Source organism: Pedobacter sp. WC2501, from assembly GCF_052682415.1.
In genome coordinates, this window is the sequence record NZ_JBQZFI010000001.1 from 5,476,218 (window position 1) to 5,706,903 (window position 230,686).

The 230,686-nt window shown below is 39.2% G+C and carries 172 protein-coding genes and 1 tRNA gene (1 of these 173 running past the window's edge); 78 read left to right on the plus strand and 95 right to left on the minus strand.

Going from position 1 to position 230,686, the window contains the following annotated elements; all coding sequences use genetic code 11:
* Window positions 1-88 precede the first annotated feature (88 nt).
* The 23 genes from ACUN24_RS23000 to ACUN24_RS23110 all read right to left on the minus strand — a co-directional run bounded on the left by ACUN24_RS23000 (window position 89) and on the right by ACUN24_RS23110 (window position 46,810).
* A complete protein-coding gene (locus tag ACUN24_RS23000; RefSeq protein WP_445564636.1) occupies window positions 89-1,264 on the minus strand; it encodes a redoxin domain-containing protein in 1,176 nt (391 codons plus the stop codon).
* A gap of 40 nt (window positions 1,265-1,304) precedes the next feature.
* Entirely contained in the window at window positions 1,305-2,729 is a 1,425-nt protein-coding gene (locus tag ACUN24_RS23005; protein WP_445564637.1) for a PKD-like family lipoprotein, read from the minus strand.
* Between the two features lie 10 nt (window positions 2,730-2,739).
* A complete protein-coding gene (locus tag ACUN24_RS23010) occupies window positions 2,740-3,471 on the minus strand; it encodes a DUF4843 domain-containing protein (RefSeq protein WP_445564638.1) in 732 nt (243 codons plus the stop codon).
* A 13-nt stretch (window positions 3,472-3,484) separates the two neighbouring features.
* The gene (locus tag ACUN24_RS23015; protein ID WP_121286884.1) at window positions 3,485-4,918 is read right to left on the minus strand and encodes a RagB/SusD family nutrient uptake outer membrane protein; all 1,434 of its coding nucleotides are present in this window, start codon (window positions 4,916-4,918) and stop codon (window positions 3,485-3,487) included.
* A 24-nt stretch (window positions 4,919-4,942) separates the two neighbouring features.
* Window positions 4,943-8,263: a SusC/RagA family TonB-linked outer membrane protein gene (locus tag ACUN24_RS23020; protein WP_445564639.1), complete on the minus strand. Its 3,321-nt coding sequence runs from the start codon at window positions 8,261-8,263 to the stop codon at window positions 4,943-4,945.
* A gap of 208 nt (window positions 8,264-8,471) precedes the next feature.
* Entirely contained in the window at window positions 8,472-9,665 is a 1,194-nt protein-coding gene (locus ACUN24_RS23025; RefSeq protein ID WP_445564640.1) for a FecR family protein, read from the minus strand.
* 95 nt (window positions 9,666-9,760) lie between these two features.
* Window positions 9,761-10,360, minus strand: coding sequence for an RNA polymerase sigma factor (locus tag ACUN24_RS23030; RefSeq protein WP_445564641.1), 600 nt, complete (start codon window positions 10,358-10,360; stop codon window positions 9,761-9,763).
* A 576-nt stretch (window positions 10,361-10,936) separates the two neighbouring features.
* On the minus strand, window positions 10,937-12,757 hold the full coding sequence (locus ACUN24_RS23035) for a glycoside hydrolase family 2 protein (protein WP_445564642.1): 1,821 nt from the start codon (window positions 12,755-12,757) through the stop codon (window positions 10,937-10,939).
* A gap of 381 nt (window positions 12,758-13,138) precedes the next feature.
* Window positions 13,139-15,145, minus strand: coding sequence for a PAS domain S-box protein (locus ACUN24_RS23040; RefSeq protein WP_445564643.1), 2,007 nt, complete (start codon window positions 15,143-15,145; stop codon window positions 13,139-13,141).
* An 839-nt stretch (window positions 15,146-15,984) separates the two neighbouring features.
* Window positions 15,985-18,183, minus strand: a complete 2,199-nt coding sequence (locus ACUN24_RS23045; RefSeq protein ID WP_445564644.1) for a beta-glucosidase — start codon at window positions 18,181-18,183, stop codon at window positions 15,985-15,987.
* A gap of 51 nt (window positions 18,184-18,234) precedes the next feature.
* Window positions 18,235-21,051: a TIM-barrel domain-containing protein gene (locus tag ACUN24_RS23050; RefSeq protein WP_445564645.1), complete on the minus strand. Its 2,817-nt coding sequence runs from the start codon at window positions 21,049-21,051 to the stop codon at window positions 18,235-18,237.
* 242 nt (window positions 21,052-21,293) lie between these two features.
* Entirely contained in the window at window positions 21,294-25,466 is a 4,173-nt protein-coding gene (locus ACUN24_RS23055) for a two-component regulator propeller domain-containing protein (protein WP_445564646.1), read from the minus strand.
* A gap of 202 nt (window positions 25,467-25,668) precedes the next feature.
* Entirely contained in the window at window positions 25,669-27,759 is a 2,091-nt protein-coding gene (locus tag ACUN24_RS23060) for a beta-galactosidase (RefSeq protein ID WP_445564647.1), read from the minus strand.
* A 20-nt stretch (window positions 27,760-27,779) separates the two neighbouring features.
* Window positions 27,780-30,290, minus strand: coding sequence for a sugar-binding domain-containing protein (locus tag ACUN24_RS23065; RefSeq protein WP_445564648.1), 2,511 nt, complete (start codon window positions 30,288-30,290; stop codon window positions 27,780-27,782).
* A 66-nt stretch (window positions 30,291-30,356) separates the two neighbouring features.
* Window positions 30,357-31,868 (minus strand): family 43 glycosylhydrolase, encoded by a 1,512-nt coding sequence (locus ACUN24_RS23070; protein ID WP_445564649.1) that lies wholly within the window; start codon window positions 31,866-31,868, stop codon window positions 30,357-30,359.
* A 179-nt stretch (window positions 31,869-32,047) separates the two neighbouring features.
* The gene (locus ACUN24_RS23075; RefSeq protein ID WP_445564650.1) at window positions 32,048-33,526 is read right to left on the minus strand and encodes a cellulase family glycosylhydrolase; all 1,479 of its coding nucleotides are present in this window, start codon (window positions 33,524-33,526) and stop codon (window positions 32,048-32,050) included.
* Between the two features lie 93 nt (window positions 33,527-33,619).
* Window positions 33,620-34,831 (minus strand): glycan-binding surface protein, encoded by a 1,212-nt coding sequence (locus ACUN24_RS23080; RefSeq protein WP_445564651.1) that lies wholly within the window; start codon window positions 34,829-34,831, stop codon window positions 33,620-33,622.
* 31 nt (window positions 34,832-34,862) lie between these two features.
* Complete coding sequence (locus ACUN24_RS23085; RefSeq protein WP_445564652.1) at window positions 34,863-36,443, minus strand: RagB/SusD family nutrient uptake outer membrane protein; 1,581 nt, start codon at window positions 36,441-36,443, stop codon at window positions 34,863-34,865.
* A gap of 11 nt (window positions 36,444-36,454) precedes the next feature.
* Window positions 36,455-39,625 carry a SusC/RagA family TonB-linked outer membrane protein gene (locus ACUN24_RS23090; protein ID WP_445564653.1) on the minus strand — a complete coding sequence of 1,057 codons (3,171 nt, stop codon included), beginning with the start codon at window positions 39,623-39,625 and terminating at the stop codon, window positions 36,455-36,457.
* Between the two features lie 769 nt (window positions 39,626-40,394).
* A complete protein-coding gene (locus ACUN24_RS23095; RefSeq protein WP_445564654.1) occupies window positions 40,395-42,029 on the minus strand; it encodes a glycoside hydrolase family 43 protein in 1,635 nt (544 codons plus the stop codon).
* A 49-nt stretch (window positions 42,030-42,078) separates the two neighbouring features.
* A complete protein-coding gene (locus tag ACUN24_RS23100) occupies window positions 42,079-43,611 on the minus strand; it encodes a glycoside hydrolase family 43 protein (protein WP_445564655.1) in 1,533 nt (510 codons plus the stop codon).
* A gap of 151 nt (window positions 43,612-43,762) precedes the next feature.
* Window positions 43,763-45,250 (minus strand): cellulase family glycosylhydrolase, encoded by a 1,488-nt coding sequence (locus ACUN24_RS23105; RefSeq protein WP_445564656.1) that lies wholly within the window; start codon window positions 45,248-45,250, stop codon window positions 43,763-43,765.
* A 672-nt stretch (window positions 45,251-45,922) separates the two neighbouring features.
* A complete protein-coding gene (locus tag ACUN24_RS23110; protein ID WP_445564657.1) occupies window positions 45,923-46,810 on the minus strand; it encodes a LysR family transcriptional regulator in 888 nt (295 codons plus the stop codon).
* A 91-nt stretch (window positions 46,811-46,901) separates the two neighbouring features.
* On the opposite strand from ACUN24_RS23110, the gene ACUN24_RS23115 reads away from it, so the two are divergent.
* Window positions 46,902-47,624, plus strand: a complete 723-nt coding sequence (locus ACUN24_RS23115; protein WP_445564658.1) for a class I SAM-dependent methyltransferase — start codon at window positions 46,902-46,904, stop codon at window positions 47,622-47,624.
* A gap of 140 nt (window positions 47,625-47,764) precedes the next feature.
* Here ACUN24_RS23115 and ACUN24_RS23120 read toward each other — a convergent pair whose 3' ends face one another.
* Window positions 47,765-48,001 carry a hypothetical protein gene (locus ACUN24_RS23120; RefSeq protein ID WP_445564659.1) on the minus strand — a complete coding sequence of 79 codons (237 nt, stop codon included), beginning with the start codon at window positions 47,999-48,001 and terminating at the stop codon, window positions 47,765-47,767.
* 182 nt (window positions 48,002-48,183) lie between these two features.
* Here ACUN24_RS23120 and ACUN24_RS23125 point away from each other — a divergent pair, with 182 nt between their 5' ends.
* From ACUN24_RS23125 to ACUN24_RS23160, 8 genes are all read left to right on the plus strand, one after another.
* Window positions 48,184-49,584 carry a S41 family peptidase gene (locus tag ACUN24_RS23125; protein ID WP_445564660.1) on the plus strand — a complete coding sequence of 467 codons (1,401 nt, stop codon included), beginning with the start codon at window positions 48,184-48,186 and terminating at the stop codon, window positions 49,582-49,584.
* A 78-nt stretch (window positions 49,585-49,662) separates the two neighbouring features.
* A complete protein-coding gene (locus ACUN24_RS23130) occupies window positions 49,663-50,253 on the plus strand; it encodes an RNA polymerase sigma factor (protein WP_445564661.1) in 591 nt (196 codons plus the stop codon).
* 788 nt (window positions 50,254-51,041) lie between these two features.
* Window positions 51,042-52,067 carry a FecR family protein gene (locus ACUN24_RS23135; protein WP_445564662.1) on the plus strand — a complete coding sequence of 342 codons (1,026 nt, stop codon included), beginning with the start codon at window positions 51,042-51,044 and terminating at the stop codon, window positions 52,065-52,067.
* A 167-nt stretch (window positions 52,068-52,234) separates the two neighbouring features.
* On the plus strand, window positions 52,235-55,483 hold the full coding sequence (locus ACUN24_RS23140; RefSeq protein ID WP_445564663.1) for a TonB-dependent receptor domain-containing protein: 3,249 nt from the start codon (window positions 52,235-52,237) through the stop codon (window positions 55,481-55,483).
* A 382-nt stretch (window positions 55,484-55,865) separates the two neighbouring features.
* Window positions 55,866-57,167, plus strand: a complete 1,302-nt coding sequence (locus ACUN24_RS23145) for a hypothetical protein (RefSeq protein ID WP_445564664.1) — start codon at window positions 55,866-55,868, stop codon at window positions 57,165-57,167.
* A gap of 95 nt (window positions 57,168-57,262) precedes the next feature.
* Complete coding sequence (locus ACUN24_RS23150; RefSeq protein ID WP_445564665.1) at window positions 57,263-58,333, plus strand: hypothetical protein; 1,071 nt, start codon at window positions 57,263-57,265, stop codon at window positions 58,331-58,333.
* A gap of 305 nt (window positions 58,334-58,638) precedes the next feature.
* Window positions 58,639-60,090 carry an inorganic phosphate transporter gene (locus tag ACUN24_RS23155; RefSeq protein ID WP_445564666.1) on the plus strand — a complete coding sequence of 484 codons (1,452 nt, stop codon included), beginning with the start codon at window positions 58,639-58,641 and terminating at the stop codon, window positions 60,088-60,090.
* 27 nt (window positions 60,091-60,117) lie between these two features.
* Complete coding sequence (locus ACUN24_RS23160) at window positions 60,118-60,939, plus strand: universal stress protein (protein ID WP_445564667.1); 822 nt, start codon at window positions 60,118-60,120, stop codon at window positions 60,937-60,939.
* Window positions 60,940-61,733: 794 nt separating this feature from the next.
* Here ACUN24_RS23160 and ACUN24_RS23165 read toward each other — a convergent pair.
* Complete coding sequence (locus ACUN24_RS23165; RefSeq protein WP_145315342.1) at window positions 61,734-62,066, minus strand: hypothetical protein; 333 nt, start codon at window positions 62,064-62,066, stop codon at window positions 61,734-61,736.
* A gap of 101 nt (window positions 62,067-62,167) precedes the next feature.
* On the opposite strand from ACUN24_RS23165, the gene ACUN24_RS23170 reads away from it, so the two are divergent.
* Window positions 62,168-62,413, plus strand: coding sequence for a CBU_0592 family membrane protein (locus ACUN24_RS23170; RefSeq protein ID WP_445565156.1), 246 nt, complete (start codon window positions 62,168-62,170; stop codon window positions 62,411-62,413).
* Here ACUN24_RS23170 and ACUN24_RS23175 read toward each other — a convergent pair.
* Window positions 62,385-63,008, minus strand: a complete 624-nt coding sequence (locus ACUN24_RS23175; RefSeq protein WP_445564668.1) for a TetR family transcriptional regulator — start codon at window positions 63,006-63,008, stop codon at window positions 62,385-62,387. The genes ACUN24_RS23170 and ACUN24_RS23175 overlap by 29 nt on opposite strands.
* A gap of 192 nt (window positions 63,009-63,200) precedes the next feature.
* Between ACUN24_RS23175 and ACUN24_RS23180 the strand changes: the two genes are divergently transcribed.
* The 4 genes from ACUN24_RS23180 (at window position 63,201) to ACUN24_RS23195 (ending at window position 69,413) form a co-directional block, all read left to right on the plus strand.
* Window positions 63,201-63,341, plus strand: coding sequence for a hypothetical protein (locus ACUN24_RS23180; RefSeq protein WP_445564669.1), 141 nt, complete (start codon window positions 63,201-63,203; stop codon window positions 63,339-63,341).
* A gap of 89 nt (window positions 63,342-63,430) precedes the next feature.
* Window positions 63,431-66,631, plus strand: a complete 3,201-nt coding sequence (locus ACUN24_RS23185) for a SusC/RagA family TonB-linked outer membrane protein (RefSeq protein ID WP_445564670.1) — start codon at window positions 63,431-63,433, stop codon at window positions 66,629-66,631.
* Window positions 66,632-66,642: 11 nt separating this feature from the next.
* Complete coding sequence (locus ACUN24_RS23190; RefSeq protein WP_445564671.1) at window positions 66,643-68,100, plus strand: SusD/RagB family nutrient-binding outer membrane lipoprotein; 1,458 nt, start codon at window positions 66,643-66,645, stop codon at window positions 68,098-68,100.
* A gap of 77 nt (window positions 68,101-68,177) precedes the next feature.
* Window positions 68,178-69,413, plus strand: a complete 1,236-nt coding sequence (locus ACUN24_RS23195) for an alkaline phosphatase family protein (RefSeq protein ID WP_445564672.1) — start codon at window positions 68,178-68,180, stop codon at window positions 69,411-69,413.
* Between the two features lie 67 nt (window positions 69,414-69,480).
* Here the strand turns inward: ACUN24_RS23195 and ACUN24_RS23200 are convergent, their stop codons facing one another.
* The 10 genes from ACUN24_RS23200 to spt form a co-directional block, all read right to left on the minus strand.
* Complete coding sequence (locus ACUN24_RS23200) at window positions 69,481-70,422, minus strand: phosphatase PAP2 family protein (protein WP_445564673.1); 942 nt, start codon at window positions 70,420-70,422, stop codon at window positions 69,481-69,483.
* A 1-nt stretch (window position 70,423) separates the two neighbouring features.
* The gene (locus ACUN24_RS23205; protein ID WP_445564674.1) at window positions 70,424-71,044 is read right to left on the minus strand and encodes a sterol desaturase family protein; all 621 of its coding nucleotides are present in this window, start codon (window positions 71,042-71,044) and stop codon (window positions 70,424-70,426) included.
* A 614-nt stretch (window positions 71,045-71,658) separates the two neighbouring features.
* On the minus strand, window positions 71,659-72,948 hold the full coding sequence (locus tag ACUN24_RS23210; RefSeq protein WP_445564675.1) for a DUF4833 domain-containing protein: 1,290 nt from the start codon (window positions 72,946-72,948) through the stop codon (window positions 71,659-71,661).
* Between the two features lie 10 nt (window positions 72,949-72,958).
* On the minus strand, window positions 72,959-75,502 hold the full coding sequence (locus tag ACUN24_RS23215; RefSeq protein WP_445564676.1) for a DUF5686 family protein: 2,544 nt from the start codon (window positions 75,500-75,502) through the stop codon (window positions 72,959-72,961).
* A complete protein-coding gene (locus ACUN24_RS23220; RefSeq protein WP_445564677.1) occupies window positions 75,503-75,877 on the minus strand; it encodes a GtrA family protein in 375 nt (124 codons plus the stop codon). It abuts the gene before it with no gap.
* A 2-nt stretch (window positions 75,878-75,879) separates the two neighbouring features.
* Window positions 75,880-76,335, minus strand: coding sequence for a phosphatidylglycerophosphatase A family protein (locus ACUN24_RS23225; RefSeq protein WP_255562416.1), 456 nt, complete (start codon window positions 76,333-76,335; stop codon window positions 75,880-75,882).
* Entirely contained in the window at window positions 76,335-77,660 is a 1,326-nt protein-coding gene (locus tag ACUN24_RS23230) for an inositol-3-phosphate synthase (RefSeq protein ID WP_132400858.1), read from the minus strand. Before ACUN24_RS23230 ends, ACUN24_RS23225 begins: the two co-directional genes overlap by 1 nt.
* A gap of 20 nt (window positions 77,661-77,680) precedes the next feature.
* Complete coding sequence (locus ACUN24_RS23235; protein WP_445564678.1) at window positions 77,681-78,670, minus strand: NAD-dependent epimerase/dehydratase family protein; 990 nt, start codon at window positions 78,668-78,670, stop codon at window positions 77,681-77,683.
* Window positions 78,667-79,788 (minus strand): hypothetical protein, encoded by a 1,122-nt coding sequence (locus ACUN24_RS23240; protein ID WP_445564679.1) that lies wholly within the window; start codon window positions 79,786-79,788, stop codon window positions 78,667-78,669. The genes ACUN24_RS23235 and ACUN24_RS23240 overlap by 4 nt, the downstream gene beginning before the upstream one ends.
* Complete coding sequence (gene spt / locus ACUN24_RS23245) at window positions 79,785-80,990, minus strand: serine palmitoyltransferase (protein ID WP_445564680.1); 1,206 nt, start codon at window positions 80,988-80,990, stop codon at window positions 79,785-79,787. Before spt ends, ACUN24_RS23240 begins: the two co-directional genes overlap by 4 nt.
* Before the next feature lie 540 nt (window positions 80,991-81,530).
* Between spt and ACUN24_RS23250 the strand changes: the two genes are divergently transcribed.
* A complete protein-coding gene (locus tag ACUN24_RS23250) occupies window positions 81,531-82,427 on the plus strand; it encodes a helix-turn-helix domain-containing protein (protein WP_445564681.1) in 897 nt (298 codons plus the stop codon).
* A gap of 600 nt (window positions 82,428-83,027) precedes the next feature.
* A complete protein-coding gene (locus ACUN24_RS23255; RefSeq protein WP_445564682.1) occupies window positions 83,028-84,149 on the plus strand; it encodes a pectate lyase family protein in 1,122 nt (373 codons plus the stop codon).
* Between the two features lie 188 nt (window positions 84,150-84,337).
* Here ACUN24_RS23255 and ACUN24_RS23260 read toward each other — a convergent pair whose 3' ends face one another.
* From ACUN24_RS23260 to ACUN24_RS23275, 4 genes are all read right to left on the minus strand, one after another.
* Window positions 84,338-85,414 carry a phytase gene (locus ACUN24_RS23260; RefSeq protein ID WP_445564683.1) on the minus strand — a complete coding sequence of 359 codons (1,077 nt, stop codon included), beginning with the start codon at window positions 85,412-85,414 and terminating at the stop codon, window positions 84,338-84,340.
* A gap of 1 nt (window position 85,415) precedes the next feature.
* Window positions 85,416-86,672 (minus strand): right-handed parallel beta-helix repeat-containing protein, encoded by a 1,257-nt coding sequence (locus tag ACUN24_RS23265; RefSeq protein ID WP_445564684.1) that lies wholly within the window; start codon window positions 86,670-86,672, stop codon window positions 85,416-85,418.
* Between the two features lie 22 nt (window positions 86,673-86,694).
* Complete coding sequence (locus ACUN24_RS23270; protein ID WP_445564685.1) at window positions 86,695-89,472, minus strand: TonB-dependent receptor domain-containing protein; 2,778 nt, start codon at window positions 89,470-89,472, stop codon at window positions 86,695-86,697.
* Window positions 89,473-89,734: 262 nt separating this feature from the next.
* Window positions 89,735-91,339, minus strand: coding sequence for a tetratricopeptide repeat protein (locus ACUN24_RS23275; RefSeq protein ID WP_445564686.1), 1,605 nt, complete (start codon window positions 91,337-91,339; stop codon window positions 89,735-89,737).
* 159 nt (window positions 91,340-91,498) lie between these two features.
* Between ACUN24_RS23275 and ACUN24_RS23280 the strand changes: the two genes are divergently transcribed.
* The 6 genes from ACUN24_RS23280 to ACUN24_RS23305 all read left to right on the plus strand — a co-directional run bounded on the left by ACUN24_RS23280 (window position 91,499) and on the right by ACUN24_RS23305 (window position 100,543).
* Window positions 91,499-91,894 carry a GNAT family N-acetyltransferase gene (locus tag ACUN24_RS23280; RefSeq protein ID WP_445564687.1) on the plus strand — a complete coding sequence of 132 codons (396 nt, stop codon included), beginning with the start codon at window positions 91,499-91,501 and terminating at the stop codon, window positions 91,892-91,894.
* Window positions 91,895-92,317: 423 nt separating this feature from the next.
* Entirely contained in the window at window positions 92,318-93,550 is a 1,233-nt protein-coding gene (locus tag ACUN24_RS23285; protein WP_445565116.1) for an IS4 family transposase, read from the plus strand.
* A gap of 1,009 nt (window positions 93,551-94,559) precedes the next feature.
* On the plus strand, window positions 94,560-95,207 hold the full coding sequence (locus ACUN24_RS23290; RefSeq protein ID WP_445564688.1) for an ABC transporter ATP-binding protein: 648 nt from the start codon (window positions 94,560-94,562) through the stop codon (window positions 95,205-95,207).
* 13 nt (window positions 95,208-95,220) lie between these two features.
* Window positions 95,221-97,728 carry a TonB-dependent siderophore receptor gene (locus ACUN24_RS23295; RefSeq protein WP_445564689.1) on the plus strand — a complete coding sequence of 836 codons (2,508 nt, stop codon included), beginning with the start codon at window positions 95,221-95,223 and terminating at the stop codon, window positions 97,726-97,728.
* On the plus strand, window positions 97,728-99,179 hold the full coding sequence (locus ACUN24_RS23300) for an ABC transporter permease (RefSeq protein WP_445564690.1): 1,452 nt from the start codon (window positions 97,728-97,730) through the stop codon (window positions 99,177-99,179). The genes ACUN24_RS23295 and ACUN24_RS23300 overlap by 1 nt, the downstream gene beginning before the upstream one ends.
* 2 nt (window positions 99,180-99,181) lie before the next feature.
* Window positions 99,182-100,543 (plus strand): DUF3526 domain-containing protein, encoded by a 1,362-nt coding sequence (locus ACUN24_RS23305; RefSeq protein ID WP_445564691.1) that lies wholly within the window; start codon window positions 99,182-99,184, stop codon window positions 100,541-100,543.
* A 222-nt stretch (window positions 100,544-100,765) separates the two neighbouring features.
* Here the strand turns inward: ACUN24_RS23305 and ACUN24_RS23310 are convergent, their stop codons facing one another.
* Window positions 100,766-101,233 (minus strand): Lrp/AsnC family transcriptional regulator, encoded by a 468-nt coding sequence (locus tag ACUN24_RS23310; protein WP_121286955.1) that lies wholly within the window; start codon window positions 101,231-101,233, stop codon window positions 100,766-100,768.
* A gap of 196 nt (window positions 101,234-101,429) precedes the next feature.
* Between ACUN24_RS23310 and ACUN24_RS23315 the strand changes: the two genes are divergently transcribed.
* The 5 genes from ACUN24_RS23315 to ACUN24_RS23335 all read left to right on the plus strand — a co-directional run bounded on the left by ACUN24_RS23315 (window position 101,430) and on the right by ACUN24_RS23335 (window position 110,312).
* Window positions 101,430-102,476: a PLP-dependent cysteine synthase family protein gene (locus ACUN24_RS23315; RefSeq protein WP_445564692.1), complete on the plus strand. Its 1,047-nt coding sequence runs from the start codon at window positions 101,430-101,432 to the stop codon at window positions 102,474-102,476.
* A gap of 24 nt (window positions 102,477-102,500) precedes the next feature.
* On the plus strand, window positions 102,501-102,950 hold the full coding sequence (locus ACUN24_RS23320; protein ID WP_121286959.1) for a protein-disulfide reductase DsbD domain-containing protein: 450 nt from the start codon (window positions 102,501-102,503) through the stop codon (window positions 102,948-102,950).
* 16 nt (window positions 102,951-102,966) lie between these two features.
* The gene (locus tag ACUN24_RS23325; RefSeq protein WP_445564693.1) at window positions 102,967-104,616 is read left to right on the plus strand and encodes a protein-disulfide reductase DsbD family protein; all 1,650 of its coding nucleotides are present in this window, start codon (window positions 102,967-102,969) and stop codon (window positions 104,614-104,616) included.
* A 470-nt stretch (window positions 104,617-105,086) separates the two neighbouring features.
* Window positions 105,087-108,293 carry a SusC/RagA family TonB-linked outer membrane protein gene (locus ACUN24_RS23330; RefSeq protein ID WP_445564694.1) on the plus strand — a complete coding sequence of 1,069 codons (3,207 nt, stop codon included), beginning with the start codon at window positions 105,087-105,089 and terminating at the stop codon, window positions 108,291-108,293.
* 21 nt (window positions 108,294-108,314) lie between these two features.
* Complete coding sequence (locus ACUN24_RS23335) at window positions 108,315-110,312, plus strand: RagB/SusD family nutrient uptake outer membrane protein (RefSeq protein ID WP_445564695.1); 1,998 nt, start codon at window positions 108,315-108,317, stop codon at window positions 110,310-110,312.
* 66 nt (window positions 110,313-110,378) lie between these two features.
* Here the strand turns inward: ACUN24_RS23335 and ACUN24_RS23340 are convergent, their stop codons facing one another.
* Together ACUN24_RS23340 and ACUN24_RS23345 are read right to left on the minus strand one after the other, a co-directional pair.
* A complete protein-coding gene (locus tag ACUN24_RS23340; protein ID WP_445564696.1) occupies window positions 110,379-110,654 on the minus strand; it encodes a Txe/YoeB family addiction module toxin in 276 nt (91 codons plus the stop codon).
* Window positions 110,655-110,657: 3 nt separating this feature from the next.
* Window positions 110,658-110,933 carry a type II toxin-antitoxin system Phd/YefM family antitoxin gene (locus ACUN24_RS23345; protein WP_445564697.1) on the minus strand — a complete coding sequence of 92 codons (276 nt, stop codon included), beginning with the start codon at window positions 110,931-110,933 and terminating at the stop codon, window positions 110,658-110,660.
* Window positions 110,934-111,470: 537 nt separating this feature from the next.
* Between ACUN24_RS23345 and ACUN24_RS23350 the strand changes: the two genes are divergently transcribed.
* Window positions 111,471-113,138, plus strand: a complete 1,668-nt coding sequence (locus ACUN24_RS23350) for a GH39 family glycosyl hydrolase (RefSeq protein ID WP_445564698.1) — start codon at window positions 111,471-111,473, stop codon at window positions 113,136-113,138.
* Window positions 113,139-113,878: 740 nt separating this feature from the next.
* On the opposite strand, the gene ACUN24_RS23355 is transcribed toward ACUN24_RS23350, so the two are convergent.
* The 8 genes from ACUN24_RS23355 to ACUN24_RS23390 form a co-directional block, all read right to left on the minus strand.
* A complete protein-coding gene (locus ACUN24_RS23355; RefSeq protein ID WP_445564699.1) occupies window positions 113,879-115,144 on the minus strand; it encodes a glycoside hydrolase family 28 protein in 1,266 nt (421 codons plus the stop codon).
* Between the two features lie 51 nt (window positions 115,145-115,195).
* Window positions 115,196-117,967 carry a glycosyl hydrolase gene (locus tag ACUN24_RS23360; RefSeq protein WP_445564700.1) on the minus strand — a complete coding sequence of 924 codons (2,772 nt, stop codon included), beginning with the start codon at window positions 117,965-117,967 and terminating at the stop codon, window positions 115,196-115,198.
* Window positions 117,968-117,971: 4 nt separating this feature from the next.
* Entirely contained in the window at window positions 117,972-118,280 is a 309-nt protein-coding gene (gene rhaM, locus ACUN24_RS23365) for an L-rhamnose mutarotase (RefSeq protein WP_445564701.1), read from the minus strand.
* A gap of 222 nt (window positions 118,281-118,502) precedes the next feature.
* Window positions 118,503-119,630 carry a glycoside hydrolase family 88/105 protein gene (locus ACUN24_RS23370; protein WP_445564702.1) on the minus strand — a complete coding sequence of 376 codons (1,128 nt, stop codon included), beginning with the start codon at window positions 119,628-119,630 and terminating at the stop codon, window positions 118,503-118,505.
* 20 nt (window positions 119,631-119,650) lie between these two features.
* Entirely contained in the window at window positions 119,651-122,554 is a 2,904-nt protein-coding gene (locus ACUN24_RS23375; RefSeq protein ID WP_445564703.1) for an exo-beta-1,4-galactosidase, read from the minus strand.
* Between the two features lie 95 nt (window positions 122,555-122,649).
* Window positions 122,650-123,441 carry a rhamnogalacturonan acetylesterase gene (locus ACUN24_RS23380; RefSeq protein ID WP_445564704.1) on the minus strand — a complete coding sequence of 264 codons (792 nt, stop codon included), beginning with the start codon at window positions 123,439-123,441 and terminating at the stop codon, window positions 122,650-122,652.
* A 123-nt stretch (window positions 123,442-123,564) separates the two neighbouring features.
* On the minus strand, window positions 123,565-124,332 hold the full coding sequence (locus tag ACUN24_RS23385; RefSeq protein WP_445564705.1) for a rhamnogalacturonan acetylesterase: 768 nt from the start codon (window positions 124,330-124,332) through the stop codon (window positions 123,565-123,567).
* Between the two features lie 26 nt (window positions 124,333-124,358).
* Entirely contained in the window at window positions 124,359-126,212 is a 1,854-nt protein-coding gene (locus tag ACUN24_RS23390; protein ID WP_445564706.1) for a rhamnogalacturonan lyase, read from the minus strand.
* Window positions 126,213-126,705: 493 nt separating this feature from the next.
* On the opposite strand from ACUN24_RS23390, the gene ACUN24_RS23395 reads away from it, so the two are divergent.
* The 4 genes from ACUN24_RS23395 to ACUN24_RS23410 all read left to right on the plus strand — a co-directional run bounded on the left by ACUN24_RS23395 (window position 126,706) and on the right by ACUN24_RS23410 (window position 131,672).
* Window positions 126,706-128,706, plus strand: coding sequence for an alpha-L-arabinofuranosidase C-terminal domain-containing protein (locus ACUN24_RS23395; protein WP_445564707.1), 2,001 nt, complete (start codon window positions 126,706-126,708; stop codon window positions 128,704-128,706).
* Window positions 128,707-128,719: 13 nt separating this feature from the next.
* Window positions 128,720-130,261 carry an alpha-N-arabinofuranosidase gene (locus ACUN24_RS23400; protein ID WP_445564708.1) on the plus strand — a complete coding sequence of 514 codons (1,542 nt, stop codon included), beginning with the start codon at window positions 128,720-128,722 and terminating at the stop codon, window positions 130,259-130,261.
* A gap of 363 nt (window positions 130,262-130,624) precedes the next feature.
* Window positions 130,625-131,317: an ADP-ribosyltransferase gene (locus ACUN24_RS23405; protein WP_445564709.1), complete on the plus strand. Its 693-nt coding sequence runs from the start codon at window positions 130,625-130,627 to the stop codon at window positions 131,315-131,317.
* 1 nt (window position 131,318) lies between these two features.
* Window positions 131,319-131,672 (plus strand): hypothetical protein, encoded by a 354-nt coding sequence (locus ACUN24_RS23410; RefSeq protein WP_445564710.1) that lies wholly within the window; start codon window positions 131,319-131,321, stop codon window positions 131,670-131,672.
* 178 nt (window positions 131,673-131,850) lie between these two features.
* Here ACUN24_RS23410 and ACUN24_RS23415 read toward each other — a convergent pair whose 3' ends face one another.
* The 3 genes from ACUN24_RS23415 to ACUN24_RS23425 form a co-directional block, all read right to left on the minus strand.
* Window positions 131,851-134,196 carry a beta-L-arabinofuranosidase domain-containing protein gene (locus ACUN24_RS23415; RefSeq protein ID WP_445564711.1) on the minus strand — a complete coding sequence of 782 codons (2,346 nt, stop codon included), beginning with the start codon at window positions 134,194-134,196 and terminating at the stop codon, window positions 131,851-131,853.
* A 21-nt stretch (window positions 134,197-134,217) separates the two neighbouring features.
* Window positions 134,218-135,591: a rhamnogalacturonan acetylesterase gene (locus ACUN24_RS23420; protein WP_445564712.1), complete on the minus strand. Its 1,374-nt coding sequence runs from the start codon at window positions 135,589-135,591 to the stop codon at window positions 134,218-134,220.
* A 255-nt stretch (window positions 135,592-135,846) separates the two neighbouring features.
* Window positions 135,847-137,925, minus strand: coding sequence for a hypothetical protein (locus ACUN24_RS23425; RefSeq protein ID WP_445564713.1), 2,079 nt, complete (start codon window positions 137,923-137,925; stop codon window positions 135,847-135,849).
* A 305-nt stretch (window positions 137,926-138,230) separates the two neighbouring features.
* On the opposite strand from ACUN24_RS23425, the gene ACUN24_RS23430 reads away from it, so the two are divergent.
* The 6 genes from ACUN24_RS23430 to ACUN24_RS23455 all read left to right on the plus strand — a co-directional run bounded on the left by ACUN24_RS23430 (window position 138,231) and on the right by ACUN24_RS23455 (window position 145,823).
* Window positions 138,231-139,085, plus strand: a complete 855-nt coding sequence (locus ACUN24_RS23430; RefSeq protein ID WP_445564714.1) for an alpha/beta fold hydrolase — start codon at window positions 138,231-138,233, stop codon at window positions 139,083-139,085.
* Window positions 139,086-139,549: 464 nt separating this feature from the next.
* Window positions 139,550-140,170 carry a hypothetical protein gene (locus ACUN24_RS23435; RefSeq protein ID WP_445564715.1) on the plus strand — a complete coding sequence of 207 codons (621 nt, stop codon included), beginning with the start codon at window positions 139,550-139,552 and terminating at the stop codon, window positions 140,168-140,170.
* A 319-nt stretch (window positions 140,171-140,489) separates the two neighbouring features.
* Window positions 140,490-140,963: a TspO/MBR family protein gene (locus ACUN24_RS23440; RefSeq protein WP_445564716.1), complete on the plus strand. Its 474-nt coding sequence runs from the start codon at window positions 140,490-140,492 to the stop codon at window positions 140,961-140,963.
* Between the two features lie 82 nt (window positions 140,964-141,045).
* Window positions 141,046-143,310, plus strand: coding sequence for a patatin-like phospholipase family protein (locus tag ACUN24_RS23445; protein WP_445564717.1), 2,265 nt, complete (start codon window positions 141,046-141,048; stop codon window positions 143,308-143,310).
* A complete protein-coding gene (locus ACUN24_RS23450; RefSeq protein WP_445564718.1) occupies window positions 143,307-143,837 on the plus strand; it encodes a hypothetical protein in 531 nt (176 codons plus the stop codon). Before ACUN24_RS23445 ends, ACUN24_RS23450 begins: the two co-directional genes overlap by 4 nt.
* Window positions 143,838-145,253: 1,416 nt before the next feature.
* The gene (locus ACUN24_RS23455; RefSeq protein WP_445564719.1) at window positions 145,254-145,823 is read left to right on the plus strand and encodes a 2'-5' RNA ligase family protein; all 570 of its coding nucleotides are present in this window, start codon (window positions 145,254-145,256) and stop codon (window positions 145,821-145,823) included.
* On the opposite strand, the gene tamL is transcribed toward ACUN24_RS23455, so the two are convergent.
* Window positions 145,824-148,247 carry a translocation and assembly module lipoprotein TamL gene (gene tamL / locus ACUN24_RS23460; protein ID WP_445564720.1) on the minus strand — a complete coding sequence of 808 codons (2,424 nt, stop codon included), beginning with the start codon at window positions 148,245-148,247 and terminating at the stop codon, window positions 145,824-145,826.
* Between tamL and ACUN24_RS23465 the strand changes: the two genes are divergently transcribed.
* The 6 genes from ACUN24_RS23465 (at window position 148,238) to ACUN24_RS23490 (ending at window position 151,899) form a co-directional block, all read left to right on the plus strand.
* The gene (locus ACUN24_RS23465; protein ID WP_445564721.1) at window positions 148,238-148,984 is read left to right on the plus strand and encodes a TrmH family RNA methyltransferase; all 747 of its coding nucleotides are present in this window, start codon (window positions 148,238-148,240) and stop codon (window positions 148,982-148,984) included. The two genes, tamL and ACUN24_RS23465, sit on opposite strands and share 10 nt — an antisense overlap.
* Window positions 148,985-149,043: 59 nt before the next feature.
* Window positions 149,044-149,117, plus strand: a tRNA-Cys gene (locus ACUN24_RS23470).
* Between the two features lie 34 nt (window positions 149,118-149,151).
* Window positions 149,152-149,322 carry a spore protein gene (locus tag ACUN24_RS23475; protein ID WP_132400726.1) on the plus strand — a complete coding sequence of 57 codons (171 nt, stop codon included), beginning with the start codon at window positions 149,152-149,154 and terminating at the stop codon, window positions 149,320-149,322.
* Between the two features lie 102 nt (window positions 149,323-149,424).
* Window positions 149,425-150,294 (plus strand): hypothetical protein, encoded by an 870-nt coding sequence (locus ACUN24_RS23480; RefSeq protein WP_445564722.1) that lies wholly within the window; start codon window positions 149,425-149,427, stop codon window positions 150,292-150,294.
* Between the two features lie 198 nt (window positions 150,295-150,492).
* A complete protein-coding gene (locus ACUN24_RS23485; RefSeq protein WP_445564723.1) occupies window positions 150,493-150,951 on the plus strand; it encodes a GNAT family N-acetyltransferase in 459 nt (152 codons plus the stop codon).
* Window positions 150,952-150,972: 21 nt separating this feature from the next.
* Entirely contained in the window at window positions 150,973-151,899 is a 927-nt protein-coding gene (locus ACUN24_RS23490; RefSeq protein WP_445564724.1) for an alpha/beta fold hydrolase, read from the plus strand.
* A gap of 118 nt (window positions 151,900-152,017) precedes the next feature.
* Here ACUN24_RS23490 and ACUN24_RS23495 read toward each other — a convergent pair whose 3' ends face one another.
* The 3 genes from ACUN24_RS23495 to ACUN24_RS23505 form a co-directional block, all read right to left on the minus strand.
* On the minus strand, window positions 152,018-153,049 hold the full coding sequence (locus ACUN24_RS23495; protein WP_445564725.1) for a quinone-dependent dihydroorotate dehydrogenase: 1,032 nt from the start codon (window positions 153,047-153,049) through the stop codon (window positions 152,018-152,020).
* A gap of 129 nt (window positions 153,050-153,178) precedes the next feature.
* On the minus strand, window positions 153,179-153,829 hold the full coding sequence (locus ACUN24_RS23500; RefSeq protein ID WP_445564726.1) for an NAD(P)-dependent oxidoreductase: 651 nt from the start codon (window positions 153,827-153,829) through the stop codon (window positions 153,179-153,181).
* A gap of 72 nt (window positions 153,830-153,901) precedes the next feature.
* On the minus strand, window positions 153,902-154,312 hold the full coding sequence (locus ACUN24_RS23505) for an Rrf2 family transcriptional regulator (protein WP_132400714.1): 411 nt from the start codon (window positions 154,310-154,312) through the stop codon (window positions 153,902-153,904).
* Window positions 154,313-154,477: 165 nt separating this feature from the next.
* On the opposite strand from ACUN24_RS23505, the gene ACUN24_RS23510 reads away from it, so the two are divergent.
* Window positions 154,478-156,385 carry an ABC-F family ATP-binding cassette domain-containing protein gene (locus ACUN24_RS23510; protein ID WP_445564727.1) on the plus strand — a complete coding sequence of 636 codons (1,908 nt, stop codon included), beginning with the start codon at window positions 154,478-154,480 and terminating at the stop codon, window positions 156,383-156,385.
* A 537-nt stretch (window positions 156,386-156,922) separates the two neighbouring features.
* Here the strand turns inward: ACUN24_RS23510 and ACUN24_RS23515 are convergent.
* Complete coding sequence (locus ACUN24_RS23515; protein ID WP_445564728.1) at window positions 156,923-157,231, minus strand: hypothetical protein; 309 nt, start codon at window positions 157,229-157,231, stop codon at window positions 156,923-156,925.
* Here ACUN24_RS23515 and ACUN24_RS23520 point away from each other — a divergent pair.
* From ACUN24_RS23520 to ACUN24_RS23540, 5 genes are all read left to right on the plus strand, one after another.
* A complete protein-coding gene (locus ACUN24_RS23520) occupies window positions 157,230-158,507 on the plus strand; it encodes a type IX secretion system plug protein (RefSeq protein WP_445564729.1) in 1,278 nt (425 codons plus the stop codon). The genes ACUN24_RS23515 and ACUN24_RS23520 overlap by 2 nt on opposite strands.
* Before the next feature lie 387 nt (window positions 158,508-158,894).
* Window positions 158,895-159,860 (plus strand): formylglycine-generating enzyme family protein, encoded by a 966-nt coding sequence (locus tag ACUN24_RS23525; RefSeq protein ID WP_445564730.1) that lies wholly within the window; start codon window positions 158,895-158,897, stop codon window positions 159,858-159,860.
* A 33-nt stretch (window positions 159,861-159,893) separates the two neighbouring features.
* Window positions 159,894-161,213 (plus strand): Gfo/Idh/MocA family oxidoreductase, encoded by a 1,320-nt coding sequence (locus ACUN24_RS23530; protein WP_445564731.1) that lies wholly within the window; start codon window positions 159,894-159,896, stop codon window positions 161,211-161,213.
* Between the two features lie 10 nt (window positions 161,214-161,223).
* On the plus strand, window positions 161,224-162,219 hold the full coding sequence (locus tag ACUN24_RS23535) for an FAD:protein FMN transferase (RefSeq protein WP_445564732.1): 996 nt from the start codon (window positions 161,224-161,226) through the stop codon (window positions 162,217-162,219).
* Between the two features lie 18 nt (window positions 162,220-162,237).
* Window positions 162,238-163,164, plus strand: a complete 927-nt coding sequence (locus tag ACUN24_RS23540) for a hydroxypyruvate isomerase family protein (protein ID WP_445564733.1) — start codon at window positions 162,238-162,240, stop codon at window positions 163,162-163,164.
* A gap of 120 nt (window positions 163,165-163,284) precedes the next feature.
* Here the strand turns inward: ACUN24_RS23540 and ACUN24_RS23545 are convergent, their stop codons facing one another.
* The gene (locus ACUN24_RS23545; RefSeq protein WP_445564734.1) at window positions 163,285-163,452 is read right to left on the minus strand and encodes an alpha-amylase domain-containing protein; all 168 of its coding nucleotides are present in this window, start codon (window positions 163,450-163,452) and stop codon (window positions 163,285-163,287) included.
* A 23-nt stretch (window positions 163,453-163,475) separates the two neighbouring features.
* Entirely contained in the window at window positions 163,476-163,622 is a 147-nt protein-coding gene (locus ACUN24_RS23550; protein WP_445564735.1) for an alpha-amylase domain-containing protein, read from the minus strand.
* Between the two features lie 170 nt (window positions 163,623-163,792).
* Here ACUN24_RS23550 and ACUN24_RS23555 point away from each other — a divergent pair, with 170 nt between their 5' ends.
* Window positions 163,793-165,025 (plus strand): IS4 family transposase, encoded by a 1,233-nt coding sequence (locus ACUN24_RS23555; protein WP_445565116.1) that lies wholly within the window; start codon window positions 163,793-163,795, stop codon window positions 165,023-165,025.
* A gap of 51 nt (window positions 165,026-165,076) precedes the next feature.
* Here the strand turns inward: ACUN24_RS23555 and ACUN24_RS23560 are convergent, their stop codons facing one another.
* The gene (locus ACUN24_RS23560; protein ID WP_445564736.1) at window positions 165,077-165,244 is read right to left on the minus strand and encodes an alpha-amylase domain-containing protein; all 168 of its coding nucleotides are present in this window, start codon (window positions 165,242-165,244) and stop codon (window positions 165,077-165,079) included.
* Between the two features lie 23 nt (window positions 165,245-165,267).
* Window positions 165,268-166,755 carry an alpha-amylase gene (locus ACUN24_RS23565; protein WP_445564737.1) on the minus strand — a complete coding sequence of 496 codons (1,488 nt, stop codon included), beginning with the start codon at window positions 166,753-166,755 and terminating at the stop codon, window positions 165,268-165,270.
* Window positions 166,756-167,363: 608 nt separating this feature from the next.
* Between ACUN24_RS23565 and ACUN24_RS23570 the strand changes: the two genes are divergently transcribed.
* Both ACUN24_RS23570 and ACUN24_RS23575 read left to right on the plus strand, forming a co-directional pair.
* Complete coding sequence (locus ACUN24_RS23570) at window positions 167,364-167,885, plus strand: acyl-CoA thioesterase (RefSeq protein WP_121287055.1); 522 nt, start codon at window positions 167,364-167,366, stop codon at window positions 167,883-167,885.
* Between the two features lie 71 nt (window positions 167,886-167,956).
* On the plus strand, window positions 167,957-169,138 hold the full coding sequence (locus ACUN24_RS23575; RefSeq protein WP_445564738.1) for a sodium:proton antiporter: 1,182 nt from the start codon (window positions 167,957-167,959) through the stop codon (window positions 169,136-169,138).
* A 295-nt stretch (window positions 169,139-169,433) separates the two neighbouring features.
* Here the strand turns inward: ACUN24_RS23575 and ACUN24_RS23580 are convergent, their stop codons facing one another.
* The 3 genes from ACUN24_RS23580 to ACUN24_RS23590 form a co-directional block, all read right to left on the minus strand.
* Entirely contained in the window at window positions 169,434-170,000 is a 567-nt protein-coding gene (locus ACUN24_RS23580) for a hypothetical protein (RefSeq protein ID WP_445564739.1), read from the minus strand.
* 182 nt (window positions 170,001-170,182) lie between these two features.
* Window positions 170,183-170,695 (minus strand): hypothetical protein, encoded by a 513-nt coding sequence (locus tag ACUN24_RS23585; protein WP_445564740.1) that lies wholly within the window; start codon window positions 170,693-170,695, stop codon window positions 170,183-170,185.
* 226 nt (window positions 170,696-170,921) lie between these two features.
* Complete coding sequence (locus ACUN24_RS23590; RefSeq protein ID WP_121287062.1) at window positions 170,922-171,326, minus strand: EVE domain-containing protein; 405 nt, start codon at window positions 171,324-171,326, stop codon at window positions 170,922-170,924.
* Between the two features lie 156 nt (window positions 171,327-171,482).
* On the opposite strand from ACUN24_RS23590, the gene ACUN24_RS23595 reads away from it, so the two are divergent.
* Both ACUN24_RS23595 and ACUN24_RS23600 read left to right on the plus strand, forming a co-directional pair.
* Window positions 171,483-171,983 (plus strand): DUF2004 domain-containing protein, encoded by a 501-nt coding sequence (locus ACUN24_RS23595; protein ID WP_445564741.1) that lies wholly within the window; start codon window positions 171,483-171,485, stop codon window positions 171,981-171,983.
* Between the two features lie 240 nt (window positions 171,984-172,223).
* Complete coding sequence (locus ACUN24_RS23600; protein ID WP_445564742.1) at window positions 172,224-172,745, plus strand: contact-dependent growth inhibition system immunity protein; 522 nt, start codon at window positions 172,224-172,226, stop codon at window positions 172,743-172,745.
* A gap of 116 nt (window positions 172,746-172,861) precedes the next feature.
* On the opposite strand, the gene ACUN24_RS23605 is transcribed toward ACUN24_RS23600, so the two are convergent.
* Window positions 172,862-173,209: a hypothetical protein gene (locus ACUN24_RS23605; protein WP_445564743.1), complete on the minus strand. Its 348-nt coding sequence runs from the start codon at window positions 173,207-173,209 to the stop codon at window positions 172,862-172,864.
* 390 nt (window positions 173,210-173,599) lie between these two features.
* Between ACUN24_RS23605 and ACUN24_RS23610 the strand changes: the two genes are divergently transcribed.
* On the plus strand, window positions 173,600-174,040 hold the full coding sequence (locus ACUN24_RS23610) for a hypothetical protein (RefSeq protein ID WP_445564744.1): 441 nt from the start codon (window positions 173,600-173,602) through the stop codon (window positions 174,038-174,040).
* 309 nt (window positions 174,041-174,349) lie between these two features.
* Here ACUN24_RS23610 and ACUN24_RS23615 read toward each other — a convergent pair whose 3' ends face one another.
* The 4 genes from ACUN24_RS23615 to ACUN24_RS23630 all read right to left on the minus strand — a co-directional run bounded on the left by ACUN24_RS23615 (window position 174,350) and on the right by ACUN24_RS23630 (window position 179,042).
* Window positions 174,350-175,372 carry a hypothetical protein gene (locus ACUN24_RS23615; protein ID WP_445564745.1) on the minus strand — a complete coding sequence of 341 codons (1,023 nt, stop codon included), beginning with the start codon at window positions 175,370-175,372 and terminating at the stop codon, window positions 174,350-174,352.
* Complete coding sequence (locus ACUN24_RS23620) at window positions 175,357-176,913, minus strand: ATP-dependent nuclease (protein WP_445564746.1); 1,557 nt, start codon at window positions 176,911-176,913, stop codon at window positions 175,357-175,359. The genes ACUN24_RS23615 and ACUN24_RS23620 overlap by 16 nt, the downstream gene beginning before the upstream one ends.
* 60 nt (window positions 176,914-176,973) lie before the next feature.
* The gene (locus ACUN24_RS23625; protein ID WP_445564747.1) at window positions 176,974-178,413 is read right to left on the minus strand and encodes a hypothetical protein; all 1,440 of its coding nucleotides are present in this window, start codon (window positions 178,411-178,413) and stop codon (window positions 176,974-176,976) included.
* A 92-nt stretch (window positions 178,414-178,505) separates the two neighbouring features.
* Window positions 178,506-179,042, minus strand: coding sequence for a hypothetical protein (locus ACUN24_RS23630; protein ID WP_445564748.1), 537 nt, complete (start codon window positions 179,040-179,042; stop codon window positions 178,506-178,508).
* A 450-nt stretch (window positions 179,043-179,492) separates the two neighbouring features.
* Here ACUN24_RS23630 and ACUN24_RS23635 point away from each other — a divergent pair, with 450 nt between their 5' ends.
* Complete coding sequence (locus tag ACUN24_RS23635) at window positions 179,493-180,026, plus strand: hypothetical protein (RefSeq protein WP_445564749.1); 534 nt, start codon at window positions 179,493-179,495, stop codon at window positions 180,024-180,026.
* Window positions 180,027-180,773: 747 nt separating this feature from the next.
* Here ACUN24_RS23635 and ACUN24_RS23640 read toward each other — a convergent pair.
* The 4 genes from ACUN24_RS23640 to ACUN24_RS23655 all read right to left on the minus strand — a co-directional run bounded on the left by ACUN24_RS23640 (window position 180,774) and on the right by ACUN24_RS23655 (window position 184,118).
* Complete coding sequence (locus ACUN24_RS23640; RefSeq protein ID WP_121287330.1) at window positions 180,774-181,463, minus strand: ATP-dependent Clp protease proteolytic subunit; 690 nt, start codon at window positions 181,461-181,463, stop codon at window positions 180,774-180,776.
* 78 nt (window positions 181,464-181,541) lie between these two features.
* Window positions 181,542-181,811, minus strand: a complete 270-nt coding sequence (locus tag ACUN24_RS23645; protein WP_445564750.1) for a hypothetical protein — start codon at window positions 181,809-181,811, stop codon at window positions 181,542-181,544.
* Window positions 181,792-182,352 (minus strand): RNA polymerase sigma factor, encoded by a 561-nt coding sequence (locus ACUN24_RS23650; protein ID WP_445564751.1) that lies wholly within the window; start codon window positions 182,350-182,352, stop codon window positions 181,792-181,794. Before ACUN24_RS23650 ends, ACUN24_RS23645 begins: the two co-directional genes overlap by 20 nt.
* Before the next feature lie 773 nt (window positions 182,353-183,125).
* On the minus strand, window positions 183,126-184,118 hold the full coding sequence (locus tag ACUN24_RS23655) for a helix-turn-helix domain-containing protein (RefSeq protein WP_445564752.1): 993 nt from the start codon (window positions 184,116-184,118) through the stop codon (window positions 183,126-183,128).
* A 159-nt stretch (window positions 184,119-184,277) separates the two neighbouring features.
* Here ACUN24_RS23655 and ACUN24_RS23660 point away from each other — a divergent pair, with 159 nt between their 5' ends.
* The gene (locus ACUN24_RS23660) at window positions 184,278-184,898 is read left to right on the plus strand and encodes a class I SAM-dependent methyltransferase (protein WP_445564753.1); all 621 of its coding nucleotides are present in this window, start codon (window positions 184,278-184,280) and stop codon (window positions 184,896-184,898) included.
* 1,073 nt (window positions 184,899-185,971) lie between these two features.
* Here the strand turns inward: ACUN24_RS23660 and ACUN24_RS23665 are convergent.
* From ACUN24_RS23665 to holA, 3 genes are all read right to left on the minus strand, one after another.
* Window positions 185,972-187,999 (minus strand): plastocyanin/azurin family copper-binding protein, encoded by a 2,028-nt coding sequence (locus tag ACUN24_RS23665; protein ID WP_445564754.1) that lies wholly within the window; start codon window positions 187,997-187,999, stop codon window positions 185,972-185,974.
* A 7-nt stretch (window positions 188,000-188,006) separates the two neighbouring features.
* On the minus strand, window positions 188,007-188,750 hold the full coding sequence (locus tag ACUN24_RS23670; RefSeq protein ID WP_445564755.1) for a hypothetical protein: 744 nt from the start codon (window positions 188,748-188,750) through the stop codon (window positions 188,007-188,009).
* A 702-nt stretch (window positions 188,751-189,452) separates the two neighbouring features.
* Window positions 189,453-190,472, minus strand: a complete 1,020-nt coding sequence (holA, locus tag ACUN24_RS23675) for a DNA polymerase III subunit delta (protein ID WP_121287101.1) — start codon at window positions 190,470-190,472, stop codon at window positions 189,453-189,455.
* Window positions 190,473-190,723: 251 nt separating this feature from the next.
* Between holA and ACUN24_RS23680 the strand changes: the two genes are divergently transcribed.
* Window positions 190,724-191,182, plus strand: a complete 459-nt coding sequence (locus ACUN24_RS23680) for a type I restriction enzyme HsdR N-terminal domain-containing protein (RefSeq protein ID WP_445564756.1) — start codon at window positions 190,724-190,726, stop codon at window positions 191,180-191,182.
* Window positions 191,183-191,672: 490 nt separating this feature from the next.
* Here the strand turns inward: ACUN24_RS23680 and ACUN24_RS23685 are convergent, their stop codons facing one another.
* The 8 genes from ACUN24_RS23685 to ACUN24_RS23720 form a co-directional block, all read right to left on the minus strand.
* Window positions 191,673-191,888, minus strand: coding sequence for a hypothetical protein (locus ACUN24_RS23685; RefSeq protein WP_445564757.1), 216 nt, complete (start codon window positions 191,886-191,888; stop codon window positions 191,673-191,675).
* A gap of 355 nt (window positions 191,889-192,243) precedes the next feature.
* Entirely contained in the window at window positions 192,244-193,437 is a 1,194-nt protein-coding gene (locus tag ACUN24_RS23690; RefSeq protein ID WP_445564758.1) for a Gfo/Idh/MocA family protein, read from the minus strand.
* Between the two features lie 127 nt (window positions 193,438-193,564).
* Complete coding sequence (locus tag ACUN24_RS23695; protein WP_445564759.1) at window positions 193,565-194,929, minus strand: 3-keto-disaccharide hydrolase; 1,365 nt, start codon at window positions 194,927-194,929, stop codon at window positions 193,565-193,567.
* Between the two features lie 98 nt (window positions 194,930-195,027).
* The gene (locus ACUN24_RS23700; RefSeq protein WP_445564760.1) at window positions 195,028-196,383 is read right to left on the minus strand and encodes a Gfo/Idh/MocA family protein; all 1,356 of its coding nucleotides are present in this window, start codon (window positions 196,381-196,383) and stop codon (window positions 195,028-195,030) included.
* A gap of 272 nt (window positions 196,384-196,655) precedes the next feature.
* A complete protein-coding gene (locus ACUN24_RS23705; protein ID WP_445564761.1) occupies window positions 196,656-199,322 on the minus strand; it encodes a valine--tRNA ligase in 2,667 nt (888 codons plus the stop codon).
* 265 nt (window positions 199,323-199,587) lie between these two features.
* Window positions 199,588-200,223: a Uma2 family endonuclease gene (locus ACUN24_RS23710; RefSeq protein ID WP_315421932.1), complete on the minus strand. Its 636-nt coding sequence runs from the start codon at window positions 200,221-200,223 to the stop codon at window positions 199,588-199,590.
* A 47-nt stretch (window positions 200,224-200,270) separates the two neighbouring features.
* Complete coding sequence (locus ACUN24_RS23715) at window positions 200,271-200,903, minus strand: Uma2 family endonuclease (RefSeq protein WP_445564762.1); 633 nt, start codon at window positions 200,901-200,903, stop codon at window positions 200,271-200,273.
* A 139-nt stretch (window positions 200,904-201,042) separates the two neighbouring features.
* Window positions 201,043-203,031, minus strand: a complete 1,989-nt coding sequence (locus ACUN24_RS23720; protein ID WP_445564763.1) for a heavy metal translocating P-type ATPase — start codon at window positions 203,029-203,031, stop codon at window positions 201,043-201,045.
* A 347-nt stretch (window positions 203,032-203,378) separates the two neighbouring features.
* Here ACUN24_RS23720 and ACUN24_RS23725 point away from each other — a divergent pair, with 347 nt between their 5' ends.
* The 3 genes from ACUN24_RS23725 (at window position 203,379) to ACUN24_RS23735 (ending at window position 207,062) form a co-directional block, all read left to right on the plus strand.
* Entirely contained in the window at window positions 203,379-205,412 is a 2,034-nt protein-coding gene (locus ACUN24_RS23725) for a M13 family metallopeptidase (protein ID WP_445564764.1), read from the plus strand.
* A 361-nt stretch (window positions 205,413-205,773) separates the two neighbouring features.
* Window positions 205,774-206,574 (plus strand): DUF2625 domain-containing protein, encoded by an 801-nt coding sequence (locus tag ACUN24_RS23730; RefSeq protein ID WP_445564765.1) that lies wholly within the window; start codon window positions 205,774-205,776, stop codon window positions 206,572-206,574.
* Between the two features lie 23 nt (window positions 206,575-206,597).
* Window positions 206,598-207,062, plus strand: a complete 465-nt coding sequence (locus tag ACUN24_RS23735) for a DinB family protein (protein ID WP_445564766.1) — start codon at window positions 206,598-206,600, stop codon at window positions 207,060-207,062.
* 10 nt (window positions 207,063-207,072) lie between these two features.
* Here ACUN24_RS23735 and ACUN24_RS23740 read toward each other — a convergent pair whose 3' ends face one another.
* Window positions 207,073-207,411 (minus strand): MmcQ/YjbR family DNA-binding protein, encoded by a 339-nt coding sequence (locus tag ACUN24_RS23740; protein ID WP_132395270.1) that lies wholly within the window; start codon window positions 207,409-207,411, stop codon window positions 207,073-207,075.
* 233 nt (window positions 207,412-207,644) lie between these two features.
* Between ACUN24_RS23740 and mnmD the strand changes: the two genes are divergently transcribed.
* The 6 genes from mnmD (at window position 207,645) to mazG (ending at window position 212,580) form a co-directional block, all read left to right on the plus strand.
* Complete coding sequence (gene mnmD / locus ACUN24_RS23745) at window positions 207,645-208,313, plus strand: tRNA (5-methylaminomethyl-2-thiouridine)(34)-methyltransferase MnmD (RefSeq protein WP_445564767.1); 669 nt, start codon at window positions 207,645-207,647, stop codon at window positions 208,311-208,313.
* A 538-nt stretch (window positions 208,314-208,851) separates the two neighbouring features.
* Window positions 208,852-209,799 carry an aldo/keto reductase gene (locus tag ACUN24_RS23750; protein ID WP_445564768.1) on the plus strand — a complete coding sequence of 316 codons (948 nt, stop codon included), beginning with the start codon at window positions 208,852-208,854 and terminating at the stop codon, window positions 209,797-209,799.
* A 79-nt stretch (window positions 209,800-209,878) separates the two neighbouring features.
* A complete protein-coding gene (locus ACUN24_RS23755) occupies window positions 209,879-210,988 on the plus strand; it encodes an AI-2E family transporter (protein ID WP_219075503.1) in 1,110 nt (369 codons plus the stop codon).
* A gap of 1 nt (window position 210,989) precedes the next feature.
* The gene (locus tag ACUN24_RS23760) at window positions 210,990-211,286 is read left to right on the plus strand and encodes a hypothetical protein (RefSeq protein WP_445564769.1); all 297 of its coding nucleotides are present in this window, start codon (window positions 210,990-210,992) and stop codon (window positions 211,284-211,286) included.
* 17 nt (window positions 211,287-211,303) lie between these two features.
* Window positions 211,304-211,753, plus strand: coding sequence for a DoxX family protein (locus ACUN24_RS23765; RefSeq protein ID WP_445564770.1), 450 nt, complete (start codon window positions 211,304-211,306; stop codon window positions 211,751-211,753).
* Between the two features lie 20 nt (window positions 211,754-211,773).
* Entirely contained in the window at window positions 211,774-212,580 is an 807-nt protein-coding gene (mazG, locus tag ACUN24_RS23770; RefSeq protein WP_445564771.1) for a nucleoside triphosphate pyrophosphohydrolase, read from the plus strand.
* 80 nt (window positions 212,581-212,660) lie between these two features.
* On the opposite strand, the gene ACUN24_RS23775 is transcribed toward mazG, so the two are convergent.
* Entirely contained in the window at window positions 212,661-213,044 is a 384-nt protein-coding gene (locus ACUN24_RS23775) for a YchJ family protein (RefSeq protein WP_445564772.1), read from the minus strand.
* A gap of 74 nt (window positions 213,045-213,118) precedes the next feature.
* On the opposite strand from ACUN24_RS23775, the gene ACUN24_RS23780 reads away from it, so the two are divergent.
* From ACUN24_RS23780 to ACUN24_RS23790, 3 genes are read left to right on the plus strand one after another with little or no spacing between them, the layout of a single operon-like run.
* Window positions 213,119-213,919, plus strand: coding sequence for a tRNA pseudouridine synthase A (locus ACUN24_RS23780; protein ID WP_445564773.1), 801 nt, complete (start codon window positions 213,119-213,121; stop codon window positions 213,917-213,919).
* 36 nt (window positions 213,920-213,955) lie between these two features.
* Window positions 213,956-214,396: a hypothetical protein gene (locus ACUN24_RS23785; RefSeq protein WP_445564774.1), complete on the plus strand. Its 441-nt coding sequence runs from the start codon at window positions 213,956-213,958 to the stop codon at window positions 214,394-214,396.
* 10 nt (window positions 214,397-214,406) lie between these two features.
* Window positions 214,407-214,808, plus strand: a complete 402-nt coding sequence (locus ACUN24_RS23790; protein WP_445564775.1) for a hypothetical protein — start codon at window positions 214,407-214,409, stop codon at window positions 214,806-214,808.
* A gap of 53 nt (window positions 214,809-214,861) precedes the next feature.
* Here the strand turns inward: ACUN24_RS23790 and ACUN24_RS23795 are convergent, their stop codons facing one another.
* Entirely contained in the window at window positions 214,862-216,082 is a 1,221-nt protein-coding gene (locus tag ACUN24_RS23795) for an ABC transporter permease (RefSeq protein WP_445564776.1), read from the minus strand.
* Window positions 216,083-216,261: 179 nt separating this feature from the next.
* On the opposite strand from ACUN24_RS23795, the gene ACUN24_RS23800 reads away from it, so the two are divergent.
* Window positions 216,262-217,530 (plus strand): exo-beta-N-acetylmuramidase NamZ family protein, encoded by a 1,269-nt coding sequence (locus ACUN24_RS23800; protein ID WP_445564777.1) that lies wholly within the window; start codon window positions 216,262-216,264, stop codon window positions 217,528-217,530.
* A 160-nt stretch (window positions 217,531-217,690) separates the two neighbouring features.
* Window positions 217,691-217,897 carry a hypothetical protein gene (locus ACUN24_RS23805; RefSeq protein WP_445564778.1) on the plus strand — a complete coding sequence of 69 codons (207 nt, stop codon included), beginning with the start codon at window positions 217,691-217,693 and terminating at the stop codon, window positions 217,895-217,897.
* Window positions 217,898-218,033: 136 nt separating this feature from the next.
* Here ACUN24_RS23805 and ACUN24_RS23810 read toward each other — a convergent pair whose 3' ends face one another.
* Entirely contained in the window at window positions 218,034-219,077 is a 1,044-nt protein-coding gene (locus tag ACUN24_RS23810; protein WP_445564779.1) for a DNA topoisomerase IB, read from the minus strand.
* 91 nt (window positions 219,078-219,168) lie between these two features.
* Here ACUN24_RS23810 and fmt point away from each other — a divergent pair, with 91 nt between their 5' ends.
* Complete coding sequence (fmt, locus tag ACUN24_RS23815) at window positions 219,169-220,077, plus strand: methionyl-tRNA formyltransferase (RefSeq protein WP_445564780.1); 909 nt, start codon at window positions 219,169-219,171, stop codon at window positions 220,075-220,077.
* Window positions 220,078-220,589: 512 nt separating this feature from the next.
* Here the strand turns inward: fmt and ACUN24_RS23820 are convergent.
* The 3 genes from ACUN24_RS23820 to ACUN24_RS23830 form a co-directional block, all read right to left on the minus strand.
* Window positions 220,590-221,336: a hypothetical protein gene (locus ACUN24_RS23820; protein ID WP_445564781.1), complete on the minus strand. Its 747-nt coding sequence runs from the start codon at window positions 221,334-221,336 to the stop codon at window positions 220,590-220,592.
* 128 nt (window positions 221,337-221,464) lie between these two features.
* Window positions 221,465-222,304 (minus strand): aminotransferase class IV, encoded by an 840-nt coding sequence (locus tag ACUN24_RS23825; RefSeq protein ID WP_445564782.1) that lies wholly within the window; start codon window positions 222,302-222,304, stop codon window positions 221,465-221,467.
* A 3-nt stretch (window positions 222,305-222,307) separates the two neighbouring features.
* Window positions 222,308-223,336 carry an RluA family pseudouridine synthase gene (locus tag ACUN24_RS23830; protein WP_132395286.1) on the minus strand — a complete coding sequence of 343 codons (1,029 nt, stop codon included), beginning with the start codon at window positions 223,334-223,336 and terminating at the stop codon, window positions 222,308-222,310.
* Between the two features lie 101 nt (window positions 223,337-223,437).
* On the opposite strand from ACUN24_RS23830, the gene ACUN24_RS23835 reads away from it, so the two are divergent.
* On the plus strand, window positions 223,438-224,469 hold the full coding sequence (locus tag ACUN24_RS23835) for a DUF6588 family protein (RefSeq protein WP_445564783.1): 1,032 nt from the start codon (window positions 223,438-223,440) through the stop codon (window positions 224,467-224,469).
* Window positions 224,470-224,534: 65 nt separating this feature from the next.
* On the plus strand, window positions 224,535-225,404 hold the full coding sequence (locus ACUN24_RS23840) for a 1-aminocyclopropane-1-carboxylate deaminase/D-cysteine desulfhydrase (protein WP_445564784.1): 870 nt from the start codon (window positions 224,535-224,537) through the stop codon (window positions 225,402-225,404).
* Between the two features lie 270 nt (window positions 225,405-225,674).
* Here the strand turns inward: ACUN24_RS23840 and ACUN24_RS23845 are convergent, their stop codons facing one another.
* The gene (locus ACUN24_RS23845; protein WP_445564785.1) at window positions 225,675-226,784 is read right to left on the minus strand and encodes a S41 family peptidase; all 1,110 of its coding nucleotides are present in this window, start codon (window positions 226,782-226,784) and stop codon (window positions 225,675-225,677) included.
* A gap of 239 nt (window positions 226,785-227,023) precedes the next feature.
* Here ACUN24_RS23845 and ACUN24_RS23850 point away from each other — a divergent pair, with 239 nt between their 5' ends.
* Window positions 227,024-227,611, plus strand: coding sequence for a hypothetical protein (locus ACUN24_RS23850; protein ID WP_445564786.1), 588 nt, complete (start codon window positions 227,024-227,026; stop codon window positions 227,609-227,611).
* A 138-nt stretch (window positions 227,612-227,749) separates the two neighbouring features.
* Here ACUN24_RS23850 and ACUN24_RS23855 read toward each other — a convergent pair whose 3' ends face one another.
* The gene (locus ACUN24_RS23855) at window positions 227,750-228,826 is read right to left on the minus strand and encodes a serine hydrolase domain-containing protein (RefSeq protein ID WP_445564787.1); all 1,077 of its coding nucleotides are present in this window, start codon (window positions 228,824-228,826) and stop codon (window positions 227,750-227,752) included.
* A gap of 476 nt (window positions 228,827-229,302) precedes the next feature.
* Between ACUN24_RS23855 and ACUN24_RS23860 the strand changes: the two genes are divergently transcribed.
* Window positions 229,303-230,686: the 5' portion of an outer membrane beta-barrel protein gene (locus tag ACUN24_RS23860; protein ID WP_445564788.1), read on the plus strand. Its footprint extends 1,016 nt past the window's final position; only the first 1,384 of its 2,400 coding nucleotides appear in the window; it begins with the start codon at window positions 229,303-229,305; its stop codon lies off the right edge, out of view.

The window sequence follows — 230,686 nt, forward strand, 5'->3', positions numbered from 1 at the left end:
GTGTCTTTTCAAAGCAAACCCTCATATGCATTTCGGCATATAAGGGTTTACTTTAATAATTATTTATCCATCTTGGGATAATTACATTTTATCTGGACATCTCTATCATGGTTGAAAGTTGCCTCACGGCAACCTCATTTGGCCAAAGCAATCCCAATTCTTTAAAGCGTATTTTACCATTACCATCAATAATAAACTTTGCGGGAATTCCGGAAACACCAAATGATGATACTGCAGGATTCTTTTTTGTAACGGGATCTTTAGTATCCATATACAAAGGCAAATCCAGGTTATGGGTTAACAAGTAGTTTACAGCATCAGGTTTTGGGTTTGGAACCGTTTCCCAGGTGTGTATAAACAAAAACTTTACCGTCGGGTCATTTTTATATTTATTAACCATCATTTGCATCGCTGGTAACGACTTCTTACAAGGCCCGCACCAGGTTGCCCAAAAATCAAGAACAATCGTCTTTCCTTTAAAGTCCGACAAGGATACTTCCTTGCCGTTTATGTCTTTAACTTTAAATTCCGGTGCCTTCTCCGACAGCATTTTGGCTGCTATTTCTGCTTTGTATTTGTTGTCAAACTGGTCGGTAAGCGTAGCCATGTAAGCATTTGCATCTTTACCTGGGTGCACCCTTACATAAGCATTTTTTAGTTCGGCCTTAACATCATCATTGGCCAGGCCTGACAAAACTGCTTTCTCCAGTTCAGGAAGTGCTTCCTGATATCTGCCACTTTTGCTCATCAAATAATAATACTGTGCAGTTAATCCTGCACTTTTTTTGTTAGCCTGCTCATAGCACTCTTTTATAGCAGCGAAAGCTTTCTCATGATCGCCCAGTTTATCCGCCACCTGACTGTATAATTGTAGCAAATACAACCGCTCTTCCTTTGCGTTTGTTGAGTTGTTTAATTCTTGCTTAACCAAAGTTTCAGCTGCTTTCAAATCATAAGCCATTAAACCGGTAGTAACATTTTCAACATACATAATTCTTGCAGTTTCCTGGATCTGGTTGAAATAATATAAAGCCTTCTCAGAATTTTTTGCCACTACAAAATTATCTACGAGTATAGCCCTGTATTGATCAAAACTCTCGTTCGGATGGGCTTTGACCAGGCGGTTGAGAATGTCTTCTTTTTTTGAAAGATCGATAAAGAGTTTCATAGAATCGAGACTTGCCTGATAAGGTGGTTTTGCCTGCTGAGTAAATGCAGACTCTCCTATAGCCAGGATTGCTAGGAGTAAGACTATCTTTTTCATAGTAATATAATATTAAATAATTATCTAAAATTCATTGTGTTTACAAATTTTTCCTGGCAGGCGCAATTTGTACAATTTCACCAAAGCCGGTAAACTTCTTGGCATAGGTACTATTGTTAAATTCTCCCTGCGCATTGATGTCGAAATAATAAACTTCACCCGCTGCACCATTATTCACACCGATCACCAGTCGTTTACTGGTCGTCCGTTGCATTTCGATATCTTTTATTACATATCCAACCGGGAAAGTGTAGATAAGTCGTGCAGAATTTGCAAGCATATCGTATAAATACACCCTATTATCAACAGTATAATAAAGTTGTTTTAAGATGGAGGAGGTTGCAAAGTTAGTTGCACTACCAATTTCCGGGCTATTTACCATTTGTTGATTAACCCCAACAAGGGTACTGCCAAATTGATCATACGTTAAAGACATTAGGTAGCGTCCGTTATTATCTTGCATGATGAAATACCACTCAATTTCTTCTTCGAATATCGTTGATATGCCACGATCAGACGCAATCATTTTTCTTCCCACATTTGCCATGTCAAATGAGCCCGTTGTTTTAGGTGCATCTTCCAGGATTCTGGAAAATATAGCCATCCGCTTAAAGCGCATTTTAGCATTATCATAAAAATAGGTCAGGTCATAAGTGTTAGGAAACACACCCGGATATAGGTCATAGTCGCCAGGAATGCGTTGGGTGAAGGGCTTGACGTTTTCCGAAGTCGAGCCTGAAATACCAGCATATAAGCTGCCATCGGCAACAATGAACTGGTCAAATTTGGAGGCGTCTAAGATAAAAGCAGGTGCACTTTTAAACGGAAGCGGTGTAGCCAAATTCGGAAGTATAGAACTTTTATCGCCAAGCTCCAGCCAGTCGTTCATATTAAACCGATACACATTTTGATCGCTGAAATAATAGAAGAAACCACCTTTACCAAAATTATATACGGCTAGTGCCTTACCTGGATAGCTTTTATTATTGGCCACTTCCATAGGGTTGTCAAAAAAGACATCATCTGTCCGGATGAGTGAAACTTTGCCTTTCCCATCCTTGTTATTCACGATATACCAGCCATCTGGATAGATTCCAGTGACGGTAACGGTATAACGCTTCTGCGTATAAATACCGTTTCTATTACTTGTTACTCTGTAAGTCATTAAATAGGTACCAGGACTTAAGGTTACTTTGATGCGCAAATTTTGAGATGTGGCTATCACATTTGAGTCAATTTTCCAACTGTAGGTAAATGAATCACCCGCAGGCATTGTTTGTGACAAAGTTGGTGTAATGATCAGCGAATCCCGTTGAGCTACCGTGAAACTGGTGGTTGCATCCGTGATCTTAATATCGTTGATTTGATCATATTTAAACGATTGATTGTCTTTTTTGCAGGCAGCAAATGCGAGCACGATTACAATAAAAACCAGTCTGAGTTTAAAAAAATGTTTTAAATGCATAATATTTTAATTAAGGGAACGATATCTCTTGACCGTTCTCATCTAACAATGGACCATTTGCAGCTTCATAATCGGCCAGTGCATTTCTCAGCGTCACGGGGAAGTTGAGCAGACCGTCAGAACCGATACTATCTAAAGAGAAATCTGTTATACCCAATACCTTAACCATGAACTTGTACTTAACAGCGCTAAATTCACCAAAATCTTCATCAAGAATATCCCAATAAGCAGGTCTAACATACATGCTGGATACATCGATCTTCAGATATCTAAAGTTTTCCTCCGTAATTTCATTAATACCAGGTGTCTGGCCAAGCGTGCCTAAAGTAAAGTCTTTAGTTTCTGCTGGTTCCAGTACAATCCTGTACACATTACTGGCCATTCCGGCAGAATTGAGCAATATCAAAGGATAATTAAATGTCGATGCTCCAGGCGGAATGGTCACTTCTTTTAGCTCAAAATCCACGCCCGCCGTTGCAGTTGTTCCTTCAGCTGTTTTTAGCAATACGGTACGTGGTTTATCGGAAAGCTTTCCGGTAAGCCTCAAGGGTATATACATGGTATCCCTTGTTTTTAGCGTTTTTTGAAAGGCAAAAGAGTAACTTCTAACCGCTGTGGTATGTAATTGTTGATAGGTGTAAGCAAAAAAGCTAACGCCATCTTTTCCCTGATAGGTTTCTACCGTTTCTTTCTTACAAGAAAACAGTAATAAGACTATCGTCACATATAATAGGTATTTCATAATACGAGTGTGATTAATTAGCATAATTCGGATTAAATTGAAGTTCAGAAGGTGGAATTGGGAGTATATATTGACTCTGTGCCATAGCAGGACCAAATTGCATTCTGGAGGCTTTAATACGCTTATAGTAAAAGAACAACTGCCCCTCTGCATAAAATTCCTTCTGATACTCTTTGGTAATTTCGGCTTTAAGCGTCGAAGCAGTGATCGTATTCGGTAAAACGCCAATTCCTCTGTTCAGGCGTATTGTATTTAAATAGCCCACGCCAATAGCAGGTGTTGATGCCGTTTCAGCCAGGATATAATACATTTCCGAAAGACGGATACCTGGTACATACTGATCCAGTAAATTGTCACTAATAGTGGTTGTAGACGTAGATGCCTGCCAGAATTTAGAAGGGAACGTGACTCCTCCTCCATCCTGCTCGAGGCGATAAGCATACCTAAAGTCTGTACCTCCGCCGCTGCTGGTTTCATAAAGTGTAGCAAAATTAGCAGCGCTACGTGTAAGCGTTTGGCTTGCCGACCCCCTGAATCTAAAGTAACGTTGTACCGTGGGCAGTATATCCCTAACCCTGATCATGAACACCTGCTCATTAAAATACAAGCGGTCACGTACCAACAATCCCTGGTTAACAGCACCGGCTTGTGCCTGGGTTACAAAAGGATATTTCCCCGAATTGACCACCACAGTTGCAGCAGCAGCCGCACCGGCATTGTCGCCGCTATACAACATGATTCTTGCTTCCAGTGCTTTTACACCGTAGTAATTAAGCTTATTCCTCCTGGTCCGCAAATCGCTGGTCACAATCGGATCAACAGGCAACAGTAAACTTTCCGCTTCCTTAAGGTCGGCCAGCGCAAATTTTACCACATCCGCAGTTGTTGCTGGTGGATTTGCATTTTGGTTAACTTCTTTTTTGTAGGGGATGGCTTTTAAATTGGCACCCGCAGTATATTCCGGCCCAAACATCCGTAATAAATCAAAATGCAAAAATGCTCTTAAGGCTAATGCCTCACCACGCAACAGTGCGTACGAATTATTGGATAGCACAGATCGGTTTGTTTCTGTATTTTCAATTATTTTATTTGCTGCAGCAATTGCACTATAACTGGACGACCAGATGGAATCGGTATAGCTTACTACTTCCGTTGAAGCATAGTTCAATACTTGTGTCTGTTGCAGCTTAACTGCCGATGCTTGATCAAGTGTCGCGTAATTTTGAGCAAGTGCGGAAACGAAGCCCATGGAAAGATTATCTCCATAGAGTTTGCTACTAGCAAGCTGGCCATATACACCTGATAAAGCCTGTTGAAAACCAACTTCTGAAGTAAACAGCTGTTCTTCAGATAGGTTCGTTTTGGGTGTTACATCCAAAAATTTCTTACAACCGGAAAACATCGCAACTATTGCCAGAATTCCTATGATTAATGTTGTTCTTTTCATTGGGATATGAATATGTTTTTTGAATTAAAATCTTGCACTTAAACCAAATGTATATTCTCTGGCAAAAGGATTATCTGTACCACGTTCTATTTCAATGGAGCTAAAGGTGGCCAGGTTATTGGTTGTGGCACTAACACTTAAGTTCTGCAAGCCTAACTTTTTTACAAATGCAGTTTTGAACTGATAACTCAAATTAATCGAGCTGAGCTGAATGTTATTATCGCGTTGAACAAAGCGTGAAGTCAGCTTTGTAGGCGTCGGCGAGCCGGTAATTCTTCTGTACGGACTCACACTGCCAGGCCCAGTCCAGCCCAGGTCATACGCCCTCCGGTCCACATTGTTGCTCGCATCCACCGCCTCTACCCGGTTTAATAAGGTACTGTTATACAAATCAGCACCATAATTATAATTGAAGCTGAAATTTAAGGCAAAACCTGCATATAGGAAGTTTGAATTAATGGCTCCAGTCCATCTGGGGCGGGTATCGCCGACATAGGTTTTATCGTTAACGTCCCATACAAAGGTTGGGGTACCATCTGCTTTCAGGTAAACTTCCTGGCCGGTAACCGGATCAATGCCCAGTGACCTCACCGCATAAATTGCCGTTGTCGATTGACCTTCAATAAACTGCGCATTTTCAGCTGTTTGATCAGGATTATTCGCATTCAATGCGGCGTTGAAGGCTTTGAGTTTATCAGAAACTTCTTTTAACACCGATTTATTAGTGGCTGCGTTCACAGAAACATTCCATTTTAAGCCTTTACGAGGGTCAGATAGTATAGTATAACCGAGGTCGAGTTGTAATCCCCTGTTCTGAATTTTACCTAAATTTTCAGTGTACGAAGGGAAACCGGTACTAGATGCCAGCGAAACTGTAGTTAGCGCATTCTGCGTTATTTCGTTATAAAATTCTGCATTAAAAGTTAAACGGTTGTCCAGAAATGCTGATGCAATACCAATGTTAGACTTTAATACTTGTTGCCAGCTTAAATTCGGGTTTCCAAGTGCACCGGGAATAGCACCTACCTCGCCGAAATAACCGGTCGATGTACCCAGGTTGTACCTGAATTGTGCTGCATAAGGGTCCTGTACAGATGTACCTGTAGAACCGTAGCTACCACGAATCCTTAAAAGGTTAACTGTTCTGCTATCCTTAAGGAATTGTTCATTATTGATGTTCCATCCTAAACCGGCAGACCAGAAATTACCAAATTTATTATTCGTTCCATAAGCAGAAGAACCATCTCTGGTATAAGTAAAATCGGTAAAATACCGGTTATCATAAGAGTAGTTTGCACTTCCAGTATAGGAAAGATTATTAATTGTACTTTCCGTTCCGGTAGGCCTGCTGTTTAAATATTGTGCGGCAAACAGGATGTTGTCCAAACGATCAAAAGGGAAACCCTGTGTAGATACATTATATGAATTTAAACTTGTGCTGGCAAGCCTGAATCCTGCATATACCGTAACGCCATGCTTTCCAAAATTCTTGTTGTAGTTCACAGCACCTGTTCCGTCCATGGTAAAGGCCTCACTGTTGTCTTTCGAATAGGAACCCCGTGCACTTAAATCTGTTATACCATCAAACCGGCTATCTAAAGCGGAATAGAAATTATCTATCGTCCCATTCACTTTGGTGATGCCCAGTGCACCAGTAAACCACAAAGACTTACTATAGTCGTAACGAACAGTAGTGTTATTTCTTAAGTTAAAGTTCTTATTTCTGTTGTTAATGGTATTGTATGTAATATCCATTAATGGGTTTAATACAACGGAACCAGGTATACCAAAGCCCGGGTTGATATTTTCGAGGTATTTGTTTACATTACCATTTTCGTCATAAGGTTTCCAATATGGGTTTAAATTCAGATATTGACTAAATTCCCCATAAGGGGAATCATTGGAAATAACCTGGGTTGCGATCGTGTTATTCTGGAATGTTAAATTATTGGTTTTGTAACTCAGCTGAAAACTTCCTGAATAATTTTTCCGGTCCTGTTCTTTCATTACCCCTTGTAAAAGGTTTCCGCTAAAAGTAAGGTTGAAGGTCAAAGACTGATCACCTCCGCGTAATGATAAATTGGTTCTGTTGTTGATACCTGTTTGAACCGGAATAGATTTCCAGTCTGTATTCACACCGCTCAAAACGGCTTTATATCTTTCCGCATTAATAAATTGCCCGCTATAACTATTCAAAAAACCTACGCGGCGCTCAAAATCCAGTTTTTCTGATGCATTCAACATGTGGTATACAGAAAGATCAGGAGATGATAATGTTAAGTTATTAGTTATGGAAACTTCTACTTTTCCTCTCGGCGGAAGGATTGTTGTAACAACCATCACACCATTACCCCCACGAGATCCATACATTGCAGTAGCAGAAGCATCTTTTAATAACGTTACTGATGCAATTTGATTCATGTCCAAATCTGTGATGGCTTGTAATGAAACCTGAAATCCATCAAGAATAAACAATGGCGTGTTGGGATTTCCAACAAGTTCTGAACCCAGTGTTGGGTAGGAGTTTTGTCCACGCATGCTAATTTCAGGTAGCGCATTAATGTTACCCCCAATCTTATTGTTGGGAATAATTCTGAAAGAAGGATCAAGAGCAGCAATACCAGCAAATACATTTACCGGACTCACGGCCTTAAGCTCAGCTCCGGTTATGGTTTTGGCTGCTCCGGTGTAGGTGCTTACCTTCCGGTCGACCATTCCTGTGATCACCGTTTCATTTAGCGTCAACTCATTTTCCTGCATATAAATGGTATAATTCGAATTAGAGGAGATAGGCACATCAACTGTCTTATAACCTATAAATCTGAACTCCAAAGATGTTGCACCCTGTGGTATGCTGATGGTAAACTTTCCATTCTTATCCGTCTGAACCGCAGACTTTGTTCCCTTGATTGACACTGTAACCCCTGGGATTGGCTTGTGTTCTTTGGCATCGGCAACAAAACCAGTAATAACTTCCTGGCTAGCCTTTACGCCTGCTTTAATCACCACAGTTTGGTTACGTATGGTAAAGTCTAGATTTTGTGCTGCAAAAATTTGCTTAAGCACAGCAGGCAATTCAGCATCTTTAACATTGATGGTTACAGGTATTGAATTTTCCAATAGATTGTCCACATAAAAGAAATTATAACCAGTTTGTTGGTTAAGTTCCTTAAAAACGGATCGAAGTGAAGCATTTGACTTGGTTAAAGTCACTTTTTGAGCGAGACTTGATGCACTTACCTGCATAAGGCACGCTATTATTATTACAATGGTTAGGCGCATGGTTAACAATAATTTGAGGTACAGCCGATTAGGTATACCAAATTTCCTTGATTTTTGATACATTTAGTAGTTGGTTTGGTTAAACAGTCTCTGATGCGTTGGTCCGTAGCAAGACTGTGGTTGTAAATTGATTTTCAATCGAATATTCCAGACTATGATCAGGTCCCGGCAGTTAAACGGGGCCTTTTTTTTTGGATATCTTTAGTTATCGTATTTCTTTTATCATGTAGTTTGTTTAAAGGTTAAAATTCAGTTTATTATTCGTTATTTATTATTTTGATACATATACGGTTCGTCCTTTTAAATCGAAATGAGCTTCTCCTGTTGATTCCACGATTTCAAGCACCTTAGACAATTTATCAAACCTCGAAACTTGACCACTGAAACGCTGGGTGGTTTTTTCACCTAGGTAAACAACCTCCAAATTATACCAGCGACTGATCATTTTCATGATTGTTTCGATGTTTTCACTTTCGATTACAAATTCATTATTTTTCCAGGCAACAGCCAGATCGGTATCCGTTTCACTAATCGTTATTTTGCCAGCAGATAGCTTTGCTTGTTGCCCTGGTCTTAGCAATTTGTAGTTACCCGATGTTGAGAGCTTCACGCTTCCTTCCAGCAAGGTGGTTTTTTCCACTTCATCATCTGCATAGCTGCTGATGTTAAAATGAGTTCCTAATACTTCTACTTCCTGCCGGCCTGTCTTTACAATAAATGGATGTTGCTTATCCTTAGCCACTTCAAAATATCCTTCACCACTAAGGGTAACTATCCGCTTTCCGTTTTGAATGAGGGAGGTGGTGTAGGTGAGGCTGGAAGCGGCATTTAAATAGACAAGCGATCCGTCAGGCAACCTTACCTGATAGGTTTCCCCACGGGCGGTAGACAGGGTATTAGAAGCATTTGGATCTGAAACCTTTTCACTCACCTGGTACACCAGTTTGCCATCGTCTGATTTAGTGATGACTATTCCGGATTCTCTTCCTATTTCACCCCTGGATGCATTTGCCAAGCTAACCTTCCTGCCATTTGCCAGGGTAAGTGTAGCACCATAGCCACCAGGTTTAATATCATGTGCAGTAACTATGGGAACAGCGGCAACCTTTTCCGGTTGGTTATTGAAAAAATAAACACCTAGGTATACCACAGCTAAAACTGCAGCAACGGCAATGATTTTTAACCAAAGTCTAAGTATTTTATTTTTACCTTCAGGTACAGCATGTGCTGATTCCCGGATCTGAATAAACAAATCCTGGTCAACCTTTTCCAATACCCCGGTAATAGCTAAATCATTTTCTTTGTGCTCACCCTGGATTTCTAAGGCGCCGATGATGAGCTCTTTCAATACTTCCCGGTCTTCATCAAGCTGAAAATAATTCATCAGATGCTGGGTTTCTTCAGGACTACAGGTATTATCCAGATGTTTTTTGAAGAGTATTTGAAGTTGTTTGGATGGTTTCAAGGCTCAATTTTTACTGCTAATACGGAGTTGCGCAAAAATATCCTTAGTCTGTTAACAAAAAATTAACAATTAATTTCCAAAAATAACGATCAGGATCAAAAGCCTTTGAATAAAACACCCAAAACTATCGAAATGATAAGTGTGGGAGAACCTCCAAAGTGGTTTTTTAGAAATCTGTTGGCTTGCAGCATGTGGCTGCTTATGGTTTTGGCATTAATACCCATAATTTCCTCTACTTCTTTATAAGATTTACCCTCTAATTTACAAAGTGTAAATACCATTTTGCGTTGAGGCGGCATCAGGTTTATGGCATGTTGCAATTTTTGGGCATCTTCTTTACTCAGCAAATCTTCTTCAACGTGAAGATACAATTCTGAACTTGAAGCAACCATTTTAGTCAATAAACGTTTGTCTTTGGCTACTTTCCGAAAATAATCATATACAAGATTCTCTGCTATACGAAAGAGATAAGATTTAAAAGATTTTTCAGGATCAATCTGTGTCCGCACCTCCCATATTTTAAAAAAAAGTTCTTGCAGCACTTCTTTTACCAGGTCGTCAGATTTGAGAAGTTTAAATAAATTTCCGGCGATCCGAAATTTATAGTTATTGTATAATATTTCAAATGCCCGCTCATCACCGTTTTTCAATTGAATCAATAAAGACTTTTCATCGGTGTGATTAATGTTGATCATTCGTCTGGCAAATATACGCTAACTTAAAAAGACAAGATAGTAATATTTCGGAAAAATGCCATTGCCTTCTTCTGAAATAGCTCGTCATTAAAAAACGACCAACAATAAGATCTGATCGCGCTGATGAATTGAGCATCTTCAAGGGCTAGTATAGGATCTTAAAATGTTACCACAATTTCGATTTCCAAGGAGCCGTAATATTTTTTATAGTGATAGAATATTGACACTCTTTTCAATATCTTTTATTTCATATTCTGTAATTTCAGGAATAACAATTTTGATTATTCCATTTTATCTAAATGAAGTTGATTGGATCTCAAGAGATACCTGAGTCATCGACTTGTTTTAAGCGTTAATTTAATTATATATCCGAACTTGAATTGATATTTTTTTAAAACTAAGAGCCTGTTTAAATTTTATTCAATTACATTACTTCTCCTAGTTTATCCCACTGAGCGAAGTCGATTGCTTCTCTTAACTATAAAAAATTGTCTTCGACTACGCTCAGACTGACATACGAAATAAATTTTAGTTAATTTTAAGCAGGTTCTAAATTAACTTTTTTTGATAGCTATTCTAATGCCCCTCTGTATTTAACTTTTTTCCCTCAGCGATCACTGCCCTGTTTATTTCATTTACCCTCTTCGCATCCATTTTCTCAACCGCACGGTCGTAGGTCAGCAATCCATTAACCTCATGCTCCACATCGGTTGTCTGGGTATAAACGGCTACACTAAGACCTTTGTATTTCATCAGCTGTTCAACCTGGCTCATCAGCAGTACATACCTATCCGTCAACGCAGCACTTGTAGGTTCATAGGCATACGCATTGTTTTCTACAGGCCACATATGAGCCCTTACAAAAAGCCCCACACCGCCGAACTCCCCCAAAGATGCGGCCCTTTTATCGTCAGGTGTAGACGCGTCATAGGGGCCTATGTAAATATGCGTATCTACAAAGTCTCCATTACCCGGATCACCAGCCGCTTTCTGGTAGCCTGGATTGTTGTTAAACCCCGAATTGCCATTTACCAGTCTTGAGGAATCGTATTTTTTTACCCAGTCAGTTATTGCCGGTACATCGAAAGCACCCCAGTTCTCATTGAAGGGAACCCAGGCAATAATCGAGGGTGAGTTGTAATGTTCATCCATTACCGCTTTAAGTTCTTTGCGAAAAGCGGAGCGTACTTTTGCGGTATCCTCATTCTGGTACCAGATTGCCGGCATGTCCTGCCAAAGCAGAATACCCAGTTTATCAGCCCAAAAGTAAAAACGTTTTGGTTCGGTTTTCATATGTTTACGGATGAGGTTAAAGCCTGCCTTTTTGGTAAATTCTATATCAGATTTCAGCGCCTCCTCGGTAGGAGCAGTCAGAATTCCATCCGGCCAGTAGCCCTGGTCAAGTAGGCCAACCTGCATGATGAACTTTCCGTTCAGCAACGGACGCATGACACCCGACACCTTTCCCAGCCTGATATCGCGCATACCGAAATAGCTCTTCACCTCGTCAACAGTTTCACCGTTGTGGTCCTTGAGCGTGATTTTAAGATCATAAAGAAAAGGCTCATCAGGCGACCATAACTTTGGATTTTGGATAGGCAGATAAAAAGCCTTTCCGTTAGTTCCCTGCGCCTGCGAGACGACCTTATTGCCATCAAGTGCTACTGCGGATATGACAGAGGAACCTGCATCGACCGTTACCTTTAGCCTGCTGTTTTCCAGATCGGGCAATAGCTTGATATTTCTAATGTGGACTGCGCTCAATGGTTCAAGCCATACCCCCTGCCAGATGCCGGAGCTGAAGGTATAATCTCCCCGCGGTCCGTTCTTGCCCGAAGGCATCCTACCGTCATTTGAATCATAAGCGGCAACAATCAATTCATTACTTCCAGATTTTAGCAATGGGGTAATATCCAGCGAAAAGGCATCATAACCGCCCGAGTGAGATCCTGCCTTTTTTCCGTTAACGAAGATGGTCGCATCATGATCAACAGCCTCAAAATTGATTATGATATTTTTTCCTTTCCAGTTTTGGGGTATTTCGAAACGCCTGCGGTACCACATGTTAACCTCCTGCTTGCGCTCAATGCCCGAGATCACTGATTCTGGACAATATGGAACAAGGATTTGTTCAGATTTTCCGGCAAATGCAATCGGCATTTTCGGGTTGAGTGCATTCAGTTTATCTTTTCCGCCGACATAATCCCATTTACCGTTTAATGACTTCCATTCTCCACGTACCATCTGGGGCCGGGGATAATCTGGAAAAGGATTTTGGGCAACCATCGCCTCTTTAGTCCATTTGGTGGGTAGTTTTGCAGTCTGGGCGTAAACATTTCCACAATATACCTGCAACATTACTGAAAGGAATAGGATAGATAAACCTGTTTTTTTCATATTATCCGGAAGATTAAGGGTCTGTAGTTCGGGATACTAATATATCATTTTTAATCTAATAAATCGATTTATCAAATGCCTGGATCATTTTTTTTATACAGCTTATCTTTCATCCGGGGGAAGTTTATTCCATTTGACCACAATTGCGAAGTCCTAGACCTGGGCGTGCTGATACGACTGGAACAAGTGAAAACCATACCTGACCAAAAACGCTGAATATCTTCAGTTGACCGATTTCTGCAGAAATGCAGTCAATCAAAATAATGAAATACTTGGCCGAATATAAGTGGAAAGCGAGATGGAAAAGTTGTTGCTTTTAAATTTATCATTCCCTCTACAACAGTAGCATCAAATTTTACGGCACTATACGGAATATCTGAACTAAAGCCTCTGATATAAAGGTAGTGTAAAACTGAATGTTGATCCTTTTTCAATTTCAGTCTCAGCCCATATTTTTCCGCCATGTAACCTGACAATCTCTGAGGAAACATACAAACCTATACCAAAACCTGCAATAAGGTTATTGTTTGCTACCCGGTAAAAACGCTTAAAAATTTTAGGCAATTCCCCCTCTTTTATCCCAATGCCCTGATCGACGACACTCACCTTGATCTCTTTATCAGCAGAAAAACATGACACCTTGATAAGCGAACCGGGCTTGGAATATTTGACCGCATTACCAATAAGGTTTGCGATAACCTGTCCAACTTTTATGCGGTCTGCCTTGATCATCCGGCTTTCTACAGGGTTGAACAGAAAATTATGGGTAGTATACATCATTTGTGATTCTTCATCTGCTTCAGCCATCAGATCAGCGATATCAAAAAAGCTTTGTTCCAATATTATATCTGCCGATTCAAGTCGCGAGATTTCCAGGAACCCATTGATCATATCGGTCATACGCCTTGTCTGTTTAATTGACTGCGTTATTGCCCGCTGGCTTACCTTGTCCGGATTCTCTTTTGAATGCAACTCAAGAAGCTGAAGATAAGCTGAAAGTGAGGTCAACGGCGTTTTAAGCTCATGGCTAACCATACCCATAAAATCATTTTTGCGTATTTCTTCCATTTTTTGTGCAGTAACATCCATAATTACCCCTGTAAATACGGAGAATGTTCCAGATGGGTCTGCCATAACATTTCCAATTGCGCGGAGCCATCTCAATCTGTTGTCATGCAGTCCTGTAACTGGATAGGTCACATCATAGTCGCCATTATTATAAATAGCCTCTTCAAGTTTGGCCGATACAAAGTCACGGTATTCATCGGTTATCTGCGCTAGTGACTGCTCAATAGAGAGTTCCTCATGAGGAAGATATCCGAACAACTCTTTAAAACGGGCATCGGTTATGAATTCCCTGGTTTGAGAATAGATGTACCAGGTGCCAAAGTTGGCGGCTTCGATAGCCTGCCGCAAAGCAAGCTTTCCTTCCTCAATGGTCCGCTGGGCTGAAAGCAAATCCGTATTTGCTTTTGAAAGACTCTCATTTACCATTAAAAGTTCTTCATTAGCGACACTGAGTTCTTCATTTACCGCAGCAAACTCTTCATTCATCGCCTGTAGCTTTTCAGCTCCCGCTTTAAGTTTCTGCTCCCACTGATCACGCTCAGTAACATCCCTGGTTGTACCCGAAACGGCAATAACCTCACCCACATCATTAAAAACCGGATTCAGAATATAGTCATATAACCTCCTGCCCAAAGTTGCATGAGGAAAGGCAACTTCACCTCGTATCGGTTTCCCATCATTCCTGATTCTGTCTATCTCCCGCTCGTGCATGTCAGCATGCCAGGGTTCATAGCCATTATCAAGAAGTCCCTTTCCCACCGCCTCATCCCAAGTTTTGCCCCACATTTCAAGAAGGGCCTGGTTCACATAGGTAAAACGGTAATCCAGATCAAATACATACATCAGGTCTGGTGTTCCAGAGGTAATGGTTTCATAGGTACGCTTCTGCTGCTCAAGCACCTCCTTTGACGCTTTTAACGACTCTTCTGTTAGTTTTCGCTCTGTAATATCAGAGGCAAGCCCGAACCATTCTCTTATTTCCCCTTCCTTGTCAATGATCGGTACCGCACGGGAAAATGTCCATCCAACACTACCATCCGCCTTATTTACCCGGTGTTCCAGCTGGAAGATGCTTTTTGTGGCAATAGCTGATTCAATTGCAGCATTAATTTTGTCGAGGTCTTCAGGATAAACATTTTTAGATTTCCAGTCTGTGGTCGGCTCATTGGCATCAAGAAGAAAGCCCCGGCCGTCAAGCTTATACATGATGCTCCAGTCCGGGCTCAAGCTATAAACAACATCAGAAGTTGCAGTCAACAGTGCTCTGAAACGGTCCTCATTTGAGGCATGTAGATTGTGGTTGTGCGTTAATTCAGTCATACAATAGTTCAAGGATAACATTTGAAACCGAAAAACCAGCAATTTGTTTGAAATCAGGCTTAAATTCCTATCAGCAATGATGAAGCTGTCCTGCCAGTTCGACCAGGGCAATAAGTGCCCTGAAGCAGTTAAGTGATTGAACCAGCCAGAAAAAGGCTGATAAACAATATTCTTGCCAGCTGCAGAACTGGTGGAAAGATCAAGCGTAGTTATAAAACCAATTGAACATCCGCCAGACCATTGTTCGGGTCATGGCCAGACTTGAAAAAAATGAAGATAGATACGGATCTGTAAATCAAAATTAATATTGTAACCGAAAATACCTTTATGAAGGCTTCTGCGCAGTATATGGTCTATTTTTAATATCCTTTCTCTATAGAGCTTTAGTTTGTTTTTTTATGCCGGACGGCTTGAGGATCTGAGCGGCGTTGGCGCCAAGCTGAATGCGTTGAAATGGTCTTCGACTACGCTACTATTGAAAGAATATATCAGTACGGTCGTCATCCGATAGCTACCGGATCTTGCGCAGGCGGGAATCTTAAAGCGCTTGCATTACGATTATTCATAAGTTTCCCCTTATTTCAAAGGCATTCATGAGCACTCTGTGGTTCCCAATCAAGTTGGGAATGACGATTCTCGCAGCCTATAATCCGCTAAAAAATCTGTCATTCATATTGATTTTTAATAATAAATTATCACCTCAGGCTGACATACGAATTGGATTTTATTTAATTTTAAACAGGATCTATATTTCTGCACTAATATTTTCATTTCTAGGCTTTAGAAAATTCCCAGATCTATATTTTTTGATACCGCAGATGTTAAATTGCCTAACAATGCTATTTGACACTAATTTTCAGCTTTTGGGAAATGTTCCCTGATGAATTACCCAGTTGCAGGATAAAGTCTCCAGTTTCAATGTTCCAATCCTTTTTAACCTCATCATAGAAGGCGAGATCTGAAACTTTTACATCCATTTCAACAACTTTCGTTTCACCTGGCTGCAGGAATACTTTTTCAAAGGCTTTCAGCTCTTTTACCGGACGCGGAACACTACAGACAGAATCGTGTATATACAACTGGGCAACTTCAGCGCCGTAGCGTGCTCCTGTGTTCTTAACAGTAAATCTGACCCTAATGATATCGTCTTTGCTATAAACAGATTTATCAGCAGAAAGAGCGCTTAAATTAAAGCTGGTATAAGAAAGGCCATATCCGAAGGAGTATTGAGGTGTTATTTTTTTAGTATCAAACCAGCGGTATCCTACCAGGATATCTTCTTTGTAATATTGGTTAACACTATCTCCGGGATAGGAAATTTTACCGTAAAAATGTGCAGCGTTATCTTCCAGTTTTTTCGGAAATGAGAATGGCAGCTTACCAGAGGGATTTACCTCGCCCGAAATGATATCCGCTAATGCATTCCCGGCTTCTGAGCCAAGATACCACCCTTGCATAATAGCAGGCACTTTGTTTACCCAGGGCATTGACACTGCGTTACCACTAAGCAATACTACAGCTGTGTTTTTATTTACTTTCAATAAAGCATCAATCAGTTTATCCTGCCCAAAAGGCAGACTTAAAGATTTTCGGTCTCCGCCTTCGCAATCCTGAAAGTGGTTTTTATTCAACCCTCCGATAAAGAATACAACGTCAGCATGTTTAGCAACCTCCACAGCTGCATTGATCAAAGAGTCAGCATTTAGCCGGGATGGTTCTTCGCGACCGTATAGTGCAGGCCCGGAAGCATAACCAAGACTGTATATAATATGATCTTTCCCATATTTAGCGATCAATCTATCCAATGGCGATTTTTCATAAGCGACCTTAAGAGATGATGAGCCTCCACCGATGACTAAGCTACGGCCGGCATTTTCACCGATCACAGCGATCTTTTTGAATTTTTCAATTGGAACAGGAAAAAACTGTTTATCATTCTTTAAAAGCACAATACCTTCCTGAGCAATTTTACGCGCAGCCTCACTGTGTTCAGGAGAAACGAAACGGCCAAATGGCCGGTTGGCGCTCATGGTGGTTCGGAAAATCAAACGTAATATGCGGCGGGCTTTATCGTTGAGCAGCTCAAGATCATACTTCCCCTCTTTAATCCCTTTAAGAAAGGGATTGGCAAGATAGTATTCTGAATAGGGAAACTTTCCCTTCGTTGTTAAACCATCGGTGTAAGTGCCCATTTCGAGGTCCAGCCCGTTGTTAACGGCCTGATCGGTACTATGAACACCTCCCCAGTCGCTAATCACCACGCCATCGAATTTCCAATCGCTTTTTAGGATTTTGTTCAAAAGCAGGTCATTGTGGCAACAATGCTGGCCTCTAAACTGATTGTAAGCACCCATAATCGACCAAACTTTTGCTTCCTGCACTGCAGCCTTAAAAGCAGGCAGATAAATTTCATATAATGCGCGATCGCTCAGATCGACATTGATATGCCCACGCCATTCTTCCTGATTGTTCAGCGCAAAATGTTTTACGCATGCTGCTACTCCGACGGATTGAACACCCTGGATATAAGGCACTACCATACGTGAGCTGAGATAAGGATCTTCACCCAGATATTCAAAATTACGCCCGTTCAATGGTGTACGGTAAATATTTACTCCAGGCCCCAGCAACACTGTTTTATTGCGGTAACGGGCTTCTTCCCCAATCGATTTACCATACAGCATGGATAATTCAGGATTAAATGTAGCCGACAGACAGGTAAGCGCCGGAAAGGCCGTACAAGAATCGTTTGTCCAGCCCGCCCCACCCCATTCATCCCATAAAACTTCCTCACGGATTCCGTGGGGGCCGTCGTCGGTCCAAACTTCTGGGATTCCTAACCGGGGTACACCTTTTGAACTGAACTTAGACTGGGCATAACACAGTGACACTTTTTCTTCGGTGGTCATTGCTGAAAGTGCATTTTCAACCCGCTCTTCTATAGGTTTATTTACATCAAGGTAAACTGGTAGCTTTTGTTGCGCATTAACCATTAACCAGGCTGCTGTTGCTACTACAGTTAAAAATATCGATTTCATTAAATTATATTCTTTTGGGTTCAGTTTTTATTGCTTATTGATCAAATCTTATCAGAGTTTCACCACCGTTTTAGCACCATTGTATTGAACAACTTTAGCCTGTTCAGTAGTATTACCAATGGCGACTATCCGAAAAATCCGCTTGCTTAACATTCCTTCGTAACTACCCTCACGATTGCCTATTGTAAGTGTGCCATTCGCGTGGTTATATTCAAAATTGATCGTTGAAAATGCTCCCTTTTCGTAATTATAGTTGGTTCCCTCATCTTCGTATAAACTGAATTTGCCATTTTTACCTTTGTAAACCCTGATCTCAATATCTTCAGCTTTCTTTTCTGAAGTATATTGCATCACATCACCTACAGGTAAAATAGTACCTGCAGGAACAAAAAGAGGAATACGTTCAAGTGGCGCTTCTATATTCAATTTTTGTCCGCCTTCAATCTGCTTCCCTGTATAGAAATCATACCACCTGTTCCCTGATGGGAAATAAACTTCGCGGCTACGTGCTTTGTAACTATAAACCGGGCAAACCATCAATGCTGAGCCCAAAAGAAACTGGTCGCTCACACCGTAAGTTTGTTTATCGGCCGTATAATCCATTGCGAGCGATCTCATCAGTGTATAATCCTTATGATATGCCATTCCTGTCAACGAATAGATGTAAGGCATTAAGCGGTAGCGGAGCTGATCGTAATAAACCAGGCTTTTGTAAACCGGATGGCCTTCTGGTGCAAGGTTGTAGATTTCGCGGTAAGGAAACTGGCCGTGACTGCGGAACAGGGGACAGAATGCGCCAAACTGAAACCAGCGTAAATTTAATTCACGCCATTCTTTCAGGTCCGCATTCTCATTGCCTGTCTTATCAAAAACAAGCTGGCTATCTCCATAACGTTTCTCCACGCAGAAGCCGCCAATATCCATTGTCCATAACGGAATACCCGACATTGCAAAGTTAAGGCCTGCCGGGATCTGCGCTTTCAGGTCTTCCCACCTTGATGCGATATCGCCACTCCAGGTAGCGGTAGAATACCTTTGTAAACCTGCAAAACCAGATCGCGTTAACAGAAACACCCGCTTGTTATTATCCGTTTCACGCTGCCCGTTATAAATAGCATTGGCATTCATTAACGCATAGGCATTAAAATATTTTGTAGAAGAACCAAGAGCAGTAGGCCCACAGAGTTTCTTGCGGTAGTCCATATTGGTACAATCACGAATGTTGGGCTCAGAAGCATCCATCCACCAGGCATCAAAGCCCTTTACATACAGGTTTTCTTTCATCTGTTTCCAAAAAAGTTTTTGTGCATCGGGGCTATAGGCATCGTAGAAAGACCCTACATACCCTGGACCGATCCAATCGCGGACGCTATCCTGTACCGCCTGCATATACATCCATCCTTTTTGGCTAAATTGTTTAAAATGATCTGTTGTGGCATAGAATTTTGGCCATACCGATATCATAATATTTGCATTCTCCTTGTGCACTGAATCTACCATTCCTTTGGCATCAGGAAACCGTTTCAAGTCAAACTGATGGCTCCCCCAGGCATTTTCAGGCCAATAATTCCAATCAAGCACAATATTATCAAGTGGAATCTTACGTTTGCGGTATTCACTTACCACATTTAATAGCTCATCCTGGGTTTTGTAGCGCTCACGGCTCTGCCAAAAACCCATTGCCCATTTGGGCATAATGCTCGCCTTGCCGGTTAGTGTGCGGTAACCACTGATTACCTCGTCCATGTTTTTGCCGGCCACGAAATAATAATCCATCTTATCGCCCATTTCTGACCAAAAGGATATATTGCCATTTTTTTCTATCGGAGATGAAGAAAGTGCTTTAAGGCCAACGTAGGAAACACCTCCATCAGGTTTCCATTCCAGTCGTATTTTGGTGCGTTTCCCTTTTGTCAACGGAAAGGAAAATCTGTAGGTGTTCGGATTCCATGAAGTTCTCCAACGCTCTGGCACCACCAATTTTCCATCAAGCCATACTTTGGTGTAACCTGCATAATAAAGGCTAAATTTGTAAATATCGGTTTGATTGGCAAGAATTTCTCCTTCCCAGACTACAGAACCATTGTTAAAATTAAAATCTACAGGAAATTTCTTCACAGTGGTGAGGTTTTCATAATCGATCGCCGATTCCTGGCGGATAATGGGCGCGCTATTTTTTTGACTGTAAGTGGCCGTAAGAAAACCCTTTTCGCCCTTCTTATCAAATAAAACAAACTGGTTCAGGTCTTTATAATCCCTCGGATCTCCGTATTTGCTCTGCGAATAATTATCCCAAAGTACACCATAGTTATTTGTAGACATGATGAATGGCACAGAAACTTTTGTGTTATACTGGAAAAGGTCTTCGCTTTTATGTTTATAGTTAAAATCGTCAGACTGGTGCTGCCCAAGCCCATAGATGGCCTCTCCCGGAGTACCCGAAAAGACCTGTTGCATGGTATATCCTTTATCGTTTTCGACATTAATAGGGCTAAAGCTTCTTTTTGCCTCCTGTAGTACTACTTTTCCAAATTTATCAGTAAAAGTAACCTTACCTGTAACAAGGGAAACCTTTACCGTAAGTTCCTGAGTAGAGAGTTGGGCAAATTCTGCATTTCCTTTTACTTTGAAAGGTACTGTCGGCGTTAATCCGGCTAATACGCAAAGGCTTGCAACCTGGGGAATAGTGCTCTCGGGTGAAGCCTGTACCCTAATAACACGGCTGTTGATTACAGTTATTTCAATAGTTTTGGCTGCGCCACCCTTTGGACAAACCCTCATTCCGTTACTGAGCGTTTCAAGAGTCCCTGCAGCAAGAAGTTTACCTGCGACAAGCAACAAAAAAATAAAAAAAGAGAATCGTCTCATAAAGGAATAAAATATTAAATGGTTAGAATATGTTTGTGTGGGTGTTATGATGCAAAACTACAATGCCCAATGCCTGCCAAAGAGCAGTAATGTTAAATTAGTAAGAAGAAATGTTAACATGGAAACGTTCTGCACCACGTTTTTCATTAGAAAAAGCTGCACTACAAGCAATTCAGGCAAATAGCTCAAGTATATAGGCACAGGATTTAATTTGGTTAAACAGAAAAAGTAAATAGCTGTTTTTAACTCAAATTTCTTTTTTCAGCCCGATATTCCGAAGGAAGTAAATGGTATTTTTCCCTGAATGCTTTTGCAAAATAGTTAGGGGTGCTAAAACCGACCTTATAACATATTTCAGAAATGGTTTCACTGCTTTTTTCGAGTAAAACTGCGGCCTTCTCAAGCTTAACAGACCTGATAAAATCAATAGGGGTTTTACCGGTAACCCGCAAACACTTTCTATATAGCGATACCCTGCTCATCGCCATGTGGCTGCTCAGATCTTCTACAGATAGCTGATAATTCTGGAGGTTATCTTCAATGTAAAGCAAAGCGGTGTTAAGGAATTTTACATCATCAGATTCGATTTCCATTTCCGGAGATGCCATGCTCACCTGTCTGGAATAAGTTTTTTTAAAGGTTTGATTTAACGTGAGCAGGTTTTTAATTTTTGAATGCAAAATTTCGAAATTAAAGGGCTTGGTCATGTAATCGTTCGCGCCGGTCTCCAGCCCCTTTATCTGCTCTTCTTCTGCTGTTAACGCGGTTAACAGGATAATCGGTATATGCTTTGTCCGTTCGTCTGATTTGAGTTTGATACAAAGTTCTTTACCGTTCATTTTCGGCATACTAATATCTGAAACAATCAGATCCGGATGCAGTGCAAGCGCCCTTTGCCATCCTTCCTTGCCGTTTGTGGCCTCAATAATGTTATAAAAAAGGCCAAGGTTATCTTTAAGGTAGAACCTAAAATCCTCGTTATCCTCCACAAGCAGGATAATCGGGGCTTTTTTAATGGGCAAGCGTTTGTCGATGGATTCTTTCTTCTCATCAGAACCATCATGTTCAGGATCCGGCATAGGATTATTTTGGAAACTGTCTTTTTCTTTCCCTGCCGGGTCAACGGGTATCAGATTCAGCGTTACGGTAAAGATGCTTCCAAAATCAAGCTCACTTTCCACCTTTATTTCTCCGCCAAGCATTTTCACAAACTCCTTTGTTATGGAAAGTCCTATCCCTGAGCCCTGGTTAAGGATAGCGGAGGAATTTTCATGCTGAAAAAAGCGCTCAAAAATCTTTTCCAATCTGTCTTTCGGAATACCTATCCCCGAGTCGGTCACCTTTAACTCCAGCCAAACGCTGTCGTCTGTTGTTTGAACATCCAGTTTTTGCAGTTCAACGCTTACTGTTCCTCCTGAGGTGGTAAATTTAAATGCATTGGAAAGTAAATTAAACAGGATCCGCTCCACCTTATCCTGATCATAGGCCACCTGTAAATTTTTGATATCGCTTTTAAAGGTAAGTTTAATCTGTTTTCGTTCTGCCAGGTCATAAAAAGAATCTGTTGCCTCTTTAATGAAGGAAACAATTTCACCTTCGCTATTATTCAACCGCAGTTCCTGCTCTTCCATTTTACGGAAATCGAGCAGCTGGTTTACCAGATTCAGTAACCGCCGTGCATTTCTTTTGATCATGGCGAGTTGACCGTATCGCCCATTCTCTTTGGATTCGGCCAAAAGTTTATCTACCGGAGCCAGGATCAGGGAAATAGGCGTCCTGAATTCATGGCTCAGGTTAGTTAAAAATTTAATTTTTAGCAGATCAAGTTCCCTAAGTCTGTCAGATTCTTTACGGTCTTGCTCGCGTAACTGCCAGGCCTGGGCCCTTTCCTGTACCAGGGCAAACTCCCGTTTTAATTTATTGATCCCTCTTTTCCGGATAAACAACAATAGGCTGCCCACTGCCAAAGCATACACAACATACGCCCACGTTGTACGCCAGAACGGCGGCAAAATGGTGATTTTTAATTGCGACTCGGCTAAGAGGGCAGAGTCGTTTTCATTAAAGGCCTTTACATGGAGCGTGTATTCTCCGGGGTCGAGATTTGTGAAAGTTGCTTTTCGTGTTTCTGAGGGAACCGGAAGCCAGCGTTTATCGAATCCTTCCAGGCTGTACTTGTAGATTACCCTTCGGGGATTGAAATAGTTAAGCAATGCAAACTGCACAGAAAAAATATTCTCTTTATAGGTAAGCGTTAAGTTCTTCAGTTCAGTTATGGTTTGGGGCAGAATAATATGCCCGTTTATCCTTTCGCCAACCTTTACTTTGTGGTAGAACATTTCCAAATCTGTCATAACCAACACAGATGGAAACTGCATATTTCTGATCTGCCCAGCCCTGAAAATATTGAATCCGTTCGGTCCCCCAAAAATCAGTTCGCCGGATTTTGTACGACCTACGGCATTGATATTGAACTGTATATTCTTCAGCCCGTCTGATTTATTGTATTTACTATACCTGAATTTATAGGTTTTTCCCTGGGCAATTACAGCAATTTTATAAAGCCCTTTAAGGGAACTGTACCAGATATTGTGTTCCTCATCTTGAGTAAGTGAAAGCACCGTATTTTCGGGCAAACCTACTTCTTCGCTTAAATTAGTAAATTTTCCGGTTGCCGGATGGTATATACTTAGCCCTTCCCTTGTGCCTATCCAGATCCATCCCCTGCTATCTTCTGTGATTGAATTAACAACACCCTGTATCAGCGAGTTGGCATCCCCGACGTTATTTTTCAAATAGCGAAACTTAGCAGTTTTTGCATCCAGAATACTCACTCCATCAGTAGTGCCTATCAAGATGTTTTTGTTTCTATCTTCGTACAAACAAGTAACCACATAGGCATTCAAGGTGTTTTTAATAGCAGGATTGAAATGCTTAAATTTTCCTGTATTCCGGTCAAATAGGTCCAGCCCCCCGTTTAAGGTCCCCACCCAAAGCCTGTTGGAAGAGTCTTCCAGCAAAGCATAAATCCGGTTATCTGAAATACTGGCGGGATCAGCGGTATGCTTAAAATTTGTGAACTTCTGTCCGTCAAAAGAATCAAGCCCACCCAGATAGGTACCGATCCATAAAACACCTGAATGATCTATCGCAATGCTGATTACAATGTCACTGCTTAAAGAATTTCTGCTCGCAGGATTATTACGGTACCTTTTTATTTGACCTGTACTTCTGTTTAAATACAAAAGGCCTTCCCCGTTTGTTCCTATCCAAAGATTTCCTTTACTGTCCTCCGCAAATGAATTAACATCTTCATTTAGCGCATTTTTACCTGTAAGATGCTGATTTAAGGGAAATTTATAAACGCTTGTATGGTAATAACAGATGCCTTTCTTATAGGTTCCGGCCCAGACTATTCCGTTATTGTCCTTATATAATGCCCCTATACTATTGTCACTTAACCCCCTCAAATCATCTTCTTTGCTTAAAATATAGGTAAACCGTTGGGTACGCTTGTCTAAAATATTGATTCCTCCATGATCGGTACCTATCCAGATATTTCCATCGTCGCCCTCAATTACCCTGCTTACATTATTTGAACTTAATCCCGAATGATCCTGCCTTTTATCAAAATAAGTGAAATTGCCGGTTAAAACGTTGAGGTAATACAATCCAAATGGATTACCCCTGCTATAAATAAAAATATTGCCATCTGAATCCCGGTTGAGATTGAAGGAATTTACCTGCCTGCCAAAACGTTTGTTTATGGTGAAGTACCTATTTGTTACCTGATGTTCTTTTAAGTTAAATTTATCTAGTACACCATTGGTATAGATAACCCATAAACCCCCTCTTTCGTCATCAATGAAATCGCTTATCTGGTCGGCATATAGAGAATTGGCTTTACCATTCAGATGTCCGTATCTGATGGTTTCATTGGTTTTAGGGTCATAGCCAAAAACACCCTGATTTTCGATCTGGAAATAGAGCTTACCTTTGCTGTTCGTTTTTATTGCCTTGAGGTATCCACCGGGAAGTTTATATTTTTTAAAGTGTTTATCCTGAAACTGTTCAAACTTCTCGGTTAAGGGGCTGAAAATACTGAAACCACTACCAGAGGCAATCCACAGCTTTTTCTCTGACCCCTCAAATATATCCGTAATATAACCGCTGGGCAGGCTTGAGCTGTCTTTAGCACTGTGTTTAAATGTCTTGAATTCGTACCCGTCATAACGGTTAAGGCCGGCCATTGTGCCAAACCACATAAAACCTTTACTATCTTTAAATATCGCATTCACCTGATTGTCCGATAATCCGTTGGAAATATCAAGTTTGGAAAACTGATATACATTTTCCTGTGCAAAAAGGGGAATATATAGGCTGATTGCGCAGATAAAAGCTAAAAACCGGAACATATATTTAATTATGCGATTATTTTTCGGGAATTGCTTAATTGATTAAGCCTTCCCTAAAAGTTTATAGTTGGTTGGTTGATATTAGTATAGCTAATCTACAGTTAAATCCTGAGATCTTTTAGGCAAAAAATACAATGGCTTGAAATGCCAAGCTGGCACTTATAAAGGTTTTATAGGGCTGTAGGGATAGATGGTTCGACGTTTACTCATTCCAGACCAGCACTCCTGCAGGCTTTAGTGTTTTTTCTCCAATTAAAATCTTTGAATTTTTCGGAATATCCATCATATAATCACTGGAAGAGTAATTTACAGCCATATAAAACCCGTCTCTCCAATAAACATAAATACCCGGCGGATAATTTTCAGTGGTTGCTCCTGCTCTGGTGTAAGTGTTGCGTAACAAATCTTTTTCCAGCTTCAAATCGTCTGTTGCTACACCTATGTAGGTTACAGATCCTTTGCCAATCTCGTGTTTAACAGCAGCAGCCTTTCCTTTATAAAACTGGTTTTCATATCTTGCAAGGACATCGGTAGTTTGATCAGGCTGCAACAGATCACCCCATTTATTCCATTTGTAGTGTTCTGAACCCATCAGGATGTCCCCTTTCGCATAAGCTGAAAGCATATCGGTTGCCGTAATCTGCGCGCCGATCAGGCCCGAAATTGGCGCTGCCAGTTGAGCCTCCCAGAAATGTCCCATGCGGTTTTTGGTTGCTGTACGGCAGGTAATAATCAAATGTCCGCCATGGGTTACATAATCATTCCATTTCTTTACCAAAGCCGAGTCTGCCATTTCGTAAGCAGGAACAATAACCACCTTATATTTCGAGAGATCAGCAGTTTCTGGCACTACATCAACAGGTGCCCCCAAAGATTTTGCCATTTCCAGAAACTTAACAGGATAGTTCCATGTGTCCCACTGATTGGTCTGTTTTTGCCTGTCAATGCTCCAGTAATTTTCCAGGTTCCAGAGGATAGCTGTTGAACGCGCCGCCAGTTTTCCGGGCAATTGAGCGCCAGGCCTATACAGTTTGCGCAGTTCTTTTATTTCTTTCATAAACTGGATGTACTCTTCACCACCGGGCGAAGGTGTTACGCCATCCGTTTGTATAACACCAGAATGGTATTGTTCGGCACTGTATAAAATCTGCCTGAACCGGTACGAACAGGCCAGTTTTCCGCCTGCTGCAAAAGTATGGTACAACCACATGCGCACTGTTCCGGGCAAAAGAAGCGGGTTATAGCTTCCCCAGTTTACAGGGCCGGGCTGAATTTCCATCACGCCTGATATAACTCCCACCTGCTTATAATACGCTGATGCGAAAAGGATGACCCTACTGTCACCTAATCTGAATCCTAGTTCGCCGATGTTATCGCCACCACCATTAGGGTAAGCGGTATAGGCCGCAAAATCGAGTTTTTTAGTCCTTGAAGGATCAGAACCTGTAGAAACTGCAGTATAGTTGGTGGTAATATATTGATGCTTCGAAATGTGGTTACGCAGGGTGTTGGCCTGGAAATCGAGAAATTCTGCCTGGGCATCTGCACAATAGCGCTTAAAATCGAGCAAGGCATGTGGATTATTACCCCACCAGCCCACCAGATTGGTATTATGGATCATCACCTGGTCGAAATTATTATACCACTGGCTCCAGAAAGCGGTGCCCCAGGCATCATTTAAAGCATCGATGGTTTTGTACCTGCTTTTTAGCCATAGCCTGAAAGCCTCCTGCGAAGACACGCTATAATCGGGTTTGGCGTCGGGTTCATTATCCAGCTGCCATCCGGTCACATTCTTGTTCTGTCCGTAGCGCCTGGCCATCTCCTTTACAATTTTTTCGACAAACAACCGGTATTTCGGGTTAACTATCGAAGCTAGGCCACGCGTTCCATGTTCGGCACGGAGATAATGCCCGTCCATGATAAAGGTTTCGGGGTAATTCGCCCGCATCCATGCCGGTGTGGTTGCCGAGGGCGTACACATGATCACCTTAAGCTTATATTTTGCACATAAATCCACCACGTTATCGAGCCAGGTAAAATCAAACTTTCCTTCTTCTGGTTCCGTTTTAAACCAGGCAAATTCTGCAAGGTGAACAAACTCGTAACCCATATCCGAAATCTTCTTGATATCCCGCTCCCATTGGCTTTCTTTCCAATGTTCCGGATAATAGTATATTCCTGTTGTAATCAGGTCTTTTTCCGGGAAAAACCGGTTAACTTCCTGCGATTTTACATTTAATACCGAAATGAGTATTGTTAGTATGATTAGTGGTATAGTTTTTTTTAACATAAGAACTTAGTTCGTCTGGTTTAAATCTTTAGAGCTGTTTTGATGGTTAAAGTTTCTGCCGGTAAACCAGGCGAGGTAACCGTAAGTTTGATATCTCCAACTTCATGTTTGCTCTTTATCACAACTAAAGCTTTACCTTTCCATACCTTACGCGTATCGCCCACATATTGTTCAAAATCTTTCAGATCAGCATTATCGACTCCTGCAATTACACCTGGGCCTTCGATCTTGAAATGCAAACGATTGGTTGCATTAGGTTGGATTGTTCCCTCTTTATCGGTTACCTCAATCTTAATGTACGATAAATCCTGCCCGTTCGCCAAAATCTCTTTCCGGTCTGCTGTTAGTTTTATTTTTGCAGCCTCGCCGGCACTTTTCAGGATCGCTGATCCCGTTTCTTTATTATCTTCTACCCCAACGGCTTTAAGCAAACCCGCAGTATATGGAACCTGAAAAGTAGCTTTAAACTGTTGTTCGCGTGTAGTTGCCTGTTCACCTAACAGTTTGTTATTAAGGTAAAGCCTCACTCCCGGATATTTAGAATACACTTCAACCTGAACAGTTTTCCCTTCAAAACCTGGCCAGGTCCAGCTTTCCCAGGTTGGCCATACCGACCACAATGTTTCTTTGATTTCTAATGGTTCGGGGGCTGGTTCACGGACAGCCATATAGAGTTTTTCGTTATCGTTATACAGCATGCTCCGGTAATGGGAAATGGGTTTCCGCCATCCGGTCAGGTCAATATCGCCGCAATACGCGCCATGCCATGGAAAAAAATTATTCTCCCAATGCTCACCAGGTACCTCACCTGAATAATAATAACGGCCAATTCCTGACTCTCCTAAATAATCAATGGCTGTCCAAACGAAATCACCGATTACATAATTGTTTTCCTGCACCAATTTCCAATTGGCAAAAGCATCTTTCGGATAAGATTCGGTTTGAACAATGATCCTCGAAGGCACTCTTTTATGATCGTCAGGAGCGCTATGCAGGTTGTAATTATAGCCGGCAACATCATGCACCGCCATCAGCGGATCGAAAACTTCCCACTTTCCGTTAGCTACAATTGCGGAGGTAACAGGACGGGTATTATCTATTTTCTTAACAGCAACAGAAAGCATCCGGGCAGTTTTCACAGCATCAGGATCTGCCCGTTCGGGTATTTCGTTACCTATACTCCACATAAAAACCGAAGGATGGTTGCGGTCACGTAATACCATTGCATCCAGGTCGCGCTGCCACCATTGCTTGAAATATTTCTCATAATCGTTGGTGGTTTTTCCAATTTTCCAACAATCGAAAGATTCGTCCATTACCAATAAACCTAATCTGTCGCAAGCATCAAGAAATGCTTCAGAAGGGGGATTGTGAGAAGTCCTCACGGCATTGAAACCACCGGCTTTAAGCGATTCCACCTTACGTTCCTCGGCACGGTCAAAAGCAGCAGCACCTAAGCATCCATTATCATGATGTACGCAACCGCCGTTTATCTTTACTGTTTTCCCATTAAGCTGAAATCCATTTTCGGCAGTAAATTTCAGGGAACGGATACCAAAACTCGTTTTTGTATCGTCCAGCACTTTTTTATCTTTTACTACCTGAATATGAGCCTGGTATAAATATGGTGTTTCAGGTGTCCAAAGCATTGGGTTCGACACTTGTATGGTTTGCGTTATTTCCTTCTCGCTATTGGCAGGAAGCTCGACCGTCATCTGGCCATCTCCCGCATTTTTAGCATTTTTGTCCCATAGAAGAGTTTTTACAACAATACTCCGGGCAGATGCTGTTTCATTTTTAACCTTGGTTTTCACCAATACAATTGCTTTTTTTGAAGATACCTGAGGAGTTGAAATATCAACACCCCAGTGTGCAACATGAACAGGATCGGAAGCGATCATCCAAACATGACGATAAATTCCAGAACCACTGTACCAGCGGCTGTTCAGCTGTTGTGAATTGTCGACACGCACGGCAATAACGTTCTCTTTCCCAAAATTCAGATAAGGTGTAAGATCGTAACTGAAGGAGGAATAACCATAAGGATAAACACCTAGCGATTTTCCGTTGATAAAAACTTCGGAATTCATATAAACGCCCTCAAAATAAATAACTGTTTTTTTTTCCTTCTGGCGATCGGGCACCTGAAAGGTTTTGCGATACCAGCCAATTCCTGACGGAAGATATCCTCCATTTGCACCAGTAGTATTTTTAGGACTTATTTTTCCTTCGATACTCCAGTCGTGCGGCAGATCAAGGCTACGCCAACCTGAATCATTGAAGTCATTTGCTTTAGCTTCCGGCGTATCACCTAAAAAGAATTTCCAATCATAATCAAATAACTGTTTTCGTTCATTATTACCATTACTTTGCGCATTTGCCAGCGAACAGTTTACCAGAAGTAAAAACAACGCAGTAAAAATACGTTGATATAACCTGAGGTTGCTATAGGTTCTGCCTATATTAAAATTGTTCCCGAATTGGTAACATAATTTCCTGCCACCTACTGGTGAGCCAAATATTTGCTTCATAAAAAATATTAGTTTTTATCAATGATCATCAAGTGTAAATCGCCTGTTTGCTGGTTTTTAATCGGACTATTTTATTGGAGTATATCTAAAATTCTTAAAAGTTACCTTTCCATCTCCTATAGAACAAAGACCAATGCGCAAGCTTAAAAATCCGCTAAGTACATTATGGTGCATGCCTGATACCTCAAAAGAATTTTCAATTTTGTTCCATTTCACACCATCTTTACTGTAATACAGGTCTACTGTGTTTTCTACATTTTTTAGACGGAGGAATACATGGTTGTTAACGACATTCTTTTCAGCCGGAGCTCGCCAACCACGCAAATCGGCAACGATGTCTTCATTGTTAGCGAGGATCCCTGAAGACGCAGAGCTGTTGTAAAAAAGAGCCAAGCCGGCCGTTGCTTTTCCTTCAATTAATACTTCAACATCAACGGTATAGGAATGGTCTTCGGGGATGCATAATAAGGGAGAACTATTGCCTATCGTATTTCCTTTTGATTTTACTAACAAGCTGTTGTTAGCCAATTTAAACCTGTTGGTATCCAGCTCTTCAAAAAACTGCCATTGAGATTTTAACTTATGACCCGCAAAATTGTCGTTCAGGTTGAAATTGGTTTTAGAAGAGGCCAAATCTGGCTTTCTGATCGGTTTACTGTCTGATATGCCAGCCGGAACTTTGTACCAGCCGTCTTTTGTCCATTCTATTGGCAACAGCATCGTTTGGCGGCCTTTGTTGTAAAAATCTTTTTCGTAAGCGTGGAAGACCATCCACCAGTTTCCCTTTACATCATCAATTATAGTAGCATGCCCTTTCGACCTCCATTTTTCAGATTGTTCGGTTGTTCTGACAATCGGATTATAAGGTGAATTTTCCCATGGGCCGGATAAGGATTTAGATCTTGCGGATACGACCATGTGTCCGGTTATGGGGCCTGCCGTTCCGCCTTCTGCCACAGTAACATAGTAATATCCTCCCCTTTTTATCAATTTAGGGCCTTCCAGACAAAAACATTCGATAGACCAGTTTCTAGGAATAGGCCAGCCTTTGTACGAACTCTTTTGGTTTCCGGCGGTGGAAAGGCCATCGTCAGATAAGGGCACAAATCCTCCGTCGCTGAAGAATAAATATCTTTTACCCTGCTCATCTGTAATATGTCCCGGGTCGATGTTGCCGATTTTCAGATCAACCGGTTCACTCCATTGACCACTGATCGAATCTGCGGTGACCACATAATTGGTACCGTTTGCAGGGAAATAGATATAAAACTTATTTTTATACTTCACCAGATCAGGTGCATACACCGAGCCCACTTTTTTATGCAGGGCGTTTGTTACCGGTTTCCAGTTAATCAGATCTTTTGAATGCCAGATCAATAAACCAGGATAATATTCGAAAGATGAATGAACCATGTAATAATTATCACCGTCGCGTAGTATACTAGGGTCGGGATAATCTCCTGCAAAAATAGGATTGGTATAGAAGCCCGGGGTCTTGGGATGCTGAGCTACCTGATATTGCGCTGTTGCACAAATGGTGAACTGGATTAAGAAAATTGTTAATAAAAATTTGTTCATATTATTGAAAGTTGTAAAAATATTGAGGTGATACGCGCGCCTGGTGCCGTTGTCCTATTTTTCTATAGACCGCTTAGGTTTAAATCAGCTAGAAATCAATATTTATCTAAATCCGTGATCCATAAGGTATCACGGATTTTTTATCAAAGTTTTAAATAAGCGGCATAAACCTTATCATTTTACTTCGCTCCCTCGATAATTGCGTTTACGATCCCTTGATCGAGCACTTTATTGTTCCTGCGGTCTAAAACCGAACCTTGTTCCCAAAAGAAAGGCTTAAGACCATATTTAATGGCCTGTTGGGTGGAGTAAGTTATCCAATACGCTACAGATTCATTGTGTTTTACCTGATCTGCAGGTAGATAATTGGGATTTGTTCTCCTGAAAGCTGCATATTCGCCCAGTATTACCGGAATTCCTTTGTCAACAAACTTGGCTTTCATCAATGCATATAATCTTAATAATTCACTTTCTTCGCCCCAGCTTGCATTTCGGCTTGGGTCTGTCGCTGAGTGGTGCCCCGTTCCCCAGTAATAGAACATTTTACCCCAGCTGGCATCACCATCCAGCAATATTGTAAATTGAGATGGGGTATAATTATGCACCTCGACCATCATGCGGTTAGGTACCTGATCTGTTGGAAGGCTATTCATCAGATTATTGGTTTTTTCGAAATCAGTGCCTGGCCCCTGAACAACCAGTACCCGGTAACTGTTCCTGCCACCTGTAGCGCGAACGGCATTTATAAATGTTTGGTGGTAACTGTTCAATATCGCCATCTGTTCTGCGTTTTCAGCCGGAGGTTCGTTAGCACTGGCAAACATCAGGTGTTCATCAAAATCTCTCATGGTTGTTGCAATTTGTTCCCATAGTGCTTTTTGCTTGGCATTAACAGAGTCTTTTTTGACGTTATTGATATTATGATCTAACCAACCATTATCCCAATGGATATTGAGCAGCACGTACATATCATTATCTACGCAATATTTCACCACTTCCTTTACCCGGTTAAGCCATGCAGCGTCAATAGTAGCCTTTGATCGATCACTCAGGTGTTTCCAATCCCATGCACAAGGAATCCTGATGGCATTAAAACCTGTTTGTTTTACAAATTTCACATACGACTCGGTAATCTGGGGATTTCCCCAACCGCTTTCACCACCAGGCGATTCCATTGTATTGCCGATGTTTATGCCCAAATTCATTTTAGCAGCCAGTTGTACTGCGGTACTGCCCATGCCTGTTTGGTCAGGAATTTTGGGCGATGTATTGTAGGAAGGATATAGTGTGCCCGTTTGCGATACCGTAACCCTCCGGGCCTGTCCGTTATCTGAGTTAACCACCATTACCGCAGTGCGGGAAACCCCTGTAAGGTTAGGCGTTGCGGTTAACTTTAATTCGGTATTTCCTTCACTTCCTGCAGTCTGGCTGATCTGCAACCAAAGATCTGCAGGGTTTTTAGTGCTCCATTTACCATTACTGTTAACCGTTATATTTGAAATGCCTCCTTCAGGCTGAAAAGCAACATCCGATGTAGAAATGTTGAGCTGTGGTTGAACTTCTTCTTTCTTTTTACAATATGCGGTAAGCAGGATAAAGGCCAGTAATATGAAGGTATACAGGCATCCTTTTATTTTTACATTTCCGAAGCGGCTCATAAGTTTATTTATTTTTCTTCCGAAGATTATAGGAGTCTTTCCTATTGCTATAATTAAAGCGTACCGGCCCGTAAAATTACGGACCGATCATACTTATCTTGTTTTTACTATTCTGATATTATCAATAGCAGCTTCAAAGTCGGTGACCACGGTTTTACCATCATTGGTAAAAGTGATATTGATTGCTCCATTTCCGGCTGAACCAAGTAGCTCAGTCAAGCTTTGAGCAGGCAAACCGTTCTTTAAAAAGTTTGATAATGGAACAGTGACTGTTTGCCAGCCATTTGTTTTAAATGAAGCGTTAGTGCCGTTTGCATTTTTCCAGGGGCGATAAAAAGCGGAATAGTCAAATGTATAGTCTTTAACTATCTGAATGGAACCATCTGTCCATGGCTTCTTAACCGCTATTTCAAATTTTAGTGAATACTTGTTTAGGGTATCCTGCAGATTGGCTGTTGGAACCCATTGAACTGCGTTGGTATTGATGGAACGTCCGCCTTCCCACCAGTTTCCGTTACCAGCAGGGATATTTGTAGCCTTTAATATTCCATAATTACCATTATTCCCCGGGAAATTTACGGCGCTATTTGAAACATCAGAACCCCAGCTGAAGGAATTTATACCGTCATAGTTATTTAATACACCTGTTGTAAAATCATGGACGTTGTAAAAGGTGGTGGCTGTACCCGATTTTGTGGTTACAATAACAGGCCCGGGTGTTGAAACACTTGTGGGAACTGCCATACTTATAGCGGTACCATCACTTGCCCCCTTAAAGCCCGTTACTTCTACCCCAGCATAACTTACCCGCTGGATAAAAAAGAAATTTAATCCTTTTATCGTAACGCTATCGCCGGGATTGGCGCTTTCATTTGATATTCCGGAAATCGTGGGTGCAGGGGCAACAATCGGAAATGAAAAGGTAGTTTCGCCCTTTGTAGTTACAAAACGTATGGTATTAAGCTGTGAAGGCTCTACCAAAGGGAAAGGAATTACTGCCGGCATTAATACTATTGCACTTGTATCAGAAAACCAGGCATCATTAAATGAGCCCTTTACGCCGTTAAAATAAATCTGAAGTGCTCCTTTTAGGTTACTCCCTGTAATTACAACCCATTTTCCGGTTCCTACCCTGGTTAAGAGCGAATCGCCCGGACTGGGTACATAATTACGTACACCGGTAATAACCGGCGGACCTGATGATGATGAGGATGCATCTTTTTTACAACCTTGAACTGCAAAAAATAGTATTGCAATTAAAATAAGTAACAAATGGATATAGGCCCTGTTTAACAGATTTTTCATATCTTTTTAATTAATAATAAACTGGTTCGGATTAATAATATGGCACTGGTGGATCCAATAATTTCGGGTCAGCCGTTATCTCCGTGGCCGGTATAGGCAAAGTAAAAGTTGCAACAGTTGGTGCTGTAATAACTATACCATTTGTATTTCTGGTTTTCATCCCTGTAGATGGATCATAAGAAAACTGAACCCTTGTGTTTTTTTGAATCTGATTCTTCAATAAGGTAACCGCCCCCTGAGGATTATAATAGGACAGGCGAACCAAGTCAAACCAGTATTGTCCTTCAAAAGCCAGTTCAATTCTTCTTTCATTTCTAAGTGTTTCCGTGGTGATTGTTGTTACCGGATCAACACCAGCCCTTTTCCTTACCATGTTGAAAACCCTTAATGCTTCGGCATCAGAAGTTGAATTATTAGTACCAAGTAAAGCCTCTGCGTATACCAGATAAACATCGGCCAGACGTAAAACCGCATTATGTTCGGTAGAAGACCAGATGTCCATCGTTGGTGCATTATTGTCGATAGCTGTACCAACAATATGTTTTTTAACACTGCATGAGGTTGCGGTATAACCACCACCTGCGGCATTCAGTTCTGGATAGTGATCGCCTGTAAGCATAAAAGTCGCTTTACGCCTTATAGAATCCTGAGGGGTATATAAGGTATCAAGATCAACAGTTGGTCCGATGGCACCGCCCCATCCCCCACCGGGAGGAACTACGCTTCCGCTGGGTGCAAACTGGGTTTGGATCGCATTACCATTTCCATAACCTACACCAGGTGCCCACTGAAAGGCAAAAAGTGACTCCTGATTATCATTAAATTGCGTTCTGAACAGATTGTAATAACTTGGCAAGAGGGTTAAACCGCTTGTATTGATCACATTTTTGGCAAAAAAAGCTGCACTGTCGAGATCAGACTGATTTCTGGTACCGCTAATTCCGGCTTTGGTTAAATAAACTTTGGCCAGCATGCCCTGGGCAGACCATGTCGTTACCCTTCCTGTCTGATCGCGGGTAGGCAGTGCGCTTGCAGCAAACCTTAAATCGTTAATCATAAATTTATACACATCACTAAGACGGTGACGCGGCAACAAAGGATTTTTAATTAATTTATCATTATCCTCAATAATAGGCACTGCCCCCCACAACTGCGCCAGGTGAAAATATGCCGTAGCACGCAAAAACTTCAATTCACCAAGGGCACCGTTTTTACTCTTCAGGGCTACACTATCCGGTACTTTCGTATTGATGGCCTTAATATTGGTGTTACAGTGTGCTATTATTTTATAAAAACAGCGCCAGGAGGTACTAATCTGTCCATTATTGCTGGTTATCGCAAACGAAGTCAACTGAGCAAGGTCTGCATTATAAGGTTGCATTAAATTGCCGCTTAGAATGTCGCCGATACCGAGCAAAGGAAAACTGTTCCAATCATTCCATGGTTGCGCATAAAGGGCAGCTGTGGCAAGCCTTAAGTCTGAAGAGCTCTTATAAAAATTATCTGTTGTTATTTGCGACAAGGGAGCTCTCTCGAGAAAATCTTTTTTACAGCCGCTTATTATTATAGCGGCGGCAAATAAAGTGAGTATGTATAGTTTAATATGTTTCATAATTTTTGGTCTTAGTTGTTTAAGATAGAGATGTTGGCACCAATAGTAAACACACGCGGCTGCGCATAATATCCGTTATCTACACCTGCTGCTAAGGGATTCCATGAACCTATCTCAGGATCGTAACCTTTATATTTCGTAATTGTAAATACGTTGGTTACCTGGGCATACAGGCGCAAGTTTTTCAGGTGGATTTTGGATAAAAGACTTTCTTTAAAATTATATCCCAGTGTAATACTTTTACACCTTATAAAAGAACCATCTTCGATATATTTGCTAGAAAAACGTTGGTTGTCGTTACCACTGGCCTGACTGATTCTGGTGATATTGGTTTCGGGATTGGTAATATATACGTTGTTGATATCAGCAGCAGAACCGGCCGGATTGATTAACCCGATGCGGGCATAATCTCCTACGTTTCTAAAGTATCCAAAATTCTGATTCGGGTTTTCTGCATCCACCCTTACCTGGTTATAAAGTTTGTTACCATAATTTCCAGACATGAAAATGTTCAGGTCAAAGTTTTTAAAATTAAAGCTATTGTTTATCCCAAACTGGAACTTGGGAATTGGTGAACCTAAAAAAACCTGGTCGCTTTCATCAATCACACCATCGTTATTTTGGTCTTTAAATATCACATCACCAACCCATACGCCTCCTGAACCATTAGTAATTGGTATTGGCAGGCCTCCTTTTTGCGTTAAGGCAGGATACTTTTTAAAATCTTCTGCATTTTTATAGGTACCCAGGGTTTCGTAACCATAATATTCACCTATTGATCGGCCGACCATTGATTTGGTAATTGCTGTGCTGCCTGCATAACCATATAATGCAGCGGCATCCGTATTTAAAGTGAGGATCTTATTTGTATTGTGTGATAAGGTCAGATTACTTCTCCAGTTGAAGTTTTTAGATTTAATGTTATGGGTGGTTACAGAAAATTCAATTCCTTTATTACTTACAGAACCGATATTGATATATGGAGATTGGATGGATCCAGGTGCATAGCCTGTAGCATCAACCATACCTGAATACAATGGTAAGGTGAGGCTTAATAATAAGTTATCGGTTCTTTTATAATATGCATCTACTGAAAAGTCAACCCTTCTGTTCAGCATACTTACGTCCAAACCCGTATTATATCCTTTTGTAGTTTCCCATTTTACATCAGGATTGCCACTGGTAGCAATAAGTTGTGAATTACCGGATAATGATGTAGCTACTGTTCTTAAAGTTGAACCATAAGCATAATCACGTATGTTTTGGTTATTCTGCAAACCATATCCGATTCTTAGTTTCAGATCATCAATTGCTTTTACATCTTTAAGAAGATTTTCCTGTTTCAACCTCCAGGCAAACGCCCCTGAATAAGTAGTCACCCATCTGTTTTCGGGTGCAAATTTGGATGACCCATCATTCCGGACATTAAGCGTAACATTATACTTATCATTGTATTTAAAATCAATACGGCCGAAATAAGACTCTCCGGCGGTTTGTCCTTTTTCGCCGGCATTAGTTGCTGTGGTAGCATCACCACCATTTATGGCCTGTACATTATTACTTGGAAAATTGGTCCGGGTTGCCGATACATTTTCAAAGTCCCAAAGTTTAGACTCATGCCCAACCATTGCATTCAGGTTATATTTGGTGGCAAAAGAATGCGAATAGGTGAGGTAATTGGTAAGGGAATAAAATGTATTTTTCCCGCTAAAATAAGTTGCCGAATTAGAGGTTTTGGAGTAAGCACCCATGGTATAAATGGGATCGAACTGATCTTCTGTAGCTGTTGAAAAATTTCCTGATATTTCATTACGTAACGTAAGTCCTTTGGCAAACTGCACCTCTGCATAAGCATTGCCGAACAATTCGTAACGGTTCTTAAGGTCTTTTACGATTTTTGCCAAAGCAAAAGGATTGGTTCCGGTAGCGCCATAGATATTGGGATCATTGCCACCCCAGGTACCATCCGGATTGATTACGTTTACATCCGGCGTTTGATTTAACGCCTGCCTGATTACACCTGACTGAGATGTAGTAACGTTTTCTTTTACGTTGGCTAGCTGAAGGCTCACCCCCATTTTCAACCAATCGGTTGTTTTGTTATCCAGATTTAACCGGCTCGAGATCCTTCTGAAATCAGATCCCAGCGCAATTCCGTCTTGGGAAAAATAGGTTCCTGAAAGATAATATTTTGTTCTGGCATCACCACCGGTAAGGGCAACATTATGGTTCTGCATCAGCGCAGTCCTGAAAAGCGCTTCTTGCCAGTCTGTGCCCACTCCCAGGTACGCCGGATTTGCAAACTGCGGCCTCAGATCATAACCGATAATCGCGGCTTTTTCATTCATAAATGTTGCGTATTCCCTGAGGTTCATCACTTCGTAGTATTTTGGCAGCGCCTGGGCACCGGCATATCCATCGTAGCTCACCACCGGAGGACCAGAAATGCCCCGTTTGGTCGTGATAATCACCACACCATTGGTTGCCTGTGCACCATAAATAGCGGTAGCTGAAGCATCCTTCAAAATATCGATTGAAGAAATTTCAGAAGGATTGATACTTGCTAACGGGTTTGTACCCTTATCTCCTGTTGAAGGCAGGATCTGAAGACCATCAACCACATATAACGGAGGGTTATTACTAAAGCCTGAAAGTCCGCGGATCTGTACCGAAACACCGCCCCCCGGCTGGCCCGAAATCTGCTGTACTACAACGCCCGGAACTTTTCCCTGTAATGCCTGATCAACAGTAGTCGGCTGTGTTTTAAGGAGTTCTGATCCTGAAATCGAAGACACAGAGCCGGTAAGGTCACGCCTGGCCTTATCGCCATAGCCAATAACAACCACTTCATCCAGTTTTGTAGATTCGATCCTTAGCATAACATTGATTGTACTGCCATCACCGATCATGATTTCCTGTGGCTGAAAACCGATCATTTTGAAAACAAGCACATCTCCAGTATTTGCCCTTATTGAATACTGTCCCTGCTCATTTGTCGAAACTGCCGTTTTTTTCGTTTTTACCTGTACGGTAGCCCCGCGTAAGGGAGCAGGATTATCGCTCCCCACTATCTTTCCTGTAATCTGTCTCTCCTGAGCATAGCTTTTTAAGTGCAGCAGCACCAAGAAAATTACCGCCAGCAAAAAAGCCGGTAATTTCCGAATAGAAATTGGTTGGTTCATATTTGGTTTATTTTGGTTTTTCGCCCTTAATTAATGACACTGACAGGGGAACTGCGGGACTTATACGAGGTTATTCTTCTCTGACCGATGATCCCGATTGCCTGCCATTAATTATTGGCTTTGAATATTCAAATATAGTTTCAAGTCAAAGTGACGAATGCCTCAAATGATACAAAGAAAGGTACTTTTGTTACACAACCAGAACTGGCATTCTGGTTATCAATCCGACAAGACAAAACACAAATCACTAAAAATCTGATAGTTAAATAAAAAAATACAACACATAAAAATGAGTTTCTTTGATGTAACATCCGGTCTCTTTGAGGCTTTATCTAAAAAATTATCCCGTTAACTACAGCCTTGGAAGCTCTGCAACCTATTATCTTCATTGTGTATTTGACAATGAATCCAAAACTACCGTTAACATATAAGATCCTTTTTCATGGGATGATATTCATGCAGGTTGGCTGTTTGGAATTTCCAGTCCACCAGCTAAATCCTGGATGTGGCACTAATTTTTTAACAAGGGGAAGTATAATGATGCAAAATCAAAACTCCGCGACTGGCAAGGCCATAAAAACATATTTATTAGAAAGATTGCGGAAAACATTTTGGAGGTACTTTGCTCATAACGCCAAAATAAGTGGATACACTCTTAAACCGAGTTACTCATCAAAAAGATTCATAGCCCTGCTATTGCCAATTATATCAAAGTAATCACCGAATTGCCAGGGAAAATAACGTTTAACACCAAAATCAAGGATAAACCTTACTTTTCTTTCGAAATAGAATCTGTTATACGAAAAAAGTCAAAGTCGGCCGTGCCCCCTATATTTTTTGTAGCATAATTAAACAAAGCAAAACGATAGCCCATGAAATGTGGAATGCTATATTTCATCTTCAAAGGTGGTCCTATTGGTTTCCAAACTTTTCCATCAAGACTATAAAAGAAATTAGCTTCATCTTTCCCATTAAGCGCGTAAAGGTTATTAGCTTCATCATTCTTGCCGGTAAAATCGCAATCGATTCTGAAGTAAATTTGGTCTTGATTCAATGGAATTCGCTTTATTTCGACAGGTTTATCATGATCAGTAATGATCATTACTATTGACTTTTGACCTGCATCAATTTTAACGCCTACTGATCCATACTCTTTTTGGAAAGCTGAGCATCCGGCAAAATCGCCGTCTTTCATATTGGAAACATCCAGGGCAACAGAAGCTGAACTGGTTGGGCCAATAGTTCGTTGTGTAAGTGTGTTTCTGGCCTGAAGAAAATCAGTGTCGATTCTTCCTGTTTTGAGGCGCAGGAATCCTTTTCTTTCAGTTACAGACCACAGCGCATTATCCGGATTATGATTCCATTGCCAAGCAAGCGGCAAAGCAGGTTCGCCTTTTTTACGGGTAAACTCATCAGAAGACACAATGCCTGGAATTAAACCTTTACCAGCCGGCAGATCGAGTGTATCGGGCACTTTGCCATTGATGCCTAAAACAGGCCAGCCATCTTCCCACTTGACGGGAACGAGATAAGGAACGCGGCCAACAGCAGCAAAATCGCGGAAAAGATAAGAGAACCAACGTCCATCAGGAGTATTGATCAGTCCACCTTGAGCAATTCCTCTATCCTGTAAGCCAACTTTTCCTTCCCAGGGTCCGTTGATATGGTCTGCCCTATGTATAAGTACAGTTCGCATTCCACCACGTGGTGCACAAATATTAAATAAATAATATTTGCCTTTTACTTTAAATAATTGAGATCCTTCAGCGCTAAGGCCTACTTCTTTTCCTGTTGGTGCGCTGGCGTTCTCAATGAGCACCCGCTCCGCAACGCCTGGTTTAACTCCTGTTAAATCCTCATTTAATTCAACAATTTTTAGTCTTTCAGCCCCATGAATTAAATATACCCTGCCATCATCATCAAAAAACAAGGAATTGTCATGATATGCTGGCCTAAAAGAAATTCGTTCCCAATTTCCCTTTTCTATATCTTTTGTTTTAAAAATATAGGTCTCACCTGTGGTGTATGCAAAAGTGGTTACATAATATATCCCCTTGTGATAGCGCAAACTACTTGCCCAGGAACCCTTGCTGTATGCGTTTTGACCGTCTGTCAAATTTAGCGCCGGCAAATCTCCCAAAGTATCATAGGCATAGTTGATAATTTTCCAATTGATAAGATCTGTCGATTTCATAATGGGTACCCCAGGGCTCATGTGCATCGTTGTACTGCTCATGTAATAGTTATTGCCTACACGTATTATTGAAATATCTGGTACATCTGCATAAATAATGGGATTAGTAGCTTTTTGTGCATATAAACAGGGTACTATAAGGGTGATCATTAAGGCTATCATGCATAAGCTGTAAATCGCATTTTTTATATTCTCATTTGGGTTTTTCATTCTTAACCGATTTTAATTGTAATTAGCATTAATAAACCTGCAACCGGAATTAACGAGTGAATTTCCATTCGTCAAATAAAAACCCCTCTCCATTAAACACAAAATAGATATTCGTTACTCCTTTATCTATTTTAAGGTCTATTTTCTTTGAGCGCATAGTCCATTCCTGCTCATCACATATCAGGGAAACAAGAGGCGTACCTTTAAGATTATTTACATAAACATCAATTTTACCTTTTCCTTTCACCCTGGCTTCGAATTTGGCAGGAATCTGTTTACTAAAATCGGTTCCCCGCACCATGAGACATTGTTGATCTGCTTTTCCTTTGGCAGCCATATTGCCGGGATTACCAACAGCTTCGAACTGAACTTGCCCCGAAGTGCCTGCAGTAGTTTCTGCTTGCTGAAGAACAAATGGATTTAATGGATTAAGTTGCGAAGTACCTTTAAAAGTTGCTTTACCCATGTGGATATTCACATTCTTTTCATCCACCTGCATTTCTTCGATACCCACATTACGAAAACCACCTTTGGTGCCAAAATAATCCTGTAAATACATGGCATGGTAAGCAATATAATAGTTGCCTTTAAACTTAAACAGGTGAGTATGATTGTTTGTCCAAGGCCCTACATTATCATCGCCAGTATTCTTAAAGTAATTATCCCGATATTTCCAGCTATCCGGGTTTAAAGGTGTTTTACTGGTCATATAAGACATGTTGCATTTGGTTGGTTTGTCAATATTGCTATAAGGCCATTCTGTGCGTTCTTCCCAGCTCGTATTATAGGTATACACCCAGGTTCCGTTGATGAAATTAAGGTCGCTTGCCTCAAAAAAATAAGGGGCGGGTATTTTAGCAACATCGCTGGCCAAACTGATCATATCTTTTCCTAACTTGACTATTCTGGCATTATCTGGCATATATTTCGTTTTAGGCGATCCGCCTCCAAAAGTAAGCCAGCCTGTACCCTGGTCATCAATCACAACTCCGGGATCGAATGGCGCATCAACATCCACACCAGGGACAGAACGGTCAATTATGTTCTTTCCCAATGGGTCTTTCCATGGACCAACCGGAGAGGTGGAAGTAAGCATGGCTGTGCCAATACCACTATTGGAGTAATACAGATAGAAGTGTGTCTTACCATCTGCTTCCATTCTGGATGTAATGGAAGGTGCCCAGGAATTCTGACTCCATGGTGCCAGTTCGGCAGTATTGATGAGGCCATGATAAGTCCAGTTAACCATATCATCGGAAGACATCATCACCAGTGTACGGATATGCTCGTATGAATTTTTCCCATCCTTTCCTACATGCTCATACTGTTGATGGTCATTTGTGGCATACACATAAATTCTTCCATTGTATTCTACGGCGGTTGGGTCGGCCGTAAACATAAAATCTAATAAAGGATTGGCATTATTGGAGGTAAGTTTTGGCGAAACATTTGCGAATTTTTCTGCCAGGTTTTCCTTAACCATTTTAGGTTTACCTGTATTCGCCTGCGCTTCTGCATCTTTTCCAAATCCTAAAAAAGAGATTGCAAAAACCGTACTTAACAACAGTTTTTTTCTAAACATGTTTTTTTATTTTATCTAACGAATACCCGTTAAAGATTAATTTCAATTAATTAACTATCGTATCATAGGAAACTCTTTCTCAATAAACCTGGGTTTCATCAGGCCGTATAACCATAACATTCACTTTCCTCTCCTCAATTTGGATTACGATTTACTTTGACCCTGCAATAAGGGCATCTAACATAGCTTGGTCCTTCACCACATTATTACTTCTGTCTAACATAAAACCTATCTCCCAATAGAATGGCACAATACCATTCGCTTTAGCCTGCTTGGTCAGATAATATGTCCAGTCATTTACAGACTTGTTGTGCATAGCCAAATCCTTAGGAAGATAATTCGGGTTGTTAATCGCATTCCTTCTCCAGGCTGCATATTCACCCAGCATCACAGGGATTCCTTTATCAACAAACTTCTGTTTAATATTTTTGAATTCAGTATCGATCACATCCTCCTCTCCATAGGTAGCGTTGCGTTCTGGCTCAATAGTAGAATGATTCCCTTTCCCCCAGTAGTAAGCCATTTTGCCCCAAGTTGCATCCCCATCCGTTAGTATCGTAAATGTAGAAGGTGTGTAGTCATGCACCTCGACCATCAACTTATTAGGAATTTCGTCTTTTGGCATTGTATTCATCAAAGTAAAAGTTTTAGTAGGGTCAGTGCTGGGTCCCTGCACAACCAGCACCCGGTAACTGTTCCTGCCTCCTGTAGAACGAACTGCCTTGATGAATGTTTCGTGATAACTATTAAGTATGGCCATCTGCTCAGCATTTTCAACCGCAGGTTCATTCGTGCCGGCAAAAATAAGATGTTCGTCAAAATCACGCATGGTTGTAGCAATCTGCTCCCAAAGTGCTTTTAGTCTCGCATTAATATCCTCTTGCTTTGCCGCATTGACATTATTTTCGAGCCAGCCATTATCCCCATGAGTATTCAGCATCACATACATATCATTAGCCACACACCATCCAACTACTTCTTTCACCCGGTTAAGCCATGCCCGGTCAATTTCTGCTTTATCAGGATCACTTAAATGACTCCAATTCCAGTTACAAGGAATCCGTACCGTATTAAATCCCATTTGCTTTACAAATTTCACATAGGATTCGGTCAGTTTACTACTCTGCCACTCACCTTCGACCGGTGATTCCATGGTATTGCCAAAATTTATTCCCAAATGCATTTTTGCCGCCAGTTGTACAGCCGTACTGCTCATACCGGTTGCATCAGGTGCTTTTGGCGATAAATTATATGTTGGATATAAATTACCTGTTTGCGTAATCTTAATTCTCCTGGCCTGGCCATTATCGGATTTAACCGTAACCACACCATAACGTGATGCACCGGTACCATTACCGGAAAATTTTAGCTGTAACTGTGTAGCGCCTGCTTCGCCAGTCGTGCGACCTATCTCTATCCAGGATACCGCATCATTAATAGCTGCCGTCCATGCGCCGTTGCTGGTAATGGTTACTTCTGTACGCTCTCCATCTGCCTGCGCTTTAATATCCAATGAAGAAACTTCCAGCTCTGCTGCAATCTCCGACTTCTTACAGTACGAAGAGAATAAGGCGATAATGATCAGGAGACACAAAAATATCCCCCCATTTCTATTTTTCAGGTTCATAATATGGTTCATTTTGGTTAGTTTATAATTTATCTTTTAACAATTCCCGAATTGTCGGAGTCTTTTTTTACTACCGATGTTTTGAATTTATTTGACGTTAGTATTGTCAAAAACCCATTTCAATAAAATCGGTAAGTAATTAAGCTTTATTTCTCACTGTCACCCTACTCCTTTATTTGTATTTCTCAGATTCGCTAGAAACCTGAATAAAGGCTGATCCGGATAATTGGTTATTAGCGTCAAAATTAGGTTATGGATATAATCCAGAATAGATCAGATCTTTCAATTGCAGCAAAAAATGTTGCAGAAGGCGCTATCTACAACTAACATTATTGTGCTTTATGTCTTATCCTGTATCAAATAGATGGCTTTGGTCCAAAATTAAAGGGCAAGTTCAACTCTTTCCCCGTTTTTGATGATAGAGTAAGAGGCTGTTTAAAATTAAATAAAATTTATTTCGTACGTCAGTCTGAGCGTAGTCGAAGACCATTTCACCGCATTAATAAAGCAATCAACTACGCTCTTGTAAAAACAAAAGGTCATTATATTGTTCTAAAAAATTAAACAGACTCTTAATCTTTCTTTTGAAATTATAAAATGAAGAGCCACTTATGCCGGAAACACAGAAGTTTACATAATAAAAAGAATTTCTTAGCCAAGCAGATATCCTTAGCATTGAATTAATCAATTCATTTTTAACTGGGTATAGTGTTTAATAAACCAGGTTAACGCAGGGCTTTTACTCGATTCTTTATAAGCCAATACCACCTCTGTATTAACAGGAATAGCATCAAACTCTACAAAAGATACTTTCAAATGTGCGTATTGCTTCTTTAACGATAATGGCAAAATAGATACACCCAGACCTGCTTCTACCAATTGTAATATGGAGTGTACATTGTTGGCCTCGTGGGTAATGTCTGGACTAAAACCCATCCGCTGGCAAATCTCCATGAGTTTTTGGTTGTACTGGGGTGCAAAATCTTTATTAAAAAATATAAACGGACTTTTTTTCAAAAAATCGGTAAGTTCATGCTGACCATCATTTTTTTGATCTGTTAAAGGAATAACCACCACAAATGGATCAAAAAACAAAGATTCTACTTTCAATTTCTCGGAAAAAACCGGAGCTCTTAAAATCCCAACATCCAGGCTGCCATGTTCCAGTGCTTTAATTTGGGTGAGTGTAGGTACTTCAAACAAACTCGTTTTTAGATAAGGAAATTCCTGATGCATCAATTTTAAAATTTCTGCCAGGTGCGATTGGTAAACCGAACTGATATAACCAATCCTTAATTCGCCGCTAACCCCTTTATGAATTTTACGAACAACCTCTTTACTTTCTTCCAGCTTGTTAAACATGGCATCAACCTCACTCTTAAAATATTTGCCGGCGTTTGTTAATGCCACCCGCTTATTATTCCGAACAAACAGCTGTGCACCAAGTTCTTCTTCCAGTTCTTTAATCTGCCTGCTTAAGGGCGGTTGCGAGATAAAAAGTTTGGCTGCTGCTTTGGTAAAATGAAGTTCTTCTGCAACAGTTTTAAAATACAACAGATGTCTGAGTTCCATACTGATAATACTTAACAGGTATTGATATATACTAAAATTGATATTTTACAAATATGATAAACAGCACTAACTTTACAAAAAAATTAAAGCAATGAACAAAGATTATTCGCATAAAGCAACTAATGAAGAAATCAAAACAAGGTTTGATAACGATGTAGAGCGTTTCTCGAACTTAGAAAGCGGTCAACAAACCACGATCGACGCACCACTTACCATGGAACTTTGCACAGGAGCAGCCACATATATTAATCCGAACGCGAAAGAACTCTTGGATATTGGATGTGGTGCAGGTAATTACACGTTAAAAATGCTCAGCAAAATCCCAAACCTGAACTGTACCCTTAACGACTTGAGTTTACCGATGCTGGAACGTGCAAATGATAGGGTATCGGCACAAACTACCGGAACAGTAACCGTTATACAGGACGATATGCGAAACCTTAATTTACCTGACAATCATTTCGATATTGTATTAGCCGCAGCAACATTTCATCATTTGCGTACTGATGCCGACTGGGAACTTGTTTTTACTAAAGTTTACCGCGCCTTAAAACCCGGCGGCAGTATCTGGATTTCAGACCTTATTGCACACGATTCTGTATTGATCGATAATCTTTTTCAGGATCAATATGGGGCCTACCTCGAAACACTTGGTGGTGAAGCATATAAACAGAAGGTATTTGATTATATAGAATATGAAGATACCCCGCGTTCTTTAAACTATCAGCTGGCATTACTGCAAAAAGTTGGGTTTAGCGTTACTGAGATACTGCATAAAAACTCTTATTTTGCAGCCTTTGGTGCGATAAAATAAAACGATTCTGCCAGGTAATATTCAATCATTACCTGGCAGAATCTCCACTAAGATTAATGAATAGCAAGAATAATTCTATTTTAAAAAAAGAGAATCCCGGGTTTATTTTTAATAAATGATTTAATAGGCCACCTACCAAATTAAGGGTAGCCAGGTTTAAAACTTTTACTTAATACAGCTAATTCATCTTGATTGATCAGATTAGGATCTTCAAACTGTAACTTTAAAAAGTTAACCGGAACTTTTAAAGTACCATTTGTAGTGCGTAATATGCAAGCTTCTTCATTCGCGGTGGAGGATACATAATGACCGATTTCGGATTCAATTTCAGATAAACGGATCAGCAATTCGTAATAGATGTAGAGTGGGGTATTCACCACGCAAAGTTACCACAATAAAAAGCAAACATTTAATTATTGTTACATTAACGTTAATTCATCTGCTAACCTTAAATTAACAGTAAGCTTTTTTTTCATTTAAGCTCATCAACCGGGGCCTAAAACTTAATCCCTGCTTAACAATAGTAGTTTTAAGTTTGCTGTTAAAATTCAGAAAGGTTATGAAAAAACGCTCAACTCACTTAAAAAGAATGGCTTATTGCTGCTCTTACCTAATTATTCTGACCATTTCCCTCCATTCCTGCAAAAAAGATAAAAAACGTCCCGATTATCCCGCTGGAAGTAACGAAAACATCAATACCTGGATACTCGACAGTCTGAAACGCTATTATTATTGGAATGAGCAATTGCCTTCCGATCCAAATATCGGTCTATCACCCAAAGATTTTTTTAATACCGTCCGCAATGCTTCCGACCGTTTTTCCTATATCAATATCCCAAATGACGCCACAACCATTATACCGAACAACCGGAACTTTGGTTTTGATTATGTAACTGTTAGCGACCAGAACAGTGCTAAAATAATTGGAATTATCAAACTGGTTTTAAAAGATTCTCCTGCATCACGGGCAGGATTAAAACGTGGAGATTACATCAGCAAGATCAACGGAAAAACATTAACAACTTCCAACTCACAGGCTCTGCAGGGCGAAATTTTAAGTGGCGACCGCTTTTCGCTAACGCTGGCAGAGCAGAACAGCAACGTATGGACAGATACACGTACCGTAGAACTGGCTAAAGGTGTAATCCTCGATCAAAAAGAAATTAGTAAAGTGATGGAAAGTGATGGAAAAAAAATCGGCTACCTCTATTTTCTTGATTTTAATGGAGGATTGGCTAGTTCATTAATTCCGGTTTTCAGTAATTTCAGGGCTGAGGGCATTACCGACCTGATCCTCGATTTACGTTATAATGCTGGTGGTCAGGTAGCAGAAGCGGCAGCAATATGTACCATGATTGCACAGAACGTAACTTTCGATAAAGCATTCATTACCTACAAGGGCAATAAAAACGGTGGAAACAGAACAGAGTCCATTGGTACCGCAGCTACTTTCGATCGAACTGTAAATTTCAATGTTCTTCTTCAACAAAACCTGGGTTTAAGCAAGGTTTATATTTTGTCAACTGCCGCCACGGCATCGGCTTCAGAAGTGATGATCAACAATTTAAAACCCTTTATCCAGGTTATACAGATCGGTGAAAAGACGAGGGGCAAAGATGAAGCATCGTTCAGGATATTTGATGCAAGGAGTCCAAAACAGGTTGACTGGGAAATGCACCCGATTGTGTATAAACTATTTAACGCACAAGGAACCGGTAATTACAGTGCAGGTATCCCGCCCGATGTAAATGTAAATGAAATCAATACCTTACCCCTGCTCCCATTTGGCGATCAGGCCGATCCGCTGGTAAAAGCAGCAATGGCAAGGATAAGCGGCAAAGTAGCCAAAACGAGCATTAGTCTTAACACAATGCTTTCGGGAGCTTTCCAACCCGGAAATATTTTAATGGATTCGAGAGCGCAATCTGCACAACAGGGCATGGTTATTACCCACCGATAGCAGAGATAGAAAAGGTTCTCATTAGCTTAACATTAACTTTAAACACAAGCCCTAACTTGCCACCGTTAACCGCTACTCATGGAAAAGTTGGAAGATTTTAAAAATATAAAACTCCTGAATGCATTGAAAGCTGGCGATTCTGCTGCTTTTAATGAAATTTACCACAAGTACCGCCAAAAGCTATTTGGTTATGCCTACCATTTTACCCGCTGCCGTGAACAAGCCGAAGAACTGACACAAGATAGCTTTGTCAGACTTTGGGAAAACAGGACTAAGGTAGACCCCGAAAAAAATTTCGATGCTTTTCTTTATACCCTCATCCGCAATAATTTTTTGGGCACACTCCGTAAAAAAGCAAGGGAAAAGGCCTATAGCAGCGAAAGTTTAGCACATGAACAATCTTTTAATGCGATTGAAGATGAACTTGATGCAAAAGAATCGAAACAGTTGGCACAGGAAGCGATCGAAAGCCTTTCTCCTCAGGTAAAACGGATCTATCTCATGAGCCGGAACGACCACCATACACATGAAGAAATATCGCAGCTGATGGGGATTTCTAAAAACACGGTGAACAACCACCTGAAAAAATCACTAAGCATCATGAGGAAATACTTTAAGATTTATTCGCCGGAAACAATTATATCATTGGTAGTAGTGATGTTTTGCTAAGCGGTCAGCGTGGAGCGTTTAGTAACCGCGATCGTCATTTATATCCAATAGCTATCGAATGAAGCGCAACGAAATGGAAAGATCCATCTCAACAGATTTCTCGACTGCGTTGCACTCCGCTCGAAATGACGGAAACTAGAGGGAATTTTCACGCAGAGATTAATTCCTATCATTTATATTAATTAGAGAAATCTTCATCTCGTCTGAAGCGCAGCGAAATGGAGAGATTTATCTTAACAGATTTCTCGGCTTCGTTACACTACGCTCGAAATGACGGAAACTAGAGGAAATTTTCACGCAGAGATTAATTGCTATCATTTATATTAATTAGAAAAATCGTCATCTCGACTAAAGCGCAGCGAAATGGAGAGATCTATCTCAACAGATTTCTCGACTGCGTTGCACTCCGCTTGAAATGACGGAAACTAGAGGGAATTTTACACAAAGATTAATAGGATGAAAAGTTGATTGATAGGGATGCGCGGCGCTCGCTAATTAGTCATGACATATTGGATTATTCATTTCCATTATCCATCTTAGATTTTCTATCCTAAAAGATCCTTCGACTGCGCTCAGGATGACAAAACGAGTTAAATTTCCGCGTTTTCGTGCCTCCGTGGCTAACTCCTAAAACACGCGCTAATCGGTCATTGTAAATTGATTATTGGTGATTAATCATCGATTAAATCTTTTTTAAAATAAATTTCATTTCCCTATAGCTGTATGCCAACTCTCGTGCATATATACAGTAACGCGCAGCATAAAAGCGTAAAGAACAAGCATAAAAAGTGAAACAAGATTACATTAAAATATTATTTGAACAATACCTGGAAGGCAAAACCAATCAGGAGGAGGAAAAAATCCTGTTGGATTACCTTGCCAATCCAGCGAATGGCGACAGCGAATTTCATGCAGTAATGGAAAAAGCATGGAAAAAGCAAAACCATCAAGCCGACTACTCTTCTGAAGCCAGGCAAGGCCTTAACCAGATCTGGAATAAAATTGAAGAGCGGGAACCAAAAAGCAGACCGCTACACCCTATATTAAAATATGCAGCAGCAGTTGTGGTGGTTATTTCTGCAGCATTTGGCTGGTATGCCTACAAAAAAACACAAGAACCTTTACAAACAGCTATTGCTTTTTTAAGTAAAACGACTCAAAAAGGCGAAAAAGTGAAGTTGATACTGCCTGATAGTTCGGTTGTATACCTTGCCGCCGGAAGTAAACTTACCTGGCCATCACATTTTGCTAAAGGCAAACTGAGAAATATCCAGTTGGAAGGTGAAGCATTTTTTGAAGTAAAACATGATACCAGCAGTCCTTTTATAGTACATAGCGGACAAATGCAGACAAGGGTTTTGGGTACTTCCTTTAACATATATGCTTATCCGAAAGACGGAACTTTCAGTGTGGCAGTACGTACCGGTAAGGTAAAAGTTTCGGAGAACAGTAAGGGAAAATTAAAACAACTTTCGCTGCTTACCCCAGGAATGAAATTATTATACCATTTAAAAGCACACGATTACACTGTTAGTAACGAGCGCATCACCGAAGTAAATGCCTGGATTAAAAACAGCTTTGCTTTTAAAGATGTAGCCCTTCCCAATATGCTTAAGTCATTAGAAAGGTATTACAATGTGCATTTTGAATTGAAGACCAATAAACTAAACCAGTGCAGGTTTAATGCAACCTTTACCAACAAAAGCATTGGCAATATAATGGAAGAAATCCGCGTGATGAGCGGCAAAAAGATGAAATATAAAATAGATACTGCGAACAAAACAATTACCGTATGGGGGGAGGGCTGTCAATGATGAGTTAGCGATATGCTATGGCGCTGCAAAAGGCGCAATAAACCGGATTTATACCTACGAAAAACAATTAAACCTCTTAACATGAACAAGGAGCCGGATTGCTCGAACAATCCAGCTCCTAAAACAAAAGTTTTTAACCCGTGAGAATTAAAAAACATCTTGAACCTATGAAAATAGGGTTTTACGACTATATAAAAAAATATTTTATCAATTTGGATTACCGCCCAATGGTAGCCTTAATGGTACTGTTTACTTTCTTATTTAACCAGGGCATGGCAAGCAGCTTTGCACAGACACCAAAAGAAAGCAGTTTGAGCATTAAAATAGCCGAAATGAGCATTCCAGATGCACTTTCGTTGCTCGAAGAAAAAGCAGGATTTTCAATCAACTACAATAAATCGATTTTCAGTAAAAATGGAAAAGTAAGCCTTGAAGCAAAAAACATGGCTCTTGAGCTTATCCTCAAAAAAATATTGTCGGGCACCAGAGTAGCATATAGGTTTGCCGATACCAATACCATATTGCTTTATAAATTACCCGATCCGGTAAAACCGGGCCGGATATCGGGAAAAATATTCGACGAAAAAGGTGAAACATTACCTGGTGCTTCCATCAAAATTATCGAAACAGGTAGAGCCACCCAAACGGCCAGCGACGGAAGTTATAGCATCAACGTAGAACCTGGTACCTATACGGTAGAAATCAGTTATATTTCTTATGCGACCCAACGCATCAGTGATGTAACGGTAAAGGCCGACAAAGCCACGCCTTTGGATATTTCTTTAAAACCCGATGCAAAGGGGCTTAAGGATGTTGTAGTAACCGCCACATATAAAAAAGCATCAGTTGAAGGCTTATTGGCCCGTCAGAAAAACGCCTCCGAAATCAGTAACGGGATTAGTGCCGAACAGATTTCGAGAACACCGGATAAGAATATCGGCGAAAGTTTAAAACGCATCAGCGGGGTGAGCTCAGTTGATAATAAACTGGTGCTGGTTCGTGGTATTGGCGAACGTTATAACACCGCACAGTTAGATGGTATTACTTTGCCAAGCACCGAAGCCCAAACCCGCAATTTTTCTTTTGATCTGATTCCTTCGAGCCTTGTTGATAATGTAGTGGTAAGCAAAACGGTTACCCCAGATATGAACAGCAGCTTTGGAGGTGGATTGATCCAGATTAACACCAAAGATATCCCAACAGAAAATTTCATGAGTTTTACTGCGGGTACTGCTTACAACGACCAAAGTACAGGTAAGGATTTTTTAAGCCACAAACGTGGCAAATATGATTATTTCGGTTTTGATGATGGAAGACGAAAATTTCCGACCGATTTACAGCATACCGAACCTACTGTGATGCCAAATAATAACCTTACATCTGAACAGTATGCACAAAAATTAATTGCCCAGAGCCAGAAGTTTACGAATGATAATTTTACGATGTATAAGTATAAAACTGCACCATCGCAAAACTATCAGTTTACCATGGGCAGATTGATCGGTATTGATAGCACAAATAACAAAAAACTTGGTTATACAGCATCTTTAAACTACCGCAACAACCAGAACATTAATATTGTTGAGCAACAAACCAGGAGCGAATGGAATGCTAATACCCCAAATACGGGTGCCAAATACATGTTTAACACCACTTTAGCAGCCATGTTAAATGTAGGTTTACAACTGGATAAAAACAGGTTTAGTTTCCGCAACACCTACACGCACATTTACAATAACGACCTGTTAAGAACGGTTGGTTACGATGCAAATGAGGGTTTTACTTTTTATACCAACGGACTAAAACCGAATGCCATTATCGAAACCGACGACCCTACCTATACAGATCTTTTACAAAATAAACTCAACGGGCAGCATCAGGTTGGCAAGGTTAAATTAGAATGGAACCTATCCAGAACATCAATAGACCGTAAAGAAAAGGATATGGGTATTACTACCCAGAACTTACAAAAGGTAGGTAACGATTACGAGTATTTTTACCAGGCAAGCGGGCAAAGGGAGGGAAATATCAAACCCACATCACGCCATAATTACAGCAATAATGAGCACCATTTTTCGTGGGGGGGAGATGCGAGCATGCCTTTTAAAACAGGGCCCTTAAATAACACCTTAAAAACCGGCTATTTTGGCATACAGAAGCAAGGATCGTTAAATTGGGAAATCGTTTCGCTGATTCAAAACGCTACAATTGCGGATAGTTTAAGAAATATCCCAATAGGCCAGATGATTGATCCGGCAAAAATTGGCAACAATGGCTACAATTACTTTATAAGCCCATATTATCTAAATGGCTATAAAGGAAAAAGTATTACCAATGCAGCTTATGTGATGCTCGATAACCGACTTGCTGAAAAGTTACGGTTGGTTTGGGGTGTTAGGGCCGAATATTATAAATATACCGAGCAACGCAATGATCTTAATATTAAGGGAACAAGCCTATTTTCGCTTCCTCCAGAAAATAAATGGCGATGGTTGCCATCGGCCAATCTTACCTACAGTCCTACCAAACAGATTAACCTGAGGGCAGCATTTTCAAATGCAGTAATCAGACCAGAGTTAATGGATAACAGTAAGTTTTTTAGATACGACCCAATGTTTGATGGATTGTTTGGCAATGAAGGTTTAGCCAGTACCCAAATTAAAAATTATGATTTTAAAGCAGAGTGGTTTCCGGGCCTTGGCGAAATTATTTCGGCAAGTGCATTCTATAAAAAGTTCGATAATCCCGTCGAAGTTACTTACAGTTTATCAAACGGCATTGGTTTTTATTATATCAAAAATTCTGATGAAGCGAAAGTCTATGGCTTAGAATTCGAACTGAGGAAAAATCTCGGCTTTATTTCCAACTATGCCCTGTTATCGCGCCTTACCCTTTACGGAAACCTTACCCTGCAAACAGCAGATGTTGTGGGCACCTACAAAACCAAAGGACCAGATGGAAATGATATAATGGTAAGCTCTAAAGCAAAAAGGAACATGTACGGACAAGCACCCTATCTTCTTAATGCTGGTTTGCAATATTTGGACGAACATTTTGGATTTAACATGTCTTACAATAAATCAGGCCGTAAAACCACACTTGTTAGTCCGGAACTTAACAACATTGAGTATGAAAACCCACGTGCACAGATTGATGCCCAGGTAAGTTATAAATTTTACAAAAACAAATTCGAAGTCAAAGTAAATGCAGGCAACCTGCTTAATAAAGCATCTATTATTTTCAAAAACACAGCCAGCTACGAAGCTAACCCGGATCATATCGCCGGCACTTCCGATTACAGTACCAGATTCCGCCTGAAGCCCGGTTTTACAAACAATTTAGATGATGGAGACCAGATTATGTTTTCGCAAAAATTTGGCCGAACCTACAGTACTTCCATTACCTATAATTTTTAAAGCTACCATGAAAAACAATATCAATAAGGTTACACTATTTAATCAGAGAGGAGGAACAAAGTTTCCTGCATAGCCATAAAAAAAACGAAAGGTTGTACCAAAACCCTTCGTTTAAACCGATCATTTCTAGAGGAACGGTCAATCCAGGATAAACCTGAAATATTTTAAAAATATACTGTTAGAAGCCAAGGGCAGCAAACAGAACTGCTTAGTTATCGATAAGAAATACTAAGATATAAAAAACATACTATTTAGTGATCTATAGGCCTTTATTTCTATAAAAAAAGAAGGAATTATCTGTCCTTAGCCCTAAATAGCCAAAAAATCAACCAAAAAAACATGGATCAAACCTATCAGATCCTATGAAAACAAAAAAACGAAAATGAAAAATTTCAAAAGCTTAATCGGTCTTTTATCAATTGTTGCCGTTTCTTTTACGGCTTGTAAGAAAAATGAAGGTGGTTCATCTGCATTTGGCAACCGCAGCACTTCAGCAGCAGATTATTCACAATCATCATTGCCAGTTGTGGCAGTTAGCGGAGACATTACCAGCTCTGTAACCTGGACAGCAGGAAACGTTTACGAATTAAGTGGCGTAGTAACCGTAAGAAATGGTGCTACATTAACCATCCAGCCAGGCACTTACATCAAATCATCAGTTAATACTACCGGTGTACAAAACGGTGTATTGGTTATCGCAAAAGATGGTACCATCAATGCAGTAGGTACAGCTAATGCTCCAATTGTATTTACCAGCCGTTACCTTTTAGATGGTGATGCAAGCACAACAGGTAAACCAGGCGATTTTGGTGGTGTGATCATTTTAGGTAATGCAAAAATCAACGTTGGTGATAAATTCATTGAAGGTTTGGCAGATGTAGGTAAATTCCACTACGGAGGTACTAATGATGAAGATAACCGCGGAACATTCCAATATGTGCGTATTGAGTATGCTGGTTACCTATTGTCTCCTAACGTTGAGGTTAACGGTTTAACTTTAGGTGGTGTGGGTAACGGTACTACTATCGATCACGTACAGGTTTCTTACGGTCTTGATGATGGATTCGAATTTTTCGGTGGTGCAGTTAGTCCAAGTAACTTAATTGCCTTAGCATCTGACGACGATCAATTTGATTTTGACAATGGTTTTACCGGTACATTGGTTGATGCAATTGCTATTGCCGACAAAAATGCAACACATAGCACAAGCGGCGGCGCAAGCGATTCTAACGGTATCGAATCTGATAATAATGCATCTGCAGAAGACCCTACTTTTAGCTTGATCCCTAAAACACATCCAACCTTAATCAACGTAAACATTTTTGGAACTGAAAACACTTCAGGTATTGCTGGTTTAGGCTATCGTAACGGTATGCGTCAACGTAGAGGATCTTCAGTTGATTTGATTAATGTAACTATATCTGGTTATCCTACAGGTATCGCATTTGATGCTGACGCTCCTGCTGGTTCATCAAACATTACAAGCACTTTAGTTCATGGTTTTGTTAATTCAGTGACTGTAGCTTCTGGTGCATTTATCGATGGTGGCGGCAATTCATTTGCAGTTGATGCAGCCCATGCAGATGCGTTTGGTTTTACCCAACCTTGGTATAACACTCCAGGCTCACCATCTACTTTAAGCTTACCTTCATGGTCAGCTGGATGGTCTAAAGTTGTATTTTAATTTTCTCTCTTGATTTAAAGAGGCTATACCCATGTGGGTATGGTCTCTTATTTATAAAAACCAAACAGGGCGTTAAGCCATAATTATTTCCCAAAATGAAACAAAAAATATTTACTATTTTCTTTTTAATCACCATTGCCACTATCATTTCCTGTTCTAAAGAGCGCATATTACAGCCAGAACCACCTAAAATTGTTCAATTATCAGTTACCGGTAGCACTACGGTAGATCTTGAATATCTGTATAAAGACAGTGTTGTGGCTACCACAAAGGCCGGTACCGGAGACATAAACATCAAAACTTTACTATCGGTAAAAAATCAGGATGCAAAGATGCAGGTGAGAAAAAAAGGCACTAATGAAATTTTGTTCAGCAAAGCAGTTCCTCCCTCTCCTTTTGATCAAAATGTTAATATTTTTTATGATGGGACCAAAATTTACGACAATGCAGTTTCTTTACTAATTAAAGGTTATGCTTTAACAGGTGAACTAGAGTTTTTATTGGATGGTAATATTATCCTATCTAAAAGCGGTGCGGTAAATAGCCGATCATCAATTTTGATAGATAAGGGGACTACAAGAGAAATCCAGGTAAGAAAAAAAGGTGAAACCAACATTTTATTAACAAAAACTATCGAATCTACAACACCCCAGCAAAGTATACAGTTCTTTTTTGATGGGATAAAAATAGCAGATAATGTAAAACTCGATCCCCCAAAAAACCCTTCCAATATGGTGATCAGCGCAAAATTTGAGACACGCTATGCTACCCAATTTAAAAACGTTGATGTGGATATTGTTTTCTATGCGAATAACCAAACCACAAAGGTGGCAACCAAAATTAATCCGGAAATCAGGTTTACCCTACCAAAAGACGGAAGTTTTAACACTATTGAGCTGCCTCCTTTACCGGGGACCAATTATATCTACAGTTTCGATATTTACGAAAAAGGCACAAACAATGTTCCGTATTCTAGTTTAACCACCCCATTAATTCCTGCGGGCTTTCCATTTAAGGCAAACGAAGGCCGTTTCGGCGTACTTAATTTTGAAGCGGGTAAGTCAAAGCTTTATGTAATCAGGGATAAGAACAATTTAATTACCACAACACCAAGAGGTACTTCATTATCGGGCGAACTAACAGACCTTTCTCAATACTTCCAGTAAAATCTTTAATCACCCTATAAAAATGGGGAAAAACCGGGCATTCTGCAATGGCTTTTCCCCATTGACGTTTATGACACAGTTTATTGAACACACCAACTGTATTTTAATAATAATGCACCTTCATTTTACAATTTAGCTTTTGGAGCGGCGATCGTCCTCGTTTGTAACGGGGATTGATGAGATGGGCGATTTTATCGCCATTAAGTTAAAAAACAACCACCCACTTTAACCTATTGATAACAATCATTTAACATTCAAAACGATTTAAATCAGTTAGTTATTCAGTTATTTGAAAGCGCAGATACATGATCTGCAACATCAATATCCAAACTGATTTTATGCCGTCTTTCTGTACTGTTATACCCTTTTTAGGGAACACCAATTTAAGTACCCCTCTTGCCATTGTTTTTATCGTTTGCTTGCTCGCCGTAGTCGGATTTGAGTTTGTAAACGGTTTCCATGATACGGCCAATGCAGTAGCTACTGTAATTTATACCAAAGCGTTAAAACCTGTTGTAGCCATCCCCTGGTCGGGATTTTGGAATTTCATGGGTGTATTTACCGGAGGAATAGCGGTAGCGATGGGTATTTTAAAACTCGTTCCGCTTGATGCTTTAATGGACCTTCCTGTTGGTGTTGGCGCTGCAATGGTTTTGGCCGTTTTACTGGCCTCTATTGCCTGGAATCTCGGCACCTGGTACCTGGGCATCCCCTGCTCAAGTTCGCATACCATGATCGGTGCCATGATTGGTGCAGGTTTGGCTTTTACCTGGTACTACGGTGGCCAGGGCGTAAACTGGGGCAAGGCCGAAGAAATCGGTTTATCGCTTATTTTATCCCCTATTATCGGTTTTGGTCTGGCCATGTTGCTGATGTATTTTTTAAAACATGTGGTTAAATACCATGCCCTTTTTCATATCCCAACAGGCGAGAACGACCGTCCGCCCTTATTGATCAGGGGTTTACTGATTACCACCTGTACCCTGGTGAGCTTTTTCCACGGCAGCAACGATGGACAGAAAGGTGTGGGTTTATTGATGCTTATCCTCATTGCTTTTCTACCTGCAAAATTTGCCGTGAACCACCATATCCCCAATGATAAAGTATTGTTCCAACTTAACCAAACTGAACAATTGTTACAAAAAACAGCAAAACTTAATCAGGGTAAAATACTCGATATTACTGCTCTTGTAAAGAAAATAGACCAAGCGAAATTCCACCTTTCCCTCAAAAACGAAACCGACAAGAAAAACACTTATCTTTTCCGTAAGCAGATTGAAGACGTTATTGCTGCTATAAAAACAGTAAGGGAAGATAAAACATTGGTAATTAACACAACCGACGATCAACTCCTTCATGATAATGCTTCCGAGTTATCGAAACTGGTAGAATTTGCACCACTTTGGGTAATTCTTGTCATTTCGATTTCACTCGGACTGGGTACCATGATCGGCTGGAAACGCATAGCGGTTACCATTGGCGAAAAAATCGGTAACGAGCATTTAAATTATGCCCAGGGCGCTACTTCAGAAATTGTGGCAGCTTCTACCATTGGCCTGAGCACCGCTTTTGGCTTGCCGGTAAGTACCACACACGTATTATCGAGCGGTATAGCCGGTGCAATGGTGGCCTCTGGCGGACGAAAAAACCTGAATAATAACACGCTTAAAAATATTGGATTGGCCTGGGTACTTACCTTGCCGGTATCGATTGTATTGGCTATTTTGTTATTCATGCTTTTTCACCTGTTTATTTAACAGTTTTAAAATATTATTCTCCAAAAAATGAAACAGATACTTGTAGCAACGGATTTTTCAAGAAGTGCCGGAAATGCCCTCTCCTATGCGCTGGCCATGGCAAAAACGCTGAAAATGGAAGTTGTGGCCATTCACGCCATCCATCCTACCGAAGGTATAAATAACAGTACCTACAATGCCATTTTTATTGAATCTTATTACGGAAATAAAAGAGCTGCTTTAAAAGAATGGGCCGAAAACATCCGCGAAAGGGAAAACCTTAAAGATGTAAAGCTCCAAACAATATGTGATGTTGGTTTTTTAAAAACAGTAATTACCAAACACACCGAAACCAATCCGGTAGAGCTGTTGGTAATGGGCATTACAGGTGCCACGGGGATCAGCGGAATTGTAGGCAGCAACGCCAGCATGGCGGTTACCAAAATGCGGATCCCAACATTAATTGTTCCTTTGGAGAGCAGTTTTACCAACTACCCGATTATTACGCTGGCCACAGATTACGAAACTGTATTATCTCCAAAAGATATTACCGCCCTTAGCGAACTGTTAAAAGCATCCGGAACGAGGAAAATGCAGGTGCTTTATGTGGCCGAAAAATCGGATGAAGTACATATTCAGACGGGAGAAAAAAGGATCAGGGATCTTTTACCAGATACCGAGATCGAATTTAACTATATTATGGACAGCAGTGCCCCAAATGGCATTATGGATTTCATTAAAAGTAACCATACCGATATCCTTTGCCTGGTTAAACACCATCACAATATTATTTACCGCTTATTTACCAGCAGCACGGTTAATCAGGTAATGAACAAAACGGTGAAGGCTATTTTGGTATTGCACGAATAGAAGGTTTGAATGACCAAAAATCAATTTTCAATGAGCAATTAGCGAGCGCCACTAAAACATTACATCCTTTTTCGGCACACTCTCATCGATCAGTTTGTCATCCTGAATGCAATGAAGGATCTTTAAGGATGGAAAATGTAAGGGGAATGATGGAATAAATCACCAATAATCAGTTATCGAGCACCACTAAAACATTACATACTTTTCGGCACACTCCCATCGATCATTTGTCATCCTGAATGCAATGAAGGATCTTTATAGATGGAAAATGTACGATGGATAATGAAATGAATCACAAATAATCAATTTTCAATTAGCGAGCGCCATTAGAACATTACATCCTTTTTCGGCACACTCCCATCGATCAGTTTGTCATCCTGAATGCAATAAAGGATCTTTAAGGATGGAAAATGTAAGAGGGATGATGGAAATGAATCACCAATAATCATTTTTCAATGAGCAATTAGCGAGCGCTATTAAAACTTTATATTCTCCCCTCGCCGCATCCCATCGATCAATTTGTCATCCTGAATGCAATGAAGGATCTTTATAATGAAAAGGATTAAATAGATCTCTCCTTTTCGCTTTGCTCCGGTCGAGATGACAACTTTTCTAATGAAATCCCTAGCTTGTAAATTTTTAAATAAAATCTTAATGTCCTTAATTTCTTAATGGTCAAAACGATTAAGAACCAACAAATTACAATGACTAAATGGTAACTACAGCTTCAACAATTTAACTATGAATACATAGGCAATTTTCAGTTCCTAACAAACCAATGAATAATGAACCAACTACTTCCTTACCTTCTTATAAAGCCTCTCGATTTTTTTAGCATCTTTTTTAAAGGTTTCGATATAATCCTCTATTTCCTTTTTAGATAAGGTTTCTACCTTCGCCTTAACATCATCCTTAAAACGGCCTACTGCAAGCAGCTGGTTTTCATTATCGCGAAATTTCACATTAGGAAAAAGTTCTGTGATGTGGCGCTTATTCCTTTCCCTGATCTCGCTCAGTTTAGTAAAGGATTTTGGATGTTTGTCGCTGTTAATGTCTGTAAGTGAATCATAATAGTCGTAATCGCCGATATAATTGATAAGATTTAGGGTAACAATGTTCGGATCCATATTGTACATTTGTTTCAGTTAAATATAGGATTTTGTGTTCAGAATACAAGAAGTAACAGCATTTTTATAAGATAATTGGAGTTAATAATATGAAATTAGCAATGTCTATTATTGGGTGGTCAGGAGTGGTATTTTGCACCCTCGGATACCTTTTATTAAGTATGAAATTAATCCGCGCAGATTCAATCTCCTTCCAGGCACTTAATATTATGGGTGGATTATGCCTCGCAGTTACTGCCCTTGATACCCAAGATCTTCCCAATGCAGCAGCAAATGTACTCTGGATGTCTATCGGTTTATTCGCTTTAAGCCGTCAGTTTAGTAAACGGGAGCAGAAACAACCTTAACTGGAGGTATGCAAAGGGTATCGTAGGCTTTTTGCTTATAATAGTCTAAACGTTCCGAATAAGCTTTTTTATCACTTTCCATCGAAAGATAAAAATAAACCCCATCAACCATTACAAAAATAAAATCTGCAGCAACCTGTGGGTTATCTACATTTGTAATGCATTGTGCATTGCATTGTTCGATCAACAGCGCAAGTCTATTGCGCAACGAATCCAGAATTAACTTATATTTTAGCTTGATTTTTTTTTCCCTGAATGCCAAAGCATAAAAAGTATAAAATAAACCGTCATCAAAAAGCAGGTTCCATTTTTTAGAAAACAACATTTCTATAGTTTTCTGTAAGTCATCCAGACTTGCTTGTCCTTTATGTTTGATGGTATAAATCAATAAATATCGGTCTAGTATGTGGTCGATCAATTCGTAAGTGAGTCCTTCCTTGGTTTCAAAATAATGAATAATAAGGCTTGGGTTAATATCCATCACCTTGGCAATCTTGGCAATAGATGTATTTTCATAACCCTCTTTTTTGGCTACCTGATAAAATACTTTAATAATCTCCAGTCGTCTGGTCTCTTTTAGGCTTTTGCGTCCCATTATGCAGTTAATTTAATTGAGCAAACTACTCAAAAATAGCTTGATTCTGCAAATCTATTTTATTAATAGATTGAATGAACGTTCAATTAATATATTAATTGAATCTTAACTTAACCTTAATATGATATGTTCAATTTAGCACCGTTGAAAAGCACCTGTCATTCCAAAACAAACAACTAAATATTAAGTAAAATGAAAAAAAAGCTTCTATGGATGTTCAACCTTCTGATCCTATCCGCTAGCGCATTTGCTCAGGGGATTACCATTAAAGGAATGGTCTCTGATGCAAAGATGGGAGAAACACTACCAGCGGTAAACAAAGGGCTATCTTAAGAACAGGCCAAATGGAAACCAAACTGAACAAAGTTCCCGATAATAACTCCAAAAAAACATTTAAAATTTTAACAAACGAATTAGCTTTTATGAAAAAAAGATTTACTTACCCATCTTTGTTTTGCCTGAAGAAGAGTTTATGGGTAACCTGTTTACTTATCGTTATTTTCAATTCTGCCTTTTCTATCCCCAAATCGAATGATAAGATTATTTTAAAGCCTTCGCAGCAGAAAAAAACAGCAGAAAACGCCAGGGTTATTAAAGGCCATGTTACTGATGAGAAGAAAATGGGCATTCCCGGAATATCAGTATTGATAAAAGGAACCAATACAGGTACAGTTACTAACCAGGAAGGCGATTTTTCAATCAAGGCTGACGATGGCGATGTACTTGTTTTTAGTAGCATTGGATATGTGAACAAAGAAATTAAAGTTGATCATTCCGATACGTACCAGATCGTAATGACCGAGGATGCAAAAGCATTATCTGAGGTGGTAGTTACCGCTTTAGGTGTTAAAAAAGAACGGTCAAAACTTGGCTATGTGGCGCAAACGGTGCAAGGCGAAAATTTAGTGAAGGCAAGAGAGGCAAACATTATCAGTTCGCTTACCGGAAGGGTTGCCGGCCTAAACATTAACAATTCTACTGATTTGTTTCAGGAACCAACTATTTCATTAAGGGGAAGAAAGCCACTTATTGTTATTGATGGCATACCAGACCAATCTGCAGATCTTTTTCGTGTAAATGCAGATGATGTCGAATCGGTAACCGTATTAAAAGGTGCCAATGCATCTGCACTATATGGCTCTATCGGACAAAATGGTGCAATTATGATTACCACAAAACGTGGCAAGGGGAATAATCTTAGCATTGATGTAAATAGTTCTACGCAAATACAGCCAAGTTTTATCAGGATTCCGCAAGTACAAACAGAGTATGGTGCAGGTTATAAGGGAAAATATACCTATGTTGATGGTTCAGGAGGAGGACCAGAAGGCTCTGGATGGATTTGGGGGCCAAAACTCGATCAGCCCGATGCCACTACGCCAAGTGGTTTTTTTGAAACGCCTCAATTTAATAGCCCAAGAGACCCGGTTACCGGAAAATTAGTTCCGCTTCCATTCCTTTCGAGGGGAAAAAACAATGTAGAAGACTTTTTTCAAACCGGACTAATTTCAAGTAATAACATTAGCATTACCCAAAGTTCAGAGAAAGGTTCCTTCCGGGCTTCAGCTTCGCATATTTATCAAAAAGGAATTGTGCCGAATACCGATTTAAACAATAGTTCCTTTAATGTTTCTGGTAATTATAAACTTTCAGATGCATTTACAATCGATGCAAGATTGAACTACAACCGCCAGTTTACCAAGAACTTTCCAGAAACAGGATACGGACCAACCAACTACCTTTACAATTTAGTTTTATGGACAGGGGCCGATGTAAGTGTGCAGGATTTAAAAGACTATTGGGTGCCGGGCAAAGAGGGCATTCAACAACGAAATTATAATGTCTCTTACTACAATAACCCATATTTCCAGGCTTATGAATATTTGCGCGGTTATGATAAAGACAACACCTATGGTTCATTAAACCTAAATTATAAAATCAGTCCGGCTTTTAGTGTTCAGTTTAGAAATGGACTAAACGCTTATGGCCTAAACCGGACCTATAAGGAACCAATGAGTTATATTGGCTATGGTAATAAATCCAGAGGACAGTTTACCGTTGCTACCCAAAACTACATTGATTTGGTTACTGATTTAATTGGAGACTACAACCATACTTTCAGTGATAAGTTTAAGCTACATGCGCAGGTTGGTGCTTCTAACTATTATAGAAATAACAAATACGGTTCTACAAATACTGATGGATTAAGCATTCCGGGTTTTTATAACCTTAGTAATTCTGCAAATCCTCTTCAGGGCAGTAATGCTGTTGAAGAAAGAAGAACAAGCAGCGTTTATGCAATTTTAGATCTGGAATTTTTAAATGCAATTTATTTAACTGCTACTGGCAGAAACGACGTCATTTCTACACTTCCAACGAATAATAACAGCTTCTTCTACCCTTCAATAGGCTCATCTGTCGTTGTTTCCCAGTTAACTAAACTGCCAGACTGGTTTAGCTATTTAAAAGCACGCGGTTCCTGGTCAAGAGTTTCAAGCGGTACACTTGGTGATGATACTTATACCTATGGTTATCTTCCGGCATTTGATAAAGGAACGAGCTGGAACAGTACTCCCGCGCTAACTTTTGGCCGTTTGCTTAAACAGGCTAACCTTACCCCACAAACCTCAGACAGTTGGGAGGTAGGTTTGGATACCAAGTTTTTTAAGAACAGATTAAGTGTTGAAGCCACTTATTACCAGACAAGCGACTTTAACAATATCGCTTCTCCGGATATCTCTATAACAAGCGGTTATGGTAGCCAGTTGGTTAACGGGAACGTTTATCAGCGTAAGGGAATGGAGTTTGTGGTTAATGGAACCTTGTTAAAAAGCAATGATTTTCAATGGGATATGGCCATAAATTTAAGCAAGTACCGCAGGTATTTAAAAGAAATTTATGGGGGTGCCGAAACATTGGGCAATCTGCACATGGGTGATAGGACAGACAGGACCTATGGTTCGGTTTATCAGACCAACAGCCAGGGGCAGATTATTTACGGAAGCAACGGTTTTCCATTAAATGATAATTTTTCAAGGTTTATTGGAAACGAAGCTCCAGACTGGACTTACGGTATCGAAAATACTTTTAATTATAAGAGCTTCACACTAAAGTTTCTGGTTGATGGACGACTTGGCGGATTGATGTACTCTACAACCAACCAGAAAATGTGGTGGGGTGGTACACATCCGGGTACAGTTAACCAATACCGCATTGATGCCAATGCAGGGAAAGCAACTTTTGTTGGTGAAGGTGTTGTGGTTACCAGCGGAGCAGCTACCTATGATGCCAAAGGTAATATTACAAGCGATACCCGTGTTTTCGCCCCAAATGCCAAAGCCGTAAACTATATCGATTATATGATCGAGACCAGTAATGCTGCCTACAATAACTACAACTATTTTTCGCAAACCTTCCTGAAACTAAGAGAAGTAACATTAGGATGGCAGGTGCCAGCCAAGCTGCTGGGCAAATCATTTGTTAAAGGTTTAGATTTTTCAGTAGTTGGCCGTAATCTTTTATTGTTCTCAAAAATGCCAAATATTGATCCTGATCCTGCAAAGGATAACCTCCAAACGCCTTCGACCCGTTCATTTGGTTTTAACGTTAACCTTAAATTCTAATCTGAATGTATATGAAAAAGACATTATATATTGTATTATTTGCAGCGATTGCACAAATGGGCTGCAAAAAATTTAGCGAGTTCCAGGTAGATCCGAACAAAACTACTACTGCGACACCCGATCTATTATTGAATGCCATTGAGCAAAAAGCCTTCCAGTCAACTAATCTTGATGTAGCGCTTGCTTCCCGTCAAATGATAAATACAGATGAAATTACCTTAAACCAATACTATGGTTGGAACCGGGGCAGCTATGCTACTTATGATACCCTGCGCCAGGTCGTGAAGATGGAACAAGCTGCCATAAACACAAACAAACCTCAGTATTTGCCACTTGTGAAGTTTTTTAAGGCCTGGAATTTTTTACAATTAACCCAGACTTTCGGCGATATTCCTTACAGTGAGGCTTTAAAAGCCGAACAAGGTATTGTTGCGCCAAAATATGACAAGCAGGAAGACATTTACTTAAATATTTTAAATGAGCTTAAATCTGCCAACGGAATGATTGACGGAAATACCGCAAATTTACAGGGAGACATTGTGTTCGGCGGGAATATACAACAGTGGAAACGCGCAATCAATTCACTTTCCTTAAGGGTATTAATCAGTTTATCGGTTAAGGAAAACGACTCCAAATTTGAAATCAAGAAACGTTTTGCCGAAATTGTAAACAATCCAACGGATTATCCACTGTTTACCGGAAACGCGGACAATGCGCAGCTTAAATTTTACGATCTCCAGGGAAACCGCTATCCATATTTCAATAGTAACAGTATGCAAACCGCATATTATATGGATGAAACTTTTATCAATTTGTTAAAATCGCTTCAGGATTCCCGTTTATTCCGCTTTGCCGATAAAGCACCAAAATTCGCATCGCTTGCCGCAACAGATTTTAAGGCTTACGGCGGGGGAAATGGTAGCGCACCAAAAGATGAGAATACGGCCCGTACGCTTGCGGGAGAAGTTTCTAAAATCAACCCGCGTTATTATAATAGCCCGGCAAATGAAGCAAGTATAGCATTGGGTTATGCTGAGCAACAGTTTATTCTTGCGGAAGGCGTTGTAAGGGGATGGATTTCAGGAAGCGCAAATGAGTACTATCAAAAGGGCATCAGGGCATCTATGCAGTTTTATACTATCGACGAGACCACTATCAATGCCTATCTGGCGCAGGCAACAGTGCAGTTAAATGCTAATGCAAATCCTCTGGAGAACATTATTACCCAAAAATACATCGCATCTTTCATGAACAGCGGCTGGCAGCCATTTTTTGAGCAGAGAAGAACTGGTTTTCCTGTTTTTGATACTACAGGAGCCGGTGTGTTAAATAACAAACGCATTCCAAAACGTTGGATGTATCCGGAATCTGAATTACGATTGAATCAGCAAAATGTTAGTGGGGCAATAGCAAGACAGTATCCCGAAGGTGACGACATTAATGGGGTAATGTGGTTATTGAAACCATAAAACAGACCATAATAGCACCGCCAATTTTGTCGGTGCTGTTTATTTAACCGCAATTCCTAATTTCTACAAAACATAAAATGATTAAAAAAATTCTTTTCCTCTTCCTGATTTTGGTTTCAGTAAATGGCTGGGCGCAGAAAATAAAAACTAAAAAAGTGGTGTATGTTATCGCCGACGGCATTCCGGCTGATGTGCTCGAACGCTTAGAGCTGCCAAATTTTAAACGGATTATTCAAGCCGGATCGTATTCCCGCATGCATGTGGGTGGCGATAAGGGTACTTACAATGAAACACCGACTATCTCTGCCGTAGGCTACAATAGCTTGTTAACAGGCACCTGGGTTAATAAACACAATGTGCCTGATAATGCAATCAAAGCACCTAACTACAATTACCAGCACATCTTTAGACTTTTTAAAAGCCAATATCCAAAAAAGACGACCGGCATATTCTCGAGCTGGACAGACAACAGGACAAAACTATTGGGCGATGGACTAAGTGAAACAGGTAATTTTAAACCGGATTATGTTGCAGATGGTTTTGAACTGGATACACTACGCTTTAAGCACGATAAAAAGGCCGATTATATGCATCTAATTGATGAGGAAGTGGTTAAGCAGGCTGCTGAAACGATTCAGACTAAAGCGCCAGATCTTAACTGGGTTTACCTGGAATACACGGATGATATGGGGCACCAGTTTGGAGACAGCCCTCAGTTTTATAAAGCTGTAGGCATGCTCGACAAACAAATGGGTAAAATCTTCGATGCGATCAGCTACCGTCAGGCTAAATTTAATGAAGACTGGTTAATGGTGATTACCACCGACCACGGAAGAGATGAGCAAACCGGTCGCGCACACGGCGGGCAATCTGAGCGTCAACGTTCTACCTGGATGGTGAGCAATTATAAAAACCTGAATACTTATGCCCATTATTTCGATCTTGGTATTGTCGATATCATGCCCTCAGTTGCACGTCACCTGAATTTAAAACTTCCCCGGAACGCAGAACAGGAGGCAGATGGAACGCCGTTTATTGGCCCTGTATCTATCACAGCTTTAAAAGCCAATTATGTTCAAAACCATTTAGACATTAGCTGGAAAGCACTGGAAAAGACGGGAAAAGTAAAAATTTGGCTGGCAACCACCAACGCGTTTAAAACAGGAGGAAAAGATGAATATCATTTATTGGGCGAGGTTGACGTTAATCAGCAACATTATTTGGCAGATCTTAAAAACTACCCATCCTCTTTCTATAAACTCGTAGTTGAAGCACCAGATAACATGCTCAACAAATGGATAAATGTTAAATAACTAGATTTATTCTAATAACTTTTGCAAGCCCAATAGCTGATCGTTTAGGATCGGATATTGGGCTTTTTTAATTACTTATTGCACTTATCATTTTCGCTATAAGCTGTTTCAACCTGGTATTCCGAATTAAATAATTGAAAGAAATAATACCCAATATAGCGCAGCTTAATCCGGCTAGTACATCAAGCGTATAGTGATGACTGGTATAAACGGCCGAAAACCAGATGCCGAGCATTACCGTAAAAAAGAAAATATTAATTTTTCCCAAACGGTTTTTTAAACCATAATATACAACAATAACGGGATAAGATGAGTGCAACGATGGCATGGCCGCAAATACATTAGAACCTTTGCTATATATCCCATGAAAAAGCGTAATGTTAAAATAATGGTCAAAACGCGCCAATCCGGCAGTATTGCCAGCTGTTTTAGCTATAAACTCAAAGCCATGCTCCTGCACATACCAGGGCGGTGCTGCCGGGAAAGCATAATATACCACAAAACCCAACAGGTTGACCCAAACAAAAGTGAGCGAGAACAGCACAAATTGTTCTTTATTCTTAAAGAAAAGATAAGTTGCGAATGCCAGCGGGACAGGCACCCACATCAAATAGAAAACCCCTGTTAATACATCTAAAAATGCAGTACTGTTTATCTTCCAGTACTCGTTAGGCGTAAGTATTAAGCCATGGTAGTTAATGCCGAACATTTTTTTTTCCAGCTCATATAAATCTTCAATATGCACTTGGTTAAAAAGATAGTTCGGGAAAGCTTTCATGTAATCAAAAAGGATCCAGTAAACAATGAAGATTGAAAAGCCGAGGATAAACTGCCGGGTTCCTTTTGAGATAAAGAACAAAGTATTAAAAATAAAAATCAGCACCAGCTGATCGGTTTTAAAGCCGACCAGTAGTACTGATAACAACAGATATCCAACAGATACAGCAACTGTCAGATAAATATTCCGAAGATTATAAAAACTATTTTTAAGCAATACTTCTTGCTGCATATTATTTTTTATCAAAATTAGATTTAAAAATATGGTCCCAAAAAGTCCAGCTTACTCCATAACCTTTGGTCGAATCGGAATAGTGGTGAAGCATGTGGTGTTGCTTTAGCTGTTTCCAGAAACCACTTTTAAAATTAGCATGATGAAGTGCGTAATGCACCATGTCGTAAAAGAGATAACCGATCATAAAACCTGAGAAAAATGGATAAACTATTGTATCTGGTAACAACCAATCGAAAAGAAAGTAAAAACCCAATGCCATCGGGATACTGGCTGAAGGCGGCATGACCAATCTTTTGGCATCATTGGGGTAATCGTGATGTACTCCATGAAAAATAAAATGGATTTTTTTGCCCCATTCTACATCTGGTTCGAAATGAAAAACATAGCGGTGCAGGATGTATTCAGTGATAGTCCAGATGGCTAAGCCCAACAAAAACCAGCCAGCAAAGGTTAAAACCGGCATCTGTATTTCTGCCAGTGCTTTCCAAAAAAGAAAACCGATAACAGGTACATATACCACCAAAGGCACGTAAAATTGCACTTTTGAAAGGCTTTCTAAAAAGTCGTTTTTAAACATCCTGATGGATGATTTCGAATTTGAAACAAAATTCTTTTTCATTTGGTAATATTTTTTAACTGGTCTTCGACTCCGTTTGTATGCAATCGTCATCCTGAACTTGTTTCAGGATCTTTTCCTCAAACCACTTGTCATTCTGAACGCAGTGAAGAATCTCTAACCTATAAAACACAGAACCCATAAATTAACTTTAAAGATTCTTCCTTGCATTTAGCATAACAAATAAGGCCGTTCAAACTAACATTTGCGACTTACGAAAAGCCTTATTCAACACCTTATATGTTCTTAGGTGGCTCAAGTGGTCAAGTTAAACAGCTCATTTTATGACCACCTTAGTCACCTGAATTCACCTTAGTTTTATACGTAGCGCCTTTCTAAATGAGCCTTAAAGATTCTTCGTTTCACTCAGAATGACAGAACGATATAGATTTTAATAAAAGGGTCGTCATTGCGAGGCACGAAGCAATCTTACAACGATCGCTATAACCCATAGTTTAAGATTGCTTCATCGGCTGAAAAAGCTTTCTTATAATGACGGATTTTTGTCATTCTGAACGTAGTGAAGAATCTCTAACCTGTAAAATACAGAACCTAACCTTAAAGATTCTTCGTTTCACTCAGAATGACAATCAACGCCACCCGCAACACGCCCTTCGCTACACCTTAATCCTTTCAACTAACACCTTTGAAGGCTCTGAAGCATCAAAACCTTTTATTTCTACATATTTTACATTCGGAAACCAGAATGTACCGCCTTCAATCCGAAGGAAGATTCGCTCCAACTGCATTTTTTTATTGTTAATGGTAGCAAAAACATGGTATTTTTTGTCTGCGCCCGATTTATTCAGATACATAGGCAGTTTTTTATGTGAGGTAAACCGCAGTTCGAACTGTCCGTTACCCAGATTTTTGCTGATAATGCCATAGGCAAATTTCCGTTGGATATAACTCAGTTCTTTCTTCTCGCCATTATCCCCATAACGCATCCAGAATACATTTACAGGTTGATCTTTATTCACTACTCCATGTTTGTCTATATTTAACTGGCAGATTATGGTATTGGTATTCGGATCGCGCTGTAGGTAAAAAAGTTGGTTGCTGATGTCTTTAGGCGTTGGAAAAGTAATTGGCGAAGGGTCGCTTCCCTGGGCATTTGCATTAAAAGAAAGCAGACCACCTAAACTCGTCATCAAAACCAGTCCCGCAATTAATGCTGCCCTGTTATTTCCTTTTCTTTCATTAAACTCCTGCGCCTCGAGACCTTTTTTGGCTTCCTGCAGCCGTTTTACAGCGGTGATATTGGTCAATAAAGCCATTATGGTAATCGGCAAGGTAAAAATCGACATCGTTTCAAAAACATGGAAGGATATGCCCGGCACATAAATTTTATAATCGCCACCAATAAAGTGCCCGGCGATACCACAGGCAATGGCAAAAACACCGATGGTGACCACGCGTTCCGGCCTTTGCATTAAACCACCTTTACACTCCACACCTAATCCCTCTGCCCTTGCACGGGTATAACTCACCATCATCGAACCGATGAGCGCAATAAAAGCAAATAGCGAACTTAAAAAATAATGATGTGCCACCAGGTAATAACAAATCCCTAAAAACATAATCATTTCGCTATAGCGATCCAGCACCGAATCGTACAAAGCACCAAATTTCGAACTCATGTTCCCTAAACGGGCCACCTGACCATCAAGCATATCGAATAAACCTGCAAAAAGCACCAATGCACCTCCCCAACCGATGTACGACATATCGCCACGGTTTGATTTTTCAGCACCCAGCACGAAAATTACGGCCACCCCGATATTCAGGATCAAACCAATTGTGGTGACGGCATTTGGCGTTAAGCCAATCTTAATCAAGCCCCGAACAAAAGGATTAATCACTTTATAAATGCCCTGTTGCAGGCTGTCCCTTAATTTCTTTTCCATAGCTTTTTTCTTAAAAATCAAATTTTACCCTTGCCCTTATTCCCCATTCTGAAACCTCCGGATGGTTGAGGTAATTGAAGCGTTTTACCAGATCGACCCTTAACAGTTTGAAGATATTACCTACTCCAACACTTCCTTCCATATAGGGGTCGTTGCCCAATGCATAAGTCCGCTGTGCACCATTTTCGTAAACAGGAAGCTGATATAAACCAGATTGAAAATTTGGATTGTTTTCGTTCCTCAAACCACCATATAAAGCTTTAAATGATACTACTTCTCTTAATTTCAAGCGTTTAAGCAAAGGCACTTTGTTAAAAAAGAAACCGTTAAAATTATGGTCGATATTGATGCTTACGTAATGATCACTCACAAACTCAAGAAAGTTCATCAGGTTGTATGAATTAAGCTGATAAGCATAAGTTTGGTTGGCCCGGTGTATATCCAATAAAGGGAAAGGGACTTTTCCGGCAATATAACTGCCCTCTACCGTTACATCACTATAGCCCAGTTGTGATAAATAAAAACGTTTATCAATGCTTCCCAATAGGTTATGATAATTGTATTCGCCACCCAAAACACCTTTTAAACCAGCGGTATAACGTAAATTAAATACCGGATAGCGGTCGGCAATCGGCACACGGTATATTTTTCCCTGGTAAAATTTCTCATTCGGGGCGTATCTTAACTGTAGCGAAACCTCACTAGTGGTTAACCTGTTTACCAATTGATTATTTGAATTTAAATAATTCAATCCGCCAGCTGGTGTCTGGCTCCATTTTTTAAAGCCCAGGTTATAAGAAAAGTGGTTTTCGAACTCTTTAACATAATCCAGGCGATAAAAATCGTTATAGAGCAACATATCATTTACCCCCCTTTTAAAGGAAAGTAAAAAGTTATCTTCCTGCACAAACTGAAGCTCTTGTCCGGGGATTTTGGTATCGCGCTGAAAACTGGCCCTGATGTAGTTTTGAGGAAACTCGTAGATCGATTTATTGTTTAGCGAATAAGTTCCGGAAAGAAAAAACTTCCATTTCTCATCTTTAATGCCGTAGGCTAAGTAATTTTCGAAATAATAACGTTTGCTAAGTTCAGGTGTTGTTCGTCCTCCAAACCGCAGTCTTAAACCCTCTACATTGTTAAAGCTATAAAACGTATTTACCGGACCAATTTCGTAAGGACCAAGATTCTGATAACCTGCAAATAAAAGGGTTACGATTTTCATCGTGCGTTTAAAAGATGGCAGATTCTGCAGGGTATCAATATTGCCATAAATCTTCAACTGATTTTTTGAAATGGTATCCAGTCTGTTTTTCTCCCAAAATTTATCATCTTTTTTGCCTGCATCGGCCAGCACAACAGTGCTTTTCCCTTGAAAAACGGAATCAGGTAACACCGTATCGAACTGATAATTTTTGAAGGTCACAGTACGTTCGCCGGTAAAGCCTATTCCTTTGGTTTTGCCAATACCGAAATCGGCCAATAGATTGCTTTTGCTTAAGCTGTATTTGCCTTTATCGTTGGCTTCAAAATCAAGATCGACTTTGAGTGCACGTACAAAGTTGAGGTTAATGTTTTTGTTTACGCCAAATGAAGCGCCGGTAACAGCATAATGACTATCATTGGTTACATAAATTTTCCCCTCGAATAACATATCATTTGTATTGCGGGGAGTAAAAGACAGTTCAATAACCTCTGGTTTTTGATTTTTTAGCGTATCAGTGATAAAAAACTTATAGAAAGCAGGTGCACCATCTGCAATCGGGCTTAAAAACTCGTTACTGATCACCGAAATATTGTTTTTATAGATATCGATATCCTGATACATCCTATCGAAATAAGTTTTCATTCCTTTATTATCGATGTACCTGCTATCGAAGTTTACCTGCTTTTCGGCAATAACAATAGTTTTATTCTTTTCAGGTTCTTTACTGAGGTAATGATCGGCAAGTTTTTCCTGAATATATACAGGTAACAGGTTTTTTCCGCCAATTAAGGTAGAATCCTGTTCCTGAAATAGAAACTGGTAATTCCTGAACATTCTTTTGCTCTTAAACTTCTCCGAAACATTGCTTAAGGAAAACAACATCTTCTCATACTCCCTGAAAGATGCCGTATTATAACTCTTAATGCGATTTTCATCTTTATGGGCAATTACCTGGCGGATCAGCTCAACTGCAGGATTATCTTTATTGCGGTACTTCACCTTTTTACCGCCCACAATAACCACTTCATCCAAAGCCCTTGCATCGGGTACTAAGGCCACGTCAAATTCCTGCGTAGCAGAAGGCACAATATTTTTAAAAACGGTTCGGTAGCCCACGTAGTTGAAACTGATTTCGCTTTGTGGATTAGGCGAAACGAGTGTATATCTTCCATTTACATCGGTCTGTGTACCAATTTGGGTATCTTTAAAGAAAACGGAAACATTGGGCAGCGTTTCTTTGGTTACGGCATCTCGCACGGTTCCAGAAACCACAGTTCTTTGGGCAAAAACATTTACCTGCAAAATAAAACTTGGGATCAGGAATAAAAAAAATGAATAAATCGCTTTCATTTAACTTGTAAAAATAAACTGCCTTTGCATGATATAATTGTAGCTGATGCCGGTTAAAACCGAGCTTAGCACTTTAGCGAGTACGTAATTGAGATTAAAAAAATGGGTAAAAATAAACACCCCGGTGGTAACGATGGCCAGATTGCCGGCCCATACCAAAATATACCTGAACACCTGCCACTTCACCTCCTTCGACCGGCTTTGAAAAACCCATTTGCGGTTAACATAAAAATTAACCATACCACCCGAAACGGTGCCGATGATGCTTGCTGCCAGATACCACAATCCGAAAAGGTTTACTGCAATGATGGTGATACCAAAATCAGTTGCAGAAGCCATTAAGGATGATGCCTGTGCTTTTAGGTAGGTAAGCATGTCTAAAAAAAATCGAAAACCACTACCAGCTGGAGGAGTATATTTGCGTAAATCCCGGCCAGTATATCATCGGCCATTACGCCCCAACCGCCTGGCAATTCTTCCAGTTTACGGATATAAAAGGGTTTCAGAATATCAAAAAACCTAAAAAGAACAAGCCCAATAAGGGTATATTGCCATTTTAAAGGCACAAATAACAGGGTAATGCACATTCCGGCTACTTCATCAATCACTACCCTGTTATGGTCTTTGCCCCAAATCTCTTCTACCCGGTCGGCACTCATGATCCCGATCATTACGATGAACATGGTAGAAAGTATTGGCCATAAATATGGGTTGGTATAAGGGCTCTGGCAAAGGTGCCAGCAGATACAGGTTGCTATAGCAGCGTATGTACCGGCGCCTTTGCCGATGTAGCCAATGCCCAGGGCCGTTGAAAGAAATTTGTGGATAAACACTATACGGTTTCTATCAGTTCTTCTTCGTAATCCTGACCTAAATGGGTAATCAACTCTTCGCCCATGATGTAACGTAAGGTATTCTGAAGTTTCATCAACTGTTTAAAGATGTCGTTCTCTGCAGGTACACCTGGGATCGTTTGTGGCGATTTTAAGTAGAATGATAACCACTCCTGAATACCCGACATATTTGAGCGTTTAGCCAGATCGATAAACAAAGCAAGATCCAGCACAATTGGTGCGGCTAAAATTGAGTCGCGGCAAAGGAAATTGATTTTGATCTGCATTTTGTAACCCAACCAACCGAAAATATCGATGTTATCCCAGCTTTCTTTGTTATCACCGTGAGGCGGATAATAGTTGATCCTGATTTTGTGGTACATATCGCCATATAAATCCGGGTTAACTTCTGGTTTGAAAATATCTTCCAGCACACCCAGTTTAGATACTTCTTTAGTTTTAAAGTTATCCGGATCGTCTAACACCAAACCATCACGGTTGCCTAAAATATTATCTGAGAACCAACCATTTACACCTAACGAACGTGCAGCTAAACCTGGTGCCAAAATAGTTTTCATTAAGGTTTGACCGGTTTTAAAATCTTTACCTGCAATTGGGGTATCGGTTTCTTTAGCCAGTTCGATCAATGCAGGGATATCAACTGTTAAGTTTGGTGCACCATTAGCGAAAGGAATGCCCAGTTTTAATGCAGCATAGGCGTAAATCATACTTGGCGCAATACGCAAATCGTTGTCTTTTAAGCCTTGCTCAAATGCAGCAAGCGATTCGTGTACTTCTGATGCTTCAAAATAAATTTCGGTAGAACCACACCAAACCAATACAATACGGTCGCAGTTGTTTTCGGCCTTGAAGTTTTTAATATCTTCCATTACCGCTAAAGCCAGTTCGTAACGGTTATCAATGTCTTTTACATATTTACCATCCAGGTTTTTTACGTAGTTTCTGTCGAAAGCAGCACGCATCGGTTTAATGGCCTGTAACTCTTCGCGCACATCGCGCAAAAGGTTGGCATCCAGTACACGGGCGTTTAACGCAGCTTCGTAAACATTATCTTCATAAACATCCCAGCCACCGAAAACTAAATCTTCCAGATTGGCTAAAGGCACAAAATCTTTAATTTTTGGCTCTTTTTTTTCTGTTCTTTTACCCAAACGGATGGTACCCATCTGCGTTAACGAACCGATCGGTTTTGAGATGCCTTTTTTAATTGCAGCAACTCCGGCGATCATGGTTGTAGCTACAGCGCCAAGTCCTGGCATTAATATTCCCAGCTTACCTTCAGCTGCTTTTACTTGTTGTTTCATTCTGTTTTTTATTTAAAATCTTATAACCAATTGTTTTTACGGTACCAGTTGATGGTTTCGTTTAGTCCCTGTTCCAATCCGAACCGGGGAACAAAACCAAAATCGTTCTGAATATTTTTAATGTCGCAGCCCCAGTTTAGGGCAGTGAGCTCTTTTATTTTATCTACATTTAGGGCAGGTATTTTATTAAATACGCCATACACATGTTCCATCGACCATGCCAAACCTTTAATCAACGGCACAGGTACATTTACCCTTACCGTTTTTTTACCTAAAGCCTTACTTACATAATGAGCGAGCGATGAGCGGTTGTACACTGCCCCATCTGATATATTGTAAGCCTTGCCCGCCACTGCAGAAGCAAGCGCTTTAATGATGATATCGGCCAGATCGGTAGCATATACAAAACTGAGTTCCTGTTCCTCCTTGCCGATGTAAAGCTCCAGCCCAGCCTTAATGGTTTTGATCAGTATGAAAATGTCTTTCTCCCGTGGGCCATAAACCGCTGTAGGCCTGAAAATGATCAGGGGCAGATTGGAAATTTGCGCCAGATAAGTCTCAGCCAGCGCCTTACTGATGCCATATTGGGTTACCGGATTGGATGCACTTTTTTCCGTCAGTTTATCGTTTTTCTGCTTTAACGGACCCAGAGCCGCCAGACTACTGATAAATATAAATTTCTCTATCGCATGTGTTGATTTCGAAGCAGCTACAGCTAAATTCCTCGTATATATTGCGTTGATCTTATTGTAATCGCCTAAATTCTTTGCCTTGGTTACTGCAGCGGCATGCACGATATAATCGTATTTTTTCTCTTCGATATTTTCTTTTAGTAAGTAGATCGATTCGAAATCCAGGTCCACATAATTGATCTCAAAATCTTTCAGGTGATCTGCATTCGCTGCTTGACGTACATTTGCATATACTTCCAATCCATTGGCCAAAGCAGATTTAATCAGGTGGTACCCTACAAATCCTGTCGCCCCGGTAATCAACACCCGCTTTTTCATATCGCTTTTTCTAAAATCCTGTATTTGCGGTACAGTTTTCCGCCGATGTCTTCAATCGGTTTATTGATCAGGTCGTTATGGTCCAAAGTCCAGCTCGCCTCCGCATATTTCATTTTTTTAGCTTCGAAATGTTTGATAATCCTGCCATATAAACAGGCTTCGATGCCCATTTTGCGGTAACCATCAACCACACCAAGCAGTAAAATGCGGATACCATCTATTTTCTTTTTATTCGCTAAAAGTTTGATCAACCCTGTAGGAAACAGCCTTCCACGTTTAATTTTGATCAAAATCTGGTTGATATCAGGAATGGCCAGTGCAAAACCCACAATTTTACCATGTTGCTCGGCAAGGATGCAAAATTCAGGATCGAGGATCATTTTTAAGTCTTTTGCCGTATAATCGAATTCTTTGTCCGTCATCGGTACAAAACCAAGGTTTTTATCCCATGCTTTGTTGTATACGTCTCTTACCGCATTACATTCTTCTTTGAATTTCTTCATGTTAATTTTACGGAGAATGATATCGTTCCGTTTTAAACGGTCCTCTATCCTATCCATCAGCTTTACCGATCGGTCGCTGTAAGTGCCAGCAGTATACCGATAAGCCCTTAAATCAACATTTTTTTGAAAACCCATTTGCTCCAAAAGTGGGAGGTAATATTGGGCATTGTATGGCATCATAGCTACAGGCGGACCATCAAAACCCTCAATCAGCAATCCACACACTTCGTTAGTGGAGAAATTAACCGGTCCTAAAACTTTGGTTAACCCATTTTCCTTTAACCATCCCTGTGCCGCATCAAAAAGCTGTTTAGCTGCCGATGCATCATTGATACAATCGAAAAAGCCAAAAAAACCGTCTTTAGATTCGTAGACTTTATTGTGGTTGGTATTGTTGATTGCTGCAATACGTCCAATTACCTTGCCTCCATCATAAAGCAGAAAAAGCTGGATTTTGGAGTGTTCGTAAAAAGGATGTTTGCCAGGGGTAAGCAGATCGCGCTGCGCAATAAAAAGTTCAGGAACGTAATTTACGTCATCTGCATACAGTTCATGCGGGAAATCTACAAATGCCGCCAATGCTTTTTTATCAGAAACCTTGATCAGTTTTCTCATGACTGGCTTCCTACTAATTCTACGTTAACAGCCTTAAAAGCTGCACTTAATTTTTCTATTGCTGTTTGAATCTGTTCAAAGCTATGTGTAGCCATTAAAGAAAACCGGATTAAAGATGAATCGGAAGGTACTGCTGGTGAAACCACCGGATTTACAAATACCCCATTTTGCTGAAGGATATTGGTGATCATAAAGGTTTTGGTATTATCGCGAATGTAAATGGGAATAATCGGACTATTACTGTGACCGATATCGAAACCTGCATCAAGCAAAAGTTTCTTCGCATATTCTGTATTGGCCCAAAGTTTATCAATCCGCTCAGGCTCTGATTCGACGATATCCAATGCAGCAATCACACTTGCCACGGCTGATGGCGGCATACTGGCACTAAACATCAACGACCTTGCCCGGTGTTTGATATATTCGATGGTTTCGGCACTGCCCGCAATAAAACCACCTAATGAGGCCAGCGATTTGCTAAAAGTGCCCATAATCAGGTCTACATCCTCTGTAAGGTTGAAATGCGATGCCGTTCCTGATCCATTAAAGCCAATTACCCCGAGGCTATGCGCATCATCCATCATGATGTTGGCACCAAATTCATTGGCAATTTCTACCATTTCAGGAAGATTAACTAAATCGCCTTCCATGCTGAAAATACCATCAGAAACAATCAGTTTGGCGGCATCTTCAGGTAATCGGCTCAATTTGCGGCGCAGATCCTGCATATCATTATGTGCATACTTAATGGTACGGGCAAAGGCCAAACGACTGCCATCAATGATAGAAGCATGATCGTACTCATCAAGCAAGAGGTAATCGTTACGATCTAATAAACAAGATATTACCCCTAAATTTACCTGAAAACCAGTGCTAAAAAGCACCGCAGCCTCTTTGCCCACATAATCGGCAAGACGGTTTTCTAATTCGAGGTGAATATCGAGCGAACCATTTAAAAACCGCGAACCAGCACAACCTGTACCATATTTTTCGATGGCGGCTTTGGCGGCTTCTTTTATTTTGGGATGATTGGTGAGTCCCAAATAGGAATTTGAACCAAACATCAATACCTTTTTTCCATTGATCACCACCTCGGTATCCTGGGCAGATTCTATCGACCTGAAATAAGGATATAATCCCTTTTCTTTTATTACCGCTGCATCCTTAAAAGAGGCAATTCTATCTTGTAATTTTTTACGCATGCTGAACACTTATATTCTTCAGTTTTTTAAAACCCTGTTCTGAAAGTCTGGCATGCGCTTCGATATTGCTATTGAAATCCGAATCGACTCCATAGATTAAAGCCGCATTAACCAAACGATTTGATAACACAATTTTAACGCGGAAATGAAGCCAAAAAAAGGTTCAAATGTAGGATATATTGGTCAAAAAGTTGGATCGGAAAATTGTGACATTCAGATGAATTGACTAATTGACATTCTGACTTTTATTATAAAATAGTAAAAAATTTAAAAACAGCTTAAAATACACTATAAATCACATAAATAACTGTTTTTTAGCAAAATACAAACCAACAATTTATTAATCAAAAACATTAAAATCAATCAGAAATTAGTCATTTTAAAAAATTATTCTTGCAAAAATGATCTTGAACATTACATTTGCGGGTACAAAATCCGACAGATAAAGGACAAAATCCATCCGAAAAAAGATGGCTAAAATTGGTGTGTAAAAGATGATCGTATCTGTTAAGAAATTATTAAAAAATACTGAACGATTTTATGCAACAAGAGTTACTCAATAAAACTTTTTCAGAAAAAAATCACGAGGAAGCGCTTTCATTAAATGATGGCCTGATGGCGAAAATCCACAATAGCAATGATCCACATTATTGCAGTTCGGAGCCTTTCCGCGTTTCGAGTTATGCCTTAATCCTCATTACTAAAGGCAAGCTCAATATCAAGATCAATTTTGAAGATTATGTACTCAACCACAGGGATATTTTACTGGTTTTGCCACAATCTGTTTATGAAATTGCAGATAATAGCAGCGTTTCGTTTATCAGTATCCATTTTAATAAGAGCTACCTTAAAAATAAGGGGATATTTTTTAATAGTGGCGAAACATACCGGATGTCGAAAGATGTTCAATCACATAAATTTTCACTTTCGAAAGAGGAATACACCTTTATCTATTACGATATGCTGGCACTCCACAAAAAACTTAATGTTTCAAAAGATACGCCACAGATCAAAAATATTGTGCACAACAGCTTTTTGGAACTTCTTTATGATATTTTCCTCCTTAAAAACAAACAGAAAGATTCTAAACCATTAGTACATAACAGTCGCACGGAATTAACCAACCGGTTTTTATCACTGGTCTCGGAAAACTTTAAAAAGGAAAAGCGTGTAATTTATTATGCTAACTGTTTGCGCATTACGCCGAGGCATTTATCGCAGGTGGTGAAACAGGTTACAGACAGGACGGCTGGAGAAATTATTGATGAAATGGTAATCAGGGAAGCCAAACTACTGTTAACCAGCCACGTAATGAATATCTCGGAAGTGGCGATAGAATTGTGTTTTAGCAATTCTTCATTTTTCGGCAAATATTTTAAAAAACAGACCGGCGTTAGCCCATCTGAGTATAAAATGTCGAATAATATTGCGGTTTAAACACATGAATCGTCGACCTCACCATCATTTTTTAAAAAACTAACCTCTACCATTCACAAATAGAAAGGTCGTCATTGCGAGGCACGAAGCAATCTTAAAACGATCGCTAACAGCGTGCGCATTAAGATTGCTTCGTCGGCTGAAAAAGCCTTCTCGCATCCGATTGGTATCGGATGACGATTCTTCGCTGCCTACCGCTTCAATAGAAATATACTGTTATTCATATTGATTTTAATACAATAAACCATCCCTCAGAATGACAATTCTTATATTACGAGACAGCCTCTTTTATTTTACAGGAAAATCTTCCAACCGCAGCCCCGGCAGCATATATAAAGAGCCTTAATATCTTCCTTTCTTTACCATCATTCTATTAAAACCAGCCCTGTGTTTTGCAGGTGCATTGCTTAATACCAGGGTTTTATACTTCCGCAATCGATCCCGTGAACGATTGCATAAATATTTAAACCAAAACAGACTTCTAAGATAGATATTGTTTGTAATTTAATTAATACAATTAACCAAATATTAATCTACCAAGCAAAAAAAACGTTCAATCAATCCCCCATTAAAATTCTAACCAGATTAAAAAAATCAAAAATGAGAAACAAGTATTTATACCTTAATTTCATGGCCATAGCCATGTGTTTACTGCTATTCGGTTGTAAAAAGACAGCCAAAGTGGTTACAGAACCAGAAAACACTGAATTGTCCGCTAATCAGAAATCGCTAACAGCAACAACCGAAGCAGTTTGTTCTGCCAAAGGATGGGCATCACAGAATGGAGGTACCGTTGGTGGCGGAGAGGCTGGAGCAACTGTGGTTACAAATTATACAGCATTAAAATCTGCAATACAAAACACGAGCATCAAAATGATCCAGGTTAATGGTACCATTACCATCCCATCAGGTGGGCGAATTTCTTTACAGGACCAAACTGGAAAAACAATTTTTGGTTCATCTGGGGCAAAAATTGTTTCAGCAGATCAAACAAAAGATAATTCGGGCATCCTCTATGTAAAACGCTGCAACAACATTATTATCAGAAATCTGATTTTCGAGGGGCCTGGTGCTTATGATGTAGATGGGTGGGATAACGTGACATTGGATGCCTGCAATAACGTTTGGGTAGACCACTGTGAATTTAGGGATGGAGTAGATGGCAACTTTGATATCAAAAACATCTCTGATTATATTACTGTGTCTTATTGCAAATTTACCTATTTAAAAACACCACGGGCAGGTGGTCCCGGAGGATCAGATGATCACCGTTTTTCGGACCTGATAGGATCAAGCGATAGCGCCACTGCCGACAGAGGACACTTCCGCATTACTTTTGTACGTTGTTGGTGGGCACAGGGTTGTGTTGCCAGAATGCCACGCGTAAGGTTTGGGAAATTGCATATTGTTAACAACTACTTTAACAGCACCGTAAGTAAAAATTGCGTTCAGGCTGGTTTTGAGTCAAATATTTTAATAGAATCAAATGTATTTGAAAATGTTAAAATTCCAATCGATTTAATGGATAATACGGCCACAGCAGTACAGGAAAAGAATAACATATTTACAGCTGTCACCGGAAATAAAGTTGGTAATGGCGTAACAGCTTTTACGGTACCATATAGCCTTACCGTACTCAATGCTGCCAATGTAAAATCAACCGTTACGGCATCTACTGGTGCAGGTGCCACACTTTCTGGCAATACCTGCACATCTTTATAACGGTAAACACAATTTTATAATTATCAACGGGAGATGATTGAACGTTAAATTTAAGCCGGTTAGGTTAAGCTGGTAAATAACTTGAATATGCAAAAGCATAAAACAGGTAGAAGCTGGATCGTAAATGATCCAGCTTTTTTGTGCAAAATGGGTTTTCAATTGAGATTAACCCAAAATAAATGTTAATGTTATGGGTGTGCAGCAGTAAGTTTTTTACCCGCTATATCTTCCCATCTATAAAAATGAAAGGTTTTATCATCGCTCATCGCCACCAGCAAGCCGTGTTTAAAATCGTTATTCAAAGGAACGGAAACCACATCGATACCATCTGTTTGATTAGCCGAATATTTAACTGTGGTTAAAAGCGGGTGGGGCTGAGCAGTATTGGCTTTCGCTACCCTATCGTACACTTTTAACTGCCTGGCGCCCTGATCGGATACCAGGATATATCCTTTATTTCCTGAAGTTTTATAAATAGCTATTCCTTCATTATCGACAGCAAAATCGCCTTGCCCGAATAGTGCCAATTCTTTATTTCCTTTGGCGGGGTCTGCATAATACTTGCGTACCCCTACCTGCTCATCACAATAATAAACAAAACCCAGTTCGTTATCAACGGCAATGGCTTCAATTTCTTTTTTGCCACTATAAAGGCCGAATTTCCGCACCAAGTCTGCTTTAATATTGCCTTTTCCATCATCAGTTAACAAATATTGCCAAAGATAACTTCCGTTTTTAGGCCCTGTTTTACGACCAACAATTGCATAAATTTTTCCGCTTGGATCGGTATACATCGAAATTCCCATCAAATCGCGGTACTCTGCTCCTGTTTCACCTACAAAAACCGGAATTCCGCCATTGTCGATTGCTTTCATATCGGGAAGAGAAAATATCCGCAGTTTATGCGTGTAACGTTCTGTTGTAACCGCAATATCTGTCTTTTTCCCAGCTAACTGTAAACCATAGGCAATATCAACGTTGTTAGGTCGCTTTAAGCCTTTTACAGTTTTTGATTTGATGATTTTACCTTTCAGATCGAAAACATACAAGCCACCGCTGCTATCTTTATCGGTACCGATTACCAATGACTGTGCCGGATCATTAGGGTTTACCCAGATCGCAGGATCATCGGTATCAACATCGACAGGATCAGATACATATAAAGGTTTTACGGCTGTACTATTTCCGTTTTGTGTACCTCCATTACAAGAAATGGTCAGGCTTAGAACCGCAAAAGCGGCAATTTTTAATATATTGTGCTTCATTTTATATCTTAGTTCCGTATGCACCAACAAATGTTGATGGTGAAGGTGAGCTATAAGTGATACCATTTTTCATTGTAATTCCGGCCTGGTAATGGCGGGTAAAGTTAGTGGTGCCTTTACCCAAAGCCGGTGAGTTGCCTTGCAGGTGAAAATCCCATGCGGTATTAAAATCGGCATTGGTAACTGCTGTGTTTAGAGGATAGTTCACAAATTTAGGATCATTAGCTCCGGCAACATTGCTAATCACATCGTTTTTACCACCCACAATATCACCAGTTGGCTGAAACTGATTTACAGTCGCCTGATCGAAACCATAATACCAGTTATTGCTATAAGCAGAACGGCTATCTTCAGGCTTTTTTGGATCTCTTTTCACGCCAAAACGGGTATTGGCGAAAAGATTATTATATAAATCTGCACGCACATTACTTTCCAGCCAGATTGATCCGCCTTTCGCAGTTGGTCTTCTCCAACCTGTATTCACCATCGTATTGTTGTAAGCAATAATATACGTTTGCGGCGTTTTATCTCCAGTGTTAGATAATTTTAAGGCATTGGTATTGGTGCTATAAACCAAATTATAGGCTATATCTGCCAAACAGCCCGATTTAAAGTTCATAGCTTCTCCTCCTGTTACACCCGTGGTATAAAACACATTGTTGGCAAAAATGATTCTTCCACCTTCAATATAAGTACAATCTTCCTGAAAATTTCTGATGGTACTATTTTGAACCACCAATCTACCTCTGGCATTGGCAAACCAAAGCGCTGGCAAACTTTCGCCCGCAACCTTATACAGGCCCATTTTTACTGAAGTAGAAGCATCGGATGTTTTAGCACCGCCGTATTCTAGAATTACATGATCAAGCACTAGTTCCTCGCATGTTGGGCCAGCCAAAATACCGCCCCAGAGTTTACCAAACTTAGTTAACGGTGTTTTGTAAAAGTCATTTACGGTAAATTTGATAGGGTTCTCTGTGGTTCCTAAAGCATACAAATTGCCCTTTATAATAATTTCTGGTTTTGCAACCGTATCCATCAGTACCGTCACCCCTTCTTCAATCGTTAACGTTTTCCCTTCCGGGATTACAATATCACCTTTAATTACCTGTGTACTGCCTTTTGCCCAAACTCCAGAAACCTCCCCAATTGCCGAGCCATCAACAGCGCTGGTATCTACATCTATATTGGCTTTCTCACATCCCGCTAAGGCTAGCAGCCCCAGGATCATCAATTTAAAAATCTGATTCGATTTCATGTCTTTATATCTTTAAATGCTATTAATTAAACTTATACCTGAACCCAACTAGATAGTTTTGGCCATAATAATCACTTCTGATTAATGTATTCCCATTTTTAACCAAATTTTCATTGATATCGTTATTTGCCGGGTTTGTACCTTTTATAAATAATTTTGTCGGCGTATTTAAGATGTTATTGGCCTTTACAAAAACACTAATACCGCCTTTAAAACGTTTTTCGGCTGAAGCATCCATCTGTACAAATCCTTCCTGCCACAAATCGTTATTTAAGAATTGAGAAACCGTGTTGATGCGTGGCCCAGTGTAAGCACCTGCAACCTGAACATCCCAGCCTTTTTTAGTGTCTTTAAACAATAGTGATAAGTTGGCAATATGTGCTGACTGACCGTAAAGCGGGCGTTCCTGGTTAACATTGGCCGGTTCCGTATCTCCAGTCGTACTATTGATAACCCTGGTGGTTTTAGGGGTGTTGATGCGCGAATGGGTGTAGGTATAATTGGCCTTCACGCCTATTTTGCTGAAATATTTGATATAATCTACCTCTGCGCCATAATTATTGGCAGTACCAAAGTTTCCTGGGGTATAATAAGTGTCCTGCCCGCGAACGGCATCAGCCAGAAAAGTATATTCAATTGGGTTTTTGATCCGCTTATAAAAAGCACCAACTAACAGTTGTTCTGAAGCACCTGGAAAAAGTTCGTAACGTAAATCGAAGTTATCGGCCAAGGCGCGTTGCAGGTTCACATTACCACGTTCTATATAATCTTCGTTTTTTACTCTTCCCGGTACAATTTCATAAAAACCAGGGCGATTAAGTGCTTTGTAATAAGAAGCATGTAACTGCGCTTTTTCAGTTAAAAAATATTTTGCAGTTAAACTCGGTAATACATCGGTATAAATCTGGTTTCCTTTTGGAAAAGATTCTCCTGCCGGAAAAAGAAGATTATAACCCTGATTGGTATGTTCTACTCTTGCACCACCAATTACTTCTAATTTAGCTGAAGTATATTTAAACATTCCATATCCAGCAGCTATTTTTTCACTTGCATCGTAAGTTAGCGCGTTAGACACCGCACCTGTAGGATTACTTACTACGAGGTTTAAATCAGTATAATTCTGAAAACTTACACCGTAAAGATCAAATGCATTTGCTGCGCTTGGGGCAAGATTGTAATTGTTAAAGAAACTGCTTCTTTGTTTATCACGGTATAAACCTCCGGCCATAACATCCAATTTATGCTCGCCAGCCAAAACTTGGTAAGTCAGATCCAAATAGCCAGCTAAGTCCTCATCTGTATTACGCTCCCATCTACGGGTAACCGGATCACTAGTAACCAAACTGGTACGTTTGCTTTGAAAATCCTGTTCTATGCCGTTTAAACTGATACTGGTATTTTCGGGCACATCATTTTTGGCTGAAGAATAAACAGCCGACCATTGTACTTTAAATTTATCATCAAAAAATTTATGGTCGCCATGCAAGGTACTGTTGTAAATCTGTTGTTCGGTTAAACGGCTGCGGGTATCGTAAACCAATTCTGCGTTTCCTGCAGCAGGATTATATACCCCGTTATAGGTAGTGGTTACGGCATCTCTAACCTGCTGATTTTTCAGGTTAACATATACGTTATACAGGCTAATCTGATGGTCTTTGTTAAAAACGTAATCAACCTTTCCATGCAAACCTGTTCGTTGCTGCTGTTCAGAATACTCGCGATAACTTTTGCTGGTAATTTTGGCGTAAGGATCAATACCTACAACAGCATTATTATAAAAAGTACTGTTGCTGCCACGATATGTATTTTGATAACTGCCTGCCAGTACTACACCGAGTTTATTATCTAAAAAGCGTTTACTTAAAGATAAGCTACCTATTAAATTAGGCATAGGGTTTTTATACTTATAATCGAGTGTACCCTTGCTAAAATCGTTCTGTGTAGCATTATAGCTTTTCCCGTTTAGTTCATAAGGCGATTTATAATTAATACCTGAAGCATTGTAACTGGCAAACTTACGATCTAAAAACAATTGGCTATAACCGGTAGAAACGTTGGCATTTACCTGCAATTGGCCTGGTGCATTTTTCATCACCATATTAATCGCTCCTCCAATCGCATCGCCCTCTAAATTTGGGGTAAGGGTTTTATAAACCTCTAAACGATCGAGCAAATCAGCAGGAAAAAGATCGAGCGGAACATACCGGTATTTATTATCAGGACTAGGGATTTTAACGCCATTTACCAAAGTATAATTATAGCGTTTATCCATTCCCCTTAATATGGCGTACTGTCCATCGCCATTGCTATTGCGCTCTATAGACACACCAGAAATGCGCTGCATCACATTGGCTACCGTTAAATCTGGTGAAATTTCAATTGCCCTCCCTGAAACGATATTCATTAGCTGAGGGCCATTTTTTTCTAAACGTCTTGCCCCCTGATCGGTAGAACTCACGGCATTTGACTTAATGGTGATATCGTCAAGGCTTTTCGAATCGCTCTCCATGTAGAACTTTAAGTGATCGTTATCCTCTTTCAATACCACTAAGGTCTTCTCAATGGTTTTGTAAGTAATGTAGCTTACACTAATTTTGGCAGCACCTGCTTTTACATCCTTAAATTCGAAGGTACCATCTAATCCGGTATTCGTTACGCGCCTTGGGTTTTCTAAAACCACTGTTGCACCTACAATGGCTTCTCCAGTTTGCTTATCGTAAACGTGGCCTTTCAGTTTTGTGGCATTTGCTGTGCCTGCACAAAAAAGAAGTAAAAACAGAATTTGTAATAGTTTATTCATTGTGTTTGGTCATGTCTTTTTATTATCGACGGGGCAAAGGTGTATACACCATTTTACACAAAGAAATTATTGAGGTTACATAAAGGCAACAGCGTTACAACAAGCATATATCAAAAGGCAACACACAAACACAAAATATTGATTATCAATCAATTAAATACAAACCGAAACGCCGTTATGTTATTATTACCGTTACATTAACAAATTGTTAAGCCGCAAAATCCGCTAAAAAACAGGTCGTATATCACAGCTGATGTAACGGTTATAATGCCTGGATAAATGCTGATAAATTATCGCCTTGTGCCAGATTCAGCTTTTTCCTTAGCCTATATCTCGATACCCTTAAGCTATCGGTAGATATACCGAGCAAGGTTGCAATATCAGCTGAATCGAGATTCATTTTTAACAGTGCAATTAAGCGCATATCGGCTGAGGTAAGCTCGTGGCTATATTTTTTTAAGCTTTCGAGAAATTGATGGTGCACCTGTTCGAAAGCCAGCGTAAATTCCTTCCAGTTGCGTTCGTGGTTAAAACTCTGATTAATCTCGGCGAGAATCTGGTTCATCTGTTTTTTCTGATCCCGTTTATCCTCTTTCACCATCGCTTGTAAGGTACTTCTGAGATTTTCTAAAAATTGGTTATGCTTAATCAGATTTAACGTGTGGGTAGATAGTTCCCTGCTTTTAACCTCCAGCAATTGCTTCAGATTTTGTTCTTCGAGCTGAAGATTTTTAAGCTCGAGACTGGTCATATCGTGTTCTATCGCCTTCTGCCTCGCCAGCATCTGTTGATCTCTTAATTTTAATCGTTGCCTGCTGAAAATAACAAAACCCAAAACAACCAACAATATCACTACAATTGTGGCAGAAAAAGCAATAATCCTGTTCACCTTCCGGTCGTTTTTCAGTTTATTAATCTCCTCCGATTTTTTATTAATATCGTAAAGCACTTGCAAAAATGCTACCTGCCGGGCACCATCTTCCGAATACAGATCAATGGTGTGCTTATAACCAAGTTTTACATAGTGGTAGGCGCTGTCCATGTTGTTCAACAGTTCGTAGGCCTTGCCCAAATCCCTGCAGCAGGAACTCAACTGGTAAATATTCCCCATCTTTTCGGCCATTTTCAATGCAGTTTCGGTTTGCACAATACTTTCTTTATAACGGCCGGTTTTACGCAGGATATCGCCGAGATTATTAATTACCTCAATACTTCCCAAATTATTATGATCTTCCTGGTAGAGATTTAACGACTGTTTAAAATGCACATAAGCAGAATCGTAACGCTCCAGGTCTTCATATATACTGCCCAGGTTTTCGTGTATTTTTGCTGCTCCGCTTTTATCGTTAACCTGGTCGTTTATTTTTAAAGCCAGTTTTTGATAGTAAAACGCACTGTCGTACAATTGCCTTTTTTCATATAACTGTCCAATATTGCCCAAAACGGTTGCCTGACCGGTTAAATTATTCGATTTTTTATAAATACCAATGGCTTTGTTATAGCTATTCATGGCCTTATCTTTCTGCTTCATATAATAGTAGAGCACGCCAGCATCATTAAGGTTAGCGGCCAATAAAAGCGATTGGTTGGCATTGTTGAATATTTTATCAGCCTTTAAAAAGAACTCTAACGATTGACTGAAATGCCCCTGTGTATAACAAACCTTGCCCATTTGCTGCAGACATTTACCCTCCAAAAGTTCATCATTATCGTCGATGGCTTTAGCATATATTTTTTTTAACTGAGCCAGGGCTGCAGTCGGATCTTTTTGATTCAGCGCAATAATCGATTCGAATCTGTCGCCCCGGGCGTATGTATTCGAAATAGAGAATAGAAAAAATATAAGAACACAAATGGGTTTGATCATGTTAAAAGCAATTATATCAGGCAATTCCGAACAAAGAAAGAGCACCCATGTTAACTTAAGGTTAAGTTGAAGAATTAACTAGTGCTGATCAATATCGCATCTGTGTTTCTGATGTCGTTTTTATTATCCTCTACAAGTATATTTTGTAATTTAGAGGATATGAATATTACCTATAAGTTAGACATTATCCCTAAGGCAGAAGAGGTGATTACTTTATTCAGCAAGGCGGGCCTTAAACGCCCTACTGAACCTGAAAGAATAGCATTGATGCTAAAAAATGCCGATGTATTGGTTACTGCATGGCAAGAAGAAAAACTTGTGGGTATTTGTAGAACCCTTACCGATTGGGCCTGGTGTGCTTATCTGTCAGACCTTGCAGTATTTACAGATTTAAAAAATTCGGGAATAGGCAAGGAAATGATTTCGATAACACGCGAAAAAATTGGACCTCAATGCATGCTAATCCTCTTATCAGTTCCTACTGCTTTTGATTATTATCCTAAAGTGGGTTTCAATAAAGAAGACCGTGCATTCAGCATAGAACGTAAACAATAGTTTTATAGGAATGAGAAAATTATCTAAAACCTTGCATTAGATGGATATATTAAAGGCCTTAATTTTTATCATCCTTTAACTATTTTCGTGTCAGATGGCAACATCAGACACCATAAATAAGTTTTTTTAACCACAGATGTACACAGATAAACACGGATTTTTATATCTGTGTGCATCCTTTTTATCTGTGGTTAAATATGCCATTGCCAAGGTTCGTGTCTGCACGAACCATTTTCATTTTAACCCTACCCCCACCGTGGTCTGTGTCCTCACCAATGTTATTAACTTAGTGTTTTAAATATTTGAAAATCAAATTATTATGTTGATATTTAACTATTAAACAAGTAAAGTAAATGAGTATAATTTCTTCGAATCAAAAATTGGAGCAACATAAAGTGGCTCCTAAAAAAAACATTTGATTTCATTCAGGATAAAAACAGTTTTTCCCAATACCTTAAAGAACCAATCTTTTTTACCCGTAAGCGGAGTTTAAGCTTCCCTGTTGTTGTATCTATCGTATTAAATCTTTTTAAAGAATCTGTAGAGTATAATCTTTCTACAATTTTGCCTAGTTTATCCTCAAAAGCGGTAACAGGTGCAGCTTTTTCTAAGGCTCGATATAAAATATCCATCTCCTTTTTTAAGGATCTGAACAAAATACTGGCAGATTACCACAAACAGAACCCTTCACAACTTTGGAGGGGATATCAATTGATTGCCGGTGATGGCTCTACTGTTGGGTTACCACCTTCCAGGCAGATAAAAGACTTTTTTGGAATCTATTCAGAAAAAGGTGGTAGTGTAAAAAGTTGTTTAGCACAGATTTTTATGTTTTATGATGTTTTTAGTGGGGCAATTCTTTCTAAAAGGATATCAAAGATGGAGAAAACAGAAAAAACACTTTTTGATGCATGCATTGAAGAACTCCCAGGCCGTAAATCCATAGTTATTTTAGACCGGGGGTTTGGATATTTTCATATCTGCAAAAGCCTTTACGCAGTAAAACAGAATTTCTGCATTCGCATAAGCACCGCTCAGTCCTGTTTTGCAAAACGGATAACCCAACAGACTGAAAACGATTTTATAACAGAGTGGGATCCAAGCCCAAATGAAAGAAAATCCTGTTTAAAACATGGGTTAAATACTGAAAAAATCGTTGTTAGGGTTACAAAAATCCAATTGAAAACTGGAGAGATAGAAATACTTGTTTCTTCCTTATTTGATATGAATGATATCTGCACAGAGAATATGAAAGTGCTTTATGGCCTAAGATGGCCTGTAGAAGAAGGCTTTAAAAAACTAAAACCAAAGATGAAACTAGAGCAGTTTGGTTGTCGAAAACCTGATGGAATATTCCAGGAGTTTGAAGCACATATATTTATGATGAATCTGGTAGCTTTATTAGGCATCCAGGCACAGCAGGAGATCGACAAGAACAAAAAAAGAAAACTAAAATATAAATACAATTGGCAAAATGCTTTCAGGTTTGTTAGAAAAGTAATTATCCAAATACTAAATACGCTAAACCCAGAGCATATCATTCAATCTCTTATTAAACTAATAGCATCTTCTAAAATACCCATAAAACCAGACAGAAGCTTTATTAGGGTAACATTTAAAAAGAGGAAAAACAGAGCTCACCAAACATATAAATAGCTTAAGTTAATAGCATTGGTGTCCTCACAGACCACTTAAGTGATCAGAATAAAGGGATTCGATGAAACGGAGATGCCTGTGTTAAATAAACCCGACCGACAGCGTTATCCCGGTTTAAGAATTATTTTATTTACCGGTTAATCTACCGGGATTAAGCAAAGGGCGGGGCTATCGTAACCGAAGTACCACTGGTATTGCTTTCCTAAAAAATGATTAAGCCTAACATTTTATAACTACTTTAGCCCTTAATATCAAACATTTTTTCCGTGTCAGATGGAAACATCAGACACCACAGATAAGCAAAGGGTGGGGCTATCGTAACCGAAGCACCGCAGGTATTGCTTTCCTAAAATAAATGATTAAGCCTAACATTTCATAACTACTTTAGCCTTAATATCAAACATTTTTTCCGTGTCAGATGGAAACATCAGACACCACAAATAATCATCAGATTTAAAACCAAGCCCAACAAAAGGTTTGATTTTAATTTTTTAAATGTAACTTTGTTGCATTGAAGCATTCAACGTATAAATATCGACGCGAAATTTTTACCCGCATATGGGGGATATTGGTATTAGCGGTATTTCTTAATGCAATGTTGTTAGAAAGTCTGCACCACCACGGAGCGAAAGAAATAACACATCATAATTCTCATTCAAAATACAATACACAACTTGGTTCGGCAAAGTTAAAATGCAAACTCTGTGAGGTGCTGAAACACCAATCGCACTTTTTCTATCTGCCAGCACCCTTTGCATTGCTTTTACCACTAAATAAACCAGGTGTTAAACCTTGCGCTTATTTGATAAAGCGTCCAGTTGCTTATATCCTCTCTTACGCAAATAAAGGGCCGCCAGGTTTATTGGCCTAATCACTAAAACCAGTTTTTTTTATTTATCAGACAAATTCATTTTGTTTAATGTGCAGCTGTGCCGGCATGCGCTATACTCTTATATTTTTTATGCTTCAAGCGATTTCATTATCTAAAAATTACGGGGCTTATCAAGCCTTGAATCAACTTAATTTAACAGTTAACCCTGGCGAGGTATTTTGCCTCTTAGGCAAAAATGGTGCTGGAAAAACAACGACCATTAATTTATTTCTCGGTTTTATTGAACCAAGTTCGGGTAAAATTTTAATTGACGGCAGGGAGTTGGACGCACATGATAGCGAGCGCCGCAAACACCTGGCTTATATCCCTGAAGTGGTGATGCTTTATGGTAACTTGTCGGCCATTGAAAATCTTGATTACTTTTCGAAACTGGCAGGTTTTAATTATGGCACCAAAAGTTTGATCGGTTTTTTAAACCAATGTGGTCTACAAGAATCAGCTCACCACAAACAGCTATCTGGTTTTAGCAAGGGGATGCGCCAAAAGGTAGGTATTGCCATTGCCCTGGCTAAAAATGCAAAAATCATTTTAATGGACGAGCCAACCAGTGGCTTAGATCCAAAAGCAACAGCAGAGTTTACACAATTGGTTAAACAATTGGCTGCCGAAGGTAAATCCATCTTAATGGCTACGCACGACATTTTTAACGCGGTAAATGTAGGTTCACATATCGGCATCATGAAACAGGGCGAATTGATCCATACCCTTAAAGCCAGCGAGATTAACGCAACCGACCTTCAGGAATTATACTTACAAACCATCTAAAAAAATCCATTTCATGTACCCAAAATATAAGGCACTTCCTGGTGTCGTTACAATTTGTTTGCTTTTTTTGCTCAATTTATTTAACCTGCAAGCCAATGCCCAAATTAAAGTAAGCGGAAAGGTGATTAATGCCCTGGATCAAGGCGTCCATAAAGCCACGATTAAATTTAAAAATGGCAAAGATCAGTTAAATGCAATTAGCGATTCGTTAGGAAATTTCTTGCTTATCTTACCTAAAACTGCCAATTATGCTGTCTCCGTTAGCGCCATTGGTTATAGCAGCTTTAATCAGATTTACCCTATCAATCATACAGGCGATTTAAATCTTGATGCTATTGTATTGCAAACTTCAAATGAAGAACTACAAACTGTTGAAGTAGTAGGTACCAACGGCAAAAAATATTACGGCAATTATTCCTTCTCAGCTACAAAAACGGCCACGTTGAATAAAGACATTCCTCAGGCTATTTCTTCGGTTTCAAAAGAACTGATTGCCGACAGGCAGGCAGCTGTACTGGCTGATGCTGTTAAAAATGTAACCGGTGTATCGCAAAGCAGTTTTTACAATCAATTCTCTATCAGAGGAATTAACCAGAATGAAGAAGGTGCTATTATTAATGGCATGCGTACCCATCAATATTATTTTAACCAACCGTTAACCAATAACCTCGAGCGGATCGAAGTAATAAAAGGCCCTGCAAGTGCCACGTTTTCGAGCGTAGACCCAGGGGGAAGTATTAATCTGGTTACTAAAAAACCACTGACTGAAGACCGCAAGGAAATCAGCATCTCGGCCGGAAGTTTTAGTACAGTACGCGGCGCATTAGATTTTACTGGTCCGTTAAATTCGGATAAAACACTGCTTTACCGACTTAACCTTGGCTATGAAGACAGCAAAAGTTTCAGAGACCTGCAATATAGAAAGGGTTATATCATTGCTCCTTCATTTTCATACATCCCAAATGACCGTACCAGTTTAAATGTAGAGGTTGTAATGAACAACAGCAATTCGAGATTAGACCGTGGACAAGCTATTTTTGGCGCCATCGCCGGGCAAACCGATTTAAAAAGTACACCGATCAGTTTCAACATGGGCGCCAGCAACGACCGTTTTAACAGTCAGGATTTAATGCTAATGACCAATTTTTCTCATCGCTTTAACCAGGATATTGTTTTCAATGTGGCTTATATGAAGCAAAACTGGAACGAAGATCTTTTGGAACATCGAACCACCAATGCTTTTGGCGTTGATGAAAACAATCAACCGACCCCTACCCTTGCGGCCATGCGGGCAGTTCAGCGCCAGCAAAAGTGGCGTACCGATAATCTAAGTACCTATTTCAGTATAAATGCCAATACGTTTAGCTTAAACCATAAACTGGTAATCGGCTACGATCGGATTAATACCCAGAAACTGCGTGGCGGTGGTGAAAATTCTGCACAGGGTTACCGGTTAAAAGACGGAACCATTGCAGCAAGGTACGATCCCACAAAAAAAGATCTCTATTTATTTAAAGTGGTGAACGGCGTAAATGCACCTGTGCCAAACGTAGAGCATTTTAATCTCGCCAACCCAAGTTATACGATTAAAAATTTAAGCGATTATATTTTTACCAAAACTGAAATCCCGCCGGCCTACAATTTAGTTAATGCCGTTTATTTGCAGGATCAGATTAAATATGACAAGCTTGCCTTAACCCTGGGCCTGAGACAGGAATGGTACGAAGATTACAGCAATTATGAACTGGCAACCCAGAAGAAAATTTATCAACATAAACTCTTGCCAAGAGTTGGGATAACCTATGCGGTAACCACAAACATTAACCTTTATGGAACTTACTTACAAGGTTACCAACCGCAGGGCAATACTTCAACTCTGGTAATTGTTCCACCGCCTGCAGGTTCCAATTTTAAACCATTAGAAAGTGATTTGAAGGAAATTGGTGCGAAATCTGAATGGCTGAATAAAAACCTGATGGTAAATGTTTCGGTTTTCGAAATTAACCAGAAAAATCTATTGATGAATGCAAACGATCCTTTAGATGTAAACCGCTTAATTGAACGTGGCGCACAACGCAGCCGTGGTTTCGAATTTGAAGCTTCAGGTTTCATCAGACCCAACTGGCAGTTTAATGCAGGTTATAGTTATGTAGATGCCATTATTAAGGATGATTTAAACCCGGCTTTAATCGGTCAGCGCGTGCAGAACACACCAAAACACAGTGCCAGCTTATGGACGCGTTATAATTTCGAAACGCAACAGCTGAAAGGTATTGGTTTTGGCGCAGGCTTACAATATAGTGGCACTAAACTTCCGTTGTACATCAGAGATTTTACACTTCCGGCCTATACCCTTGTTGATGCCGCAGTTTATTATTCGCCTGCAGGTTCTAAAGTACAGTTGGCCATAAACATGAACAACATTTTAAATAAAACCTATTGGGTTGGGGCACAAAACTACCTACGCCTTTTCCCTGGCACACCAAGAAATGTAATGTTTAACGTAACTTATAGAATATAATGTCAGCTAGAATAAGCACTATTGCGAAACAAACTTTTAAAGCCACCTTTAACAATAGCGCCACCTTAGCCTTAACCCTTTTATTAGGTTTATCGCTCTGTTTGGCCACTTATGTTGGCTGGCAAAATTTTAAAACGCAAAATAATCAAAGGCTCCATTATAAGGAGCTGGTAAGAACACAATGGTTAGCCAAACCAGATAAACATCCTCATAGGATGGCGCACTATGGTTACCTCGCCTTTCGGGAAAAACACGAACTCAGTTTCTTCGATTTTGGCATTGAAAGTTTCGCCGGGGTATCGATTTTTTTAGAGGCACATAAACAGAACACCGTCAATTTTAGTGAAGCAGGTTTTACGAACGGCATGTTAAGCTTTGGCGAAATTAGTGTAGCCATGGTATTACAACTGTTGGTACCCTTGCTCATTTTCTTTTTGGGTTATAACAGCATATCGGCAGAACGCGAATCAGGAACATTAAAAATCCTGTTGTGCCAGGATGTAAGCTGGAAACAACTCCTTTGGGGCAAAACCATAGGTATTATTGGCATTTGTCTTTCCATATTTATCCCACTTATATTGCTCACCATCTTGTTATGGGCATCTTTAAGTCACTGGCAAATTAGTATGGATTCAGCCTTACGCCTGTTACTTCTGGTTTTATCTTATGCCATTTATTTTTTCATTATTTCGGCTATTACCGTTTTGGTTTCGGCCTTTGCGCGCAGTTCTAAATCAGCCTTAATTACCTTATTGGCCTGTTGGATATTTTTCATGGTCATTATGCCCCGCATTACCCAGGCGGTTGGTGTAAAGATCCATCCTTCACCTTCTAAAATAGAATTTGCCGACGCCATTGCGGCAGATGTTCATCGGCAAGGCGATAGCCACGATCCCAATGACCCACATTATGCGGCCATTAAAGATTCACTGCTTAAAGCTTACGCGGTGGATGATGTAAAAAAACTCCCTTTTAACTATGGCGGTTATATTATGGCCGAAGGCGAAAAAATTACCTCAAAAATTTATAGTCAGCACCAAAATGAGCTGAACCATATTTTCGAAAAACAGAACAGCATTACTACCATTTCGGGTTTCTTAAACCCTTATTTATTGCTGAAACATATTTCGATGGCCTTAACCGCATCCGATTTTAATACTTTCGTCGATTTTCAGCATCAGGCAGAAACCTATCGTTATCAACTTGCTCAAAAGATGAATAAGCTGCAAATTGAAAAGATCAGCAATATTGCACCTGGAGAAGAAGAAAAACCTTTAGCCATCAGCAAGGCAAACTGGGCTGAACAACCCGATTTCAATTACCATTTCAAAAAACTAGGTGCTGTTTTATGGAATGAGTTATTAGCACTAAGCGCCCTAACCTTCTGGTTATTGGTTGCGGTTATGTTGCTTCAATATTCAACCAAATGGATCAAAACGATATCGCAATAAACATGAAAAAAAGTAGATATAACCTTGAATTTAAATTGTTTTTTAGAAACAGTTCCTCATGGATTGGGATCGTTGTACTCCTGATAACAGGCTTTGCCGGCCTGTATTTCGGCAAAACCTTCATTTCCAGGCAAAAGGCTGTAATTGAAAAGGCAGCATTACTGCAAAAGAAAAACACCGTCAATAATATTAATCATTTTGGCAAAGATATTGGCCTGGTATTTTTCCATAATAAGTTTACGCTGGCCAACGCACCGAACAACTGGGCAGCTTTTGCCAATGGGCAGCGCGATATCAATCCTTATTTAATCTCGGTAACTATGCTGGGTTTAGAAGGCCAACTTTATGATACAGATATTAATAACCCTGTTAGCCTGCTTTTGGGCAATATGGATCTTAGTTTCGTTTATATCTTTTTATTCCCACTGGTTATTATTGCCTTTACCTACAATCTTCTTTCAGAGCAAAAGGAAAGTGGCATTTGGTCGCTCTTAAAGGCACAAACCAACCAATCATTTGAGGTAATCTGGCAAAAATTTTTAGTCAGGCTAGTGGTGGTTTTTACTGTTGCGCTGTTGCTGTTATTTATAGCGATGCTATATTTAGAACTCCCGCAAGATTTCACCTTCTTGTCGGTTACCATACTTATTTTACTTTATCTGACTTTTTGGTTTGCTATTTCATTTTTCTTCATCTCTTTAGGTAAATCTTCTAATTTTAATGCATCGGCACTGATAGCAGTCTGGGTACTGCTCTGCATCGTAATTCCTGCATCTTTCAATCTTTTTCTAACGTGGAAATACCCGGTACCTGAAGCTTTGCAAAATGTGATCAACCAACGCGAAGGTTACCACGAAAAGTGGGATATGGCTAAAGACGTAACCATGAAACCTTTTTTTGAACATTACCCTCAATTGAAGAAATATCCTTTTCCTGAAAAGAAAACCTTTAGCTGGTATTGGTATTATGCCATGCAGCAAATGAGCGATGACCAGGCAGCAACAAGCAGGTTTGCTATCGAAAAGAAACTCGCCAGCAGGCAGTATTTCACCAATATGATTGCCTTATTGTTCCCTACCATACAAACTCAGCTTGGGGTAAATAAAATGGCAGGATCTGATCTCAATACACATCTCGGCTTTCAACAGGCGGTTAGAAAATACCACGAGCAAATCCGCTTACATTTTTATCCGGCAATTTTTCTTAATCAATCAGTTGATAATACAGACATTAAAAATTATAAACTGGAAAAATATAATCCGCAAGAGATTCCGTATATCTGGATTAACATGCTTTCGGTTTCACTGTTAACCATCATGATTATTGGCGCCACGGCCTTCAATTTAAAAAGGTTTAATAATTAACAGAATTCGTCAATTGCGAGGAGTCTTTTTCAGCCGACGAAGCAATCTTTATAGTAAGGACTGCTAGCATGAAAGATTGCTTCGTCGTTCCTCCTCGCAATGACGTTTTATCGCGGACATCCGCAACCTCAAATTCTACTAGCTAATCAATTGACTCTAAGGTATCAGATTTCCTCCAACCAATAACAAATGGACAACTAACTAATGACCAATGAACCTCCTCTACAGCGGATAAGCGGTTTCACTTTTTGGCTCTGAAAGTACAAAGTAGCTCTGAACGGTTGTGATATTAGGTAAAGTAGCCAGTTTATTCCGTAAAAATTCGTGATAGGCATCCATATCTTTAGTTGCAATACGGAGAATAAAATCGTGAGCCCCAGTCATCTGAAGGCATTCCATTACTTCCCCAAATTTAGAAACTTCGGTTTCGAATTCGATCAGGGTTTTAGCAGTATGCTCTTTCAGTAATACATGAGAGAAAGCAATCAGGTTTCTGTTTATTTTTTTCCGATCGAGAATTGCCACAATTCTTTTAATGTAACCTTGTTCCTTTAATCTCCTTATACGTTCGTGTATGGTTGCTATAGATTTATGCAGCTTTAACGATATCTCTTTATGGGTCAGGGCGGCATCATGCTGCAGCAATTTTAATATTTCTATATCAACCTGATCTAAATCTCCGTGTATCATGTACGCCTATGAATGAAAAAAAATATAATGGACATTAAAAAATTCAGCTTAAACTGAAATAAAAATCAATATTAGTCAAAAAAAACAGAAAATTTCTGTAAAAAACAACTTGTATTGACACAAATAAGAATAATAATGAATTTTACCGAAATTAAATTATTGGAAAAGCTTTCTATAAACGATTTAAAAAATAGCCATGAGAACATTAACAGCAAATGAAATGACAGCTTCCAATATAGGAAAATTTGAACATTTATCGCTTCTGGTTGGTAACACACCAATGCTGGAGCTTACTTATACTTACCAGGGAAGTATAGGTAAAATTTATGTTAAATGTGAGCATTATAACTTAACAGGCAGTATTAAGGATAGGATGGCGCTTTATACCTTGAAAAAAGCTTATGCTGAAGGCAAAATCAAAGCCGGAGACCGTATAGTTGAGGCTACGAGTGGTAACACCGGGATTGCATTTGCTGCAATAGGCAAAGCCTTAGGTCATCCGGTAACCATCATAATGCCCAACTGGCTGAGCAAAGAGCGCATGGATATTATTAAAAGTTTAGGTGCTGAAATTATTCTGGTGAGCAAAGAAGAAGGCGGATTTATCGGTAGCATTAAACTTGCAGAAGAGATGGCCGAAAACAATCCGGATATCTTTTTACCAAAACAGTTCGAAAATATTGCCAATCCAGAAGCACACGAACATACCACAGGAAAAGAAATCTGGGGCCAATTAAAATTGAAAAATCTATCACCAGATGCTTTTGTTGCCGGAGTAGGTACTGGAGGAACCATCATGGGCGTAGGTAATTTTTTAAGAAAGCAAAATGCCGATATTAAAGTACATCCACTTGAACCTGCAGAATCACCTACTTTAACTACGGGTTATAAAGTAGGCAGCCACAGGATCCAGGGCATTTCTGATGAGTTCATTCCCGAAATTGTTAAACTGAGCGAACTGGATGAAGTGATACAGGTAAATGATGGCGATGCCATACTAATGGCACAGAAACTTGCTGAGAAACTTGGTTTAGCGGTAGGCATATCATCAGGAGCCAATGTAATAGGTGCTATCAAACAACAGCAAAAAATGGGAACTGACAGCTGTGTAGTGACCATCTTTTCTGATAGCAACAAGAAATATTTAAGTACCGATCTGATGAAGTTGGAACTCGTTAAAACAGGATACATTACCCCTGAAGTAGATTTTCTGGATTACCAGGCCTTTAGCAGATTACATTAATCAACATAACCAATAAACCACAACATGAAAAAAATCATCTTTTTGTTCTGTACTGTATGCCTGATTAGCCTTAGTGCATATAGCCAAATTTTAAAACCCGTAACCTGGAGTTACGCCGCAAAAAAAACCGGCCCAAATACAGCTACTGTTTTCATCAAAGCTTCGGTAGATCAGGGATGGCACCTCTATTCACAATTTGTTAAAGATGGAGGTCCTGTTAAAACAACCTTTACTTTTCCTGCTTCCGGCGCTTATACCCTGGTTGGAAAAACAATCGAACCAAAAGCGATAACCAAGTTCGAATCTACTTTTAAAATGGATGTAAGCTACTTCGAAAAGTCGGTAGTTTTTCAACAAAAAGTGAAGCTAAAAGGTAAAACCGCAACCATTAAAGGCAATGTAGAGTTTATGGTATGCGATGATAAGCAATGTTTACCGCCAGAGCAGGTCGAATTTAGTATTCCTGTAAAATAATAGCATTACCAAGAATATGATATCCTTAAAAAAAATATGTCTCGGTTTGCTTTTTGCTTGTGCCATATCCTTAAATGGATATGCACAGGATAGCTCCGGCACCGACGACCTCACTTTTACAGAGATAAAGCCAGAAGCGCCTGATAGCACGATTAAAGCAAGCGATACTGTTGCCAAAATAGCAGCCGCAGCACCCGCCACTGTTAAGCAAACTGTTGCGCCATCAAAAGAAGAGCACAAAACTTTGTGGGGGATTTTTATTGCAGGCTTTGTTGGCGGTTTAGCAGCCTTGTTGATGCCCTGCATCTTCCCTATGTTGCCCCTTACAGTAAGTTTTTTCACTAAAGGATCAGAAAAAGGGAAAGCCTTCCGGCGGGCAGCATTGTATGGTTTTTTTATTATCCTTATTTATGTAGTACTTGGACTTTTGGTTACCATAATTTTTGGTGCCGATGCCTTAAACAGTCTATCTACCAATGGGATATTCAATTTCTTTTTCTTCTTATTGCTTGTTGTTTTTGCAGCTTCGTTTTTGGGGGCTTTTGAAATTACCCTACCCTCTTCATGGGTAAATAAAATGGATGCCAATTCGGATAAAGGCGGCATTGCAGGATTATTTTTTATGGCCGGAACGCTGGCTTTAGTATCCTTTTCTTGCACCGGCCCCATTATAGGCACTTTATTGGTACAGGCAGCCACAACGGGGGCTTTGTTAGGGCCAGCAATTGGCATGTTTGGTTTTTCTTTGGCGCTGGCCATTCCTTTTGCCTTATTTGCTTTGTTTCCCTCTGCAATGAACAAACTACCAAAATCTGGTGGTTGGCTAAACAGTGTTAAGGTTGTGCTCGGTTTTCTTGAGCTTGCTTTTGCGCTAAAATTCTTAAGCAATGTAGATCTGGCCTACCATTGGGAATGGTTTGACCGCGAAATATTTTTAAGCCTTTGGATTGTTATTTTCGGGATGATGGGTATTTATCTTCTGGGGAAACTAAAGTTTTCGCATGATAGTCCTTTAGCATTTATCTCAGTACCCAGGCTTTTTCTGGCCACTGTAGTATTGGCCTTTACTATTTACCTGATCCCGGGCATGTGGGGGGCGCCATTAAAGAGTATTTCAGCCTTTCTTCCACCACAGGAAACACAGGATTTCGATTTATATACAGCCAATTTATTAGCAGGAAAACCGACCGCAACAAATGATGCTCCACATAAATACGCAGATAAATTTCATGCGCCATTAAAGCTGAATGCCTATTTCGATTATGATGAAGGTTTAGCTGCAGCTAAAAAACTGAATAAACCTGTACTAATTGATTTTACCGGCCATGCCTGCGTAAACTGCAGAAAAATGGAAGCCAATGTCTGGCCAGATAAAGACGTATATAAAATGATCAGTAATGATTATGTTTTGATCCAGTTATATGTAGATGATAAAACAGCACTTGCTCCGGCTGATGTAACGGTTACGCCTGAAGGAAAAAAACTCAGCACCATTGGTAAAAAATGGAGCGACCTGCAAGCAAGGAAATTCCAGTCAAATTCGCAGCCTTTTTATGTACTGCTTGATCCAAAAACAGAAACACTATTGGCACCACCACAAGGTGCTGATTATGAAATAGCCAATTACCAAAAATTCTTAAAAAGTGGTTTAAACGCTTTCCACTAACAGATAGGACTTAAAAGCGTTTATTTTAGTTAATGATGGAAGGACAGTACCGGATGGTCTGTCCTTTTTTTTTGCCTTTTTTTCCAAGAGGTAAATCTACTCATTTACATACCTCAGCTTTAATCTTTTGCAAATACGTATAGTTTACAGGATGGAACAGGACGGATTAGCCGAATAAAAGTTCTAATCTCGTAAAACCAAGTATAAATCCATCTATATGAGCAAGAAAAACTACGCTAACATTATGCAATCGTTTGCATTCAATTATCCCATTATTGCTATTTTTAATCCTGAGGCAAAAAAGAAAAGCTAAACGCAGCCAAAACATCAAAAACTAATTCATTTTTCATCGTGCAACAGGTAGTGCATCCAGAAAACAATGGATTAATTTCATAATCATACACCCTCATAACAGATAGCACAATACATCCCGCATGCTATAACCAAATATTTACAAAACCAATTAAATTATGGATCTTAATTTTTATCCAGAAAACCTGAAGCGACGAAGAGGTTCTTCTTACAAGAAAATCCTGATCACAAGCATGTCTGCACTTTGCATGTTATGTGTCGCAAATACTGCAAATGCAGTTGCAAACAATTTTAAACCAATGCCTTCATCCTTTACAACAAACAATCCTATGAGCAAAAGGGATGTTACGCTTAAAGGAAAAATTGTCGACGAAAAAGGTGAAACCTTGGTTGGCGTGAGTATAAAAGTAAAAGGTACGACTATTGTAGCCTCTACCGATGCCAATGGTGCTTTCACCATTACAATTCCATCAACGGTGAGCAATCCGGTTTTGGTGGTATCGTACATTGGATATACCACACAAGAAGTACCTGTAGATGGAAAAACATCGATCAGCATCCAGTTAAAAAGTTCCACAAATGATTTAGATGAGGTTGTAGTTATTGGCTATAACACCGTAAAGAAAAGTGATTTAACCGGCGCGGTGGTAAGCGTGGGTGCTAAAGAAATCAGATCAAGACCGGTAACCAATGCCTTACAAGCCATGCAGGGCAAAGCGGCAGGTGTAGATATCACCTCGAATGAGCGCCCTGGTCAGGTAGGAGATATTAAAATTCGTGGCCTTAGGTCACTAAAAGCAAGTAATTCACCCTTATTCGTGGTAGATGGTATTCCATTACAAGCTGGCGGGATCGATGCCATTAATCCGAACGACATTGAAAATATTGATGTTTTAAAGGATGCCTCTGCAACAGCCATTTATGGCTCAAGAGGTGCCAATGGAGTGGTACTCGTAACCACCAAAAAAGGTAAAACCGGAAGATTAACCATGGATTATGTGGGTACGGCAACCATCGAAACCCTAAACGACAGGATGGAAATGATGAATTCGGCACAATATATCGAGTTTCGCCGTGATGCATTTAGGGCATTGCCAGCAACCGATACCCGGAAATATCCAACTGTAGCTACTTTGGCTAAGGACAGAGAAATTTTTTCGGGAGACCCTTATGTACTCGAAAATATAGAAAAGGGCTGGGCAAATGGTGTTTACGATGGCAGCCTGGTACCTACTACCGATTGGGGCGATTTAGTGACCAGAACCGGAATTACCCAGGATCATGTGTTAAGTGTAAGTGGTGGTACCGAAAAAATGAAAGCGTATGGATCATTCGGCTACCTGAATCAAACCGGTACCCAACTTGGGCAGGATTTTGAAAGATATAGCGGTAAATTAAGTGTAGAGATTAATCCCGTTAAATGGTTTAAAATGGGACTTAATATCACCACAACCTATAGCCTGCAAAACTATGGTTTCGTTGCGGCCAGTGCTTCGGGCGCTGGTAATATTTATGCCGCAGCGCGTGGCATGCTTCCTATGGCTATTCCTTATGATCCAAGTGGCAATAGAATTAACCTGCCAGGTGGCGATATCAATATCCAGAATCCAATTCTGGAGGCCGATTACAACATTAATCTTCGCAAAACTTTCAGAACATTAGGTTCAGCTTTTGCTGAAGTCAATATTTTAAAAGGATTAAAATACCGCATCAATTTCGGTCCTGATTTTTCTAATTTCTATAATGGGAAGTACCAGGATGCAAAATCGGTAAACCGCGATGCTGGTATACCAGGTTCGGTTAATAATTATGCGCAGTTAAACCAAAGCAATAAGTTTGCCTATACCCTCGATCATTTATTGTATTACGACAAAACCATTAACAAGCACAGTTTTGGGGTAACCTTGTTGCAGAGTTCTTCGCTTTTTCAAGATGAATCTTCATCACTAACGGGCAGTAAAATAAATTTAATTGCTCCGCTTTGGTATGGGTTAAGAGCGGGAAGTATTACCGCTCTGGATGGATTTGACACCGATTTTAGAAAATCTACCCTCGAGTCGTATATGGCAAGGGTAAACTACAGTTTTGATAGTAAATACCTGTTAACCGCATCGATACGTTCAGATGGGGCATCACAATTGGCCGAAGGCAACAAGTGGGATTTTTTCCCATCAGCAGCCCTGGCATGGCGTATGGATCAGGAAGATTTCATGAAAAACATCAAATGGGTAAGTCAATTAAAATTGAGGCTTGGTGTGGGTAGCACAGGTAACTCATCAGTAGATATTGGTAGCACATTGGGTCTTTTGCAACCCCTTACCTATACCTTTGGCAGTGCTGCCCAAATAGGTTATGTAGCATCAGACGCTTCTCTGGCCAACCCAATTTCATTTCCTAACAAATTGTTAAGCTGGGAAAAAACCCAACAGTATAATTTAGGCCTCGATTTCGACCTGCTAAAAGGAAGAATAAACGGTTCATTAGATCTTTATAAGTCTAAAACCACCGATCTGATCTTACTTAAAAAAATCAATATCATCAATGGTTATCCTACCTCTTATGATAACATTGGTTCGACCAAAAACAAAGGGCTCGATTTAACTTTGAATACAGTTAACGTGAGGTCAAAAGATTTTAGCTGGGAATCTACCCTGAATTTTTCGACCAGCAGAGATGAGATTGTGAAACTGAACGGTGGCGATATGGTTGCCGATCTTTTCTTTATCGGAAACGGGATCAGTGTAGCTTACGATTATGTTAAAGATGGCATTTGGCAAGATACACCGGAAGATAAGATCGAAATAGATAAGTTCAAGGCAAACGGACAAACATTTTTACCTGGAAGTATTAGGATCAGGGATTTAAATGGCGACCATAAAATTGATGCCAATAATGACCGTCAGGTACTGGGTCGTTATACACCAAGCTGGAGCGGAGGTATTACAAACACTTTTAACTACAAAGGTTTCGATTTATCTGTTTTTATCATTGCAAGATATAATTTCCTTATCGCAACGGGCGCCGAATCCTTACAAGGCCGTTTTGCCCAACGTGTATTAGATTACTGGACACCAACAAACCCTACCAACGATTATCCTGCACCTAATTACGGTAGTGCAGCAGGAGATCAGTTTAAAAGTGCTATGAACTACCAGGATGGTTCTTTTATCAAGGTTAGAAATATATCGTTGGGTTATAATTTTGCCGACAACATCACTAAAAAACTAACACTATCCAGGTTAAGGGTTTATGCCCAGATGATTAACCCTGGTTTAATCTATTCTAAGGTAAAATGGATAGATCCGGATTTAGGTGGATCTACCTTTAACAGAGGTGTTGTATTTGGCATTAACGCAAGTTTCTAACAGAGTGAAAAAATATTGATTATGAAAAAGATTGTAAATATTATATCAGGAGTGGCTTTGTTAGGAAGCTTAATGGTGCTTCCCACTTCCTGTAAAAAAAGTTTCCTGGATGAAGAAGTGATCAACTCACGCAATACATCCGATTTTCAAAAAACAGAAGGATTAGATGGCTTGGTTATTGGTATGTACCAAAGTTTAAAATTCCATTTTAATTACACCTGGGCTTACACCAGCACCAATTACGGGGTAGATGAGTTTACGGTAGGTGGCGATAGAACCGAGCAAATGTGGAACTCTTATGACGGAACCTTAAATTCGTTAAATGCGGATGTACAGGCCGTTTTTGATAACATGTACACCAATATTAATTCGGCCAATATTGTGATTAAAAATGTACCGGTTTATTACACTGGTGCCAACAAAAATACCCGCCTGGGAGAAGGCTATTTTATGCGTGCCTTTGATTATTTTAAACTGGTTAAACAATATGGAGGGGTACCTTTGCAGCTCGAATCTTTAGAAACAATTAAAGATGAGTTTACAAGGAATTCTGCCAAAGAAGTGTACGAACAGGTAATTCAGGATTTTACGCAAGCCTATAACCTGCTTCCAACAGCAGCGGCAGAAAGAGGAAGAATTACCAAATGGGCCGCTGCTCACTTTCTGGCTAAGGCCTATCTGTTCCGTGCGAGCGAAATGAATAACGAATGGAATGGCGATACCAAAACAGCCGATCTGCAAAATGCGATTAAATATGCAGATTTAGTAATTGGCAGCGGCCAGCATAGCTTAGCGACCAACTACAGCGATCTTTGGAACTTTACAACTGTAGATGGCGCCAACGAAACCAATCGGGAAATTATACTGGCTGCCCAGTTTTCGAACAATACTGCAACCCAGGGAAGGTATGGTAACCAGGTACACCTGTATTATCCATCAGTTTATCAAACTCTTCCAGGAATGATACGCGATATAGCAGGCGGACGCGAATTTCAGCGGATGAGATCGACAGATTATGCTTTAGATGTTTTTGACCGCGTGAACGACTCCAGATTTTGGAAAAGTTTTAAAACACGTTACGTTTCTAATAATGCAGCCAGTATCCCCAAATGGGTTAAAGGCAGTGCCCCTACTCCGGCACAAGAAGGGCAACCAAAATTTGCTGTTGGTGAAGAGGCTGTTTTGTACATTATAAACGATGCCGGCGATACCAGGTATACCCCAATAGTTCCTAACGCCGATCCGGCTTTATCAACAGACCTTGCCCGCCGCAAACCATCTATGTTTGTGAGGTATTTTGCTGGTCAACCACAAAGCTACTTAAATGCCCATGGCAATTACGGTGTGAGCCAATATGTGGCTTTATCCAAATTTATGGATGGCTCCAGAAACCTCGTTGCCTCACAGTTCGGACAGCGTGATGGAATTCTTGCCCGCCTTGCCGAAACCTATTTAATTGCCGCTGAAGCTTACGGACGATTGGGACAGTATGCACAAGCTATCCCTTATTTAAATAGTGTTCGCGATCGCGCGGCCTATAAAGATGGAGAAGACCGTTCTTCTTATGTTGATGGCGGAATTTCTTATAAAACCAATCCTGCAGTAACTTCTGCAATTGTTTCCTATTCGGACAAAAACACGTATTTCGAATCAAACAATATCCCGGTAACAACAACCAATACATTATCTTCGATGCATTTAAATAGTGAGGCCGATATTTTTAACTCAGGCAAAGATTTTTACGATAAAGTTGGCGCAAGTTCGAATGCAGATAAATTCACAGCCTTTATTTTGGATGAACGCTCCAGGGAATTAATGGGCGAACTGATGAGATGGGAAGACCTGGCCCGCACCAAAACATTAGTAGCACGTACCGCTGCATTTAACCTGGAAGCTAAACCAATTGCAAGTAAACATTACCTGCGTCCTATTCCTCAAAGTTTCTTAGATGTACTTAAAATTGGTGGAGAACCTTTAACACCTGAACAAAAACAGGCCATGCAAAACCCTGGCTGGTAAGTAAATTAAGCCTTTGAAAAGAGCAATTTACTTTCGGGTTTATTGCTCTTTTTTGTTTTGATATTATTATTTATTGTAGTGAAACCGGCACTGAATAACGGCACATTGTTGATCCTTTCCTTTAGTACCTGATATTTGATAAACCAGACGATGCTCCCCGGTAATCCGCCGCGACCAAAAACCCTTTAAATTATGTTTTAAAGCTTCTGGTTTTCCTAAACCATGAAATGGAGTTCTTGTTATATCTTTCAGGAGTGCCCTAACTTTTCTTTCCGCTTCGTCATCATTATCCCTCCAATATTCAAAATCCTCCCAGGCTTCTTCAGTAAATAATATATTCATTACTTAAAGCTCAACTGACTTTTCATCTTCTAAAGAAAATTTCTTCATTCTGCCGTTTTTTAAGCTCTCCATAGATTTCTCTAATCTTTTGCGGTTTGCTTCTGTCGACATTAAATGTGCAGTTTCGGTAAGCGCATTATATTCTTTAATAGAAATAACCACAATAGCATCATCTTCATTATTATTTCTTGGAACAATTAAAACATCCTCCGTAGCGCTTATCTCATCAAAATAGCCTTTCATATTTGTTCTGAGAGAAGAAATGGTTACTGCTTTCATATTTACAAATTTGTACAATCAAATGTACATCATAATGTACAAAAAACCAAATAATGTAATCCCTATTCTTTTATCTTCATCATATAAATAATAGATTAATTAAACTACTTTGTCACCACTGGTTTCCCAAGGCAACTCCAATCAGATTCAGGTTATTTACAGCTAATTGCAAAGCAATCAATGAAAAACAGTTATCATACTGTTAGTGGGCTCAGGAAAAGAAAAAGAAAACTCATATATTGGCCTAGAGGTAAATGGTAAAAAACCTGATGATGATGTTAACCGTGCTGAAACCAAATTGAAAGGTTATTGAAGCAGAAGTTTATGAGCAGCCTTAGGCAGACTTTGGAAGTTTACAGACCCGTTCCGTTGACAGATGCTAATAGAAAGGTCGTAATCTCGACTGAAGTGCAACGGAATGGAGAGATCTTTTAACCAAGTTATTGAAATGAAATTTAAAGATTTCTCCACTGCGGTCGAAATGACTACACTTCGAGGAGACAAATTAGCCCCTCAGATTGACATTAAAAATAAGATATGAAAACATTAAAAAGCGTTTACCTCTTCTTTTGCTTATCCGTTTTTATGTATACGGCAAATGCTCAATCAAAAGCTAACATTGAGGTTAATTTCGACAAAAATATAGCGCCTATGAAATCCATTTGGGCATGGTTTGGTTATGACGAACCAAATTATACCTATATGAAAGATGGCCAGAAGTTATTGACCGAACTTTCTAAATTAAGTCCGGTTCCGGTATATGTACGTGCGCATAACTTGCTAACCTCTGGCGATGGTACTCCTGCTTTAAAATGGGGATCAACCAATGCCTATACAGAAGATTCCAAAGGTAATCCGGTTTACAACTGGGAAATTGTTGATCAGATTTTCGATACCTACGTAAAAAGAGGCATGAAACCTTTGGCGCAAATTGGCTTTATGCCCGAAGCGCTATCAACCAAACCTTTTCCTTATCAGCATAAATGGAAGCCAGGTGTTCGTTACGAAGAGATTTTAACCGGCTGGGCATATCCCCCTAAAGATTATAAAAAATGGAGCAATTTGGTTTACGAGTGGGTAAAACATTGTGTCGTACGATATGGCAAGGCTGAGGTAGAAAGCTGGTACTGGGAAGTGTGGAATGAGCCCGATGGCGCTTATTGGAAAGGTACACAAGCCGAATTCTTTAAACTTTACGATTACGCTGCAGATGGACTAAAACGAGCCTTACCCACGGCAAAAATTGGTGGCGCCAATGTAACGGGCGGCGGAACGAAGTACCTGGATGCCTTTATCAAACACTGCTTAAGCGATACCAATTACGTAACGGGGAAAATCGGTTCTCCTTTAGACGCTGTTCTTTTTCATGCTAAAGGCTCGCCAAATGTGGTTAATGGAACCGTAGTGATGAATGTAAGGACTCAGCTCCGCAATATTGATGGAAATTATAAGATCATCAGTAAATACCCTCAGCTTAAAAATATCCCTGTAATTATCGGCGAATCCGATCCTGAAGGCTGTGCAGCCTGCGGCATGAGTACTAACCCGGAGAATGCTTATCGCAATGGCACCATGTATTCGAGCTATACCGCAGCCTCTTTTGCCCGACTTTACGAACTAACGGATAAATATAAAATCAATCTGTTGGGCGCTGTTACCTGGTCGTTCGAATTTGAAAACCAGCCCTGGTTTGCAGGCTTTCGAGATTTAGCGACTAATGGTGTTGATAAACCTGTTTTAAATGTATTCAGGATGTTCGGCCAGATGAAAGGGAACCGTGTTGAAGCCATAAGCAACCGCATGTACAATTTAAATACTATTTTGGATTCGAGCATCAGAAAACCGCAAACTGATATAGGTGTTTTAGCCACTAAAGCGGAGAAAACCGCTGCTGTTCTGTTGTGGAACTACCATGATGAGGATAAAACGGATTCGAAAGATCTTATTTCAATCCTGCTGAATAAATTGCCCGCAAAAACGGTAATGGTTACAGAATATCGCATTGATACCGAAAACAGCAATTCTTACTCAGAATGGAAAAAAATGGGTTCACCACAAAACCCAGATGCAAAACAGATTGCAGCATTAGAAAAAGCAGGGCAACTTAAAATGATTGGTAAACTCAGGAAATTTGATACTACAAGCGGAGCTTATGAAATAGACTTGGCTCGGCAAGGAGTAGCTTTGTTGAAATTGGATTGGTAGCTTTTTGCTTTTTTTGCCACGAAAACACGGAAAGCACGGAAATAAAGAAGTATTTTTCTCTTGGTCGGTGGCATACCGACCAAAACGATTGTTTATAACGATATAATCGTAATGTTATTTACGCACTCGTTTGGAAACGAGCGCGAGCAATAAAAGTTCCCGTGGTCTGTGTCCTCACAGATCACCTAAATATCCCTTTTTCCGTTCTGTGAGGACACAGACCGAGGATATAGGCGTTTTGCTAACCAACTTTAATAAAGCATGGATTTTAACCAAGGACGCTGTCAATCCCAAGAGCCGGGGAAATCAAAAAAACAGGTGCACAACAGTAAAAATAGCACTAACAAACCTGAAACGCAGTGGTTTTGTGTTCGTAACCGATAATTTAATTTTAAAAAATATTGAACACAAAACGAAATGTCGCTGTTTTTTTGATGCGCATGAGATTGTGCAAAAGGCTCATTGCTGGATTGACAAAGCGCTTTGGGTACTTTGGCGCTCCAAAGTACCATGCCCCGCGGCATAGAGCGATAAAAGAATGTAGAATTAATTGTGTCCACACGATAGGCATACGCGAGAATAACGACCGTTCTTTGCAATCGGTCATTGGTAAATGATCGAGAACCTCATCCCTGGTCGGTGGCTCACCGAATAAAACGATTGTATATAACGATATAATCGTAATCCTATCTCTTGCACTTGTTTGGAAAGGAGCACAAGAGATAACAATATTAATTTGATTAAGGCTTAACCATCAATGGCGCTCCATTTACCATTACGTTTTCAATTTTAACATCCTGATGCCTGTTTTTTAAAAAAGGTGTTTTCGTAGTTACTTCCAAATCTTTAAAAAGAAAACCAGATACCTTATCTTCCGGGTTCCCATCCATTTCGCCAAATTTTGTTGCCTCAACTTTAATGTTGACTATCTTGATGTTCCTAATCGTACCAAATGGTCTTGCTGTGCTGCCTGCCAAATCGAAAAACTGTTTCCAGGGATTTAAGTCGATAATTGCACCGCATTTCCCGGTAATGTTTTCTACCGTAATATTTTCGTAAAGCTGAAAAGTATCTCCACGCATTTTCATCTTTAAAATGGGACAATTATTTTCCACTTTACAGTTGCGCATGGTAATATTACGTGCATGGATACACTCACTTCCCATCGTTAAAGTAGCATGTGCTTCGCCGATGGTGCAGTTTTCAATTAAAACGTCTTCAACAATCCCGTTTTCTGGCAGTTTCTGTGCATCGGGTCCTTTACCACCTTTAATACAAATGGCATCGTCATTTACCGAGATATAACAATTTCTGATGGTTACTTTTTTACAAAAATCAATGTCTATCCCATCAGTGCTTGGTGCTTTTACGGGTCTAAAAGGCGAACGGATATCGCAATCCTCAATTAATACATTATTGGACTGATACAAATGTGTAGTCCAAAATCCAGAATTGCGCAATTTTACCCCCTTAATATTCACATTGTTGCATCCCCAGATAAAAATTAACCGCGGACGACTCACTTCCAGGTTTGTAGATTCTCTTCCTAATTTTTTAAGCGAATCGAGATGTGCCCAAAATGTTTTCCAGAATTTAAGGCCATTTCCATCAATGGTGCCTGATCCTGAAATACTAAAACCATCTACATTTGTCGCATTAACCAATGCGGCAAAATATTTAAGGCTCCTGCCTTCCATCCGCGATGGTATGAATGGATAATCTTTTATATCATCAGAACCCTTAAGCACAGCACCTTCCTGTAACAGCAGCTTCGTTTTAGGCTTAAAAAAGAGTGCTCCGCTAAGATAAACACCTTTAGGAATTACAATCGTTCCTCCTCCTTTTTGATAAGCCTTATCGATTACACTTTGAATGGCTTTGGTATTCAGTTTAGTGCTATCATTACCTACACCAAATTTTGTGATGATATAATCTTGTGCCATGGCATTTATACCAATGACGGTAAACAAAGTGAGTATTAGGAGTCTTTTGATGATAAATTGCATATTATTTGTATAAGTTTTAAAATTCCGCACGCCGGAATTAATAATATATGTTTAGTTGAAAGCTGTAATGCTTACCTGGCCGATTAACCCTGAAGGCATTACACTCCAGTTTGATGCATCAAAATCCTTATAGTTAATATTTACGAAATTGATCTCGTGGTAATTCCGCCACTGGATTTTTTTAATATCCATATCACGGATCCGGTTCGCCATCAAATTAACCACTTCAATTTTTATGGTATTATGTCCTGCTTTTAAATATTTACCCACACGGGCCTGAAAAGGAATACTCCATAAAACACCAACTTCTTGTCCATTGATCCATACACGTGCACTTTCATCTACCTGATTCAGGTTTAGAACATATTCTTTGGCCGATTTTGAACTCAACGTAAAGCTTGAAGTATAAACACCTGTACCAGAAAAGGCCTGTAATTTAGGATCGTTTAAAGTAGTCCAGCTCACCAGTTTAGCTAACTGCTGATCTGCAGGAAGTTCTGGCCCACCTTCAGTAAAATGTAAATTCCACGGTTGGTTGAGGTTAACAGTACTGGTAGCTTTATTTAGATAAAACCAGGGCGTATTGATAGTACCATTACGCTCAACTTTTAAAAACAAACTCTCACCCGATTTAAGCTGTACACGAACCTTTTTATCACATATTGCCGCCAAACCCACATTCGAGCTTTGCGGATCCATGATTAAAACCTGTCCACTTTCATTTAAAGAAAGTTCGGTATCAATGTCTTTAGCGGTGTGGTTAACCAGATAATAGAATTTGCCATTTATTGTTTTCCTCCTGATAAACTGCAGTCCGGTATCGGTTAATGTTTCTCTGTTAATATTTATCGAATTTAATGCTTTTTGCACATCCGCAGCCAATAAAATTACGCCTGTTCCAACTTTAAACTGTTTAATACCATTTGCCCCATCCGTAAAGATAAATTTTGCTAAATCAGCTTTTAGCTGTGCTCTTCTGGCTTCCAGGTTATGTAAACCCGGAACATCTTTAGGCAGTGCCTGAAAAATCACTTTTGCTCCGTTGCTGGCCAGTTTTATCATCTGCTCTAACGTTTCCGGGCTCATCATTTCGCATTGCGGAACAATTAATACCTGATATGGCGAAGCATCTGCGTCGGTACTGATTAATGCCTGGTTAACCGTTGATTGCTTTAACAAGCGATCGGATGCAAAATCGAACGAATAGCCAGATTTAGAAAGATCTTTTGATAATTTATAAAAGGCTGTTGGGTGTAACCATTCATCAACATCGTGTACTTTTAAGGCCATATCTAAACCCTTAGCCTTGTTCCATACATCATAAATTGGCCAATAGATTAATAGTTCGTTGTCTGGCTTTCCTGATTGAAGAATAGATTGACAACGGGCAATATAATTATTCAATCCTTGTGCCTGTGGCCATAAACTGTTGTTTGGATTTATTTCTACCGAAGCGTAAAACAGCCATCCCGGCCAAGGCACATTTGCTGGCGAATTGGTAGTTCCATGATAAAAAATATGGTTTATCCCCGCCAAAAACAATTGCTCTGCTTCTGGTTTACATTGTGAGAATGAAGTTTTAAAATGCTCTGTTAGCCAGGTAAAGGTTTCGGAAGACGCCAGTTTTTTGCCGCCCGTATGCGCGGCAGAAGAAGCAAATTTGAACATCATCGGATCTGGATCTACGTTGCGGATATCCGCTGCATCACGCCTAAGCCCTGGAATCGGGAAGTAACTAGAACCAAAGGTTTCGGTTTCTGGAATGTCAACGGCCCCATAAAGATCGAGCAGATTGCCCGGCGAACCATGCGACTGGTTTTTGGTAACCGATTTAAGCTGATGTGCCCAATTGGTCCAGTTTTTCGTAAAATTATGGAGCAGAAGCTCATCCATGGTTTCCCGGTAATCAGATTTTAAACGGGCAATATCTGCATTTGTAGAATCTTTACCGGTTAGTTCTTTAATTTGAGCTGCAAGATCGTACCCCCTGTTTTTCTTAAATTCCTGAAAGAAAGTGGGTGTCCAGGTAGCGCCATACACTTCATAACTATCATTAAAAAACGACCGGATACCTTGTGCTTTTCCTTCAAAAGCATCTGAAAATCTTTTCAGGTAAACATCAACTGCATTTTTATCGAGGTGATCCAAAGTAAAACCTTCACCCCCAGGTGCTGCACGTTTAACCATTTGTCTTGTTTTACCTGCAAAAGCAGCATAGATATCCCAAATACCGCTCGTTGGCGACCAATTTAAAGATCCATCTGCCTGAACTTTGGAAAGCAGATTGAGCACCTCACCATTTGGCCCATAAGCGGTTAAAGCCTGTAACTGCGCGAAATCCTGTTTCGCTTCTTTAACTTTAATGGTTTCGGTTAACTTCTCTCCCGCGTTGAGTGTATATTGCTGGGTAATCAGTTTGGTGGCGGCATTTTCGGGTTTAATCTGCGGCCCGCCAAACGGCCAGCCTGTACCTGTATTCATGTCTACCCCTAAACCCAAAGTATTGGCTTTATTTACCGTATAGTGCAATATATCAATCCACTTTGGCGATAAAAACCGGAGGTATTGTTTTTCATAACCCTTAGCACCATAAATTGGTGTAATTTCTATTCCACCGAGACCAGCATCTGCGTATTTCTTTAAAACCAGGTTTAAATTCTTTTCGTCTACAGCATTTCCCATCCACCACCAGCGGGTCCAGGGCTTCATCTGCTTTTCGATAACAGGCCAGCTACCTATATTTTTCACAGGCTTTTGTGCTTTAGCCAAACTAAAAACCAATGTATTGATCAGCAGAACAGAAAAGAATGTATTTAATTGCATATTTTTAATCTAAATGGAAAACCATTTCTAAAGGAAATGTCTTTGGAGAATTATCAGCATTGGTTTCCATAATATCGGCCATGTAGGCCCACCATTTCTGCACAATCCGGGTACTGCCTAAATCCTGCGAGGAGCTACCATTTTGTTGTTGCACGGCAAATAGTGTATTGGTTTCTTCATCTAAAAAAATAGAATAATCGCTGATCCCATTTCCCTTTAACAAAGCGGATAGTTCTGGCCAGATCTCATCATGGCGCTTTTTATATTCTGATTTAAAACCGGGCTTAAGCTTCATTTTGAATGCAATTTTCATGTTTTTAATTTTATTTTTAATGAGTTTTAGTAACCAGTCCTATCATTCTTAACGTAGTGAAGAATCCTGAACCGATAAGCATTTAAATTAAGTCCTTCACCTACATTCTTGTCCGATATTTTTAGCTAAACCTGTGTTCTATGCTTAAAGATTCTTCACTATGTTCAGAATGACAAATATTCATGGTCTGTGTTTTTCCTAAATATCTGAAATTCATCTCAGTTACTTTTTAAGCTTATATACCTCTGTTCCGGCCAATAGGAAACAACCCAAACCATAATCTTCAAAATCAGGCATGCTGGTGTAACTTACCGGCTGTCCGTCTTTTGGCTCCTTACCTGTTCCCTGCATAAAACCAATAAAACCATTTTTTTGAACAGCATCTCTCGCCATGGCGTTCCAGGCTTTGGTAATAATCGGCAGATAAGTGGCCTTATCTAAAATACCATGATTTACACCCCAGGCCATGCCATATACAAATAAAGCAGTGCCAGAGGTTTCTTTACCACCAAAATGGGTCGCATCATGCAAACTTACGTTCCAGAAACCATCGGCACGCTGAATGGGAACCAATGCCTTGATCATTTCGTGATAGGTTTTTAAGTATTCACTGCGGTGAGCTTCATTTTCAGGAATAATTTCTAACACGCGTACCAGTGCAGCCACAACCCATCCATTTCCTCTTGACCAATAACAATCTTCTCCGTTTGGTTCTTTGTAAGGGGGCACAAAATCTTTATCGCGCCACCAAAGGCCATCTTTGGCATTGTACAAGCCACCACCCTCGGTATTTTTAGCATGCATATACATTTTGTACATGTAATTGTAATAGCTGGTATCGTTGTATAATTTACCGAGTTTGGCAAAAACAGGCATTCCCATTTGTATGGCATCAATCCAGGTCCAATCGTTTACCTTGCCCGATTTGATTATCAGATCGATCGAGGATTTAATGTCTTTAATGCGCTCGGGTTGTTTATCGATCAGGTAAAGATCAATATAGGTTTGTCCGCAGGCCTGATCGTCGGCATTTTTTGTAGTAATACCATTTCTTAAACCCCAGTTATGTTTTTCGCCCCATTGAACTGCATAATCGTAATATGCTTTTTCTGGATGAATTTTATAAAGATTCATCAATCCTTCGTAATACACAGCCCTTGTCCAGATGTTGCTTGGCCGCTCTCTATTGGTTATAATCGACTTCCCCGCATCTGGCCATTTATTCATGAAATAAGCATTCGTTAATTTCAATACTTTTAAAACCTCCTTTTTATTGGGGATTTTTTGTGCAAAAAGCACCTGTGTAAATATGCTGAGAATCAGAGCGGAGCTGAGTATAAATTTCTTCATGGTGATATTTCGCTTATCGATTAATTGGAATTAGGTTTTGGTTTTAACTCATCCGGACTATCTTTTGTAAAGGTATCGAACTGAATTTTCGACGGACTTTCGAAAATATCTTTCACGGTATTAAAAGCCACTTCATATTTTGGATTAAACTGATCAGACATCATATATTGCTGTAAGCTGAAATAAAGCTGTTGTGCAGCAGGAGTATCTTTTAAATCAGGCGAAAGATTAGCACTTGAAACCACTAATTTCCCCTTACCTACTTTTGCTTCGAAAACCAATGCCAAACGGCGGTTCAAAAACCAGGTATCTATAGGTTGAATAATCGGCCTGAATCCTGAAGGAAAATCTTCGAGGTTCATTACCTGCGATTTGTTTACGATTTCCCACCATTGCATATCGCTGTGATAATCGGTTGGAAAGTTGTTAAAGGCTTCATGTTTTGGATCACATACAATACCCAAAGTATGTGGCGGACGCATTTTAAACCATGAGGTATTCCAGAAAACAGGAAGAAAGGTTTGCACCACTTCTTTTCCTTTTACCACTGTGCCAGCTGCATTGAGAAAAACATTGCCACCATCTGCTAAAACGGACCGGGCTTTATCATCTAAACTAGTGCAATAGTACACATTGCTTTTAACCGATGGCAACTGCGCAGGATAAACCCAGAAATTCCAATCGTTGGCGAATTCAGTTCCATCGATGGTAACTTCCAGTTTTAGTTGTGTTGCTTTTGTGATACCACTTAATGGAAATTTAATTTCTCCGATCGCAATACAATTGGTAACAGCCAAGGTTTTAGGACTGAAATTACCTTTGGCCACATTTACGCCGCTTTCATCTTTGAGTGTCCACGAGAGTTTTGCATTTTCAATTGGTGCTTTCCCAAAATGTGCCACTTCTACCGCAGCTTCTAAGGTTTCGTTATTTGTAAATACAAATTTCGAAACTTTTAAAAGTGGTACTGTACTATTAGAAAAGCGCTTAAATTCCTTAGCGGTAAAATAACCTTTCTCATCCCAGAAGGCATCTAAAACACCAACAAGTGCGGTTCCCTGCCCTGGATAGTCATTTAGCGATAATAACTGGTAGCCATTGTAATTTGGTGTGCGTAATGCCTTTTCAATTTCATTTTTATAACAAAGGGCTTGTAATTTACCCGAAGCCATTAAAAAATCGTGTCCCTGATCGGCCATATCATGGTCTTTGAGATCTTCCTGAAACATCTCGAAGTTTTTTGCACGATAAACACCCGTGTATTTTTTTATTTCATCGAAATTTGGGAAAGCACAATATTGCCCCATTTCATGTGCTACAAAAGGCACTGTAAACTGCTCGATCTGTTTAGCATAAGTAGAAATACTTTCTGGCTTTCTGCCCCAATCTAAACCTCTTGCACCAGCCCGAACCATATATTCGTTGTTTGGAATAACCGGCCAGCTACCACCAACTGAAGCGCCTGTGTATAATCTTCTCAAATCTTTTGCCTTCCAATAATTATTAAACTTAGTCAGGTATTCAACCTGTCTGCCGCGCGGTTCGTTACCATAGGCCATCATACAAAAGGATGCATAATTGCCATAGTTTTTAGTCATTCGATTGGTTTCATCATAAATAAACTGATCGATCGGTTTTCCATCTCCGATAGAAGTACCATGATTGGCCCAGCTTGGCCCCTCTGGCTGAAGGTAAAAACCGATTTGATCTGCAGCGATAAAAGCAGCTTCAGGCGGGCAAAACGAATGGAAACGCATGTGGTTTAACCCATGAGCCTTCGAAATTTTAAAAATGCGTACCCAGGCGGCAACATCCATTGACGGATAACCGGTTAACGGAAATTCGCAATTGTTAACCGTACCGCGTAAAAAAACCGGACGACCATTAATTTCAAAAGTTCGGCCTACAGCTTTAAACTCGCGCATGCCGAATTGAACTTTTTTCTCGTCTTTTTTGCCATCTTTCGATAGTAAAGTTGCTGTTAAACGGTACAATGCGGGATCGAACTCATCCCAGGTGGCTATTTTATTGCCCATTGGCAAATTGATTTCTAAGCTACCTTCGCCGTTTGTGATCTGATAAGTTGCTGTTACGGGTTTTACCTGCAGTACGTTTTTGGTATTGAAACTACTGGCAGAAAGTATAATTTTTCCTGCAGAAGATTGATTGGCACTGGCCTTAAGTTGAATTTTAACCTTCGCTGACTTCTTCTTTAAATCAGGGTAAACCTGGATATCTTCAAAATAAACAGGCGAACTGGCAATTATCTCCATTTTACCGACTACACCATTCCAGTTGCCTTGGGTATGGTCAGTTAAACTATGTGAATCCTGCCCTACATTGATCGCTTTGATGCGATTGTCGATTAATAAAGTGATGGTATGTTTTCCTGCCTTTAAATTTGCCGGGAGTTCAAAATTCTGCGCAACCACAAAGGTATACTGTGTTCCAATTTCAATATCGTCTATCCAAACCCTCGTTTCTGAATGGGGGTATTCCAGAGATAATACCATTCTTTTACCCTTCCAATTGGCTGGGATTAAGACATCTTTCTGGTACCATGCTGCGCCAGTATAATGTTTGGCGGGGGTTAACCAGAAAGGCATTTTCAGGTTACCAGGTTTTCGATATTTTTCTAAGCGGGGATGAAAAAAGTAGGAGCTATCGTAAATACTTCCGGTCCATTTTGTTTTTAAGGTAATGTCGTCGCCCTTTAAATTTTCAGCCATTGAGCCTGGCAGATGAACAGATTCCGGAAGAATGGCGGAATACCATTTTCCTTTAATGCCTTCGTCTTTAGCATCAATTTTGAAACGCCATTTACCAGCAAGTGAAATGTTTTGGGCATGTGTTTGCGTAATGCTTAAAAATATAAAAGCAATGCTCATCAGTACTTTGAAAACTCGGTTAACCTGTATATGCATAAAATTGAACGGTTTATCACCGCTGGTATTTGGTTAGGCCGTTAAAATAAGATAATATCTGCAGGAAAGCATCCTGTAGTATCCTGCCCCATGACTTATTTCAGGTAGCTATTCAATTTATTATATTTTAATTTATTCAGGCCTTCTACAACAGCAGCTGCATTTAACTTCGCTCCTGCCTCATTGGTATGCGTATGGTCTTTCTCGGTAAAAAAAGTTTTCACCTCAGCCGCGCTTAATGCAGCATATTTATCTTTAATAATTTGGTTCAATGGAATAAAATCGACTTTTTCGGCTTTTGCAACTTCTTCTGCCCAGCTGGCATAACTGTCGTTGGCTAAAACTACAGCATCATCTTTAACCGGATTGCGTGGAATTGGTGAGCAAACAATCGCTGTTCCGCCTTTTGCTTTAATATCACTGATGAATTTGCGCAGGTACCAGCCATAAGCATAAACCACTTCTTGCTTTTTCTTAATCGGGTTATAAATTTCTTTACTTTCCATTCCGATACCTTTTATGGTACCACGGGCACGGGCGGTGTCATCTAGCGGGCTGCTATCGTTATGGCCAAACTGCATCATTACAAAATCGCCTTTTTTTACTTTTGCCAAAACAGCACCCCACAAACCATTGGTTTGGAAAGTACGACTGCTGGTACCGCCAAGTGCATCATTTTCAACATTGATTTTTTCGCTGTTGAATAAATCTCCGATAAAACTTCCCCAGCCCCATAAAGCGCCGTCGCCTTTTCCTTTTCCGTTTTTAACGGTCGAATCGCCAATGAGGAATAAAGTTGGTTTTTCCTGTTGTTTTAAGATGATACAGGAAGAAAAAATAATAAAAGCAGTTAAGAGAATGAGGTGTAGGTATTTGTTTGATTTCATGATTATTGCCCTACAGGGTTGATTATACAGATGATTGGATTACAACCTTCGGGATGATTACACCGATTGTTGGATTACACAGATTTATATTGCCTTTGGTCTTTTAGCTTTAGTCTTTCTCCTTTATTTAAGAAGATATTTTTTCAAATTACAGCCTTTTAATTCTTTAATTCCTTCTACAACAGATGCGGCATTAACTTTTGCACCTTCCAAATTGGTGTGGGTATGGTCGCCTGGAAAATACGCTTTTACTTTATCTGGCCCCAGGGCATCATATTTATCAGCAGTAATTTTATTCAGGTCAACGAAATAAGCATTTTCTTCTTTGGCAACATCGGCGGCCCATTTTCCAAAATCGTTATTGGCTCGAACCACTTTACCATCTTTAAAAACATCCCTTGGGATCATGGAAAGCACAATTGGTGTGGCTCCTTTTGCTTTGGTTTCGCGTACAAATTTGCGGATATACCAGCCATAAGTATGTACAGTTTCTACCTTTCCATCTGGCCAGGTTAATACTTTGGTTTCTTCACCAGTTCCTCTTAACACACCTCTTTTTCCGGCTTTTGTAGTATCAGGTACGCTTCCGTCGTTGTGTCCGAACTGCATGGTAACGAAATCGCCTGGTTTTAATGTTTCCAAAACTTTGTCCCAATTGCCTTCCGACAAAAAGGTACGGGTACTTCTTCCGGGTATGGCGTTATTTTCTATATGAATCTTGGTGGTATCGAAAAGGGAAGCAATAGGCGTTCCCCAGCCCCAGGTTTCTTTGTTCCAATTGAGAACTGTAGAATCGCCAATGGTATGCAGGGCGGGCTTATGTTGAGCGATAAAGGCAAAAGCAAAAATAATGATGATCATTCCTGATAGGATAAAGCTATATTTTTTCATTTTTATTTATGATTATTATGGTACAATTAATATTTTTTGGGTTCTATGAGTGTGATATTGGGTTTTGGTGCTTTCTTCATTCCGAAGCCGAAATAAAAGCTGGTATGCGGCGGTTGGTTGTAGCCATCGTTTTGCCAGGCGATACTTAAACGGTACTGCGGATCGTGCATTAAAGTATAATTGCGGTGTACTGTCGGTATTGTGGTGGTATAAATACGTAAACTTTGGTTGTCATAAGATCTTAAGATCAGCTCTTCACGCCAATCGCCAAAAATATCGGCACTTAATGCTGGTGTAGATTTGGTTCCGTTGTTAGCAACAGCTCCATCAGCCGTAAAAAGCCTGCCACCATTGTATTTATCAATGTGGTTTGCGTCTAAAAGTTCTCTCGATAAATCACCGTCCCAATAAATCAAAAAATTAGTTGATCTTGGCTGATTCCCAATTCTATTGCCTTTCATGTCATATAATCCGTTAGATCCCGACCACCACATTTGCCCACCGAAACGGCTATTGTCAATATTATCAGCCACTCCCCGGCCTACATCCTTGTCGGGTGATCCTTTCCACAATATTTCGCCAGTTTTCGCATTATAAACGGCCGCACCAGGGCCTTTAGTACCTTCTTCTATTTCATGGACACCAAAAACTTCCAAGCCAGGGTGTTCCGGATCAAGATCTGAAACATGAATGGCGTCACCGTGCCTCAATCCTGTGGTATATAATCCTTTCCCATTATCATCCACACACATCGAACCATAAATGATCTCATCCTTTCCATCTCCGTCTACGTCTGCAACTGTAAGATTGTGATTGCCCTGCCCGGAAAAAGAGTTTTTACCATCTTTACTATCAAATACCCATCGGGAAGTTAGTTTACCATTACGCCAGTCCCAGGCCACCAAAACCGTTCTACCGTAATAACCTCTGCACATCACTACACTTGGATGAATACCATCTAAATAGGCCACGCAGGCATTAAACCGATCTACCCGGTTACCCGTATTATCATTTTTACCGTTCCCACCTTTGCCTCCCCAGGCGCCAATATTGCCACGGGCAGGAATATAATCTGTTGTGGCTAATGCCTCTCCGGTTTTACCACTAAATACAGTCAAAAATTCAGGGCCATCCAATATTTTACCATTCGGGTTGCGCCAATCTTTAGTCGCATCGCCAATTACTTTTCCTTTGCCATCTACTGTTCCATCAGCAGTTTTACATACCACTTCGGCAATGCCATCGCCATCCAGATCGTACACCATAAATTGAGTATAATGTGCTCCTTCGCGGATGTTTTTCCCTAAATTAATTTCCCACAAAAAAGTGCCGTCTAATTTATAAGCCTGAAAAATCGGCGGATCGGTAATACCGTTTGATGAGTTATCCCTGCTCCGGCCAGTTTGATGCAATACAATTTCATATTCACCATCTCCATCTAAATCGCCTACTGAAGCATCGTTAGGCGTGTAACCTGCTGGTGTTTTTAAAGGAATCGTTAAATATTGCTGAATAGGTGGTTTGGCTGGCAACCTGAAAGGTTTACTGGCTTCTAATTCAGTGCCTTTTAAAATCGGTTTTACAAAATAACTGTTCGGAAGATCGAATTTAACGCCTGCATCAACAAAATTAGTGCTCTTGGTAATGGGATTATGGTTAAGTTTTATGGCTTCGTTATTTCCAGTTTTGCGGTACAGGTTAAAAGCAATTTCATCGGCATCAGTACCCAGCATCCGCCAGCCTACATAAACAGAATCGTTATTTTGCCGTACGGCAATTACACCACGGCCCAGTTTTTCCATTTGGCGCTGGCCGAAAAGCTTAGTCGCAAAGAACAAGCTGATTATGAAGCAGGAAACTGTAATGGTTTTGGTCATCATGGCTTGTGTACAAGCTTAATTAAAAAATAGAATCGATTCGCTTTATAGGCAGTATTGGCCAATATAGCTACTCTTTTATCGGTAATTACAATGAGCTTGATCAATACCAGAATATCTAAGAAACGAAGGATCATCAATGCATGATTTGGTTAGTAAATTTAACAACTGCCGGGTAACCGCTATTAAAGATTTATGTCCAATGTAAATAGTATATTTTTAAGTCGCATCCTGTAGTATCCTGCTTTTCGAAAATGACAATAAGCTATAATAAAGATTTCTGCTAAAAAATTTTAAACATCAAGCAAAATTTACTTTACTGAAGCCTTTTACACATTCCATTTATATTTCTTTGCTTATCTCATTTTCGCTAATGCAAAGATTGTAGAATTTAAAAACAAAATAGCTGAAAAAGAAAAAAAATAAATGTTTAGTTAACGTTTATTATTTTAAATATTTTACTTTTACCTTTAGGATCTTCCAAATATTAAACCGTATGAAATTAAATTACCCTGTAAAAAGTGTGTTTTCGGCATGCATAGCGTATGCAATTGGAATTGGCTATACTACAGAAGTGCAGGCACAAACTGCAAAAGTGATCAAAGTTAAAACAGACCATTCTATTGCCAAAGTGCAACCGAACATGTGGGGTGTTTTTTTTGAGGATATTAACTTTGGCGCCGATGGCGGTATTTATGCTGAACTCATCAAAAACCGCTCTTTCGAATTTGCAAAACCGCTAATGGGCTGGACGATCCAGCGGAAAAAACAGCAAGAAGGCGAAATATTGGTAGTAAACCGCAAAGAGGTAAATACTGCAAATCCCAGATATTTACAGGTAAAAAAACAAACCGACGATTTTGAGCTCGTAAATGAAGGATTTAAAGGTATCGGTGTAAAAAAAGGATTACGCTACGATTTTTCATTGATGTATCGCCAATCAACTCCAGGTGTTAAACTCGTGCTGTTGTTAAAAGATGCGAACAATAAAATTATTGGACAAGGAAGTTTAACTCCTGATCAAACGGGTAGCGACTGGAAAAAACAATCGGCAAGTTTTACCGCTACTGAAACCGATCCAAAAGCTAAATTCTCCATCCTGTTTCAAGGAAATGGAAACATTGATCTGGACATGATTAGCCTTTTCCCTGGTGATACCTGGAAAAACCGTCCACAAGGGTTAAGGGCAGATATGGTGCAGTTACTGGCCGATATGAAACCCGGTTTTGTCCGTTTCCCAGGCGGCTGTATTGTAGAAGGCACAGATCTGGCCAACCGCTACCAGTGGAAAAAAACCATTGGCCCGATTGAAAACAGACAACTGATTATTAACCGCTGGAATACTGAATTCGCAAATCGTTCAGCACCAGATTATTACCAGAGTTTTGGTTTAGGCTTTTTCGAATATTTCCAACTGGCAGAAGATATAGGCTCAGATGCCTTGCCGATATTAAATTGCGGTATGGCTTGTCAATTTAACACTGCAGAAGTAGCTTCACTTGACGAACTTGATCCTTATGTACAAGATGCTTTAGACCTGATTGAATTTGCCAATGGCGATGCAACTACCAAATGGGGAAAAATGAGGGCAGATCTTGGTCATCCAAAACCTTTCAATTTAAAAATGATGGGTGTTGGCAACGAAAACTGGGGGCCACAATACCTGGAAAGGTTAGCCATTTTCACTAAAGCCATCAAGGCAAAATATCCCGATTTTAAACTGATCAACAGCTCGGGAACCGATCCCGAAGGAGATCGCTTTAACTTATTGAATACTACTTTAAGAAGCAATAATGCTGATTTTATTGATGAGCATTATTACCGCTCTGCCGATTGGTTTTTAAAAAATGCCGGACGTTATGATAACTACCCAAGAAACGGATCGAAGGTTTTTGTTGGCGAATATGCAGTACATGCAGACAATAGTATAGTTGGAAGTAACCGCAATAACTGGCAAAGTGCATTAGCTTCGGCTTCATTGATGACAGGTTTAGAGCGCAATGCCGATGTGGTACAGATGGCCTCTTATGCCCCGCTTTTTGCTAATATTGACGCCTGGCAGTGGGCACCAGATATGATCTGGGTAGATAACCTGAAATCGTACGGAACACCTGACTATTATGTACAGAAACAGTTTTCTACCAATAAGGGAACGGATGTAGTTGCAATTACGCTTGACGAGAAGAACATTATCGGTCAGGATGGCCTTTATGCTTCTGCTGTAACCGATCAGGCCAAAAAAGAACTGATCATTAAAATCGCCAACAACTCCGATCAATCGCAGAACATTGATTTTGACCTTGAAGGAAAAATAAAATTAAAAAAGAAGGCCACTAATGAGGAAATAGCGAACAGCAACCTTACTCAGGTTAATTCTTTCGAAAATCCTGAAGCGGTAAGTCCGAGAAAAAGCACGATTAACCTAAAAGGCAAAAAATTAAACATCGCGTTAAAACCTTACTCTTTTAACGTGATCAAAATCCCATTTAACCAATAGATTTAACGAAATCATGATGAAAAAACTTCTCTTATCTGCGGCTGTATTCTGCAGTTCGATTTTAGTGCATGCACAAAATGAAACCCAGTTAACCATTAAACCTGCAGGCGATCAAGTGGTGAGCAAGCACATTTATGGTCATTTTTCGGAACATTTGGGCCGCTGTATTTATGATGGCTTTTGGGTGGATGAAAATTCGACAATCCCTAATAAAGGTAGAATAAGATTAGATATCGTTGAGGCATTAAAAAAGATAAAAGTTCCGAACCTGCGCTGGCCGGGAGGTTGTTTTGCTGATGAATACCATTGGAGAGATGGCATTGGACCGAGAAACCAACGTCCGAAAATGGTTAACACCAACTGGGGCGGCGTAACAGAAGACAATAGCTTTGGCACGCACGAGTTTTTAGATCTTTGCCAGATGCTGGATTGCGAACCTTACATTGCAGGTAATGTAGGCAGCGGAACTGTTGAAGAAATGGCCAAATGGGTAGAATATCTGAATTTTGATGGCGTAAGTCCGATGACGGCCATCCGCAGCCAAAATGGAAGAGAAAAACCATGGAAAGTTTCTTTCTGGGGTGTAGGTAACGAAAGCTGGGGTTGCGGTGGCAACATGACCCCTGCTTACTATTCTGATTTATACCGCAGGTATGCCACTTATGCACGCAACTATCCGGGTGCTCCGCTAAAAAGAATTGCCAGTGGAGCTAATTCAGGTGATTACAATTGGACAGAAACCTGTATGAAAAATATTGGCGACCAAATGTGGGGATTAACTTTACACTATTACACCATCCCAACAGGAAACTGGGGCAAAAAAGGATCGGCTACTAAATTTGATGAAGCACAATACTTTTCGACCATGAAAAACTGCTTACATATGGAAGAACTGGTAAGCAAACACTCCGCGATAATGGATAAATACGATCCTAAAAAGAAAGTTGCTTTAGTAGTTGATGAATGGGGAATCTGGACAGATGTAGAGCCTGGAACTAACCCTGGTTTCTTGTATCAGCAGAACAGTTTACGCGATGCTTTAATTGCAGGAACGACCTTAAACATCTTTAATAACCACTCCGATCGTGTTAAAATGGCTAACCTGGCACAAACTGTAAATGTGCTGCAGGCTTTAATCCTAACTGAAAAAGACAAAATGATCCTTACCCCTACTTATCATGTTTTTGATCTTTACAAAGTGCATCAGGATGCCAAATATCTACCGATTGCCTTTACCAGCCCTGATTATGTTGTAGGTGATCAAAAAATCCCTGCCTTAAACGTTTCTGCTTCGCAGGATGCCAGTGGTGCCATTCATATTTCTTTGGTTAATTTAGATCCGAACAAAAAAATTGCACTGAGTACGGTTTTAGATGGCTTGAAATGGAGTACAGTTACAGGACAGATTTTAACTTCAGCTAAACTAACTGATGTAAATACATTTAACGATTTGAACAAAGTGCACAATGCAAAATTTACGGGTGCAAAAAAATCAGGCAATTCATTAAAAGTAGAATTACCTGCTCAATCTGTTGTTGTACTGGAATTAAAATAATTTATTCAGGACAAGAAAGTTTAAAGTCTTGTCCTGATTCATGAAAAAATTAATATGGCTTTTTGGACGGTTGTTATTAGGTCTTTTTAGTGCTGAAGCACAATCTCCCCCTTCCGTGGTCTGTGTCCTCACAGACCACTTAAATTTGTGAAAAAGATTTCTCCATTTCGTTGCACTTCATCCGATAGCTATTTGAACCGAAATGACGCCTTAATTAATAACCTTAATTTGATAAATCCCCTCCGTGCGTCCTGCTGAACTTGTTTTACTGCGTAGCTTTCCGCTTCGCTACAGGTCAGCATCTTTATAGTCTATATATATTCACTTCAAAATCTTCCTTATAGATCCTGAAACAAGTTCAGGATGACGATTGCATTGGATAATCACAGCGGTGTATATCTACAAAACCGAAAATACACTTATCATTTTAACAGGAAAAAAAACCTTTATTTTATTTATAATTTTAAGTATGTTAGTATAAAAAAGACGATTTATAATTTGACCAAAGCAGAACTTTACGCAAAAAAATACTTAAAGCGTGATATTGATTGTATACAGAATAGCGATAGGAACATAGAGTTCCCTAATCTAACCGTATATGAAAAGGCTGTTATTTATAAATATACAGAAGATGGCTATGAAAATGTTAATGAATTGCTAAGGTCTTCAAAAGGGATGAAAAGTAATGAGTTTGCTTCTGTACTAAATAATTCATTAACGAAAATAGATAACTATGAAGGGCAGGTATTCAGATGTGCAGATTTAAATGCTTTTGAACTGGAAAAATATGTAAAAGCTGAAAAAGAAGGTGTCCCTATAACCGAATACACATTTATATCAACTACAAAATCGGAGTTAACAGCCTTAGCATTTGGAAAAAACACCAAATTTGTCATATATTCAAAAACAGGAAAAGAAATTGAAAAAATCAGTAAATTTGGTAAACATAATCCACCGAATGAAAAGGAAGTTTTGTTTAAGTCTGGTAGATCTTTCAATATATTAGAGATTATTGAAGAACCCAACCAAACGGTTATAACGATGGAGGAAGTATAAGATGACAACATTACAAGCAGTAGAAAAAACAAATCAGATTGATAATGAAGAATTACATGAAATAACGAAAATCATGTTTGATTCGTTTTTTATAAATGGTGAATATAAAAGTCAATCATATGTTGCTAAAAAAGAACAACTAATTGATTCATTTTCAACGTTTATTCAGCAATACCTTAAACTTAACTTTTCCGGCTCAAAAGAAAAAAAGTTACGTCTGATGAAATTCGTCGCCAAATTGAACATGCAAAAGGAATTACTTGAGCTTGCAAGTGGCGAAACAAATTTAAAAGATATAGAAAAAGCAGGCCAAAGATTAGGTAAAAAATCACAATCTGCATTCGAATCAAAATAAATTTCTCTGCATATTTTAATGAACTTATTTTAGTATCGTTTTAGTTGAATACATTAACTTCAAAATCTGACCCGTAGATCCTGAAACAAGTTCAGGATGACGATCGATTTGAATAACTCCAGTGGTCTGTGTCTCACAGACCACGGAATAAGAATGAAGGATTACTAAAATCAGTCCTCTATCTCACCAACCTCACTTCATATATATTGGCAATAGCCGATCCCTGACCGGCAACAAATTTTACTTCTACATCTGCTTTTAACAGCGCTTTTGGAATCTGATATTCCTGAGTATAAAAAACATCACCCTTGCTCCCATCCAACTTTACATTTCCAACGGTGACACCATTGATCAGAATAGAGAAACTTTTGTTCTTTTCCTTTCCAAAATATGTTAAACGGAGCTTATTTCCAGATAGGTCTTTATTTTTAAGTACATAACTAAACCATGCTTTTCCACTCCTGAAATGCCTTTCCTGAAACGTTCCGTTATCGGTTTGTTCACCTTTAAAATTGTGGTCAGACTCTGGCTGCTGCTCCCCCGTATTGATCAGATCGACGGTTTCCTGCTCAATCTTCATCTTTTCTTCTTCTGCCAACTTAATCGCCTTTGCCCGTTCCGGCAATGCCTCAGCGCTGCTGTAAGGAAAATAAACCACATACCGTTTTTCAGCCAGGGTATAAAAAGGAACTAATTTTAAGGATTTGTATTTTGGTTGATAGATTGCATTTCGGGCATTAAAAGTTAAACTCTTTTTATCGGTCAACGTAATTTCATTTGCCAGCATATTTTTAGCCCCGGTAACCAATGGTGCATCGCTGATCGGAAATAAAGTACCCGAAGCAATATGCCCCATCCTGCTGCCATCAGCGGTTAAATTTGGCTGTTTTAAAGTATCCATTGCCGCAGCAAGTACAATCGGTCCACGGAGAAAGGCTACCCAATCAGAACCATCGGGCATAAACTCAGTAGTGGTATGCATCGGCAGAGCAATATTAACAACATCGCCTGTACTCCAGATACGATCGATACTGGCATAACCATTTGCTTCGCTTTTAACGGTTACTTTTTTTCCATTTACCAGCACAGCCATTTTCCCATGTTCTACCCAGGCAGGCTGGCGGAAATGTAAGGCAAAACGTTGTTTGTGTTTTAACTGCAGTTTGATTGTCGTGTTCTCCGCATCTGGAAAAAGTGTTTGCTGTACAAGCTGAATACCTTTTTCTTTCCAATTTAAGGTTGAAGGGATAAAAAGATTCACATATATATCATTCGCATTGTGTGCATAAATCAGTTCTCCATATTTGCCATGGTTCTCCAATCCTGAACCTACACAGCACCAGAAACTTTCCTGCGGATTGGAATAGGTACGGTAATGCCCTGGCCGCATTGGAGTAAAATACACAAAACCACCTTCCGGCCTTTGCGAAGAAAGGATATGATTGTAAAGTGTACGTTCGTAATAATCGAGATAAGTGTTTGAAGGAGCGGCTAAAAACAACTGTTTAGTAAGCTTCAACATGTTGTAAGAATTGCAGGTTTCGGGCCCTTCGCGCGATTCTGTCATTGAAGAAAAGTCATTGGCCGGATGAAAATGTTCTCTTACGCTATTTCCACCGATGGCTACTGTTCTGTGTTCTACTACCGTTTTCCAAAAAAAAGCAGCTGCATTTGCCCAGGCAGCATCTTTATCCAGTAAAGCAATCTGCTCAAAACCAATCACTTTCGGAATCTGCGTATTTGCATGTAAACCGTTCAGGGCATCTGTATTTTTTAATAGTGGATTTAAAATGGATAAATCCGAAAATCGTTTTGCCAATTGAAGATATTTCTGGTTGCCTGTTATTGCATAAACATGGGCGAAAGTTTCATTTAATCCGCCATGTTCACTTTTTAATAATTCCTGTATCTGCTGATCGGATAAATTGGAGACCATGTCAACACACCAATCAGTTAGCTTAATAAGCATCTGCTTTGCTTTGGCATTACCCGCAACTGCATACGCATCGTACAGTCCCGCATAAATTTTATGGATATTATACAGGGGTACCCATTTTCCATTTAACGAAAAACTGGATGATTTGATGTTTCCGGCTTTAATCTCTTTCCAGATTTCCTTACCGTCCGGGATTCCAGCCAGATATCCATCTCCATTTTGGCGCTGACATTTATCCAACTCGGCAATCATATATTCCATCCGCTCCTTCACCTTGGCATCGCCGGTGGAAGCATACATTAAAGCCAGCGCCGACAAATAATGTCCGCCGATGTGCCCATCTAAACCGGTGTTTTCCCAGTTACCATAAGATGCTGCTTTTGGTTTTAGCCCCGCCTCCCTTAAATATGGCGCCAGAAGCCTGTCTGCGTCCAGCGATAACATGTATTTTTTATCGGTTTCCTGAGCCTGTTTAAAGGGGCCAGCAAGCAAACGGACTTCTGCTAAACTAAATGACTGTAATGCAGTTTGCCCGAAAACAGTTCCACATAGAGCGGTAATTAAAACGGCAGTTATTATTTTTTTCATCTTTTTAGGTAATATTTTGTTCTAATTTCCATCTGGCTTAACCACACTACTTTTAGGGCTCTCCGGCCAGTGCCAGTTTGCAGGATCATCTGGTTTTGCAGGATCGAATTTTGGTAAATCATCTACCAGGTATTTTGCAATCCCCAATTTCTGTTCTTTAATACCTAAGATCATACACTGTGCAATTTCATAAGCACCATAAGGGTTAAAATGCGTGTTATCGGCCAATGCTTTATCCTGGCCAGGATAACTGTTGGCCGGATAATGGACAAAGGCTTTTTTTGATCGCTCTTCACCTAATGCATTAAACAAAACTGATGTCATAGCATTCAGATCAATCAAAGCCACTTTCTCTTCGGCAGCGACCTTCCGTGCTGCGTCCGGAAAATCGCCAAGGGAATTTACAATTTTCCCATCTGCACCAAAAGATCTTCTGCTGGTTGAGGTAACCACCACCGGAATTCCACCTTTTTTCTTCACTTCCGAAATAAATGTTTTTAATCTTTCAGTATACGATTTATATGCCCCATCGGCTGGTCCTTTATCTTTTTGATCGTTATGTCCAAATTCGATAAAGAGGTAATCGCCAGGCTTCATTACACTTAAAATTTTGGCTAAACGTTTGCTCCCCAAAAACGAACCCAGTGTTAAGCCCGATTCAGCATGGTTGGCAATGGCAACCCCCGGTTTAAAAAACCGCGGAATCATTTGCCCCCACGATGCCCAGGGTTCATCATCCTGGTTCACCACTGTAGAATTCCCCGCGAGGAAAACAGTAATCTGATCCTCAACTTTCGTAATTTCGAGTGCTTGTAAGGCAGTTTGATGGTCAAACTCCAACGTCAGTTTATCATCCCAATCAAGCTTGGTGAGTTCCCGCGGCTTTAGTGAAACCACTTGCCCGCCCGCAATATGTTTATCTTTAACATTTACAATAAATGTTTTCGTTATCGACTGCCCTGCCTTTGTTTTTACATCTTCAAGCATCAACCTTCTCGATTCGGCTTTTACCGTAGTTAACGTTGCCGCCATCGGATCGCCAAGTGTTACCTTGATTTTGTAATTCCCTTCAGGCACCGAAACCGAAAAATAAAATGGTTTATTGCTTTTTACCAGGTCTGAAGTTAAACGATTCTTCCCGTCATAATTTATGCCTTCAACTTTCGAATCAAAATCAAAACCAAAGCCTTTTTCTTTACTGTAAGCATCATCAGGTAAAATTTGTGTATAACCTTTAACAACCTTACCAGGTCCGAAATCGAATTTGTAACTGTTTTTTTCCTGCGCCTGTGACAGATTGACTATTAAACCAAGAAAAACAAATGGTTTAATAAACTTTTGAATGCTCATATCGTTCGGATTTGCTGCACGATCTGGCGCCATGGTTTTATCCATTCAGATCGTTTCCCCATAAAAATTGAAATCTGGCTAATTAAACGTCATAAAGACGATTATCTTACGAAGATATAAAAACAATTCCATTTCAAACGATTACGAACGGATGATTTAAAATCCCTGTCCTCTTTATTTAAAAAACACCTTCTCATTAAGGTAAAAAACCGACACTATCGGTTGATCTGGGAACTAAATATAAAAGCTTGATAAATTAGATTTACGTATAAACGAAAACATTTATAGCCATTAAAACTATTATTCCAACCAAACCATTTGTGTAAAAGCACCATTGGTAGCAATGTCCCAGGCCTCTACCCTTACCCACTTACGGCCTTTTAAATCAATTGCCCAACTGTAATCTTTTGTCCCAAAAGCCTGGGTAGTGTTTAAATTAATGCGGTTACGATAAACCTTTGTTCCATCACCCGATACAATTTCGACAAAATTTAAGGGAAATGTCCAGCTGAGTTGCATATTTATCTTTGCTTTACCACTATTTTCAATCTTTAGTGTTTCCCCTGCGCCTTTTCCATTAATATTAAACTTTGGAATCAATACCTCTCCCGTAGAAACAAAAAAATTGCCTTCCCGCATTACATCTAAAACGGGCTTCCAGCCATCTGCATAGTTTGGTAACTTGTTCATCTGTAAATAATTCACATTTAAGTGTGCATACATTTCATTTTGCCCGGTTATGGTAAAGATGTCAGCTTCAGAAATGATATGTTTTTTCAACCCCCAATTCGCCATATCGTCCATTAAGTTTAATACTCTTTTACTTAAGGTTGGTAAGGATAGATCACCGGGAATCGCCTTCCAGGCTGCCCCCATAAAGGTTTCCGATTTAAAAAAGTCTTCCTCCTTATATTTATCCGGATAACCGGTTGAGGCCTTAGTCCGGGCATGGGCTGTCCACGCCAGGCCTTGCTCCTGTTCCAGTAATTTCAGCATTTCAGCCTTACTGCTAACTCGGTAAACTTTCCCATACTTTGGATCATTGGTTTCGAAAGGCAGATCGCTTTTTCGCGACATTATCCAATAAATTGGTTTAGGAAAAAATGCCAGCCAATGTCCACCATAAAAATTATTGGCTTCTTCTCCCGGTAACAGTAAAAAATTAGCATCAGATAACCTTTTGGTTTGTTTAAACAAGGCGTCTAATTCTTTTAAACGGATCGAATCTGGTCCTTTTGGATGTCCCGGCCCATGAAATTCGGCAAGCTTAACAATATTTAAACCTGTTTTTTTTAATACGTCAACAAATTCCGGTTTTTCAGGAATCGCTTTTCCACTCAGCACTACATCTGAAATAAACTCATTGTGAAAATGGCTGGCCATTGTTTTATAGCCTGCCAAGGGCACATAAGTATCATTATGCGTAAACTTTTTAACTTCTGTCAAAGCGGCTTCTGCTTTCCCTATGCTTAACAAACAGAAAAAATTAAGGCGCTGTTGGGTATTGGGAGGTGCATTAAACCATGGCACATAACGTTTATCTCCTAACGGATCCTGACGGATGCCAATACCAAAATCGGGAATCAGATTTATGTAGTTGCTCCCTTTCCAGGTAAATTTAAGGTTAAAAGCTTCGTCCAGGGGATAAAAATATTGATGCGGGGCAGGAAAAACAGCCAAACTTCCACCTTTATTTTCACCGATAACAGTACGGTATTTTACTTCCAAATTTTTCGCTGAATCTGCTTTGGATGCTTTTTCCCGCTGAAGATTTCCATTTACATCAGACCAGGCGACATTAGACCAGGTCTCTTTTTTACTTATCAATCCGGCATCGTACAAAATAGCAGTTGAATCTTTTGGAGTAGTTACTACAGCTGCTACATTAAATAATGGGCTTCCATTATAGCATGTTATTTCTAAAGCACCACTAAATGTTTCGCATTGCACGCCATTTATTCTCACTATAGTTTGCGCGCCCTTTGTAAAAACACTGGTAGCTCCCTTAGCAAACTTTACAACATTTGTGGTGTATGGCTTGGTTGGAACACGATCGAAAAAAACATCCCAGCCTCCACTGTTTGGACTTAAAGTTCGTTTACCTATTCTCAGCACAAATGCAGGATCGAGATGAGCAGCTACTTCTTTTAAGGCGCCTGGTTTACCCATCTGCAAACTGCTGAACAGTGGTCTCCCATTTTCCAGATCAAGAACCATTTTACCAATGGCACTATTGCCAACCGGCCAGCTAACCACCAGTTCCTTTTGTCTGGCGGAAACAATTGCTCCATTAGGTTTAACACCCTTTAAATTAACCTGAGCAGATGCATCTAGAAAGAATACACAAATAATAATAAAAAACGGAAGTGACTTTTTCATCAAGGATATTAGTTTTTTTGGTTAGCAGAAACATGCAAGATAATGATTATGAACGAAATATATAATTTAACAATGAAGTTCAAATTATCATAAATATTTTAATTCCCCATTTCTAAAACCTTAAGCCCCTAAACTTCGTATAATAAAAACCAACAAACATTTGAACTTTAATAAATTAAGAACATTAAAATGGAAGTCAACTGCCTGTTCACAGATTACAACAGCTCGTTTTGTTCATTTTCTATTTTCTTATAAAAAAACCGTTACATTGTTTAATTTGATCATAAATTTTAAACTCAAACATTGTGCATCCTGTACTGCTTAGAAATAATGTGAAAATCCTTGGTGAAGGTAGCCAGGTTATTGTATTTGCCCACGGTTTCGGCTGTGCGCAAAGTTCCTGGAAATTTATTACAGATGCTTTTCTGAAAGACTATAAAGTAATCCTATTTGATTATGTAGGATCGGGTGATTCAGACCTAGGCCAATACGAGCAACGGAAATATGCTACTCTTGAAGGATATGCCTGTGATGTAATTGAAATCATAGAATCACTTAATCTGAAGAACATTATATTTGTTGGACACTCGGTTAGCAGTATGATTGGCATGATTGCCGCATTACAGATGCCAAAAGCATTTAAAAAACTAGTTTTTATTGGCCCTTCGCCAAGATATTTAAATGATGGTGATTATATAGGTGGATTTAATGTTGAAGATACTGAAACCATTTTTGAACACATAGCATATGATTATGTAGCCTGGAGCAAACAATTGGCACCAGTGGCGATGGACTGCCCTTCCAGACCCGAATTATCTGATTTTTTACAGGAGTGTTTTGAAGCTACAAACCCTAGTGTTGCCCTGGCATTTGCAATGGCTACCTTTAAAGCAGATTACAGAGACAAATTGAAAGACCTAGAAGTACCAAGTCTTACCTTGCAAGGTACTAACGATATCATATCTCCATTATCCGCTGGAGAATTTATTCATAAAAATACGCCAGACAATTTTTTGGTTGTGATGAAAGCCACTGGTCACTTTCCGCATATTAGCGAACCAGAAGAAACGATAAGGGAAATAAAGAACTTTATAGAAGATATCAGTTCAAAATCAGCATCAGATCAGTTACATACGCCAGAAAATCTAACACATAATTAGTTAAATACTATACTCATATAGCTTATCCACCATCCTCAATAGATAGCAGGTGTAAATTTAGGTGAGCCCTCAACCATTAAATCAATGGTGATAAGCAATTATTTGCAATACGTTCAGTATTTTATAAATTATTGACCGCCAAATATTATTATCCAGTCAATTTCTTTGGCTGTAATTCTAAGAAGTTTCCCTTTGCCACATGAGTAATAAATAGGATAAGCGGGCATTACCAGACTAAAGTCACAAATAAAACGGTATATAGCTATCAGGAATATTTAAAAGTGATGAACAAAATGAATAAATATACATTTGCAGAAATCCGATCCAATTTTCTTCACGTATATAAGCCCATTCGTCACTGATTTCTTGTCTTTATTTACCTTAAATAATACCCAGGAACTAGTCAGACTTATATAAAATAGACATTATTCAATAAATGTATCCTATTATCCATAAAAAATAAAATGAACAGAATTAAAACAATTGCAATTTCGGCCTTTGCCATCTTCTCAGTTTATACAACTGAAGCACAAACCTTTAAGGAGCCTCTCGGCTATAAACTTAAAAATGGCATGAACATTATTATTTCTGAAAACAACAGGTCGCCAAAGGCTTATTCCAGCTTCACCTTAGATGCTAAAGCCTTCGATAATAAAAAAGATGGCGTAGTTGAATTACTAAATGCCGTATTAAATGAAAACGTGGGCAAAAATGCGAACATCAGTTTTAAAGATAACAGCGGCAAACTGGCTACCGCTAGTACCGATCTTGCAAAAGATTTAACTGAAATGGCTTCTTTGATCCGGAATGCCACAATCGATCAAAAAACTTTCAATATTGCAAAATCTAAATTGATAACCAGCTTAAAAGCAAAAGATTATGATTACGATCAACCGGTAAATGAAAATTCGATCAATGCATTAACTTTAGCTGATGTAAAAAGTTTTTATAGCCAGATATCTCCGGAAAAAACGTTTTTAACCATTGCAGGTGATGTGGAATTAAATACTGCCAAAGCTTCAGCAAAAAAAGCTTTTGGCAACTGGAACCGAATACAAGAACCTGCATTAACTGCAGCAAAGTAATATTAAAATTAAATTCAGGCCCTTTGATTTGTTCAAAGGGCTTTTTTATGCCCAAAATATTACAAGAGATTAAATTTAAACGGCACGTATTCAAGAAATCATTCAATATATTCGTTTTAAATAAAGCATCATTTCCGAAACCGACAGATGAAAAAAATACACTCACTCCTAATTTTTTTTACCATAATAGTAAAGACAATTACTTATTTGCAGTGCAAAGTATCGGAAATGACAACACTGAAAGCTTGCCAGTAGTGCCGGGCATTGGCCGGTGATAAAACATTTAGGATTTACCATTGTTTAAACTCAAATTTATAGCATGAAATTTAAACCGGTAGCTTTTGTCATCAATATTGCCATCACGTTGGGTATAGGTGCTTTAGGTGCATGGGCGACACTTCAATCTGTCAAAACCTGGTATCCAACATTAAAAAAACCTTCTTTTAATCCCCCAGATTGGCTTTTTCGCCCTGTTTGGACAATGTTGTATATACTTATTGGTATTGCAGCCTATCTGGTATGGATAAAGCGCGACAAAATTGTTCATTTTCCACGAACAGTTGCCATTTACCTTATCCAGTTAATTTTAAATTTAGGCTGGTCGTTCATTTTCTTTTACCTGCACGAAGTTGGCTTTGCGCTGGCTGAAATTATTTTACTGTTGATTTTCATTGTGATCAATGCAGTTATGTTCTATAAAATAAACAAATGGGCAGGACTGATTTTTATCCCATATTTTATTTGGGTAAGTTTTGCCACAATTTTAACTTATAACATTTTCATGTTGAACTAATTTTAAAAGAAAACCCTATTTTTAGAGAGTGGTAACTTTTAAAAGATTTTTGCTGATCCTCTTCGTTCTGTGCTGTAACCAATTGCAGGCGCAAAAGGTAGGACTTGTGTTTAGCGGAGGCGGTGCGAAAGGATTGGCGCACATTGGCACGTTAAAGGCTTTAGAAGAAAACCACATCCCTATTGATTACATTACCGGCACATCGATGGGCGGCATTGTTGGTGCCATGTATGCTGCAGGTTATAGCCCTGCTGAGATAGAAAAAATTGCGTTGAGCAACGACTTCCAGAATTGGGTAAATGGCCGTTACACGAGCGACTATACTTATTATTTTCAGAAAAATGCACCCAATGCCTCCATGCTAACTGCAAAAGTGGCTATTGATACCGGTTTTCATTTTAGTTTCCGCTCTAACCTGATTAATGATATTCCATTAAATTTTGCTTTTCTTGAGCTTTTCTCTCAGGCTTCTGCGGTATCAAAAGACAATTTCGACAATCTTTTTGTTCCCTATCGCTGTATGGTAGCAGATGTGCTTTCGCAAAAAAGCATAACGGTAAGCAAGGGAAGTTTAGCAGAAGCGGTAAGGGCAACCATGACAGTACCTATTATCTACCGGCCAATTAAACTAGACGGAAAATATGTTTTTGACGGCGGACTCTATAATAATTTCCCTGCCGATGTAATGGAAAGAGATTTCAAGCCTAATTATGTAATTGGTGCCAATGTTTCTTCTAAAACTTATAACGAGTACCCTAAAAACATCGACGATCGTTTAATGAACCGCTTTCTGGTTTACATGTTTTTATCTAAATCAGACTCTACCATGATCGGTAAAAATGGTGTATACATCCAACCCGATTTAGCTACTTATAGCACAACAAATTTTGCCCCTGTAGAAGAGTTGATCAAAAAAGGATATGATGCAACCATAGCCGATATGCCAAGAATTAAAGCATTAATCAGCAAAAGAGTAAGCGATGAAGAACTGGCAAAAAGAAGAGAAAAATTTAATGCAAGAAAACCTGAGTTAAAATTTAGCAACGTTATTGTATCAGGGGTTAATGCACAACAAAAAAAATATGTAGAAAGGCTATTTAAAAGTGACAAAACCACTTTTGATCTAAAGGATATCAGAAGGGGCTATTACAAACTGGTTGCCGACCAGACTTTCGAAACGGTATATCCTAAAATTTCTTATCAGGCTGCAACAGACAGTTATACCTTTGAGGTGGTTGCACAACCGAAGAAGAGCTTTAAACTCGAATTAGGTGGCAATATCTCCACAAGGCCAATCAGCAATGTTTTTTTGGGTGCCCAGTACAATTACCTCAACCGAAAATCGTACACTTTCGGAACCAGCTTTTACTCCGGTCGTTTTTACGAATCGGTGCAGGTAAACGGCCGGGTAGATTACCCAACTAAGTTGCCCTTGTTTCTCGCTGGCGAGTTAACCTACAATCACTGGAATTTCTATAATACCAGCCAGATATTTATCGAGAACCCACATCCTATTTATATCGAACAATCAGACCGGAAGATTGATCTGATGGTGGGCATGCCTTTAAATTACAATACGAAAATTGTCCTTCACTCTACCTTTATCAATAACAGTGATCATTACAGTCCCAACAATACCTTTGGTGTTGGAGATGTGTTGGATGAAACCGTTTTTAATGGATTTAGAGGTTCGTTAAACCTCGAAAAAAATTCACTCAACCGGAAACAATATGCCACAAACGGACAGAGTTTTTCTTTAAGTTTTAATTATACCACTGGTCGCGAAAATTACGATCCTGGTAATATTTTCCGCAATACCGCGGGTTTTGTAAAAATTCCCGGGAGTAGCCAGCTGCACCATTGGGGAAGCATTAAGCTCAGCCAGGAAAACTATTTTTTTCACCTTAAAAAATATACTTTGGGTTATATTGTTGAAGGTGTTATTTCAAATCAACCCTTATTTAGCAACTATTACGCAACACTTTTAACCGCTCCGGCCTTTTACCCGCTGCAAGATAGCCGCTCGCTATTTCTGGATAAGTTTAGGGCCAGCACTTATGCCGCCGGTGGAATAAAAAACATTTATAATGTTAAAAAAAATCTCGATTTTAGATTGGAAGGATACTTATTTTTGCCACATAAAGAGTTTGAGCTGAACAATTTCCAGGATGTAGATTACGCAAAAGCGATTACAAAATTACGCTATGCGGCCACTGCAGGTTTAGTTTATCATTCTCCACTTGGCCCCGTAAGCTTAAGTTATAATTTATATAATGATGCAGTTAAAAGAAATGGTGTATTATTGCATATCGGTTATTTAATTTACAATAAACGTTCTATCGAATGAAACGAATCTTAGTCTTATTATCCCTGTGTTTAATCGGCTTTTCCGGCTTTGCCCAAAATGCAGCAATCAACAATTTTCTGGTAAAAGAAAACCTACTTAAAAATAACAAACTAGCCATTATTGCAGCCGATTCGTTGAATAACCCCAACGAGAATATAAACGGAACCTACACCTTCAACGTGAGCGGTTTCACCCAGATTTTAAAATTTAACGATGGTATTGCCGTTCTGCCACTGCCAATAGATAAATCTACATTCGTTTACATCAAACACCAGAACGATACCGGTACACACAGCAAACTGGTATACGTGTATAAAAAAGATACCGATTTAAGTCCTTACGCCATTAATAGTTTGTGGCTGTTTATCATTCCCATAGCACTCATTATCATTGCATTCGCCTTCCGTAAACTCATCATATTTGTGGTGATTGTATTTTTGGTATTTGTATATTTTAACCACAGTAACGGACTAAACCTTTCTACCTTCTTCGAAAGTATTTTTGACGGGTTGAAGAACCTCGTCTGACCGCTAAAGTGATCTGTGAGGACACAAACCACGGCAGTGAGAGAGAACAATTGCATAAACGATCGTCATCCCTGAACCGAGCCTTAGCGAGCTCACCGAAGGTAATTTATTTCAGGATCTTTCTGGTTCAATTGGAATTCATGCTCACACTCGTTTCCAACGAGTGTGAAAATAACAAATCGTTTTTAACGATTAACTTTATTGTTTAGCACGAAAGGTTTAATGCAATTTCTATTTTTAGAAAAGCAAAGCCTGCGGTGCTTCGGTTCCGCCAGTCCCGCCCTTTGCTTAATCCCGATAAATTTAAACGATGATAAAAATATCACCTAAATCGGGATAACACTGTCGGTCGGGTTTATTGAACATAAGTCCTTCATTCCTGTGAACCTTCAGCTATAGTGATCTGTGAGGACACAGACCACGGAAAACAAATTGTATAAACGGTCGTCATCCCTGAACCGAGCCTTAGCGAGCTCACCGAAGGTAATTTATTTCAGGATCTTTCTGGTTCGATTGGAATTTCATGCTCACGCTCGTTTCTAACGAGTGTGAAAATAACAAATCGTTTTTAACGATTAACTTCATTGTTTATCACAAAAGATCTAATGAATTTCTATTTTTTAGAAAAGCAAGGCCTGCGGTGCTTCGGTTCCGCCAGTCCCGCCCTTTGCTTAATCCCGATAAATTTAAACGATAATAAAAATATCACCTAAATCGGGATAACACTGTCGGTCGGGTTTATTGAACATAAGTCTTTCATTGATGCTCACGCTCGTTTCTAACGAGTGTGAAAATAACAAATCGTTTTTAACGATTAACTTTATTGTTTAGCACGAAAGGTTTAATGCAATTTCTATTTTTAGAAAGCAAGGCCTGTGGTGCTTCGGTTCCACTAGTCCCGCCCTTTGCTTAATCCCGATAATTTAAACACTAATAAATATATCATCTAAATCGGGATAACGCTATCGGCCGGGTTATTGAACATAGGTCTTTCATTGATGCTCACGCTCGTTTCTAACGAGTGTGAAAATAACAAATCGTTTTTAACGATTAACTTCATTGTTTATCACAAAAGATCTAATGCAATTTCTATTTTTTAGAAAAGCAAGGCCTGTGGCGCTTCGGTTCCACTAGTCCCGCCCTTTGCTTAATCCCGATAATTTAAACACTAATAAATATATCACCTAAATCGGGATAACGCTGTCGGACTGGTTTATTTTACCCCCAATAGTAGCACATTTTAAGCCTCCTAAACCCGATCGAAGCGGGATGCCGATTTTTCATCGGCAGAAGCGGGAGCGGGACTGCTGTAAGCTAAAAGCTTCTGAAATTGCTTTACAAAAACCCTAGTCTCGACAGACAACAACAATCACTATAATTATTTTTGATTACTAATTTTTTTAGTAAATTTGATTTATGGAAAATCTATTTTTAGTGTGTTTAGTCCCTCCCATTTCTATTGTAGAAGACATTAACGAGATCAGAACCTACATTTCAGACAAATTTAATGTGCACGAATCATTAAAACGTCCGGCACATATTACCTTATACCCTCCGGTAAAATTGTCGGATTACCATACGGAAAAAAGTTTTTTCAAAGCTTTAACAGATGCTTCCTTCCATCAACCCTTTACACAGGTACTCCGAAATTTCAATTCATTTCCTGAACATACCTTTTATCTCGATGTTGAACAAAATGAAGGATTAATGCTCTTGGAAAAACAGCTAACCAAAGTCCTGCAACCTTTAAAATTGATTGAAAAAAAAGAAAAATTCAATCCACATTTAACATTGGCTTTCAGAGATGTAAAACCACCCGTTTTCAAACAGATTTCTGCTGAATTTAAAGACCGTAAATTTAAACGGGAATTCCTGGTTTCATCCTTTTCTGTTTACAAGCATATAGATAGAAGGTGGCAGCCCTTTAAAGAATTCTCTTTTAAAGATCCCGATACAAAACCCAAAGCTTTAAGTCTTTTTGGTTAATTAAAACGGCATACCTATACCAAAATTGTATTGTATAAAACGATAGGTATCAGGCCCATGTTTAGCATTATAAGTATCTTTAAAATCTCTCGCTCCGGATAAAAACTTACTGATCACCCATTGATCTGAACCCGAGAACTGGGGATCTTTAAGTTTTAAGCCCACATCAAACCTAAACACAAAATATTGCACATCGTATCTCAATCCTACACCTGTTCCAACAGCCAGCTGCTGTGCAAATTTACTTAATCTAAATACGGTTTGTTCATCAAGTGTTGGCGTTGAAACGAGAATTGATTCGCCTTTACGTAGGTTCCATACGTTACCAATATCAACAAAAGCTGCGCCTTTTAATGTTGCACCAAGAAACTTCTTGGCCACGGTAAAACGGTATTCAAAATTGGTCTCAATCCGCATGGTTCCAAGCTGATCAAGCCCAAAAAATGCCCTTCTTAGCGTATCACTTCTTAAAAGACCTCTATCGTAGTTACCAGGCCCAATGGTTCTTGCCTGCCAGGCCCTTATTCCGCTCGATCCACCAGCAAAAAACTGCTTTTCGAATGGAATACCTGTTAACAACGAATTTCCATAAGCATAAGCTACACCTGCGTTTAAACGGGCCACAAACTGCCGCTCCCCACCCAAGTGTTTGTACCACCTGAGGTCAACCTCCGGGCGCATATATTGGTTAAATGGCAAGCCCAGTATTTTCGCAGGATCGTTGTTTGCAGGATCATTTTTATTGCCGCTTAATTTGGATATGCCCTGCAACAGATTACCCGCAATATCCATCCCTGCCCTTAAATAAACAAAAGACCGGTATTCATTTAGCTTATTTGCATTTAAGGTATAGGTATATTTCATCCCCAGGGTTAAATCTTTACGCCCTAACAATGTTGAGTAGTACAGGTTATTCAATTTGGTTTGAGGATCAACATTAGGGGCTAAATTACCAAAGCGGTATTCGAAATTCAGTGGGGTAAAAGAGTGTAACTTAGATTTGGTTTCAAACCAATCGTAAGTGATCGAATTGATAAAAATTCTTCTTACTGATACATCTTTCTGTAAAGCATAAATATAACTGCTTGCAAAAGTGGTGTGTGGCATTCCATTACCACCTAAAACCGGGTTGTAGAAAGGAATCATCAATCTGGGCACCGAAATACTAGCACTGATTGAAAAATCGCGCTGATAAATATCACTAAAGGGTTTAGCGCCGTTGCCAATTCTTGATTGCAAACCACCTTTTACCTGAAGTTCAAATCGTTCTGCTCCTCTGAAAATGTTATTATTGGTATAGGTATTTCCAAGAGTAAACCCTACTGTACCTCCATTAAACGGCACCTCACCTTCCACACGGTTAGTCATCACCTTTTGTGGAATAAGCTGGATTACAGCATTTACTTTATTTGAGGTACTGTCTCTCCTGAAATAATCGATTTTTACATTTTTAAAGATATTGAGTTCATATAATCGATCGTAAGTGAGGTTTTCATTCCTGATATCGTAAAGGTCGCCTTGCTTCAGAAAATCATACCTCACAATTGGGTTTCTGCGGTAGCGTTTGGAAAAATCGGTGAATATAATGCCGTTAACCGTGTCTTTGCTAAGCTTATAACGCACAGAATCAGGAAAACCATCAGGGTTAGGTGCAATAATCATGTGGGTAAATCCAATATTGAACTGCTTATGTTCGCCATCGTTAGGGTTGGCTACATTCAGGTTCAGATCAATTTTATTGGTTTTAGAAGTAGGCTCTGCACCATAAACGTCGAAATTAACATAGGGCCTTAAGAAATAAAAATACCCATTTTCTTTCATGATGCGGTAAATCTGTTCCCTTTCGTACGTTAAAGAGTCTTCATCGTACTGCATTCCCTTGTGTAAATGGGTTATTTTAGCCTTATTCGATTCGTAAAGGTTTTTAATATTTGTATTTGGTATTGAATCGGAAAGTTTATCAATAAGATAAGCAGGCCCGGGTTTTGCGCTGAATACAATTTCGGCCTTTTTATCTGCAATCTTTATAGCAGAAGTAACTTCGGCCTGGCGATAGCCCTTACTTTTTAAAAATTTCTGGATCTGTGTTCTGGAAATTTCGACCAGCGTGCTATCTAAAATGGCTGGAGGCGTACCAAACGGCTTAATATCACTGGTTTTATACCGACCATCTTTAGTATTAAACAGGTTATATAATGGCACCTGAATACTCAGCTTAGAAGCCGGCCTGATATCTTTCTGAACATAGTTATAAGCCTGTTCTTCAAACTTAGCATCAACACTGTCTATAGTTACCTTTTTCACTATCGATTGATAGTCGGCAATGTATTTAGTTGATGAGCAGGCCTGAATTAAAACAATAATAAATAGTAATATTGCAGTGCTTTTCAGTTTAATATTTATTGAGTTTTGGTATGCTTTCAAAATCACAGATTAGTTTTATAAAATCGTTACATCAAAAAAAATATCGTAAAGAACATGGTTTGTTTATTGTTGAAGGTATAAAATCCATAAAAGAATTTTTCCAATCAAGCTACCAGATCCACACTATATTTTACAACAGCGAACAATACAATTTGTTACCCAAATTACCCGCAAATATAAACTTATTTGAAGTAAAGAACGCCGAATTAGACAAGATTAGTACGCTGCAAACGCCACAAGGCTTTTTAGCGCTTGTTCATATCCCCAAAAACAAAGAATTAGAGCTAAAAGAGCTAAAAAATCAGTTTACTTTAGTTTTAGATGGTGTTCAGGATCCGGGTAATATGGGCACCATTATACGTACGGCAGATTGGTTTGGTTTTAAAAACATAATTTGTTCTGTCGACTGTGTAGAAGTATTTAACCCAAAAACGGTACAGGCTACCATGGGCTCTTTGGCACGGATAAATGTTTATGAAGCAGATTTACCAGCATTGTTAGAGAAGAATACCATTCCTGTTTTCGGAGCATTATTAGATGGCGAATCGATTTACAAAACGCAATGGGGAGCTGAAGGATTGGTGATTTTAGGTAATGAAGGAAAGGGAATATCGGCAGAAGTGATCAAAAAAATAAATAAACCGGTTACCATTCCAAAAATTGGGGAGGCAGAATCTTTAAATGTAGCCGTAAGTGCCGCAATCTTTTGCGCTGAGTTAGTGAGAGTTCGAAATTAAATTAAGATATTATTTGCAGGCTAACTAATAATTGCTATTTTTGCAGCCTTGAATTTAAGGGTCGAGTGGCCGAGTGGCTAGGCAGAGGTCTGCAAAACCTTCTACAGCGGTTCGAATCCGCTCTCGACCTCCATTTGTACAAATAAAATAATTAAAAGGTTATTACCATGGCAGTTACCAGATTAAAAAGAAAAGACAGAAGAAATAAAAATACAGCTCACCAAGAGGTTGCATTTTTAAAGAGAGCAACTAACATCGAGTTAGGAAGCCGCTCTGCACAACCTAAAAGCGATCAATTAGCTAAAAACAATGCTGTTTTAGCTACTTTGACTAAATAGTTTTTAGAAATTCTTCTTAAAGATTTAAAGTATCCTTCTGATCAAAGGATGCTTTTTTTTATGCTTTATATTTTTTCACATTCAAATAAACTATTTTAAAACATGAACACTAAAAAACGCTTATCAGTTTTCATTATTATTTTAATCAGCTCGTTATCAACAAAAGCTCAATATTCTAAAGATAACGTAGAAACTAATCTAAATTCGTTCTCAACTATTAATGGCCAATGGCGATCAGTTACTCCAGCAAATAATACACTTGGAACTACGTTCTACCAGGGATTGAATTTTGGCTACGACGCAAATAATTATGTAAGTATTACCAATCCGATTTCAACGAACGAACTTTATTTCGGCAGATGGGGTTATTCTTGGAAAGGCTGGAACAGGATTTGGCATTCAGGAAATCTAAACAACACGGAAGTTGATTTTAATGCAAAAGCAATTAACTGCTCAAAAATGTTTTTAAATATTCCTGGCTCTGCAGAGCTAATTAACGGACTAAATATTGATATACAATCTTTTGGCACCAGCGAAAACGCCTTGAGAAGTTCGTTTTTTAAAGTTAGGGATATTGGGGCAGGCAATTTTATTCCTTTTATTATACGCGGCGATGGAAATGTAGGCATTGGTATTGCTAACCCAACTGTAAAATTGGATGTAGATGGAACCATTCGCGCAAAAGAAGTAAAAGTCTGTATAAATCAGGGCTGCGATTTTGTTTTCAGTAAAGATTACAAATTAATGCAACTCGATGATCTTGAAAAATTTGTTACGACTAAACAGCATCTTCCCGAAATTGCTTCTGAAAAAGATATGATCTCCAATGGATTAGAAATGAAAGAATTTCAGCTAAAACTATTACAAAAAACAGAAGAAATGACACTTTATATCATTAACCTTAACAAAAGGGTGAAAGCCCAGGACCAAAAGATAAAGTCTCTTGAGGAAAGATTAAAATTAAAAAGATAATATATTGTTAATCTCGGAGCATCTTTCTGATCAAAGGATGCTTTTTTTATGCCTTGATTTTTCCTTTAATAATTTCTCTTTTTTAATTTCAGTTTATCATCATAACTAGTTTATTGTAAGAAATGAGCCTCACAAATAATTACATTTTCACATCGGAGCGATTAGGATTCAGAAACTGGAACTCACTTGATTAACCCGATGCACGGGATAAATACTGATAAAGAAGTAATGGAGTTTTTCCCGGGTATGCCATCAAAAGAACAAACCATTGAATTTATTAACAGAATGCTAAAACAATTTGAAGAAAAAGGATTTTGCTATTTCGCCGTAGAAAAATTAGAAAATAAAGAATTTATAGGTTTCATCGGGCTATCAGAACAAAATTACAACGCTGAATTTACACCTTGTATTGATATAGGTTGGAGAATAAAAAGTAGTGAATGGAATAAAGGTTTTGCTACGGAAGGAGCAAGAAAATGCCTTGATTATGCTTTGAATGTTTTAAATATTCAAAACGTGTATTCAGTTGCTCCAAAATGCAACAAAAAATCAGAATACATCATGGCAAAAATTGGCCTGACAAAACTATGTGAATTTGAACACCCCCTATTAATTAATAATGACAGACTTAAAACTTGTGTCTTATATAAAAAATAACTTCTTTCTCTTTACTTCAAAATGAAACAACTATTCACAATATTATTTTTCACTATTGCATCGCTTGAAATACATGCTCAAAGAAATACCTTATATTCAAAAGCTTATGGTGCAAACACCAACCCTCCAGTAATTTTTATTCACGGAGGACCAAGAGGAAATTCGACACTTTTTGAAGGAACAACAGCTCAAGTATTGGCAAGTAAGGGGTTTTATGTAATCGTATACGATCGTCGTGGTGAAGGGCGTTCAATTGACACAGCGGCAAAATTTACCTTCAAGGAAGCAATTGACGATTTAAACGGACTTTTAAAATTCTATAAAATCAAAAAAGTAAATATTATTGCACATAGTTTCGGCGGCTTAGTGGGTACACTCTATGCGGAACAACATCCTGAAAAAGTAATATCATTAACTCTTGCAGGTGCATTATTTTCTCAACAGGAAACCTACGATCACATTTTAAGAACAACCAAAAAAATATATGAAGAAAAACATGACAGCTTGATGGTCTCTAAAATCTTAGGAATTGAAAACCTGGATAAAAATTCGGCCGAATACAGAAAACAATGTTATGAAATTGCGAGCAAATGCAACTATTTTAAGATGCCGCATCCAACAGCAGAATCTAAAAAACTCTGGACTGCTTATGAACTTGGAAATTTCAATAAGGTTAACATCAGAAATGATAAAGCGCCAATACTTTTTTATGAAAATGAAAGCAGAAATAATATTGACACAAAACCTATTTTAAAAAAATTAAAAAACCTGGTCAGTTTGTATGCTATTTATGGAGGGGAAGATAAAATATTTTCAGTAAAACAACTTATCGATATGAAGTCGATAGTAAGTGAAAAAAACTTTTCGATTATCGAAAATTGTTCTCATTACCCATTTGTAGACCAGCAAAAAATTTTTATAGAAACCTTAACAAAGTGGATAAAATAAGTAATAACACATTGCTAATCTGAAATATCTAATGCATCTAAACGCACATTAGCCGCAGAAAAATCCGGAATTAAGAGAGATTATCCTGCATCAATAGGCTATATCCAAATTGCCCCCCTTACTTTACCAGGGCTTTGCAAATCGATTTAATTAACCCTGGCCCCTCATATATAAAACCAGTATACAATTGAATTAAAGATGCTCCGGCATCCAGCTTCTCTTTTGCATCTTCTGCGGAATGGATCCCACCTACCCCAATAATCGGGAAAGCTTTGTTTGATTTTTCTGAAAGATAACGAATGACTTCAGTAGAGCGTTCTTTAACTGGTTTCCCACTCAATCCGCCGGTTTCAGCTTTTAATTGCTGCTCTGTGGCCAGGTTTTCCCTGCTGATGGTGGTATTGGTCGCGATAATACCTGCAATCTTCGTTTCTGCTACAATCTCTATAATATCGTCTAATTGCGCATCAGTTAAGTCAGGCGCAATTTTTAACAGAATCGGACGTGAAATATCGTTTTTACGGTTGCGCTGTTGTAAGGTATTCAGAATTTTTTTCAGGGGCTCTTTTTCCTGCAGTTCGCGTAAACCAGGCGTATTTGGCGAACTTACATTTACTACAAAATAGTCTACCACATCAAAAAGACGGTCGAAACATTTAATATAGTCGCTTACTGCATCTTCATTTGGTGTAGCCTTGTTTTTACCGATATTTCCACCCACTACAATATCAGGATGTTTATCTTTCAGCAAGCGCAAACGCTCGGCCATTACATCCACTCCCTTATTATTAAAGCCCATCCGGTTAATTAAGGCTTCATCGTTAGGTAAACGGAACATACGGGGTTTATCATTTCCTGGCTGAGGCATTGGTGTTACCGTACCCACTTCAATAAATCCGAATCCTATATTACTAAGTGGTTCCACATATTCACCATTTTTATCAAATCCGGCAGCCAGGCCAACAGGATTTCGGAATTTTATTCCAAAAACCTCACGCTCTAAACCTTTAATGTGTACATCAAAGCTGCTACGGATAATGGTTTTACCCAGTGGAAATTTATCATTAAACCACTTTAACCGCTTCACTACAAAATAATGTACATTTTCAGGGTCAAATTTGAAGAATATTGGTTTAATAAGGCGATACATGGCACGAAGATAAGAACTTAATGGGAAAAAGGAAAATGGGACAGTTTTCAGTTACCAATTCTCAGTTACCAGTAAACTAATGAACCAATGACCAATTAAACTCCTCATCCATTTTCCTTTTCAATCATTCTAGTATGCTGCTGTAAACTGCTCCTGGTGATGTGTATTATTTTCCAATTCATCCGCAATAACTATCGCCAAATCTTCTACCGATAAAATAGAACGGCCTTCTTCATTAAAAACAGGGCTTGTTTTACCCAAACGGTATTTTCCGGTACGGCCAGTAGTGATACCCTGGTGCATCTCAATAGCCGGACTAAAAAACAACCAATCTAATTCTTTCTCTTGCTTTAGCGTATTAAAATAATCTCTTACTGCTGTTGCACCTGGCTTGTATTCGGCAGGGAAGTTTGGTCCGTCTACGATTTGGTGACCATCAATCTGCAAAGTACCCGCTCCACCAATAAAAATGTAACGTTTAACGCCCGATGCTTTTACAGCAGCCTGAATGGCATTTGCGCCCTCTACTGTATCGTTATATAAATTTGGATTGGTCCAGCCTGCGTTAAAAGCACTTACCACCGCATCCGCTCCTTTTAAAGCTGCCGCTAATTTTTCGGTTTCTAAAACATCAACAGCAGTTTTAGTCACAAGATCATCGGTACTTTCAATTTTGGCGGTATCGCGTGCAATGGCGATCACTTCATTTCCACGACTTACTAATTCGTTCAAAATGGCTTTGCCTACAAATCCGGAGGCCCCAATTAATGCTACTTTCATATTATTTAATTTTAATTAACTTATTATTATAAAATTGTAATGTTTTTTATTACAGTTATATCCAAAAAAAAATTATTCAAACGCCGAGGCAAAATCTGCCAATGTCTGTTTTGATAAATTAGCGATTAGCGCATTCTCTGCATTGCTATACAGGGAATCTAAATGTTGATTGATCTGTCTACCGATCGGACATTTAGGATTCGGTTCATTTTTATGTTGCCCCAACACATTGCTGCTTCTAACCGATTGGTACACTTCACCCAGATTAATATCTTTGGCGCTTTTAGCCAGAAATGAACCTCCTCCCTTACCTTCTTTACTTTCAACAAAACCATGTTTGCGTAAATTCATAATTTCCTTGCGGACCAAAACAGGATTAATATTGATACTTCCGGCCAGGTACTCTGAACTCACAACAGCACCTTTCGCCTCATTTAATAAGGTTAAAATGTGTAGGGAGATTGGAAACCGGCTATTGCTCATTCTGTAACTATTTTTATTACAGAACAAAAGTAAGAAGGTTTTATCAGAATCAAAATTTATTTTACAATTTCTAATAACGCTTGGTCACTACGCTCAGGAGACAGTTTTTCCTATTTGACTTTCCACCTGAAAAAAGCCTTTAAATTTCGTACTTTTGCAGCCGAAATGATTTCAATAAATAATTTAACTTTCCTGATTGGCTCAAGAGCCTTGTACGATGACGCGAACTGGCACATAAAACCTGGCGATAGAGCCGGTTTGATTGGCGCCAATGGAACAGGAAAATCAACACTTTTAAAAATAATTGTAGGCGAATACGCACCGAGTTCAGGTACTGTTTCCATGTCGAAAGACCTGAAAATTGGCTACTTAAACCAGGATTTACTTTCTTATGATTCGCACCATAGCATTTTGCACGTGGCCATGGAAGCTTTTGAGCGCCAAAACCAGTTGCATGATGAAATTGAAGAACTACTTAAAAAAATCGAAACTGATTATAGCGAAGAGGTTTTATTTAAATTAAGTGATAAACAGCAGGAGTTTGAAGCTTTAGATGGCTATAACATCGAATATAGAGCTAACGAAATCCTGGCTGGTCTGGGTTTTAGTACTGCAGATCAGTTACGTCCGTTAAATACCTTCTCCGGAGGGTGGCGTATGCGGGTAATGCTGGCCAAAATATTATTGCAAACCCCTGATATCTTATTACTGGATGAGCCTACCAACCACATGGATTTACCTTCTATTAAATGGCTGGAAAACTATTTAATGGGTTTTGAAGGTGCCATTGTAATTGTATCTCACGATAGGTATTTCTTAGATAAAATTGTAAACCGTACGGTCGAATCACGTAAGGGCAAGTTAACTGTATATGCAGGTAACTATAGCTTCTATGTGGAAGAAAAAGCCTTACGTGGAGAAATCCAAAAGGGTGAATTTAAAAATCAACAGGCCAAAATTAAACAGGAAGAACGTTTAATTGAGCGTTTTAAAGCGAAGGCGAGCAAGGCTAAAATGGCTCAATCGCGGATGAAAGCTTTAGACAAGATGGAGCGTATTGATGATGTTGATGATGATAACCCAACCGTAAATTTTGCTTTCAAATTTTCTAAACCATCAGGCAGGCACGTGGTGCGGATAGAGCATGCCAACAAGAGCTATCCAAATGTGCACATTTTGGATGATGCTGAAGGTGTAATTGAAAAAGGCGATAAAATTGCCTTGATTGGTGCAAACGGTAAGGGTAAATCTACTTTATTGAGAATGATTGCCGGAACTGAAAAATTTGAAGGTTTCTGCGAAACAGGGCATAATGTTACCACCACTTTCTTTGCACAGCACCAATTGGAGTCGCTGCATTTAGAAAATTCAATTTTAGAAGAATTACAGGCATTTGCCCCAAAACATAGCGATACCGAATTACGGAGTATTTTAGGTTGTTTTCTTTTTACCGGTGATGATGTTTTCAAAAAGATCAAAGTGCTTTCCGGAGGAGAAAAATCGCGTGTGGCTCTTGCTAAATCTTTAACAACAGATTCTAACTTCCTGATTCTGGATGAGCCGACCAATCACCTGGATATCCAATCGGTAAATATCCTGATTCAGGCACTGGACCAATTTGAAGGTACTTTTATTGCCGTATCTCACGATAGGTATTTCTTAGATAATGTGGCCAACAAAATCTGGTTTATAGAAGGCGGAAAAATTAAACAATACCCTGGTACTTATGCCGAATATGAAGAGTGGAATAGCAAAAGGGTAATTCCTGTTGCGAAACCTATTCCGGTTAAAATGCCAGAAAAACCAAAAGAAGAACCAAAACCAATTACTCCCAATACGGCGAACCAGTTGAAAAAGCTGAATGACGAGCTGCAAAAAACAGAGAAACTGATTACCGAACTGGAGCAGAACGTTAAAAACATTGAAGCAGAACTGGCGGATGAAAATGTTTACGCCAAAGCCGATAAATTAGCAGAAGCCAACAAACGTTATTTAGCAACTAAACAAGATTTAGATAACAGCCAAAGTAAATGGGAAACACTGGCTGCTGAGATTATGGAGCTGGAGGGTTAGTTTTAATGTGCAGTCAGATCTTACCATCTGATTGTTAAGTGATCCTTAGAAAATCCAAAAAATAGAATTTGAATGCAAATTAAGATCAGTGTCAGATAGTAATATCCGACACCACGAGAAAAGCATATTAAGGCCACAGAAATTCTGTGGCTTTTTTTGTTGCCACGGAAGCTCAGAAACACGGAGATTAATGTTTCAAGTTATGTCATACTGAGGCACGAAGCATCTGTTTCATAGGTTGCAGATGCTTCGTGCCTCAGCATGACAGCATATTCAAGGTTGCTGTGAAAAGAAAAAACCACTGTATAATTCGTAATTATTTCCTTCTTAGATAGATCCCTCCACTACGGTCTTTTCATGTAGAAACATCTTTTGATTTGGATTTTTTATACGTTTTGCTAGCTTGCTTTAATAAATTACAGGTTTTACCGAAGAACGCCGTCAATCCCAAGGGCCTGAGAAATCAAAAAAACAGTTGCAGGAAAGAACAAATCGCATTGCCAAACCTAAAACGCAGTGGTTTTGTGTTCATAGACGCTAATTTAAAGCTTTAAGGAATATTGAACACAAAACGAAGTGCCACTGTTTTTTTGATGCGCGTAGGGTTGTGTAAAAGGCCCATTGTTGGATTGACAAAGCGCTTTGGGTACTTTGGCGCTCCAAAGTACCATGCCACCGCGGCATAGAGCGGAAAAACAATGTTTTCATAATTAATGTTTTATGAAAAAAATGCCTTTTAGTAGCTGGAAAGATGCTGATAGTAATATCTAACACCACGGCTAATCCTTGCCAACCAAACGCTAACCCAATTTTGTCACTTCCCAATAAAACTTTACTTTTAGCCATGCAGAAAATATTAATTCCGGTTTTATTTTTCATCTCTACCCTGGCCTTTGCGCAAAACGACAAAACGTTTACCAACGAGAATAAAATTTATCTTCCAAATATTAAAACTGTACTTTGCTATAACAGCAATAAAGAGCAAAGTTTACCTGTTATTATGCTCAATTCGTCAGAAACAATTACTTTTTCTTTTGATGACCTGCTGGCAGGCACCCAAAATTACTGGTACACCATCGAACATTGTACCGCAGAATGGGAAACTTCTAAAATTTCGAGCATCGATTATCTGGGGAGTTTTAATGACGACCGCATCATCAATTATCGCTATTCTTCTAACACCACACGAAAATATACACACTACGAAGTCAGCTTACCCAATACTCAACTCCAACCCAAAATCGGTGGCAATTATGTATTAAAAGTCTATTTAGATGGCGACAAAAACAAACCGGTTATTTCGCAGCGCTTCTACATACTCGATAGTCAGGTAGCTGTAGCAGCAGAAGTAAACAATTCCATGCAGGTAGAAAACAGGAACTACAAACAAAAAATCAACTTCACCATTAACCATACTTTCCCCATCCCTAACCCCTATCAGGATATAAAAGCGGTGGTGATGCAGAATTTTAATGCGAATACCATTCAGGTTAATACCAAACCAGCCTTTGTACGGCCAAACCAATTGGTTTATAATGACCTCAATACGAATGATTTTTGGGGAGACAACGAATTCAGGAAATTTGATACGAGGAGTTTGCGTTACAAGGCAGATAATGTGAAGGATATTTATCGCGATAATCAATCCGTAAATGTTATACTTTTCCAGGATGCATCCAGAACTGTAGGTGCGTTTGCCAACCAGTACGACGAGAACGGAAACTTTTTTATCCGCAATACCGACGGGCGCGACGATAAAACAGAAGCAGAGTATATGAGTGTTTTATTTACTTTAAATGCCCCGGCACCCAGCCCTAACGGCGATGCTTATGTTGTTGGCCGGTTTAACAATTTTACCATGAGCAATGAAAATAAACTGCTCTATGATGCCAATAGGAAACAGTTTTATGGTAACGTTATACTTAAACAGGGCCTATACGATTATGAGTATGCCTGGTATAATAAAGACACCAAACTAATGGAAACCAAACCTTTCGAGGGTGCATTTTTCCAGACCGAAAACAGTTACCAGATTTTCGTTTATTACCGCCGCCCGGGTGCGCGTTGGGATACCCTTGTTGGTTATACCAATCTAAGCAATAAAGTTGCAGACAGAAGGTAAGTCAGCTTGCAATGATGATGTGTCAAAATGCAAGGAAATATAAGCTTAAATGACCTCATATTTGTGCTTTAGTTTGGGTTATTTGGCGCCTTACATGAACGGTCGTCACCCTGAACTTGTTTCAGGGTCTTTATAGCAAGGCGGTTTAACAGGAAAGATGCTGACCACGATTAGCTAAGATCAACTTAAAAATCTTCTCTCCAATTAGATTCTGAAACAAGTTCAGGATGGCGATAGCTTTATTTGTCAACCTGACTTTTAATATTGCCATCCTTACCTTTATTGTTACATAAATTTTCTTTGTTTTAAATGTGGTTTTTTACTTTAGTGTTTCAGAAAGCTAACCAGATAAACACGTAGAGAATTAAGTGTATCTAACCAAAAATTATGTTTAAAAAATTAATTGCCGCAGCATTAATAGCCTATCCCTGTGCACATATTTCAGCACAAACTTCTACTGATTCCTACACACAATCCATTAATGGAACAAAATTAAAATTCGATATGCAGGCTATACCAGCAGGCAAATTTAAAATGGGAAGTAAAACAGGAAAACCAGATGAGCAACCTGTTCATGAGGTAAAACTTGATGCTTTCTGGATTGGAAAACACGAAGTAACCTGGGATATTTTCGAACCTTTTCTTTACCGCGATTACGAAAAACAAGCCAGTACAAGTGCTATTCCTGCTGAAGTAGATGCCGTTACCAGGCCCACAAAACCCTACCTCGATATGACTTTTGGTATGGGTAAAGCGAACCAGCCAGCGGTAGCCATGACACAATATAATGCCATCCAATTTTGCAAATGGCTTTACATGCGTACAGGTGTTTTTTATCGGTTACCAACAGAGGCAGAATGGGAATACGCCTGTAAAGCCGGAACAGAAAGCAATTATGCTTTTGGTGATGATGCGACTAAACTAGGCGATTATGCCTGGTATAAAGACAACAGCGACAACAAAACACACCAGGTAGGACAAAAAAAACCAAATCCATGGGGATTATTTGATATGTATGGAAACGTTAGCGAATGGACATACGACCAGTATATCGCTGATTTTTACAGTCAAAGCAAAGGTAAAACTGCAGAAAACCCGGTGGCAGCACCCGAAAAGCTCTACCCAAATGTAGTTCGCGGTGGCTCTTATGATGAAACACCAAATAATTTAACCTCAACAGCCAGACTGGCTTCTGATCCGTCATGGAAACAATTAGATCCACAGATCCCGAAAAGCAATTGGTGGTTCCCCGAAGCTCCTTTTGTAGGCATGCGCCTGGTACGCCCAGTAAAAACGCCTTCAAAAGCAGATATAGATGCGTATTACAATAAGCAACCGATAAAAGACCTTTAAAAACACAACCCTAACCAAAATAAAATTAAACACATGAAAAAACCAATTAACCAACAAGATCGTCGCGATTTTCTAAAAGCAACAGCCATGCTGGCCGGCGGGGCCATGTTAAGCAGCATTCCACTGGCCGGAGCTTATGCATCAGGATCTGATACCATAAAAATTGCCTTAATAGGCTGTGGCGATCGTGGTACCGGAGCAGCTTTCCAGGCCTTGAGCACTAAATTTAATATTAAACTGGTTGCCATGGCCGATGCTTTCCAAGATCGTTTAGACAGCAGCTACCAATCTTTAAGTTCGAAATTTGCAGCAAAAATGGATGTTCCAAAAGAACGCCAGTTTGTAGGTTTTGATGCTTATTTAAAAGCCATTCCATTGGCCGATGTAGTGTTGTTAACCACACCTCCGGGCTTCCGTCCGATCCATTTCGAAGAAGCGGTTAAACAGAATAAACAAATTTTCATGGAAAAACCTGTTGCTGTAGATGCACCGGGCATTAGAAAAGTATTGGCCGCAGCCGAAGAAGCAAAAAAGAAAAAATTAAATGTTGTGGTAGGTTTACAACGCCGTTACCAGACCAACTATCGCGAGTCGATGAAACGCATTAACGACGGTGCCATAGGCGATATCATGTCAGGCCAGGTATATTGGAACAGCGGTGGCGTTTGGGTACGTCCGCGCACAGCAAATCAAACCGAAATGGAATACCAAATGAGGAACTGGTATTATTTCAACTGGTTATGCGGCGATCATATTGTTGAACAACATGTACACAACATCGATATTGCCAACTGGATTAAAAATGGACATCCGGTTTCGGTACAGGGAACAGGTAGCCGTGCCTGGAGAACCGGAAAAGACTATGGAGAGATTTATGATAACCACTCTATCGAATTAACGTATGCCGATGGCGCCGTAATCAATAGCCAGTGCAGGCATTTTGAAGGCATCAGTAACCGTGTGGATGAAACTTTTCAAGGCACCAAAGGCAAAATTTACCTTTCAGGCAGCAACCAGGCCATTATGAAAGATTACAGTGGCAAAGAGCTTTATAACCACAATACCAAAGGAAATGCAAATCCATACCAAACAGAGCACGACGAACTGTTCGATGCGGTTTCTAAGGGAGAATATAAATTCAGTAATGTAGACTATGCTGCAACAAGCACATTCTCGTCAATTATCGGTCGTTATGCTACCTATTCTGGCCAGACCATTAAATGGGATGAGGCTTTAGCTTCGAACATCAGTTTAATGCCTGAGCGTTTTGCATGGGATGCGAACCCAAGGTTAATGCCTGATGAAAAAGGACTATACCCTATTGCCATACCCGGCCAAACCAAGGTAATCTAAAATTAAATTGATGCGCTACAGGTTTTTGCTTTTCATTTTGCCACTGATTTTTGCCTTTTCATTTAAAAAAGAATTGCAGCAGTATAAAATCGATGGTTTTGCACAGGGAACCGATTATGCAATAATGTACTATGCTACTGATAGTTTAGCCACGAAGGCTGGCATAGATAGTTTATTGAACGAAATTGATTTATCGATGTCGCTTTACAAAAAGGGATCATTGATAAATCAATTTAATGCTGCCGAAAAAGAAATTAAAACCGATCGTTTTATGAACGACGTGCTTAAAAGGAGTTTTGAGATCAACCAGGATACCAAAGGCATTTTCGATATTACTGTTGCTCCATTGGTACAAGCCTGGGGTTTTGGACCAAAAGAGGCTAAAAACGAACCCGATCCGGCAGTCATTAAATCGATATTGGCCTGTGTAGGCATGAAAAACCTGAAGCTAAAGAATGGTTTATTAAGCAAACTAAAGCCCTGTATACAAATCGATTTAAATGGAATTGCTCAAGGTTATAGTGTCGATTTAATTGCCGCTTATCTCGAACAAAAAGGAATTAAACAATATGTAGCCGAACTGGGAGGCGAAATTCGGATTTCAGGACCTAAACCCAATGGCGAAACCATAAAAATTGGCATTGAAGGTCCGGATAAGGATGGAACCCCGGTAATCAGACATATCGCTGCAATAAATTCAGGCGCAATTACCACTTCAGGCAATTACCGGAAATTCCACCAGAGCGGAAAGAAAAAAATTTCTCATCTGATCGACCCTAAAACAGGATATCCTTTAGATAATGAAATGATTAGTGTAACGGTATACGCCAAAGATGCCGTTACAGCCGATGGATATGATAATGCCTTAATGGCCATGCACCTCAAAGATGCCATGGCTTTCGTAGAAAGCAGGAAAAACCTTGAGGCTTATTTTGTGTACCATCAAAAAGATGGCAAAGTAGCCGATACGCTAACTACAGGATTCAAAAAATTAATTATACGCTAATCTGTTAAAACTAAACCGATGAAAAGAAGTGAGTTTATAAGAAATAGCCTGCTTACAGCTGGTGCGATTACTACAGGAGCAGGATTTACCAATACCTTTGCTGCCGAAAAAACAAATGATACATTAAGCGATAAAACTTTTAACCTCGATTATGCACCGCACCAGGGCATGTTCCAAAACCATGCTGGCAAGAGTTTTTTAGATCAGATCCAGTTTATGTACGATAAAGGTTTCCGTTCCATCGAAGATAACGGTTACCTAAACCGCCCTGTAGAAGAACAGGAGAAAATCGGCAATTTACTGGCGAAACTGGGTATGCGCATGGGCGTTTTTGTGGTAGATGGTGGCGATAACTGGAAAACCTCCTTAACCACTGGCAAAAAAGAATTTAATGACAAATTTATCGAAACCTGTAAAAAATCGGTGGAAGCCGCAAAACGCTGTAATGCCAAATGGCTTACCGTAGTGCCTGGGTTTTATGAACGCAACCTCCCTTATGGCAATCAGTTTGCCAATGTAATCGATGCCATGCGTGCCGGAGCCGAAATTTTCGAACCCCACGGCTTGATTATGGTCTTGGAAACCTTGAGTGATACGCCAGAACTTTTCCTGCAAAAAACAAATGAAACCTACGCAGTATGTAAAGCGGTTAAAAGCCCTTCGTGTAAAATTCTTTATGACATTTACCACATGCAACGTACAGAAGGCGACTTAATTAAAACCATCGATCGTTGCTGGGATGAAATTGCCTACATCCAGATTGGAGATAATCCAGGGCGAAAAGAACCGACAACCGGGGAAATCAATTATAAAAACCTATTCAAACACCTGCATACCAAAGGGTACAAAGGCGTTATGGGTATGGAACACGGCAATTCGAAAGGTGGAAAAGAAGGCGAACTGGCTGTTATTTCTGCTTACAGGGCTGAGGATAATTTTTTGTAGATAATAAAAAAATCGTCATTGCGAGAAGGCTTTTTCAGCCGACGAAGCAATCTTACAACGATCGCTACTAGCGAGTGCATTAAGATTGCTTCGTGCCTCGCAATGACGATTTATTGACGACTACCCCACTTTCAACACCCACACCGATACACTTCCCGCATTGCAATGAAACTCTGCCCAGCCATTTTCATCAATAATTATTTCCTGCTGGCGATAGCCTAAGGCATTAACAAAGGTTTTTCCGGCAAAGTGTTTACCAATTTCCCACGCCGTGGTCTGTGTCCCCACAGACCACAATGTTATCTCTTCTCCTACCCTACCTTCAACACCCACACCGATACACTGCCGGCATTGCAATGAAACTCTGCCCAGCCATTTTCATCAATAACTACTTCCTGCTGGCGATAGCCTAAGGCATCAACAAAGGTTTTTCCGGCAAAGTGTTTACCAATTTCCACGCCGTGGTCTGTGTCCCCACCAATGTTATTAACTTAGTGTTTTAAATATTTGAAAATCAAATTATTATGTTGATATTTAACTATTAAACAAGTAAAGTAAATGAGTATAATTTCTTCGAATCAAAAATTGGAGCAACATAAAGTGGCTCCTAAAAAAAACATTTGATTTCATTCAGGATAAAAACAGTTTTTCCCAATACCTTAAAGAACCAATCTTTTTTACCCGTAAGCGGAGTTTAAGCTTCCCTGTTGTTGTATCTATCGTATTAAATCTTTTTAAAGAATCTGTAGAGTATAATCTTTCTACAATTTTGCCTAGTTTATCCTCAAAAGCGGTAACAGGTGCAGCTTTTTCTAAGGCTCGATATAAAATATCCATCTCCTTTTTTAAGGATCTGAACAAAATACTGGCAGATTACCACAAACAGAACCCTTCACAACTTTGGAGGGGATATCAATTGATTGCCGGTGATGGCTCTACTGTTGGGTTACCACCTTCCAGGCAGATAAAAGACTTTTTTGGAATCTATTCAGAAAAAGGTGGTAGTGTAAAAAGTTGTTTAGCACAGATTTTTATGTTTTATGATGTTTTTAGTGGGGCAATTCTTTCTAAAAGGATATCAAAGATGGAGAAAACAGAAAAAACACTTTTTGATGCATGCATTGAAGAACTCCCAGGCCGTAAATCCATAGTTATTTTAGACCGGGGGTTTGGATATTTTCATATCTGCAAAAGCCTTTACGCAGTAAAACAGAATTTCTGCATTCGCATAAGCACCGCTCAGTCCTGTTTTGCAAAACGGATAACCCAACAGACTGAAAACGATTTTATAACAGAGTGGGATCCAAGCCCAAATGAAAGAAAATCCTGTTTAAAACATGGGTTAAATACTGAAAAAATCGTTGTTAGGGTTACAAAAATCCAATTGAAAACTGGAGAGATAGAAATACTTGTTTCTTCCTTATTTGATATGAATGATATCTGCACAGAGAATATGAAAGTGCTTTATGGCCTAAGATGGCCTGTAGAAGAAGGCTTTAAAAAACTAAAACCAAAGATGAAACTAGAGCAGTTTGGTTGTCGAAAACCTGATGGAATATTCCAGGAGTTTGAAGCACATATATTTATGATGAATCTGGTAGCTTTATTAGGCATCCAGGCACAGCAGGAGATCGACAAGAACAAAAAAAGAAAACTAAAATATAAATACAATTGGCAAAATGCTTTCAGGTTTGTTAGAAAAGTAATTATCCAAATACTAAATACGCTAAACCCAGAGCATATCATTCAATCTCTTATTAAACTAATAGCATCTTCTAAAATACCCATAAAACCAGACAGAAGCTTTATTAGGGTAACATTTAAAAAGAGGAAAAACAGAGCTCACCAAACATATAAATAGCTTAAGTTAATAGCATTGGTGTCCCCACAGACCAGAATGTTATCTCTTCTCCTACCCCACTTTCAACACCCACACAGATACACTTCCCGCATTGCAATAAAACTCTGCCCAGCCATTTTCATCAATAACTACTTCCTGCTGGCGATAGCCTAAAGCATCAACAAAGGTTTTTCCGGCAAAGTGTTTACCAATTTCCCACGCCGTGGTCTTTGTCCCCACAGACCACAATATTATCTCTTCTCCTACCCCACCTTCAACACCCACACAGATACACTTCCCGCATTACAATGAAACTCTGCCCAACCATTTTCATCAATAACTACTTCCTGCTGGCGATAGCCTAAAGCATCAACAAAGGTTTTTCCGGCAAAGTGTTTGCCTATTTCCATTTCCTTAAATCCTTCTTCTCCTGTACTCAACAATACGGCTAAACCACTATTTTCATGTTCTTCATCACCGGCACGGGTCCATCCTACACAAATGCCATGGTCAAAATAATCACGTTGCTCACCGTAGGCTAAGGCTGTACGGATTTTACTCATGGTTTCTACCGCAGGGATGGCCACTAGCTCAACATGTACCTCATCACCTTCTTTGTCTTTATCATCATAAATCCCTCCATACAGATCAGGAAAGAATAAACAAGGAATGCCTTGCATACGCAACAAAATCATGGCATAAGCTAAAGGCCTGAACCAGAAATCGACATAAGATTCCAGCGCCTGCAAAGGCTGCGAATCATGATTATCAACAAATGTTACCGCCAGATCTGGCTTTACCTGTACCAGCGTTCCATCAAAAATCGTCCGCATATCAAATTCCTCGTTTTTACTCGCCAGGAAAAAATTATGATGCAACAACGAATCAAATATTTGTGTCCGCCCGCCGGTAATTTCAATATAGTTCAATTGCCCCGCAATATCCACCACATTCCAATCTTCGGCCACAATAAAAAATTCCCTGTTAAATTTCTGGTTCAGGTGATCGATCCACTCTACAATAAAATCAGGATTGATGTGTTTAACCGCATCTAACCGAAAACCGTCTACTTTGGTCGTTTCCACTACCCATTCGCCCCAGTATTTTAACTCTTCAATTACAGCCCTATTGCGGTAATCAATATCATTAAACATCAGGTAATCGTAATTACCGAATTCAGTAGATGGAACCTCTTCAAAACCTTCACCTAAATAATTCTGGATGGAATAAATAGCTGTTTCCTTTCTATCTTCTGCCCAGTCTACCCCACTAAAACATTCATGATTCCATATAAATTCAGAATATTTACCCTTTCGGCCGGGGAAAGTAAACTTCGTCCAGGCTTCTATTTCGAAAACATCGCTGGTAAATTCATTTCTATCATCAGGATTAACAGTTCTAACAGCTATTTTCTCCAGTTCATCACCACCGGCTTTGTGGTTAAAAACCGCATCGGCTAAAACACCGACCCCATTATCGTGCAGTGCTTCAATTGCTTTGATATATTCATCTTTAGAACCATGTTTGGTACTTACACTTCCTTTCTGATCGAACTCACCCAAATCGAACAGATCATAAACCGCATAACCAACATCATAAGCCGCATTGTTAGATTTATAGGCTGGTGGCAACCAAACGGATGTTACGCCAATTTCTTTTAAATGACTTGCTTCGGCAGCTACTTTAGTCCATAAATTTTGTTCTTCGTTATAATACCAATGAAAAAATTGGATCAGGGTCTGGTTTTGCATTAATTCGATTTTTTTGTATGGATAACAGGAGAGCTGATGAATTTGTTTTTGGATTGAAGATCTTCACAAGTTCTTTCCCGCTGATTTCGCAGATCACCGCAGAAAAACAACTTAAATCTGCGAAAATCCCTTTGATCTGCGGGAACAATCTGACTCATGCTTTTCCCGGTGATCTCGCCAATGCTCGCAGAAAAACAAAATAATAACTCTGCGAAAATCTCTTGAATCTGCGGGAACAATATTACTCATGCTTCCCCCCTGATCTCGCTGATGCCCGCAGAAAAGCCAAATAATAACTCTGCGAAAATCTTTTGAATCTGCGGGAACAATATTACTCATGCTTTCCCGCTGATTACCGCAGTAAAACAAAATAATAACTCTGCGAAAATCTCTTAAATCTGCGGGAACAACATTACCCACGCTTTTCCCGCTGATCTCCGCAGTAAAACAAAATCATAAATCTGCGCTAATCTATTGAATCTGCGGGAACAACATTACCCACGCTTTTCCCGCTGATTTCGCAGATCACCTCCGAAAAACATCTGCTAAATCCACCAGAATCTATTTGCAATACAATCTTAACCACATTTTAATTACTTTTGCCCTTAATGAGTTTAAAAAAGAAATTTGCCAGAGAAAGTTTTACCATTATGAACGAATTGGTATTACCAAATGATACCAATACCTTAAATAACCTGATGGGTGGGCGTTTGCTTCACTGGATGGATATTGCAGCAGCAATTTCGGCTCAAAAACACTGTAACCGTATCGTGGTTACTGCTTCAGTTGATAATGTTTCTTTTAAACAGCCCATTAAATTAGGTGATGTAATTACCATCGAAGCCAAAGTAACGAGGGCTTTTAATACCTCGGTAGAAGTGCGTTTAGATGTGTGGGCAGAAAATATTCCGAGTGGTGCCAGGCAAAAAAGCAACGAAGCTTACTATACCTTTGTAGCGCTTGATCAGAGTGCACGAACCATTCCCGTACCAGAACTTATCCCAGAAACGCAGGAAGAAATTGATTTGTTTGATGGTGCCCTGCGCCGCAGGCAGTTACGTTTGGTTTTAGGTGGCAAAATGCATCCTGATGACGCCAGCGAACTCAAGGCACTTTTCTTTAAAGCATAATTTTTACGTTAAATTTCTTTTCAGCTTAACATGATTGTTTTATTTTAGCGGTTTACCTTACGCTGAAAAATATGACAACTTACACCATTCTTATTATTTTAAGCGGATTAGTAATATTCTCTTATCTGTTTGATTTAGTGGCGAGTAAAACCAAAATACCATCGGTTTTATTGCTATTGCTTTTAGGTATTGGTTTACGTTTACTGGTCGATAACCTCAAGATACAAACCTTCAATTTCCTATCTATTTTGCCAACATTGGGTACTGTAGGGCTAATTTTGATTGTTTTTGAGGGCTCGCTCGAACTGAAATATGATCAGCATAAAAACAAGGTCATTAAAAGTGCTTTTTTTTCGGCCTTAAGTATTTTACTCGGTACCACCAGCGTAATTACCACCATTATTTACCAGATTTCGCACCACGATTTATATACCTGTATTGCCAATGCCATCCCTTTTAGTGTAATCAGTTCGGCTATTGCCATTCCATCGGCCGCAGCTTTAAACAATAAAGATAAAGAGTTTGTAATCTACGAATCCTCCTTCTCCGATATCCTGGGGATCATCATTTTTAATTTCACCATTACCAACCATTCGGTCACTACCTCCGCATTTATCGGCCTGGGCTTAAGTACCTTTCTCATCCTTTTGCTATCGGCCATTGCCTGTGTGGTATTGTTGTACATTATGGGCAGGTTGGTACACCACATCAAATTTTTCCTGATCATCGCCATCCTCATCCTGGTTTACGCCATTGGTCAATCTTACCATCTTTCTTCTCTGGTGCTGATCCTGAGTACTGGTTTATTCCTCAACAATGCCGATACCATCCAGAACGTTTGGTTCAGGAGTATTTTTTTATACAAGAATTTAACGGCCGATTTATCGCAGCTTTACCAGTTATCGGCAGAAAGTGCCTTTATTTTGCGGACTTTTTTCTTCGTGATCTTCGGTTTTACAATGAACATCGGCGAACTGAACAACAAGATTGTATTGGCCAATGGCTTTTTCATTCTGATCACGATATACCTCATCAGGATGCTCTTCCTTAAAATATTTAAAAAGGATACTTTAGGCCCGATTTTATACATCGCTCCCCGCGGACTGATCAGTATTTTACTTTATTTCAACCTGCCCGCCTCACTAAAAATACAGGAAGTGGGTACGCCGTTTTTATTCCTCGTGGTATTGGGCTCGAGTATTGTAATGACGCTGGGAATTACGTTGAGTAAGAGAAATAGTGTGGTTCAGTAGTTCATTGGTTCACTGGTCATTAGTTGATTGGGTTAATCATATAAACTGGTTAATGGTTTATTGGCTGATAGTTAATGGTTAATTGCCACTTGACCACAACTTCAACTTGCTTTTCATCCTGAACGCAGTGAAGACCTGCGAAGCACTCCTGATACTACCTTTGACAAACTCCAATAGAATGATCGTCATCTCGACTGTAGCGCAGCGAAATGGAGAGATCTATATAGACAGATTATCTTGGTCAATTGTTAAACCGGTTAATCGACGCCAAACGCTAAACTTCCAACCCTAATCGCTAAGGTTTAACCGTAGAAGAAATAGATTTCAGCTGGTGTAATTCGGCCAGCACATTTGGATTGGCTCGGTAATAAATGGAATAATAACTGAGTTCGTTAAACTTATTTTTATCTATCTTATTAAAATTAAAGCGTGCAAGGTTCGGATTAATGGCATGGATAGGCAGGGCAACAGCATTTGCCATTGCGGTAAAAACCACAGAAAATACGGTGGCTGCCGCGTCTTCCCTCAAACCCGGCTCTTCCTTGCCCCATTTATCAACCATTTTACCAGCTGCATTCATTTTATACTCTTCTGCCCTATCTTCACCGATTTTAATAAAACTCATCCCTTTATAACCTTTCTTAATCGTACGGATCTGTGCGGTTTTAATTTCGTTGATGGGAACAGTAATAAATTCGCCGTCATGATTCAGAATCACATTTACCGAATCAACTTTATATAAAATCCCTTTGTATTTTTCATTTTGGGTTTTCAGAATGGCGATGTAAGGTTTTACACTTTGAGCCTTTGCTAAGCTTAAGGAAAAGAAAAAGATGAGGGTAAAATAGATAGACTTTATCATGTTATTGGTTCATTGTTTTATGGTTCATAGCCTTGTGAGTTAAGCCATTGGCACAGGTGAAAATAATTTAACCACAGATAAAAAGGATGGACACAGATATAAAAATCCGTGTTTATCTGTGTCCATCTGTGGTTAAAAACCTTAACTGAATGACATTGCTCCAAACGCCACACGCTTAGCGCCTAAGGTTTATCAATATAGTAAGCTTTTGAGTAAATTTCCAATTTTTTATATTCAGTGGCAAACAATTTTTCATCCTTATTGATCTTCAAAAACATTTTTTTAGCCTTAAGTTCTGCTATAAGGCCATAAGTTGTGCCTACTGCTGCCCCTAAAGTTGTAGCGGCCAAAAATGCTGCAAGTTGTTCGTTGCCAGTTCCATTATTGTTATCTGTAAATGCCAAAGAACCAATTGCCGCGCCAGCAAGTGTCCCGATCAGAAATCCTTTACCTGTATTGATGCCTTTTTTCATTAAACGGATGCTGATGATATTTTTAGCACGAAGCATGATGTAATTCCCATAACCATCATTCACAGCAACACCTTCAGGAGAAATTTTCTCTAAAGTACCTTTTACAACAGGTAAAGAATCTGAAACCACTTTTACCTGGTAATTAATAAATTCCTGCGCTTTGGTTTCACTAAGAAACAAATTACCTATAAAGAAACAGAGCGATAAAAAGAAAATTTTCATTGGAGAGCGGTTATTTGGTTAATTGTATAAATTGGTTCAGTAGTTCATTTGGTTCATTGTGCTGATCGTCATCTCGACTGTAGCGCAGCGAAATGGAGAGATCTATATAGACAGATTATATCGTCAGTTGTTTAAACCGGTTAATCCACTCCAAACTATACCCCCTCGTTCAATAGACTCCAAACTTCCGACTAAGGACTTTGGACTACAGACTAAGGACTTCAAACTACGCCCCCATTTCCAGAATCTTATCAAATTCAGTAGCCTTAAGCGGCATTACCGATAAACGCCCTTGTCTAACCAATGATATATCAACTAAACTTGGCTCAGCCTTAATCTGCTCCAGCGAAACCGGGTTTTTCAGGCTTTCTACAGGCGATAAATCAACCACTACCCAGTTGGCATCATCAGTAGTAGGATCCTGGTAAAACTCCCTCACCACTTTTGCAATACCCACCACATTTTTACCTTCATTACTGTGGTAAAAAAGCACCAAATCGCCTTCTTTCATGGCTTTCAGGTTATTCCGTGCCTGATAATTGCGCACACCATCCCAAAAGGTACGGCCATCTTCGTTAAATTTTTCCCAACTGTATTTAAAAGGCTCTGATTTTACTAACCAATGGTTCATCTTATTCTTTATTTAAAGCTCAAAACTAACAAAACAGAACGGATTAGAAAATAGGTTGGAAAGAATGAGTTTTCAAAATATTAAAAATTGATTAGTTTTTCGGAATATCATTTTCAATGAAAATTAATATCTTGTGGATATAAATTAATAACAAAAATGGCAGAATACGCTTTACCATATTTCGGAAACTTACCGACAGAAAATTTAGAAGAATATTATGATGTTGATATTGAATTAAATGGAAATGAAATTCAAGTAGACCTTAACTTTGAAAACCAGACGGTTGACACATTAATAATGGACAAAGTAAAAAATTTCATTGAAAAATTAGAAAAATTTGACAAGCTGAATAAGACATATATTCTCAATGACTATAATGACGAAGATGGCGACACCGTAAAATTTTACTTAGAACACCATCTTGAGGAACTTGATAAAGAAGAACTTACAAAACTTGTAAACTTTGACGACACGATAACAGAACCTGAACAGCAACTTCTGTCAAAATTGAAATTAGTTAGAGTTGGTCTTTATCCTGATAATGAAGATAACTTCGCCATTTTTGACTACTCAATTGGAAAAGATATAACAAATTATTTGGTAGTAATAAATACTGATGAGAACGGACAACTGGACTATATGACAATGGAAAGCTAGATACCTACTGCCACCATCCATTACTAGCGCAAGTCTTAGCGTTTACGCTAGTGGGCTGAATGGCTTGTGCTTAGCAGAGATTTAATTGACGGATTTTTAAGCACAAGTCAGGCCTATGCTCTGGCCAGGAGCGCCAAGACTTGCGCTAGATGTGGCACTATACCTAAAACAAGAAATGATCTACTTGATTCTATCTTTTGAGTTTAATATAGGATATTAGTTACAACCATTTGATAAGATATGTTTAAAGAACTAATTGACCTCCTCGGAGAAAGAAAACCGAATAAATCTGAAGGGAAACGCGCCTCAGCCGTGTTGTATCCTAATAAAATTAATTTTGATACATATCATAAGATTGGGCAAAAACTATGGGATTGGGAATCTTCTGCCAATGTGACCACCTTACAACCTGACGCTGATGATAAAGATATAGGCCAAACAGTTAGGTTGCATCTTGATTTGACGCGCTATAACTTCTTATTTAAGAAGCATGAACGTGTACTGGCAGACAAGCATTTGCAGAAATTCTTAGCTGCTCATGGCTTTCAAACATATCATGAGCTATGTGAAGACGCTTTGCTCGTAGAGATATGGGAGGCTAATGAGAAAATAATTTTAGTACCAACCTTAAATGGAGGAGACAGTGGTCGACAAAGGGGCTTTCATTCATTAGACTGGAAGAGCATTAGTTGCAATAAAGAAATATCAAATGAGGATTTGGGTGCAATTGTTCGCAAAGCATGGCGCAGATGTGATGAGTAATAGTCTAACAAAATCAAGATAATGGTGGTGGCCCTAAAATTACCTCAACTTTATTTTCAGGTGTAGGAAGTGGAAGTTTAGCGAACAGCGTTATTCCAAACGACAGATGACTACCGTTAGCGTGAATGACCATGCCTATCAGCGTACATTTTTTGATCGTCAAGACGTAAAATATCTGCTGAAGGCTCAAATTCTTCAAAAATGGTTTCAAATCCTAAAGTCTCCTTTGCATATTCAAAACAGTCGTAATAAATTGCTTTATCTGTCATTTTGTATTGTACTTTCGTTACGATACCTCCTTCTTCAGTTAAAATAAAAGCTTTACCATGAGTTTGATAAAGAATTAAGTTTTCCACTTTTTGATTGAAACTAAACCCAAGCGCAATAAGAAGTTCATGAGCGTTATTCACTGAAATATGATATAAATCCCAAATATGTTGTGGTCTAATCTTCCTTTCATTCATATTTAAAGTTAAACATTTGGATTAAGAAGTATATACAGAATTCTAAATCCATTCCGATCTCCAAATAGTGGCTTATGCAAAGAAAGGAATGAATTTAGCGTTTATTCTCATCTGACGCTTGAGTTCATCATAAATGCCTTTCAAAATCTCATTTCGTTGGTAATTAGATTTACCAATATTATCCAATCTGCTTAATATAAATGATCGTTACAACTACCAGAATTTGAATAGTTAAAACATCGATCGACATATAATTCATAACGAGTGTTAATTAGTTTTTATCTAAAAAAAAGAATAATATCATCCTAAACCAAGCCTTTCCTAAAAAGCGGTTTATCGCCATTTTAAATTATCACCGGAATGTTTATATTTGATCAAAACGCGATCTATATGAAAAGACAAATCTTACTCACCCTCTCACTCTTAATTCTGATTATTATCAGCCAAAAAGCCAGAGCCCAGGATAGCCTGAAAGTAAATGCCCCGGTCGATACCACCATCTACGATGATAAATTGTCTTCTGAAGGACACCTATACAAGCTCCCATTATCACCCCTTAGTCAGGTGGAATATACACAGTTCATGAACAATCAATATGCAACCTCGGATGTGATTAAAAAAAACAAACTCTACACCAAACTAGAGGTAACCACAATAGTGGAAAAAGACGGCAGTGTTTCTAAATACACTGTAAAAGGAACAGGCACTGAGGCCATGAAAAATGAAATCGTCAAGATCCTTAAACTCCTACCAAAAAACATGCTCGGCACTAGAGATGGGCAAGCGGCAAGGTTTCGGCTACACCAGCCTTTTGAGTTTAAATATGAGTAAGGGTTTGGAACTCCAAGCGATTATCCTAATTCCGAATTACCTAAGGAACTTTCAAATTCATCTTTGCGCTTTTGTTCATATTCATACTTATCTTTTAATAAGGAAATCTCACCTAATCTTTACTGGTATCCATAAAGCTAAAAATACGAAACCGATTGTACTGTTTGGCTTCATTTATCAACATTTAATCATTCCTAGCAGCAATCCATTCACTTCCCGTCGCTGGCGCACGCGTGCCGCGTGTGCATTTGATATTGGTACATCTTATATTTATTTCACACGCGACACGCGTGCGCCAGCGCATGCTCTTCATTTTTTTTTAAAAGCTTTATAAAACTCTTCCGGCACAAGATAAAGCTTCTTTTTTGCTCTCGAGCAGGCTACATAAAACTTATTCCTTGTAGAGGCAGGTAATGTGGCTAAACTATCCTTTTGTAGGCTATCCCATGATTTTTTGTTCATTACCACACAGACATCTTCATAGTGATCTTCTCCCTTACACTCTCCCCAATTTTTTGATAAGCAACTATATTTCCTTTGATCATTATAAAATAACTTAACTATTTTATCATCGGCATAAATATCTAATGCCTCTGTTAACCTATCTATTATTTCCACAGAAGTCTCATCAGATCTGTGAGATTCCATCTCTATGCCAATTTTTTCGGAGACAAATTTGCAAATGGTTGGACTACAACGATGACTTTTAATTAAACTATCTATATCTACAGCAAGTCCCATTTTCAGGAACAACTTTCTGTAATTCCCATATTCATTATGCAATGATGCATTAACTGTACCATCGCGGCTAGTATCGAAAGTATGTTGATAAAAGTCACCTACAAATAAAATATTTGCATTTGCTAAAGCTATACTTTTTAAGAGATTAAAATCATTACCGGCGAAATCTTGTATCTCATCGAAAAATACATCATTAAAATATTTGGCAATTCTCTTATTAACCTCTTCTATAACCTCCTTCTTTTCAAGAAATTTCGCTATCCTGTTACTGTAAAGCCTTTTATAGGTATCAATATATCTTGCATCATCCTTCGCATAGTTATTAGGGTTGGATTTCCAATTAATTCCTCTTGTTTTATATTGAAAGCCTAAAAAAGGTCTGCAACAAAAACCATAGAGGAAATTGAAATAGGACAACAGCTTTATGTTATTAGGGAAATAACCAAATTTTCTAATTATACCATTCCGTAGGTTCTCAACATTATTAACAGTGTATGTTACGATCAAAGCTCTATTTTCCAAGTTAAGCTTGGAGAGAATTAAAGTCGTTTTTCCTGATCCCGCAACTGCAAAAACTACTCTTTTATCCATTTTATTGCCTCCTTGATATAACTTGGAGCCAGAACAGCAGCATGCTCCTGCTCCAAAAGTTCAAAAGCTACATCGGCCTTATTTTTGAGCATATAATCCTGAACAGTTAACGTTTTTCTACCTGCTGAAAACAATGTTTCACACATTTGGGTATTGTCTTCATAAACGCAGATTTCAAAAGTTGACCTGTCATTATTACTATCATAAAATACTTTAATGTGATTGTCCACATATTCAATATAGGCATCTATACAGGTATTTTGATGATCCTTATCATTGTCCCTTATTACTGCGGTTCTTATTTTTAATAGTTTCGCTAAATCCAAATATCTCTTAAAGCTGGTACCACCAACAGAGATAATATGCACGTCTGACTCCTCAAGCTTTTTACCTTCCTGTTCAAAAAATGCTTCCATAAGGATATATTCAGCGTCACCCTCCACAAGAATCACTTTTTTGGATAAAATAAATTCCATGATATTATTATCTGGAGCTTTCATAAAAAATCGCGCGGTGTCATCCGGTAGATTTTTTAACAACACAGCCGTTGAACTATTACTGTTTAGAAGAATAGAGTTTCTAAGGTCAAGCCTTGTACTTATCATATTGCTATGGGTAGTAATAAGTAATTGCTTGCCAGTAGATTCACGGATTCTGCCTATCAGTTTTTTCATGTTAATATGGCTGAGGTGATTTTCTGGCTCTTCAAGCAAAATGACATCTATATTCTTACTGTTTTTGTTCAGAGCAAATTCAGTTTTAATAAAACACTGTCTTCCCTTACCCTTATTTTCAATGTTAATATTTCCTTCGGTCAACATCAAATCAGTTTCAAGATTTGCTTTATGGGTATTCCTTACACCAAAAGCGTAATCAGTTACTCTATTATTGAGATCAGAAAGTACATTTTCTTTGAATGTATCCTTAACTTTTCTGTACTCATTTTTATGTTTTTGCTTTTCCGCATCTTTAGTATTGCTCGAATACATGGCTTTCACATACTCTCTAGTCGCATATTCGTTATTTATTTGCGAGTTATCAATAAGAATTTGCTTAAGAAATTTCCTGTATCCGGTATAGTTTTCTCCCGAGAATGTCTTAAAGCTTATCGTATAGTACTCAAATGGAAAAATGGCGTCGGGTTGGTTAAGGATATCTTTGATTTCCTTGCCCAGTAAATCATTTGGTTCACAACACAGACGTAAACCATCACAAATCACGCCCACCGAATTACTATTTCCATTAAGATCAGGGTCTTTTTGGTCTACCAAATATATTTCGACGAAAAGTTGAGGTAATTTCTCATATTGCCGTCCGGAGGATAAAAAATCTTCTATAACTCTCGAATTAAATAGACTTTCAAGTCCTAATGTCTCCACTTTATTTTTGCTTCCGCTGGCAACAATATCAATTGCTGTCAAAATTGAACTTTTTCCAGCTTCATTATCACCTATTAGTAAATTGAGATCAGGCTGAAATGTGACAAAAAAGGTTTCAAACCGTTTAAAATTCTTTAGTATAATTTTTTGGATTTGTGACATTTAAAAGAGGTTTATTTAATTCAATTTAGGAAAAAAACTGTTAGTTTGTGTTTTATAAATTTATACGTTTGATTTAAAGAAAAAAGTATTGAGCTCATTTTGAAGTTTTTTGTTCTTCATCTCCTTAGCCCTAACCATAATTTCTTTTGGCCCGAGAAATACGAGCACGTTTTTTTTGTATTCTGTTTTCAGTTCTTCAATTCTTTTTAATGCATCAGAATCGTATCCAGAAGAAGACCAGTATTCAAACTCAATAACTTTATTTTTATGTGTATCCTGTTTTGTTATCCATGTTCTAAAAGCTGGGATTTTTATACGAACCCAATGATTTATTTCGCTTATTGAAGTTTTAGCAACCCTTGCCTTGCATTCTGCTATGATAATTTTATCTCCAAAATTAGCACGGATATCCATTTCATGCATTGCGTTATTCTCGTAAAGCTCCCAGCCCATATCTATATTAGCACCCTTAAATATATAATAGTGCCCAGCAACATATTCAAACAGTGCTCCTTTTATATTCTTTAGAAGTCCATCATTATATTTACGTAATTCAGCTATGAGGTCTAAATATTTATTGGGATCTTTTGCCAAACTGGCTGCAGCATTTGTTAAGACCGTGATAAGGTCATTAAGTGTTTTAGCATAATTATCGCCAAAAAGCTCACTAATAAGACCGACGATAATGCCCTTCTCTTTCAAGTACATAAAGCCTTCATGATCTAGGTTATCAACTAAAAGTATAGGCATAATCTTAGAAGCATTCTTATAGGTCTTAATGATTTCTAGTTTTTTGATGAAGAATTCGATATCTTTCTTGTATGTTGGTCTGCCCAACAAAATATCTCCTAGCACAAATCCAAAATCCTTACCTTTTTTTAATGCATCAAGTGGACTAACGCCTTTGAATGCCCATCTAAAGTTTCCATATTCTCCAAACAGTTCTGCAGAATCGTAGGATACAAGACCAATGTTTTTAGCTTGGTTCCTGAAATTATCAAGAACATTCAGTTTAATGATCTCGAGTGTCTTACTTAAGAAAAGGTTTAGTCCCTTATATCGTAATCGGGGAGCAAAGGAAAATTCTTTTTCATTGACTATCAAGATATTTTCCTTGACGAACTTTTGGAGAACCTCTTCGAATGGAAGGTGTGAAACAACTGGTGCTATTGGATAATTTGCATAGGTTTCTAGAAATAATTTATTTATCATACCTGAATGATATCGGACTGCATTTAATACATACCAGTATTTTTTTCCATGCAATTCCATCTGCTTCGCAAGAAATTTTAAGATTTCCCCTTCTTCTTTTTGTTGGGGCAAGAACACCAATGACTGGTTACTCTTGAAAAAACCCTCTAACCTTTCTAACCCAATTTCTCTAGAAACTCTTTGGCTAGCAGTGTTTAAATTGATATTTTCTGACGCAGCAACCTTTTTTGCCAGGTCACTAGAAATCATGGGTCCATTATCTAATAATATATTCTTTATTGATGTCATATCACGCAATATATAAAATACTTTTTTAATAATTTAATAGAAAACCAAAAATTTAAAATGATAAAAATGGTATTTTACCTTATCAAGCCATATTAATAGCCTGTCATATGATTTAATAACAACATTATATTAATCCATTTGATGCCAGCGCATTGAAGTGCAAGTACAGAACTATCAACTGCAAGCATAAACCTACCAACTGCAAGTATAATGTTGTTAACTACGCTGATAGAACTATCAACTGCAAGCATAAACCTACCAACTGCAAGTATAATGTTGTTAACTACGCTGATAGAACTATCAACTGCAAGCATAAACCTACCAACTGCAAGCATAATGTTGTTAACTGCGCTGATAGAACTGTTAACTGCAAGCATAAACCTACCAACTGCAAGTATAATGTTGTTAACTGCGCTGATAGAACTGTTAACTGCAAACATAAACCTATCAACTGCAAGTATAATGTTGTTAACTGCGCTGATAGAACTATCAACTGCAAACATAAACCTACCAACTGCAAGTATAATCTTGTTAACTGCGCTGATAGAACTGTTAACTGCAAGCATAAACCTACCAACTGCAAGTATAATGTTGTTAACTGCGCTGATAGAACTGTTAACTGCAAACATAAACCTATCAACTGCAAGTATAATGTTATTAACTGCGCTGATAGAACTGTGAACTGCAAGTATAAACCTACCAACTGCAAGTATAATGTTGTTAACTACAAGTATAGAACTATGAACTGCAAGTTCAGAACTATCAACTGCAAGTATAAACCTGCCAACTGCAAGTATAATGTTGTTAACTGCGCTGATAGAACTGTTAACTGCAAATTCTGAACTACCTTCATTTATGCGTTATCTGAGCAAAAATATTTTGTAGATTGATTTATTGTATTTATCTTGCTTATGCAAATCGATAATCAATAAAGTTCTAACATAACAGAGACGGTATAAGCAAATCATTTTTTTAACAATATTACTTAGGGGAGCGTTTTAGAAACGCATTTTCAATTGATCTCTGTATGGAGTTGATTGTCGGTTTGCAGCCCCTAAGTATACTTTTTTAACAATGTTATGCAAACCGACAATTGTAAAAACCCAAACACACAGCTCCCAAATCAGGTAGCTGTAACAGAATTCCGAAAACTGATTGAAGCCTATTTCGATATGGTTAGTTTATCGGATGTGAATCAATTCCTTACTGAAATGCTTAGCGCAGCTATCGGCCCCGATCCGCGCTCTGGCAAACACAAACCCATTACTATTGCCAATGCCCTTTATGATGTAAACAATATCATCAGCCTGCTTACCAAAACAAAACTTTTGGCCAATGAAGAAACCTTTCAGCGTTATGCCATAAACCTGGGTTATCACCTACAAGCTGTTGGCCAATTTGATGTGGAGCATCTTTCAGAACTATTATATGTTGGATTAAATGCCTACATCTTTCAGGAGGATGATTTTGAAGGCGCAACCTTAAAATTTTCTGCCGAAATTACTGCCGCATATAAAATGATTTATGATTGGTTGTCAGACTGCGATGCCTGGTGTAATGCTGTTGAGTGTTATGAATGTAATGAAACTATCGGTTTAGCAGCTACACTATAACCGTTCAAATTTTAATTGGCCATTTACCCTATACAGCTATGAGGGAAAACTCCCCTCCTAATTTAGGAGGGGTGCCCCAAAGGGCGGGGTGGTTACTAGCGGTTATATTATTGAAATTTCGGTAGGTGAGACACCAACTGATAGATAATATAATGAAACTGCCGGTTTAGCAGCTACACAATAAACGTTCAAATTTAATTGGCCATTTACCCTATACAGCTATGAGGGAAAACTCCCCTCCTAATTTAGGAGGGGTGCCCAAAGGGCGGGGTGGTTACTAGCAGTCATATCACTTAATTTCGGTAGGTGAGACACCAACCGATAGATAAATATAATGAAACTGTCGGTTTAGCAGCTACACGATAGCCGTTCAAATTTTAATTGGCCACTTACCTTATACAGCTATGAGGGAAAACTCCCCTCCTAATTTAGGAGGGGTGCCCAAAGGGCGGGGTGGTTAATCCATCACTAGCGCAAGCCCTATGTTATTAAGTTAAGGTTTTTAGCCACAGATGCACACAGATAAACACGGATTTTTATATCTGTGTGCATCTTTTTTATCTGTGGTTAAATTATGTTCATTACCAGCGCAAGTTTTAGCGTCTACGCTAATGGACTGGATGGCTTGTGCTTAGCAGAGATTTAATTAAGAATTTTTAAGCACAAGTCGGGTCTTCGCTTTTTGGCCCAGGCGCTAATACTTGCGCCACATATGTTTAATAACTCATTTTTAAATCAAACTAAACCCTATTCCCCACGCGTTAACACCTCATCTATCATTCCAAATTCCTTTGCTTCGATGGCGCTCATCCAATAATCGCGACTGGCTATTTCATTGATCCGCTCATAACTTTGTCCGCTATGTTTCGCCAGAATATGGTACAGATCCGATTGTACTTTTAACACCTCTCTGATCCTGATATCCATATCAATGGCGGTTCCTTCTGCCCCGCCCGAGGTTTGATGGATCATAACCCTCGAGTGCTGCAAAGCCGAACGTTTACCGGCAGCACCAGCACACAACAATACCGAACCCATAGAAAGCGCAATGCCCGTACAAATGGTGGCCACATCAGGTGCGATAAACTGCATGGTATCATAAATACCAAAACCTGCATAAACCGATCCACCAGGCGAGTTGATATACAATTGGATGTCGCTTTTGGTATCAACCGACTGCAAAAAAAGCAATTGGGCCTGTATTACATTTGCATTCCGCTCATCAACGGCTTCCCCTAAAAAAATAATCCTGTCCATCATCAGCCGCGAGAAAACATCCATCTGTGCCACATTCAGCTGGCGTTCTTCGGTAATGTAGGGCGTCATGGCAACAGGCAGGGTATAAGCAGCAGTTCTGCCCATATACTGATCTACATAAAGGCTGTTTAACCCCTGGTGTTTTACCGCGTAAAGGCGGAATTCTTTGTTAATATCCATTGTATTGATTTTAAATTTCAGGCATAGCGATGCCCCTGCCCCCATAATGGAGCATGATGTATAAATTAAATTGATTGTTTATTTGCGGAAAAAACGCATTACCTTTTGCCTGAAGCTTTGATGCTCAGCGGTATTAAATAGCGTTTCGTGTATGTTATTGATTTCATTTTTCAGCTGCTTCCGGCCATAATCACACACTATTTTGTAGGTCTTGTTCTGCCAGTAAACCTGTTGCGTCAGTTCAGGCTGTAAGATCATTTTAGCTTCGAACAGGAAACTTTCTCCATCCTTACCGTCCGACAGCAGATATTGCTCTATTAAACGGAGCTCATTCAACGATGTCTTCATATTTTAAGGATTTAGCTTTAACGGTTTCTTTCACTTTTTCGAGGCATTTAAATTTCTGGGCGGTTGCAGAGCGTGCACCCGAAAAGCCAAAGCGCCCGGCCAATGTTTCCATATCCTGTTTTTCATAATAAAAAGCACTGAGCAACTGCATACATTTCTGTCCGGCCTGCTCCAGTAAATGCATCAGTTTCCCTGAAGAAACTTCCTCGTACCCGGTATCTGCCAAATCCATCTCTTTATTAAAAACAAGAGCAACTGAATCAAGGGTAACATGTTTGTCGTTTTCCTGATATCGTTTGATCCATAAGTATTTGGCAATTCCAAATAAATAGGCTTTCTCCTGGTACTTCAGCCTTAGTCCCGAAACCTGCACTTTCTCATAATACACTACCAGTGCATCCTGAAAAATATCTTTCGCTTCCTCAAATGATCCGCCCATCCTGCTTACGTGCCTTGCTACCAAAGGAAAAGCTTCTTTGTAGAGTTTCATAAAAAGTGCTTCGCGTTGGCTGGGCTTCTCTTTGATGGATGTTGCTGTCATGATTACTATGTTTTATATAGTATGTGGGGATTTTTGATCAGATATCACCTAAAATTAGTAATTATTTTTTCTATCCTTAAGCCTACATGAAACACATATTGTAAAAATTGCTTGGAGCCTAATGCCAGCTTGCTTAGAAATAACACAGCCCTCACCGAAGCAATATTAATACTACAATGTGGGACAATTCTCTTTTAAGGAAAGTTTAGGCATTATGCTAGCTTGCTTTGAAATAACTCAACCCTCACCAAAGCACACCCGTCAATCCCAATCCTTATATTAATCCTCCCTTGTGGAAAATTCTCTTTTAAGGAAAGTTAGGCATTATGCTAGCTTGCTTTGAAATAACACAGCCCCCACCGAAGCACGCCCGTCAATCCCAATCCTTATATTAAATCCTACCTTATGGACAATTCCCTTTTAAGGAAAGTTTAGGCATTATGCTAGCTTGCTTTGAAATAACACAGCCCTTACCGAAGCACGCCCGTCAATCCCAAGAGCCGGGGAAATCAAAAAAACAGGTGCAGTTTAGGTAAATTGGCACTAACAAACCTGAAACGCAGTGGTTTTGTGTTCATAACGATGATTTAAATTTTTAAAAAAATATTGAACACAAAACGAAGTGCCACTGTTTTTTTGATGCGCATGGGATTGTGCAAGAGGCTCATTGCTGGATTGACAAAGCATTTTTGCATACTTTTGATGCCTCAAAAGTTTGATGCCCCGCGGCATAGAGCGGTAGCGGAATATTCACGCTGTAAAGCATTACCATCTTACCCCTTCAACTTACCCGGAGTTAAACCAAATTTCTTTCTAAAAGCATTGCTGAAGTGCTGTACAGAGGAATAACCGAGCATAAAGGCTACCGATTTTATGGAGAGGCCTTCAAGCAGTAGCTCTTTTGCATGGTTCAGCCTGTAATCGCTCAGGTAACCGAATATGCTATTGTCAAATAACCCTTTAAAACCTTGTTTAAGTTTAAATTCGTTGATGCCGCATACTTTAGCCAGTTCTGCAACCGATGGTGGCTGGTGGATATTGGCAATGAGGTAATCCCTCGCATGATAAATACAATCCCTATCATAAGCAGAATGTAAAGCTGCAGGTTCTTTTTGCTTATTGGCCCGTTCAAAAGCTTCGGCCTGGAGCACAAGCAGTTCAATACATTTCGATTCGATAAACATATGCTTCAAACCTTCCGGATAATCACAATCGAGAATATCGCGGATACAGTGCTGCATGGCCCATGAAATAGGGAGGTCGTGCTCCCCAAGCTGTGTATAACAACCAGTATCAACATGATCTGCCAGAACCTGTAATGCTTTGGTAGAGTGCTCTGCCAATTGCAAAAACTTTTCTTTAGCAAAATGTACCTCAAAAAAGCGGTAACTCTGGCCGGTATCATATTGGCCTGTACCATCAAGCTCAGGCATGTAAATAATATTCTGCTGGTTAGCATTAAAGGTGTACTGTTGCTTATTTACTTCGTTAAAGATGGTGCCATTGCCAGAGAGCGTAAAACGCAGCTTAATCATATCCGGCACATCATAGGTAGGCTTGAAATACATCTGGTGTTGTTTAAACAGGATGTCGCCGTACACGATGTAAATACCAGGGATGTTGATCTGCACGAATTCTGCATCACTAAAAGGAAAACTGTGTTTCTCCTTTCTTTCTCTAACCAATCCGCCACTTACGGGAAGATCATCAAAGCTGCCCCCTACGTTTTTCCAGGCCCCGTAATTCTTCCCAACATTGATTCCCATAATGGCAATTATCACAAAAAAAGCCGAAATAATGCTATTGGGTTATCCACAATTCGATTTTATGTAAAAGAAAATCCTTTTGATGTAAAAGCGTACAGCAGCTATTTTTCAATTTTGCCCCAATTGCGAAATGCACCGCAAGATGTTAATCACTTTATCATGGAAGAGCAAGAAGACCAAAATACATTAACGCTAGATAAAAAAATTGACACTCTCCCACCCAAAAACAGTCTAATTTTTAAACTTTTACAACATTTACCCTTAAAAAAGAATGCAAATGTATTAGAAATAGGCCCTGCGAATACCGAACACCTCTCTTACCTGTTCCAAAAGGCAGAGAATTTAAGTTATACGGGTACTTATTCTTCTGAAGCTGGAATAAAAGAAGCCTTTTCTATAGTTGAAACTAATGGTAATCCGGTAGATCTGATTAAAATAACAGATAATGAGCTCAATTTGCCTGATAATTCCTTTGATTGTTGTTTCACAGCCAACACCATTTATTTATGGCCTGATCCTTTAAAATACTTATCTGAAAGCTACCGCGTATTAAAACCGGAAGGAAAAATGAACCTTGCCTTTGTTGAAAAAAACTTTGGTGCCGGCCTGCCCTGGACACAGCTCGATTTTACATTTTACGAGATTGATGAAGTAAAATCGTTTTTCAAACAATCGGGATTTGCAAAAATTGAAGTAAAGAAATTAACAGAGACGATAATCGATCAGAACGGAAAGGAAATCACCAAACCGTTTATCATGGTATCAGGTCAGAAACAATAGTTGATCTGGTGATATTCACATCCTGGTGGAAATCCAATGTTATTAAGTTGAGGGAAAAATTCTCCGTCATTTCGACTGAAGCGCAGCGAAATGGAGAAATCTTTGAGCTATGTTAAAAGATTTCTCCACTGCGGTCGAAATGACGATATTTCGAGACCATTCCGTGTCTATCCATAGCGTTCCGAAGGGCGCTACGGATTAATAATAGAAAAGAGTCTGTGACTTGTTTTAATTGAGTTTATAAACTCAATTTTATTCTTGTATCCTTAGAGACGTCGCTATGCTTAACGCTACGGACAGCGCGGGATAAATAAAATTCCAGGCAGCCAGTTATTGTTCTTTAACCGGGCTGCTCCGACACAGTGATACACCAACAATACCTTAAGATAACTTTCCCTTTACCTATTATTTAGCTATTGTTAACCTGCCGATCTAAAGCGAGTCAAATCTTTGATCTACCTGATCTCAACCAGGGGTATCACTTAACCAAAGCAAGGGTTAAGCAGTGTGCAAGCAGGTGTTACGCAAGCCTGGCCGGAAGGTGGCATAAACGTGGGGTAAATGTGGCGTAAAGGTGGACTTGGAATATTTTTTTTGGGGATCTTTAATCAGATGGATTGATTTGGGTTATCATCGCTTTTGATTAACCTAATATAAAAAAATATGGTGAAGCAGGCAAAAAAAGCTTCGTAGTTTTTGGCACGGGCAGCAGAAATGCAATTTGTTTGTGTCTGTCCGTAGCGTTCCGAAGGGCTCTACGGATTGATAATAGAAAAGAGTCTGTGATTCGTTTTAATTGAGTTTATAAACTTAATTTTATTCTTGCATCCATAAAGACGCTATGCTTAAACTACGGACATAGCGGGGTAATTCATTGTATAAAATCAATATAAATGACAGTAGAATTTAATGGAAATAAATCTCCTCGCAGGATCGTCACAGCAATGACGATCTTTCTATCGGGAGCATTACACAAAGCAACGACATTAAAATTAACGCATAAAAAAAGCAGATTAAATGTTTAAATCAACATTCAATCTGCTTTTTGACATTGCTTCTGTTAAGCGGTTATATTATTTAATCACTTTGATCTGGCCTTTCATTACCATAAAATGGCCTGGATAGGTACAAATAAAAGGATAGGTACCAGGTGTTTTAGGTACTGTGAAATAAATCGTATCCGATTTTCCAGGCTGCAACAATACTGTATAGGCCAGCACCTTAGGTGTTGCCGGAACAAAATAGTACTTTTCGCCATCAAGGCCCATTTTCAATGCCATTTCACCTACCGCATTGCCCGATCCAGGTGTGGTAAGCACAAAATTGTGCAACATATCATCCACATTCTTAAAGGTTAATTTTACTTTGGTACCAGCCTTAAGGGTAATATTGGTAATATCAAACTTCAGCCCTGGCTTGGTGCCTAATACAATAGTTTTATCAGGCCCTTTAGTCCAGGTTTCTGGTTGTTCGGTAACATGTTTCCCAACATCGGTATTACCTTTAACTGCGCCACCAGCTGCTGGCATATTGCCCATTTGGTGATGGTCCATGCCCTCCATATGGTGTGCCGCCTGCGCGTTGCCTGTCGGTTTATTTTCGGCAGTTAGCAACACCTTTTCTCCATCGGGAATCTTGTTCATGGTATAATATCCATAATCGTGCAATAAAGGAATGTTGCCATTTTCGGCACGTAACCCTTCCATTTTAATTTCGTGAATGTAGCCTTCTTTTAAACTATCCAACACCAACCGCACCCGTTTATGATCAGGAGAAACTACAATGGCTTTGATGCCGCGTGCCGATTGATTGATTACCGGACTACCATAAATGTGGTGGTATTTATAGGTAAAAGTGGAGAGTTTATAAGCGCCTGCATCGCGGGCTGTTTTTTCATCAACCGGCATGGTAAACTCAAGCTCGAAACCATCGGGCTGGGCCTTTACCGTTTGTACCTCAAATGGCATAATACCAGACCAGGTTAAACGCTGCAGCCCGTATTCGGCCTTGCCCGTTGATGACCACCCTCTTGAAGTCATCCCCACCAGCATACTACCATCCGAGCCCCAGTTCATCCTGAGAATGCCCGAAGAAAATCCACGGCGAAAGGGAAATACCACACCTTGGTATACACCTTTAACTTTCTCTAAAAATACCCTGTTGATGTTACTCTGCGATTGGTCGCCTACAAAAAGTTGCCCTTTAAAAGGCCCCATATTGCCATTCTCTGAATAATTCAGGATGCCAGATGTTGAGTTACCCATAATTGAATGCGGAATCCATACAGAAGGGGTTTTTAGTCCCGGCACCCTTTTGGCAACTTCGAATTCGGGTTCGCCGGTATCAGGAATATCTTTCTTGTGCAGCTTAACCGGAGAACCTGGCTCATCCGACCATAATAAACCCGCCGGATTGCCGACAAAATCGCCCTCCTCTACATGGGTAATGCTGCCCGAGCCTACCCAGTCGCCCTGGTTCTCAGCGTAAAATATTTCACCGTCGCTATTTAGCGCCATTGCTGCAGGCGAGCGGAAACCGGTTGCAAAAGGCTTTAACTTAAAATCAGGGGTGAATTTAAGCATCCAGCCGTGCCATTTAGATAAACTGGCGCCATAACCAATCCAGCCCAGGTTAAGTGTTACCACCATGTTGCCATCTTTATCCAGCATAGGGCCATACGCATATTCATGGTAATTGCCCGATAATGGCCACGAGTACATGGTGCTATATTCATCGGCTTCTCCATCGCCATCCAGATCGCGCAGGCGCGTAATCTCAGCGCGCTGGGTAAGGTAAATATCTCCTTTGATATAATTTAAGCCTAATACTTCGTGCATGCCGTGCGCAAACAAGCGGTATTTGGGTTGTTGCCCATTTTTCATGTATGGGTTGGTAATAATCCAGACTTCACCTTTGCGGGTAGCTACAGCCAGCTCATCATTAGGTAAAAAGGTCATTCCACCAACTTCGAGTGCTATCTCTTTTGGGATAGGAACAGTTACGATGGGATAAATCTGTTTCTCTGTTTGTGTTTGTGCTTTTACCGTTACCAGACCAGTGCCCAGTAACAAAAGAGACAATAAGTATGTTGATTTTTTCATGTCTTGATTACCAGGTTAGTGAATAGGTTAACGAATCGGTAGCATTGGCCAGCAATACCAGTAGTTCTTTGCCATTTTGGGTTTTTCTGATAAAAGCTTTTGTGCCATCAGCCAATTTTAAGGTATAAGCTTTATCGCCAACGGTATAAGTATTGTTTTTGTGTGCTTCAATGCCTGGCCCTACTGCAATACGACAATAAAGTGGCTGCTTGCTGTTGCTAATGCTAATGGTACGGCTTAGTGCTGTGCCACCATTTAAAACAGCTATTTTATCGGTTACATTGGCGCCGTTAGCCGCGTACAAAAATGTAGGCATTTTGCTTTTATCTAAAACATAACCCTTATTTTGAAGGTCGTCAAAAGCGATAGAATCTGGCCATGCAGCATCCTTATCAGCCAGTGCTGCAAGGGCAGGTGCTGCAGAAAGCGGTAAAACAGTACCTAAAGGTTTGGCGAGCTGAGGCTCTCCCCTGTCTTTCCACATTTCGGTCGCATCTATAAAATCTCCACGCCATACCTCCAGCAAGGCACCCTGTTTTAAATCGTAAGCATAGTTTACCTTTTCGGGCGTACCTACAGAAATCACATGGGTACGTTTTTTTCCTTCAAACATCAGGAAACTTCGCAATAAATAGGGTTTGTTGGCTACGTTGATGACATAAGGGTTAACATTTTGGGCCATAGAATAGGCTGCACAGCAGGTGAGAAGTGCCAGGCAGCACATCATTCGTTTATAGATCATAATTTTCATCTGGTTAAGAAGCAACAAAACAATCGGTTGCATAACAAATATATCATTAGCATATCAGTTTACAAAAATTCCGTTAAAACAATTATCAATAAACTACGCAAAATATTAATTTTCAGAATATTAAACTTAAATGCAAACGGTAGCAGTAGCTCAATGCCATTAAGTTAAGCTCCGCGGTAGTCAGCCTAAGGGTTAATTTATTTCATAAAAATCAATATAAATGACAGTGGCATTTAATGGAAATAAATCTCCCCAAGGGATCGTCATTGCGAGAAGGCTTTTTCAGCCGACGAAGCAATCTTTATAGCAAGGATAACATAGTTCAAAGATTTCTCCATTTCGCTGCGCTTCAGTCGATTTTAAATCTATCATTGATAGCGTAGTGAAGACTCTTGAAATTGATAATTGCAAATAAAATGCCCTTCGACTACGCTCAGGGTGACATCTTTTTGTGATCTATCCCCTTAACTTAATGAGACAGAGCAGCAGCTAGAAGACTAATCATTAAAATCTTATATTGTTATCAGATTAACCCACAATAATTAAGGATTTAGCGCAGGTAGATTTCTCCGCTAAGATTGAAATGATGATCTTAGGATGGGTTTGTAATGTTGAGCTCAGCTTGTTGTGAGCTTTATGTGGTAATTTTCGCTTAACATATTTTAAAAAGCATTATTTTCAGAATATGCTGTCGCTTAGTGGTTAGTGAACGATCTTGAAAACCAGTTCTTTTAAGAGTTCTCCATCATCAACATTTCCGGTACTATCTAATCCCTTGCTTTTTAAATCATATTCACGGAGTAAACCGATCACCTGGAAAACTTTTCCTGTATTATAATTTCTTGCAGCCACCTCATAATCTTTAATAAAGAATGGCGGTACACCCAATGCTGATGCAGCATCGGCCTTATTAGGGATATAATGGTATTTAAGAAGTTTAGTGAAATAACCGCCTAAATTGGCCAGAACCATTACTGTTGGATTGGCTTTAGGGTTGCTGGCGAAGTAATTGATAATTTTATTACACTTTAGCACATCGCGGATGGCCAGTGCCTTCTGCAATTCGAAAACGTTATATTCTTTACTGATGCCTATATTTCTCTGAACCAGATCGGTATTAATGGTTACCTCCTTCGAAACATTGAGCATTAACTTTTCGATCTCGTTGGCAATTTTGGATAGATCGGTACCCAGATATTCGGCCATTAAAGCCGAGGCCTGCTGATCGATCTTGTAACCTTTTTCTTTGATAAATTCTTCGATCCAAGGCACCAGTTTATAATCGCGCACAGGATCTGACTGAAAAATCAATCCGCTTTTATTGATGGCTTTATAGATTTTTTTACGTTTATCGAAATTGGCATATTTATAGGCCAGCACCAAAATGGTACTGGGCAGCGGTTTTTCGAAATAATTGAGTACAAATTCGCCTTCTTTTGAACTGTCTTCCTTGCCCCACTTTAAATCCTGCGCTTCTTTAACAATCACCACCTGATAATCGGACATCATCGGGTAACGTTTTGCAGCACCCAAAACCGTAGCCATATCGGTATCTTTTCCATATAAAACCGTTTGATTGAAACCTTTTTCGGCATCGTTCAGCAGCTTATCTTCAATATAGTCAGTCACCTGATCAATGTAATAAGATTCTTCACCATGCAATAAGTATACAGGCTTGAATTTCCGGGCTTTGATATCTTTAATAATTTCGGCAGCAGTCATTGCCTGTAAAATTACAATTTAGGTTTAAGGATTTGGGTAAATGTTTATAAATTATAGATGTGAGATGTTAGATATGAGATTTGAGACAGTAGACTGGTGGCTTCATCTCATAATCCAAAATTAACTACCTTTGAAGCTGCAATAATTGATAAATTGTTTTATTGTTGCATTGTTAAGAGACAAACAACTGTTAACTGCAAACCGAAAATTGCAAACTGCCAACTGCCAACTGAAAACCGCTAACTGAGAAAATGTTTACTCCTACTCCGCTTAACCTTCCACCCTACCCATTTAAAATTACTCAAAAGGACGATGTGGTATTTATTTTTGATGAACTGAGAAAGAAACACCTGGTACTTACTCCAGAAGAATGGGTGCGTCAGCATTTTATACAAAACCTGATCTTAGAGAAGAAATTTCCACGTACGTTAATCCAGATTGAAGGTGGTTTGGTATTAAACCAATTACAAAAACGAAGCGATATTTTGGTTTACAATACCGCTGGCGAAAAGCTGATGTTAATTGAATGTAAGGCACCAAAGGTAAAAATTACACAATCAGTTTTTGATCAGGCTTCGCGGTATAATTCGATACATCAGGCCAGGTGGATTGTGCTAACCAATGGCTTGCAACATGTTTATGCCAGGATGGATACGGAAAAGGGCAGCTTTAATTTTGTAGAAGAAATGCCAGAATATTTGGGACTATAAGCAGTATTTGTCATCCTGAGGCACGAAGGATCTTTATTGACCGTTATTACGAATCACGAAGCAATCTTAAAAAGGTATCAATGTATTGTAATGCTTTTTTTGGAAAGCAGGAACAGTAGCATTTAGGTTTATTCAGTCCCGCTCCCGCTTCTGCCAATTGAAAAAATTGGCATCTCGCTTTGATCGGGTTTAGGTTGCACAGTCAGCATTGCTATTAGGGGTTGCAAAGAGCAGGAATAGCGCTCTTTCTGAATCATGCTATTCAACCTTCAATAGCAGCAAAAGCCTTCCGAATCTAAACCTGATTGAAATGTAAAGCCCACAGCGCAGCGAGGACTTGTAATGAAAAGCAGGACTAACTTTAAACCAACCACAACAATTGCTTTCCAAAAAAATCATGAGCATTAAAGATTAATCTATCGGTTGGTGTCTCACCGACCGAAACTTAAAGATTCTTCACTTCGTTCAGAATGACAAAAGAGAATATGATCTAAACGCTATATTCCGGCTTCCAAACCTGTTTATTACCGCTATAAATCGCCTCGTTACACATGGCCACGCAAATAGCGGCCTGGGTTCCGGTATTGATATTTGATGCGGGTTCTTTCCTGGTGGTTATCGATTTGTAAAATTCATCCAACGCATAATTTGTACCATCAATGGTGGCTTTATCTAAAATCGGGATTCCTCCGTCTTTATTCACCACGATTTTAATCTATCGGTTGGTGTCTCACCAACCGAAATTTAATCGGCGTCCACAAAATGAAAATAGAATAATAGTTCTCTCTGGTAGGTGGAGCACCAAATATAGAAAAATGAAAAGCCTTTTTTTGGAAGGCTTTTTTTTATAAAACTCGTCATCTCGACTGAAGCTCAGCGGAACGGAGAGATCTATCTTGACAGATTTCTCGACTGCGTTGCACTCCGCTCGAAATGACGATCTTTTGCAGACTGTATTAGACGATAATTCCTATACTCTATATTCATCTATCGGTTGGTGTCTCACCGACCGAAACTTAAAGATTCTTCACTTCGTTCAGAATGACAAAAGAGAATATGATCTAAACGCTATATTCTTTCTTCCAAACCTGTTTATTACCGCTATAAATTGCCTCGTTACACATGGCCACGCAAATAGCGGCCTGGGTTCCGGTATTGATGTTTGATGCAGGTTCTTTCCTGGTGGTTATCGATTTGTAAAATTCATCCAGCGCATAATTTGTACCATCTATGGTGGCTTTATCTAGAATCGGGATTCCGCCGTCTTTATTCACCACTATTTTTGTTGCCCCGGTTACCCCATCAACAATACCTAACTCTTTTTTGGTACTTTCTTCAGGATAAAATAAGCCGGTATTGGTAAGCAAAGAAACCGAACCTTTGGTACCCTTTATTTTAAACAGATAACCATCGTGCGCATTGCCACAAGTGGCCCCAAAGTTGCCAATCATGCCTTTTTCATTATACCGCAAAATGGCTTGTATGTTATCATAAGTTTCTCTGCCATCTTTAAAAACATCTATGCCTCCCGAACCCATAATTTCATCAGGTTGGGTTTCGAAAGCCCAATTGATAAAATCAATCTGGTGCGATAACAGTTCAGCTGCTAATCCGCCAGAATATTCCTTGTACATACGCCAGTTAATTTTGCGTTCCAAAGCCGGATCCGGAACCGCCCTGCGCCAGTTACCATTACGGTCCCAACGACAATCGATCTGGCTAACCTTACCCAAATAACCACTTTGGATCATATCCTTCACCTTAAAATACAAAGGCGAATAACGATACTGATAGCCCACCTGAAAAACCTGGTTGGAATATTGTTTAACCAGCTTTTTAAGTTCAAGTGCCTGTGTAATATTGTAAGTCATGGTTTTTTCTACATACACATGTTTACCGGCAAGCACCGCATCTTTGGCGATCCTGAAATGTTCGCTTAAAGGTGTGGCAATAAAAACCGCGTTGATTGTTTTATCATCCAAAACCTTGCGGTAATCTTTAATGGCTTTTGCATCGGCTGGAACATACTTTTCGGCCTCTTTAAGCCTGAAATCGAGCAAGTCGCAATAGGCTTTGATATTATATTTGGCAGGCATTGATTTTATTACCGACAAAACTCCTTTACCGCGATCGCCACAACCAATCATGGCCACATTAATGATTTCACCAGCTCCTAAATTTGCAAAACCCTGATTGCCCAAAAATAAACCGGAACCTATTAGGGCTGATGTTTTAACAAAAGATCGACGATGCATGATATAATGGTATTATAATATTTTATTCTTTATAGGTAAAACATTAACCACAGATAAAAAGGATATACACAGATAAAATCTGTGGTTAAATTTCAAGGCTATTTGTACTCATTTTCAAATCAAAAACTTATAAATTCTTGATTTTAATGGTCCTGAAATCCACCTTATTTCCATGATCCTGCAGCAGGATATGTCCTTTCGGCGCTTCGCCAAAGTTTTTCCAGTCTTTATATTTACTAATGGCAACCAGTTTTTTAAACTCTTCAGAGCCACGTGTATATTCTAACACTTTAACCCCATTTAAATAATGCTCTACTTTGTTATTTGGGTAAACTACCAAACGTCCGTTGTTCCAGCTGCCGATTGGGCGCAGGTAACGAGCTTCTTTTTTAGCAGTCATTAAATCGTATAAGGATGCCAAAGTGCGGTTTCCATCTCTGCCCAATTTTGCGTCAGGGTGTAATTCATCGTCTAAAACCTGGTATTCCAGGCCAATGGCCGAACCTTTATTTTTTTCGCTCAGGGTAACAAAATATTTTACACCGCTATTGGCACCAGGCGTTAGCTTAAACTCGAAAGATAAGTCAAAAGCAGCATATTCATCTTTGGTTACAATATCGCCGCCGTTGGTCGATTCTGCGCCCCCAGATGGTTCAACGCTGATTACACCACCGGCAATTTTCCATCCTTTAGCAGGGAAAGCAGTTTTATAAGCACCAACCCAACCTGCACTGCTTTTACCATCGAACAATAGTTTATAACCTTCCGATTTTTCGTAAGCAGATAAAGTATTAGGCGTTAAATTAACCGTGTAAATTCCTTTTGGGAAAGCTTTGGCCTTTAGCCCTTCAGTTTGAATTTTGATATTTTTGAAATAAACTTTCTTGCCATCATTATCGAGGTTATTGCCAATACCATGAACCTGCAAACCGATAAATCCCGATCGATCTAAAGTATCGATCACATAGGCAACCGGCGTTCCATTTACCCAGGTTTTGGTTTCGTTACCGATACATTCGATTTTATAATGGTTAAACGCATTCTTTTTATACAAGGATTTTGCCGATGGGTTAAGTTCTAAAGGATATAACCACAATCTTCTGGCTTCATCGTAAATTCCACCTGTCCATGCTCTTGGTGTAGGGTCTATTTCTACCTGCCTTCCAAAAACCAATCCTTTACCATTATTTCCCTCTGGTTTAAGATGGCTTCGGGTTTGCACGCCAGAATTAGTAGTTTCACCCTCAAGTTTCACATCCAGTTCCAAAATGAAATCGCCGTATTCTTTTTCGGTGATTAAAAATGAATTTGGTATGCCTTTGGTCATTGTTCCCACAATCATATCATCTTCAACCTTGTATGGAGCAGCACCTGCAACAGCTTTCCAGCCGGTAAGTGTTTTACCATCAAATAATGGTTTTGCTTTTTGGGCAGCGGCTGACAGGCTGATCAGGGAAAGGGCTAGAATACTATATTTTTTGATATTTAACATGATAGTTTTTTTCTTGCCGTCATTGCGAGGAAGAATGAAGAAGCAATCTTTTTTGCTAAATAGATTGCTTCGTGCCTCGCAATGACGATATTTTTATTTTAATATTTAAATACTTTTCCGTTTGCGATTACTTCTTGTCTGCCCTCATCGAAAACTGCTTTTGCACCTGTTCGTACCGCAGCATTGGTCATGATATTGGCAATAGAGTGTGAATAACCAGCTTCTACAGGTGCGTTTGGTGTTTTACGGCTGCGCACACATTCCATCCAGTTGCGCATGTGGCCTGAGGTTAATCCATCACCTCCCATATTGGCGCCGGTTGCTGCTTTAATTTCGGTTTTACTTAAATCAAATTCAGGCAAAAGATTAGCCTTCAATCCCATGGCTGCAGCTTCTTTTTCCCTTAAACCACCTTTTGGCGATACTTTATTGGTAATCAGGTTGAGCTCGCCACCATTCGAGTAATAAACCTCGCCTACATCACCTACACTGTTCTGCATTCTTGAAGTAAAAGTAACCTGGAAGCCATCGGTAGTATCTGGCTGGCCATAATCGAATACGGCAACCATCGAATCCCAATTTCTACGGCCATCTTTCCAGGTGTAAATACCGCCGTTTGCCACTACACTTCGCGGATGTTTTAAATTGGTAAACCAATGCACGGTATCAATCTGGTGGCTCATCCATTGACCGGGCATCCCCGACGAATAGGGCCAGAATAATCTGTATTCTAAATATTTTCTCGGATCAAAAGCCTCGTTCGGACGATTTAACAAAAACCTTTTCCAATCAATATCTTCTTCTTTTAATTTAGCTACTAAATCTGGTCGGCGCCACCTGCCTGGCTGATTTACATTCCACACTAAATCTACAGCAGTGATCGGCCCGAATTTTCCATCCTGTATAAATTTTGCCGCATTGATGTAATTTTCTCCACTTCTTCTTTGTGAACCTATTTGCACAATCTGCTTGCTGGCCTTAACAGCTTTAAATGCAGCTTTGGCATCGTCCATGGTTTCGGCAAAAGGCTTTTCTACATACGCATCGCAATTGGCTTTTACCGCCTCGATGGTATGAAGTGCGTGCTGAAAATCGGCGGTACTGATAATTACGGCATCAAGGTCTTTTGTAGCATAAAGCTCATCGTTGTTACGGCAGGCTTTAATATCATGACCAAATTTTTCTTTTAAATGGGCAATTCCTAAATCTCTGCGGTAGTTCCATAAATCAGAAAGACCAACGATATCGAAATTGAGTTCTTTGTTGTGGTTCAGGAAACAAGGCAAAAGGGTGTCTTTAAAGCGATCAGAAAATCCAACAACACCAACACGTACCCGATCATTTGCACCGATGATGCGTCCATAACTTTTGGCGCTCATGCCCATGGTACCTGCATAGGTTGCTGCAGCAAATACTGCTGATTGTTTAATAAATTTTCTTCTGGAATTTTCCATAGAATAAAACGGTTTAAATAAGGTTAGATAGCTTATGCGTTAAACGATTTATAAGATGTTTAACAGCATCCAAATTAGGACTTTTAGTTTAATAAAAAGGTGAGCTTTGGTAACAATTTAGAAAGGAAATGGAAGATGTGGAATGGAAGATGAGGAATATGTGGAAAAGATGACAACTGGGTAGAAAAGACAAATCCCTTTAGATTTTTTTCTAAAGGGATTATTTAAGACCTATAAGGTTTTAAAAACCTTATAGGTCTGTGAGATTATTATTAGCCCAAAACCGCTAAACTTTCTTCAATAATTTTGATTTTAGCTTCAGCGTCAGCTTTTTTATTGCGTTCATTGGCAATAATCTCGGGTTTTGCATTCTGTACAAAACGTTCGTTACTCAATTTAGCATCAACCGACTTTAAAAAGCCCTGTAAATAAACTAAATCGGCATTTAAACGTTCGCGTTCTGCTTCTACATCAACGTTTTCGGTTAGTGGAATAAAGAATTCATCTTTCCCTGCCATAAAAGCCGTTGCGCCAACAATTTTATCGTTTACTATTTCAGCTTCTGATACATTGGCCAGTTTAAAAACGATATTTAGCCATTTTTCATAATCAAGATCAGAATTTACCTTAATGCTTAACGGCAACGCTTCTTTAAGCGAAATCTGCTTCTGGTTCCTTACATTTCTAATTTCGGCCACCACAGTTTTAATTACCTCGGCATCTTTCAATAATTGTTCATCAAAAGTTCCGCCTTTCGGAAATTCGGCTACAATACAGCAATCCATTTCGCCACGATCGGCAAACAGATCATCATGCCATAACTCTTCAGTAATAAAAGGCATATTAGGATGCAATAACTTGATGATATTTTCGAAGAACGCAATAGTTGCTTTGTAACTCTCCGCATCAATTGGCTGCTGATAAGCAGGTTTAACCATTTCTAAATACCAGGCACAGAAATCATCCCAAACCAGTTTGTAAGTGATCATTAATGCTTCTGATAGACGGTATTGTTTGAAGTTAGCTTCAATTTCTACCAACGCTTCGTTAAAGCGGTTTTCGAACCAGGATATGGCCTGAGTATTCGGGTTAACCAGATTTTCGTCAACTTCCCATCCTTTTACCAAACGGAAAGCATTCCAGATTTTGCTGGCGAAATTACGTCCCTGTTCGCAGTAGCTTTCATCGAACATTAAATCGTTACCAGCAGGTGAAGACATTAACATCCCCACACGAACGGCATCAGCACCATATTTTTCAATCAATCCAATCGGGTCTGGCGAGTTACCCAGCGATTTAGACATTTTACGTCCTAATTTATCGCGCACAATACCCGTTAAATACACATTGGTAAATGGTTTTTTGCCCATAAACTCATGTCCGGCCATAATCATACGTGCTACCCAGAAAAATAAGATTTCAGGTGCGGTAACCAGATCATTGGTTGGGTAATAATAGTTGATGTCTTTATTTTCAGGATTTTTAAATCCATCGAAAACTGAAATCGGCCATAACCATGATGAGAACCAGGTATCCATCACATCATCATCCTGCCTTAAAAATGGCTCTAACTGATGTTTGAATCCAGCTTTTTCCGTTTCTGAGCAGCTTTCATCTAAATGTTTTTTCTTCCAGAATTCTTCTAATGCTTCATCTTTGGTTTTGGCAACTACCCAATTTCCTTTATCGTCGTACCAGGCTGGGATTCTTTGCCCCCACCATAACTGACGGCTAATGTTCCAATCGCGAACATTTTCCATCCAGTGGCGGTAGGTATTTTCAAATTTATTTGGGATCAGGTTTACCTCGCCATTCAATACATCATCCAAAGCTGGCTGCGCCATCTCTTTCATCTTTACAAACCATTGCATCGAAAGTTTTGGTTCGATAGCGGCATCGGTACGTTCAGAAAAACCGACCTGCGATTTATAATCCTCCACTTTCTCTAAATGGCCAGCTTCTTCCAGCATTTTGGCAATTTTTTTACGCGCAACAAACCTGTCTTCGCCCACTAAAATAACGGCTAATTCATTTAAAGTTCCATCATCGTTTAAGATATCAGTAACCGGTAAATTGTGTTTAACGCCCAGTTCATAATCGTTTAAATCGTGCGCAGGTGTAACTTTTAAACAGCCTGTACCAAATTCAATATCTACATATTCATCCTCAATAACCGGAATTTCGTGGTTAACCAGAGGCACGAAAACTTTTTTACCTTTTAGGTGCGTAAAACGCTCATCGTTCGGGTTAATACAGATCGCCGCATCGGCCATAATCGTTTCCGGACGCGTAGTCGCTATAGTTAAAAACTGGTCTTCGGTTCCCGAAATCAGGTATTTAATGTAATAGAGTTTCTGGTTTACTTCTTTACGGATCACTTCTTCATCAGAAACGGCTGTTTTACCAGCCGGATCCCAGTTAACCATACGGATACCCCGGTAAATCCACCCTTTTTTATATAAATGAATAAACGAATCAATAACCGCTTCAGAAAGATCTTCTTCCATGGTAAAGCGGGTACGGTCCCAATCGCAGCTTGCACCTAATTTCTTTAACTGTTCTAAAATAATACCGCCGTATTTCTCTTTCCACTCCCAGGCATATTTCAGAAATTCCTCACGAGAGAGATCTTTTTTATTGATTCCCTGTTCTTTTAACATCGCCACAACCTTTGCTTCGGTTGCAATAGAGGCATGGTCAGTTCCGGGTACCCAACATGCATTTTTACCTTGCATACGGGCTTTACGGATCAATACATCCTGAATGGTATTATTGAGCATGTGCCCCATGTGCAGTACGCCTGTGACGTTTGGCGGCGGAATTACGATGGTGTAAGGTTCGCGTTCATCGGGTTCTGAATGAAAAAACTCTTTAGATAGCCAATAGCTATACCATTTATCTTCTGTTTCTGCAGGATTGTACTTGGTGGATATGCTCATGAATGTATTAAAAATTCAAAAATAGCTAATTAAGCTGAAAGACCAAAGCCAAGCAAGTGGAAAGCTGAAAGACTAAAGCAGGTAAACTTCAGATGAGTGTATGGAAAAGATATGCGCGTTAGTTTTTGGAAAGCAGGTGCGTATTTTGATTTAGCCCTGCTTTTGGTTTTTAGCCCCGACGTGAAGTCGGGAGCTACCACGTCAATCAGGTTTAGAAAAATTGGTTCTTGCAAAACAAGAACCATAATGAAGTTTTATTAAACGATTACTCTACGTCATCAAAAACATCATCTAATGCCAGCTCAAAACCAGGCAATACGGTTGACGTAATTTTTTCACTCAAGGTAAATATTTTAGAAGGTTGAAATTTACCCATTTCATTTAGGGTATATATCAAAATGCTTTGATCACTTTGGCTCACCACCCAATATTCTTTAACACCAAACTCTTCATAAACCTTATACTTATTTAGCAGCTCCATTTTGGTATTTCCCGGCGATAAAATTTCGATTACCAGATCAGGCGCACCGATACAGCCACGGGCATCAAGTTTGCTTTTATCGCAGATTACGCAGATATCTGGTTGTAGAACAGTAAATACATCTTTATCAGCTTTGCTTTCCTTTGGAAAACGGACATCAAAAGGCGCTGCATAAACCTTACAGGGTTTACCTTTTAAAAAATTAATTATTGGATTTAACAAATTAATAGAAACACCTTGGTGCACCCTTGATGGCGCAGGACTCATTTTAAAGATTTTGCCTGCAATCAACTCTACCCTTTCAGGGAAAAGCCAGTTTAAATAGTTAGAATAGCTATAAGTTAACGATGCATCAAGTTCATTGAACTGCCTGACAGGCTCGTCATCGTTTAAAACAGGATATGGAACTGGCTCAGACATAGTCTAAGATACTAAAAAAAGTAGTAATCTAAAAATATTTGTGGATTTTATAAATCCTCAAAAACATCATCCAATGCCAGTTCAAAACCTGGCAATACAGTTGACGTAATTTTTTCGCTTAAGGTGAATATTTTAGAGGGCTGAAATTTACCCATCTCGTTTAGGGTATATATCAAAATGCTTTGATCACTCTGGCTCACCACCCAATATTCTTTAACACCAAATTCTTCGTAAACACGGTACTTATTAAGCAGTTCCATTCTGGTATTTCCGGGAGATAAAACCTCCACAACCAGATCGGGTGCGCCAATACAACCACGGGCATCAATTTTGTTTCTATCACAGATTACACAGATATCTGGTTGTAAAACGGTAAAAATAGCTTTATCATGGTGACTTTCCTTTGGAAAACGAACATCAAATGGCGATAGGTAAACTTTGCAAGGTTGCTTTTTTAAAAAACTCCCTAACTTAAGAAATATGTTGCCAATAACTCCCTGATGAACGCTTGAAGGTGCAGGACTCATCTTAAAGATTTTACCTTTAATCAGTTCAACTCTTTCGGGAAAAAGCCAGTTTAAATAATTGGAATAACTATAAGTTAACGATGCGTCAAGTTCATTGAACTGCCTTACAGGTTCATCATCGTTTAAAACAGGATATGGAACGGGTTCAGACATAATCAAATATACTAATTTTTATAGTATTCCGACTTTCTATTTTTCAACATATCTTAATACCATTAAGAAATTAAGGACATTAAGTTTTAGGCAATTACTTAACTATTTTAATTTTCTTAATGGTAAAAGTATAAATTTACTAAAACTTCATCTTCTGAATTCTCACCGCATTTAAAATAGCCAGAAGTGCCACACCAACGTCGGCAAAAACCGCTTCCCACATGGTTGCTATACCTCCTGCCCCTAAAATTAAGACAATTGCTTTTACAGCAAATGCCAATACAATATTCTGGATGACTACATTTTTGGTTGCCTTACCTATTTTAACCGCAGTTGCAATTTTAGAAGGCTGATCGGTTTGAATCACTACGTCTGCTGTTTCGATCGCAGCATCGCTACCCATTGCGCCCATGGCAATACCAATATCGCTGATTGCCAATACCGGTGTATCGTTAATTCCATCTCCCACAAAGGCCACCACCTTACTTTTGTCGCTTTTAATTGCTTCCAATCGGGCAACTTTATCTTCAGGTAATAAGTCGCCAAAATAAGTATCAATACCTAAACTCAAGGCTACTTTTTTAACAATTGAGGTCTTATCACCACTTAACATCACAACCTGTTTTATTCCGTTTTCGTAGAGCTTTTTAATGGCTTCGGCAGCATCTTCCTTTATTTCATCTGCAATCAGAACATAACCAACATATTTCTGGTCGATAGCAACAACTACAATACTTTCTTCTATCGATGCAATTTTAGGCTCATAATCAATATTAAATTTCTCCAAAAGTTTAACATTACCTGCTAAAACCTCTTTACCATTAACCAGACCTTTTAAGCCCATTCCAGCAATTTCCTCGATGTTTTCGGCAGGATGAATTTCTTTTTCACCAGTATATTCTACAATGGCCTTCGCAATTGGATGGGTAGATTTGGCTTCAACAGCCGTTAATAAATTCAAAAATTCTGCTTCATCAATACTGCTTTCTACTTTTTGAACATTGAAAACACCTTTTGTTAAGGTTCCGGTTTTATCCATTACAACCGTATTCAGTTTGGTAATCAGATCAAGGAAATTAGAGCCTTTAAAAAGAATGCCATTTGCCGATGCCGCACCAATTCCGCCAAAATAACCCAATGGAATAGAAATGACCAGCGCACATGGGCAAGATATAACCAGGAAAACCAGCGAACGATACAACCAGGTTTGAAAATGATATTCGTTTCCTAAAACCAAAATTGGGATAGTAACCAGCGCGAGGGCTAAAAAGAAAACAATCGGGGTATATATTTTCGCAAACTTGCGAATAAAAAGTTCGGTCTTAGCTTTGCGGGTAGTGGCATTTTGAACCATTTCCAAAATGCGTGATAATGCACTGTCTGCAAAAGCTTTGGTCACTTTAACTTCGACTACTTTATCCAAATTAAGCATCCCTGCCAAAATCGATTCGCCCTTATTAATTGTACGCGGTTTGCTCTCGCCCGTTAAAGCAGCAGTATTAAAACTGCTTTTATCACTTATCAATTCTCCGTCTAAAGGGATTTTCTCACCAGCCTTTACTTGTATGGTTTCGCCAATTTCTACCATTTCAGGATTAACGTCTTCGTATTTCCCATTGCGGAATACATGCCCTACATCTGCACGAACATCAAGTAATGCTTTAATATTCCTTTTGGCACGGTTTACTGCAGCCATTTGAAACAACTCGCCGATAGTGTAAAAAAGCATTACCGTTACGCCCTCAGGATATTCTCCAATGGCAAAAGCACCGATGGTGGCGATAGACATTAAAGAAAACTCGGTAAAGAAATCTTTGGCTTTAAAAGTTTCCCAAACCTCGCGTAAAACCGGGATGCCCACAGGTAAATAAGCCACGATATACCAATAAGGCCGAATAATTTGAAATACAGGAACCGTAAACAGGTTGTCAAACGCAATTCCAATCAGCAGCATAACCAATGTTACGATGGCTGGCAAATACGTTTTAAAGGCAGAAGGATCTCCACCATGGTCGTGGTCATGTTCCTCGCCTTCTTCATGTGTATGATCATGATCATGGCTATGTTTTGGTTCGGAATGTACTTTACTGCTGCAACAGCTATCTTCTTTATCGTGTGAGTGACTCATTATATTTATAGTATGCTAAACATCATTGTTATTGTTAACGATAAAACCCCGCAGGTTTAGATAACCGTTTTCAAATTTATGGAAAATAAAATGTTTTATCCCGAATCATTCTTAATAGCAATAATTTTTACAAGCACACAATAAATTTTGTTAAAAAATGTTAATAGTGGTATAAAAGATTTAAAATCATGAAATCTATTAAAATTTCTTTTTCAGCATCAGAACTTATCAGGAGGCTTGGCTTAGCAAAAATATACTACTGGTTTAACAAGTAATATTCTTAATATATAACACCAGTATTAATTAGTATTTCATAAATTTCGCATCATTATTAACTTATTAAGCGAATGAAATACCAAAATTTGAAAAGATATTTTGCAGCGCTAGGTATAGTCGCTGCCGGATTTTCTGCAAATGCACAAACCAAAAAATTTATCGACCCTGCCAACATGGATCTTTCCGTTAAACCAGGCGACGATTTCTACACCTACGCAAGTGGTACGTGGATAAAAAACAATCCAGTTCCTGCTAAAGAAACGCGTTGGGGTTCATTTAACGAGCTTCGCGATTTCAACATCAACGCTGTTAAATCTTTAGTGGAAGATGCAGCTGCTGACAAATCTGCTCCTGCAGGTTCGGTTAAGCGTAGAGTTGGCGATTTTTATACGGCTGCTATGGACAGTACAACCATTGAAGAATTGGGTTATACCCCAATAAAAGCCGATTTAGCGAAAATTAAGCAAATTAAAAATATTCAGGGTGTGCTGGATCAGGTGGTTTACATGCGAACCAATGGTTTGGGTGGAGGAATGTTTGGCCTTGGTGTTGGGCAAGACCGCAAGAATGTAAACAAATACATGGTGAATATTAGTCAGGGAGGCACAACACTTCCTGATCGCGATTATTACCTGAAAGATGATACACGCAGTGTTAAGATCCGCGATGCTTACAATACCTATATGGTTACTTTATTTACCTTAACGGGAAGTACACCGGAAGAAGCAAAACAAAAAGCAGCAACCGTTTATAAAATTGAAAAGCAATTCGCTGAAGCGCAGATGAGCCGTTTAGAAATGCGCGATCCTTACGCTACCTATAACAAGCTTACCGTTGCCGAACTGAACCAAAAAACACCAGATATTAACTGGACAACCTATTTGCCTAAATTCAAAATCAAAAATCAGGATACTGTTCTGGTTTCTTCGCCTAAATTTATGGCGAGCCTTGATGGCATGTTGAAATCGGTTCCGGTTACCGATTGGCAAACTTATCTGGAGTGGAACATTTTAAAAGGTTCAGCTTCCGGTTTAAGTTCTCCATTTGTGAAGGCAAGTTTCGCTTTTACGCAGGCTCAAACAGGTCAGAAAGTACAAACACCACGTTGGCAACGCATGTCATCTTTAACTGATGGCACTATCGGCGAATTATTAGGCCAGCTCTACGTGGCCAAATATTTTAAGCCGGAAGCTAAAGAGCGGATGAACCAGATGATTGTAAACTTGCGTAAAGCATTCGAAATCAGAATTAATGGTTTAGAGTGGATGAGCCCTGAAACCAAACAAAAGGCATTAGCTAAATTACATGCCTTTACACCAAAAGTGGGTTATCCGGAAAAATGGAAAAACTATGATGGTTTAGTGATTAATAAGGATACTTATTTCCAAAACTTACGCAATGCAAGTGTTTGGGGCTATAAAGAAATGATTGATCAGTTAGGTAAACCTGTTGATCGCAAACGTTTTGGTATGACACCTCCAACGGTTAATGCTTACTATAGCCCTACACTGAATGAGATTGTTTTCCCTGCTGGTATTTTACAGTTCCCTTTCTTTGATCCAAATGCCGATGATGCCGTTAATTATGGCGGTATAGGCGCAGTGATTGGTCACGAAATGAGCCATGGTTTTGATGACAGCGGAAGTCAATATGATGCTGCCGGTAACTTAAAAAACTGGTGGACTGCTGAAGACAAAGCTAAATTTGACGCAAAAACAAAGGCTTTAGGCGAGCAGTTTGATGCTTATACCGTATTAGATACCATTCATGTAATTGGTAAGTTAACCATGGGCGAAAACATTGGCGATTTAGGAGGTTTAAATGCCGCTTATACTGCATTCAAAATGACCAAACAAGGTCAAAGCAATGAGAAAATTGATGGTTTTACACCAGATCAGCGTTTTTTCCTGGCCTGGGCACAAGTATGGAGAGGTAATATTTTACCCGAAAGTGCTGCTCAGCTAATTAAAACTGATCCGCATTCTCCAGGCCCATACCGTACCATTGGTGCACCTGTAAATATGGATGCGTGGTATAATGCTTTTGATGTTAAACCTGGCGATAAATTATATAAAAAACCAGAAGACAGAATTAGAATGTGGTAGTTTTGAGGTTGAGGGCTGGAAGGTTTTTTCCACTCGACAGCTAAATGAATTATTTTATCATCCCTATATTAGAAGCGCCCCGATTTATTTGGGGCGTTTTGTTTTATTAGCGTGGTGTAAGATGTTACCATCTGACACTGGCTGAAATTATCAATTCAATTCATCGAATTAATCGATTATTTTTAGATGTTCAATAAATCAGTCGGATGGTAACATCCGACTGCACAATTATGCACCGCCTTGGTGTCTCTACGAACTAATTAATCCAACCTCAATATTTATCCCAAATCAAAATTAATTTATCTCCTTCCAGTAATTCTTAATTATCATTCTATCTTTGAGAAAACATAAGCCCCTTTTCATGAGAAGCGCATTCAAAACAATTCTTATCCTAAGTTTAACCTTACTCTCTTCCATAAGCTTTGCTCAAGACAATAAGTTAATCAGTCTTGAAGCATTGATAAATAAAACCGATCCGGCCTGGCCACTGGTAAAAAAATGGATCGACTCTGCAAAAAACAAGGTAGAAATTCTACCTGTTGATTCTGCAAAAGCAAAAGAAGTTTTATACAACTCGCAAATGACTACCTATGCTACACTTGGTTCGGTAATTTATAATACCGGAGGCATAATGGTTGATAATGGCTGGATTAGAATTTTAGGTTCGGGCAGCGAAAGATTGAGCCGGAATGTTGCGGAATGGAACAAAGGAAAAACCATAAAGGAATATGGCGATAATATTCCCTACCTTTTAATTGCCGATGATGCTGTAGGTGGTTTCTTTGCGATTAATTACGGCGGTTTGGGTAAAGACATTAAAAACGTGTACTACCTTGAACCAAACAGCCTAACCTGGCAACCACTTGGAGCAGGTTATGGCGAGTTTCTTGTTTTTTGTTTCGATAGTGATCTCTCTAAATTTTATAAAGGATTGCGCTGGAGCAGCTGGAACCAATTTATTGCCAATTTGGATGGTACCAAAACCTATAGTTTCCGCCCTTATTTATGGGAGGAAGGAACCGACATTGATAAATGTACCCGAAAACTTGTTGGGATTGAAGAAATGTACCGTTTTAATATTATGAAGTCGAAAGAACTGAATGCAGACAAAGGCATAAAAAAAGACGAATCTAAAAAAGAGGAAACTAAAAACGAGCAATAAATCGCTGTCTACAAAACAATTCGATGCCTGATACACTTGCTACCATCACCCAGATCAAAAATACCAGGGCTTTTGTTCTGGAATTAGTAAAAGATTTAACCACAGAGCAGTTAAACAAAATCCCTTCGGGTTTTAACAATAACATGATCTGGAATATTGCCCATTTAACCGCTGCACAGCAAAACCTTTGTTATGAAAGATCGGGATTAACGGTAACGGTTATAGAAGAACATTTTTCGCCATTTTTAAGCGGAACAAAACCAGAAAATTTTATTGAGCAGACAGAGATTGATTCCATTTTTGATACACTCTTAACCAGCATGGATCGTTTAACCACCGATTATTTGAGTGGTATTTTTCTAAAGTTCGATCCTTGGAACAAACGGTATGGTATGAAACTAAATTCGATAGAAGATGCGATAAACTTTATCCCTTTCCATGAGGGGATGCATATCGGTTATATCATGGCATTGAAGAAATTGGTCTAGCCCTGAAAATTTAAGCGTATTTTGCCTGTGTCTTTTTAGGGAGTTTAGCCAAAACCATCGCCCTCGAATCGGCCACCCTACTTTTTAGTTCTTTATCGTTCAATACATCCAAATTTTCGATCTGAATCCATTGCCGCTTTGCCATATGATAGGCCTGCGCAATGCCGTCTCTGGCAGCAAGTTCATCAAATTCATCCGGATTGCATTTGATAGAAAAACGGTTACCCTCGTCAATAGCAATAATTACATAGATTTTCTCTTCTATCATAAAACATAGATGTTCCCATTTCATACCTTCTGTAGTGCCAGGTAAACTCAAACAATATTCTCTGAACGATTCGATGTCCATATTTAGGGTTAGGTTTAGGGTTTAGGGTTTAGGGTAAGACCAAAGCTAAGAACAAAAGATTAAAGCCGGAAGAGAAAAAGTCAGAGGTCGGGAGTCCGAAGATTAAAGCTGATTAATTTATCTATCCTATCTGTGGCTAATTTATCCCCAAATCCAAAAATCATATTAATACTATATCTTATCTATATTTGCGTCATAATCTTGAAATCCAAGAATCCTTAAAATCCTAGCCCATGAATATAATTACGCCTACTGCTGATGGTTCGAATACACTTTATAACGAAACCATAGGCGAACATTACCATAGTAAACATGGCGCCCTGCAAGAAAGCAAACACGTGTTTATTGATGCCGGATTAAAATTTGCTTCTACTAATTTAAATGAAGTTTCCATTTTGGAAGTTGGTTTCGGCACCGGACTAAACTTTATTTTAAGTTTCGAATATTGTACAGAAAATAGCATTAAACTTAACTATACCAGCATTGAGGCCTTTCCACTTACTACAGCTATCATTGAGCAGACTGGTTATGCAGCATATGTTCCTGAAGAAATATGGACCGATTTTATTTCAAATTACCCGGAAGCATTAAAAGCACCCAAGAAATTAACTTCGCTTTGCTCGTTAGAAATCCCGCACACAACATTGGCCGAATACAGCAGTAACCAAAAATTTGACCTGATTTATTATGATGCATTTTCTGTACAGCACCAGCCCGAAATGTGGAGCGATGAAATTATTGCACATGCCTGCAGTTTCTTAAAACCTGGCGGAACTTTTGTTACCTACGCCATTACCGGAAAACTGAAAAGGGCCGTTAAAGCCTGCGGATTTACCATCGAAAAATTACCTGGCGCCCCTGGGAAAAGGGAAATGCTTAGGGCAACTAAGGCGGAAGGTTAAAGGTTTAAGGCATAAGGTTTTTAGGTGATTATGGTATATGATTGCCTCGACAAGCGTTTGTCCACACTCAGCAGGACAATTTGTTAAATCAGTTTTTTGGAAAGCTTAGCAGAAGCGAATGGCGCTCTGCAGTCCCGCTCCCGCTTCTGCCGATGAAAAATCGGCATCTCGCTTCGATCGGGTTTAGGTGGCTTAAACAGTACTACTATCTGTGGTAAAATAAACCCGACCGACAGCGTTATCCCGATTGGAGTATTATTTATTTATTGGTGATCTATCGGGATTAAGCAAAGGGCGGGACTGGTTTAACCCAAGCACTACAGGCCTTGTTTTCCAACAAAATAGAGCACATGTTAATTTATAGAGAAAAATGGCTTTGCCACACGCTTGTCCAGCCTCGCATCTGATAGCTATCAGATGAAGATTTGTTAATTGATTGTTTTCCAAAAGACCACTCTCCTCTCATTTTAACATAATTTCATCTCCTGCAAAAACCACATCATCCTGATTTTGTTAAAATATCATTAACTTTCATATCATGGAAAAAAGAACCTTAGGAAAAACCGATTTAAATATTGCGCCAATAGCATTTGGAGGAAATGTTTTTGGCTGGACGATTGATGAAAAAAAATCGTTTGAAATATTAGACCAATTTGTAGCAAGTGGTTTCAATTTTATAGATACGGCCGATGTATACTCGCGCTGGGTACCTGGAAATAATGGTGGCGAATCGGAAACGATTATTGGTAAATGGCTTAAAAAACAGCACAAACGCCATGATATTATTATTGCGACCAAGGTAGGCTCAGATATGGGCCTGGGTAAATCACTAAAAAAAGATTATATCATTAATGAAGTTGAACATTCTTTATCGCGACTGCAAACCGATTATATCGATCTTTATTTCTCTCATTTTGATGACGAAAGCACACCTGTTGAAGAAACATTGAGCGCCTACGAAACTTTAATTAAAGCAGGCAAAGTCCGCTGGATCGGGGCTTCAAATTTTTCTGCCGACCGCTTAAAAGAGTCATTACTTTATTCAACCGAACATAGCTTGCCTCGTTACGAAGTTTACCAACCAGGATACAACCTTTATGATAGAGAAAACTTTGAGCAGGAACACGAAAAAATCTGCCTGGATTATGGTTTGGGTGTAGTGACCTATTATTCGTTGGCCAGTGGTTTCTTAACCGGAAAATACCGCAGTGAAAACGATTTGAATAAAAGCCAACGCGGTGGCGGTATTAAAAAGTTCCTGAACGAACGTGGCTTTAAAATTTTAAATGCGCTGGATCAGGTTGCTGAAAAGCATAGTGTTGAGCCAGCTTCTGTAGCCCTCGCCTGGTTAATTTATCACCCATCAATTACGGCTCCAATTGCAAGTGTTACCGATTTAAGCCAGTTAAAATCGTTCACTGAGGCCGCAAATTTAAAATTATCACCAGAAGACATTTCCCTTTTAGATAAAGCGAGTATCTATTAAAAATAATCTCTTATATTTAAATGCCCGATTGATCAAACAATTAATCGGGCATTTTGTATTAAACAGGATTTAAAATTATATGAAAGACAAACTATCGTTCCTGCCCAAGCTTGCCCTGGTTCTTTTCTGTTTAATCAGTTTAACATACATTGCCATTTTAGGCCATTCTTTGTTGGCTCCCTTACTTTTCTCTTTTTTAATGGCCATCTTATTATTACCTGTTGGCAATTTTTTAGAACGCAGATTAAAATTCAAAAGGAGTTTATCAACCCTGGTTTCAGTAATTTTGATGATTGCTGTAATTGGCGGTATTATTTATTTCTTTGGCAATCAATTAAGCGATTTATGGGCAGATTGGCCTTTACTTAAAGAGAAAGCGAATGTTTCTTATCACGAACTTCAAAAATGGATTTCACACACTTTCGGTATAAATTCTCAGAAACAACTCGATTATTTAAATGATAGCACAGAGAAAGCTTTGGCTACTAGTGCAGCAATTGTAGCCACTACCTTATCCACGCTATCTTCTACCCTGTTATTTTTAGGTTTCACACTACTGTTCACTTTCTTTATTTTAAATTACCGGAGAGTTTTATTTACTTTTTTAACTTCGGTTTTTAGTGAAGAACACAAAGAAAAAGTTACAGAAATCGTAAGTCAGATTCAGTACATCATAAAAAAATACATCATCGGTTTATTCTTACAGATGCTTATTGTTACGGTATTGATGATTACTGTTCTGAGTTTATTAGGTGTTAAATATGCAGTTCTTTTGGGTCTGGTAGCTGGTATTTTTAATGTAGTTCCTTATTTGGGAATATTCTTTGCCCTGTTAGTAAGCTGCCTGATTACTTTTGCAACCGCTGGTGCAGGTAAAGTGCTGCTGGTTTTAATTGCCTATGTTGGTATACATGCTATAGATGGAAATATACTGATGCCATTAGTGGTAGGCTCGAAAGTAAAAATAAATGCATTATTTGCCTTTATTGGGATTGTAGTAGGTGAGATGATCTGGGGCATTTCAGGAATGTTTTTGTGTATACCTTACCTCGCCATGTTAAAAATAATATTCGACAGAGTAGATACCTTAAAACCCTGGGGAATTTTAATGGGAGAAGAACATAAGCCTGATAAAAAGAAGCGCGTTTATCGGATTACAAAAAAGATTAAATTAGAAGAAAAAGATTAAAATGGCCGAAAACAGATCGCCTCATATTTTAAGCACTTCTGCCAATCTTTTGGGTATTTGCTTTATTGTACTTACTTCTTTAAAAAAACTAGCACTTACCGATGGCTCTTTAATTGACGAATTTGCTGTAGCTGCTGTAATGTTTTTTATGACCAGCTGCATCTTATCTTTTATCTCGATGAGGAGGCAACAAACGGCAAGTCAGCGACTGGAAAAAGCTGCTGATCTCATCTTTTTATCCGGTTTATTGGTATTGTTTCTTGCTACAATTTTAATTGCCTTTAATTTGATCAAGTAAATTAAAAATTATAATAAATGAAACCTTTATTTGTATTACTTGTCGTGTATGTTGCCCTATTAGCCTTTGGTGGTCATACTACATTTGATAAAGGAAATATTTTTGCAGGCAATATTGCCATGGGCGTGATGTTACTTTTCACCGCTATCGGACATTTTAAGTTTAAAACCAGTATGGCCGCCATGATCCCCCTGTTTATTCCTAAAAAAGTAGAAATTGTACTTTTAACAGGTGTGCTGGAAGTCTTATTTGCCATTGGCCTGGCGATTGAAAGCACCAGATATTTTACCGGGATAGCCCTGATTATTTTTTACATTGCTATTTTACCTGCCAATATTTACGCGGCCAAACACCGCATCAATTACGAAGATTTGCACAAACCAGGGCCGGGACTAAAATATTTATTGTTCAGAATACCCTTTCAGCTTTTCTTAATCGCCTGGGTTTGGTACTTTAGCGTTCGATAAACATAGTTCAACCATAAAACATGCCTAATAATCCAATTCCAGCAAGCGCCAATAATCCAGCTGATGCCTTTACACGTTTACTCACCGTTTTAGATACATTGCGTACACAATGCCCATGGGATAAAAAACAGACCATGGAAACCCTGCGCCATTTAACGATAGAGGAAACTTATGAATTAAGCGATGCCATTTTAGAGGGCGATTTAGGCGAAATTAAAAAGGAACTTGGTGATGTAATGATGCACCTTGTTTTCTATTCCAGAATTGCTTCAGAAACCAATGATTTTAATATTACCGATGTTTTAAACGGGGTTTGCGATAAACTGGTAAACCGGCACCCGCATATTTATGGCGATGTTGAAGTGCAGAACGAAGAAGATGTAAAACGCAATTGGGAGCAGATTAAACTAAAAGAAGGCAATAAATCGGTATTGGCCGGTGTTCCATCTTCGTTACCAGCTTTGGTTAAAGCAGCCCGTATCCAGGAAAAAGCCCGTGGAGTAGGTTTCGATTGGGAAGATAAAAACCAGGTATGGGAAAAAGTTGAGGAAGAGCTGCAGGAATTTAAAACTGAGTTTAACGTTGCGGATAACACGGCCATCGATCTGGAAAAAGCAGAATCAGAATTTGGCGATGTACTTTTCTCTTTGATCAATTATGCACGTTTCATCAACATCAATCCTGAAAATGCATTAGAAAAAACCAATAAAAAATTTATCAAACGTTTCCAGTACCTCGAAACCAAAGCAAAAGAAAACGGAAAAGCCCTGGCCGATATGACACTTGCAGAAATGGATGTGTATTGGAACGAAGCAAAGAAATTATAGCTGAAAAGAATAAATCGCAGAATTAATATTAATTCTGCAAGTGGAATCGCAAATTTTATATGAATTTTGCGATTTCAACCTTATTCATAAAATTCTCCATCCACATAATACCATCTCCCATCTTCTAACCTGAAGTTAGATTTTTCATGCAATATTTCAGTCTGGAATTTCTTATTCAGATAATAGGCTTTAAACTCTACAACATCAAAATCTGAAAAAACGATTTCGAGTTTTAGCCATTTGGTATTTTTCGCACTGTTTAAGTATGCGCTTTTCGAATGTCCTTTTCTTTTACTACTGTGCGTGGTTTCATAAAGATAATCCGCATCAGCCACTACAAATGCCGAATATCTGGAACGCATTAAGGCCTCTGCAGTTGGTGCTGTTTTCGTTTTTAAATGATAAGGCTGGCAACAGTGCCCGAAGTTTATTCCACTTCCACAAGGACAGTTTATTAAATCCATGATTAAAATTTACCACACAAAAGTATCATTTAATATTCCTGCTGCTAAAATTTCCGTAAAATTGCAGTAGAATAATGAGGTATTTCTTTCACATAGCCTATCAAGGCCAGTACTTTAGTGGGTGGCAAAAACAACCTGGGGTTAAAAGTGTCCAGGAAGTAATTGAACAAACCCTATCGAAGATTTTAAAATCGCCCATTGCCATTAACGGCTGTGGGCGGACTGATGCGCATGTACATGCCAGTCAGTTTTTTTTCCATGCTGATATTGAAAAAGAGATTGATTTCGATCTGCTCTACATCCTGAATAAAGCTTTACCCTATAATATCGCCGTATTCGACATTATTAAAATGGAAGGTAAACCGCATGCCCGGTTTGATGCTGTACAGCGGAAATATGATTATTTTATCCATACCTATAAAGATCCTTTTTTAAGCACCCAAAGTTCCTTTTATCAATTAAACAATTTAGATTTTGATAAAATGAAAGCGGTGGTAAATTTATTACCCCAATATAAAGATTACAGGGCTTTTTGTACCCATCCTGATAAATACGAACATACGATATGCAATGTAATGGAGGCCGATTTATTCGTAAACCCAAAGGGCGACAGACTAAGATTCCACATTGCCAGTAACCGTTTCTTGGGCAAAATGATTCGTATCATTGTAGGTAAAATGTTAATGGTAGGTAAAGGAGAAATTAGTTTTGACGAATTTGAAAGCGAACTGATTACCCTACAACCTTCAAAATTATCATTGCCTGCACATCCTACTGGTTTATACCTTTCAAAAGTCACTTATCCATATTTAAACCTCGAACCGCGGACTGAATTTATCCATAGTACTCAAAGTATAGACTGGATTTCAATTTAAGTGTAGCGTTTTGATTTGGAACTCCGTTTAAGGGGTATGAAAGTTCAAATCTGTATTTTACTTTTTGCCATGATCCTATCTTTAAGCTGTAAAAAACCTACAACAGTAGACGTTTTATTGGATGGCAACTATACAGGTGTATTGGTAATTACCAACAGCGTTAAATCTGTTCCTGAAACCCGACCGATTTCAATTTCGTTAAAAGATGGAAAATTCAATATTACAACAAGTGCTGAACTAAAACCATCGGGAGGCAGGGGAACGTATACTTTTAAAAATGGGATCGGTTATTTTACCGATGAGGACATTCGGACAGCAGATTTTGATTGGAATATGATTTTAAACGGCGAATATAATATCAGAAGCAGTGGAGTGAATTTAACCCTTAGAAAAAGATTCGATGCAAAAACAGATCTTTCTCCTGCTACCTCTTACGCTACCATAGATTATGAATACATTTTAAAAAGAACTAATTAACCCCATATAAATGAAAAATTTAATATTCTTATTTATCGCCCTATCTATTTTTGTTTTTGGATGTAAGAAAAAATCTGAAACAAAAACAACAAATTACGATTTTGAAATCAATACGTCAAAATCAATTGGTGCATCTACACTAGCGTTAAAATCGATTAGTGATAACCGTTGCCCAATAAATGCTGATTGTATTAGCGGAGGAAGTGCAACAGCACATTTCAAATTAACAGCCAATAACATTGACCAGGAAATTATTTTATGTAAGGGAGAATGTGGCACAGTAGGAAGTGTAGCCAACATTAAAATTAACGGCATAAATTATTCACTCAAATTAATCGAAATCACACCATATCCTCAGTTTCAGAAAAGTAATAGTACAAAAACTGTAAAAGTTGAGTTGACAAGAGTTTAAGTTTAGGTTTGCTTGGGCATCGGGAAATGATCTGTCCGGTGCCCCAAGTTTTTTTATTTAAATCTGATTGCCTTAAGCGGAGAAACCTTGCTGATCAATAATGAAGGAATAATCAAAACCGTTAAACACACCATTATTGTAACGATATTAAGCAGCAGCACATCAATAAAATGAAATTCTATGGGTGCATAAGCTAAAAAGTAAGAAGCCTGGTTAAGTTTAAAAATGTGCGTGGATTGCTGCAAGAAACCAAGTCCTAAGCCCAGAATATTCCCAAGTAACAAACCGATACCGATTAAATAAGCCGCATTGTAAAGGAAAATTTTCATAATGCTCCAGTTACTTGCCCCAAAAGATTTTAACATTCCAATCATATTGGTTTTCTCTAAAATCATAATCAACAGTGCAGTAACCATGTTAATTACACCTACAATGAGCATCAGGATTAAAAGCACATTGGTGTTTACATCAAGAAGGCCTAACCAGGTAAAAATATTAGGGAAATTTTCTTCAATAGAATAAGAGCGTAAATGGCGGGGAAGCTGTTCGTAAATATTATCGGCAATGGGCTTAAGCCTGTTAAAATCCTTAATCCTGATTTCTATGCCACCAATTTCGTTGGCTTTCCAGTTATTTAGCCTTTTAATAATATTAAGGTTGCCTAGCACAAAGCCCTTATCAATATCTTCCACACCAATATCATAAATACCAACAATTTTAAATTTACGCGGGCGTAACTGGTTTTGAACAAAATACATGATAAAATCATCACCTGTTTTGAGTTTTAAACGATTAGCCGTATAATTCGAAATGAGCAGTTCCTGCATGGCAGCCGTACTGTCAGAAAAGTCGATAATGGTTCCGCTTATAATATGCTGTTTAATGTAATCCCACTTGTAGCTTTTGTCTATCCCTTTAAAATTAATGCCTTCAATTTCATTATTGGCCGAAAGGATGGCAGGTTTTGTAGCAAAAGGATAATAATATTCTATATCCCGATTATTTTTGAGGATTTTTTTGGTTTCTCCATCCATTACGAAAGGAGAATGCTCAAAAGAATTATTCAGATCGTAACGGGTAATCTGCACATCGCCTAAATAGCCCCTTACTTTATCCTGTATTTCAGTTTTAAAGCCTTTAATAATGGCTATAGAAAGAATCATAACAGCCAAACTCAACATCACGCCAGTTATTGCAATGCGGACAATAAGCTTTGAGAAAGTGCGCTCAGATTTAATGGCTATCCGCCCTGCTATGAAATATTCGAAATTCAATTTAATCAATTAGTAAGTAACAAAAATGCTCAATTCCTTTTTAAAAATGGCATTTTCGAAAATAAATAACCAACTTTAAACATCAGTCATGAAGTTATAGCAATAAAATACCAATAGCATAAATAAAATATGCTGTAAATTGTTTTGTTATCATACCGGAAGATTAGAATATATTTAAAATGAAAAATTACATCAGCTTTGCTTTAACCAGTTTAATTACATTATCGGCCTGTGGACAACCCAAACCAATTGAACAGGAAGTTTTGGGAAAGAAAAGCCCGGAAAACAGAAAACTGATGATCAAGACCGTTAAACTGCCAACGGCAATTAAAACCGGTGCAGAGCAGACTGAAAAATACCTCCGGCTGTTAAAAGGCAAGCGTGTTGGTATGGTCGTAAACCCTACATCGGTTATCGGTACGCAGACTTCGGTTGATAGCCTGCTGAAAAGAGGTGTTAAAATCCAGAAGATATTTGGTCCTGAACATGGTTTTAGAGGCAATGCGAGTGCAGGGGTTACCGTTAATGATGATGTTGATTCCAAAACAGGGATAAAAGCCATTTCACTTTATGGCAAACACAGCACACCTACAGCTGAAGATTTAGCAGATATTGACATTATGGTATTCGATATCCAGGATGTTGGGGTTCGTTTTTACACCTATATCAATACCTTACAGCACGTTATGGAAGCTTGTGCTGCAAACAATAAAACATTATTGATTTTAGATCGTCCAAATCCAAATGGCTATTTAATTGATGGGCCGATTTTAGATCCAAAATTTAAATCAGGTATTGGCGTACAACCTATTCCTATTGCACACGGCTTAACAGTTGGCGAATATGCACAGATGTTAAACGGCGAAGGCTGGTTAAAAAACAAGGTGAAATGCAAAATAACCATTATCAAAAATGCCAATTACAATCATGATATGGAGTATACTTTACCGGTTAAACCCTCTCCAAATTTAAATACCCAACAAGCTATTTTACTTTATCCATCTACCTGTTTATTTGAAGGCACTTATTTAAATCATGGCCGCGGAACGATGTTTCCTTTTACTGTAGTTGGCGCACCATACCTAAAAGGTAAATTCGATTTCAGTTTTACGCCAAAAAGCATAAAAGGAATGTCTGAAACGCCACTATTTCAAGACCAGGTTTGTTATGGCTTAGATTTAAGAACTTACGATACCTCAAAACTGGTAAAATCGAAACAGGTAAACATCAGCTGGTTAATCGAACTATATCAGGCATCGCCAAGAAAAGAAGATTTCTTTAATACCAAATTAAGTAAAGAAATGGGGGTTATCGAAAGATTGGTTGGCGTGGCAGATTTCAGGCAACAGGTAATTGATGGAAAAAGTGAAGCAGAAATCAGGGCAAGCTGGGAACCCGGCCTAAGTGCCTACAAAACTATGCGTAAGAAATATTTGCTATATAATTAATTATTGAATGAGAGAATGATTGAATGATTGAATGAGAGCAGGATTGAATTGCTCTTGCAATTATTTTCAAACTTAACAGATAGAGGTTTGTTATTATTTATAATTGATAAGCGTTGTGCTATTCAATCATCCAAAAATCAATCATTCAATAATTATAAGTATGAGCGGTCCAAAAATTAAAAGCGATAAACCTGGAAGCAATTACCAGGAAGAGGTACCAAAAGGAAGAGAACCTGTTGACCACAAAACAGTAAGAAAAGAAAATGACAGTACACCCACTAAGCCTGTTCGGACGAATAATCCGGCTAAACAGCGTGAAAACGAAGAACAACCTGTTCATCCGATTAAAAAGGCACCTAAAGAATAATTCAGAAATATCGTCATCTCGACTGTAGCGTTACCTCTATCGATTTTCATCAGCAGCGAAATGTAGCTGCCTATAACAGATTGCCCGACTGTATTTTCACTACACTCGAAATGACGATTTTTTATATCAAAATTGCCTATTTACTATTTGCTTTTAAAAACGACAATAAAACTTTCTCATCATGTGCTAGTCCCAATTTTCCGGTTATTTTATTGTTGTTCATTTTTTTCATGTATTTCCCCAGTTCATCATTCTCATAAGCGGTAAGCAATAGCGGATACACGTAAGAACTCTTACAAACCGCTCTCGTATTGCCTAATTTTTTCGCTACACAATCTAAAACCGTAACGATTGTTTTTTTTGAATTTAGGTTAAAATTTTCATCAGCGCTGCATTTCGAAAACTGGCGCAATGCTTCTAATGTTCCGCCCCAGGTTCTAAAATCTTTAGCCGTAAAATCATCACCGGTAATTTCCCTGATATAGGTATTTATTTTGCCAGAATCGATGCTTTTATGTTCTTTCCCATTTGAATAATACTGAAATAACTCCTGCCCTGGAATATCCCTGCATTTTTTAACCAGTTTTGCAAGCGACCGGTCGTTTAATACCACATTCTGTCGGACACCTTTTTTCCCAACAAAATCCATCGTAATTTTACTCCCCTCAATTTTAACATGTTTATCGCGAAGTGTAGTTAACCCAAAAGAACCATACAGCTGCTTATAACTTTCATTACCCACACGGATTAGCGTTTTTTGAAGTACATCTACCGAAATGGCCAATACTTTACGTTCGTCTAAATCTTTCCTGCGGAGATCTTTTTCCAGATTTTTCCGGGCATTGGGCAATGCTTTTCCAAATTCCAATAAACGAAAATATTTATCTTCCGAACGGCGGTTTGTCCACTTTGCATGGTATTTATATTGTTTCCTGCCCGCAGCATCTATACCGGTAACCTGTAAGTAGGCGTTAGGTTTATTTGCGATCCATACATTTTGCCAGGCCGGAGGAATCACCAATGCTTTAATTCTGTCAAGGTGCTTTTCATCAGTGATTTTATTACCATTCTTATCTTCATAATGGAATTTACCTGGTTTCCCTTTCCGGTAAATCCCAGGCATAGTATCAGTTACGTATACCAATCCACTTGCTTTAACAACATCTTTGCCTTGTACCATTTTTGCCTATAAGTATGGGTTTATTTTTAGTTATTTTGCAAAACCTTAACGCGGGTAGCCACGTTATTTTTAGAAACACAACACTTTCTTTATGAAAATAGTTTTTATGGGTACGCCCGATTTCGCAGTAGCTTCTTTAGATGCCTTAGTACAAGCCAATTTCAATGTAGTTGCAGTGGTTACTGCACCAGACAAACCTGCTGGCCGTGGCCAAAAACTGAATGAAAGTGCAGTAAAAAAATACGCCGCAGAAAAAGGAATTCCTGTTCTACAACCTGAAAAATTAAAAAATCCTGAGTTTATTGCCGAACTAAAGTCTTACCAAGCCGATTTACAAGTGGTAGTGGCTTTTAGAATGTTACCTGAAGTGGTATGGAATATGCCTCCAAAGGGAACCATTAACTTACACGGGTCGCTTTTACCACAATACCGTGGTGCCGCACCAATAAACCACGCCATTATAAACGGAGAGAAAGAAAGTGGTGTAACAACTTTTTTTCTAACACATGAAATTGATACCGGTAATATTATCCTCAGTGATAGCACCGCCATTGCCGATGATGAAACCGCCGGCGACCTGCACGACAAACTGATGTACATAGGTGCCAACCTGCTGGTAAAAACGCTTAAAGCAATTGAGGCTGGTGAGGTTAATGAACAACCGCAGCCACAAAGCGGTGAATTAAAGCATGCACCTAAAATTTTCAAAGATGATTGCAAAATCGACTGGAATAACGAAGTGCATACGGTTTATAATTTAATTCGCGGCCTGAGTCCTTATCCTACTGCTTTTACTTTTTTAAACGATAAAACCCTGAAGGTATTTAAGGCCGAAATAGAAGATAAAGAACCGGGTATAGTTGCTGGCGGCTTTTTAACAGACGGTAAAACCTATTTAAAATTTGCTGCTAAAGATGGTTTTATCAAACTTTTAGATATTCAGTACGAAGGGAAAAAACGGATGCTGATCGAAGATTTCTTGAGAGGAATGCGGTTGTAATCAGGATTTGAGTTGTCAACTTTAATAGCCATGATGCAAGAAAGTTGACAACTCTTCTAGTCTATTTTTGAAGGGTATTTGGCGCAAGATTAGCATAAAAGACACTTAAATAATCCGAGCCATCGGATCAGTAGGAAGACAGCATTTATTATGGAGCAATTCTTTTTTGGAAAGCAGTGTCAGTAGCTTTTAGGTTAATGCAGTCCCGCTCCCGCTTCTGCCAATTTGAAGGAAATTGGCATCCCGCTTTGATCGGGTTTAAGTGGCCACAAAGTGCTCCTGTTTAAGGTTAAATAAACCCGACCAAAACCGAAGTACCTCAAGTTTTGCTTTACTAATTTATTTATAAAATCAATATGAATGACAGTAATTAATCTGCGTCCCCCCCTGGATTTACCGTCATTTCGAGCGGAGTGCAACGCAGTCGAGAACCCGAAGGCTCTGCGAAGCAAAATCTGTTTTGATAGATCTCTCCACTTCGCGTTGCTCCGGTCGAGATGACGATTTTTCTACTATCGGTTATAATTATCGATAGCCCTTTCTATATTCTTCTTACCAGATTCGCCTACAAGAAATCCTCCCAGACTTAAACCGGCCCCCAAACCTAACAAAACAAAACTGCCCGTATAACTGCGGTCTGCATATTTTGGCATACCGCCGAATGTAGTGCCTACTTGTTTACCTTCTGACATCAGTGAAACCCCACTGGCAATAATTGCAGCTCCTGCTGCCACATACATGGCAATGCCTGTAATCTTAGTATTCCTATATCGCCTTAAGAGTGCTAAACTTTTCGGATTATCAGCCATGACTTCGTTTAAATTACGATAATTTACCCTTTTTAAATCAGAGTAGCCCTTGTTAATAAACATCCGATTGTTTACTGCCTGCCGCCTGTAATCTCTAAATCCATAGTATTCACCTTCCATAAGAACGTCATCGTAAATTACTTCCTGATAAAGATTGAGTTTACCTTCAATAATCCGCTCAGCAAAAGAGGCCTCTCCTAAAAGGCTCAATTTTCTGGTGTTGGCAAAGAAACCATCCTGATTGTTAAAAAATTTGACCTGCGACACCGGTATCCGCCTTGAATCGGCTCGAAGCGACCATCCGCCGGTTAAATCGGGTCGTAACCTGATCTTTTGTGCATAAACTGTAGAATCTGAATAGAAGTACAGAAAGTTTCTGGATTCGTTCAACTGTTGTGAACGGGCGTTCAGGCCATAGCAAGCCATTACGAGAATGAGTAATTTTTTCATTTCGGTTAAATTTGTGTGTGTGACCAATAATACTAAAAATATAGTTCAGGTAAACACAAACCGATAGAAATAAATGTAACATCGCCGAAGCAAAAGAAATTTGCTCCTAAGTAAATTAAGGATAGTGATTACAAAGCGTTCAATTTCTCAATCAAAAACTTAGATACCTCATTAAAATAACGTTTCCTGCCGTAGCCCATTACCCATTGAATGCCTTGTGTAGCGTTGGTGATAAAAACTTCTTCAGCTTCTTTTAATATTTCGGGGTTGATCTGTGCCTCAATCAAAGGCATATCGTTCATTTTGCACAACTGCATAATAGCTGTCCGCATTACACCACTTATGCAACCTTCAGCTAATGAGGGCGTATAAATCTGCTTGTTGTACACCACAAAAACGTTAGCGCTAATGCTTTCGCAAAGAAAGCCATATTGGTTCAAAATCATCGCCTCATCCAGGCGGTTTTGACTTTTAAAAAGTCCGGCCATAACATACAGCAGGGCATTGGCTGTTTTAAAATTCGAGAGTTTATTAACCGGCTTGGTCATTTCGTCAAAAACATCTATGATCAAACCTTTACTGTTTAACTCATATGCAGATGTTTTTAAAGGAATACCTTCTAAAATATAACCTGCTTTATTTATTTCGGGTGTATAAACACCTGCTCCTCCCCTATAAACTGAAAGACGAAAACGCACGTTACCGTTCCATTTGTTGCGTTTTGCCAGATCGGCTGTTTTTTGGCGCAGAAAATAATCATCCATTAAAGCATGACCTTCAATTTTAAGCGCCTTCATGCCAGCCGTTAATCTATCGGCATGTAAATCGGCAAATTGCAGCTTATTATTAATCATCCGCATGCTTTCGAACAATCCATCTCCAAATTTGAAACTTCTGTTAGAAGCTGTTAAAATAGGAAGATCAACTGGTTGAAACTCATCATTAAATAAAAGGTACTCCTGAAGCATATTTTATGATGTAGCGATATAATTTTCCCATTTGGTTAGGCCAGCTTTAAAATCGGGTGGCAATGGCGATTCAAAATAAACATACTCTTTAGTGGTGGGGTGGATAAAACCCAAACTTTGTGCATGTAAAGCCTGACGTGGCAACAATTCGAAACAGTTATCTACAAACTGTTTGTACTTATTAAACGTAGTACCTTTTAAAATCTTATCGCCACCATACATTGCATCGTTAAAAAGTGGGTGACCAATGTGTTGCATGTGTGCCCTGATCTGGTGCGTACGGCCCGTTTCTAACTCACAGCTGATTAAGGTAACATAACCCAAACGTTTTAATACTTTATAGTGTGTTACAGACCATTTCCCTTTTTCTTCATCGTCGTAAATATCCATCACCCGACGGTCTTTCACACTTCTGCCAATGTAACCGGTTACCGTTCCATCGTTTTCGATATCGCCCCAAACCAAAGCAATATATTTACGGGTAATGCTGTGATCAAAAAACTGACGTGCAAGGTGCGTAATCGACTTTTCATTTTTACTGATTAGCAATAAACCCGAGGTATCCTTATCAATACGGTGCACCAGGCCCGGGCGACCATCATTGCCCGGCAGTTGAGGGAGTTGTTCAAAGTGGAATGCCAAAGCATTAACCAAAGTTCCGGTATAATTGTTAAAACCTGGGTGTACAACCATCCCGGCAGCCTTATTTACGACCAAAAGATCGCTATCCTCGTAAATGATATCCAATGGCAAATCTTCAGGATAAACTTCGGTATCGCGCGGTGGGTGCGGTAAAACGATAGATATTTCATCATGAGGTTTAACCTTGTAACTCGCTTTGATCTGTTTCTGGTTAACCAGTACATTCCCTGCATCAATTGCATTCTGAATACGGTTTCGGGAAGCATTTTCCACGCGCACCATCAAAAATTTATCGATACGCAGCAAAGACTGCCCCTTATCGACAATAATTTTTAAATGTTCATATAATTCCTGCTCTTCTGATTCCTGCAATTCGACCACATTTTCCATGGGGCAAAAATAAACTTTTAACTTCAAGAATTTTTTAATGATTACAGTTTTAAAGAAAACAACTCTATCTTTAGACAAAGAAATCATCCTAAATCGTTTATATGAAGAAATATTACATTTTAAAGGCTTTATGTGCCTTATTTTTATTGGCAACGGCTGAAAAAGCAAGTGCTCAACAAGATGTTGGAGACTTGTTTGTGGGCGGGCCAGCCGATGCAACCAAATTGGTTAATGCCTATTTCGATCCTTTATACAAAGGCTTAGGACTGGGTTTAACGGATGGATGGTCTAACACTGCCCAATCAAAAGGTTTTTTAAAATTTGATGTCAGGGTTTCAGCCTCCGGAGCTTTTGTTCCGCAATCGGCCAGAAGTTATGATGTAAATACATTAGGTTTAAGCAATATTAAACCTGCTGCTGGTGCTTCTTCAATAGGCCCTACTGCTTTTGGAGATGATCGCGAAGGTGGTAAAATGGAAGTGTACACCAGCAGCGGTATCCCTACAGGTAAATTTTTCAACCTGCCACAGGGCGTGGGTTTCCATGTAGTACCTTCGGCACAGATACAAGCTACGCTGGGTTTACCAAAAAACATTGATGTTACTTTAAGGGCAATGCCTAAAATAAAACTGGGTAACGATTTAGGAAGTTTATCCATGATCGGTTTTGGTGCAAAAGTTGAACTTTTACCTTTATTTATGGGATCAACAACAGAGAAACTGGTTCCTGTAGACATTGCAATCGCAGGAGGATTTACCCAATACAAATATAATTTACCATTGAATATCGATAATTCGACGAATTCGGATCAACGTATAGATGCTAAATTCAATGGTGTAAACTTTGATGCCATTGTTTCCAAAAAAATTCTGTTTTTCACCCCTTTAGCCAGCATCGGTTACCAAACCTCGAACACTAATTTAAAGGCTTTGGGTACTTACCGTTTTGCCACCAGTGCCACAACTTCGGCAACTTATGTTGACCCGATTTCGGTTAAACAAACCGATATTGACGGCATCCGGGCAAGTTTAGGCTTTCAGCTGAAATTTGGTTTCTTTAAGTTTTATGGTTCATATACCCAGGCAAAATACAGCATGGTTAATGCAGGTATTGGGTTAGGGATCGGTAAATAACAAACGATTAAATATAATTTTGTTTAAAAACACCTGAAATATTCAGGTGTTTTTTATTTTTACACGTGTTCGAAGAAATATTTAGCCCGGTACAAAAAATAACATTTGCGCCTTTCAGTAACCTGTTTGTTAAACGGGACGATCTTATTGATCCTTATATTTCCGGCAACAAATGGCGGAAGCTTAAATATATTTTAGCAAAGGCCAGAGCAGCGCACAAAACACATCTGGTTACCTTTGGTGGGGCTTACTCTAATCACCTTGTAGCAACTGCTGCTGCTGCATCAAGATCAGGGTTAACCGCTACAGCTTTTGTACGTGGAGAAGAAGTACAGAATGAAATGTTATTGCTGTGCAGTTTATTCGCGATGAAACTCATTTTTACCGACCGTGAAAGTTATAGGGATAAACACAAATTGTTTCAACATCATTTTGCTGACGATGAAAAAAGCTATTTTATTGATGAAGGTGGTGCTTCGCCAGAAGCTACTATAGGCTGTGCAGAAATCATCGGTGAGTTAACCGAAACTTACGATCATATTTTCTGCGCTGCCGGAACGGGAACCACAGCGGCAGGTTTGTTAAGCGGAATTCAGCAAAACGGTTTAAATACGAAACTTCATATCATACCCGTATTAAAAGGTGCTTCCTTTATCAAAGAGGAAATAACGAAATATACACCTCTATCGCATCACCTAATACTTCACCCCGATTATCATTTTGGCGGCTACGCAAAAACTACACCTGAGCTAATCAGCTTTATCAAAACCTTTACTTCAAAAACCGGACTGCTGCTAGATCCTGTTTATACGGCAAAGATGTTTTATGCCATTTTCGATTTACAGAAACGAGGAATTATCGGTAAGGATGAAAAAATCCTGGCCGTTCATACCGGAGGATTGATGGGGCTTTTTGGGATGAGGGATAAGTTTTAAATATATTTATAGCTTTTTCATTCTTAAAATCGACTTCGTACCAGGGATTGGTGGCTGCACTGTTTCATTCCCATGAGGACCTATAGCTATCATCATTTTCAAAATCTATAATATTCATGTGGTTGCTCCAGCTCGGGTTGCTTGCCTCGAAATTGATTCTACAATTAGTTGGTCGCTTAAATTTATGGACAGCCGATCAGACAAAGATAACCACTTGCCTGTTGGGTATGCCGGGGGAAACAAATTAGCATCTAGTTACCTTGGTCATTTCTATTTTATCAGTTTTAATGCTGTTTCAAGAGCTTTATCGCCTATCACTTCCTTATCAGGACGTACACCAACGCCCTCCCAGTTCGTTTTCGTAATCGGGTTTATTGCTCTGGAATTGGGAATATTAGCCGTAAATCCGTTACCTACAGGTTCTGGAGCTACGGGATGCGCACCGCCTCCGGTACGTTCGCCAACGATTGACGCCCGGCGCTGGGCTTGAAGATCGTAAGCCAATTCCTCTCCAGCTGAAAAGGTTTGATTATTAGTTAAAATATAGATTGGGATGGTCTTAAGCGCCTGTAAAGAAGTTTCTGGTATTGCCCAGAATTGAGTATAAGAGCGGTCGTTACGGCAATAAAGGTCGTTTAGATGTGTTTTTTCTTTGAAGAAGAATCCGCAGAAAAAACTTACAGCAGCCGGATCTCCACCCCGATTATCCCTGAGGTCGATTATTAGTGCATTACTATTGCTAACAAACTGCAATGCCGCTGTAACTGCTACCTTAGCCTCCTGGTCAGGCGGAAAAAAACCTTTCAACTTTAAATACCCTATATTTCCGGGCATAATTTCAGCTTTTTCCATTCCAAAATTTACTTCTTTTCTGAATTGAAGACGCCTTGTCCTCTGTGCAACGGTATCAGGTTTTTCTTCTAATTCAGCTGCCCGAGGATCGTAGGTAATCGACAAGTGACCATCTTTATAAACCGACATTAGGTCTGTAGTTAATTTATTTGCAAAAACACCTGGTGTCTGGATGGTATCGTAGACACCCATTTTAAATTGCCGGCTGATAAAATCCCCCATCCGAATGGCAGTATCAAGAAAAATATAATTTTCTTTTAAACTCTTTGAGATGCCAGCAATGGTTTCTCCTTTTATCTTCTTTGTTAGAACACGATTCTGTGAAATCGCCGCCAAAGAACACGACAAAATTATCAAAAGGGACAGTATAAAGGTTTTCATATGTTTTACTTTAATACAATTTAAAAAAACGCAAAATTTTGGCGGTTCTTTCTGCCTACATTCATAACATAGCATTTTTGTAGTGGCTTGCCAAGAATATAAATGTACACTATTTATCCTATCTGCAACATTAGCCCTCACTTTCATCTAACCGTGTACTTTATATTTAAAGTTACTCATGATGGTAAGGGTAAGTATATCATCGGTCAGGTTTCCTTTGATAAACTAAGCCTCATCCCTGTTATAATATCCTGTAAAACTCCGGGGATTTTCGGGCTGAAAAGAGAACTTGATATCAAATCTCTACTGATTGCCCGTCTCATCTACTACCAGTTCATTAATTCCGTATCTTTCCAGAAAAGAAGCAAAATTATTCATTGAAAGAGATGGAACCTATACTATTTAGAATTCTTATGTTCAGCATGATCCCAATCGGCATCTTTTTGCTGGTCAAAGTCATCAGGATGCTCAAAAAAACTTTCAATGGAAAAATCATCAAGGAAATACCTTTCCAGGATAAATCGGGCACCTTTGAATTACCGGAATCGGGGCATTATGCCATCTGGCAAAAAGGACAGCTATTCCGGAAAACTCCAATCGGTGACTTCAAGCTACAAGTCAAGGATGAAAGCGGAACAATAATCAGACTCAATCCCACCTGGTTCAGCGTGCATAAAAATGGATGGGGTACTGGCAGAACCGAGCTCAAAAAGTTTACAGCAGCTGCCGGCAAGTATACCCTATCTCTCCTCAATCAACCTGACGGTAATCTCCTACAAAAAATGCTAAAAGATACCTTGCCGGTTAAACCCATAGATAAAGACCATTATTTTATACAGATTCGCGAAAGTCAGCCAGTGTGTTATTTTCTAATCGCTATCCCGCTTTTAACATTAAGCGGTTTTTTGATGATCATAGGACTCGTTGCCGGGCTAGTAGGTCCTCAAATTGCTGTAGATATGGGTATCTTTTAATCCCGGACAAATTAATAGAAGATTGTGGGATCTGATATTTTTTATCAGATTCGGTGTGTAATCCAAAGCGTTCCGATATTCAACCTTTTGATCTGAATGACCACAGGAAGCACTTGTTGGAACGAAAGCTTGCATTGGTTACGCTTTAGATATAAAATAAGGGATGATGTATTTGGCAAGAATTTCAAAAGCCTGCTTTGCTTTGAAAGTTTTATAATTGCCCTGGGTAAAAACTACTGTCAGGTTTAAACGCTTGATAATAAAAATGTATTGTCCCCCGTTACCAGATGCGAACAATACATCTTCTTTAAAAAGGTCAGTTTTTATCATTTCCCTGTACCAATAAAATCCATAGTAAGCCTGCTGTGGGTAAGCGAACTTGGTTCGACTCGTTTGCATATAAGAAAAATCCGGGATCTCAATTTTACAGTCTGTAGACTGCTGAATCCAACGCTTTGAAATTACCATTTTACCATTCCAAACCCCATCATCTTTCACAAGCTGACCTAATTTAATCATATCAACCGGCCTGATGTAAAAAGAGCCCGCGGTCATGCCATTACCAGATGAATCAGTACTCCATTTGTAGTGCGTTATGTTCAGCGGCTTAAACAGGTACTTTTCTGCAAATTTCATTACAGTCATATGGGTGGCTCTTCGCAAAACACCGCTGAGAATCATAGGATCGACCGAAGTATACGACCAGATTTCCCCGGGTTTATGAATCATTTTAATTCCAAGTCCATATTTCACCCAGTTATCGGTCTGGCTCATTTCATCTTCACAATCCTTTGTTTCATCAAATTCTTCGCAGTCCAGCCCGGATTTCATTTCCAGCAGGTTTCTGATGGTGAGCAATTTTTTGAGCGGATCTTCTTTCAGCCATGGGTATTCAGGAAAGAATTCATAGATTTTTTGATCAACATTTTTTATAAAACCCTTATCTATTGCGATGCCGACCAATAAACTCGTGACCGATTTAAATGAAGACCGGGAGTCGTGGAGTGAATCGCGGGTGTAGCCATTAAAATAGGCTTCCATTAACAAATTTTTTTCCCGGGCAATCAGTAAACTATGAATTTTTGGATAATGGTTGCTTAAGATTGAATCCTTTAACTTACTAAGGAGGGAATCCTGACGTTTTACGGGCAACAAAGCAAAGGAGGTGATGAAGCCCAAGGAAAAGAATATGCTGAACAATAGTTTTTTTATCATGTTTTACAGGGCAGTGAACTAATAACAGTTAATTAATTTTTGAGGGGAAAGTTACAAATTAAGTAGTTCTAATCGCTTTGTTATTATTTGCGCCAGACTTTTGGTTAGGAAAACAATAAGGAAAATGGTGATTAACACTATTATTTAATTTCATGTACTAATGGTTTGTAAAGAAGGTTTAGTATAAGTTCTTATCTTACAGGCCTGTCATAAATGCACCCATAATCAACTATTGAATGAATCCAACTTCAAATATCTGCGATCTCCTTATCCTAGATAACATACAGATCTTAGTTCTGAATAAAAAAGACTATTTTCCTTTCACATCTGTTTTTTGGTAACGAAACGCTAAACCAGCAATGGGAAATACTGAAGAAACTAAAAGAAATCAATATTTGAATTTTATCAGATTGAACAATATAAAAACTATTATGATAACCTATAAACTAAGGAAAACCTGTTATTTATTCTTCATTTTGACATGTTTTTGTTCGAAGTCTTTTGCGCAAAGTAATCAGGACAATACCTTAAAAGGTATCATTAAAGATTCGAATAATGAGGTTGTAGACGGTGCAACTCTGTATTTAAAAAGCGGTATTGATGGTCAAACAATTAAACAGACATTGAGCAATAAGGATGGCAACTTTTCTTTTACTGTTAAGGCTGGTACTTATCTGATTTTTATTAGTTATCTGGGCACGCTGTCTTACCAGAGTGAGCTGTTAAAATTAACAGGCAACATGGATGTAGGTGTTATAACGATTAAAACTACCGCCCGTAGTTTAAAAGAAGTTGTTATTCAGAGTTCCATGAGTAAGCCGCTTGTTAAAATCGAAGGAAGAAAAATGATTTATAACATTGAAAAAAGCATAACAGCTCAGGGTTTAAATGGCCTGGAAGCTTTAAGAAAAACACCAGGAGTAGTTGTAAACCAGGACAATACTATCACCCTGAATGGAGCCAGTGCTGCGTTGGTGATGATTAATGGCAGACAGACCTATTTACAGGCTGAAGAATTGACTCAACTGCTTAAGTCAATGTCCGCATCCGATTTAAAAGCCATTGAAGTCATCAAAAACCCTTCTGCTGAGTATGACGCTGCCGGAACTGGTGGCATCGTCAATCTTGTACTTCAAAAATCAATTGCAGAGGGTTTCAACGGTACTATTAATAATGGTGTCGCTTTTGGTATTACCTTAAAACAAAACACCAATTTGAACCTTAATTTTCGAAAGGGTAAATTTAATGCCTTCGGTAGTTACAATCATAATTTTGGACATTTTGCGATGGACTACGACTATGACCGGACGACAAACGGAAAGGTATATATAAACTCCAATCATGATGTGGACAAAAAACATACTATCGGATCTACTGTCGGTTTAGATTACGCAATAGATACCACCAAAACAATCGGAATGGTGATGAATGGTAATTTTTCAAGTGGTGGCGGCTTGATCACACCGACGACAAATATTTTTGATCAGTTAACAGGAGCACTTTTACAGACGCTTAAAAGTGAGAGTAGCTATCCGGCACAAAGAGCCAGACGTTATAATGCCAACTTAAACTATAGGTATAAAGGTAGTAATCGCATAAGTCTGGACATAGATGCCGACTATGGCATTTTTGATGCCGCTACAGAAAATTTGAGTACCAATGCTTTTTATTCAGCTGAAGGAACATTCCAGTCCTCAAATAATTTCCTTGTGGCCAATAGCCGAAATATTAAGCTATATGCGGTTAAGGGTGATTATGGCTTTCCAATCGGGAAAGGGCGGATGTTAACAGGCGCTAAGTTCTCTGAGGTAAATGCAAAAAATGTATTTGACCAGTATGATGCAAATGGCAGCGTCAATG

Bases quoted from the DNA above. Each gene is read 5' to 3' on its own strand.
- ACUN24_RS23240 (WP_445564679.1), bottom strand. From the start codon at position 79,788: ATGAGAAAACTGATCAAGGTTTCTGATAAAAAAGCATTGGCGGCATTT.
- ACUN24_RS23450 (WP_445564718.1), top strand. From the start codon at position 143,307: ATGAAACGAATCTTAGTCTTATTATCCCTGTGTTTAATCGGCTTTTCC.
- ACUN24_RS23645 (WP_445564750.1), bottom strand. From the start codon at position 181,811: ATGAAGACATCGTTGAATGAGCTCCGTTTAATAGAGCAATATCTGCTG.
- ACUN24_RS23610 (WP_445564744.1), top strand. From the start codon at position 173,600: ATGAAAAGACAAATCTTACTCACCCTCTCACTCTTAATTCTGATTATT.
- ACUN24_RS23630 (WP_445564748.1), bottom strand. From the start codon at position 179,042: ATGTTTGCAGTTAACAGTTCTATCAGCGCAGTTAACAACATTATACTT.
- ACUN24_RS23580 (WP_445564739.1), bottom strand. From the start codon at position 170,000: ATGATAAAGTCTATCTATTTTACCCTCATCTTTTTCTTTTCCTTAAGC.
- ACUN24_RS23605 (WP_445564743.1), bottom strand. From the start codon at position 173,209: ATGAATGAAAGGAAGATTAGACCACAACATATTTGGGATTTATATCAT.
- ACUN24_RS23490 (WP_445564724.1), top strand. From the start codon at position 150,973: ATGAAACAACTATTCACAATATTATTTTTCACTATTGCATCGCTTGAA.
- ACUN24_RS23405 (WP_445564709.1), top strand. From the start codon at position 130,625: ATGACGATTGCATTGGATAATCACAGCGGTGTATATCTACAAAACCGA.
- ACUN24_RS23415 (WP_445564711.1), bottom strand. From the start codon at position 134,196: ATGAAAAAAATAATAACTGCCGTTTTAATTACCGCTCTATGTGGAACT.
- ACUN24_RS23145 (WP_445564664.1), top strand. From the start codon at position 55,866: ATGAAAAATTTCAAAAGCTTAATCGGTCTTTTATCAATTGTTGCCGTT.
- ACUN24_RS23455 (WP_445564719.1), top strand. From the start codon at position 145,254: ATGGAAAATCTATTTTTAGTGTGTTTAGTCCCTCCCATTTCTATTGTA.
- ACUN24_RS23575 (WP_445564738.1), top strand. From the start codon at position 167,957: ATGACAACTTACACCATTCTTATTATTTTAAGCGGATTAGTAATATTC.
- ACUN24_RS23085 (WP_445564652.1), bottom strand. From the start codon at position 36,443: ATGAAACATATTAAACTATACATACTCACTTTATTTGCCGCCGCTATA.
- ACUN24_RS23390 (WP_445564706.1), bottom strand. From the start codon at position 126,212: ATGATGACCAAAACCATTACAGTTTCCTGCTTCATAATCAGCTTGTTC.
- ACUN24_RS23160 (WP_445564667.1), top strand. From the start codon at position 60,118: ATGAAACAGATACTTGTAGCAACGGATTTTTCAAGAAGTGCCGGAAAT.
- ACUN24_RS23590 (WP_121287062.1), bottom strand. From the start codon at position 171,326: ATGAACCATTGGTTAGTAAAATCAGAGCCTTTTAAATACAGTTGGGAA.
- ACUN24_RS23625 (WP_445564747.1), bottom strand. From the start codon at position 178,413: ATGACATCAATAAAGAATATATTATTAGATAATGGACCCATGATTTCT.
- ACUN24_RS23075 (WP_445564650.1), bottom strand. From the start codon at position 33,526: ATGAGCCGCTTCGGAAATGTAAAAATAAAAGGATGCCTGTATACCTTC.
- ACUN24_RS23820 (WP_445564781.1), bottom strand. From the start codon at position 221,336: ATGAAAAAATTACTCATTCTCGTAATGGCTTGCTATGGCCTGAACGCC.
- ACUN24_RS23220 (WP_445564677.1), bottom strand. From the start codon at position 75,877: ATGCTTACCTACCTAAAAGCACAGGCATCATCCTTAATGGCTTCTGCA.
- ACUN24_RS23830 (WP_132395286.1), bottom strand. From the start codon at position 223,336: ATGGAAAATGTGGTCGAATTGCAGGAATCAGAAGAGCAGGAATTATAT.
- ACUN24_RS23515 (WP_445564728.1), bottom strand. From the start codon at position 157,231: ATGGCTAAAAGTAAAGTTTTATTGGGAAGTGACAAAATTGGGTTAGCG.
- ACUN24_RS23835 (WP_445564783.1), top strand. From the start codon at position 223,438: ATGAAGAAATATTACATTTTAAAGGCTTTATGTGCCTTATTTTTATTG.
- ACUN24_RS23190 (WP_445564671.1), top strand. From the start codon at position 66,643: ATGAAAAAGACATTATATATTGTATTATTTGCAGCGATTGCACAAATG.
- ACUN24_RS23670 (WP_445564755.1), bottom strand. From the start codon at position 188,750: ATGAAAATTATGATCTATAAACGAATGATGTGCTGCCTGGCACTTCTC.
- ACUN24_RS23000 (WP_445564636.1), bottom strand. From the start codon at position 1,264: ATGAAAAAGATAGTCTTACTCCTAGCAATCCTGGCTATAGGAGAGTCT.
- ACUN24_RS23255 (WP_445564682.1), top strand. From the start codon at position 83,028: ATGAGAAACAAGTATTTATACCTTAATTTCATGGCCATAGCCATGTGT.
- ACUN24_RS23200 (WP_445564673.1), bottom strand. From the start codon at position 70,422: ATGCAGCAAGAAGTATTGCTTAAAAATAGTTTTTATAATCTTCGGAAT.
- ACUN24_RS23525 (WP_445564730.1), top strand. From the start codon at position 158,895: ATGTTTAAAAAATTAATTGCCGCAGCATTAATAGCCTATCCCTGTGCA.
- ACUN24_RS23305 (WP_445564691.1), top strand. From the start codon at position 99,182: ATGAAAAAAAGTAGATATAACCTTGAATTTAAATTGTTTTTTAGAAAC.
- ACUN24_RS23355 (WP_445564699.1), bottom strand. From the start codon at position 115,144: ATGCAATTTATCATCAAAAGACTCCTAATACTCACTTTGTTTACCGTC.
- ACUN24_RS23250 (WP_445564681.1), top strand. From the start codon at position 81,531: ATGCAACAAGAGTTACTCAATAAAACTTTTTCAGAAAAAAATCACGAG.
- spt (WP_445564680.1), bottom strand. From the start codon at position 80,990: ATGCGTAAAAAATTACAAGATAGAATTGCCTCTTTTAAGGATGCAGCG.
- ACUN24_RS23125 (WP_445564660.1), top strand. From the start codon at position 48,184: ATGAAAAAACGCTCAACTCACTTAAAAAGAATGGCTTATTGCTGCTCT.
- ACUN24_RS23040 (WP_445564643.1), bottom strand. From the start codon at position 15,145: ATGACTGAATTAACGCACAACCACAATCTACATGCCTCAAATGAGGAC.
- ACUN24_RS23265 (WP_445564684.1), bottom strand. From the start codon at position 86,672: ATGAAATCGAATCAGATTTTTAAATTGATGATCCTGGGGCTGCTAGCC.
- ACUN24_RS23140 (WP_445564663.1), top strand. From the start codon at position 52,235: ATGAAAATAGGGTTTTACGACTATATAAAAAAATATTTTATCAATTTG.
- ACUN24_RS23270 (WP_445564685.1), bottom strand. From the start codon at position 89,472: ATGAATAAACTATTACAAATTCTGTTTTTACTTCTTTTTTGTGCAGGC.
- ACUN24_RS23485 (WP_445564723.1), top strand. From the start codon at position 150,493: ATGCACGGGATAAATACTGATAAAGAAGTAATGGAGTTTTTCCCGGGT.
- mnmD (WP_445564767.1), top strand. From the start codon at position 207,645: ATGAATATAATTACGCCTACTGCTGATGGTTCGAATACACTTTATAAC.
- ACUN24_RS23665 (WP_445564754.1), bottom strand. From the start codon at position 187,999: ATGAAAAAATCAACATACTTATTGTCTCTTTTGTTACTGGGCACTGGT.
- ACUN24_RS23615 (WP_445564745.1), bottom strand. From the start codon at position 175,372: ATGGATAAAAGAGTAGTTTTTGCAGTTGCGGGATCAGGAAAAACGACT.
- ACUN24_RS23110 (WP_445564657.1), bottom strand. From the start codon at position 46,810: ATGGAACTCAGACATCTGTTGTATTTTAAAACTGTTGCAGAAGAACTT.
- ACUN24_RS23425 (WP_445564713.1), bottom strand. From the start codon at position 137,925: ATGAAAAAGTCACTTCCGTTTTTTATTATTATTTGTGTATTCTTTCTA.
- ACUN24_RS23845 (WP_445564785.1), bottom strand. From the start codon at position 226,784: ATGAAAGTGAGGGCTAATGTTGCAGATAGGATAAATAGTGTACATTTA.
- ACUN24_RS23170 (WP_445565156.1), top strand. From the start codon at position 62,168: ATGTCTATTATTGGGTGGTCAGGAGTGGTATTTTGCACCCTCGGATAC.
- ACUN24_RS23800 (WP_445564777.1), top strand. From the start codon at position 216,262: ATGAAAAATTACATCAGCTTTGCTTTAACCAGTTTAATTACATTATCG.
- ACUN24_RS23710 (WP_315421932.1), bottom strand. From the start codon at position 200,223: ATGTCTGAGCCAGTTCCATATCCTGTTTTAAACGATGACGAGCCTGTC.
- ACUN24_RS23570 (WP_121287055.1), top strand. From the start codon at position 167,364: ATGAGTTTAAAAAAGAAATTTGCCAGAGAAAGTTTTACCATTATGAAC.
- ACUN24_RS23090 (WP_445564653.1), bottom strand. From the start codon at position 39,625: ATGAACCAACCAATTTCTATTCGGAAATTACCGGCTTTTTTGCTGGCG.
- ACUN24_RS23520 (WP_445564729.1), top strand. From the start codon at position 157,230: ATGCAGAAAATATTAATTCCGGTTTTATTTTTCATCTCTACCCTGGCC.
- ACUN24_RS23185 (WP_445564670.1), top strand. From the start codon at position 63,431: ATGAAAAAAAGATTTACTTACCCATCTTTGTTTTGCCTGAAGAAGAGT.
- ACUN24_RS23475 (WP_132400726.1), top strand. From the start codon at position 149,152: ATGGCAGTTACCAGATTAAAAAGAAAAGACAGAAGAAATAAAAATACA.
- ACUN24_RS23530 (WP_445564731.1), top strand. From the start codon at position 159,894: ATGAAAAAACCAATTAACCAACAAGATCGTCGCGATTTTCTAAAAGCA.
- ACUN24_RS23055 (WP_445564646.1), bottom strand. From the start codon at position 25,466: ATGTTCCGGTTTTTAGCTTTTATCTGCGCAATCAGCCTATATATTCCC.
- ACUN24_RS23395 (WP_445564707.1), top strand. From the start codon at position 126,706: ATGAAATTAAATTACCCTGTAAAAAGTGTGTTTTCGGCATGCATAGCG.
- ACUN24_RS23340 (WP_445564696.1), bottom strand. From the start codon at position 110,654: ATGAATATATTATTTACTGAAGAAGCCTGGGAGGATTTTGAATATTGG.
- ACUN24_RS23620 (WP_445564746.1), bottom strand. From the start codon at position 176,913: ATGTCACAAATCCAAAAAATTATACTAAAGAATTTTAAACGGTTTGAA.
- ACUN24_RS23175 (WP_445564668.1), bottom strand. From the start codon at position 63,008: ATGGGACGCAAAAGCCTAAAAGAGACCAGACGACTGGAGATTATTAAA.
- ACUN24_RS23165 (WP_145315342.1), bottom strand. From the start codon at position 62,066: ATGGATCCGAACATTGTTACCCTAAATCTTATCAATTATATCGGCGAT.
- ACUN24_RS23410 (WP_445564710.1), top strand. From the start codon at position 131,319: ATGACAACATTACAAGCAGTAGAAAAAACAAATCAGATTGATAATGAA.
- ACUN24_RS23790 (WP_445564775.1), top strand. From the start codon at position 214,407: ATGAAAAATTTAATATTCTTATTTATCGCCCTATCTATTTTTGTTTTT.
- ACUN24_RS23260 (WP_445564683.1), bottom strand. From the start codon at position 85,414: ATGAAGCACAATATATTAAAAATTGCCGCTTTTGCGGTTCTAAGCCTG.
- ACUN24_RS23155 (WP_445564666.1), top strand. From the start codon at position 58,639: ATGATCTGCAACATCAATATCCAAACTGATTTTATGCCGTCTTTCTGT.
- ACUN24_RS23480 (WP_445564722.1), top strand. From the start codon at position 149,425: ATGAACACTAAAAAACGCTTATCAGTTTTCATTATTATTTTAATCAGC.
- ACUN24_RS23420 (WP_445564712.1), bottom strand. From the start codon at position 135,591: ATGGATAAAACCATGGCGCCAGATCGTGCAGCAAATCCGAACGATATG.
- ACUN24_RS23400 (WP_445564708.1), top strand. From the start codon at position 128,720: ATGATGAAAAAACTTCTCTTATCTGCGGCTGTATTCTGCAGTTCGATT.
- ACUN24_RS23585 (WP_445564740.1), bottom strand. From the start codon at position 170,695: ATGAAAATTTTCTTTTTATCGCTCTGTTTCTTTATAGGTAATTTGTTT.
- ACUN24_RS23210 (WP_445564675.1), bottom strand. From the start codon at position 72,948: ATGGAAAAGAAATTAAGGGACAGCCTGCAACAGGGCATTTATAAAGTG.
- ACUN24_RS23060 (WP_445564647.1), bottom strand. From the start codon at position 27,759: ATGTTAAAAAAAACTATACCACTAATCATACTAACAATACTCATTTCG.
- ACUN24_RS23230 (WP_132400858.1), bottom strand. From the start codon at position 77,660: ATGAAACAACAAGTAAAAGCAGCTGAAGGTAAGCTGGGAATATTAATG.
- ACUN24_RS23005 (WP_445564637.1), bottom strand. From the start codon at position 2,729: ATGCATTTAAAACATTTTTTTAAACTCAGACTGGTTTTTATTGTAATC.
- ACUN24_RS23705 (WP_445564761.1), bottom strand. From the start codon at position 199,322: ATGAGCATATCCACCAAGTACAATCCTGCAGAAACAGAAGATAAATGG.
- ACUN24_RS23500 (WP_445564726.1), bottom strand. From the start codon at position 153,829: ATGAAAGTAGCATTAATTGGGGCCTCCGGATTTGTAGGCAAAGCCATT.
- ACUN24_RS23690 (WP_445564758.1), bottom strand. From the start codon at position 193,437: ATGCATCGTCGATCTTTTGTTAAAACATCAGCCCTAATAGGTTCCGGT.
- ACUN24_RS23440 (WP_445564716.1), top strand. From the start codon at position 140,490: ATGAAATTTAAACCGGTAGCTTTTGTCATCAATATTGCCATCACGTTG.
- ACUN24_RS23100 (WP_445564655.1), bottom strand. From the start codon at position 43,611: ATGTTTAGAAAAAAACTGTTGTTAAGTACGGTTTTTGCAATCTCTTTT.
- ACUN24_RS23600 (WP_445564742.1), top strand. From the start codon at position 172,224: ATGTTTAAAGAACTAATTGACCTCCTCGGAGAAAGAAAACCGAATAAA.
- ACUN24_RS23595 (WP_445564741.1), top strand. From the start codon at position 171,483: ATGGCAGAATACGCTTTACCATATTTCGGAAACTTACCGACAGAAAAT.
- ACUN24_RS23695 (WP_445564759.1), bottom strand. From the start codon at position 194,929: ATGTTAAATATCAAAAAATATAGTATTCTAGCCCTTTCCCTGATCAGC.
- ACUN24_RS23760 (WP_445564769.1), top strand. From the start codon at position 210,990: ATGGCCGAAAACAGATCGCCTCATATTTTAAGCACTTCTGCCAATCTT.
- ACUN24_RS23130 (WP_445564661.1), top strand. From the start codon at position 49,663: ATGGAAAAGTTGGAAGATTTTAAAAATATAAAACTCCTGAATGCATTG.
- ACUN24_RS23435 (WP_445564715.1), top strand. From the start codon at position 139,550: ATGAACAGAATTAAAACAATTGCAATTTCGGCCTTTGCCATCTTCTCA.
- ACUN24_RS23465 (WP_445564721.1), top strand. From the start codon at position 148,238: ATGCTTTCAAAATCACAGATTAGTTTTATAAAATCGTTACATCAAAAA.
- ACUN24_RS23030 (WP_445564641.1), bottom strand. From the start codon at position 10,360: ATGATCAACATTAATCACACCGATGAAAAGTCTTTATTGATTCAATTG.
- ACUN24_RS23565 (WP_445564737.1), bottom strand. From the start codon at position 166,755: ATGCAAAACCAGACCCTGATCCAATTTTTTCATTGGTATTATAACGAA.
- ACUN24_RS23330 (WP_445564694.1), top strand. From the start codon at position 105,087: ATGGATCTTAATTTTTATCCAGAAAACCTGAAGCGACGAAGAGGTTCT.
- ACUN24_RS23765 (WP_445564770.1), top strand. From the start codon at position 211,304: ATGAAACCTTTATTTGTATTACTTGTCGTGTATGTTGCCCTATTAGCC.
- ACUN24_RS23495 (WP_445564725.1), bottom strand. From the start codon at position 153,049: ATGTATCGCCTTATTAAACCAATATTCTTCAAATTTGACCCTGAAAAT.
- fmt (WP_445564780.1), top strand. From the start codon at position 219,169: ATGAAAATAGTTTTTATGGGTACGCCCGATTTCGCAGTAGCTTCTTTA.
- ACUN24_RS23730 (WP_445564765.1), top strand. From the start codon at position 205,774: ATGAGAAGCGCATTCAAAACAATTCTTATCCTAAGTTTAACCTTACTC.
- ACUN24_RS23050 (WP_445564645.1), bottom strand. From the start codon at position 21,051: ATGAGACGATTCTCTTTTTTTATTTTTTTGTTGCTTGTCGCAGGTAAA.
- ACUN24_RS23095 (WP_445564654.1), bottom strand. From the start codon at position 42,029: ATGAAAAACCCAAATGAGAATATAAAAAATGCGATTTACAGCTTATGC.
- ACUN24_RS23205 (WP_445564674.1), bottom strand. From the start codon at position 71,044: ATGAAAAAGAATTTTGTTTCAAATTCGAAATCATCCATCAGGATGTTT.
- ACUN24_RS23180 (WP_445564669.1), top strand. From the start codon at position 63,201: ATGAAAAAAAAGCTTCTATGGATGTTCAACCTTCTGATCCTATCCGCT.
- ACUN24_RS23325 (WP_445564693.1), top strand. From the start codon at position 102,967: ATGATATCCTTAAAAAAAATATGTCTCGGTTTGCTTTTTGCTTGTGCC.
- ACUN24_RS23350 (WP_445564698.1), top strand. From the start codon at position 111,471: ATGAAAACATTAAAAAGCGTTTACCTCTTCTTTTGCTTATCCGTTTTT.
- ACUN24_RS23360 (WP_445564700.1), bottom strand. From the start codon at position 117,967: ATGCAATTAAATACATTCTTTTCTGTTCTGCTGATCAATACATTGGTT.
- ACUN24_RS23065 (WP_445564648.1), bottom strand. From the start codon at position 30,290: ATGAAGCAAATATTTGGCTCACCAGTAGGTGGCAGGAAATTATGTTAC.
- ACUN24_RS23215 (WP_445564676.1), bottom strand. From the start codon at position 75,502: ATGAAAGCGATTTATTCATTTTTTTTATTCCTGATCCCAAGTTTTATT.
- ACUN24_RS23320 (WP_121286959.1), top strand. From the start codon at position 102,501: ATGAAAAAAATCATCTTTTTGTTCTGTACTGTATGCCTGATTAGCCTT.
- ACUN24_RS23805 (WP_445564778.1), top strand. From the start codon at position 217,691: ATGAGCGGTCCAAAAATTAAAAGCGATAAACCTGGAAGCAATTACCAG.
- ACUN24_RS23780 (WP_445564773.1), top strand. From the start codon at position 213,119: ATGAGGTATTTCTTTCACATAGCCTATCAAGGCCAGTACTTTAGTGGG.
- ACUN24_RS23385 (WP_445564705.1), bottom strand. From the start codon at position 124,332: ATGAAAAAATATAGCTTTATCCTATCAGGAATGATCATCATTATTTTT.
- ACUN24_RS23015 (WP_121286884.1), bottom strand. From the start codon at position 4,918: ATGAAAAGAACAACATTAATCATAGGAATTCTGGCAATAGTTGCGATG.
- holA (WP_121287101.1), bottom strand. From the start codon at position 190,472: ATGACTGCTGCCGAAATTATTAAAGATATCAAAGCCCGGAAATTCAAG.
- ACUN24_RS23655 (WP_445564752.1), bottom strand. From the start codon at position 184,118: ATGGGAATCAATGTTGGGAAGAATTACGGGGCCTGGAAAAACGTAGGG.
- ACUN24_RS23535 (WP_445564732.1), top strand. From the start codon at position 161,224: ATGCGCTACAGGTTTTTGCTTTTCATTTTGCCACTGATTTTTGCCTTT.
- ACUN24_RS23070 (WP_445564649.1), bottom strand. From the start codon at position 31,868: ATGAACAAATTTTTATTAACAATTTTCTTAATCCAGTTCACCATTTGT.
- ACUN24_RS23375 (WP_445564703.1), bottom strand. From the start codon at position 122,554: ATGCATATACAGGTTAACCGAGTTTTCAAAGTACTGATGAGCATTGCT.
- ACUN24_RS23300 (WP_445564690.1), top strand. From the start codon at position 97,728: ATGTCAGCTAGAATAAGCACTATTGCGAAACAAACTTTTAAAGCCACC.
- ACUN24_RS23775 (WP_445564772.1), bottom strand. From the start codon at position 213,044: ATGGATTTAATAAACTGTCCTTGTGGAAGTGGAATAAACTTCGGGCAC.
- ACUN24_RS23045 (WP_445564644.1), bottom strand. From the start codon at position 18,183: ATGAAATCGATATTTTTAACTGTAGTAGCAACAGCAGCCTGGTTAATG.
- ACUN24_RS23315 (WP_445564692.1), top strand. From the start codon at position 101,430: ATGAGAACATTAACAGCAAATGAAATGACAGCTTCCAATATAGGAAAA.
- ACUN24_RS23115 (WP_445564658.1), top strand. From the start codon at position 46,902: ATGAACAAAGATTATTCGCATAAAGCAACTAATGAAGAAATCAAAACA.
- ACUN24_RS23810 (WP_445564779.1), bottom strand. From the start codon at position 219,077: ATGGTACAAGGCAAAGATGTTGTTAAAGCAAGTGGATTGGTATACGTA.
- ACUN24_RS23725 (WP_445564764.1), top strand. From the start codon at position 203,379: ATGAAATACCAAAATTTGAAAAGATATTTTGCAGCGCTAGGTATAGTC.
- ACUN24_RS23755 (WP_219075503.1), top strand. From the start codon at position 209,879: ATGAAAGACAAACTATCGTTCCTGCCCAAGCTTGCCCTGGTTCTTTTC.
- ACUN24_RS23105 (WP_445564656.1), bottom strand. From the start codon at position 45,250: ATGAACCATATTATGAACCTGAAAAATAGAAATGGGGGGATATTTTTG.
- ACUN24_RS23735 (WP_445564766.1), top strand. From the start codon at position 206,598: ATGCCTGATACACTTGCTACCATCACCCAGATCAAAAATACCAGGGCT.
- ACUN24_RS23650 (WP_445564751.1), bottom strand. From the start codon at position 182,352: ATGACAGCAACATCCATCAAAGAGAAGCCCAGCCAACGCGAAGCACTT.
- ACUN24_RS23750 (WP_445564768.1), top strand. From the start codon at position 208,852: ATGGAAAAAAGAACCTTAGGAAAAACCGATTTAAATATTGCGCCAATA.
- rhaM (WP_445564701.1), bottom strand. From the start codon at position 118,280: ATGAAAATTGCATTCAAAATGAAGCTTAAGCCCGGTTTTAAATCAGAA.
- ACUN24_RS23275 (WP_445564686.1), bottom strand. From the start codon at position 91,339: ATGATCAAACCCATTTGTGTTCTTATATTTTTTCTATTCTCTATTTCG.
- ACUN24_RS23720 (WP_445564763.1), bottom strand. From the start codon at position 203,031: ATGAGTCACTCACACGATAAAGAAGATAGCTGTTGCAGCAGTAAAGTA.
- ACUN24_RS23850 (WP_445564786.1), top strand. From the start codon at position 227,024: ATGGAACCTATACTATTTAGAATTCTTATGTTCAGCATGATCCCAATC.
- ACUN24_RS23280 (WP_445564687.1), top strand. From the start codon at position 91,499: ATGAATATTACCTATAAGTTAGACATTATCCCTAAGGCAGAAGAGGTG.
- ACUN24_RS23335 (WP_445564695.1), top strand. From the start codon at position 108,315: ATGAAAAAGATTGTAAATATTATATCAGGAGTGGCTTTGTTAGGAAGC.
- ACUN24_RS23785 (WP_445564774.1), top strand. From the start codon at position 213,956: ATGAAAGTTCAAATCTGTATTTTACTTTTTGCCATGATCCTATCTTTA.
- ACUN24_RS23010 (WP_445564638.1), bottom strand. From the start codon at position 3,471: ATGAAATACCTATTATATGTGACGATAGTCTTATTACTGTTTTCTTGT.
- ACUN24_RS23080 (WP_445564651.1), bottom strand. From the start codon at position 34,831: ATGAAAAATCTGTTAAACAGGGCCTATATCCATTTGTTACTTATTTTA.
- ACUN24_RS23195 (WP_445564672.1), top strand. From the start codon at position 68,178: ATGATTAAAAAAATTCTTTTCCTCTTCCTGATTTTGGTTTCAGTAAAT.
- ACUN24_RS23715 (WP_445564762.1), bottom strand. From the start codon at position 200,903: ATGTCTGAACCCGTTCCATATCCTGTTTTAAACGATGATGAACCTGTA.
- ACUN24_RS23235 (WP_445564678.1), bottom strand. From the start codon at position 78,670: ATGAAAAAGCGGGTGTTGATTACCGGGGCGACAGGATTTGTAGGGTAC.
- ACUN24_RS23740 (WP_132395270.1), bottom strand. From the start codon at position 207,411: ATGGACATCGAATCGTTCAGAGAATATTGTTTGAGTTTACCTGGCACT.
- ACUN24_RS23310 (WP_121286955.1), bottom strand. From the start codon at position 101,233: ATGATACACGGAGATTTAGATCAGGTTGATATAGAAATATTAAAATTG.
- ACUN24_RS23380 (WP_445564704.1), bottom strand. From the start codon at position 123,441: ATGAAATCAAACAAATACCTACACCTCATTCTCTTAACTGCTTTTATT.
- ACUN24_RS23295 (WP_445564689.1), top strand. From the start codon at position 95,221: ATGTACCCAAAATATAAGGCACTTCCTGGTGTCGTTACAATTTGTTTG.
- ACUN24_RS23660 (WP_445564753.1), top strand. From the start codon at position 184,278: ATGGAAGAGCAAGAAGACCAAAATACATTAACGCTAGATAAAAAAATT.
- ACUN24_RS23540 (WP_445564733.1), top strand. From the start codon at position 162,238: ATGAAAAGAAGTGAGTTTATAAGAAATAGCCTGCTTACAGCTGGTGCG.
- ACUN24_RS23640 (WP_121287330.1), bottom strand. From the start codon at position 181,463: ATGGATATTAACAAAGAATTCCGCCTTTACGCGGTAAAACACCAGGGG.
- ACUN24_RS23680 (WP_445564756.1), top strand. From the start codon at position 190,724: ATGTTTACTCCTACTCCGCTTAACCTTCCACCCTACCCATTTAAAATT.
- mazG (WP_445564771.1), top strand. From the start codon at position 211,774: ATGCCTAATAATCCAATTCCAGCAAGCGCCAATAATCCAGCTGATGCC.
- ACUN24_RS23700 (WP_445564760.1), bottom strand. From the start codon at position 196,383: ATGGAAAATTCCAGAAGAAAATTTATTAAACAATCAGCAGTATTTGCT.
- ACUN24_RS23345 (WP_445564697.1), bottom strand. From the start codon at position 110,933: ATGAAAGCAGTAACCATTTCTTCTCTCAGAACAAATATGAAAGGCTAT.
- ACUN24_RS23505 (WP_132400714.1), bottom strand. From the start codon at position 154,312: ATGAGCAATAGCCGGTTTCCAATCTCCCTACACATTTTAACCTTATTA.
- ACUN24_RS23510 (WP_445564727.1), top strand. From the start codon at position 154,478: ATGATTTCAATAAATAATTTAACTTTCCTGATTGGCTCAAGAGCCTTG.
- ACUN24_RS23150 (WP_445564665.1), top strand. From the start codon at position 57,263: ATGAAACAAAAAATATTTACTATTTTCTTTTTAATCACCATTGCCACT.
- ACUN24_RS23035 (WP_445564642.1), bottom strand. From the start codon at position 12,757: ATGAAAAAAACAGGTTTATCTATCCTATTCCTTTCAGTAATGTTGCAG.
- ACUN24_RS23020 (WP_445564639.1), bottom strand. From the start codon at position 8,263: ATGTATCAAAAATCAAGGAAATTTGGTATACCTAATCGGCTGTACCTC.
- ACUN24_RS23635 (WP_445564749.1), top strand. From the start codon at position 179,493: ATGCAAACCGACAATTGTAAAAACCCAAACACACAGCTCCCAAATCAG.
- ACUN24_RS23855 (WP_445564787.1), bottom strand. From the start codon at position 228,826: ATGATAAAAAAACTATTGTTCAGCATATTCTTTTCCTTGGGCTTCATC.
- ACUN24_RS23825 (WP_445564782.1), bottom strand. From the start codon at position 222,304: ATGCTTCAGGAGTACCTTTTATTTAATGATGAGTTTCAACCAGTTGAT.
- ACUN24_RS23370 (WP_445564702.1), bottom strand. From the start codon at position 119,630: ATGAAGAAATTTATACTCAGCTCCGCTCTGATTCTCAGCATATTTACA.